Annotated in this window: 201 protein-coding genes, 14 tRNA genes and 2 pseudogenes (1 of these 217 cut by a window edge); 142 read left to right on the top strand and 75 right to left on the bottom strand. The window is 59.9% G+C overall.

The features are described 5' to 3' along the window. The 3 genes from topA to J1D76_RS04880 form a co-directional block, all read left to right on the top strand. On the top strand, positions 1 to 2536 hold the 3' portion of the coding sequence (gene topA, locus J1D76_RS04890) for a type I DNA topoisomerase (RefSeq protein ID WP_421137281.1). The gene continues 92 nt to the left of window position 1, outside the view; the window shows 2536 of its 2628 coding nt (coding positions 93-2628); its start codon lies beyond the left edge, outside the window; its stop codon occupies positions 2534 to 2536. 307 nt (positions 2537 to 2843) lie between these two features. Next, on the top strand, positions 2844 to 3368 hold the full coding sequence (locus J1D76_RS04885) for a DUF6586 family protein (protein ID WP_421137280.1): 525 nt from the start codon (positions 2844 to 2846) through the stop codon (positions 3366 to 3368). A 94-nt stretch (positions 3369 to 3462) separates the two neighbouring features. Continuing rightward, positions 3463 to 3696: a hypothetical protein gene (locus tag J1D76_RS04880; protein ID WP_108219236.1), complete on the top strand. Its 234-nt coding sequence runs from the start codon at positions 3463 to 3465 to the stop codon at positions 3694 to 3696. Positions 3697 to 3787: 91 nt separating this feature from the next. Here J1D76_RS04880 and sulA read toward each other — a convergent pair whose 3' ends face one another. Together sulA and lexA are read right to left on the bottom strand one after the other, a co-directional pair. Next, entirely contained in the window at positions 3788 to 4258 is a 471-nt protein-coding gene (sulA, locus tag J1D76_RS04875; RefSeq protein WP_421137279.1) for an SOS-induced cell division inhibitor SulA, read from the bottom strand. Between the two features lie 10 nt (positions 4259 to 4268). Further along, on the bottom strand, positions 4269 to 4877 hold the full coding sequence (lexA, locus tag J1D76_RS04870; RefSeq protein WP_007974043.1) for a transcriptional repressor LexA: 609 nt from the start codon (positions 4875 to 4877) through the stop codon (positions 4269 to 4271). Positions 4878 to 5106: 229 nt separating this feature from the next. Between lexA and J1D76_RS04865 the strand changes: the two genes are divergently transcribed. The 3 genes from J1D76_RS04865 (at position 5107) to J1D76_RS04855 (ending at position 7733) form a co-directional block, all read left to right on the top strand. Beyond that, positions 5107 to 5814: a TetR/AcrR family transcriptional regulator gene (locus J1D76_RS04865; RefSeq protein WP_421137278.1), complete on the top strand. Its 708-nt coding sequence runs from the start codon at positions 5107 to 5109 to the stop codon at positions 5812 to 5814. Positions 5815 to 5972: 158 nt separating this feature from the next. Further along, complete coding sequence (gene nagZ, locus J1D76_RS04860; protein WP_421137277.1) at positions 5973 to 6983, top strand: beta-N-acetylhexosaminidase; 1011 nt, start codon at positions 5973 to 5975, stop codon at positions 6981 to 6983. A gap of 12 nt (positions 6984 to 6995) precedes the next feature. Further along, complete coding sequence (locus tag J1D76_RS04855) at positions 6996 to 7733, top strand: S-methyl-5'-thioinosine phosphorylase (protein WP_421137276.1); 738 nt, start codon at positions 6996 to 6998, stop codon at positions 7731 to 7733. A 127-nt stretch (positions 7734 to 7860) separates the two neighbouring features. Here the strand turns inward: J1D76_RS04855 and J1D76_RS04850 are convergent, their stop codons facing one another. Genes J1D76_RS04850 through mfd form a run of 3 tightly spaced genes read right to left on the bottom strand, consistent with a single transcriptional unit; the run spans position 7861 to position 14603 of the window. Beyond that, positions 7861 to 10554 carry an SNF2-related protein gene (locus J1D76_RS04850; RefSeq protein WP_421137275.1) on the bottom strand — a complete coding sequence of 898 codons (2694 nt, stop codon included), beginning with the start codon at positions 10552 to 10554 and terminating at the stop codon, positions 7861 to 7863. Between the two features lie 10 nt (positions 10555 to 10564). Further along, positions 10565 to 11143: a CsiV family protein gene (locus tag J1D76_RS04845; RefSeq protein WP_421137274.1), complete on the bottom strand. Its 579-nt coding sequence runs from the start codon at positions 11141 to 11143 to the stop codon at positions 10565 to 10567. 10 nt (positions 11144 to 11153) lie between these two features. Continuing rightward, positions 11154 to 14603 (bottom strand): transcription-repair coupling factor, encoded by a 3450-nt coding sequence (gene mfd / locus J1D76_RS04840; RefSeq protein WP_421137273.1) that lies wholly within the window; start codon positions 14601 to 14603, stop codon positions 11154 to 11156. A gap of 362 nt (positions 14604 to 14965) precedes the next feature. Between mfd and J1D76_RS04835 the strand changes: the two genes are divergently transcribed. Continuing rightward, a complete protein-coding gene (locus J1D76_RS04835; RefSeq protein WP_421137272.1) occupies positions 14966 to 16429 on the top strand; it encodes a glyceraldehyde-3-phosphate dehydrogenase in 1464 nt (487 codons plus the stop codon). A 158-nt stretch (positions 16430 to 16587) separates the two neighbouring features. Here the strand turns inward: J1D76_RS04835 and J1D76_RS04830 are convergent, their stop codons facing one another. Continuing rightward, the gene (locus J1D76_RS04830; protein WP_421137271.1) at positions 16588 to 17886 is read right to left on the bottom strand and encodes an MFS transporter; all 1299 of its coding nucleotides are present in this window, start codon (positions 17884 to 17886) and stop codon (positions 16588 to 16590) included. Positions 17887 to 18276: 390 nt separating this feature from the next. On the opposite strand from J1D76_RS04830, the gene J1D76_RS04825 reads away from it, so the two are divergent. Next, entirely contained in the window at positions 18277 to 19260 is a 984-nt protein-coding gene (locus tag J1D76_RS04825) for an FAD:protein FMN transferase (protein WP_421137363.1), read from the top strand. Positions 19261 to 19467: 207 nt separating this feature from the next. Then, positions 19468 to 20862, top strand: coding sequence for a Si-specific NAD(P)(+) transhydrogenase (sthA, locus tag J1D76_RS04820; protein ID WP_007972111.1), 1395 nt, complete (start codon positions 19468 to 19470; stop codon positions 20860 to 20862). Between the two features lie 42 nt (positions 20863 to 20904). On the opposite strand, the gene J1D76_RS04815 is transcribed toward sthA, so the two are convergent. Continuing rightward, a complete protein-coding gene (locus J1D76_RS04815; RefSeq protein WP_421137270.1) occupies positions 20905 to 21627 on the bottom strand; it encodes a glycerophosphodiester phosphodiesterase in 723 nt (240 codons plus the stop codon). A 14-nt stretch (positions 21628 to 21641) separates the two neighbouring features. After that, complete coding sequence (locus tag J1D76_RS04810) at positions 21642 to 22223, bottom strand: PilZ domain-containing protein (RefSeq protein ID WP_421137269.1); 582 nt, start codon at positions 22221 to 22223, stop codon at positions 21642 to 21644. A gap of 94 nt (positions 22224 to 22317) precedes the next feature. Here J1D76_RS04810 and J1D76_RS04805 point away from each other — a divergent pair, with 94 nt between their 5' ends. From J1D76_RS04805 to J1D76_RS04795, 3 genes are all read left to right on the top strand, one after another. Next, positions 22318 to 23568: a lipoprotein-releasing ABC transporter permease subunit gene (locus J1D76_RS04805; RefSeq protein ID WP_421137268.1), complete on the top strand. Its 1251-nt coding sequence runs from the start codon at positions 22318 to 22320 to the stop codon at positions 23566 to 23568. A 7-nt stretch (positions 23569 to 23575) separates the two neighbouring features. After that, positions 23576 to 24259 (top strand): lipoprotein-releasing ABC transporter ATP-binding protein LolD, encoded by a 684-nt coding sequence (gene lolD / locus J1D76_RS04800; RefSeq protein ID WP_217837690.1) that lies wholly within the window; start codon positions 23576 to 23578, stop codon positions 24257 to 24259. Positions 24260 to 24322: 63 nt separating this feature from the next. Continuing rightward, positions 24323 to 25567 carry a lipoprotein-releasing ABC transporter permease subunit gene (locus J1D76_RS04795; RefSeq protein WP_421137267.1) on the top strand — a complete coding sequence of 415 codons (1245 nt, stop codon included), beginning with the start codon at positions 24323 to 24325 and terminating at the stop codon, positions 25565 to 25567. Between the two features lie 135 nt (positions 25568 to 25702). Here the strand turns inward: J1D76_RS04795 and J1D76_RS04790 are convergent, their stop codons facing one another. Together J1D76_RS04790 and J1D76_RS04785 are read right to left on the bottom strand one after the other, a co-directional pair. Next, positions 25703 to 27052: a heavy metal sensor histidine kinase gene (locus J1D76_RS04790; protein WP_421137266.1), complete on the bottom strand. Its 1350-nt coding sequence runs from the start codon at positions 27050 to 27052 to the stop codon at positions 25703 to 25705. After that, positions 27052 to 27732: a heavy metal response regulator transcription factor gene (locus J1D76_RS04785; protein WP_421137265.1), complete on the bottom strand. Its 681-nt coding sequence runs from the start codon at positions 27730 to 27732 to the stop codon at positions 27052 to 27054. Before J1D76_RS04785 ends, J1D76_RS04790 begins: the two co-directional genes overlap by 1 nt. Positions 27733 to 27887: 155 nt before the next feature. On the opposite strand from J1D76_RS04785, the gene J1D76_RS04780 reads away from it, so the two are divergent. Continuing rightward, positions 27888 to 28424, top strand: a complete 537-nt coding sequence (locus J1D76_RS04780) for a cupredoxin domain-containing protein (protein WP_421137264.1) — start codon at positions 27888 to 27890, stop codon at positions 28422 to 28424. A gap of 61 nt (positions 28425 to 28485) precedes the next feature. Then, positions 28486 to 29316, top strand: a complete 831-nt coding sequence (gene queF, locus J1D76_RS04775) for an NADPH-dependent 7-cyano-7-deazaguanine reductase QueF (protein WP_421137263.1) — start codon at positions 28486 to 28488, stop codon at positions 29314 to 29316. Positions 29317 to 29490: 174 nt separating this feature from the next. Here the strand turns inward: queF and J1D76_RS04770 are convergent, their stop codons facing one another. After that, positions 29491 to 29760, bottom strand: a complete 270-nt coding sequence (locus J1D76_RS04770) for a DUF4404 family protein (protein WP_421137262.1) — start codon at positions 29758 to 29760, stop codon at positions 29491 to 29493. Positions 29761 to 29869: 109 nt separating this feature from the next. Beyond that, a complete protein-coding gene (locus tag J1D76_RS04765) occupies positions 29870 to 30490 on the bottom strand; it encodes an HAD family phosphatase (protein ID WP_421137261.1) in 621 nt (206 codons plus the stop codon). Positions 30491 to 30690: 200 nt separating this feature from the next. Here J1D76_RS04765 and J1D76_RS04760 point away from each other — a divergent pair, with 200 nt between their 5' ends. Continuing rightward, positions 30691 to 31380: a VacJ family lipoprotein gene (locus tag J1D76_RS04760; RefSeq protein ID WP_421137260.1), complete on the top strand. Its 690-nt coding sequence runs from the start codon at positions 30691 to 30693 to the stop codon at positions 31378 to 31380. 58 nt (positions 31381 to 31438) lie between these two features. Here J1D76_RS04760 and J1D76_RS04755 read toward each other — a convergent pair whose 3' ends face one another. Further along, the gene (locus J1D76_RS04755; RefSeq protein ID WP_421137259.1) at positions 31439 to 31738 is read right to left on the bottom strand and encodes a PilZ domain-containing protein; all 300 of its coding nucleotides are present in this window, start codon (positions 31736 to 31738) and stop codon (positions 31439 to 31441) included. A 276-nt stretch (positions 31739 to 32014) separates the two neighbouring features. Here J1D76_RS04755 and rssB point away from each other — a divergent pair, with 276 nt between their 5' ends. Together rssB and rssC are read left to right on the top strand one after the other, a co-directional pair. Further along, positions 32015 to 33196 (top strand): two-component system response regulator RssB, encoded by a 1182-nt coding sequence (rssB, locus tag J1D76_RS04750; protein ID WP_421137258.1) that lies wholly within the window; start codon positions 32015 to 32017, stop codon positions 33194 to 33196. Continuing rightward, positions 33196 to 33678 (top strand): anti-sigma factor antagonist RssC, encoded by a 483-nt coding sequence (gene rssC, locus J1D76_RS04745; RefSeq protein ID WP_046038063.1) that lies wholly within the window; start codon positions 33196 to 33198, stop codon positions 33676 to 33678. The genes rssB and rssC overlap by 1 nt, the downstream gene beginning before the upstream one ends. 149 nt (positions 33679 to 33827) lie before the next feature. Here the strand turns inward: rssC and tal are convergent, their stop codons facing one another. Both tal and dusA read right to left on the bottom strand, forming a co-directional pair. Next, positions 33828 to 34754, bottom strand: coding sequence for a transaldolase (gene tal / locus J1D76_RS04740; protein WP_421137257.1), 927 nt, complete (start codon positions 34752 to 34754; stop codon positions 33828 to 33830). 178 nt (positions 34755 to 34932) lie between these two features. Continuing rightward, entirely contained in the window at positions 34933 to 35928 is a 996-nt protein-coding gene (gene dusA, locus J1D76_RS04735) for a tRNA dihydrouridine(20/20a) synthase DusA (protein ID WP_421137256.1), read from the bottom strand. Between the two features lie 264 nt (positions 35929 to 36192). Between dusA and J1D76_RS04730 the strand changes: the two genes are divergently transcribed. Next, positions 36193 to 36423, top strand: a complete 231-nt coding sequence (locus tag J1D76_RS04730) for a hypothetical protein (RefSeq protein ID WP_421137255.1) — start codon at positions 36193 to 36195, stop codon at positions 36421 to 36423. A gap of 68 nt (positions 36424 to 36491) precedes the next feature. Here the strand turns inward: J1D76_RS04730 and J1D76_RS04725 are convergent, their stop codons facing one another. Together J1D76_RS04725 and J1D76_RS04720 are read right to left on the bottom strand one after the other, a co-directional pair. Beyond that, positions 36492 to 37256, bottom strand: coding sequence for a transporter substrate-binding domain-containing protein (locus J1D76_RS04725; protein WP_421137362.1), 765 nt, complete (start codon positions 37254 to 37256; stop codon positions 36492 to 36494). A 172-nt stretch (positions 37257 to 37428) separates the two neighbouring features. Then, a complete protein-coding gene (locus tag J1D76_RS04720) occupies positions 37429 to 38130 on the bottom strand; it encodes a murein L,D-transpeptidase catalytic domain family protein (protein WP_421137254.1) in 702 nt (233 codons plus the stop codon). Positions 38131 to 38212: 82 nt separating this feature from the next. On the opposite strand from J1D76_RS04720, the gene J1D76_RS04715 reads away from it, so the two are divergent. Beyond that, positions 38213 to 39964 (top strand): L,D-transpeptidase family protein, encoded by a 1752-nt coding sequence (locus J1D76_RS04715; RefSeq protein WP_421137253.1) that lies wholly within the window; start codon positions 38213 to 38215, stop codon positions 39962 to 39964. Positions 39965 to 40090: 126 nt separating this feature from the next. Here J1D76_RS04715 and J1D76_RS04710 read toward each other — a convergent pair whose 3' ends face one another. Then, positions 40091 to 40561 carry a hypothetical protein gene (locus tag J1D76_RS04710; RefSeq protein ID WP_421137252.1) on the bottom strand — a complete coding sequence of 157 codons (471 nt, stop codon included), beginning with the start codon at positions 40559 to 40561 and terminating at the stop codon, positions 40091 to 40093. 230 nt (positions 40562 to 40791) lie between these two features. Here J1D76_RS04710 and J1D76_RS04705 point away from each other — a divergent pair, with 230 nt between their 5' ends. After that, on the top strand, positions 40792 to 42363 hold the full coding sequence (locus J1D76_RS04705) for a sensor domain-containing diguanylate cyclase (RefSeq protein WP_421137251.1): 1572 nt from the start codon (positions 40792 to 40794) through the stop codon (positions 42361 to 42363). A 112-nt stretch (positions 42364 to 42475) separates the two neighbouring features. Then, positions 42476 to 43882, top strand: coding sequence for a DUF1254 domain-containing protein (locus J1D76_RS04700; protein WP_421137250.1), 1407 nt, complete (start codon positions 42476 to 42478; stop codon positions 43880 to 43882). 14 nt (positions 43883 to 43896) lie between these two features. Here the strand turns inward: J1D76_RS04700 and J1D76_RS04695 are convergent, their stop codons facing one another. Continuing rightward, positions 43897 to 44220: a hypothetical protein gene (locus J1D76_RS04695; protein WP_421137249.1), complete on the bottom strand. Its 324-nt coding sequence runs from the start codon at positions 44218 to 44220 to the stop codon at positions 43897 to 43899. Positions 44221 to 44437: 217 nt separating this feature from the next. Beyond that, positions 44438 to 44530: pseudogene (locus tag J1D76_RS04690) on the bottom strand (GNAT family N-acetyltransferase); the annotation flags it as partial. A gap of 117 nt (positions 44531 to 44647) precedes the next feature. Here J1D76_RS04690 and J1D76_RS04685 point away from each other — a divergent pair. Together J1D76_RS04685 and J1D76_RS04680 are read left to right on the top strand one after the other, a co-directional pair. After that, entirely contained in the window at positions 44648 to 45442 is a 795-nt protein-coding gene (locus J1D76_RS04685) for an exodeoxyribonuclease III (protein ID WP_421137248.1), read from the top strand. A 112-nt stretch (positions 45443 to 45554) separates the two neighbouring features. Continuing rightward, the gene (locus J1D76_RS04680) at positions 45555 to 46385 is read left to right on the top strand and encodes an arylamine N-acetyltransferase family protein (RefSeq protein ID WP_421137247.1); all 831 of its coding nucleotides are present in this window, start codon (positions 45555 to 45557) and stop codon (positions 46383 to 46385) included. Positions 46386 to 46387: 2 nt separating this feature from the next. On the opposite strand, the gene J1D76_RS04675 is transcribed toward J1D76_RS04680, so the two are convergent. Continuing rightward, positions 46388 to 46693: a BrnA antitoxin family protein gene (locus J1D76_RS04675; protein ID WP_421137246.1), complete on the bottom strand. Its 306-nt coding sequence runs from the start codon at positions 46691 to 46693 to the stop codon at positions 46388 to 46390. Between the two features lie 3 nt (positions 46694 to 46696). Further along, positions 46697 to 46978: a BrnT family toxin gene (locus J1D76_RS04670; protein WP_421137245.1), complete on the bottom strand. Its 282-nt coding sequence runs from the start codon at positions 46976 to 46978 to the stop codon at positions 46697 to 46699. A 256-nt stretch (positions 46979 to 47234) separates the two neighbouring features. Between J1D76_RS04670 and J1D76_RS04665 the strand changes: the two genes are divergently transcribed. Continuing rightward, complete coding sequence (locus J1D76_RS04665; RefSeq protein ID WP_421137244.1) at positions 47235 to 48752, top strand: nucleobase:cation symporter-2 family protein; 1518 nt, start codon at positions 47235 to 47237, stop codon at positions 48750 to 48752. A 118-nt stretch (positions 48753 to 48870) separates the two neighbouring features. Here J1D76_RS04665 and J1D76_RS04660 read toward each other — a convergent pair. Further along, a tRNA-Asn gene (locus J1D76_RS04660) sits at positions 48871 to 48946 on the bottom strand. Positions 48947 to 49173: 227 nt separating this feature from the next. On the opposite strand from J1D76_RS04660, the gene J1D76_RS04655 reads away from it, so the two are divergent. Continuing rightward, on the top strand, positions 49174 to 49404 hold the full coding sequence (locus J1D76_RS04655; protein ID WP_421137243.1) for a hypothetical protein: 231 nt from the start codon (positions 49174 to 49176) through the stop codon (positions 49402 to 49404). Here J1D76_RS04655 and J1D76_RS04650 read toward each other — a convergent pair. Further along, entirely contained in the window at positions 49401 to 49610 is a 210-nt protein-coding gene (locus J1D76_RS04650; protein ID WP_421137242.1) for a hypothetical protein, read from the bottom strand. The genes J1D76_RS04655 and J1D76_RS04650 overlap by 4 nt on opposite strands. 235 nt (positions 49611 to 49845) lie before the next feature. Beyond that, a complete protein-coding gene (locus J1D76_RS04645) occupies positions 49846 to 51042 on the bottom strand; it encodes an amino acid aminotransferase (protein WP_421137241.1) in 1197 nt (398 codons plus the stop codon). A 335-nt stretch (positions 51043 to 51377) separates the two neighbouring features. On the opposite strand from J1D76_RS04645, the gene uvrB reads away from it, so the two are divergent. After that, positions 51378 to 53393, top strand: coding sequence for an excinuclease ABC subunit UvrB (gene uvrB, locus J1D76_RS04640; protein WP_421137240.1), 2016 nt, complete (start codon positions 51378 to 51380; stop codon positions 53391 to 53393). A gap of 128 nt (positions 53394 to 53521) precedes the next feature. Here the strand turns inward: uvrB and J1D76_RS04635 are convergent, their stop codons facing one another. Continuing rightward, positions 53522 to 55012 (bottom strand): MDR family MFS transporter, encoded by a 1491-nt coding sequence (locus J1D76_RS04635; protein ID WP_421137361.1) that lies wholly within the window; start codon positions 55010 to 55012, stop codon positions 53522 to 53524. A 49-nt stretch (positions 55013 to 55061) separates the two neighbouring features. Then, on the bottom strand, positions 55062 to 56150 hold the full coding sequence (locus tag J1D76_RS04630; RefSeq protein WP_421137239.1) for an HlyD family secretion protein: 1089 nt from the start codon (positions 56148 to 56150) through the stop codon (positions 55062 to 55064). 230 nt (positions 56151 to 56380) lie between these two features. Here J1D76_RS04630 and gltX point away from each other — a divergent pair, with 230 nt between their 5' ends. The 10 genes from gltX to J1D76_RS04580 all read left to right on the top strand — a co-directional run bounded on the left by gltX (position 56381) and on the right by J1D76_RS04580 (position 62410). Further along, entirely contained in the window at positions 56381 to 57862 is a 1482-nt protein-coding gene (gltX, locus tag J1D76_RS04625) for a glutamate--tRNA ligase (protein WP_421137238.1), read from the top strand. Between the two features lie 235 nt (positions 57863 to 58097). Then, positions 58098 to 58173 (top strand) — tRNA-Ala (locus tag J1D76_RS04620). Positions 58174 to 58252: 79 nt separating this feature from the next. After that, positions 58253 to 58328: transfer RNA gene (locus J1D76_RS04615), tRNA-Glu, on the top strand. Between the two features lie 53 nt (positions 58329 to 58381). Then, a tRNA-Ala gene (locus J1D76_RS04610) sits at positions 58382 to 58457 on the top strand. A 78-nt stretch (positions 58458 to 58535) separates the two neighbouring features. Beyond that, positions 58536 to 58611: transfer RNA gene (locus J1D76_RS04605), tRNA-Glu, on the top strand. A gap of 183 nt (positions 58612 to 58794) precedes the next feature. Further along, the gene (locus J1D76_RS04600) at positions 58795 to 59334 is read left to right on the top strand and encodes a TetR/AcrR family transcriptional regulator (RefSeq protein WP_421137237.1); all 540 of its coding nucleotides are present in this window, start codon (positions 58795 to 58797) and stop codon (positions 59332 to 59334) included. Between the two features lie 29 nt (positions 59335 to 59363). Beyond that, positions 59364 to 60197, top strand: coding sequence for an alpha/beta fold hydrolase (locus tag J1D76_RS04595; RefSeq protein ID WP_421137236.1), 834 nt, complete (start codon positions 59364 to 59366; stop codon positions 60195 to 60197). A 48-nt stretch (positions 60198 to 60245) separates the two neighbouring features. Beyond that, complete coding sequence (locus J1D76_RS04590) at positions 60246 to 60683, top strand: acyl-CoA thioesterase (RefSeq protein ID WP_421137235.1); 438 nt, start codon at positions 60246 to 60248, stop codon at positions 60681 to 60683. A gap of 201 nt (positions 60684 to 60884) precedes the next feature. Continuing rightward, positions 60885 to 61844 carry a tRNA dihydrouridine synthase gene (locus J1D76_RS04585; RefSeq protein WP_421137234.1) on the top strand — a complete coding sequence of 320 codons (960 nt, stop codon included), beginning with the start codon at positions 60885 to 60887 and terminating at the stop codon, positions 61842 to 61844. 119 nt (positions 61845 to 61963) lie between these two features. Then, positions 61964 to 62410 (top strand): Hsp20 family protein, encoded by a 447-nt coding sequence (locus J1D76_RS04580; RefSeq protein WP_421137233.1) that lies wholly within the window; start codon positions 61964 to 61966, stop codon positions 62408 to 62410. Positions 62411 to 62464: 54 nt separating this feature from the next. Here the strand turns inward: J1D76_RS04580 and J1D76_RS04575 are convergent, their stop codons facing one another. Both J1D76_RS04575 and J1D76_RS04570 read right to left on the bottom strand, forming a co-directional pair. Then, complete coding sequence (locus J1D76_RS04575) at positions 62465 to 65743, bottom strand: PAS domain S-box protein (protein WP_421137232.1); 3279 nt, start codon at positions 65741 to 65743, stop codon at positions 62465 to 62467. 66 nt (positions 65744 to 65809) lie between these two features. Next, positions 65810 to 66700, bottom strand: coding sequence for a LysR family transcriptional regulator (locus tag J1D76_RS04570; RefSeq protein ID WP_421137231.1), 891 nt, complete (start codon positions 66698 to 66700; stop codon positions 65810 to 65812). Positions 66701 to 66847: 147 nt separating this feature from the next. On the opposite strand from J1D76_RS04570, the gene leuC reads away from it, so the two are divergent. The 23 genes from leuC to J1D76_RS04455 all read left to right on the top strand — a co-directional run bounded on the left by leuC (position 66848) and on the right by J1D76_RS04455 (position 92132). Then, the gene (leuC, locus tag J1D76_RS04565) at positions 66848 to 68266 is read left to right on the top strand and encodes a 3-isopropylmalate dehydratase large subunit (protein ID WP_421137230.1); all 1419 of its coding nucleotides are present in this window, start codon (positions 66848 to 66850) and stop codon (positions 68264 to 68266) included. Between the two features lie 11 nt (positions 68267 to 68277). After that, positions 68278 to 68922: a 3-isopropylmalate dehydratase small subunit gene (gene leuD / locus J1D76_RS04560; protein WP_421137229.1), complete on the top strand. Its 645-nt coding sequence runs from the start codon at positions 68278 to 68280 to the stop codon at positions 68920 to 68922. A gap of 138 nt (positions 68923 to 69060) precedes the next feature. Beyond that, positions 69061 to 69828, top strand: coding sequence for a class I SAM-dependent methyltransferase (locus J1D76_RS04555; RefSeq protein WP_421137228.1), 768 nt, complete (start codon positions 69061 to 69063; stop codon positions 69826 to 69828). Between the two features lie 64 nt (positions 69829 to 69892). Next, the gene (leuB, locus tag J1D76_RS04550) at positions 69893 to 70975 is read left to right on the top strand and encodes a 3-isopropylmalate dehydrogenase (protein ID WP_421137227.1); all 1083 of its coding nucleotides are present in this window, start codon (positions 69893 to 69895) and stop codon (positions 70973 to 70975) included. A gap of 66 nt (positions 70976 to 71041) precedes the next feature. Beyond that, a complete protein-coding gene (gene asd, locus J1D76_RS04545; protein WP_057715575.1) occupies positions 71042 to 72154 on the top strand; it encodes an aspartate-semialdehyde dehydrogenase in 1113 nt (370 codons plus the stop codon). A 239-nt stretch (positions 72155 to 72393) separates the two neighbouring features. Continuing rightward, positions 72394 to 73398, top strand: a complete 1005-nt coding sequence (locus tag J1D76_RS04540; protein ID WP_421137226.1) for an aspartate-semialdehyde dehydrogenase — start codon at positions 72394 to 72396, stop codon at positions 73396 to 73398. Positions 73399 to 73609: 211 nt separating this feature from the next. Continuing rightward, positions 73610 to 76273 (top strand): FimV/HubP family polar landmark protein, encoded by a 2664-nt coding sequence (locus J1D76_RS04535; RefSeq protein WP_421137225.1) that lies wholly within the window; start codon positions 73610 to 73612, stop codon positions 76271 to 76273. A 309-nt stretch (positions 76274 to 76582) separates the two neighbouring features. Next, positions 76583 to 77407, top strand: coding sequence for a tRNA pseudouridine(38-40) synthase TruA (gene truA / locus J1D76_RS04530; RefSeq protein WP_421137360.1), 825 nt, complete (start codon positions 76583 to 76585; stop codon positions 77405 to 77407). A gap of 61 nt (positions 77408 to 77468) precedes the next feature. After that, entirely contained in the window at positions 77469 to 78095 is a 627-nt protein-coding gene (locus J1D76_RS04525) for a phosphoribosylanthranilate isomerase (RefSeq protein WP_421137224.1), read from the top strand. 220 nt (positions 78096 to 78315) lie between these two features. Next, complete coding sequence (gene accD / locus J1D76_RS04520; protein ID WP_421137223.1) at positions 78316 to 79236, top strand: acetyl-CoA carboxylase, carboxyltransferase subunit beta; 921 nt, start codon at positions 78316 to 78318, stop codon at positions 79234 to 79236. After that, entirely contained in the window at positions 79233 to 80540 is a 1308-nt protein-coding gene (gene folC, locus J1D76_RS04515; protein WP_421137222.1) for a bifunctional tetrahydrofolate synthase/dihydrofolate synthase, read from the top strand. The genes accD and folC overlap by 4 nt, the downstream gene beginning before the upstream one ends. Next, positions 80524 to 81162 carry an SPOR domain-containing protein gene (locus tag J1D76_RS04510; RefSeq protein ID WP_421137221.1) on the top strand — a complete coding sequence of 213 codons (639 nt, stop codon included), beginning with the start codon at positions 80524 to 80526 and terminating at the stop codon, positions 81160 to 81162. The genes folC and J1D76_RS04510 overlap by 17 nt, the downstream gene beginning before the upstream one ends. Positions 81163 to 81260: 98 nt before the next feature. Continuing rightward, positions 81261 to 81821, top strand: a complete 561-nt coding sequence (locus J1D76_RS04505) for a CvpA family protein (RefSeq protein WP_421137220.1) — start codon at positions 81261 to 81263, stop codon at positions 81819 to 81821. A gap of 41 nt (positions 81822 to 81862) precedes the next feature. After that, positions 81863 to 83368, top strand: coding sequence for an amidophosphoribosyltransferase (purF, locus tag J1D76_RS04500; RefSeq protein WP_095943671.1), 1506 nt, complete (start codon positions 81863 to 81865; stop codon positions 83366 to 83368). A 197-nt stretch (positions 83369 to 83565) separates the two neighbouring features. Continuing rightward, positions 83566 to 84777 carry an O-succinylhomoserine sulfhydrylase gene (locus J1D76_RS04495; RefSeq protein WP_421137219.1) on the top strand — a complete coding sequence of 404 codons (1212 nt, stop codon included), beginning with the start codon at positions 83566 to 83568 and terminating at the stop codon, positions 84775 to 84777. Continuing rightward, positions 84774 to 85550: an SDR family oxidoreductase gene (locus J1D76_RS04490; RefSeq protein ID WP_421137218.1), complete on the top strand. Its 777-nt coding sequence runs from the start codon at positions 84774 to 84776 to the stop codon at positions 85548 to 85550. The genes J1D76_RS04495 and J1D76_RS04490 overlap by 4 nt, the downstream gene beginning before the upstream one ends. 217 nt (positions 85551 to 85767) lie before the next feature. Continuing rightward, positions 85768 to 85843, top strand: a tRNA-Val gene (locus J1D76_RS04485). Between the two features lie 53 nt (positions 85844 to 85896). Then, a tRNA-Asp gene (locus J1D76_RS04480) sits at positions 85897 to 85973 on the top strand. Positions 85974 to 86077: 104 nt separating this feature from the next. Next, positions 86078 to 86154: transfer RNA gene (locus tag J1D76_RS04475), tRNA-Asp, on the top strand. A gap of 400 nt (positions 86155 to 86554) precedes the next feature. After that, positions 86555 to 89386 carry a xanthine dehydrogenase family protein molybdopterin-binding subunit gene (locus tag J1D76_RS04470; protein WP_421137217.1) on the top strand — a complete coding sequence of 944 codons (2832 nt, stop codon included), beginning with the start codon at positions 86555 to 86557 and terminating at the stop codon, positions 89384 to 89386. After that, the gene (locus J1D76_RS04465; protein WP_421137216.1) at positions 89379 to 89918 is read left to right on the top strand and encodes a (2Fe-2S)-binding protein; all 540 of its coding nucleotides are present in this window, start codon (positions 89379 to 89381) and stop codon (positions 89916 to 89918) included. The genes J1D76_RS04470 and J1D76_RS04465 overlap by 8 nt, the downstream gene beginning before the upstream one ends. Before the next feature lie 2 nt (positions 89919 to 89920). Continuing rightward, on the top strand, positions 89921 to 91159 hold the full coding sequence (locus J1D76_RS04460; RefSeq protein WP_421137215.1) for a c-type cytochrome: 1239 nt from the start codon (positions 89921 to 89923) through the stop codon (positions 91157 to 91159). A gap of 1 nt (position 91160) precedes the next feature. Next, positions 91161 to 92132 (top strand): XdhC family protein, encoded by a 972-nt coding sequence (locus J1D76_RS04455; protein WP_421137214.1) that lies wholly within the window; start codon positions 91161 to 91163, stop codon positions 92130 to 92132. Between the two features lie 110 nt (positions 92133 to 92242). Here the strand turns inward: J1D76_RS04455 and J1D76_RS04450 are convergent, their stop codons facing one another. Next, on the bottom strand, positions 92243 to 93526 hold the full coding sequence (locus J1D76_RS04450; RefSeq protein ID WP_421137213.1) for an NAD(P)/FAD-dependent oxidoreductase: 1284 nt from the start codon (positions 93524 to 93526) through the stop codon (positions 92243 to 92245). 184 nt (positions 93527 to 93710) lie between these two features. Between J1D76_RS04450 and J1D76_RS04445 the strand changes: the two genes are divergently transcribed. Further along, a tRNA-Val gene (locus tag J1D76_RS04445) sits at positions 93711 to 93787 on the top strand. Between the two features lie 174 nt (positions 93788 to 93961). Here the strand turns inward: J1D76_RS04445 and J1D76_RS04440 are convergent. Continuing rightward, on the bottom strand, positions 93962 to 94168 hold the full coding sequence (locus tag J1D76_RS04440; protein WP_421137212.1) for a hypothetical protein: 207 nt from the start codon (positions 94166 to 94168) through the stop codon (positions 93962 to 93964). Positions 94169 to 94481: 313 nt separating this feature from the next. Further along, positions 94482 to 95234, bottom strand: a complete 753-nt coding sequence (locus tag J1D76_RS04435; protein ID WP_421137211.1) for a carbonic anhydrase — start codon at positions 95232 to 95234, stop codon at positions 94482 to 94484. A 193-nt stretch (positions 95235 to 95427) separates the two neighbouring features. On the opposite strand from J1D76_RS04435, the gene J1D76_RS04430 reads away from it, so the two are divergent. Continuing rightward, positions 95428 to 95883, top strand: a complete 456-nt coding sequence (locus J1D76_RS04430; protein ID WP_421137210.1) for a DUF2214 family protein — start codon at positions 95428 to 95430, stop codon at positions 95881 to 95883. Between the two features lie 185 nt (positions 95884 to 96068). Here the strand turns inward: J1D76_RS04430 and csrA are convergent, their stop codons facing one another. Further along, a complete protein-coding gene (gene csrA, locus J1D76_RS04425; RefSeq protein ID WP_053161267.1) occupies positions 96069 to 96260 on the bottom strand; it encodes a carbon storage regulator CsrA in 192 nt (63 codons plus the stop codon). 250 nt (positions 96261 to 96510) lie between these two features. On the opposite strand from csrA, the gene J1D76_RS04420 reads away from it, so the two are divergent. Then, positions 96511 to 96873 carry an SPOR domain-containing protein gene (locus J1D76_RS04420; RefSeq protein WP_421137209.1) on the top strand — a complete coding sequence of 121 codons (363 nt, stop codon included), beginning with the start codon at positions 96511 to 96513 and terminating at the stop codon, positions 96871 to 96873. Positions 96874 to 96958: 85 nt separating this feature from the next. Here J1D76_RS04420 and J1D76_RS04415 read toward each other — a convergent pair whose 3' ends face one another. The 3 genes from J1D76_RS04415 to J1D76_RS04405 form a co-directional block, all read right to left on the bottom strand. Next, positions 96959 to 97648 (bottom strand): endonuclease, encoded by a 690-nt coding sequence (locus J1D76_RS04415; RefSeq protein ID WP_421137208.1) that lies wholly within the window; start codon positions 97646 to 97648, stop codon positions 96959 to 96961. Between the two features lie 4 nt (positions 97649 to 97652). After that, the gene (locus J1D76_RS04410) at positions 97653 to 97922 is read right to left on the bottom strand and encodes a DUF1654 domain-containing protein (protein ID WP_421137207.1); all 270 of its coding nucleotides are present in this window, start codon (positions 97920 to 97922) and stop codon (positions 97653 to 97655) included. A gap of 176 nt (positions 97923 to 98098) precedes the next feature. After that, on the bottom strand, positions 98099 to 99187 hold the full coding sequence (locus J1D76_RS04405) for an asparaginase (RefSeq protein ID WP_421137206.1): 1089 nt from the start codon (positions 99185 to 99187) through the stop codon (positions 98099 to 98101). 354 nt (positions 99188 to 99541) lie between these two features. Here J1D76_RS04405 and J1D76_RS04400 point away from each other — a divergent pair, with 354 nt between their 5' ends. The 8 genes from J1D76_RS04400 (at position 99542) to J1D76_RS04365 (ending at position 107196) form a co-directional block, all read left to right on the top strand. After that, a complete protein-coding gene (locus J1D76_RS04400; RefSeq protein WP_421137205.1) occupies positions 99542 to 99997 on the top strand; it encodes a hypothetical protein in 456 nt (151 codons plus the stop codon). 188 nt (positions 99998 to 100185) lie between these two features. Next, entirely contained in the window at positions 100186 to 101142 is a 957-nt protein-coding gene (locus tag J1D76_RS04395) for a sugar ABC transporter substrate-binding protein (RefSeq protein ID WP_421137204.1), read from the top strand. Between the two features lie 54 nt (positions 101143 to 101196). Then, the gene (locus J1D76_RS04390) at positions 101197 to 102750 is read left to right on the top strand and encodes a sugar ABC transporter ATP-binding protein (protein ID WP_421137203.1); all 1554 of its coding nucleotides are present in this window, start codon (positions 101197 to 101199) and stop codon (positions 102748 to 102750) included. Continuing rightward, positions 102747 to 103724, top strand: a complete 978-nt coding sequence (locus J1D76_RS04385; protein ID WP_421137202.1) for an ABC transporter permease — start codon at positions 102747 to 102749, stop codon at positions 103722 to 103724. The genes J1D76_RS04390 and J1D76_RS04385 overlap by 4 nt, the downstream gene beginning before the upstream one ends. Before the next feature lie 3 nt (positions 103725 to 103727). Then, positions 103728 to 104747 (top strand): LacI family DNA-binding transcriptional regulator, encoded by a 1020-nt coding sequence (locus tag J1D76_RS04380; RefSeq protein ID WP_421137201.1) that lies wholly within the window; start codon positions 103728 to 103730, stop codon positions 104745 to 104747. A 58-nt stretch (positions 104748 to 104805) separates the two neighbouring features. Further along, on the top strand, positions 104806 to 105723 hold the full coding sequence (gene rbsK, locus J1D76_RS04375) for a ribokinase (protein ID WP_421137200.1): 918 nt from the start codon (positions 104806 to 104808) through the stop codon (positions 105721 to 105723). Then, positions 105720 to 106124 (top strand): D-ribose pyranase, encoded by a 405-nt coding sequence (gene rbsD / locus J1D76_RS04370; RefSeq protein ID WP_421137199.1) that lies wholly within the window; start codon positions 105720 to 105722, stop codon positions 106122 to 106124. Before rbsK ends, rbsD begins: the two co-directional genes overlap by 4 nt. Before the next feature lie 43 nt (positions 106125 to 106167). Beyond that, positions 106168 to 107196: a nucleoside hydrolase gene (locus J1D76_RS04365; RefSeq protein WP_421137198.1), complete on the top strand. Its 1029-nt coding sequence runs from the start codon at positions 106168 to 106170 to the stop codon at positions 107194 to 107196. A gap of 29 nt (positions 107197 to 107225) precedes the next feature. Here J1D76_RS04365 and J1D76_RS04360 read toward each other — a convergent pair whose 3' ends face one another. Beyond that, positions 107226 to 107438: a hypothetical protein gene (locus tag J1D76_RS04360; RefSeq protein WP_421137197.1), complete on the bottom strand. Its 213-nt coding sequence runs from the start codon at positions 107436 to 107438 to the stop codon at positions 107226 to 107228. Between the two features lie 133 nt (positions 107439 to 107571). On the opposite strand from J1D76_RS04360, the gene J1D76_RS04355 reads away from it, so the two are divergent. Both J1D76_RS04355 and J1D76_RS04350 read left to right on the top strand, forming a co-directional pair. Beyond that, positions 107572 to 107874 carry a hypothetical protein gene (locus tag J1D76_RS04355; RefSeq protein ID WP_421137196.1) on the top strand — a complete coding sequence of 101 codons (303 nt, stop codon included), beginning with the start codon at positions 107572 to 107574 and terminating at the stop codon, positions 107872 to 107874. Positions 107875 to 108041: 167 nt separating this feature from the next. After that, positions 108042 to 108362, top strand: a complete 321-nt coding sequence (locus J1D76_RS04350) for an I78 family peptidase inhibitor (protein ID WP_421137195.1) — start codon at positions 108042 to 108044, stop codon at positions 108360 to 108362. Positions 108363 to 108432: 70 nt separating this feature from the next. On the opposite strand, the gene J1D76_RS04345 is transcribed toward J1D76_RS04350, so the two are convergent. Both J1D76_RS04345 and J1D76_RS04340 read right to left on the bottom strand, forming a co-directional pair. After that, positions 108433 to 108645 (bottom strand): cold-shock protein, encoded by a 213-nt coding sequence (locus J1D76_RS04345; RefSeq protein WP_003179963.1) that lies wholly within the window; start codon positions 108643 to 108645, stop codon positions 108433 to 108435. A 293-nt stretch (positions 108646 to 108938) separates the two neighbouring features. Continuing rightward, complete coding sequence (locus tag J1D76_RS04340; RefSeq protein WP_421137194.1) at positions 108939 to 109238, bottom strand: hypothetical protein; 300 nt, start codon at positions 109236 to 109238, stop codon at positions 108939 to 108941. Positions 109239 to 109618: 380 nt separating this feature from the next. Here J1D76_RS04340 and thrS point away from each other — a divergent pair, with 380 nt between their 5' ends. The 11 genes from thrS (at position 109619) to J1D76_RS04285 (ending at position 126159) form a co-directional block, all read left to right on the top strand. Next, positions 109619 to 111541 (top strand): threonine--tRNA ligase, encoded by a 1923-nt coding sequence (gene thrS / locus J1D76_RS04335; RefSeq protein WP_421137193.1) that lies wholly within the window; start codon positions 109619 to 109621, stop codon positions 111539 to 111541. Further along, positions 111541 to 112092 carry a translation initiation factor IF-3 gene (gene infC / locus J1D76_RS04330; RefSeq protein ID WP_172668659.1) on the top strand — a complete coding sequence of 184 codons (552 nt, stop codon included), beginning with the start codon at positions 111541 to 111543 and terminating at the stop codon, positions 112090 to 112092. The genes thrS and infC overlap by 1 nt, the downstream gene beginning before the upstream one ends. Positions 112093 to 112152: 60 nt before the next feature. Continuing rightward, positions 112153 to 112347, top strand: coding sequence for a 50S ribosomal protein L35 (gene rpmI / locus J1D76_RS04325; RefSeq protein WP_002553160.1), 195 nt, complete (start codon positions 112153 to 112155; stop codon positions 112345 to 112347). A 28-nt stretch (positions 112348 to 112375) separates the two neighbouring features. Beyond that, positions 112376 to 112732 (top strand): 50S ribosomal protein L20, encoded by a 357-nt coding sequence (gene rplT, locus J1D76_RS04320; protein WP_007905879.1) that lies wholly within the window; start codon positions 112376 to 112378, stop codon positions 112730 to 112732. A 109-nt stretch (positions 112733 to 112841) separates the two neighbouring features. Continuing rightward, the gene (gene pheS / locus J1D76_RS04315; RefSeq protein WP_150715354.1) at positions 112842 to 113858 is read left to right on the top strand and encodes a phenylalanine--tRNA ligase subunit alpha; all 1017 of its coding nucleotides are present in this window, start codon (positions 112842 to 112844) and stop codon (positions 113856 to 113858) included. Positions 113859 to 113884: 26 nt separating this feature from the next. Further along, the gene (gene pheT / locus J1D76_RS04310; RefSeq protein ID WP_421137192.1) at positions 113885 to 116263 is read left to right on the top strand and encodes a phenylalanine--tRNA ligase subunit beta; all 2379 of its coding nucleotides are present in this window, start codon (positions 113885 to 113887) and stop codon (positions 116261 to 116263) included. A gap of 3 nt (positions 116264 to 116266) precedes the next feature. After that, on the top strand, positions 116267 to 116569 hold the full coding sequence (ihfA, locus tag J1D76_RS04305; RefSeq protein ID WP_002553164.1) for an integration host factor subunit alpha: 303 nt from the start codon (positions 116267 to 116269) through the stop codon (positions 116567 to 116569). After that, on the top strand, positions 116550 to 116906 hold the full coding sequence (locus J1D76_RS04300; protein WP_003179985.1) for a MerR family transcriptional regulator: 357 nt from the start codon (positions 116550 to 116552) through the stop codon (positions 116904 to 116906). The genes ihfA and J1D76_RS04300 overlap by 20 nt, the downstream gene beginning before the upstream one ends. 89 nt (positions 116907 to 116995) lie before the next feature. Continuing rightward, a tRNA-Pro gene (locus J1D76_RS04295) sits at positions 116996 to 117072 on the top strand. A 326-nt stretch (positions 117073 to 117398) separates the two neighbouring features. Next, positions 117399 to 124028, top strand: coding sequence for a DUF3320 domain-containing protein (locus tag J1D76_RS04290; protein WP_421137191.1), 6630 nt, complete (start codon positions 117399 to 117401; stop codon positions 124026 to 124028). Positions 124029 to 124836: 808 nt separating this feature from the next. Continuing rightward, on the top strand, positions 124837 to 126159 hold the full coding sequence (locus J1D76_RS04285; protein ID WP_421137190.1) for a chloride channel protein: 1323 nt from the start codon (positions 124837 to 124839) through the stop codon (positions 126157 to 126159). Positions 126160 to 126720: 561 nt separating this feature from the next. Here the strand turns inward: J1D76_RS04285 and sstT are convergent. After that, positions 126721 to 127953, bottom strand: a complete 1233-nt coding sequence (gene sstT, locus J1D76_RS04280) for a serine/threonine transporter SstT (protein WP_421137189.1) — start codon at positions 127951 to 127953, stop codon at positions 126721 to 126723. Positions 127954 to 128266: 313 nt separating this feature from the next. Between sstT and J1D76_RS04275 the strand changes: the two genes are divergently transcribed. Continuing rightward, positions 128267 to 129427, top strand: coding sequence for an MFS transporter (locus tag J1D76_RS04275; RefSeq protein ID WP_421137188.1), 1161 nt, complete (start codon positions 128267 to 128269; stop codon positions 129425 to 129427). Here the strand turns inward: J1D76_RS04275 and nhaR are convergent. Further along, positions 129414 to 130313 carry a transcriptional activator NhaR gene (gene nhaR, locus J1D76_RS04270; RefSeq protein WP_421137187.1) on the bottom strand — a complete coding sequence of 300 codons (900 nt, stop codon included), beginning with the start codon at positions 130311 to 130313 and terminating at the stop codon, positions 129414 to 129416. The genes J1D76_RS04275 and nhaR overlap by 14 nt on opposite strands. A 135-nt stretch (positions 130314 to 130448) precedes the next feature. Between nhaR and J1D76_RS04265 the strand changes: the two genes are divergently transcribed. Both J1D76_RS04265 and J1D76_RS04260 read left to right on the top strand, forming a co-directional pair. Next, positions 130449 to 130691, top strand: coding sequence for a hypothetical protein (locus tag J1D76_RS04265; protein WP_421137186.1), 243 nt, complete (start codon positions 130449 to 130451; stop codon positions 130689 to 130691). Between the two features lie 29 nt (positions 130692 to 130720). Then, on the top strand, positions 130721 to 131470 hold the full coding sequence (locus J1D76_RS04260; RefSeq protein ID WP_421137185.1) for a TerC family protein: 750 nt from the start codon (positions 130721 to 130723) through the stop codon (positions 131468 to 131470). A 62-nt stretch (positions 131471 to 131532) separates the two neighbouring features. Here the strand turns inward: J1D76_RS04260 and J1D76_RS04255 are convergent, their stop codons facing one another. Next, on the bottom strand, positions 131533 to 131700 hold the full coding sequence (locus tag J1D76_RS04255) for a hypothetical protein (protein WP_421137184.1): 168 nt from the start codon (positions 131698 to 131700) through the stop codon (positions 131533 to 131535). A gap of 179 nt (positions 131701 to 131879) precedes the next feature. Between J1D76_RS04255 and J1D76_RS04250 the strand changes: the two genes are divergently transcribed. From J1D76_RS04250 to J1D76_RS04240, 3 genes are all read left to right on the top strand, one after another. Next, positions 131880 to 132614 carry a peptidase C39 family protein gene (locus J1D76_RS04250; protein WP_421137183.1) on the top strand — a complete coding sequence of 245 codons (735 nt, stop codon included), beginning with the start codon at positions 131880 to 131882 and terminating at the stop codon, positions 132612 to 132614. A 90-nt stretch (positions 132615 to 132704) separates the two neighbouring features. Further along, positions 132705 to 132911, top strand: coding sequence for a DUF6021 family protein (locus J1D76_RS04245; protein ID WP_421137182.1), 207 nt, complete (start codon positions 132705 to 132707; stop codon positions 132909 to 132911). Positions 132912 to 132929: 18 nt separating this feature from the next. Further along, positions 132930 to 133157 carry a hypothetical protein gene (locus tag J1D76_RS04240; protein WP_421137181.1) on the top strand — a complete coding sequence of 76 codons (228 nt, stop codon included), beginning with the start codon at positions 132930 to 132932 and terminating at the stop codon, positions 133155 to 133157. Between the two features lie 55 nt (positions 133158 to 133212). Here J1D76_RS04240 and pbpG read toward each other — a convergent pair whose 3' ends face one another. Both pbpG and folD read right to left on the bottom strand, forming a co-directional pair. Beyond that, positions 133213 to 134151, bottom strand: coding sequence for a D-alanyl-D-alanine endopeptidase (gene pbpG / locus J1D76_RS04235; RefSeq protein ID WP_421137180.1), 939 nt, complete (start codon positions 134149 to 134151; stop codon positions 133213 to 133215). Positions 134152 to 134385: 234 nt separating this feature from the next. Further along, positions 134386 to 135240, bottom strand: coding sequence for a bifunctional methylenetetrahydrofolate dehydrogenase/methenyltetrahydrofolate cyclohydrolase FolD (gene folD, locus J1D76_RS04230; protein ID WP_093224286.1), 855 nt, complete (start codon positions 135238 to 135240; stop codon positions 134386 to 134388). Between the two features lie 274 nt (positions 135241 to 135514). Here folD and J1D76_RS04225 point away from each other — a divergent pair. From J1D76_RS04225 to J1D76_RS04170, 12 genes are all read left to right on the top strand, one after another. Continuing rightward, a tRNA-Arg gene (locus tag J1D76_RS04225) sits at positions 135515 to 135591 on the top strand. A gap of 32 nt (positions 135592 to 135623) precedes the next feature. Next, positions 135624 to 135699: transfer RNA gene (locus J1D76_RS04220), tRNA-His, on the top strand. 57 nt (positions 135700 to 135756) lie between these two features. Further along, positions 135757 to 135841, top strand: a tRNA-Leu gene (locus J1D76_RS04215). A gap of 78 nt (positions 135842 to 135919) precedes the next feature. Next, positions 135920 to 135995: transfer RNA gene (locus J1D76_RS04210), tRNA-His, on the top strand. 386 nt (positions 135996 to 136381) lie between these two features. Then, a complete protein-coding gene (gene tig / locus J1D76_RS04205; RefSeq protein WP_421137179.1) occupies positions 136382 to 137692 on the top strand; it encodes a trigger factor in 1311 nt (436 codons plus the stop codon). Positions 137693 to 137784: 92 nt separating this feature from the next. Beyond that, positions 137785 to 138420: an ATP-dependent Clp endopeptidase proteolytic subunit ClpP gene (gene clpP, locus J1D76_RS04200; RefSeq protein WP_421137178.1), complete on the top strand. Its 636-nt coding sequence runs from the start codon at positions 137785 to 137787 to the stop codon at positions 138418 to 138420. 112 nt (positions 138421 to 138532) lie between these two features. Further along, on the top strand, positions 138533 to 139816 hold the full coding sequence (gene clpX, locus J1D76_RS04195; protein WP_007982210.1) for an ATP-dependent Clp protease ATP-binding subunit ClpX: 1284 nt from the start codon (positions 138533 to 138535) through the stop codon (positions 139814 to 139816). A 161-nt stretch (positions 139817 to 139977) separates the two neighbouring features. Further along, entirely contained in the window at positions 139978 to 142374 is a 2397-nt protein-coding gene (lon, locus tag J1D76_RS04190; protein WP_421137177.1) for an endopeptidase La, read from the top strand. 149 nt (positions 142375 to 142523) lie between these two features. After that, complete coding sequence (locus J1D76_RS04185) at positions 142524 to 142796, top strand: HU family DNA-binding protein (protein ID WP_002552737.1); 273 nt, start codon at positions 142524 to 142526, stop codon at positions 142794 to 142796. Positions 142797 to 143028: 232 nt separating this feature from the next. Beyond that, on the top strand, positions 143029 to 144900 hold the full coding sequence (locus J1D76_RS04180) for a SurA N-terminal domain-containing protein (protein ID WP_421137176.1): 1872 nt from the start codon (positions 143029 to 143031) through the stop codon (positions 144898 to 144900). A gap of 202 nt (positions 144901 to 145102) precedes the next feature. After that, the gene (locus tag J1D76_RS04175; RefSeq protein ID WP_421137175.1) at positions 145103 to 145948 is read left to right on the top strand and encodes a DUF2242 domain-containing protein; all 846 of its coding nucleotides are present in this window, start codon (positions 145103 to 145105) and stop codon (positions 145946 to 145948) included. Positions 145949 to 146135: 187 nt separating this feature from the next. Next, complete coding sequence (locus J1D76_RS04170) at positions 146136 to 146279, top strand: hypothetical protein (protein ID WP_421137174.1); 144 nt, start codon at positions 146136 to 146138, stop codon at positions 146277 to 146279. A gap of 3 nt (positions 146280 to 146282) precedes the next feature. Here the strand turns inward: J1D76_RS04170 and J1D76_RS04165 are convergent, their stop codons facing one another. Both J1D76_RS04165 and J1D76_RS04160 read right to left on the bottom strand, forming a co-directional pair. After that, positions 146283 to 147323, bottom strand: coding sequence for an AraC family transcriptional regulator (locus tag J1D76_RS04165; protein WP_421137173.1), 1041 nt, complete (start codon positions 147321 to 147323; stop codon positions 146283 to 146285). Between the two features lie 2 nt (positions 147324 to 147325). Beyond that, positions 147326 to 148456 carry a nitrilase-related carbon-nitrogen hydrolase gene (locus J1D76_RS04160; RefSeq protein ID WP_421137172.1) on the bottom strand — a complete coding sequence of 377 codons (1131 nt, stop codon included), beginning with the start codon at positions 148454 to 148456 and terminating at the stop codon, positions 147326 to 147328. Positions 148457 to 148688: 232 nt separating this feature from the next. Between J1D76_RS04160 and J1D76_RS04155 the strand changes: the two genes are divergently transcribed. Together J1D76_RS04155 and J1D76_RS04150 are read left to right on the top strand one after the other, a co-directional pair. Further along, positions 148689 to 149039, top strand: coding sequence for a hypothetical protein (locus J1D76_RS04155; protein ID WP_421137171.1), 351 nt, complete (start codon positions 148689 to 148691; stop codon positions 149037 to 149039). A 25-nt stretch (positions 149040 to 149064) separates the two neighbouring features. Continuing rightward, complete coding sequence (locus J1D76_RS04150) at positions 149065 to 149487, top strand: SgcJ/EcaC family oxidoreductase (RefSeq protein WP_421137170.1); 423 nt, start codon at positions 149065 to 149067, stop codon at positions 149485 to 149487. Positions 149488 to 149569: 82 nt separating this feature from the next. Here J1D76_RS04150 and J1D76_RS04145 read toward each other — a convergent pair whose 3' ends face one another. Beyond that, positions 149570 to 151423, bottom strand: a complete 1854-nt coding sequence (locus tag J1D76_RS04145; protein ID WP_421137169.1) for an ABC transporter ATP-binding protein — start codon at positions 151421 to 151423, stop codon at positions 149570 to 149572. A 306-nt stretch (positions 151424 to 151729) separates the two neighbouring features. Between J1D76_RS04145 and J1D76_RS04140 the strand changes: the two genes are divergently transcribed. Then, entirely contained in the window at positions 151730 to 153769 is a 2040-nt protein-coding gene (locus J1D76_RS04140; RefSeq protein WP_421137168.1) for an FAD-dependent oxidoreductase, read from the top strand. Between the two features lie 183 nt (positions 153770 to 153952). Continuing rightward, positions 153953 to 154888 carry a 1-aminocyclopropane-1-carboxylate deaminase/D-cysteine desulfhydrase gene (locus J1D76_RS04135; RefSeq protein WP_421137167.1) on the top strand — a complete coding sequence of 312 codons (936 nt, stop codon included), beginning with the start codon at positions 153953 to 153955 and terminating at the stop codon, positions 154886 to 154888. A gap of 46 nt (positions 154889 to 154934) precedes the next feature. Here the strand turns inward: J1D76_RS04135 and J1D76_RS04130 are convergent, their stop codons facing one another. Further along, positions 154935 to 155483 (bottom strand): cytochrome b, encoded by a 549-nt coding sequence (locus tag J1D76_RS04130; protein WP_421137166.1) that lies wholly within the window; start codon positions 155481 to 155483, stop codon positions 154935 to 154937. Positions 155484 to 155807: 324 nt separating this feature from the next. Between J1D76_RS04130 and J1D76_RS04125 the strand changes: the two genes are divergently transcribed. Continuing rightward, positions 155808 to 156206, top strand: coding sequence for a hypothetical protein (locus J1D76_RS04125; protein WP_421137165.1), 399 nt, complete (start codon positions 155808 to 155810; stop codon positions 156204 to 156206). Positions 156207 to 156274: 68 nt separating this feature from the next. Here the strand turns inward: J1D76_RS04125 and phnX are convergent, their stop codons facing one another. After that, entirely contained in the window at positions 156275 to 157102 is an 828-nt protein-coding gene (phnX, locus tag J1D76_RS04120) for a phosphonoacetaldehyde hydrolase (RefSeq protein WP_421137164.1), read from the bottom strand. Between the two features lie 152 nt (positions 157103 to 157254). Next, positions 157255 to 158364 (bottom strand): 2-aminoethylphosphonate--pyruvate transaminase, encoded by a 1110-nt coding sequence (locus J1D76_RS04115; protein ID WP_421137163.1) that lies wholly within the window; start codon positions 158362 to 158364, stop codon positions 157255 to 157257. A gap of 109 nt (positions 158365 to 158473) precedes the next feature. Here J1D76_RS04115 and J1D76_RS04110 point away from each other — a divergent pair, with 109 nt between their 5' ends. Then, positions 158474 to 159337: a LysR substrate-binding domain-containing protein gene (locus J1D76_RS04110; protein ID WP_421137162.1), complete on the top strand. Its 864-nt coding sequence runs from the start codon at positions 158474 to 158476 to the stop codon at positions 159335 to 159337. A gap of 119 nt (positions 159338 to 159456) precedes the next feature. On the opposite strand, the gene J1D76_RS04105 is transcribed toward J1D76_RS04110, so the two are convergent. Then, positions 159457 to 160329, bottom strand: coding sequence for a LysR family transcriptional regulator (locus tag J1D76_RS04105; protein ID WP_421137161.1), 873 nt, complete (start codon positions 160327 to 160329; stop codon positions 159457 to 159459). A gap of 269 nt (positions 160330 to 160598) precedes the next feature. On the opposite strand from J1D76_RS04105, the gene J1D76_RS04100 reads away from it, so the two are divergent. After that, positions 160599 to 161924, top strand: coding sequence for an MFS transporter (locus J1D76_RS04100; protein WP_421137160.1), 1326 nt, complete (start codon positions 160599 to 160601; stop codon positions 161922 to 161924). Positions 161925 to 161993: 69 nt separating this feature from the next. Then, a complete protein-coding gene (locus J1D76_RS04095) occupies positions 161994 to 163385 on the top strand; it encodes an FAD-dependent oxidoreductase (protein ID WP_421137159.1) in 1392 nt (463 codons plus the stop codon). A gap of 19 nt (positions 163386 to 163404) precedes the next feature. Here J1D76_RS04095 and J1D76_RS04090 read toward each other — a convergent pair whose 3' ends face one another. Continuing rightward, positions 163405 to 164799: a type VI secretion system Vgr family protein gene (locus J1D76_RS04090; protein ID WP_421137158.1), complete on the bottom strand. Its 1395-nt coding sequence runs from the start codon at positions 164797 to 164799 to the stop codon at positions 163405 to 163407. 224 nt (positions 164800 to 165023) lie between these two features. Here J1D76_RS04090 and J1D76_RS04085 point away from each other — a divergent pair, with 224 nt between their 5' ends. Next, positions 165024 to 165728 carry a YebC/PmpR family DNA-binding transcriptional regulator gene (locus J1D76_RS04085; RefSeq protein WP_421137157.1) on the top strand — a complete coding sequence of 235 codons (705 nt, stop codon included), beginning with the start codon at positions 165024 to 165026 and terminating at the stop codon, positions 165726 to 165728. Positions 165729 to 165854: 126 nt separating this feature from the next. Here J1D76_RS04085 and J1D76_RS04080 read toward each other — a convergent pair whose 3' ends face one another. The 4 genes from J1D76_RS04080 to J1D76_RS04065 all read right to left on the bottom strand — a co-directional run bounded on the left by J1D76_RS04080 (position 165855) and on the right by J1D76_RS04065 (position 169824). Beyond that, positions 165855 to 167174: a leucine-rich repeat-containing protein kinase family protein gene (locus J1D76_RS04080; RefSeq protein WP_421137156.1), complete on the bottom strand. Its 1320-nt coding sequence runs from the start codon at positions 167172 to 167174 to the stop codon at positions 165855 to 165857. A 132-nt stretch (positions 167175 to 167306) separates the two neighbouring features. Continuing rightward, positions 167307 to 168431, bottom strand: a complete 1125-nt coding sequence (zapE, locus tag J1D76_RS04075; protein WP_421137155.1) for a cell division protein ZapE — start codon at positions 168429 to 168431, stop codon at positions 167307 to 167309. Between the two features lie 137 nt (positions 168432 to 168568). Beyond that, positions 168569 to 169321 carry an anti-sigma factor family protein gene (locus tag J1D76_RS04070; protein ID WP_421137154.1) on the bottom strand — a complete coding sequence of 251 codons (753 nt, stop codon included), beginning with the start codon at positions 169319 to 169321 and terminating at the stop codon, positions 168569 to 168571. Then, complete coding sequence (locus J1D76_RS04065; RefSeq protein ID WP_421137153.1) at positions 169318 to 169824, bottom strand: sigma-70 family RNA polymerase sigma factor; 507 nt, start codon at positions 169822 to 169824, stop codon at positions 169318 to 169320. The genes J1D76_RS04070 and J1D76_RS04065 overlap by 4 nt, the downstream gene beginning before the upstream one ends. 158 nt (positions 169825 to 169982) lie before the next feature. On the opposite strand from J1D76_RS04065, the gene J1D76_RS04060 reads away from it, so the two are divergent. Together J1D76_RS04060 and J1D76_RS04055 are read left to right on the top strand one after the other, a co-directional pair. Continuing rightward, positions 169983 to 171068 (top strand): catalase family peroxidase, encoded by a 1086-nt coding sequence (locus tag J1D76_RS04060; protein ID WP_421137152.1) that lies wholly within the window; start codon positions 169983 to 169985, stop codon positions 171066 to 171068. Beyond that, positions 171065 to 171610, top strand: a complete 546-nt coding sequence (locus tag J1D76_RS04055; RefSeq protein WP_421137151.1) for a cytochrome b — start codon at positions 171065 to 171067, stop codon at positions 171608 to 171610. The genes J1D76_RS04060 and J1D76_RS04055 overlap by 4 nt, the downstream gene beginning before the upstream one ends. A gap of 81 nt (positions 171611 to 171691) precedes the next feature. On the opposite strand, the gene J1D76_RS04050 is transcribed toward J1D76_RS04055, so the two are convergent. Beyond that, positions 171692 to 172837: a M14 family metallopeptidase gene (locus tag J1D76_RS04050; RefSeq protein WP_421137150.1), complete on the bottom strand. Its 1146-nt coding sequence runs from the start codon at positions 172835 to 172837 to the stop codon at positions 171692 to 171694. 367 nt (positions 172838 to 173204) lie between these two features. On the opposite strand from J1D76_RS04050, the gene J1D76_RS04045 reads away from it, so the two are divergent. The 5 genes from J1D76_RS04045 to J1D76_RS04025 all read left to right on the top strand — a co-directional run bounded on the left by J1D76_RS04045 (position 173205) and on the right by J1D76_RS04025 (position 177961). Continuing rightward, a complete protein-coding gene (locus J1D76_RS04045) occupies positions 173205 to 173873 on the top strand; it encodes a GntR family transcriptional regulator (RefSeq protein ID WP_421137149.1) in 669 nt (222 codons plus the stop codon). A gap of 79 nt (positions 173874 to 173952) precedes the next feature. Beyond that, a complete protein-coding gene (locus tag J1D76_RS04040) occupies positions 173953 to 174759 on the top strand; it encodes an ABC transporter substrate-binding protein (protein ID WP_421137148.1) in 807 nt (268 codons plus the stop codon). An 11-nt stretch (positions 174760 to 174770) separates the two neighbouring features. After that, a complete protein-coding gene (locus J1D76_RS04035) occupies positions 174771 to 175538 on the top strand; it encodes an amino acid ABC transporter permease (RefSeq protein WP_421137147.1) in 768 nt (255 codons plus the stop codon). Between the two features lies 1 nt (position 175539). Further along, positions 175540 to 176319 (top strand): amino acid ABC transporter ATP-binding protein, encoded by a 780-nt coding sequence (locus J1D76_RS04030; protein WP_421137146.1) that lies wholly within the window; start codon positions 175540 to 175542, stop codon positions 176317 to 176319. 31 nt (positions 176320 to 176350) lie between these two features. Next, complete coding sequence (locus J1D76_RS04025) at positions 176351 to 177961, top strand: gamma-glutamyltransferase family protein (RefSeq protein WP_421137145.1); 1611 nt, start codon at positions 176351 to 176353, stop codon at positions 177959 to 177961. Between the two features lie 419 nt (positions 177962 to 178380). Here the strand turns inward: J1D76_RS04025 and J1D76_RS04020 are convergent, their stop codons facing one another. Continuing rightward, positions 178381 to 178722, bottom strand: a complete 342-nt coding sequence (locus J1D76_RS04020) for a DUF6124 family protein (protein ID WP_421137144.1) — start codon at positions 178720 to 178722, stop codon at positions 178381 to 178383. Positions 178723 to 178851: 129 nt separating this feature from the next. Between J1D76_RS04020 and J1D76_RS04015 the strand changes: the two genes are divergently transcribed. After that, positions 178852 to 179499: a LexA family protein gene (locus tag J1D76_RS04015; protein ID WP_421137143.1), complete on the top strand. Its 648-nt coding sequence runs from the start codon at positions 178852 to 178854 to the stop codon at positions 179497 to 179499. 39 nt (positions 179500 to 179538) lie between these two features. Here J1D76_RS04015 and J1D76_RS04010 read toward each other — a convergent pair whose 3' ends face one another. The 4 genes from J1D76_RS04010 to J1D76_RS03995 all read right to left on the bottom strand — a co-directional run bounded on the left by J1D76_RS04010 (position 179539) and on the right by J1D76_RS03995 (position 185214). Further along, on the bottom strand, positions 179539 to 181494 hold the full coding sequence (locus J1D76_RS04010) for an acetyl/propionyl/methylcrotonyl-CoA carboxylase subunit alpha (RefSeq protein ID WP_421137142.1): 1956 nt from the start codon (positions 181492 to 181494) through the stop codon (positions 179539 to 179541). Next, the gene (locus J1D76_RS04005) at positions 181494 to 182306 is read right to left on the bottom strand and encodes a gamma-carboxygeranoyl-CoA hydratase (protein WP_421137141.1); all 813 of its coding nucleotides are present in this window, start codon (positions 182304 to 182306) and stop codon (positions 181494 to 181496) included. The genes J1D76_RS04010 and J1D76_RS04005 overlap by 1 nt, the downstream gene beginning before the upstream one ends. 124 nt (positions 182307 to 182430) lie before the next feature. Next, on the bottom strand, positions 182431 to 184038 hold the full coding sequence (locus J1D76_RS04000; RefSeq protein WP_421137140.1) for a carboxyl transferase domain-containing protein: 1608 nt from the start codon (positions 184036 to 184038) through the stop codon (positions 182431 to 182433). Positions 184039 to 184050: 12 nt separating this feature from the next. Continuing rightward, positions 184051 to 185214, bottom strand: a complete 1164-nt coding sequence (locus J1D76_RS03995) for an isovaleryl-CoA dehydrogenase (RefSeq protein WP_056724068.1) — start codon at positions 185212 to 185214, stop codon at positions 184051 to 184053. Positions 185215 to 185445: 231 nt separating this feature from the next. On the opposite strand from J1D76_RS03995, the gene J1D76_RS03990 reads away from it, so the two are divergent. Then, the gene (locus J1D76_RS03990) at positions 185446 to 187140 is read left to right on the top strand and encodes an AMP-binding protein (RefSeq protein ID WP_421137139.1); all 1695 of its coding nucleotides are present in this window, start codon (positions 185446 to 185448) and stop codon (positions 187138 to 187140) included. 685 nt (positions 187141 to 187825) lie between these two features. Here the strand turns inward: J1D76_RS03990 and J1D76_RS03985 are convergent. The 3 genes from J1D76_RS03985 to J1D76_RS03975 all read right to left on the bottom strand — a co-directional run bounded on the left by J1D76_RS03985 (position 187826) and on the right by J1D76_RS03975 (position 190316). Further along, positions 187826 to 188725, bottom strand: a complete 900-nt coding sequence (locus J1D76_RS03985) for a hydroxymethylglutaryl-CoA lyase (RefSeq protein WP_421137138.1) — start codon at positions 188723 to 188725, stop codon at positions 187826 to 187828. A 71-nt stretch (positions 188726 to 188796) separates the two neighbouring features. Continuing rightward, positions 188797 to 189198 (bottom strand): MerR family transcriptional regulator, encoded by a 402-nt coding sequence (locus J1D76_RS03980; protein ID WP_007992801.1) that lies wholly within the window; start codon positions 189196 to 189198, stop codon positions 188797 to 188799. 188 nt (positions 189199 to 189386) lie between these two features. Beyond that, a complete protein-coding gene (locus J1D76_RS03975; RefSeq protein WP_421137137.1) occupies positions 189387 to 190316 on the bottom strand; it encodes a LysR family transcriptional regulator in 930 nt (309 codons plus the stop codon). A 165-nt stretch (positions 190317 to 190481) separates the two neighbouring features. Between J1D76_RS03975 and J1D76_RS03970 the strand changes: the two genes are divergently transcribed. Further along, positions 190482 to 191711 carry an acyl-CoA dehydrogenase gene (locus tag J1D76_RS03970; RefSeq protein WP_421137136.1) on the top strand — a complete coding sequence of 410 codons (1230 nt, stop codon included), beginning with the start codon at positions 190482 to 190484 and terminating at the stop codon, positions 191709 to 191711. A gap of 179 nt (positions 191712 to 191890) precedes the next feature. Here the strand turns inward: J1D76_RS03970 and J1D76_RS03965 are convergent, their stop codons facing one another. Together J1D76_RS03965 and xthA are read right to left on the bottom strand one after the other, a co-directional pair. Further along, positions 191891 to 193231 (bottom strand): substrate-binding domain-containing protein, encoded by a 1341-nt coding sequence (locus J1D76_RS03965; protein WP_421137135.1) that lies wholly within the window; start codon positions 193229 to 193231, stop codon positions 191891 to 191893. A gap of 224 nt (positions 193232 to 193455) precedes the next feature. Beyond that, entirely contained in the window at positions 193456 to 194268 is an 813-nt protein-coding gene (xthA, locus tag J1D76_RS03960; RefSeq protein ID WP_421137134.1) for an exodeoxyribonuclease III, read from the bottom strand. Between the two features lie 254 nt (positions 194269 to 194522). On the opposite strand from xthA, the gene J1D76_RS03955 reads away from it, so the two are divergent. From J1D76_RS03955 to J1D76_RS03925, 7 genes are all read left to right on the top strand, one after another. Continuing rightward, a complete protein-coding gene (locus J1D76_RS03955; protein WP_421137133.1) occupies positions 194523 to 195173 on the top strand; it encodes a GNAT family N-acetyltransferase in 651 nt (216 codons plus the stop codon). Positions 195174 to 195251: 78 nt separating this feature from the next. Further along, complete coding sequence (locus J1D76_RS03950) at positions 195252 to 196979, top strand: autotransporter assembly complex protein TamA (RefSeq protein WP_421137132.1); 1728 nt, start codon at positions 195252 to 195254, stop codon at positions 196977 to 196979. Next, positions 196976 to 200647: a translocation/assembly module TamB domain-containing protein gene (locus J1D76_RS03945; protein WP_421137131.1), complete on the top strand. Its 3672-nt coding sequence runs from the start codon at positions 196976 to 196978 to the stop codon at positions 200645 to 200647. Before J1D76_RS03950 ends, J1D76_RS03945 begins: the two co-directional genes overlap by 4 nt. Positions 200648 to 200884: 237 nt before the next feature. Next, entirely contained in the window at positions 200885 to 201358 is a 474-nt protein-coding gene (locus tag J1D76_RS03940) for a MarR family winged helix-turn-helix transcriptional regulator (RefSeq protein WP_421137130.1), read from the top strand. Then, entirely contained in the window at positions 201355 to 202824 is a 1470-nt protein-coding gene (locus J1D76_RS03935; protein WP_421137129.1) for an efflux transporter outer membrane subunit, read from the top strand. The genes J1D76_RS03940 and J1D76_RS03935 overlap by 4 nt, the downstream gene beginning before the upstream one ends. Before the next feature lie 16 nt (positions 202825 to 202840). Continuing rightward, positions 202841 to 204043, top strand: a complete 1203-nt coding sequence (locus J1D76_RS03930) for an efflux RND transporter periplasmic adaptor subunit (protein ID WP_421137128.1) — start codon at positions 202841 to 202843, stop codon at positions 204041 to 204043. Positions 204044 to 204207: 164 nt separating this feature from the next. Beyond that, a complete protein-coding gene (locus tag J1D76_RS03925) occupies positions 204208 to 205740 on the top strand; it encodes a DHA2 family efflux MFS transporter permease subunit (protein WP_421137127.1) in 1533 nt (510 codons plus the stop codon). A 123-nt stretch (positions 205741 to 205863) separates the two neighbouring features. Here J1D76_RS03925 and lpxH read toward each other — a convergent pair whose 3' ends face one another. Continuing rightward, positions 205864 to 206613, bottom strand: a complete 750-nt coding sequence (gene lpxH, locus J1D76_RS03920; protein WP_421137126.1) for a UDP-2,3-diacylglucosamine diphosphatase — start codon at positions 206611 to 206613, stop codon at positions 205864 to 205866. Then, the gene (locus tag J1D76_RS03915; RefSeq protein ID WP_046037821.1) at positions 206610 to 207113 is read right to left on the bottom strand and encodes a peptidylprolyl isomerase; all 504 of its coding nucleotides are present in this window, start codon (positions 207111 to 207113) and stop codon (positions 206610 to 206612) included. Before J1D76_RS03915 ends, lpxH begins: the two co-directional genes overlap by 4 nt. A 252-nt stretch (positions 207114 to 207365) precedes the next feature. On the opposite strand from J1D76_RS03915, the gene J1D76_RS03910 reads away from it, so the two are divergent. Together J1D76_RS03910 and cysS are read left to right on the top strand one after the other, a co-directional pair. Continuing rightward, positions 207366 to 209063 carry a glutamine--tRNA ligase/YqeY domain fusion protein gene (locus tag J1D76_RS03910; protein WP_421137125.1) on the top strand — a complete coding sequence of 566 codons (1698 nt, stop codon included), beginning with the start codon at positions 207366 to 207368 and terminating at the stop codon, positions 209061 to 209063. Positions 209064 to 209078: 15 nt separating this feature from the next. Beyond that, positions 209079 to 210461: a cysteine--tRNA ligase gene (cysS, locus tag J1D76_RS03905; RefSeq protein WP_421137124.1), complete on the top strand. Its 1383-nt coding sequence runs from the start codon at positions 209079 to 209081 to the stop codon at positions 210459 to 210461. A 61-nt stretch (positions 210462 to 210522) separates the two neighbouring features. On the opposite strand, the gene J1D76_RS03900 is transcribed toward cysS, so the two are convergent. Both J1D76_RS03900 and J1D76_RS03895 read right to left on the bottom strand, forming a co-directional pair. Continuing rightward, a complete protein-coding gene (locus tag J1D76_RS03900; protein WP_421137123.1) occupies positions 210523 to 211395 on the bottom strand; it encodes an undecaprenyl-diphosphate phosphatase in 873 nt (290 codons plus the stop codon). A gap of 322 nt (positions 211396 to 211717) precedes the next feature. Next, positions 211718 to 213565: a sigma-54-dependent Fis family transcriptional regulator gene (locus tag J1D76_RS03895; RefSeq protein WP_421137122.1), complete on the bottom strand. Its 1848-nt coding sequence runs from the start codon at positions 213563 to 213565 to the stop codon at positions 211718 to 211720. 403 nt (positions 213566 to 213968) lie between these two features. On the opposite strand from J1D76_RS03895, the gene J1D76_RS03890 reads away from it, so the two are divergent. The 10 genes from J1D76_RS03890 (at position 213969) to dmpG (ending at position 223752) form a co-directional block, all read left to right on the top strand. Continuing rightward, positions 213969 to 215063: an ABC transporter ATP-binding protein gene (locus J1D76_RS03890; RefSeq protein WP_421137121.1), complete on the top strand. Its 1095-nt coding sequence runs from the start codon at positions 213969 to 213971 to the stop codon at positions 215061 to 215063. Further along, positions 215063 to 216178 (top strand): ABC transporter ATP-binding protein, encoded by a 1116-nt coding sequence (locus tag J1D76_RS03885; RefSeq protein WP_421137120.1) that lies wholly within the window; start codon positions 215063 to 215065, stop codon positions 216176 to 216178. The genes J1D76_RS03890 and J1D76_RS03885 overlap by 1 nt, the downstream gene beginning before the upstream one ends. Beyond that, positions 216175 to 217041, top strand: coding sequence for a carbohydrate ABC transporter permease (locus J1D76_RS03880; RefSeq protein ID WP_421137119.1), 867 nt, complete (start codon positions 216175 to 216177; stop codon positions 217039 to 217041). Before J1D76_RS03885 ends, J1D76_RS03880 begins: the two co-directional genes overlap by 4 nt. Positions 217042 to 217049: 8 nt before the next feature. Beyond that, complete coding sequence (locus J1D76_RS03875) at positions 217050 to 217850, top strand: carbohydrate ABC transporter permease (RefSeq protein WP_421137118.1); 801 nt, start codon at positions 217050 to 217052, stop codon at positions 217848 to 217850. A gap of 10 nt (positions 217851 to 217860) precedes the next feature. Beyond that, positions 217861 to 218133 (top strand): DUF2160 domain-containing protein, encoded by a 273-nt coding sequence (locus J1D76_RS03870; RefSeq protein ID WP_421137117.1) that lies wholly within the window; start codon positions 217861 to 217863, stop codon positions 218131 to 218133. Between the two features lie 47 nt (positions 218134 to 218180). Beyond that, positions 218181 to 219923, top strand: coding sequence for an extracellular solute-binding protein (locus J1D76_RS03865; protein WP_421137116.1), 1743 nt, complete (start codon positions 218181 to 218183; stop codon positions 219921 to 219923). Between the two features lie 223 nt (positions 219924 to 220146). Next, positions 220147 to 220989, top strand: coding sequence for an alpha/beta fold hydrolase (locus tag J1D76_RS03860; protein WP_421137115.1), 843 nt, complete (start codon positions 220147 to 220149; stop codon positions 220987 to 220989). Then, a complete protein-coding gene (locus J1D76_RS03855; RefSeq protein WP_421137114.1) occupies positions 220986 to 221777 on the top strand; it encodes a fumarylacetoacetate hydrolase family protein in 792 nt (263 codons plus the stop codon). Before J1D76_RS03860 ends, J1D76_RS03855 begins: the two co-directional genes overlap by 4 nt. A gap of 18 nt (positions 221778 to 221795) precedes the next feature. Next, on the top strand, positions 221796 to 222704 hold the full coding sequence (locus J1D76_RS03850; protein ID WP_421137113.1) for an acetaldehyde dehydrogenase (acetylating): 909 nt from the start codon (positions 221796 to 221798) through the stop codon (positions 222702 to 222704). Positions 222705 to 222717: 13 nt separating this feature from the next. Then, positions 222718 to 223752: a 4-hydroxy-2-oxovalerate aldolase gene (gene dmpG, locus J1D76_RS03845; RefSeq protein WP_421137112.1), complete on the top strand. Its 1035-nt coding sequence runs from the start codon at positions 222718 to 222720 to the stop codon at positions 223750 to 223752. A 761-nt stretch (positions 223753 to 224513) separates the two neighbouring features. On the opposite strand, the gene nudE is transcribed toward dmpG, so the two are convergent. The 3 genes from nudE to J1D76_RS03830 form a co-directional block, all read right to left on the bottom strand. Next, complete coding sequence (nudE, locus tag J1D76_RS03840; protein ID WP_421137111.1) at positions 224514 to 225062, bottom strand: ADP compounds hydrolase NudE; 549 nt, start codon at positions 225060 to 225062, stop codon at positions 224514 to 224516. A gap of 87 nt (positions 225063 to 225149) precedes the next feature. Next, positions 225150 to 226280 carry a helix-turn-helix transcriptional regulator gene (locus J1D76_RS03835; RefSeq protein ID WP_421137110.1) on the bottom strand — a complete coding sequence of 377 codons (1131 nt, stop codon included), beginning with the start codon at positions 226278 to 226280 and terminating at the stop codon, positions 225150 to 225152. A gap of 136 nt (positions 226281 to 226416) precedes the next feature. Further along, on the bottom strand, positions 226417 to 227460 hold the full coding sequence (locus J1D76_RS03830; RefSeq protein ID WP_421137109.1) for a Rieske 2Fe-2S domain-containing protein: 1044 nt from the start codon (positions 227458 to 227460) through the stop codon (positions 226417 to 226419). Between the two features lie 146 nt (positions 227461 to 227606). Here J1D76_RS03830 and J1D76_RS03825 point away from each other — a divergent pair, with 146 nt between their 5' ends. From J1D76_RS03825 to ribB, 3 genes are read left to right on the top strand one after another with little or no spacing between them, the layout of a single operon-like run. Further along, on the top strand, positions 227607 to 228446 hold the full coding sequence (locus J1D76_RS03825; protein ID WP_421137108.1) for an SDR family NAD(P)-dependent oxidoreductase: 840 nt from the start codon (positions 227607 to 227609) through the stop codon (positions 228444 to 228446). Continuing rightward, positions 228433 to 229359, top strand: coding sequence for an alpha/beta hydrolase (locus tag J1D76_RS03820; protein ID WP_421137107.1), 927 nt, complete (start codon positions 228433 to 228435; stop codon positions 229357 to 229359). The genes J1D76_RS03825 and J1D76_RS03820 overlap by 14 nt, the downstream gene beginning before the upstream one ends. Beyond that, positions 229356 to 230465: a 3,4-dihydroxy-2-butanone-4-phosphate synthase gene (gene ribB / locus J1D76_RS03815; protein WP_421137106.1), complete on the top strand. Its 1110-nt coding sequence runs from the start codon at positions 229356 to 229358 to the stop codon at positions 230463 to 230465. The genes J1D76_RS03820 and ribB overlap by 4 nt, the downstream gene beginning before the upstream one ends. A 40-nt stretch (positions 230466 to 230505) precedes the next feature. Here ribB and J1D76_RS03810 read toward each other — a convergent pair. Continuing rightward, positions 230506 to 230686 (bottom strand): annotated as a pseudogene (locus J1D76_RS03810) (IS110 family transposase); the annotation flags it as partial.

Raw genomic sequence — 230686 nt, 5'->3', positions numbered from 1 at the left:
CGGCCATATCCGAGACCTGCCCACCAGCGGTTCGGCTAGCGCCAGCAAAGAGCCAGCCGCCAAGCGTGGCAAGGCTGCTGCGGGCGAAGCGCCGGCCTTGTCGCCGAAAGAAAAAGCGCGCAAGCAGCTGGTCGCCCGTATGGGTGTCGATCCGGATCATGGCTGGAAAGCCAAGTACGAGATCCTCCCGGGCAAGGAAAAAGTCATCGAAGAGCTGCGCCGGCTCGCCAAAGATGCTGACACCATCTATCTCGCAACCGACTTGGACCGCGAGGGGGAAGCCATTGCCTGGCACCTGCGCGAAGCCATCGGTGGTGACGACACCCGCTACAAGCGCGTGGTGTTCAATGAAATCACCAAGAAGGCGATTCAGGAAGCCTTCTCCAAACCAGGCGAGCTGGACATCGACCGCGTCAACGCCCAGCAGGCGCGTCGTTTCCTCGACCGCGTCGTGGGCTACATGGTTTCGCCACTGCTGTGGGCCAAGATCGCTCGTGGCCTGTCTGCCGGTCGCGTGCAATCGGTTGCGGTGAAGCTGGTGGTAGAGCGCGAGCGCGAAATTCGTGCGTTCATCCCCGAAGAGTACTGGGAAGTTCACGCCGACCTCGGCACCGCCAAGGGCGCGACCGTGCGTTTCGACGTGGCGCGCGAGAAGGGCGAAGCGTTCAAACCGCTCAACGAAGCCCAGGCCATGGCGGCGCTGGAGAAGCTCAAGGCTTCCAGCTACAGCATCGTCAAGCGCGAAGACAAACCGACCAGCAGCAAGCCGTCGGCACCGTTCATCACTTCCACTCTGCAACAGGCCGCGAGCAACCGCCTGGGCTTCGGTGTGAAGAAAACCATGATGATGGCCCAGCGTTTGTACGAAGCCGGCTACATCACCTACATGCGTACCGACTCCACCAACCTTTCGGTTGATGCCGTGGCGATGGCGCGGACCTACATTGAGGGCGAGTTCGGCAAGAAGTACCTGCCGGAAACTCCCAATGTCTACAGCAGCAAGGAAGGCGCACAAGAGGCTCACGAAGCGATTCGTCCGTCCGACGCCAATACCGAGCCAAGCAAGCTGTCGGGCATGGAGCGCGACGCTGAACGCCTCTACGAGCTGATCTGGCGCCAGTTCCTCGCCTGCCAGATGCTGCCGGCGCAATACCTGTCGACCACCGTCACCGTGGGTGCCGGCGACTTCGAGCTGCGCGCCAAGGGGCGTATCCTCAAGTTCGACGGTTACACCCGCGTCATGCCGCAGATCGCCAAGCCAGGCGACGACGATGTATTGCCGGACATGGCCCAGGGTGACGCGATGAAGCTGATCAAGCTTGATCCGACCCAGCACTTCACCAAGCCGCCGGCGCGTTACTCGGAAGCGAGCCTGGTAAAAGAAATGGAAAAACGCGGTATCGGTCGTCCTTCGACCTACGCGGCGATCATTTCGACCATTCAGGACCGCGGCTACGTGGCGTTGCACAACCGTCGTTTCTATTCGGAAAAGATGGGCGACATCGTCACTGAGCGTCTGGCCGAGAGCTTCTCGAACCTGATGGACTACGGCTTCACTGCCGGCATGGAAGAGCATCTCGATGACGTGGCCCAGGGCGAACGCGACTGGAAAAATGTGCTCGACGAGTTCTATGGCGACTTCAAGAAGAAACTCGAAGTAGCCGAAAGCCCGGAAAACGGCATGCGTGCCAATCAGCCGGTGATGACGGATATTCCGTGCACCACCTGCGGCCGCCCGATGCAGATTCGTACCGCGTCGACCGGCGTGTTCCTCGGTTGCTCGGGCTATAGCCTGCCGCCGAAAGAACGCTGCAAGGCCACCGTCAACTTGGTGCCAGGCGATGAAATCGCTGCGGACGACGAGGGTGAGTCGGAGTCGCTGGTCTTGCGTGGCAAGCACCGCTGCCCAATCTGCAGCACGGCGATGGACGCCTACCTGCTCGATGAGAAGCGCAAGTTGCACATCTGCGGTAACAACCCGGATTGCAATGGCTACGAAATCGAAGAGGGCACCTATCGCATCAAAGGCTACGAAGGCCCGAGCCTGGAGTGCGACAAGTGCGGCAGCGAGATGCAGCTCAAGACTGGCCGTTTCGGCAAGTTCTTCGGTTGCACCAACCCGACCTGCAAGAACACTCGCAAACTGCTCAAGAGCGGCGATGCGGCGCCACCGAAGATGGATCCGGTGAAGATGCCTGAGCTGAAATGCGAAAAGGTCAACGACACCTACATCTTGCGCGACGGTGCTTCTGGACTGTTCCTGGCCGCCAGCCAGTTCCCGAAGAATCGCGAGACACGAGCTCCGCTGGTGATGGAGATCATCCCGCACAAGGATGAAATCGATCCGAAGTATCACTTCCTCTGCGAAGCGCCGAAGAAAGATCCGGACGGTCTGCCGACCGTGATTCGCTACAGCCGCAAGACCAAGGAACAGTACGTGCAGTCCGAAGTCGACGGTAAGCCGACTGGCTGGAAAGCGTTCTACGACGGCGGCAAGTGGACCGTTGAAGACAAGCGCCCGGCAGCCAAGGCTTAAGCGCGCAGGCTGATAGTGGGCTGACTGCGTCGGCCAGCGGGAGCAAGCTCCCTCGCCACAACAAAAGGCCGCATGACAACCTTCGGGTTTTCATGTGGCCTTTTTGTTTTTGCTGTTTTATGTAGTAGTGAGCTTGCTCGCGAAAAACTCAAAGGCGACGCGTTTTTCCAGGATGTACGTGTCTTCGTTTAGGTACTTCGCGAGCAAGCTTGCTCCTACGGCTACAGAGGGCTTGCGGTTTGCGCGGGTCATCCACGACACTGTGCGACCTGTGTGAAGCCATTATTTCGTTGTGGAGGCTGCCGTCATGGCCCACGAACTCTATACCCGCACCAATCAGAAGATTTACTTCGCCGGCCTGTCGCTCGAAGCGCTGGCTCGCACCGAAGAAGGGCGGGCGATGAATTCGCTGGCGCTGATCCAGGCCGGGCGCGAATCGGCACTGTTTCACCTGTACGGCGCGCTGTTGGGCCTGTGTCACGAAATTGCTGGCTTCTATCGCCTGCCTCAGGCCAATGCGCCTCGTGCCGAGTTGTTGCTGACGCGCGAAGTGCTGGAGAGCATCGCCATTCCGGAAATGGCCGAACTGGTCGAGCTGGCCAATAACCCGGAAACCTGGCTGGCCAAACTGTTGGCTGCGCATGCCGCGCTGTTTCAGCCGCCGCGCGCACCGCACAAACCAAAGGGTGATGTAACCCAGCCATTGATTCTGGCGGTAAACCTGGATGAAGAAGACGCGCCGCAGGAGCTGAGCCGGGAAGAAATGGAGAGCTGGCGCCAGAGCCTCAAAGGTTTGGCGATTCGTTTTCGTGAAGGGTTGAACGAGTGCTGACACGCGTCGTTGGGACATGACTGCTGGTCAAGATCCCAAGCGAAGCCCGAACGATGCCTATATAATCCCCGCCTTTCGTGGAGAACAGACCTACATGCCAACGTCCTTTCTAGAAATTGTCGAGTTACCAGACGGCCGAATCGAGCTGCGTAGAGCCGAGGACGAAGGTTCTCTGGTTACTTTGGATTTCTCTGAGGACGCCAAAGCATTCCTGCAAGGACAACACGTGGAAGTCGCCAAGGCGATGTTGAGCGTCGGTGTTCAGATGGCGGGGCGCATGGTTGAGGGCGAATTCGACAAGGATGAGGGGTCGCGGGTTCTCCATTGACACCCGTCCGTCGTTTTCTTGATGTTGCTACACATCGGCTTCTCTGCCCTGGAGAAGCCTAGCGCGGTGAAGCCCGCGGCCTTTCTGTCAGTTAGCCCAAACGAATGTTCAGGCTCTGAGCGTCCCCGGTCCGGGCGGCGCTGATCAACTGTTGCCGGGATTGGCTGCCCAATGGGTTGAGCCAGCTGACAACGGTGTGGCTGCGCCCTAGACGCAAGGCTTCGCAAGTCAGTTGCTGGGCGCTTTGGGTGCCTCGCGGTTGCAGCAGCAGAATGCGCTCGCGGTTGAGACCGGCATCTCGCAACCAGGCTTGGGTCAGGCTGGCGGGCGGCGCGATCAGTGTCAGCCAGCGCGCGTCCTGGTCCTGGCTCAGTTCCCTGAGGATCGGTGCCAGGAGGCTCAGGCAGTTCCCACCACGCAGTGACAGCTCGCTGAAAACGTCAGGTTCGGCGCTCCAAGGAGACTCGACTACGTCTTTCAGAATCGGCGCCAATGGCTGGGCCATGAACGCTTCGAACAATGGCAGTTGGGTTTGCTGTGGTGATGTGTGTGGGAACTGCATGGTGCCTCCTTTAGCGGCGAATGACGCCGACGCTCAAGCCTTCGATCACCAGCTCCTGATCTTGAAGGTTCACTTCAATAGGGGCGAACTCGGGGTTCTCGGCAATCAGCCAGACCTTGCTGCCGTCACGCTTGAAGCGCTTGACGGTCACTTCGTCGCCGATGCGCGCCACGACGATCTGGCCGTTGCGGGCTTCGCGGGTGGTATGGACCGCCAGGAGGTCACCATCGAAAATGCCGACGTCCTTCATGCTCATGCCATGCACGCGCAATAGATAGTCGGCGCGTGGATGGAAGAACGCAGGGTTGATGTTGCAGGACTCTTCGATGTGTTGCTGCGCAAGAATCGGGGCACCGGCGGCAACCCGGCCAATGATCGGCAGGGTGGAGTCGTCGGCCTTGGCTTCGAAGCCGGGAATGCGAATGCCGCGAGAGGCGCCAGGCGTCATCTCGATGGCGCCCTTGCGGGCCAGCGCCTTGAGGTGTTCTTCCGCCGCATTGGGCGACTTGAACCCCAGTTCCTGAGCGATTTCCGCGCGGGTCGGCGGGTAGCCGTTGTCTTCTAGGCAGCGTTTGATGAAGGCCAGAATCTCTGCTTGGCGTGGCGTCAGCTTTAGCATATTGATCGCTCTGTTTTTTTATACAGTGACTGGGATTATATACAGTGCGACGGTCTTGGCAATGCTCGATTTTTCAGTGCCCGCCAGACGGTCAATCGCCCGGTGGATTGAAGCTTTGCCGGAGTGTGGTTAAATGTCTGACCGACCATTCGCAAAACGAACTGCGAAGCTTGACAAGGCACAGGCTGAAACGTATGTTTCAAACAAGTGTTTGTCAGGCGGAGTAGCCATGGCCCAGTCGGAAACCGTTGAACGCATCCTTGATGCAGCCGAACAGTTGTTCGCGGAAAAAGGTTTCGCTGAAACCTCGTTGCGCCTGATCACCAGCAAGGCCGGGGTCAATCTGGCGGCGGTGAACTATCACTTCGGCTCCAAGAAAGCGTTGATCCAGGCGGTATTCTCGCGCTTCCTCGGGCCATTTTGCGTCAGCCTCGATAAAGAGCTGGAACGGCGCCAGGCCAAGCCTGAAATCAAGCCGACCCTCGAAGAATTGCTGGAAATCCTCGTCGAGCAGGCCCTGGTGGTTCAGCCGCGCAGCGGCAACGACCTGTCTATCTTCATGCGTTTGCTGGGCCTGGCGTTCAGTCAGAGCCAGGGCCACTTGCGTCGTTACCTGGAAGACATGTACGGCAAGGTGTTCCGGCGCTACATGATGCTGGTCAACGAAGCGGCGCCGCGCGTTCCACCGATCGAGCTGTTTTGGCGCGTGCACTTCATGCTCGGTGCCGCGGCGTTCAGCATGTCCGGTATCAAGGCCTTGCGGGCGATTGCTGAAACCGATTTCGGCGTGAACACCTCCATCGAGCAGGTCATGCGCCTGATGGTGCCGTTCCTGGCTGCCGGCATGCGCGCCGAATCCGGCGTCACCGACACCGCCATGGCCACGGCCCAGTTGCGTCCGCGTAGCAAATCGACACCGGTTGCCGCCAAGGTTTAACCACGCACGGGTGGGCGCGATAGCTGACTTCCGTTAAGCTAGCCGCCCATGCCGACTCTCGTTCTGAACCCGTTTCCCAATGATATCGCCGACCTGCCGGGTGCGACCCAAGGCAGCGAATTTGTGTGGGCCGGGTTTTCTGTAATCAAGGAATTTCTATGACTGCTGGCTTGCAAGGCTCGTTGATGGTGGACGTCGCCGGTACCTGGCTGACGGCTGAAGATCGCCAATTGTTGCGCCAGCCCGAAGTGGGTGGCCTGATCATCTTTGCCCGCAACATCGAGCATCCACGCCAGGTGCGTGAAATGAGTGCGGCGATTCGCGCCATTCGCCCTGATTTGCTGTTGGCTGTGGATCAAGAGGGCGGTCGTGTACAGCGCTTGCGCCAAGGTTTCGTACGCTTGCCGGCCATGCGCGCCATTGCCGACAACCCGAACGCCGACTACCTGGCCGAGCAGTGCGGCTGGATCATGGCCACCGAAGTATTGGCCGTCGGCTTGGACCTGAGCTTCGCGCCGGTGCTCGACCTTGATTACCAGCGCAGCGCCGTGGTGGGTACACGTTCGTTCGAAGGTAACCCGGAGCGCGCCGCCCAGTTGGCCGGTGCATTTATTCGCGGTATGAACAGCGCCGGCATGGCCGCCACCGGCAAGCATTTCCCTGGCCACGGTTGGGCTGAGGCAGACTCCCACGTTGCGATCCCGAACGATGAGCGCAGTCTCGACGAGATCCGCGCCAACGACCTGGTGCCGTTCGCCAAGCTGAGCAAGCAACTGGCCGCCGTCATGCCGGCCCATGTTATCTATCCACAGGTCGATAACCAGCCGGCCGGTTTCTCCCGCCGTTGGTTGCAGGACATCCTGCGCGGCGAGCTGCAGTTCGACGGGGTGATTTTCAGTGACGACCTGTCCATGGCCGGTGCTCATGTGGTCGGCGATGCTGCCAGTCGAATCGAAGCGGCGTTGACCGCCGGCTGCGACATGGGCCTGGTGTGCAACGACCGTGCGGCCGCCGAACTCGCCCTGAGCGCCGCCCAGCGTCTGAAGGTCAAGCCTTCGGAGCGGATCGCGCGCATGCGCGGTCAGTCGTTCGCCAACTCCGAATATCGTCAAGACCCGCGCTGGCTCGTCGCTGTCGGCGCGCTCAAAGAAGCTCAATTGATTGATTAAGGACTGTTCGTTATGACGGTTTACGCGATTATCGGTGGCACCGGCCTGACTCAACTCGACGGCCTGAGCATTCGCCAGTCACTGGCAGTGGACACGCCTTATGGCGCACCTTCGGCCGAGGTACAGATCGGCGAGTACGCGGGCAAGGAAGTGCTGTTCCTCGCACGTCACGGTCACCCGCATCGTTTTCCGCCGCATCAGGTCAACTACCGCGCCAATCTCTGGGCGTTGAAGCAGGCCGGTGCCGAAGCCATCCTGGCGGTCAACGCCGTAGGCGGGATTCATGCCGCCATGGGCACCGGGCATTTCTGCGTGCCGCATCAGTTGATCGACTACTCCAGCGGTCGCGAACACACCTACTTTGCCGATGACCTGGAACACGTCACCCATATCGACTTCAGCTACCCCTACAGCGAACCGCTGCGTCAGCAACTGATCGCGGCGTTGGCAGCGGAAGGTGTGGGCTACAGCAGTCATGGCGTGTATGCCTGTACTCAGGGTCCGCGACTGGAGACCGTGGCTGAAATCGCCCGGCTGGAACGTGACGGCTGCGATATCGTCGGTATGACCGGTATGCCGGAAGCGGCATTGGCCCGCGAACTGGAGCTGGATTACGCCTGCCTGGCGCTGGTGGTGAACCCGGCGGCGGGCAAGTCGACGGCGGTGATCACCATGGCCGAGATCGAACAGGCGCTGCATGACGGCATGGGCAAGGTGAAGTCGACGTTGGTTCGGGTACTCAAGGGCTGAGCCCTGCTTGAGGCCGAGTTGAATTCTTCGCTGGCAAGCCAGCTCCTACAGGTTTAGTGGTGGTTGCGGACGCGCCCATTGTAGGCGCTGGCTTGCCAGCGAAGAGGCCTGCGCAAACACCGCAAACTCAGCGTTTTTCGAGGTTCGCCGGCAACGGCGCAAACAACGCCTCGATATCATCGCTCTGCAGCTTCCAGTCCCCGGCCTTGCGCCCATCCAGCACACCGGCCGCCAGGTCGGATTTTTCTTTCTGCAGGTGCTGAATCTTCTCTTCCACCGTGCCGCGCGCGATCAACTTATAAACGAACACCGGCTTCTCCTGGCCGATGCGATACGCCCGGTCCGTCGCCTGGTTCTCCGTTGCCGGGTTCCACCACGGATCGTAATGAATCACCGTGTCCGCTTCGGTCAGGTTCAAGCCAACGCCACCCGCCTTCAGGCTGATCAGAAAGATCTGACGCTTGCCGCTCTGGAAGTCCTTCACCGGCGTGCGGCGGTCGCGGGTCTGGCCGGTCAACAGGGCATAGGCCACGCCGCGTTTGTTCAGCTCATCCTCGATCAGCGACAGCATTGACGTGAACTGCGAGAACAGCAGGATCCGCCGCCCTTCCTCGAACAGTTCTTCGAGCATTTCCATCAGGCTGTCGAGCTTGCCCGACGTGCTGCCACGGGTGGGCAGAGTGGCCTCGTTGACCAGGCGCAAGTCGCAGCACACCTGACGCAGCTTGAGCAGCGCCTCCAGAATGATAATCTGGCTGCGGGCCACGCCTTTGCGGGTAATTTCGTCGCGGACTTTCTTGTCCATGGCCAGGCGCATGGTTTCGTACACGTCGCGCTGCGCCTCGTTGAGCTCGACCCAGTGGATGATCTCGGTTTTCGGCGGCAGTTCGGTGGCCACCTGCTCTTTGGTACGGCGCAGCAGGAAGGGTTTGATCCGACCGTTTAAATGTTGAAGCCTGACTTCACTGGTGCGCTTTTCTATCGGCACGCGGTAATCGCGATTGAAACTTTTGACGTCCCCGAGCCAGCCGGGCAGCAGGAAGTGAAACAGCGACCACAGTTCCCCAAGGTGGTTTTCCAGCGGTGTGCCGCTCAGGCAGAGGCGCTGCCGGGCGTTCAGCTCGCGAGCAGCCTGGGCGGCCTTGCTGTTCGGGTTCTTGATGTATTGCGCTTCGTCCAGCACCAACACGTGCAGCGGCTGCGCCGACAGGCGTTCGACATCCTTGGGCAGCAAGGCGTAAGTGGTCAGGATCAGGTCATAGTCGGCCAGCTTGTCGAAGTATTTCTTGCGGCTGGCACCGTAGAGCGCCAGCACTTTGAGCTGCGGCGTAAAGTGCGCCGCTTCGTCGAGCCAGTTGGGGATCAGGCTGGTCGGCATCACGACCATGCACGGCCGATCCAGGCGCCCGGCGTTTTTCTCGCTCAGAATGTGCGCCAGGGTCTGTAGGGTTTTGCCCAGGCCCATGTCGTCCGCGAGAATACCGCCCACATCCAGCTGCCGCAGCGACTGCATCCAGCTCAAACCTTCCAGCTGATATGGGCGCAGCGTCGCATTCAGGCCTTCCGGCGCGACGGCGGTGTAGTCCTTGATGTCGCGCAGGCGCTGGGCAAAGCTGCGGATCTGTTCGCCACCCTCCCAGAGCAGCGGCATGTCTTCCAGCGGGTTCAGGCGTGTGGCGTCGGCCTTGCTCAGGCGCAGTGTGGTTTCACCAGGCTCTTGCAGGTAAAACTCGCCGAGGGTGGCCAGCACCGGTTTCAAGCGGCCGAAGGGCAGGGCGACTTGCAGCGGGCCGTGCTCGGAGTTCGGACGATGGGGAATGTTCACCAGGATCAGCTCGTCGTCGCGGCGTCGGGCGAGGCGTTCCGGGTTGAGGATTTCGGTGTGCGAGCGCATCAGGTTGAGCAGGATCGGCAGCAGGCTCAAACGCTCGCCATTGACGATGATCCCCAGCTCCAGGTCGAACCAGTCGCGCTCCGGCGCCTGCTCGACCGTGGCGTACCAATCATCCACCGCCGTCAGGTCGAACCCGAAATCTTCGTCAATCTGCAATTCCCAGCCCTGGGTGCGCAGCTTTGGCAGCTCATTGAGGGTAAACGTCAGCCAGGCGCTGTCGTTGACCATCTCGAACAGTTCGCCGGCACTTTCCGGCAGGGCCTTGCTTTGCCGGGTGGCGACTTTGAAGCCGAGGATGCGCAACTGCTCCCGGTAGGATTGTTCCACGTCCGGGTGGCGTTTTATCCTCAGCGTCTGGGTTTCCTGGCGAATCAGGATGTCGGCATTTTTCTGCCCGGACACGTATTCGTCCAGATAGCTGAAAGACAGCGCCGCGCGATGCTGGATGTAACGCTGCATTCGACCGTTGCGCGGTTCGAATGCACTGAACTCGATGCTCGCCAGCCACAGGCGCGGTACCGGTTGCACGTTGTCCACCAGCACTTGCGGCGGGGCTTTCGGGCTGCGGTTTTCCAGGACGGCCTGGAGTCTTTCCAGCAGTTCGGCGTCTTTGGCAGCCGCCGGGTAGTCGAGGGTTTCCTGCACTTGCAGAAGCACCGCCGCGCAATGCTTGCAATTGCTATGGACCGGGCAGGAGCAAGTGGCGTCGACCATCAGCAATGTGCCTTTGGCTGACTCGCGCAGGCGAATGGTCTGACGGTAGACGTTACCGCCCGAGCCTTCGCACGCGGCGACGATGGTGGCGTCGCCGGCCTCCACGATCCTGACGCGATTCTCCAGCGCATAGCGACGGCCGCGTTCCAGGCTCTGTTCCTTGAATCGGCTGACCCACGAAGGTGCCAGGGGTTTGCTCAGGGTCGCGGACATAAGGACTCAATCAGTCCGGAATTTCTTCGGGGGCTGGGCGAGGGGCTGGGGCGGTCAGCGAAGTGATCTTGATCAGCAGACCGAGGTGGCCGTTGTCGAGGAAATTCAATTGGCCGTTCTTGGTGTGGCTTTCCTGTTTCATGCGCTCGCTGGCGGTTACCGTGCCATTGGCGTCGAACTGGTTGACCCAGAAATCGGCGTCGACGTCGGTGAAGCGTCCCAGTTTCACGTTCAGCGTGCCCTCGATCGGGAACTGGCCGTATTGCTCCTTGCCGTCGCTGATCGCGATTTTGCTCGATTCTTCGCCCAGTGTCTGTTGCCAGGCTTTGTGCAGCAGCACCGTGTAGTCGGCGCTGGCGGTGAGTTTTTCCACTTCGCCGTTCAGGCTTGGCGTACGCAGGCTGTCGGGGCTGACCGGTTGCGCGCCCGCCGCCCAATCTTCCGGCGCGGCGCGGCTGACAATCGCTGGCTCGGCGTTTTGCCGGACCAGAATCATTTCGACCTGATACAGGTCATCGGCAAAGGCCGTGGGGGCGACCAACGCGGTTACAAGCGTGGTCAACAAGGTCAGTGAACGAAACAGGCGCATTCGGCGTCCTTCAAGCAGTTTTCGGAACGAGACGCTCGAACAGCGCCTCTACAGTATTAAAGCGCTCTTCCGGGCGCTCCATCGGCACCATGAACTTGAATATCGTGGCGCCCTCGAATTTGTAGCGTTTTGGCTGGCCCTGGATCAGTTTGATCAGGGTCAGCGGGTCCACCGGGGTCTGCGCTGCGAACTCGACGCGTCCGCCTTGCGGGCCACCGTCGACTTTCTTGATGCCGAGCAACTCGGCCTGCAATTTCAGCGCGGTGATGCGCATCAGGTTCTTGGTCGGTTCCGGCAACAGGCCGAATCGATCGATCATCTCGACCTGCAAGTCCTTCAAGCCTTCCTCGTCGGTCGCCGAAGCAATGCGTTTGTAGAGAATCAGGCGCGCGTGGACATCCGGCAGGTAGTCCTCTGGAATCAACGCGGGAACCCGCAGATTGACTTCAGGACCGCCGCCCAGTGGTTGATCGAGGTTCGGCTGCTCGCCCTTGCGGATCGACTTCACCGCGCGCTCGAGCATTTCCATGTACAGCGTGAAGCCGACTGCCTGGATCTGCCCGCTCTGGCCATCGCCGAGCAGTTCGCCGGCACCGCGGATTTCCAGGTCGTTGGTGGCAAGCACGAAGCCCGCACCAAGGTCCTGGGTGTTGGCTATCGCTTCCAGGCGCTTTTCCGCGTCCGGGGTGATTTGCTGGCGCGGCGGCGTCAACAGGTATGCGTAGGCCTGGTGGTGGCTGCGTCCGACCCGGCCGCGCAACTGATGCAACTGGGCCAGGCCGAACTTGTCGGCGCGCTCGATGATGATGGTGTTGGCGCTTGGCACGTCGATGCCGGTCTCGATGATGGTCGAGGCGATCAGTACGTTGAAGCGCTTGTGGTAAAAGTCGCTCATTACCTGTTCGAGTTCGCGTTCGCGCATCTGCCCGTGGCCGATGCCGATCCGTGCTTCCGGCACCAGTTCGGCGAGGTCGGCAGCGCACTTCTCGATGGTCTTCACGTCGTTGTGCAGGTAATAAACCTGACCACCGCGCAGCAACTCACGCAGCAAGGCCTCTTTGACCGTGCTCTTGTTCTGCTCCATGACGAAGGTGCGCACTGACAGTCGGCGGGCCGGCGGCGTGGCAATGATCGACAGGTCGCGCATGCCCGACACCGCCATGTTCAGTGTGCGCGGAATCGGCGTGGCGGTCAGGGTCAGGATGTCGACTTCGCTGCGCAGGGCCTTGAGCTGTTCCTTCTGGCGGACACCGAAGCGGTGTTCTTCGTCGATGATCACCAGGCCAAGGTTTTTGATCTTCACGTCGTCCTGCAGCAACTTGTGCGTGCCGATGACGATGTCGATCTTGCCTTCGGCCAGGTCGGCGACGGCGGCGTTCACTTCCTTGGTCGACTTGAAGCGGCTCATCACTTCCACGGTCACCGGCCAATCGGCGAAGCGGTCGCGGAAACTGTTGTAGTGCTGTTGGGCGAGCAGGGTGGTCGGCACCAGGATCGCCACCTGGCGACCGCCATGCACCGCGATGAACGCGGCGCGCATCGCCACTTCGGTCTTGCCGAAACCGACGTCCCCGCACACCAGGCGATCCATCGGCTTGGGCGCGAGCATGTCTTCGCGCACCGCTTCGATGGTGGTTTGCTGGTCCGGGGTTTCTTCGAACGGGAAGCCGGCGCTGAAAGTGGCGTAGTCGGCTTTCGGGTCGGCGAAGGCATAACCTTCACGGGCGGCGCGGCGGGCATAGATGTCGAGCAATTCAGCGGCGACGTCGCGCACCTGTTCGGCGGCCTTGCGCTTGGCTTTCTGCCAGGTCTCGGAGCCGAGGCGGTGCAGCGGGGCCAGGGCATCGTCGCTGCCGGTATAACGCGCGATCAAGTGCAGGTTGGCCACCGGCACGTAGAGCTTGGCGTTCTCGGCGTATTCCAGTGTCAGGAATTCAGCGGCCTGACTGTCGATCTCCAGGATCGTCAGGCCCAGGTAGCGGCCGACGCCGTGGTCGATGTGCACCACTGGCGCACCTTCGCGCAACTCGGTGAGGTTCTTGATGACTGCATCGTTGTTGGCGTCGGCGCGCTTTTCGCGGCGACGACGCTGCATCACGCGCTGGCCGAACAACGGGCTTTCCGCGACGAGGGCCAGGGCCGGGTCGTCGAGCAGCAAACCTTCGTCGAGTGGGGCGATGGTGATCGCCAGGCGTTCCTTGCCGGCGACAAAGTCCGGCCAGCTGTCGACGGTTTTCGGCCGCAGCTTCAGGCGTTCCAGCAACTCCAGCAACACTTCGCGGCGGCCTGCCGATTCGGCGGTAAACAACACGCGGCCGGGGAATTGATCGAGGAAGTCTGCCAGCGCTGCCATCGGCTGGGTGGCTTTGGCTTCGATGGCAAGATTTGGCAGCGCCTGAGCCGGAAAGCGGTCTCGGCCCACGCCAGGCTCCACATCTTGTTGGCTGGCAACCACGCGCGGCCAGCTCTTCAAGCGGGCGAAGCAATCCTCGACCGGCAGGAACAGCTCGGCGGGTGGCAATAAAGGACGGGACGGGTCGACGCGGCGTTCTTCATAGCGATTGCGTACGTCGTTCCAGAAGTTTTCCGCCGCCTGCTCGATGCCCGGCAGGGAAAACACTTGCGTATCCTGGGGCAGGTAATCGAACAGGGTCGAGGTTTCTTCGAAGAACAGTGGCAGGTAGTACTCGATACCGGCCGGCGTAATCCCGCTGCTCAAGTCCTGGAAGATCGGGCAGCGACGGAAGTCGACGTCAAAACGCTCACGGAAGCGCGCCTTGAAACGCGTGACGGCTTCTTTCTGTAGCGGGAATTCCTTGGCCGGCAACAGCTTGACCGAGTCGACCTTGTCGATGGAACGCTGGTTTTCCGGGTCGAAGGTGCGCAGGGTTTCGATTTCGTCGTCGAACAGGTCGATGCGATACGGCAGCTTGCTGCCCATCGGGAACAGGTCGATCAACGAACCGCGCACGGTGAATTCGCCGTGTTCATACACCGTATCGACGTAGCGATAGCCCGTGGCTTCAAGTCGGGTGCGCATTTGTTCGACGTCGAGTTTCTGGCCGATATCCAGCACCAGGCTGCTGCCGAGCAGGAACTTGGTCGGCGCCAGGCGATGCAGGGCCGTGGTGATCGGCACCACCAGCACGCCATGGCTCAGTTCCGGCAGCCGGTACAGGCTGGCGATGCGCTGGGAAATAATGTCCTGGTGCGGCGAGAACAGGTCGTACGGCAGGGTTTCCCAATCGGGGAAATGCAGCACGGGCAAATCAGGGGCGAAGAAACTCAGCTCCTGTTCCAGCCGTTCGGCGCTTTGGCTGTCGGCGGTCAGCAGCAGGGTAAAGCGCTTGGCAGCGCTGGCAGCCTCGGCGATGGCCAGGCTCAGGGCGGCTCCGGGCAGGTTGCCCCAGTGCTGTTTACCTGCCGCGGCAGGGAGAATCGGTAGACGCAGAACGGGCACGGAAGGTTAAGCTCCAAGCGTTGCGACAAAGTCGGTAATTGTAGCGGGCTACGATGCCGCCTGTCAGTTGCTGACTGCGTCTAAAGCACGGTTTGGCGAAATGTAGTGGTAAACACAAAATCCGGCTATTTTTTACCGCAAATCATTGAATATGTAGTGGCAAAAACAACTCGTGTTACGGAGGGTTACGGACAAGGTGACAAGGCCTCCAAAAAATTGACTGCGCTGCAAGCCCCGGTTTTATTGGGCTGGCGCGGGGCGTAATTTTTTTGAACGACGAATTGTTACGTAAAGCACGACGGGCGCGCATTGCTACGGCGGTCACTCGGCGGCATAATGTAGCCCCTTTTTTCTGCCCCTACATGTGGAAGGTTCCCGTGACTCAGAAGCCCGACCAGTGTCTTGGTGAATGGATCGACCGTGAAGCACTCGCAGAAGCGATGATTCCGCTTATCGGTCAGCTCTACCGCAATAACAACGTGGTGAGCTCGATCTATGGCCGCAGCCTGATCAATCGTTCAGTCATTGCGATTCTCAAAGCGCACCGCTTTGCTCGTCACCGTCAGTCCGACGACACCGAACTGTCCGTCCACGAAACATTCCCGCTGCTCAAAGCGATGAGCGAGCTCAAGCTCGGCGCCGCTTCGGTAGACCTGGGCAAGCTGGCGGCCAAATTCAAGGCCGAAGGCAATGGCCGCACTGCCGAGCAGTTCGTCCGTGCAGAACTGGTCGACGTAGTCGGCCAGCAGAACGCTTGCGCCCGCAAAGGCACCGACGTTGTCCTCTACGGCTTTGGTCGTATCGGCCGTCTGCTGGCGCGCATCCTGATCGAGAAAACCGGTGGTGGCGACGGCCTGCGCCTGCGCGCCATCGTCGTGCGCAAGGGCGCCGAGAATGACCTGGTCAAGCGCGCCAGCCTGCTGCGTCGTGACTCGGTCCATGGTCCGTTCGATGGCACCATCACCATTGATGAAGCCAACAACACCATCACCGCCAACGGCAACCTGATCCAGGTGATCTACGCCAAGAGCCCGGCCGAAGTCGACTACACCCAGTACGGCATCGAAAACGCTCTGATCGTCGACAACACCGGTGTATGGCGTGACGCTGACGGCCTGGGCCAGCACCTGGCCTGCCCGGGCGCTGCCCGCGTGATCCTCACCGCACCTGGCAAGGGCGCGCTGAAGAACATCGTTCACGGCATCAACCACGGCGACATCACCCCTGACGACAAGATCATCTCGGCCGCCTCCTGCACCACCAACGCCATCGTGCCGGTGCTCAAGGCTGTCAATGACAAGTACGGCATCGTCAACGGCCACGTCGAAACCGTTCACTCGTTCACCAACGACCAGAACCTGATCGACAACTTCCACAAGGGCAGCCGTCGTGGCCGCGCCGCGCCGCTGAACATGGTAATCACCGAGACCGGTGCCGCCACCGCAGCCGCCAAGGCGCTGCCAGTGCTCAAGGGCAAGCTGACCGGCAACGCGATTCGCGTACCAACGCCGAACGTGTCGATGGCCATCCTGAACCTGAACCTGGAAAAAGCCACCACTCGCGAAGAGATCAACGAGTACCTGCGCCAGATGGCCATGCACTCGGACCTGCACAAGCAGATCGACTACGTGAGCTCCCAGGAAGTGGTTTCCACCGACTTCGTTGGCTCGCGCCACGCAGGCGTTGTGGACGCTGAAGCGACCATCACCCAGGACAACCGCGTTGTCCTGTACGTTTGGTACGACAACGAGTTCGGTTACAGCTGCCAGGTGGTTCGCGTGATGGAAGACATGGCCGGTGTAAACCCGCCAGCATTCCCGCGCTAAGCCACAGCGGTAAATGAAAACGCCCCGATCATTGATCGGGGCGTTTTTGTTTGTGGGTGGGTAATTGTATTGTCAGTTCGGGCCTCTTCGCCGGCAAGCCGGCTCCTACAGGGGTGGGCATCTTCTGTAGGAGCTGGCTTGCCAGCGAAGGCGATCTATCAGGCGCCGCGGGCTACAGCCGCCTGCGCGGTACGCAGTTCATGCTTGTTGCCCCTGAACAACACCAGCGTCGCAATCAAGCCCAACACCGCTGCACCACTGAGCCAGATTCCTGGAGCAGCCTTGTTATCCAGTACGTGGATCAAATAAGTGCACGCTGCCGGGGTAAAGCCGCCGAAGGTCGCCGTTGCGAGGCTGTAGGCCAGCGAGAAGCCCGTCGTACGAACTTCTACCGGCATGATCTCGGTCAGCGCCACCACCATGGCACCGTTGTAGGAGCCATACAGGAACGACAACCACAGCTCGACGATCAGCAAATGGCTGAAACTCGGGTTCGCCACCAGCCACGACAGGGCAGGGTAGGCGGTGAGGATGGCCAGGGTCGTCGCGGCGATCAGCAGGGGTTTGCGCCCGATCTTGTCGGAAACCGAGCCCATCACCGGCAGCCAGAAGAAGTTCGACAGGCCGATGCACACGGTCACCAGCAAGGCGTCCATGTCCGACAGGTGCAACTCGGCTTTGCCGAAGGTCGGGGTGTAGGCGGTGATCAGGTAGAACGACACCGTGGTCATCACCACCAGCGCCATGCCGGCGATGACAATGCCGAAGTTCTGGCTGATCGAGCGGACGATATCCTTGAGTGTCGGGCGATGTTTGCGCGCCTGGAACTCCGGGGTTTCTTCCAGCGAACGACGAATGACGAAGATCACCGGCACGATCATGCAGCCGATCAGGAACGGCACGCGCCAGCCCCAGTCACCCATTTGTTCCGGGCTCAGCCAGTGATTCAAGCCAACCCCCAGCAGACCGGCAAACACCACCGCCGCTTGCTGGCTGGCGGATTGCCAACTGACGAAGAAGCCCTTGCGGCCCGGCGTGGAGATTTCCGCCAGGTACACCGACACACCGCCCAGTTCCACGCCCGCCGAGAAGCCTTGCAACAGGCGCCCGAACAGCACGATCAGCGGTGCAGCCACGCCCAGTGTGGCGTAACCCGGTACGCAGGCAATCAATACGGTACCGGCCGCCATCATCGCCAGGGTGATGATCAAGCCTTTGCGACGGCCATGGCGGTCGATGTAGGCGCCAAGGAAAATCGCACCCAGTGGGCGCATCAGGAAGCCTGCGCCAAAGGTTGCCAGGGACAACATCAGCGACGCGAAGGCGCTGTCGGCAGGGAAGAAGGTTTTGGCAATGGCCGTGGCGTAGAAGCCGTAGACCATGAAGTCGAACATCTCGAGAAAATTGCCGCTGACAACGCGAAAAATCGCTTTGCCTTTGCCCGTACTGGAGGACATTTGAGCGCACTCACTTTTAGCTGTCTTGTTGAAAATCCTTGATGTAGACGCGTCCTCGCTGTCGCTTGAAGGGCAGGCTCCCTTGGCGAGCAGAGATGTAACAATATGTGTATGGGGATCGATAGGCAACAATTGGTTGGGTGGCTGCTTAAACGATATAGCCATTACTAAGCAGGGCTTGTGTTCATCAAGCGAATGAAAACCCTGTAGGAGCGAGCTTGCTCGCGATAGCTGACAGACAGTAGGCACCCATGTTGAACGTGCTGACCTCTTCGCGAGCAGTCTCGCTCCTACAGTTTCTATCGCATAATGGCTGGCTCTGGCAGGGTGTCAGGGTATGTACGGGGAGCAGGGGAATTGTTGAACAGGGCGCAGGCGGTGGCATTTTTACTGTTCGGCACGCTCGCAGGTTGCGGCAGTGGGGACACCCTCGAAACCTTCGGCGGCCCGACCATGGGCAGCACCTATTCGATCAAGTATGTGCGCCATGCCGGCCTGCCGGCACCGGACGAGATCCGCGTCCAGGTCGAGCAAATCCTCGCTGACGTCGACCGGCAAATGTCGACCTATCGCAGCGACTCGGACATTGAACGTTTCAATGCTTTACCGGCCAATCGCTGTCAGACAATGCCCACGTCGATTCTCGAATTGGTCCGCGTCGGCGAACAACTCTCCGTGCAAAGCGACGGTTCCTACGACCTGACAGTGGAGCCGCTGATGAACCTGTGGGGCTTCGGCCCGCAGGCCCGCGAAGAAAAAGTCCCATCCGCCGAAACCCTCGCTGAAGTGCGCAAGCGCGTCGGCTACCAGCACTTGCGCATCGAGGGCGACCAGTTGTGCAAGGATGCCGCCGTCGAAGTCGATTTCAACAGCATCGCTGCCGGGTATGCGGTGGACACGATAGCCGCCAGGCTGGAGGCGATGGGTATCCACGATTACCTCGCCGAAGCCACGGGCGAACTCAAGGCGTCCGGCAGGAAGGCTGACGGTTCGCCCTGGCGCATTGCCCTGGAAGAGCCTCGGGATGACAGGCAAGTGGCCGAGCGGGTGATTACAGTCGACGGCTATGGCCTGTCCACGTCCGGCGACTACCGAAATTATTTCGTGCAGGGCGGCCAGCGTTTTTCCCACACCGTCGATGCGCGAACCGGGTCGCCGATCTCACACACGCTGGCGTCGGTCACGGTGATTCATGCTTCAGCATTGATGGCCGATGGCCTGTCGACGCTGTTGCTGATTCTCGGTCCCGAGCGCGGTTGGGACTACGCAGAAAAACACGATATCGGCGCATTTTTTGTGATTCATGCCGATACAGGTTTCGTCACACGCAGCAGTCACGCGTTTGAACGCCTCAGTGGCAAAAAAACCGAGTGATTGCGGCAATTTGAGCATTGAAAACTGGCGTTGTAGTGCAGGCAAAAGTAGCCTACGACGCGACCAAGGGTTAATGTGCGCGGCGTTGACGCTTCTATAGACTGTGTCCGGGTTCTGCACTGGCCCCAAATTGTTCCTTCACGCCACACTTGGGCGTGATTTAGCCGCAGGTGCCGAGGGTGCCGCGGCCTGTTCTGAGGAGTACGCATGGCTGTCTACAACTACGACGTGGTGGTGTTGGGTTCCGGCCCGGCGGGGGAAGGCGCGGCAATGAACGCTGCCAAGGCAGGGCGCAAGGTGGCGATGGTCGATAGCCGTCGCCAGGTCGGCGGCAACTGCACTCACTTGGGCACCATCCCGTCCAAGGCACTGCGTCACTCGGTGCGGCAGATCATGCAGTTCAACACCAACCCGATGTTCCGGGCCATTGGTGAACCGCGCTGGTTCTCGTTCCCGGACGTGTTGAAAAGCGCCGAGAAAGTCATCTCCAAGCAAGTCGCTTCGCGTACCGGCTATTACGCCCGTAACCGTGTCGACGTGTTCTTCGGCACCGGCAGCTTCGCCGACGAGCAAACCATCGAAGTGGTCTGCGCCAATGGCGTGGTCGAGAAACTGGTGGCCAAGCACATCATCATCGCCACCGGTTCGCGTCCGTATCGCCCGGCGGACATCGATTTCCACCACCCGCGTATCTACGATAGCGACACCATCCTCAGCCTCGGCCACACTCCGCGCAAACTCATCGTTTACGGCGCCGGCGTGATCGGTTGCGAATACGCCTCGATCTTCAGCGGCCTGGGTGTACTGGTTGAGCTGGTGGACAACCGTGGCCAGTTGCTGAGCTTCCTCGATTCGGAAATCTCCCAGGCCCTGAGCTATCACTTCAGCAACAACAACATCACCGTTCGCCACAACGAAGAGTATGACCGCGTCGAAGGCGTGGACAACGGCGTGATCCTGCACCTCAAGTCCGGCAAGAAGATCAAGGCCGACGCCTTGCTCTGGTGCAACGGCCGGACCGGCAACACCGATCAGTTGGGCCTGGAAAACATCGGGGTCAAGGTCAACAGCCGTGGCCAGATCGAAGTCGACGAGGCGTACCGCACCTGCGTGCCGAACATCTACGGCGCCGGCGACGTGATCGGGTGGCCGAGCCTGGCCAGTGCCGCCCACGACCAGGGCCGTTCGGCTGCTGGCAGCATCGTCGATAACGGTAGCTGGCGTTTCGTGAATGACGTGCCGACCGGCATCTACACCATTCCGGAGATCAGCTCGATCGGCAAGAACGAGCAAGAACTGACCCAGGCCAAGGTGCCGTACGAAGTGGGCAAGGCGTTCTTCAAGAGCATGGCGCGTGCGCAGATTGCCGGCGAGCCGCAAGGCATGCTGAAGATCCTGTTCCACCGTGAAACCCTGGAAGTGCTGGGCGTTCACTGCTTTGGTTACCAGGCGTCGGAGATCGTGCACATCGGCCAGGCGATCATGAATCAGCCGGGTGAACAGAACACGTTGAAGTACTTCGTCAACACCACGTTCAACTACCCGACCATGGCCGAAGCCTATCGGGTCGCGGCGTACGACGGCCTCAACCGGCTTTTTTGACGGGCTCCGGCCGGTGGCCTGAGCCGGCCGGGGAGACCGATTTCAGCAATTCTCGAGCGTGGCAGTGGCCAAACCGGGAAAGTCTGTAATCAGGCTGTCAACGCCGAAGTCGGCGAGCCTGCGCATCAGCGCAGGTTCGTTGACGGTCCACACCGACACATGCAGCCCCTGACGCTGCGCCCGTTGCAGGCGTTCCGGCGTGCACAGGGTCCAGTTCAGCGCCAGAATCTCACAGCCGTAACTGGCCGCCACTTTCAGCGGATCGAGCCAGGCATACTCGGCCACCAAACCGCGGGACACGTCCGGCACCAGCTCCAGCGCAGCCTTCAAGACTTCCCGTGAACTTGAGGTGATGGTCACTTTGTCCATCAGGCCATGACGCTGCGCCATTTCGCGAATCGCCAGGACGGTGGTCGCGGCACGCATCCGTGATGCGCTTTTGACTTCCAGTTGCCAGTGATCGAAGTCGCATTTCTCGAACAGTTCTTCCAGCGTCGGAATCGGGCACGGCTTGATCCAGCCCGGCCCCCCCTTGCGCGCGTCGTACGTCACCAGCTCCGCCGCCGTGTGCTCGGCGACCTTGCCGCGTCGGTCAGTGGTGCGCTTGAGGGTCGGGTCGTGGATGACCATCAGCTCGCCGTCCTTGGACAGGTGCAGGTCCAGTTCGCAGCGACGCACGCCGTGCTTGAGACATTCCTGAAAGCTGGTCAGGGTGTTTTCCGGTGCTTCGCCCTTGGCGCCGCGATGGCCGTAGATGAGGGTCACGGTTCTTCCTTAATTTAATTGCCTGATTCAAGCTGTTCGCGGGCCAGACGTCGTTCCTGGGCCTGCTTCTGCAAGATGTGGCGCGCCAGCAGTTGGCGCTGGGCGTCAGTGATGTGTTCGAACTCGGTGCCAACGTCGTAGCCATCGCCCTTGCGGTCGCAATGGGTGACGCGGGCGCGTAGCAACAGGCCCAGGGCTTGCGGCATCAACACCAGTTTGACCGACAGGCGTGAATCGGCGGCAATCGGCGTGGGGTGCTGGAAGTCGAGGCCGCCTTCGGAAATGATCACCGGCTGCGGCTCGCCGATCTGCCCGAGCACGGTGATGGCAATCACCTGGCTCAGTAAATCGATGCGTTTGTTCTGGGATTTCAAGAATGCCGCAATGTTGCGGTCGCGTTCGCTGATCTGGCGCAACAGGTGTTGCGACTCGAATTCGCTCAGGTGCAGTTCGCTGAGCAAGTTGAAGAGTGGGGAAGCATCCTGCAACACTTCCTGGCCTGTGGCTTCGGTAGCGGACAGGGGCCGAATTTCCAGTGCGATCGTATCCTCGATACGGTAGTATTCGCGGCGATCTTCTTCATCTAATGTCGACATGGCGAACCCATGGTAGCGGCGGTGGTCTGAGTGTAAAGCTGGTTATCGACCCCCGCCACAAGGACGTTCCTTTTCCCTCCGAACAAGCCCCGACATGTTCAGACCTCTCTTCGTTTTTATCGGCACGCGTTACACCCGTGCAAAGCGTCGCAATCATTTTGTGTCATTCATTTCCCTGACTTCGATGATCGGGCTCGCCCTTGGCGTGGTCGTGATGATCGTGGTGTTGTCGGTGATGAACGGCTTCGATCATGAGATGCGCACCCGCGTGCTGGGCATGGTGCCCCACGCGACCATCGAGTCCGGCGAGCCGATCAGCGATTGGCAAAGCCTGGCCGCCAAGGTCAAGCAGAACCCTCAAGTGACGGCGGTGGCGCCGTTTACCCAGATGCAGGGGTTGCTGACCAATAACGGCAAGGTCTCCAAAGTCCTGCTCAATGCCATCGACCCGGCGCTGGAGCGCAATGTGTCGATCATTGATCACTTCATGCAGCAGGGTAAGCTCGACGACCTGGTGCCGGGTGAGTTCGGCATCGTCATCGGCGACAAGGCCGCGGCCAAGCTCGGTGCGGCGATTGGCGACAAGCTGACCTTCGTCGCGCCGGAAGTCACCGTGACCCCGGCCGGGATGTTCCCGCGCATGAAGCGCTTCACCGTGGTTGGCATCTTCCATGTCGGCGCCGGTGAACTCGATGGTTACCTGGGCGTCACCAACCTGCAGGATCTGGCCCGGCTGCATCGCTGGAAGCCGGATCAGGTGCAGGGCCTGCGCCTGAAGTTCGACGACCTGTTCCAGGCGCCGCGCACCGCGTGGACCATCGCCCGTGATCTCGGTGAAGACCGCTACTACGCCCGCGACTGGACCCGCACCCACGGCAATCTTTATCAGGCGATCCGCATGGAAAAAGCCATGATTGGCCTGCTGTTGCTGCTGATCGTTGCGGTCGCAGCCTTCAACATCATTTCCACGTTGGTGATGGTGGTGAATGACAAGAAGGGCGACATCGCGATCCTGCGCACGCTGGGCGCCACACCGGGCACGATCATGCGCACGTTCATGGTGCAAGGCACTGTCATTGGCGTGGTCGGTACGGCCATTGGCGCCGTGGTCGGCATCTTCGCTGCGCTGAACGTCAGTGCCGCGATCTCGGCGCTGGAAGGCCTGATCGGCCACAAATTCCTCAACGCCGATGTGTATTTCATCGATTACCTGCCGTCGCAAGTGCAGAGCCAGGACGTGGTGATGGTCTGTTCTGCGGCGTTGGTCCTGAGTTTCCTCGCCACCTTGTATCCCGCCTGGCGTGCCGCGCGCACCCAGCCGGCGGAGGCGCTACGTTATGAGTGAGTCGGGCATGAGTGATAAAGCAATCTTGAGCTGCCGCAACCTGGGCAAATCCTACGAGGAAGGTCCGGAATCGGTAGAGGTCCTGGCCGGGCTGCAACTGGAAATGCACCCGGGCGAGCGCGTGGCGATTGTCGGCAAGTCGGGTTCGGGCAAAAGTACCTTGCTCAACCTGCTGGGCGGCCTCGATACGCCGACCAAGGGCAGCGTCTGGCTTGACGGTGAAGAACTGTCGGCCTTGAGCGAGAAGAAGCGCGGCCTGCTGCGCAACCGTGCCCTCGGCTTCGTCTACCAGTTCCATCACCTGTTGCCGGAATTCACTGCGCTGGAAAACGTCTGCATGCCGCTGCTGATCGGCAAGACCGCGATCCCCGAAGCGCGCCAGCGTGCCACGGCGCTGCTGGAGCGGGTCGGGCTGGGCCATCGCCTGGAGCACAAACCGGCTGAATTGTCAGGTGGCGAGCGCCAGCGCGTGGCCATCGCCCGCGCCCTGGTGAACACACCAGGCCTGGTGATGCTCGATGAGCCAACCGGCAACCTCGACTCGCACACCGCGCAAGGCATCCAGGACTTGATGCTGGAACTCAGCACTTCGATGCGCACGGCGTTCCTGGTGGTGACCCACGACATGAACCTGGCCCGCCAGATGGACCGCGTCCTGCATTTGCAGGAAGGTTGCCTCACACCCATCTGACGGGTTGAAACCCGATGCCTGAAAAGGAGTCGGGTCATTTATTTTTATACGGTGCCCCAGCGAATGTTCAGACCGTTATCGATCTTTATCGGCACGCGCTATACCCGCGCCAAGCGCCGCAATCGCTTTGTATCTTTCATCTCGATGACCTCGATGATCGGCCTCGCCCTCGGCGTGCTGGCGATGATCGTGGTGCTGTCGGTGATGAACGGTTTCCAGCGCGAAATGAGCTCGCGCATCCTCGGCATGGTGCCCCACGCCACCCTCGTCGGCGTCAACCCGATTGACGACTGGAAACCTGTCGCCGCAGCGGCGATGAAAAACCCGGAAGTGACGGCGGCGGTGCCGTTTACCGAGATGGAAGGCATGCTGTCCTACAAGGGGTCGATGCAGCCGATCCAGGTTAGCGGTGTCGACCCGGCGCTGGAAGGTCAGGTGTCGATCGTTGCCAAGCACATTGTCCAGGGCAGTCTTGACGCACTGATGCCGGGTGAATTCGGCGTGGTGATCGGCGAGATCACGGCGCGGCGTTTCCGCTTGAACGTGGGCGACAAAATCACCCTGATCGTACCGGAAGTCAGCAATGCACCGGGCGGCATCACGCCGCGCATGCAGCGCCTGAATGTGGTCGGTGTGTTCAAGGTTGGCGCCGAGCTGGACGGCACCATGGCGCTGATCCACATGGCCGACGCTGCGCAGATGCAGCATTGGGAGCCGAACCAGGTACAGAGCGTGCGCCTGGCGGTGAAGGACCTGTATGCCGCGCCGCAAGTCTCCAGCGACATCGCCACGGGACTGGGCGCCGCCTACAAGGCTGACGACTGGACTCACACCCAGGGCAGCCTGTTCAGCGCGATGAAAATGGAAAAGACCATGATCGGCCTGCTGTTGCTGATGATCGTTGCGGTGGCGGCGTTCAACATCATCGCGACCCTGATCATGGTGGTGAACGACAAGGGCGCGGACATCGCGATCCTGCGCACCATCGGCGCCACGCCGCGGCAGATCATGGCGATCTTCATGGTGCAGGGCACTGTGATTGGTATCGTCGGCACGCTGATTGGCGGCGTGCTGGGGGTGATTGCCGCGCTGAACGTCAGCGAGATGGTCGGCTGGATCGAGCGGGTCACCGGGCAGCACATCTTCAGTTCCGACGTGTATTTCGTCAGCAATCTGCCATCCGAGCTGCAAACGGGTGATGTGGTGTTGATCTGTTCGGCGGGCTTTATCCTGAGCTTCCTGGCGACGGTTTACCCGGCGTGGCGAGCGGCGAAGATCGAGCCGGCTCACGCATTGCGTTACTCGTAAGGCCTGACACCGCCAGCTCTTCGTAGGAGCTGGCTTGCCAGCGAAGAGGCCGGTCAGCCAATCTCAATGCTTTTTGGAAACCGCTATCGCTGGCAAGCCAGCTCCTACAGGTGAAGCAGGCCGGTATTGCCGGCCTCAATCCCCCCTTGGCAACTCGATCACAAACCGCGTCCCCCCGTTTTCAGATTTGCAACGAATCTGCCCACCATGGGCACGAATGATCGACTGGGTGATCGCCAACCCCAACCCCGCATGTTCACTGCTGCCTTCGCGACGTGCCGGATCGGCCCGATAAAAACGGTCAAACAAACGCGGCAGCACTTGCGGATCAATACCGCTTCCCGAGTTCTCCACTTGCAGGCTCAAGCCATGGGCATGCTCGGTAATCCTGACCTGAACCGTGCCCTCGGCCGGGGTGAAGCGCAGCGCGTTGTCCAGCAGGTTGGACAGCGCCCTTCGCAGCATGCTGCGGTCGCCTTCGATTCGAGCGTGGCCGTCGCGGCTTAAGCTCACTTGGGCGTCTTCGGCCAGCGGCGCGAAAAACTCCAGCAACAAATCCGTCTCATCCGCCAGTTCCAGCGATTCACGCTTGGGCACCAGTAACCCATGGTCGGCCTTGGCCAGGTAGAGCATGTCGTTGACCAGTTGCGCCATCCATTGCAGTTCTTCGAGATTGCTGTGCAGCGCTTCGCGGTAGTCTTCCAGCGGACGAGGGCGGGTAAGGGTGACCTGGGTATGGGTCAGCAGGTTCGACAGTGGCGTGCGCAGTTCGTGGGCGATGTCGGCGGAGAACGCGGACAGGCGCTGAAACGAGTCGTCGAGGCGTCCGAGCATGGCGTTGAAGCTGTGAGCCATTTCCGCCAGCTCCGGCGGCAGATTTTCTTCCGGCAGCCGCGCCTTCAGCGATTGCGCAGAAACACCGCTGGCGATTGCACTGATCCGCCGCAATGGGCGCAAGCCGCTGCGTGCCGCCCAGGCGCCCAGCAGTGCAGTGGCCAGGGCGGACAGGCCGACGGTGAGCCAGATCAGGTGCTGCATGCGTTGCAGGAAATGCTGGTGGTGGGTGATATCCAGCAGCAGGGTCAACTGCGGTGACTGCGGTTTATCGGCAAACAGCGGTGCATTCAGCACGCGGTAATCCGTGCCGTCATGGCTCACCGTCGACAATCCGGGCTGAGGCGGCAAAGTCGACGGGATGTTGGTCGAGCTATCGTACCAGCGCTGGCCGTCGCTGCCGGTGATGCGCAGGGAAAGGTCAGCCTGTCGGCTCAATTCCTCGGCCAGTTTCTCTTGACTGTCACTGGACTGAAAATCATGCAGGGCGCGACGCAAACCAATCAGTTTGCTATCCAGCAATTGCTGGTCGAGTTCCACGAAGTGCACCTCGCTGGCGCGGCTGAACAACACGCCGGCGAACAACGACACCACGGCGGTGCACGCGGCAAACAGCAGCGCCAAGCGGCTGCTCAATGACAGTCGACGCATCAGGCGGGGCGCTCTTCAAGCACGTAACCCATGCCGCGCACGGTGTGGATCAGTTTGTTGGGGAATTCATCGTCGATCTTCAGGCGCAAGCGGCGAATCGCGACCTCGATGACATTGGTGTCGCTGTCGAAATTCATGTCCCAGACCTGGGAGGCAATCAGCGACTTGGGCAGGACTTCGCCTTGGCGACGCAGGAGCATTTCCAGCAGGGCGAATTCCTTGACGGTCAGGTCGATGCGCTGGCCGCTGCGTTCGACCCGGCGACGGAGCAGGTCCAGGCGCAAGTCAGCCAGTTGCAGGCTGGTTTCCTGCGGCGTGGCACTGCCTCGACGCAACAGGCTGCGGACCCTGGCCAGCAGCTCGGAGAAGGCAAACGGCTTGACCAGATAATCGTCGGCACCCAGTTCGAGGCCGTGAACCCTGTCCTCCACAGCATCGCGCGCCGTCAGAAAAAGTACCGGCGTATCCAAACCAGCACCGCGCAGCGCTTGCAGTATCTGCCAGCCATCACGACCGGGCAGCATCACATCGAGAATCAGCAGGGCATACTCGCCGCTCAGTGCCAATTGCTGGCCAGTGTTGCCGTCGGCCACCAGCTCCGTGTTGAACCCGGCCTCGGCCAGGCCCTGGCGCAGGTAATGGCCGGTTTTCGGTTGGTCTTCGACGATCAGCAGTTTCATGGGCAACTCATGGCAAATGGAGCGAACGCTTTATACCGTGCGCCGCGTTCATACAGATCAATCTGACAAAGTTGTAATCTGGCTGTCAGGTTACGGGCAGTGCCAGCAGTTTAGAGTTTTCCGCAGGCTGAGCTTTATCTTGTTGGAGTACGACGATGTTTTTACGCAAATCTGTGGCGTCAATCGTGGGTGTGCTGGCGCTGAGTTCGCCGGTGTGGGCGGACGCCGGGCATACCTACGATTTCGGTCAACCGGCCCCGGCAGCCAAGGCCACTCGCAGTGTCGAGGTGGTGATGGAAGACATCTCTTTCACGCCGAAGGCGATCGACATCAAGGCCGGGGAGACCGTGCGCTTCGTGTTGGTCAACAAAGGCCAGCTGTTGCATGAGTTCAACTTGGGCGATGCGGCGATGCATGCCAAGCACCAGCAGGAAATGCTGCAAATGCAACAGGACGGCATGCTGACACCCACCGGTATCAAAGCCATGGGCCACGGTGACATGGCCGGCATGGATCATAGCCAAATGGATCACGGCATGAAGCATGACGACCCGAACAGCGTGCTGGTTGAGCCGGGCAAGACCGCGGAGCTGACCTGGACTTTCAGCAAAGCCACCAACCTTGAATTTGCCTGCAACATTCCTGGCCATTATCAGGCGGGCATGGTCGGCAAATTGACTGTCAGTCAGTAAGCACTCAAAGGCGTGAGCAAAGGCTGATAGAATCCGCTGATTCTTCAGTCAGGTTTCCGCCATGCATCCCGCAGCCGAACACTCGCCGCTGGGCAAGTCCAGCGAATACATCGCCACTTACACGCCGTCCTTGCTGTTCCCGATCCCGCGCACCGCGAAGTGGGCGGAACTGGGCCTGACGGCGCAAACCCTGCCGTATAAAGGCGTGGACTTCTGGAACTGCTTCGAGCTGTCCTGGCTACTGCCGTCGGGCAAGCCCGTGGTGGCGATCGGCGAGTTCAGCATTGCGGCGGATTCGCCGAACATCATCGAGTCGAAGTCGTTCAAGCTGTACCTCAACTCGCTGAACCAGACGCCGTTTGCCGACACCGCGAGCCTCGAAGCGACGCTGGTCAAGGACTTGTCGGCGGCCGCTGGCAAGCCGGTGGGTGTGCGCATTCGCAGCCTCAAGGATGTCGAGAGCGAGGGCGTCGTGGCCTTGCCGGGTGTGTGCATCGATGACCTGGATATCAGCGTCAGCAACTACGAGCAGCCACGGCCGGAACTGCTGCGCTGCGATGATTCGCGGGTTGTCGAGGAGAGCGTGCACAGCCATTTGCTCAAGTCCAACTGCCCGGTCACCAGCCAGCCGGACTGGGGCAGCGTGGCGGTGGAGTACCGGGGCGCGGCGCTGGATCACGCGAGTTTGCTCGAGTACATCGTCAGCTTCCGCCAGCATTCGGATTTCCATGAGCAGTGTGTGGAGCGGATCTTCCTCGACCTGCAGCGCTTGTTGAAACCGGAGAAACTCACCGTGTATGCGCGTTACGTGCGTCGCGGCGGGCTGGACATCAACCCGTACCGCAGCACCGAAGCCGTACAACTGCCGAACCACCGCCTGGCCCGCCAGTAACGAAACCTTGTAGGCGCTGGCTTGCCAGCGAAAGCGTCAATCCATTCACTACGATGTTGAATGTGAGGCCGCTTTCGCGAGCAAGCCCGCTCCCACAGGGGGATTTGCATTGCCAGTCGTATGAAATGAAAAAGCCCTGCTATCGCTAGCAGGGCTTTTTTGCATTCGGTGGGTTTAAATCCCCATGTTGCCCAATGCCTGCGCAATATTGCGCAGGGTGGTGGCAAGGGTCGGGTGTTCGAGTTCGAAGCGTTCTACGGCCAGGTTTACGCCATCGGCCAAACTGGCGTCCTGGGTTTTGGTTTCGAGTTCAAGTTTGAGTTTGAGTTCGATCTGTTGCATGAGCTCGTTCAGTTCGGCGCGCTCTGCTTCAGACAACGGAGGATTCTGTTCCAATTGCTCGCGCAGGGCATTGAGCTGTTCTTGCAGTTCGCGGGCAGGCATGGCGTTCTTCCTTTTATCGATAGGCACTGGCATTGACCACGGCGGCGCGCCAAAGGTCGATGGCTGACCTTTAGATTAATCCACTCGCGCGCAACGTGCATGATCTCGGTCAGGGCTTTTCGCCCTTGAGCCGGCGCAGGCTGATATCGGCCAGGCAGGTATCGAGTTCGCCCAGGTGATCGATTACCGAATGCACGCCCAGGCCGAACAGTTGCATCGTGGCCTTGCCGCGCTTGATATCGCGCTCCTGCTGGGGCAGCGCCTGCCATTGCGCAGGGGCCAAGCCGCACAGCGAGCCGCAGGACGCCAGGCCAATGGTCCACAGACCGGCATTGAGCCCCGCTTGCAGCAAGCGTGGCTCGCCGCTCACCAGCACGCAGCCGTCGAGGCGCTCGACGTTCAGGGTCATCAAGGCTTGCCAGCACGCATGCGGGGCGGGCCATGGATTATTTGTTGCGGCGTGTTGCGAGGGTTTGATCCAGTCGGGCAGCGCAGCGGCCAGGGAATGGCTGAGGGCAGGGGGCAGTTCATCGAGCCAGGCGCAAGGGATCCCCTGGCGCTGCAAGCTGCGCAGGCTGTCCAGGGCACCGGGCGTGGCCTCGGCATGTTCGGCCGAGTGGCTGCAATGCTGATGCGTATGCGCGCCGAAATCCACCAGGCAGCCGCTCAGGCCGAACAGGACGGCGGTCAGGCTGGATGCAGTTTGGGGAAAGGCTTCGGCGAGCGGCATGGGGACGTCCCTGAAATAGACGGGAGGCTAGCGGGCGACAATGACAGTTGAGTGACATGGATGTGAATCGCCCACAATTGGCCCGATTCTTATTGCCTGAATTTCGTGCAAAGTGCGTTAAACGGCGTTTACGTCTTATACTTGCCAGCTTATCGCCCGGGCCAAGCGCCCGCGCCAGTACCAACCAAGGAGTTTTTTCTATGCGCTGGAGCAATCGTCTAGCCAGGATTTGTGTTTGCGCCAGTGCCCTGCTGGTTCCGTTCGTTGCACAGGCAGCCACGGAAGAGGATCCTTGGGAAAGCGTCAACCGCCCGATTTTCAAGTTCAACGATGTCATCGACACTTACGCGTTGAAACCTCTGGCCCAAGGCTACGAGTACGTGACGCCGCAGTTCGTCGAAGACGGCGTTCACAACTTCTTCCAGAACATCGGTGATGTGCGCAACCTGGCCAACGATATTCTGCAGGCCAAGCCTCGCGCCGCTGGCGTTGATACCGCACGCATCATCTTCAACACCACGTTTGGCCTGCTCGGCGTGATTGATGTCGGCACCAAGATGGGCTTGCATCGCAACGACGAAGACTTCGGCCAGACCCTGGGTTACTGGGGTGTCGGCAGTGGTCCCTACGTGATGCTGCCACTGTTGGGACCAAGCACGTTGCGTGATGCGCCGTCCAAGTATGTCGACACCTACACGGGCCCGTATCGCTATATGAACGACATTCCGGTGCGTAACTCGTTCTACGCACTGGACGTGATCGATACCCGCGCCAGCCTGCTGTCGAGCGAGAAGCTGATCAGCGGCGACAAGTACACCTTCATCCGCAATGCGTACTTGCAGAACCGTGAGTTCAAGGTGAAAGACGGGCAGGTTGAAGACGATTTTTAATGTCGACCAGTCAATAGAAAAGGCGGCTTTCGGGCCGCCTTTTTCGTCTGCGAAGCGCTTACTTCATCTTCAAGATTGTAAGGCCGAGTTTCTGACTGCCGCCGTCCTGTTCCTTCACCCATACCACTTCGGTGTCGGCTTCCAGGCCTTCAAGGGCGGCGTGATCGGAGTCGATTCGTACGTTGAGCCGGTCGCCGACCTTGAAAAGACGAGGTGCCTGGACCTGCATGCCACTGCTGGAAAGGTCGATGCAGACGGCTGGCACCAAATCTCCCTCATGAATCAGCGACACCTCGGCGTCGACCCGCATGCGGATGAAATCACGCTTTTCGCTGTAGTCTCGGCCGGTTTGACTCATGGGTTAGATCCTTCCATTGGGTTTCGGATTTGACGGTTCTTATAACTCTCGGTGATTTGACAAGTAAAGACGTCAAGCGACCATCGGCGTGAGCTTGAAACGCCCCGCGGATGGGAGTACCGTCTGCGCCTTAGAAGGGCACCTCTGGTGTACATGTGTGTAGGGCAAATGCCCGAAAGCGGTGCGACAGAGAGGCTAGAAAGCAAATCCAGTAGTGTGTGCCGGGTCAAAATCCCCGCCTGCTACGCCAACCTAATTCTGGCGCCGTTTGCCCACATGCCAAAAACCAGTGCCACGCTGCTGATAATCGATGATGACGAAGTAGTGCGCGCGAGCCTCGCCGCCTATTTGGAAGACAGTGGTTTCAGCGTCTTGCAGGCCAGCAATGGTCAGCAGGGTCTTCAGGTATTCGAGCAAGACAAGCCCGACTTGGTCATCTGCGATCTGCGCATGCCGCAGATGGGCGGACTCGAACTCATCCGCCAGGTCACTGAGCGGTCACCGCAAACACCGGTGATCGTGGTGTCGGGTGCCGGCGTGATGAACGATGCGGTCGAGGCCCTGCGCCTGGGCGCGGCGGACTACCTGATCAAGCCTCTCGAAGATCTGGCTGTGCTCGAACACTCTGTTCGCCGGGCCCTGGATCGAGCGCGCCTGCTGCTGGAAAACCAGCGCTACCGCGAGAAGCTGGAAAAGGCCAACCGCGAGCTCGAAGCCAGCCTGAACCTGCTCCAGGAGGACCAAAACGCCGGTCGCCAGGTGCAGATGAACATGTTGCCGGTCAGCCCATGGACCATCGACGCGTTCAAGTTTGCTCACCAGATCATCCCGTCGCTGTACCTGTCGGGTGATTTTGTCGACTACTTTCGGGTCGACGAGCGTCGGGTAGCGTTTTACCTGGCGGACGTTTCCGGCCATGGCGCTTCTTCAGCCTTCGTCACCGTGCTGTTGAAATTCATGACCACGCGCTTGCTGTTTGAATCCAAGCGCAGCGGCACCTTGCCGGAATTCAAGCCTTCAGAGGTACTTGGTCATATCAACCGGGGCCTGATCAGTTGTAAGCTGGGTAAACACGTCACAATGGTCGGTGGAGTCATCGACGAGGAGACAGGTTTGTTGACCTATAGCATCGGTGGTCACCTGCCGTTGCCAGTGTTGTACACACCCGACAGTGTTCGTTATCTGGAAGGGCGTGGTCTGCCGGTGGGCCTCTTCAATGAAGCCACCTACGAAGATCACGTGCTGGAGCTGCCGCCGACGTTCAGCCTGACGCTGATGTCAGATGGCATTCTGGACCTTTTGCCAGAACCCACACTCAAAGAGAAAGAAGCGGCATTGCCCCAACGGGTCAAGGCTGCGGGCGGCACCCTGGATGGGCTGCGGCAGGTTTTTGGATTGGCCACGCTAGGGGAGATGCCGGATGATATCGCCCTGTTGGTGTTGAGCAGGAATCTTTGATGAGTACCGGTAGAATCCAGTTCGCCGAGCAGGATGGCACCTTCGTCCTGAAGTTCGTCGGTGAAGTTCGCCTGACCCTGTGTTCGGCGTTGGATGCGACTATTGAGCGGATCTTCAGCGCGTTGAACTTCAACACGATCGTGATCGATCTGACCGAAACCCGCAGCATCGACAGCACCACCCTTGGCCTGCTGGCCAAGTTGTCGATCCTGTCGCGGCAAAAAGTCGGCTTGCTGCCGACCGTCGTCACCACCCACGAAGACATCACGCGGCTGTTGCAGTCCATGGGCTTCGAGCAGGTGTTCAACATCGTCGACAAGCCGGTGCCGTGCCCGGAATGCCTGGATGACCTGCCTGATCAGGATCAATCCGAGGAGGTGGTGCGGATCAAGGTGCTGGAAGCGCACAAGATCCTCATGGGTTTGAACGACACCAATCGTGAAGCGTTTCATGATCTGGTGAATGCGCTCGAGCGTCACTGATACCGCAGAGAGCGGGGCTTTTGTGGTGAGGGGCAAGCCCCCCCTCGCCACAGATGATCGTTTTCTCTAAACCATCATCTGGCACCTAATCGAGCACAAAAAAAGGGCGAACCCTACAGGTACGCCCTTTTTGCATTGACCCACTCAGATTACAGCTTGGCCTGCAACAGAGCCTCAAGCTTCTCCTGGTCCCGAGCGAACTGGCGAATACCCTCAGCCAGTTTCTCGGTCGCCATCGCATCTTCATTGGACAACCAGCGGAATTGCGATTCGTTGAGGTTCAGGCGTGCTTCACCGGCATGGCCAGGCGCCAGTTTGCGCTCCAGCTTGCCAGTGTCCGCGGCCAGTTTGTCGATCAGGTCCGGGCTGATGGTCAGGCGATCGCAACCGGCCAGTTGTTCGATCTGCCCCAGGTTACGGAAGCTTGCGCCCATGACCACGGTCTTGTAGTCATTGGCCTTGTAGTAGTTGTAGATGCGCGTCACCGACTGCACGCCCGGATCATCCGCGCCGGTGTAGTCGTTGCCGTTGGCTTTCTTGTACCAGTCGTAGATCCGGCCCACGAACGGCGAGATCAGGAATACCCCGGCGTCGGCACAGGCGGCGGCCTGGGCAAAGGAGAACAGCAACGTCAGGTTGGTCTGGATGCCTTCCTTTTCGAGGATCTCGGCAGCGCGGATGCCTTCCCAGGTGGACGCGATCTTGATTAGCACGCGGTCGCGGCCAATGCCGGCCTCGTCGTACAGCTCGATAAGACGATGCGCACGCTTGAGCACGGCATCGGTGTCGAACGACAGACGCGCATCCACTTCGGTGGAGATACGGCCCGGAATCACTTTGAGAATCTCTTGCCCCACGGCCACGCCGAAACGGTCGCTGGCCAGGCCGACATCGCCCTTGCAGTCATGGACGCTGGCATTGAGCAGCTCGGCATACGCGGGAATCGCCGCGGCCTTGAGCAGCAGCGAAGGGTTGGTGGTGGCGTCCACGGGTTTAACGCGAGCGATAGCTTCGAAGTCGCCGGTGTCGGCAACCACGGTCGTCATTTGTTTGAGTTGTTCCAGCTTGGAAGTCATGGGCGTGCTCTGTCCTATGGGTCTGAAGACATTACCCGAGCGCTGACAGCCACTCAAGGGCGCGTGTGTGTATCGACGGCCCCTGTGGCAACAACCTAGAATCGGCTGTTTGAAAGGCGGGGCATGGTATCGAAGAATACGATACTCAAACGCCCCACAGGTTCAACGCAGCCGACCGTTAACGCCCATCGAGCAGCGCTGCCGCCTGATCCAGCAACGCCAATGGATCTTTGGCCTTGTGGATATCCACTGACAACAGCTGCCGGAACTTGCGTGCCCCCGGAAAACCGGTGCCCAGGCCCAGTACGTGCCGGGTGATATGGTGCATCGAACCACCGGCCTCGATATGCGCGGCGATGTACGGCCGCAACTGTGCGAGCGCCTCGGCACGAGTGATCACTGGCGCCGTGCTGCCGAACAACTGCTGATCGACCTCGGCCATCACATAAGGGTTGTGATACGCCTCGCGGCCCAGCATCACGCCGTCGAAGGTCTGCAAATGTTCGTGGCAGGCTTCAAGCGACTTGATGCCGCCATTGAGAATGATCTCCAGATCCGGGAAATCCGCCTTCAACTGGGCCGCCACGTCATACCGCAGGGGAGGAATGTCGCGGTTTTCCTTCGGCGACAACCCTTCCAGAATCGCAATCCGCGCGTGCACGGTAAAACTGGTGCAACCGGCATCGCGCACCGTGCCGACGAAATCACACAGTTCCTCGTAGCTGTCCCGCCCGTTGATGCCGATGCGATGCTTGACCGTCACCGGAATCGACACCGCATCGCGCATCGCCTTCACGCAATCGGCCACCAACTGCGGATGCCCCATCAGGCACGCGCCGATCATGTTGTTCTGCACCCGATCACTCGGGCAACCGACGTTCAGGTTGACCTCATCGTACCCATGCTCCTGCGCCATGCGCGCGCACGCGGCCAAGTCCAGCGGCACACTGCCGCCCAACTGCAACGCCAGCGGGTGCTCGGCTTCGTTATGGCGCAGGAAGCGCTCGTGGTCGCCGTTGAGCAACGCACCGGTGGTGACCATTTCGGTGTAGAGCAGGGCGTTTTTCGACAACAGGCGCAGGAAGAAACGGCAGTGGCGGTCGGTCCAATCCATCATGGGCGCGACGGAGAAACGGCGGGAGAGCGGGATGGGTGCGACGTTGGTGATGGACATGGGGGATCTGGAATCGGTGAGGCTGGGAGGTGGGGGAGTTTATCAGGATTGGGGCTGCGGGGCTTTGGCGAGTCTGGGGGGAAGAGCTGCGAGGATGCCAAGAGTTGTTGAAAGCAGGGTAGTGAGGATGAAAAGTCTCCAGATGCGCAGGGTTCCTGAACCAACGCTGTCACCCCCAAAAGTTTCATGATCTCCACGCCAGCCCCGGCCTATGATGAACGACAAAGGTCATGTCCCCGCGCCTCAACCCTCAGGAATAAAAAAATGATCGCAAACCTCGTCAAAGTCTCGCTGGTGGCTGGTGCTGTGTTGTTGAGCGCCTGTTCGGGTGTGAGCCCTCATACTCGCAATGATTATTCGGTCGACTCGGTGCAGCCTTCCGGGTTTGGTCCGGGGCCGACCAACAGCAGCAGCGCCGGCAAGATGAATTTTCATGGCAGCGCGCTGGGCAGTAGCTATGGCGAATACGGTTCGGGTTTGCTGCACGACGATTGATGGGCATACGCCAAAAAGAAAAGGGCGCTCCCGAGGGAGCGCCCTTTTTTTGTTTGAAAATCGCCCGGTTACTTGGTGGCGTCAGGCACTGCCAGCCACTGCCGCAGAATCTTCTGATAATTGCCCGTGGCCTTGGCCAGGTGCAGCCACTGATCCACATACTGTTTCCAGGCGATGTCGTCGCGGGGCAGCAAGTAGGCTTTTTCGCCGTATTGCAGGTAGTGCGTGGGGCTGACCGCGCATAGGCCGGGTTTGAGTTTCTGCTGATACAGCGCTTCCGAGGCGTCGGTGATCATCACGTCGGCTTTCTTGTCCAGCAGCTCCTGAAAAATGCTGATGTTGTCGCGCAATTGCAGCTGTGCCTGCGGCAGGTAGGCGTGGACGAACGCTTCGTTGGTGCCGCCGGCGGGTTCGACCAGGCGCACCGAGGGCTGGTTGATTTGCTCGACGGTCTGGTACAGCGCCTGGTCTTCGCAGCGCACCAGCGGAATTTTGCCATCGACGTCCAGGGTGCTGCTGAAGAAAGCCTTTTTCTGCCTTTCCAGGGTCACCGAGATGCCGCCCATGGCGATGTCGCACTGGCCGGCGAGCATGTCGGGCATCAGGGTTTTCCAGGTGGTGGGCACCCACTCGACCTTGACGCCGAGGCTCTCGGCCAGTGTGCGGGCCATGGCGATGTCGATGCCGGCGTATTCGCCGTCCTCGCCCTTGAGCGTGTAGGGCTTGTAGTCACCGGTGGTGCAAACCCGCAACCGACCTTGTTGCAGGACGCTGTCCAGGTGCGAGGGTTCTGCCTGAGCACCAAGTGAGAGAGCGAGTAAACCGCCGAGCATCAGTGCTCTGTTGATTTTCTTCATGGTTGTCGAGCTTTTGTCATGGAGTGAGTGGCCGAGGCCATCGAGTGTAATGGCCAACGGCGGGTGAGGGTTCTAGCGTAGTTGCCAAAACGCAAAAAGGGCATCCATGGTTGGACGCCCTTTTTGCGGATCCTTCAACGTATAACGCTTACTGGCGAGACGTGGACTTTTCTCGCGAGGCCACGGTGCCGCTGCCGCAGTTGATGTAGGACGAGGACTTCAGCCAGCGTTGATCCGGGTAGTAGGAAAACAACAACTGGCCGTCCTTCATCGAATCAATCAACCGATGGGCAATTGCCGGTCGTACGGCCGGGCAACCGAGGCTGCGGCCGATCCGGCCATTGATGCGGGCCAGCACCGGGCTGACATAGGGCGCACCGTGAATGACGATGGCCCGGTCGAAGGCGTTGTCGTTGAAGCCCGGCTCCAGGCCTTCCATGCGCAACGAGTAGCCGTTTTGGCCCAGGTAGCTTTCCTGGGTGCGGAACAGGCCGAGGCTGGTGGCGTGGCTTTCGTTCTGGTTGGAGAACAGCGTGGCCATGTTTTCACCGCTGTTGCGGCCATGGGCAACCAGTTCGTGAAACAGCAACTTGCGACGTTTAAGGTCGAAGACCCACAGACGTTGTTCGGTCGAGGGCAGGGAATAGTCGATCACCGCCAGCCGTTGGGCGGGGGCGATACCTTGGGCACGGCTGCATTGGGTGGCACGAACGGCGAGGGCAATCACTCTGGCGTCGGCGCCGGGAGCTGCTTTGACCAGCGCGTTTTCAAGCGAATCGGCGTAGGCTGACGGTACTGAAAGGCTCGTCAGTAAAATGGCAAATAAAAGGCCAAAGCGGATTAGCGCCATAGTCGGGTCTCATCATGATAATTTCGAGTCTAGCAGCGAGCGGGAAGCTAGCCGTTTAAAACGGGGAGATTAAGGATTATCCATGGTGCAATTAACAAGGTTATTCGTCATAAGCCGCATATTTTTTATGGGCTTTCTGATCAGCGGTGCGGCGGTTGGGCAAACTTCGCCGATTGAGCCGGGATCTGCAGCGAGCAGCACATTTGATGCGGCGGCGCCCGACGATGCGGTCGGCCAGGCGATTCAAGCCACGCTCGAACCGCTGCGCTCGGCGTTTCCGCCATTGGTCAGCAGGCGTCAGCCTCGTATTGATGTGAGCCGGGTGGTGTTGGATTTCTACATGCATCGCAACTATCGCGCTGCGTGGACCGACGACCTTGACGTCGCCCAATTGCTCAAGAGCCTTGAAGACACGCGCATTGATGGGCTTAATCCGGCGGACTTTCGCATTTCCGAACTGGCCCAGGCTCACGAGTCGCTCGTGGCTGCCATGCCGTCCACGGCGCAGCGGGCGATGTTCGATATGGCAGCGACCCGCACGTTCATTACCGCGCTGCTGCAATTGCGCCGGGGCAAGGTCGATCCGTCGCGACTGGACATCCACTGGAATTTCGACCCGGCCGGTGGCGATTCTCGCGAAGACATGAGCCCCCTGTTCGCAGCGCTCGATGGCCACGACGTGGCGCGGGCGTTCGCCGAGGCACCGCCTCAGGAAGCGATTTATCGCAATTTGCGTGAAGGCCTGGCCCGCTTGCGCCAAGTGCGCGATGCCGGCGGCTGGCCGAAAGTCACCGAGGGGCAATCGCTCAAGCCCGGCATGGACGGCGTCGCGGTCACGCAATTGCGCGCACGGCTGGTGGCGGGTGGTTACCTGGACCCGCGCCTGTCGAAAAAAGCCGGTTATGACGATAAGGTCATTGCCGCGGTGAAGAAGTATCAGGCCGACCAATACCTGGGCGCCGACGGTGTGGCGGGGGCCACGACGCTGGCAGCACTGAACGTGCCGGTCGAGGCGCGGATCGATCAGGTGCGGGTGAACATGGAGCGGGCCCGCTGGTTGTTGTACAAGCTGCAGGGCACGTTCGTGATCGTCGATATCGCCGGCTACAAGGTGGCGATGTACCGCGACGGCCAGCCGATCTGGCATTCGCGGGTGCAGGTCGGCAAGCCAGTGCGCAGCACGCCGGTATTCCAGGCCGAAATCACCTATATCACATTCAACCCGACCTGGACCGTGCCGCCGACCATTCTCAAGCAGGACGTGATTCCAAAAATCCAGAATGATCCGGGTTACTTGGCGGCGAACCGGATTCGTGTGCTCGATAGCGCAGGCAATGTGTTGAGCCCCTCGAGCGTGGACTGGAGCAACCCGCGGGGTATCCACCTGCGTCAGGACGCTGGCCCGGACAGTTCGCTGGGGCAGGTGGTGATCCGCTTCCCCAACGACTATGCGATTTACCTGCACGACACGCCGCACCGCGAACTGTTTGCCAAAACCGTGCGGGCCACCAGCTCCGGCTGCATCCGTGTGGAAAACCCGCTGCAATTGGTCGAGTTGTTGTTCAACGATCCGGTGCGCTGGAGCAGCGCCGGCATCCAGAAACAGCTGGCCAATGGCAGGACCGAGAACATTCGCCTGCCAGAGAAAGTACCGGTGCTGCTGGCTTATTGGACGGTGGACCTGGGCAATGATGGGCGGGTGACGTTCAAACCCGACATCTATGATTACGATGCCAAGGTGCTGCAAGGCTTGAGTCAGCCCACCAAATTGCCGGCACTGGACTTGCGTCGCGCAGAGGTCCCGCTGGTGGTGACGGGCCAGAACAAACCCTAACGAATACCCGGACCCTGTGGGAGCGAGCGTGCTCGCGAAGGTGGTATGTCAGCCCACTCAGGTGTCGACTGACACGACGCCTTCGCGAGCAGGCTCGCTCCTACATTGTTTCTGCGTCCACGATTTTTAAAGCGCCAACCCTTGTTGCACCACGACCAGCAAATCGGTTTCGGTCAGCGCCACCGCATCCAGCTGCGCCGTGGCCTGTTCGACCGTTTGCAGCCACCAGTGGGTTTCGCCGTGTTCGTCCACGGTGCGCAACAGGGCAAACTCGTTGACCTGGGAGTGAATCTCGATGCGCCCCTCGCCATCCTCGGTAAAGCGTGCAACCGGATCAAAAGTGAGGCTGTGCCGGTTGCCGGTGATCACCAGTTGATCGATGGCGTAGTCATGGGTGTCACCCTGACGGTCGCTTTCGTGCACGTGGGTGGGGTTGCGGCGCAAGGTCAGGCCCGCTTCGGTCAAGGGCACAAGCCAGGTCTCCAGTCGTTGATACAGCTGGTAGACCTGCTCCGGCCAGCCCTCGATTGCCTGCTCCGTGTTGTCAGTCAGCCGTGTCTGCTTCAGTTTTGCGGCGAGTTCGTCTGCCTTGTTCATGCCGATTCCCTGTATTGAAGTCAGACTAATCGTAGCTGGTTAACACGGGTGCAGCGTTTGCCCTGGGTCATGATTACGGCTCAGAAAGGGGGGGCAAGCATTGTGTTCGTGGCCACCATGACCACTGAGCAAGTGGTCGCCCATTTGTCGTGGAGAACCCCGTAAACTACGACCACAAAGACTGAGGGCTTTGGGTCGTTGCCCATGCCTTGCCCCCACAGGACGAACTTTTGCCCACTCGCTTTAACGACCCGGACCACGCCCCTGGTGTTGCATTGAAACGACTACCGCTGCGCAAGGCCGCGGTGTTGTTCATTGCCACGGTGTGTCTGTGCCTGTGCGGTTTGCTCTACCTGCAACTGGAACAGTCCCGTCGCCATGACCTGAGCCTGGCGCAAGTAGCGTCTTCGAACCTGACACGGGCCATGGCGCAGCAAGCCGAAGACACCTTCATGAAGGCCGACCTGGTGCTGACAAGTCTGGTGGACTGGATCCAGCTCGACGGCTTTGGCCGGGACCTGCGGCCGCGCCTGCAGCAGACATTCGCCCGGCGGGTGCTGGCGCTGGATCAGTTGCACGGCATCTTGCTGTTCGACCGCAACGGCCAGTGGGTGGTCACCTCGTTTGAACACCTGCCCCGGGGTCCCGGTGTCGCCGACCGCGAGTACTTCAAGTACCACCAGCAAAACGTATCGTCGTTAGCGCATATCGGCCCGGCTATCCGCAGTCGGGAAAACGGCGAATGGATCATCCCGATTTCCAGGCGGGTCAACGACAAAAATGGTCATTTCCAGGGCGTGCTGCTGGCCGGCATCAAGATGGCGTACTTCGACCAGTTCTTCAAAAGCTTCAGCCTCGACGACAATGGCTCGATGTTTCTCGGTTTGACCGATGGCACGCTCCTGGCGCGCCGGCCGTTCGTGGAGTCGCAGATCGGCGCGTCGTTGGCCCAGAGCGAGATTTTCCAGAAGTTCCTGCCGCTGAGCAGCTCTGGCAACGCGGTGCTCACGTCCATCATCGACGGTGTGCCGCGCCTGTACGGTTATCGGCAGTTGGAGTCGTATCCGCTGGTCGTTGCCGCTGCGTCCTCCACCGAATCCATTCTGGCCGGTTGGTATGACACGGCGTTTCGCTCAAGTCTTATCGTCGCGTTGGTGCTGGTGGGTGTGGGGTTGTTTGGCTGGGTGTTCATTGCGCAGGTGCGGGTGGGCGAGCGGGTTGAGGCGGATTTGCGCCGGGCCCAGGAAGCGCTGGAACTGATCGCCACCCATGACAGCCTGACGGGCCTGGCCAACCGTCGCTTGTTCGAGCGAGCGCTGGACATCGAATTCGGACGCGGTGCGCGCCAGGTGAGTCCGTTGAGCCTGATCATGCTCGATATCGATTATTTCAAGCGCTACAACGACACCTACGGCCATGTGGTAGGCGATCACTGCCTGGCCGAAGTGGCCCGTGCGCTGAAAAGTTGCTGCCATCGCAAGGCCGATCTGGCGGTGCGTTATGGCGGTGAAGAGTTCGCGGTGCTGTTGCCCGACACCGACATTCACGGCGCCATGACGATTGCCGAGCAGATCCGCCGCAGCGTCATCGACAAAGACATCAGCCACACCGGTTCACCCAATGGCTACGTGACGGTCAGCCTCGGCTGCTATTCGTTCGTACCAACGGGGCGCGACAGCATGGACGTGTTTGTCGAGCGCGCCGATGCGGCGTTGTACCAGGCCAAGCATTCGGGGCGAAACCGAGTGGCAACCTTGTCGATGGCGGAGGGTGGCGAGGCGCTGAGGCGCTCCGATCGTTGATGTGATGCCTGGGCCGGTGGTCCGTCAGTCGGGCCGCGCGCCAGTGATCGTCTAGAGTTCCGTAAGCGCTGTCGAACCCCGGCAGGCTCCCCACGTACGGACGATCGCCGATATGTTGATACCTCAAGCGTTGACAGCCGTTGCTCTGACCGTCGCAGCCGCTGCCATCTTCCCTCTGGCCAGCCATGCGCAAGCGAAAATCACCGCCGAAGAAGCCCACGCAATCGGCGTCGATGCCTACATCTATTTCTACCCGCTGCTGAGCATGGACGTCACCCGCAAGCAGTTCACCAACATCGAGCCGGGCAAGGAGTTCGGCAAAGGCCCGATGAACATGTTTGTCAGCGTACCGCAGTACCCGCCGGCCGATTTCAAAGGCGTGGTGCGCTCCAACTTCGACACCTTGTATTCGATTGCATGGCTGGATTTGACCCAGGAGCCGCTGGTGATTGCCGTGCCGGATACCGAAGGGCGTTTCTACTTGTTGCCGATGCTCGATATGTGGACCGATGTGTTCGCCTCGCCGGGCTGGCGCACCACGGGAACCGAGGCCGGGAAATTCCTGGTGACGCCGCCGGGGTGGAGCGGCACGGTGCCCGCCGGAATGAGTCATTTGCCTGCGCCCACGCCATTTGTCTGGGTCATCGGTCGAACCAAGACTGATGGCGCAGCGGATTATGCTGCCGTGCACAAGATCCAGGCCGGCTACACGGTGACGCCGCTGTCCCGGCTGGGCAAGGAGCCCGAAGCGGTCAGCGTGAAAATCGACCCGGAGGTGGACATGAAGACGCCACCGAAGGTCCAGGTCGACTCGATGTCGGCGGCCAATTACTTCACCTACGCTGCCGAATTGCTCAAGGTCAACCCGCCGCACAGCACGGATCAGCCGATGCTGGCTCAGATCAAGCGCATCGGCATCGAAGTCGGCAAGCCTTTCAACATCGAGGCGCTGGACCCGCACATCCAGGCTGCGCTGCAAACGGTGCCGCAGGACGCGCAGGCCTTGATGACCTGGAAAGTGCCGACCCTGGCGCGGGAGGTCAACGGCTGGACGATGAACACCGACACCATGGGCGTCTATGGCAACTACTACCTCAAGCGCGCCATCGTCACGCAAGTGGGCCTGGGTGCAAACTTGCCTGAGGATGCGATCTATCCGCTCAATGTCGGTGACAGCAACGGCAAGCCACTCGACGGTGCGAACAAATACGTGCTGCATTTCAAAAAGGGTGAGGCACCGCCGGTCAACGCCTTCTGGTCGGTCACCCTGTATGACCCGGAAGGTTTCCAGGTGGCCAATTCGCTCAACCGCTTTGCGCTCAGTAGCTGGATGCCGTTCAAAAGCAATGCCGATGGCTCGCTGGACCTGTATTTCCAGAACGAAAGCCCCGGCACGGATTTGGAGGCTAACTGGCTGCCGGCCCCCAAAGGGTCGTTCAACCTGACCATGCGCTTGTACGGTCCGAAAGCCGAAGCACTGAACGGTAAATGGAATCCGCCGGCAATCACGCCGATGTAGGCCAGGTATCAGCGTTATTGGCTGTTTTTTCCGGTCCAGCTGCCTGTCCCGCCTCCAGCACCGCCGGTGCCACCGCCGGGCGCTCCGGTGCCACCGCCCGCGCCGCTGCCCGGACCATTGACGCCAGTGGTGCCACTGTCCGAACTCGGGCCATGACCGGTGCCGTTGTCGCCCGAGGGTTCGTCGGCCGTGTTGTTGTCTGGCGGCATGGTTGAATTGGGGGTGGCGCCGGAGGTGGGGCCGATCGTATCAGCGTCATCGCCGGAGGCTGCGAGCGCAGCAAGCGGCGCCGCCGACAACAATCCGGCCAACAACAGCGAAGTGAGTCTGATGTTCATCGTGGTCGTCTCCTGGGAAGAGTCGTTACCTGATGTTGGTGTCACCGGCCGTGCGGTTGGTGCCGCCCGCATGACGAATGGCGCGCCACGCTCCAGCATCAACCGAAACCCTGTAGGAGCGGGCTTGCCTGCGACGGCGGCGTAACAGGCGGCTATGGCGCTCATTGATTCAACACGTCGAAATACCGCCCCTTACACGCCCCATCAACCTCAGAAATCAATGATCACCCAATCTCTGCTCAAGCATCTGCCGCCCCTGCGCCCATTCATCATCAATGATGCTGAACCGCACCGAATTGCGCTTGCGTCCAGTTCTCGGCAGGTCGGGCGGGCGCTGCCTATTCCGCCGTACCCTGCATCGCCGACGCAACCACCGAAAAGCGCGGGTGTCACAACTCAGGCACCTTGTACTCGGGAGTGTCCGCTTATGAAAAAGTTGCGAATCGCCACATTTAACGTCAACGGCATGCGCGCACGGTTGCCGAACCTGCTGGCATGGCTGGAGCGGGAAAAACCGGACATTGCCTGCCTGCAGGAACTGAAGTCGGTCGATAGCGCGTTCCCCGCCGCCGAACTGGAAGCGGCCGGTTACGGCGCTCTCTGGCAAGGACAGGCCTCGTGGAACGGCGTCGCCATCCTGGCGCGAGATGCGCAGCCGCTGGAAAGCCGGCGCGGGCTGCCCGGCGATGACAGCGACAACCACAGCCGTTATCTGGAAGCCGCGGTGCATGGTGTGCTGGTAGGCTGTTTGTACTTGCCCAACGGCAACCCGCAGCCGGGTCCGAAATTCGACTACAAACTGGCGTGGTTCGAACGATTGATCCGATACGCGAAAGGCCTTCACGGCAGCGAACATCCGGTGGTGCTGGCGGGCGACTACAACGTGGTGCCCACGGACCTGGACATCTACAACCCGCGTTCATGGCTCAAGGACGCCTTGTTGCAACCCGAGAGTCGTGAGTGCTACCAGCGCTTGCTGGATCAAGGCTGGACGGATGCCTTGCGGTCCCTGTATCCGCAGGATCGCCTCTATACGTTCTGGGACTATTTCCGCCAGCACTGGCAAAAGAACTCGGGGTTGCGCATTGATCATCTGCTGCTCAACCCGGCCCTGAGCCCCTACTTGCAGGACGCTGGCGTGGATGCGTGGGTGCGCAACGAACCCCATGCCAGCGATCATGCGCCGACCTGGATTGAATTGGGTTCACGCAAGCGGCGCTGAATACCCGAACAGGCCGATTGGCGAAATCAATTGTCGTCACAGCAGGCGTATCCCGTATACATAACGGCCATCGGCGCAGTGATCCGCAGCGACCGTGCAAAAGGATTGAGCGATGAACGAGCCACGCCTGACTGACCGCGCCTTTTACCTGCGACGCCTGGGCTTCGATAGGCCCCCCGCGCCGACTCTTGAAACCCTGCGCCAACTGCAATTGCGCCACACCGGCGCTTTCCCGTTTGAAAACCTCACCACGTTGTCCGGCGAGCCGGTGCTGATCGATTTGCCCTCCATCGAGCAGAAAGTCCTGCACGACGGTCGCGGCGGCTACTGCTACGAGCTCAACCACCTGTTTCTGGCCTTGCTTGAAGAATTGGGTTTCGACGCTCGCGCCATCAGCGGTCGAGTCGTGATGGGGCAGCCGGAGGGCGCCTGGACGGCACGAACCCACCGCCTGAGCCTGGTCATCATCGATGATGTTCGCTACGTCACCGACGTCGGCTTCGGCGGCATGGTGCCGACCGCGCCACTGCTGCTCGATTCCCGCGCAGAACAACTCACCCCTCATGAGCCGTATCGCATCGACCAGCACGTTGACGGTTTTACCCTGCGCGCCAACGTGGCGGGCGAGTGGCGAGCAATGTACATCTTCGATCTGCAGCGCCAGGAAGCGATCGATTTTGCGGTGGGCAACTGGTACGTCTCGACCCATCCCGAATCATCGTTCGCCAAGCAGTTGACGGTGGCGCGCACCGGGGAGGGATGGCGGCGTACGCTTAACAACGGCAGCTTCGCGATTCACCGCATCGGCCATGGCAGCGAGCGGCGGCAGGTAGCTGATGTGCAGGAACTGGTTGGCCTGCTGGAAAGCGAGTTCGGCATTCGCGTGTCGGAACATTCGCAATTGATTCAAGTGCTGAAGCGATTGATCGCCGTGCCGCAATAGTTTCAAGGCTGGACACCGGGCTCCAGCACCCGTTTGATTTCACGCAGGGCCTCCGTCAGTTTCTGCTCCAGGCCCTTGAGTTCGGCGGGCGTGACGGCCGGCTTCAGCTTGCCGGCCTTGCCCTCATTGAGCAGGGCCCGGCGCAGCGTTGTGTTGATCGCCGTCTGATAACCGTACCCCTCTTTTTCTGCCAGTGCCCGGGCAGCTTCAATGACCGCGTCATCAAGCATGATAGTGATGCGGGTCTTGCCCTTGGTGGGCGCTACTGCCCCGCGGCTGGCATTGCTGAAATCGTATTCGTCTTTCATGGGTCATGCCTCCAGGTACTGGCGGCGCTCGTTTTTGCTGGCGAGGCGCGCTGAAATGATTCGAACTAAATTCGGATCGCGGTAGGTGTACGCGACGACCAGTAAACGCCCCTTGGCATCCATCCCCAGGGTGATCCAGCGTTGTTCATCATGGTGAGTGTCCTCAAGGGTCAGTGCTCGTTCATCATGAAAGACCGGTTCGGTGTCTGCGAGGCTGATGCCATGATGCTTGAGTTTGTTGGCCGCGTTCTTCGCCTTATGGAACTGAATCTCGAATGACTTCATTATGCATACTTTATATGTATAAAAAAGAGGCGTTCCTTACCGGCGGTCGCCATGAATTCAAAAGACTAGTCAGCAATGGGGGTCTGGCCTGGAAGGGAAGTATTTCAAGGTTTTTGCCGCAGCTAAGCTTGAAGGGGGGGTGGGGGGTGACCTATCAGTACTCGTTATGACTGATAAGTTGTATACAACTCTATAGACATTTGTCCTGTGTCTTGCATACAGTGTGCGCATAACAAAAACCAGGGAACCCCCTACCATGAAAACGCCCCATGTTTCACACCAACGGCCCGAGGACGTAAATCTTGGGATCGGCGCGAATATGGCTTATGGCCTGCAACATGTTCTGACCATGTATGGCGGTATCGTCGCGGTGCCTTTGATCATTGGCCAGGCGGCCGGGCTCTCGCCGGCGGACATCGGTTTGTTGATTGCTGCTTCATTGTTTGCGGGGGGGCTGGCAACGCTGCTGCAAACCCTGGGTCTACCGTTTTTTGGTTGTCAGTTGCCGCTGGTACAGGGTGTGTCTTTCTCTGGCGTCGCGACCATGGTGGCGATTGTCAGCAGTGGCGGGGAGGGCGGGTTTCAGTCGGTGCTGGGGGCGGTGATAGCGGCGTCCCTGATCGGGTTGCTGATAACCCCGGTGTTCTCGCGTATCACCAAGTTCTTCCCGCCGCTGGTGACCGGCATCGTGATTACCACCATTGGGCTGACGCTGATGCCGGTGGCCGCACGTTGGGCCATGGGCGGCAACAGCCATGCGCCAGATTTTGGCAGCATGGCCAACATCGGCCTGGCGGCCGTGACCCTGGTGTTGGTGTTGCTGCTGAGCAAAATCGGCAGTTCGACCATTTCCCGTCTGTCGATTCTGCTGGCGATGGTCATCGGTACGATCATCGCCGTGTTCCTCGGCATGGCGGACTTCTCGTCCGTTGGCCAGGGTCCGATGTTCGGCTTCCCGACGCCGTTCCATTTCGGCATGCCGACCTTCCACTTCGCTGCGATCCTATCGATGTGCATCGTGGTGATGGTAACGCTGGTAGAGACTTCGGCGGACATTCTGGCGGTCGGTGAGATCATCGGTACCAAGGTCGATTCCAAGCGTCTGGGCAACGGTCTGCGCGCCGACATGCTGTCGAGCATGTTTGCGCCGATCTTCGGTTCTTTCACTCAAAGCGCCTTCGCCCAGAACGTCGGGCTGGTGGCGGTTACCGGGATCAAGAGCCGCTACGTGGTCGCCACCGGCGGCGTATTCCTGGTGATCCTCGGCCTGCTGCCTTTCATGGGCCGGGTCATTGCAGCCGTACCGACCTCCGTGCTCGGTGGCGCCGGTATCGTGTTGTTCGGCACTGTGGCGGCCAGCGGCATCCGTACCTTGTCCAAGGTCGACTACCGCAACAACGTGAACCTGATCATCGTCGCGACCTCGATCGGATTCGGCATGATCCCGATCGCTGCACCGAACTTCTATGATCACTTCCCAAGCTGGTTCGCGACCATTTTCCACTCCGGCATCAGTTCTTCGGCGATCATGGCTATCGTGCTTAACCTGACCTTCAACCATCTCACCGCCGGCAACTCCGACCAACAATCGGTGTTTGCGGCCGGTACCGAGCGGGTGCTGCGCTATCAGGATCTGGCGGCGTTGCGCGAAGGTGACTACTTCAGCGACGGTAAGTTGCACGATTGCGATGGCAAGGAGATTCCAGTTCAGGAATCGGAACACAGCGTGGCAGAACCGCGGGCGGCGCATGCGAAAAGCAGTGAGCATGTCTGACGCTCAAGGCGATTGAAAAAAGCCGATCTGTTGAATAGACAGATCGGTTTTTGTTTTTCAGGCGGGCACAAAAAAGCCCCAGGATCTTTCGATCCAGGGGCTTTTTGATATTGCTGTCTGGCTCCACGACCTGGACTCGAACCAGGGACCCAGTGATTAACAGTCACTTGCTCTACCAACTGAGCTATCGCGGAATGGCGCGTATCTTACTGATTCAAAAAGAGAAGTCAAGCATCCAATTACGATTGGGGCGAATTAGCGGGACGGGCGGTGGTTTAGCGGCAATTGGCGGTTACCAGGATCGCCCCAGAGGTCTACCATGGCCGCCCGGAAGTGGTGACACGCGCTGCCGGCCATTCGCCGAAAAGGTACGCGCCATGAATCATTTGACCCTCACCCCACGACACCACGGGGTGCGTCCATGAGCCTCTCTCAGATCAGCCTGCCCAAAGGTGTCGGGCCCCATGCCGAAAAGTTGTTCGACGCCATCACCCAGGCCGGCACCGCCCAAGCACTGAACCGCGCGGGCGGCAAGGCTGAGGGCTTCGTCCTCGGGCTGGAAAGCACCAAGGCGATCAAGAGCCAGATCGCCGAATCGCTCTACGTCGCCTACGACGACGCTGCCAGCCAGCGTGCGACCGAACTGAGTTAACCGCCGAAGGTAATTGTGCCAAGCGCCAGTTTGGTATACAGCATCGTGGCGCCCAGTTGCACCAGCCACAAGGCCAGGCCGCCGAGGAACACACCGGCGGCCACTTGCATCACCAGGTTGTTGCCGCGTTTGGCCGGGGCGCGCGGGACGAAGTGATCCAGATCATCCAGGTCATCACGGTCGGCGCGCAGGTCATCGTTTTTCATGTGGGTTCTCGCAAAATACTCAGGCTTGCACAAAACCTGTAGGAGCCGGCTTGCCGGCGAAGGGGTCATGGTCATCACCATGGATGCTGGTTTACTGGCCGCCATCGCCAGCAAGCCGGCGCCTACAGGGGGGATGTGCGCAGTCTAGAGGGCTGGGTCGTTGCTTTGTAAGTTATCTGAGGCGAATAAAAAACGGGAAGTCCAAAGACTTCCCGTTTTTCATTTCAAGGCGTAATCAGATGACTTGGACGATCGCGTCCGTCACGACATGAATATTGCTCTGGTTCAGCGCGGCCACGCAGATGCGCCCTGTGTCCAGGGCGTAGATGCCGAACTCGTTGCGCAGACGGTGAACCTGCTCAACGCTCAGGCCGGAGTACGAGAACATGCCGCACTGACGTCCGACGAAGCTGAAATCGCGGTGCGGTGCTTTTTGTGCCAGCAGGTCGACCATCTGGGTACGCATGCCACGAATGCGCAGGCGCATTTCGGCCAGTTCGGCTTCCCATTGGGCGCGCAGTTCCGGGCTGTTCAGTACCGCAGCTACAACGCTGGCGCCGTGGGTCGGCGGGTTGGAATAGTTGGTGCGGATCACGCGTTTGACTTGCGACAGTACGCGCGCGCTTTCTTCTTTCGATTCGCTGACGATCGACAGGGCACCCACGCGCTCGCCGTACAGCGAGAACGATTTGGAGAACGAGCTGGAAGCGAAGAAGGTCAGGCCCGACTCGGCGAACAGGCGCACGGCGGCGGCGTCTTCGTCGATGCCATCGCCGAAACCTTGGTATGCCATGTCGAGGAACGGCACGTGGCCCTTGGCTTTGACCACTTCCAGGACGTTTTTCCAGTCCGCCGGGCTCAGGTCCACGCCGGTCGGGTTGTGGCAGCAAGCGTGCAACACAATGATCGAGCCGTTTGGCAGCGCGTTCAGGTCTTCGAGCATGCCGCTACGGTTCACGTCGTGGGTCGCGGCGTCGTAGTAACGGTAGTTCTGCACCGGGAAGCCGGCGGTTTCGAACAGTGCGCGGTGGTTTTCCCAGCTCGGGTCGCTGATCGCCACGACGGCGTTCGGCAGCAGTTGCTTGAGGAAGTCGGCACCGATTTTCAGTGCGCCGGTACCGCCGACAGCCTGGGTGGTGATCACGCGGCCAGCGGCGAGCAGTGGCGAATCATTGCCGAACAGCAATTTCTGTACGGCCTGGTCGTAGGCCGCGATGCCGTCGATTGGCAGGTAGCCACGGGAAACGTGTTGAGCGGCGCGAATGGTTTCGGCTTCGACAACGGCGCGCAGGAGTGGAATTCGCCCCTCCTCGTTGCAGTAAACACCGACCCCCAGGTTGACTTTATTGGTCCGGGAATCGGCGTTGAATGCTTCGTTGAGGCCCAGGATAGGATCGCGTGGTGCCATTTCGACAGCGGAGAACAGGCTCATTATTGCGGCGGCTCTGAATGGAGAATGGAGGGACGTGTCGCGCTCCAGCCGAATGCACTAGAGCGGTGCACAAACGGGGAGCTAGTATAGAGGCCATTCTCGATCAATGGCGACAGGCGAATCGGCTTTTCAGGTAAGTTTTTCCGATTATTTTTCGACCGTTAGTCGATTGACTGTGTCGGAGACTTTACCGGATGTAGGACGTTTGCCTTGAAAGGCATGGCAATCGGCTCCACATTGAGCACAATCCAGTTTTTTCCTCGGGCGATTTCGGTCGTTTGCGGTCTTTCTCGTTCGTGTCGGTTTAACCGGCAAGAATGATCCAGAGGTGTTTCATGTCTGAATTCCAGCTAGTCACCCGCTTTGAGCCCGCCGGCGATCAGCCGGAAGCCATCCGTTTGATGGTCGAGGGTATCGAGGCCGGGCTGTCGCACCAGACGCTGCTCGGTGTGACCGGCTCGGGCAAGACCTTCAGCATCGCCAATGTGATTGCCCAGGTGCAGCGCCCGACGCTGGTGCTGGCGCCGAACAAGACGCTGGCGGCGCAGTTGTACGGCGAGTTCAAGGCGTTCTTCCCGAACAACGCCGTGGAGTATTTCGTCTCCTACTACGACTACTACCAGCCCGAAGCCTACGTGCCGTCCTCGGACACCTTCATCGAGAAGGATGCCTCGATCAACGACCACATCGAACAGATGCGACTGTCGGCGACCAAAGCGTTGCTGGAGCGTAAGGACGCGATCATCGTCACCACAGTGTCGTGCATCTACGGTCTGGGCAGTCCGGAAACCTACCTGAAAATGGTGTTGCACGTGGATCGCGGCGACCGGCTCGATCAGCGTGAGTTGCTGCGACGCCTGGCCGACCTTCAATACACCCGCAACGACATGGATTTTGCCCGTGCGACTTTCCGTGTGCGGGGCGATGTGATCGACATCCACCCGGCGGAATCCGATTTCGAGGCGATCCGCATCGAGTTGTTCGACGACGAAGTGGAAAGCCTGTCGGCATTCGATCCGCTGACCGGCGAAGTCATTCGCAAGCTGCCGCGCTTCACCTTCTACCCGAAAAGCCACTACGTGACGCCAAGGGAAACCCTGATGGGCGCGGTCGAAGGGATCAAGGAGGAGTTGAAGGAACGCCTGGAGTACCTGCGTTCCAACAACAAATTGGTGGAGGCGCAGCGCCTGGAGCAGCGCACCCGTTTCGACCTGGAGATGATTTTGGAGTTGGGTTATTGCAACGGCATCGAAAACTACTCGCGCTACCTGTCCGGTCGCGAAGCAGGGGCACCACCACCAACGCTGTATGACTATTTGCCGGCCGACGCCTTGCTGGTGATCGATGAGTCACACGTCAGCGTGCCGCAGGTCGGTGCAATGTACAAAGGCGACCGCTCGCGTAAAGAGACGCTGGTCGAGTACGGCTTCCGCCTGCCTTCGGCGCTGGACAACCGGCCGATGCGTTTCGATGAATGGGAAAGCATTAGCCCACAGACGATTTTTGTTTCGGCGACGCCGGGTAACTATGAAGCCGAGCACGCCGGGCGTGTCATTGACATGGTGGTGCGCCCGACCGGGCTGGTGGACCCACAAATCGAGATCCGCCCGGCGCTGACCCAGGTCGACGATCTGCTGTCGGAAATCAGCAAGCGCGTCGCGCTCGAAGAGCGGGTGCTGGTCACCACGCTGACCAAGCGCATGGCCGAGGATTTGACCGATTACCTGGCCGACCACGGCGTGCGCGTGCGCTATCTGCACTCGGACATCGACACCGTGGAGCGGGTGGAAATCATCCGCGACCTGCGTCTCGGCACCTTCGATGTGCTGGTGGGGATCAACCTGTTACGTGAAGGCCTGGACATGCCGGAAGTCTCGCTGGTGGCGATCCTCGATGCGGACAAGGAAGGCTTCCTGCGTTCCGAGCGCTCGCTGATCCAGACCATCGGCCGGGCAGCGCGTAACCTCAATGGCCGAGCGATCCTGTATGCCGATCGGATAACCGGCTCCATGGAGCGCGCCATCGGCGAAACCGAGCGTCGTCGCGACAAGCAAATCGCCTTCAACCTGGCCAATGGCATCACGCCTAAAGGGGTGTTCAAGGACGTCGCCGACATCATGGAAGGCGCCACCGTGCCCGGTTCGCGCAGCAAGAAGCGCAAAGGCATGGCCAAGGCTGCCGAGGAAAACGCCAAGTACGAAGCCGAACTGCGCTCGCCGAGCGAGATCAGCAAGCGGATTCGTGGGTTGGAAGAGAAGATGTACCAGCTCGCCCGCGACCTGGAATTTGAAGCGGCGGCGCAGATGCGCGACGAGATTGCCAAGTTGCGCGAGCGGTTGCTGACTGTCTGAGATTTGGGGTAAATCGGCCGGCCTCTTCGCTGGCAAGCCAGCTCCTACAAGGTTTTCGGGTGGACATCAAGCCCTGTAGGCGCTGGCTTGCCAGCGAAGGCGTCCTCACAGCCGCCAAAGAACTGGGATCAGTGCGACTCCCCAGCCTTTACCCCCTCCGGCAACTTCCTGGTCAGCAAGATCGCCAGCATGCTGATCCCCAACGCAATCCCGACAAAATGGAACGCATCGTTATAGGCCATGATCGTCGCCTGTTGATGCGCGATCTCGCTGATTTTGCCCAGTGCTGCGGTTTCGTTACCCAACCGGTCAGTCAGCGAAGCAATCCGCTCGGCCACCTGCGGATTGCTCGGCACGATGGATTCACGCAAGTAATCAAAGTAAACCTTGGTCCGCGCATCCAGCAGGGTCGCGAGCAGGGCGATGCCGATGGCGCCGCCAAGGTTGCGCAGGATGTTGAACAGGCTCGACGCCGAGCCTGCGTCCTGGGGTAGCAGGTAGATGGTGGCGATCATCGAGATGGTCACCATGACCAGTGGCTGGCCGATGGCGCGCAGCAGTTGGATCTGGTTGAACTGTGGCCCGGCGAAATCCGGGTTCAGCACGCCCGAGAAAAAACTCGCCATGCCGAACAGGGCAAAACCCAGGGTGCACAACCATTTCGGCGGGATGACCTTCATCAGTTGGGGCACCAGCGGAATCAGGAACAGCTGCGGTATCCCCATCCACATGATCACTTCGCCGATTTGCAGGGCGTTGTAGTTCTGGATCTGCGCCAGGTACAGCGGCAACAGATAGATCGAACCGTACAGGCCGATGCCCAGGCCAATACTGGAAATACTGGATAAACCGAAGTTGCGGTTGCCGAGGATGCCGAGGTTGATCAGCGGATTGGGTTTGGAAAACTGCACGATCACAAAGGTGATCAGGCTGATCAGCGCGATGCTGCCCAGGGTCACGATCAGGCTGGATTCCAGCCAATCCTTGCGATGGCCTTCCTCGAGGAACACCTGCAAACAGCCGAGCCCGACGCCGAGGGTGAGGATGCCGGTGTAGTCCGTGCTTTTCAGCAGTTCCCAGTGCGCTTCTTTTTTCTCAAGCCCGTACATCAGGCCGGCGATCATGATCAGGCCGGGTGGGACGTTGATGTAAAAGATGTACTGCCAGCCCCAGTTTTCCGTCAGCCAGCCGCCAATGGTTGGACCGATGGAGGGGGCGAACGTCGCGGTCATGGCGAACATGGCCATGCCCTTGGCGCGGTGATGTTCCGGCAGCTTGATCAGGGTCAGGGTAAACGCCAGCGGGATCAACGCGCCGCCGGTAAACCCTTGCAGCGCGCGGAACACGATCATGCTTTCCAGGCTCCAGGCCATGGAACACAGCAGCGAGGCGACCAGGAACCCGAGGGACACCCACACCGCCAAACGTCGCGCCGACAGCAACTGCACCAGCCACGCGGTGAGCGGGATCATGATGATTTCCGCGACCAGGTACGAGGTCGAAATCCACGAGCCTTCTTCCAGGGTCGCCGACAGCGCCCCCTGGATATCCTTGAGCGAAGAGTTGGTGATCTGGATGTCGAGCACCGCCATGAAGGCGCCGAGCATGACGCTCATCACTGCGATCCAGTCCCGCCGGGTCGGTTCCCCGACCGGGCGGATCAGATCATCACCGGCCATCGTCGGCGGCGTCTTTGCTGCTCACTTGGGGGGTGACGTCGACAGGGGTGTCCTTGATGTTCACCGTGGCGGTGACCGACATGCCCGGACGAATCTTGCCGCGCAGCGGGTTGTCGGCGGCGAAGGTCAGTTTGACCGGGATTCGTTGCACGACCTTGGTGAAGTTGCCCGTGGCGTTGTCCGGCGGCAACAGGCTGAACTGCGCGCCCGAGGCCGCAAACAGGCTGTCGACCCGTGCTTTGATCGGGGTGTCGCTGTAGGCGTCGAAGGTCAACTCGGCTTGCTGGCCGGGCTGCATGTGGCCGATTTGGGTTTCCTTGAAGTTGGCCTGGATCCAGATGTCCTCGTCCGGCACGATCGACAGCAGGTAGGCACCGGCCTGCACGAATTGGCCTTCGCGGGCGGCGCGCTGGCCGATCAGGCCGCTGATGGGCGCGTGGATTTCACTGCGGGTCAGGTTCAGTTCGGCCTGGGCCAAGTCGGTCTTGGCGTTGGCAATCTGGGCGTCGAGTCGCTTGATTTCGGCGGTCAGCGCGTTGACTTGCTGGCGCTGGCCTTGAGCATCCGCCTGGGCCTTGGTCAGCTGTGAGCGGGCAATGTGGTTGTCGGCGGAGAGGGTGGTTACGCGTTCTTCGGAGATGTAGCCGGGTTTGCGCAAGGTCTCGGCGCGGGTCAGATCGATCTGTGAGCGGCCCAGGCTGGCCTGGCTGGAGGCGACTTGCGCTTCACTGGCGGCGATCAGGCTGGCTTGCTGGGTCAGCTTGCTCTGGGCTTGCAGGCGTTCGGCCTGGCGAGTGGCGAGGGCGGCGTTGGCGCGGTCGACGGCGAGATGGAAATCGTCGCCTTCAAGTTTGACCAGCAACTGGCCTTTTTCGACATGCTGGTTGTCCTGCACCAATACCTTGTCGATACGCGCGCCCAACTGGCTCGACACACGGGTGATCTCGCCCTGTACATACGCGTTGTCGGTGCTTTCATAAAAGCGTCCCTTGAAAAACCAATGGGCGAAGAAGCCCCCGGCAATCAGCAGGACAATCAGCAGGAAGGTAAACAGGCGACGCTTGAGTTGGGCAGGCATGGGCAAACTGTAGTCAAGAAATTGTAAGGGAAGATATCAGCAGGCAAATTTGGCATACAGCCGATAAGGGGTAAATGCCATCGGTTGATATTCAGCCATTCACCCCCTGATACGGGTCTTCCAGACGCAACCTTGGCTTAAATGCCCTGTTCACTGGAGCGGGGCGGGTGTCGCCTGTTACCATTCGCCGCTTGATTGTTCTTTGCTTTTCATTCTTTTCGAGACATGCCATGACCACCGTCCGCACTCGCATCGCGCCATCGCCTACCGGGGACCCCCACGTAGGTACTGCCTATATCGCATTGTTCAACTACTGCTTTGCCAAGCAGCATGGCGGTGAGTTCATCCTGCGGATCGAAGACACCGACCAGTTGCGTTCGACCCGCGAGTCCGAACAGCAGATATTCGACGCCTTGCGCTGGCTCGGGATCGACTGGAGCGAAGGCCCGGATGTCGGCGGCCCGCACGGTCCGTACCGTCAAAGCGAGCGTGGCGAGATTTACCAGAAGTACTGCCAGCAGCTTGTGGAGCTGGGCCATGCTTTCCCGTGCTTCTGCACCGCCGAAGAACTCGACCAGATGCGCGCCGAGCAGATGGCGCGCGGCGAAACCCCGCGTTACGACGGCCGTGCGCTGCTGCTGTCCAAGGAAGAAGTCGACCGTCGCCTGGCGGCTGGTGAGCCGCATGTCATCCGCATGAAAGTGCCGAGCGAAGGCGTTTGCGTGGTGCCGGACATGCTGCGTGGCGACGTTGAAATCCCGTGGGACCGCATGGACATGCAGGTCCTGATGAAGACCGACGGCCTGCCGACGTACTTCCTGGCCAACGTAGTCGACGATCACCTGATGGGCATCACCCACGTATTGCGCGGGGAAGAGTGGCTGCCATCGGCACCGAAGCTGATCCTGCTTTACGAGTACTTCGGCTGGGAACAACCAGAGCTGTGCTACATGCCGCTGCTGCGTAACCCGGACAAGAGCAAGCTGTCCAAGCGCAAGAACCCGACCTCGGTGACCTTCTACGAGCGCATGGGCTTCATGCCCGAAGCGATGCTCAACTACCTGGGGCGCATGGGCTGGTCGATGCCGGACGAGCGCGAGAAGTTTTCCTTGCAGGAAATGGTCGACCACTTCGACCTCAAGCGTGTGTCCCTCGGCGGTCCGATCTTCGACATCGAAAAGCTGTCGTGGCTCAACGGCCAGTGGCTGCGAGACCTGCCGGTGGAGGAGTTCGCCGCACGCGTGCAGAAGTGGGCGTTGAACTCCGACTACATGATGAAGATCGCGCCGCACGTGCAGGGCCGCGTTGAAACCTTCAGCCAGGTGGCACCGCTGGCCGGGTTCTTCTTTGCCGGCGGTGTGAACCCGGATGCCAAGCTGTTCGAGTCCAAGAAACTCTCGGGCGATCAGGTTCGTCAACTGATGCAGTTGATCCTGTGGAAGCTCGAAAGCCTGCGTCAGTGGGAGAAAGACAGCATCACCGCGACCATTCAGGCGGTGGTCGAGTCCCTTGAGTTGAAGCTGCGTGATGCCATGCCGCTGATGTTTGCCGCGATCACGGGGCAGGCCAGTTCGGTGTCGGTGCTCGATGCAATGGAAATCCTCGGGCCGGACCTGACCCGTTTCCGCTTGCGCCAGGCGATTGACCTGCTGGGTGGTGTGTCGAAGAAAGAAAACAAAGAGTGGGAAAAGCTGTTGGGCGCCATCGCCTGATGAGCCACGCCTGACCTTGGAGGAGCCGGCTTGCCGGCGAAGGCTCGCGTGAGCCTGGCTCGATCTTGCGAGCCCCTTCGCTGGCAAGCCAGCTCCGACAAGGCGGCAAACCCCGGATTTTCGGGGGGAGGGCGGTAAGTGATTGTTATGCCGGCAAAAAATTTTAATTTTTTTGAAAAATAAGTTTGACAGACTTTCGATACGCCCTTAAGATTCGCCCCGTCCTCAGCAATGAGGGGCTATAGCTCAGCTGGGAGAGCGCTTGCATGGCATGCAAGAGGTCGACGGTTCGATCCCGTCTAGCTCCACCAATTTACACTTCAAGGCCTGGCCACACCGGCCTTGAAGCGATCAGCACTCAGCGTTGATCAGTTGTATAGAAGGGTTTGCGTCCCCTTCGTCTAGTGGCCTAGGACACCGCCCTTTCACGGCGGTAACAGGGGTTCGAGTCCCCTAGGGGACGCCAGTTTTACAGAAGTGATGTTGCAAGAGATCGCTCCGCCGCGAGGCGAAAAATCCGGGGCTATAGCTCAGCTGGGAGAGCGCCTGCATGGCATGCAGGAGGTCAGCGGTTCGATCCCGCTTAGCTCCACCAATTTACAGTTCAAGGTCTGGCCACACCGGCCTTGAATCGATCAGCTCTCAGCACTGGTCAGTTGTATAGAAGGTTTGTGTCCCCTTCGTCTAGTGGCCTAGGACACCGCCCTTTCACGGCGGTAACAGGGGTTCGAGTCCCCTAGGGGACGCCACGATTACCCGCTCTGCGGGATTTATAAGGGTCATTCAATTATTGAATGGCCCTTTTGTTTGTCTGGCGTTTGGCCAAATCTCTCATTCCTTTCCAAACTGTTCTTCAGACCAGCGGTCATAATCACGACTTGCGGAATATTATTATGAGAATAATATTCTAATCGTAATATTCGGAGGCAACGATGAACGATAAAAAAGCTCAAACCCGCGAACGCATCCTCAAGGCTGCCAGCGCTGCACTGATCCAGCGTGGCCCGGCCGAGCCCAGCGTGGGCGAAGTGATGGGTGCGGCGGGCCTGACGGTCGGCGGCTTCTACGCACACTTCGAAAGCAAGGACGCGATGATGCTGGAGGCGTTCAAGCAATTGCTCGGCCATCGTCGCGACCTGATTGCCGACATGGACGCGCAGTTGACCGGCGAAGAGCGTCGCGCATTGGTGGCTGCGTTCTATCTGTCGCGCAAGCATCGCGACTCCTCCGAATCGGCGTGCCCGATCCCGGCATCGGTCGGCGAACTGGGTCGGCTGCCGGACGCGTTTCGTATCGCACTCAATGAACACGTGGAAATGATGGTCGCGCAGTTGGCGGCCAGTCCTGAAGACACCGAAAAAGCCCTGGCCGATATGGCCCTGATGGTCGGTGGGCTGGCTCTGGCGCGGGCGCTGGGGCCGGGAGAGTTGTCCGATCGATTACTGCGCGCGGCCAAATCGGCAGTGCGTTGACCTGAAGGCTGCGGCCTGAGGAGCATGCGATGAGCGCGTTAAAGTGGGTTCGTGGCGTTAATGGCACCTTGGGCTGGATGGCCCCGAAACTGGTCGCAAGCAAAATGCGCGTGGCTTTCATGACGCCCCGCGATCTGCCGCCCCGTGACTGGGAGCTGCCGCTGCTGGCGAGATCTGAGCGGATTACCTTGCGCTTTGGCCTTTCGGCGCTGCGCTGGGGGCAAGGCCCGGCGGTGCTGCTGATGCATGGTTGGGAAGGCCGACCCACGCAGTTTGCCAGCCTCATCACTGCGTTGGTCGACGCCGGTTATTCGGTCGTCGCGCTGGATGGCCCGGCCCACGGTCGGTCGCCGGGCAGCGAGGCGAATGTGGTGCTGTTCGCCCGCGCCATGCTCGAAGCCGCTGCCGAACTTCCGCCCTTACAAGCGGTTATCGGCCATTCCATGGGCGGCGCCAGTGCCATGCTCGCGGTCCAGTTGGGCCTGCGCACCGAAACTTTGGTCAGCATTGCCGCACCGGCGCGGATTCTCGGCGTGCTGCGCGGTTTCGCCCGTTATGTCGGGCTGCCGCCCAAGGCTCGTTCGGCGTTCATTCGCCAGGTCGAGAACGATGTCGGCATGCGCGCTGCGACGCTGGATGTCGCGCACTATCAACTCGATATGCCCGGCCTGATCGTTCACGCCGAAGATGACACTTTCGTCTCGGTCAAAGAGTCGCAATTGATTCACGAGGCCTGGTTCGACAGCCGTCTGCTGCGCTTGCCCGAAGGGGGGCATCAGCGCGTGCTGGCCGACCCCCGCGTGATTGATGGCGTGTTATCGCTGCTGGCCGGTCGCAGCCTGCAATCACGCCAATCTGCCTGAGCATCCGTTACACTGCCCCGGTCAAAACTATCTGATCGGGAGTGGGGCATGGGCTGGGATCGGGAAACGCCGTTTGTCATTGATCTGCAAGTAGGCGCCGAGGACATCGACGGGCTGGGGCACGCGAATAACGCGGTCTACGTGACCTGGCTCGAACGCTGCGCCTGGCGCCACTCCCAGCGCCTGGGCCTGGATCTGGTCGAGTACCGGCGGCTGGACCGGGCAATGGCCGTGGTGCGCCACGAGATCGATTACCTGGCAGCTGCCTATGAGGGCGATGAGTTGCAATTGGCGACCTGGATTGTTGACTGGGACCAGCGCCTGAAAATGACCCGGCACTTCCAGCTGATCCGCCCCAGCGACAATGCGACGTTGCTGCGTGCGCAAACCACGTTTGTCTGCATTGAATTGTCGACCGGCAAGCCCAAGCGTATGCCGGCTGAGTTCATCGAAGGCTATGGCCCGGCACTGCAAACTCCGGCCTGACCTGATTCCTGTGGCGAGGGGGCTTGCCCCCGTTCGGCTGCGAAGCGGCCGCAAAACTTGTGAATGCAATTTATCTGGCGAAATACCGGGGCTGCTTTTGCGACCCAAACGGGGGCAAGGCCCCTCGCCACAGGGTAGGCGCAAGTCTTTCCATCGATAATCCAGTAAACTGCCGCACGTTTTTCCTCGAGTGTGTTTTTCATGCAAATTGCTTTGGCGCCCATGGAGGGGTTGGTCGACGACATCCTGCGCGATGTGCTGACCCGCGTGGGGGGTATCGACTGGTGCGTGACCGAATTCATCCGGGTCAACGACCAGTTGCTGACGCCTGCCTATTTCCACAAGTTCGGCCCGGAGTTGCTCAACGGTGCCCGCACCGCCTGCGGTGTGCCGCTGCGTGTGCAACTGCTCGGTTCCGACCCGGTGTGCCTGGCCGAAAACGCCGCGCTGGCCTGCGAGCTGGGTTCCGAGGTGATCGACCTGAACTTCGGCTGCCCGGCCAAGACCGTCAACAAGTCCCGTGGCGGCGCGGTCTTGCTCAAGGAGCCGGAGCTGCTCAATCAGATCGTCGAGCACGTGCGTCGCGCGGTCCCCGCGCACATTCCCGTCACCGCCAAGATGCGCCTGGGTTTCGACAGCCCGGACGGTTCGTTGGTCTGTGCCACGGCCCTGGCCGAAGGTGGCGCTGAGCACATCGTGGTTCACGCGCGGACCAAGGTCGACGGCTACAAGCCGCCTGCCCATTGGGAGTGGATCCCTCGCGTGCAGGACGTGGTCAAGGTCCCGGTGTTCGCCAATGGCGATATCTGGAGCGTCGAAGACTGGCGCCGTTGCCGCGAAATCAGCGGCGTTGAAGACATCATGCTCGGTCGTGGCCTTGTTTCGCGACCGGACCTGGCCCGGCAAATCGCCGCGGCGCGGGCCGGTGAAGACGTGGTCGAGATGACCTGGGCCGAGTTGCTGCCGCTGATCCAGGACTTCTGGCTGCAAGCCAAGGCGCAGATGACGGCGCGTCAATCGCCGGGTCGCCTGAAGCAATGGCTGGCGATGCTGACCCGCAATTATCCAGAAGCAGTGGAGTTGTTTACCCTGCTGCGTCGGGAGACCGAGCTGGATAGCGTCTCGCGCTTGTTGGGTCTGCCGCTGGCCGAGGCCGCTTGAAAAAATCGAAAAAAGTCTCTTGAAATGCAATCAGCGGTCCCTATCTAAGGGTTACGCGATGCCGAATTCGGGTCGCGGAGACAAAAAACCTTGCTGATTGTTTTCAGGAGATTTGAACCATGACTACCGCATTTTCCCTGGCCCCACTGTTCCGTTCCTCGGTAGGTTTCGACCGTTTCAACGACTTGTTCGAAACCGCTTTGCGCAACGAGCCAGGCAGCACCTACCCACCCTATAACGTGGAAAAACACGGCGACGATCAGTACCGTATCGTCGTAGCGGCCGCCGGTTTCCAGGAAGAAGACCTGGAGCTGCAAGTCGAGAAGGGCGTGCTGACCATCAGTGGCGGCAAACGTGACGCCAATGAAGACGTGACCTTCCTGCACCAAGGCATTGCCCAGCGTGCGTTCAAGCTGTCCTTCCGCCTGGCGGACCACATCGAGATCCAGGCCGCGGACTTGCGTAACGGTCTGTTGAGCATCGACCTGTTGCGCGTGGTTCCGGAAGAGGCGAAGGCCAAGCGCATCCCGATCAACGGGACGCAAAAGCCGGCTCTGCAACACTGAGTCAGAGTCATGAAAAAGGGCGAACCTGAAGGGTTCGCCCTTTTTTTGTGCTGCTTATTTCAGGAGCTTTTGAAACTCTTCGACCGGCAATGGCTTGCTGTGCAGATACCCTTGGTAGAAATGGCAGTCAAGCCCCTGCAAGAACTCCAGTTGCTCGGCGGTTTCCACCCCTTCGGCAATCACTTTCAAGTCCAGGCTGCGGGCCATGGCGACGATGGCCCGGATGATTTCGGCATCGTTCGGGTCGCTGGTGGCATCGCGGATGAACGACTGGTCGATCTTCAACGTATCGACTGGCAGGCGCTTGAGGTAGGTCAGCGAGGAGTAACCGGTGCCGAAGTCGTCCATGGCGAAGCTCACGCCGAGTTTTTTCAAGCGGCGCATTTTGTTGATGGTGTCTTCCAGGTTCTGAATGACGATGCCTTCGGTAATCTCCAGTTTCAACAGGGAGCAGGGCAGGCCATGGCTGGTCAGGCTGTTTTCGACACGCTCGACGAAGTCGGTCTGGCGGAACTGGCGCGGGCTGATGTTCACGCACAGGCTGAATTTCTGCGGGTTCACCAGGCCGTTTGCGATCAAGTGCTTGAAGGCTTTGCAGGCTTCATCGAGGATCCAGGTGCCGACCTCCAGGATCAGCCCGCTGTCCTCCAGCACCTTGATGAATTCGTTGGGCGATTGCGCACCCAGGTCGGGATGAGTCCAGCGCACCAGTGCTTCGGCACCGACGATGCGGTCACCCCGGGCATCGACTTGAGGCTGGTAGTGCACGCGAAATTCACCTCGGGACAACGCCAGGCGCAAATCGGTCTCCATGCGCAGGCGTTCGCTCGCCGCTTTCTGCATGGTGTTGTGATACATCTGCGCCGTATTGCGCCCCGAGTCTTTGGCGCGGTACAGCGCGATGTCCGCACGCTTGAGCAGGTCGGTCGGGGTCGAACCGTGATCGGGAATCAGCGCAATGCCGATGCTCGGTGTCACTTGCAGGCGCTGGCCGTCGAGGAACATCGGTTCGGACAATAATTCGCGAATGGTGTCGGCCAGTTCCCGCACCTGTTCGCTCACCTCGCTGCGCGAACCTTCGAGGCCGCTGAGCAGCACCACGAATTCATCGCCGCCCAGGCGCGCGACGGTGTCTTCCATGCGCACGCTGGCCTCCAGGCGTGCGGTGATGATTTTCAGCACCGTGTCGCCGACCGGGTGGCCGAGCGAATCATTGATGTGCTTGAAGTGGTCGAGGTCGAGAAACATCAGTGCGCCACGCAAGTTGTGGCGCTTGAGCAGGGCGATCTGCTGGCTCAGGCGATCCATCAGTAGTGCGCGGTTGGGCAGGTTGGTCAGTGGGTCGTGATAGGCCAGGTGGCGAATCTGCGCTTCGGCGTTTTTCAGCAGGCTGACGTCTCGCGCGGTCAGCAGCAGGCACGCGGTTTCGTTGAGGGTAATCGGTTCCACCGAAACTTCGACGGTGAGCAGCTCACCGCGCTTGTTGCGTCCGAGCATCTCCTGGTGATGCACCCGACCCTTGATCTGCAATTCGGCCAGCAGTGTCGAGCGCTGTTTTTCTTCGGCCCAGATTCCGACTTGATACACCGTGCGGCCTACCACTTCGTCGGCGCGGTAACCCGTCAGGCGGCAGAAGCCGTCATTGACCTCCAGGTAGCGCCCGGTGTCGCGCTCGGTGATGGTGATAGCGTCGGGGCTGGAATGGAACGCCTTGGCGAATTTCTCTTCGCTGGCCTTGAGGGCCGCTTCCGAGCGCTGCTGGTGGGTGATATCACGCAGCGTGGTGACGACGCAGGGCTGATCGCCGACGCTGATCTGGCGGCTGGAAATCACGCAGGTCAGGGATTGCCCGTCCTTGTGCCGGACCAGAATGGCGACGTTGTTCAGACCTTGTTCGCGGATCACCTGCTCGATGCGTTTCAGGCTTTTTGCCGACGCGTCCCACAGGCCGATTTCGTCGGCGCTGCGGCCGATCACATCGGCGGTGCTCCAGCCGAAGGTCTGGGTGAAGCTGGAGTTGATTTCAATGAACTGGCCGGTGTCCTGATGGGTCACGCAGATTGGATCGGGGCTGACCTGGAACAGGGTGGCGAACTTTTCTTCCGAGGCCACCAGCTGTTGTTCGCGCTCCACCTGATCGGTGATGTCGAGCAAGGTGCCGGCCATGCGCAACGGCAGGCCGTTTTCATCACGGTAGAGGCGGGCGCGGCTTTCCAGGTAGCGCGAACTGCCGTCAGTCAATTGCACGCGGTAAGTCAGTTGATAATTGCCGGCCGGGCCTTCACGCAGGCTGCGGTAAGCGTCGCGCATGGTGTCGCGTTCTTCACCGGGCACGCCTTCGAAAAACTCTTCGAAAGACTCGTGAAACGGCTTGGCTTCCATGCCATGCAGTTGCGCAGCCCGCGCCGAACCGTAGAGCATGCCGCTGGGAATGTGCCAGTCCCAGGTGCCGAGCTGCGCCGAATCCAGGGCCAGGTCAAGGCGTTCCTGGCTGTCCTTGAGCGCCTGTTCGGCGATTTTGCGTTCGGTGGTGTCAAGGAAGGTGCTCAGCAGATAAGGCTGGCCTTCGAGTTCGACTTTTTGCGCGCTGAGGATGCCGTCGTGGATCTGCCCATTGCTGGCGCGAAATTGCACTTCCATGCTGATCAGTTCGCCTTTGGCCTTGGTGGCCTTGACCAGGTCGGCCCGCTGCTCGGGGTGCACCCACAGGCCCAGTTCGAGGGTGGTGCGGCCAATCGCGTCTTGCACCGGCCAGCCGAACAGGCTTTCGAAATACTGGTTGGCCTCGGTGATCAGGCCGTCATCCTGGCGGGTCAGCAGGACCATGTTCGGGCACAGGTGAAACAGGGTGGCAAAGCGTTTTTCCGAACTGCTCAAGGCCTGTTCGCGCTGGCGTTGGTGGGTGATCTCGCGGATCACGCCGATCATCCGTGGCCGGCCGTGCTTGTCCGGCAACAGGCTGCCGCTGATCTCCAGCCAATGCAGGCTGCCATCGGGCCAGCGGATGCGGTGATGCATCGCCTGCTCCAGTGGAGCGCCGGCAATCACCGCGTGGAAGGCGCGCACGGTTTTGGCGCGATCCTCCGGCGGCAACAGGTCGAGGTATTCGAGGTCCGCGGGCAGCGGTTGCCGGGGGTCGAAGCCGAACAACGCCTGCGTGCCCCGTGACCAACTGATCTGCCCGCGCTCGATGTCCCAATACCAGGCGCCCAGGCGCGCGCCGTTGAGCGCAGCCAACAATTGTGAGGCACTTTCCCAGCTCTGCTCGGAGTTTTTCGGGTCAAGTGCCTGGATACGCGGCATGGGCGGAATACGGTCAACAGATTTGGGCATTGGCAAGCCTTAGGCTGAATGTGGCGTGTGTTGCAGGAATTCGCGGCTCTATAGGAGTAGCACAAGTTAGCCTTGAGTCCCTGGCAGTTCGAGTTGAGCGTCCAGCAAGGCCATGAAGGCCCGCGCAGCATTCGATAGCGTCCTTTCCGTGTGCAAGATATAGCCTAGCTGGCGAGTGAGCTGTATGCCCGGCAAAGGTATGCGCGCCACCTGGTCGTCGAGCATGGTGCGCGGCAATACGCTCCATGCCAGGCCAATGGAGACCATCATCTTGATGGTTTCCAGGTAGTTGGTGCTCATGGCGATGTTCGGCGTCAGGCCCTGGGCCTCGAACAGCCGCTGCACGATATGGTGGGTGAAGGTATTGCCGCCGGGGAATACCGCCGGGTGTCGGGCGATGTCCGCGAGGCTGACCTTGCCGTTATTAATCAATGAATGTTCCGGTGCAACCACGAAATCCAGCGGGTCGTCCCACACCGGCGTGGCCTTGACCAGTGCGTGGGGCTCCGGCGCCAGGGTGATGACTGCCAGTTCGGCACGGCCATGGAGGATTTCCTCGTAGGCCACTTCCGAATCGAGGAACTGAATATCCAGCGCCACTCGTGGGTAACGTCGGGTGAATTCCCTCAGCAGGGGCGGCAAGCGATGCAGGCCGATGTGGTGACTGGTCGCCAGGGTCAGGCGGCCACTGACTTCGCCGGTAAGATTGGTCAGGGCTCGGCGCGTGTCGTCCAGCACGTTGAGGATCTGATAGGCCCGCGGCAGCAAGGCGCGCCCGGCCTCGGTCAGGCCGACTTCACGGCCCAGGCGATCGAACAATCGCACCTTCAATTGTTGCTCCAGCCCGGCGATGCGCTTGCTGATCGCCGGCTGCGTCAGGTGCAGGCGTTCGCCTGCGCCTGAGAAACTTCCGGTCTCGGCAATGGCGATAAAAGCGTTGAGGTTGGCCAAGTCCATGTTTGTATTCCAGTTGGTTATCCAAAGCATAAAAAATATGAATTTGAGTTATTTAATGTAACCCCATAGGATCAGCCTCACAAGCCAAAGGGTTATTGAGCCATTCAAGGCCCGGGGCATAGAAACAAGCTGATGAGGAACCGTCTGATGGCCGGCAAAACGCTCTACGACAAGCTCTGGGATTCGCATTTGGTCAAGCAGCGCGACGATGGCTCTGCTCTGATCTACATCGATCGTCACATCATCCACGAAGTGACCTCGCCGCAAGCCTTCGAAGGCCTGCGCCTGGCCGGGCGCAAGCCATGGCGCATCGATGCCAACATCGCGACCCCGGACCACAACGTACCGACCACGCCGGAGCGCAAGGGCGGCATCGACGCCATCGTCGACCAGGTCTCACGCTTGCAAGTGCAGACCCTCGACGACAACTGCGATGAATACGGCATCGTCGAGTTCAAGATGAACGACGTCCGCCAGGGCATCGTCCACGTCATCGGCCCGGAGCAGGGCGCGACCTTGCCGGGCATGACCGTGGTTTGCGGCGACTCCCACACCTCGACCCACGGCGCATTCGGCGCCTTGGCTCACGGTATCGGCACCTCTGAAGTCGAGCACGTGCTCGCCACCCAGTGCCTGGTCGCCAAAAAAATGAAAAACATGCGGGTGTCCGTCGAAGGCCAATTGCCGTTCGGTGTGACCGCCAAGGACATCGTGCTCGCCGTCATCGGCAAGATCGGCACCGCCGGCGGTAATGGCCACGCCATCGAGTTCGCCGGCAGCGCGATTCGTGACCTGTCCGTCGAAGGCCGCATGACCATCTGCAACATGTCCATCGAGGCCGGCGCTCGCGTAGGTCTGGTGGCAGCGGATGAGAAGACCGTGGCTTATGTGAAGGGCCGTCCGTTCGCACCGAAAGGCGCGGAATGGGACTTGGCAGTCGAAGCCTGGAAAGACCTGGTGTCCGACAGCGATGCGAAGTTCGACATCGTTGTCGAACTCGACGCCACGCAAATCAAGCCGCAAGTCAGCTGGGGCACTTCGCCCGAGATGGTGTTGGCGGTGGACCAGAACGTGCCGGACCCGGCCAAGGAAATGGACCTGGTCAAGCGCGACTCCATCGTCCGTGCCTTGAAATACATGGGTTTGACCGCCAACCAGGCGATCACCGACATTCAGCTCGACCGCGTGTTCATCGGTTCCTGCACCAACTCGCGCATCGAAGATTTGCGCGCGGCGGCCGTGATCGCCAAGGGCCGCAAAGTGGCCTCGACGATCAAGCAGGCCATCGTCGTGCCAGGCTCAGGCTTGGTGAAGGCGCAGGCTGAATCGGAAGGTTTGGACAAGATTTTCCTCGAGGCCGGTTTCGAATGGCGTGAGCCGGGTTGCTCGATGTGCCTGGCGATGAACCCGGACCGTTTGGAGTCCGGCGAGCATTGCGCCTCGACCTCCAACCGAAACTTCGAAGGCCGTCAGGGCGCTGGTGGTCGTACCCACCTCGTCAGCCCGGCCATGGCCGCCGCCGCCGCTGTGAACGGTCGTTTCATCGACGTCCGTGAATTGATCTAAAGGAGCGCAGCATGAAAGCTTTTACCCAGCACACTGGTCTTGTCGCGCCTTTGGATCGTGCCAACGTCGACACCGACCAGATCATCCCCAAGCAATTCTTGAAGTCGATCAAGCGCACGGGTTTTGGCCCGAACCTGTTCGATGAATGGCGTTACCTGGACGTGGGCCAGCCGTACCAGGACAACTCCAAGCGTCCGCTGAACAAGGACTTCGTGCTCAACGCCGAGCGTTATCAAGGCGCCAGCGTGTTGCTGGCCCGCGAGAACTTCGGTTGTGGCTCCAGCCGCGAGCACGCGCCGTGGGCACTGGAAGAGTACGGTTTTCGCAGCATCATCGCGCCGAGCTACGCCGACATCTTCTTCAACAACAGTTTCAAGAACGGCTTGCTGCCGATCATCTTGAGCGACGCCGAAGTCGACGAACTGTTCCAGCAGGTCGAGGCCAACCCGGGCTACCAATTGCAGGTCGATCTGCAAGCCCAGACCGTGACCCGCCCTGACGGCAAGGTGTTGAGCTTCGACATCGACGCGTTCCGCAAGCATTGCCTGCTCAACGGCCTGGACGATATCGGCCTGACCTTGCAGGACGGCGATGCGATTGCCACGTTTGAAGCCAAGCACCGTGTGAGCCAGCCGTGGTTGTTTCGCGACGCTTGATTTTTGCGTAAGGCGTATTGACGCCTTCGCTGGCAAGCCAGCGCCTACAGTTGAAACTCATTCCCCTATAGGAGCTGGCTTGCGAGCGAAGAGGCCTGCCCAGACACCCCAAGACTCACCCCAAAAAGGAAGTCCTCCATGACCAGCACCGCCCAACACAGCCAGGTAGTCCAGAAACAATTCGGTGAACAGGCTTCGGCCTACCTGAGCAGCGCCGTACACGCTCAAGGCGCCGAATTCGCATTGCTACAGGCCGAGCTGGCCGGGCAGGGCGAGGCGCGGGTCCTGGACCTGGGGTGCGGCGCCGGTCACGTGAGTTTTCACGTGGCGCCGCTGGTCAAGGAAGTGGTGGCCTACGACCTGTCGCAGCAGATGCTCGACGTGGTAACGGCGGCGGCCGCTGATCGCGGCCTGGGCAACGTGTCGACCGTCAACGGTGCCGCTGAGCGCCTGCCGTTTGCCGATGGCGAGTTCGATTTCATCTTCAGCCGTTATTCAGCGCACCATTGGAGTGACCTCGGCGTGGCCCTGCGCGAAGTGCGCCGGGTGTTGAAACCGGGTGGCATTGCAGCGTTCGTCGACGTGTTGTCACCGGGCAGCCCGTTGTTCGACACTTACCTGCAAAGCGTCGAAGTGCTGCGCGACACCAGCCATGTGCGCGATTATTCCGCCGGCGAGTGGTTGCGCCAGGTCAGCGAGGCAGGGCTGCACACCCGCAGCACCACCCGTCAGCGTCTGCGCCTGGAGTACAGCAGCTGGGTCGAGCGCATGCGCACCCCTGAAGTCATGCGCGCGGCGATCCGCCAGTTGCAGCAGTCGATGGGCAATGAAGTACGCGAGTATTTCGAGATTGCCGTCGATGGCTCGTTCAGTACCGATGTATTGGTGCTGTTTGCAGAAAGATAGTCACCGATCGATAGCATTTTTCCGGGTGCGCCAAGGGCGCACCGACTGATGACATGAGGAAAGCATGAGCAAGCAGATTCTGATTCTCCCAGGTGACGGTATTGGCCCGGAAATCATGGCCGAAGCGGTCAAGGTCCTGGAATTGGCCAGCGACAAGTTCGCCCTGGGCTTCGAGCTGAGCCACGACGTGATCGGTGGCGCTGCCATCGACAAGCACGGCGTGCCGCTGGCCGACGAAACCCTGGAGCGTGCCCGTGCTGCCGACGCTGTGTTGCTGGGCGCTGTCGGCGGCCCGAAATGGGATGCCATCGAGCGTGACATTCGCCCTGAGCGCGGCCTGCTGAAGATCCGTGCGCAACTGGGCCTGTTCGGCAACCTGCGTCCGGCGATCCTGTACCCGCAATTGGCTGAGGCTTCCAGCCTGAAGCCGGAAATCGTTGCCGGCCTGGACATCCTGATCGTTCGCGAACTGACCGGCGGCATCTACTTCGGCGCGCCACGCGGTACCCGTACCCTGGAAAACGGCGAGCGCCAGTCCTACGACACGCTGCCGTACAGCGAAAGTGAAATCCGCCGCATTGCCCGTGTCGGTTTCGACATGGCCATGGTCCGTGGCAAGAAGCTGTGCTCGGTGGACAAGGCCAACGTCCTGGCTTCCAGCCAACTGTGGCGTGAAATCGTCGAAGAAGTGGCCAAGGATTACCCGCATGTCGAACTGAGCCACATGTACGTCGACAACGCCGCCATGCAGCTGGTGCGTGCACCGAAGCAGTTCGACGTGATCGTTACCGACAACATGTTCGGCGACATCCTGTCCGACCAGGCCTCGATGCTTACCGGTTCCATTGGCATGCTGCCGTCGGCGTCCCTGGACACCAACAACAAGGGCATGTACGAGCCTTGCCACGGTTCGGCGCCGGACATTGCGGGCAAGGGCATTGCCAACCCGCTGGCGACCATTTTGTCGGTGTCGATGATGCTGCGTTACAGCTTCAACCAGCAGGCGGCAGCCGATGCCATCGAGAAAGCCGTCAGCCTGGTGCTGGACCAGGGCTTGCGCACGGGCGACATCTGGTCGGCCGGTTGCACTAAAGTCGGTACGCAGGAAATGGGCGACGCAGTAGTCGCCGCGCTGCGGAATCTGTAATCTCTCGGGCCCGCTGCCAAATTCAATACAAAGCAGCGGCCCACATTTCAAGAAGGTGTAGTTGCGATGAAACGTGTAGGTCTGATCGGTTGGCGCGGTATGGTCGGTTCCGTGCTCATGCAGCGGATGCTGGAAGAGCAGGATTTCGATCTAATCGAGCCGGTGTTTTTCACCACTTCCAATGTCGGTGGCCAAGGCCCGTCCGTGGGCAAGGACATTGCTCCGCTCAAGGACGCTTACAGCATTGAAGAGCTGAAGACCCTCGACGTGATTCTGACCTGCCAGGGTGGCGACTACACCAGCGAAGTCTTCCCGAAACTGCGCGAGGCCGGCTGGCAGGGTTACTGGATCGACGCCGCCTCCAGCCTGCGCATGCAGGATGACGCGGTCATCGTCCTGGACCCGGTCAACCGCAAGGTCATCGACCAGCAACTGGACGCGGGCACCAAGAACTACATCGGCGGCAACTGCACCGTCAGCCTGATGCTGATGGGCCTGGGTGGCCTGTTCGAAGCCGGTCTGGTGGAGTGGATGAGCGCCATGACTTATCAGGCGGCCTCCGGTGCCGGCGCGCAGAACATGCGCGAGCTGATCAAGCAGATGGGCGCGACCCACGCAGCTGTCGCTGATCAACTGGCTGATCCGGCCAGCGCGATCCTCGACATCGACCGTCGTGTGGCCGAAGCCATGCGCAGCGACGCGTACCCGACCGAAAACTTCGGCGTGCCGCTGGCCGGCAGCCTGATCCCGTGGATCGACAAGGAACTGCCGAACGGCCAGAGTCGTGAAGAGTGGAAGGCCCAGGCAGAGACCAACAAGATCCTCGGTCGCTTCAAGAGCCCGATCCCGGTCGATGGCATCTGCGTGCGCATCGGCGCCATGCGCTGCCATAGCCAGGCGTTGACCATCAAACTGAACAAAGACGTACCGATCGCCGATATCGAAGGGCTGATCAGCCAACACAATCCGTGGGTCAAGCTGGTGCCGAACAACCGTGAAACCAGCATTCAGGAGCTGAGCCCGAACAAGGTCACCGGCACCCTGAACATCCCGGTTGGCCGTCTGCGCAAGCTGAACATGGGCTCGCAGTTCGTCGGTGCGTTCACCGTCGGCGACCAGCTGCTGTGGGGCGCGGCCGAACCGCTGCGTCGCATGCTGCGGATCCTGCTTGAGCGTTGATCGATTGATGCAATGAAAGAACCCGTGCCGTGAAAGAGGTGCGGGTTTTTTTATGGGCAATGGTTGTCCATTCGGCCGCCTTCGCTGGCAAGCCAGCGCCTACAAGGATCGTGCTCACCTGTAGGCGCTGGCTTGCCAGCGAAGCGGCCGGTAATGCCACCACAAATCCCAACAAAATTGATTGCATCCCAACCACCCGGTAAAGTGCCGCTCCCCCCGTTTCGCCAGAGGTAAACCCCATGAGCCAGACCATTGATATTGCCGTGATCGGCGCCACCGGTACTGTCGGCGAAACACTCGTGCAGATTCTCGAAGAGCGCGATTTCCCGATCGGCACCCTGCACCTGTTGGCCAGCAGCGAATCGGCTGGCAGCTCGGTGCCGTTTCGCGGCAAGAACGTACGGGTGCGCGAGGTCGACGAGTTCGATTTCAGCAAGGTGCAATTGGCATTCTTCGCCGCCGGCCCGGCGATTTCGCTGAGTTTTGCATCCCGTGCCATCGACGCCGGTTGCTCGGTGATCGATCTCTCTGGCGCCTTGCCGGCCGACAAGGCACCGCAAGTCGTGCCTGAAGCCAATGCCCAGGTGTTGGGCGGTTTGAAAAAGCCGTTTCAGGTCAGTAGCCCAAGCCCGTCGGCCACCGCGCTGGCCGTGGTCCTCGCGCCACTGATGGGCTTGCTCGACTTGCAGCGCGTCAGCCTGACCGCCAGCCTGGCCGTCTCCGCCCAGGGTCGCGAAGCTGTGAGCGAGCTCGCCCGACAGACCGCCGAACTGCTGAATGTGCGGCCGCTGGAGCCGAAATTCTTTGATCGACAAATGGCCTTCAACGTGTTGGCCCAGGTCGGCAAGCCGGATGAACAGGGTCACACACTGCTGGAAAAACGTCTGGTGCGCGAGTTGCGCCAGGTCATGGCCCTGCCGGCCTTGAAGATTTCCGTCACTTGCATTCAAGCCCCGGTGTTTTTTGGCGATAGCTATAGCGTGAGCCTGCAATCGGCGAGTGAAATCGACCTGGCGAAAATCAATGCCGCTTTGGAAGACGCGCCCGGGATCGAGTTGGTAGAAGCTGGCGATTACCCGACGCCGGTGGGCGATGCGGTAGGGCAGGATGTGGTGTACGTCGGTCGGGTGCGCACGGGTATCGACGACCTGTCGGAACTTAATTTGTGGCTGACGTCAGATAACGTACGCAAAGGCGCTGCGCTCAACGCTGTGCAACTGGCTGAGTTGTTGATAAAAGACTGACTGTAAAAGATACTTTGCAACAATTTGTCGAAAGATTCCGGGCCAGCCTATGCTTGCCGGAATGCTGAAGGCGAGCCACTTTGCGGGGCTTTGCGGGGCATCAATCAAATGATCGCGCGCGACGACTTTCGCCGTTGCGCGCAATGCCTTACGGCAGCGGCTATCAATACCTTCTCGCTGGCCGAGGAATGTTCAAACTAAGGATGAGCTAATGGTTCAAGTTCGCAAACTGGTGTTAGCAATAGCGGCCGCCTCGGCGCTGTCCTCCGGTATGGCGCATGCCCTCGGGCTCGGGGAACTGACCCTGAAGTCGACGCTCAACCAGCCGCTGGTAGCGGAAATCGAGCTGCTCGATGTCAAGGACCTCACGGCTGCCGAGGTGGTGCCAAGCCTGGCTTCGCCAGAAGACTTCGCCAAGGCCGGTGTCGACCGCCAGGCGTTTCTCAACGACTTGACCTTCACCCCAGTGCTCAACGCCAGCGGCAAAAGCATCTTGCGCGTGACCTCCAGCCAACCGCTGTCCGAACCGATGGTGAAATTCCTGGTTCAGGTCATGTGGCCAAATGGCCGATTGCTGCGTGACTACAGCGTGCTGCTCGATCCCTCAAAGTTCTCTGCGCAAACGGCCGAGGCGGCTGCGCAGCCTGCGCCGACTTCAACCGTTGCCGCGCCGGTGACCGGTTCGACCAAGCCAACCCAATACACCACCACGCCGCGCGATACCCTGTGGGAAATTGCTGCGAAGGCGCGTAATGGTGGTTCGATCCAGCAAACCATGCTGGCCATCCAGGCGCTGAACCCGGATGCCTTCATCGATGGCAACATCAACCGTTTGAAAACCGGTCAGGTCCTGCGCATGCCGGACCAGGCGCAGAGCACCAGCCTGCCGCAACCCAAGGCCATCGCTGAAGTCGCCGCGCAGAACAGCGCATGGCGTCAGGGCCGCCGTTACGTAGCGAAGCCGGGGGCAGGGCAACAGCAACTCGACGCCACCAATCGCGGCCGGGCGGACACCGCTCCAACGCAGGGTACCGCCGACAAGCTAAGCCTGGTGTCTGCCGAAACCGGCAAGAACCGCGGCAAAGGGCCTGCCGGTGATGCCAAGGCCATCAACAACAAGCTCGCAGTGACCAAGGAAAGCCTCGATACCAGTCGTCGTGACAACGCCGAACTGAAAAGCCGCATGGTCGATCTGCAAAGTCAGATGGACAAGCTGCAACGCCTGATCGAGTTGAAGAACAACCAATTGGCCAAGTTGCAGGCCGAGGGGGCGAATGACGCACCTGCCGCTGCGACGGCTCCGGCGATCTCGGCCGAGCTGACGCCTGGCCCGGCGGCAGCGCCAGCCCCGGCTGACACTGCACCGGCCGCCCCTGCGCCTGCACCAGAGGTCACTCCGGCGCCCGCCGAGAAGCCCGTCGAGGCGGCACCGGCGACACCCGCGACTTCCGATGACCAGAAATTCAATGAATTGCTGACCAACCCGGTTCTTTTGGGATTGGTCGGTGGCGGCGCGGTGGTGTTGCTGCTCCTGTTGCTGTTGCTGGCACGCCGCCGCAAGGCCCAGCAGGAAGCCGAGAAGCACGTGCGCATGGCCCGTGCCCTGGCCGAAGAGCAACCGTTCGCCGCCGATCTCGACTTGCCAGAAAGCAGTTTCGAGGGCCTGGACGTTGCGCCGCCTAGCGTGAAACTGGCCACCGCACCGACGCCAGCACCAGCGCCAGCGCCTACACCTACACCTACACCTACACCTACACCTGCGCCGGTAGTGGCTTCGGCCGTGATGACCACGCCGATCGCCGCGCCACTGGTGGCCCCGGCCGGCGAGCGTTCCGATGACGTGCTGAGCCAGGCTCAATCGCACATCAATGCCGGTCGCCTGAACCAAGCCGCCGCGTTGCTGGAGGACGGCGTCAAGCAGGAGCCCCAGCGCAGTGACCTGCGTTTGAAACTGATGGAAGTCTACGGCCAGCAAGGCGACCGCGATGCGTTCGTCGGCCAGGAACGCCAGTTGGTGGCCAATGGCGACAACTTTGCCCAGGTCGAAAAGCTCAAGAGCCGCTTCCCGGCCATGGCGCTGGTGGCGGCCGGTGGCATCGCCGCCGCCGCGATTGCCGCCGAACTGGACGCGCAATACGTCAAGGATCTGTTGCTCGACGAGCCGCCAGCACCGACGCCAGAGCCACAACCGGCACCGGTCGAAGATGATCTCGACAGCGCTTTCGACCTGAGCCTGGATGATCTGGACGCGATCACCCCGGTGGCGCCTGCTGCGCAACCGCAAGTGTCAACGCTCGCAGACCTGGACGAGTTCCCGCTGGATGACGATCTGAGCTTTGGCTCGGTATTGCAGCAACAGACCGAGATCAAGGACAACCTGGACGACCTGTCGGACTTCGATCTGGACCTGGACCTCGGCGCAGAGCCTTCGCCGGCGATCCTGGCGGAAGACGATTTCCTGCTGGATCTGGACGAAGGCGTAAAGGATTTTCCGATTGCTGAAACGCCGGCCGTTCCCGAAGTAGCGCTGGATGACCTGGAGTTGCCGGCCGATTTCGATCTGTCGCTGGCCGAGGAAATGGGCACGCCGGACACGTTTGCTGCAGGCCTGGACGACGTCAACGCGGAGCTGGACAGCCTGTCCGCCAGCATCGGCGAGCCAACCTTCACCGAAGCCGATGCGGCGCTGGGTGGCGATGATGATTTCGACTTCCTCTCCGGTACTGACGAAGCCGCGACCAAGCTCGATCTGGCTCAGGCTTACATCGACATGGGCGACAGCGACGGCGCCCGCGACATCCTCAATGAGGTGGTGACCGAGGGCAGTGACGAGCAGAAGAGCGAAGCCAAGGAAATGCTTTCGCGCCTGGCTTGAGTGTTTGCCAGGTTGAAAAAAAGCGGCAGCCCCTAAGGCTGCCGTTTTTTGTCTGGTCGATGAATTGATGTCGGTTACATCATCTGTGAGCGACACCAATCTACTGTGGGAGCTGGGTTGCCAGCGAAGAGACCGTCTGATCCGGCATGACCATTGGCTGCCACGCGCCTTCGTGGCAAGCCAGCTCCTACACTGGAGCAATCAAAGGAGAACCCTCTGGTATCCCCGCCCCACAGCCTTATAATGCCCGCCTTTGGTACATCAGCAGGCTGTCCCTCCTTGGCAAACATAGATAACCCGGCCGCCGAAATGGCAGCCGACGGCTTTTTCCGCATCGCGTTGGGCGTTGAATACAAAGGCTCGCGCTACCGTGGCTGGCAGCGCCAGGCCTCTGGCGTGCTCACGGTGCAGGAGACCCTCGAGAACGCCTTGTCGAAAGTCGCTGACTCCCCCGTTTCGTTGATGTGCGCCGGGCGTACCGACGCCGGGGTGCATGCCTGCGGACAGGTGGTGCACTTCGACACTCCGGTCGAGCGCTCGATGAAGGCCTGGGCCATGGGTGCCAACATCAACTTGCCCCACGACGTCAGTGTCAGTTGGGCCAAGGTCATGCCGGCGCATTTTCATGCGCGGTTCAAGGCCATCGCCCGCCGTTACCGCTACGTGATCTACAACGATCAGATCCGCCCGGCGCACTTGAACGAAGAAGTGACGTGGAATCACCGTCCGCTGGATGTCGAGCGTATGGCCGAGGCCGCTCAATACCTGCTTGGCGTCCATGATTTCAGTGCGTTCCGCGCAGGCCAGTGCCAGGCCAAGTCGCCGATCAAGGAGCTGCATCACCTGCGCGTCACCCGCCACGGCAAGATGATCGTGCTGGACATCCGCGCCAGCGCCTTCCTGCACCACATGGTGCGCAATATTGCCGGGGTGCTGATGACCATCGGAGCTGGCGAACGTCCGGTGGAGTGGATGAAAGAGGTGCTGGAGAGCCGGATTCGGCGCACTGGCGGTGTGACAGCGCATCCGTTCGGCCTGTACCTGGTGCAGGTCGAATACCGCGACGAGTTCCAATTGCCCGAGCGTTACATCGGCCCACACTTCTTGACCGGCTACTCGGAACTTGACGGCTGACGCCCTCGAACGCTTTTGTTACCATCCGGGACTTTCCCGGATTTGTCGTGGAGTTGTGTGGATGTCTGCCGTTCGCAGCAAGATCTGTGGGATTACCCGTATAGAAGATGCGTTGGCCGCCGTCGAGGCCGGGGCGGATGCCATCGGATTCGTGTTCTACGCCAAAAGCCCCCGTGCGGTGACGTTCCAGCAGGCGCGCTCGATCATCCAGGCGCTGCCGCCGTTCGTCACCACCGTGGGCCTGTTCGTCAATGCCAGCCGCTGCGAACTCGGCGAACTGCTCGATGCAGTGCCGCTGGACCTGCTGCAATTTCACGGCGACGAAAGCGCGGTCGATTGCGAGGGCTGGCACCGGCCGTACATCAAGGCGCTGCGGGTCAAGGCCGGTGATGACATCGCCGCCGCCTGTGATGCTTACGCCAGTGCCAGCGCAATCCTGCTCGATACTTACGTCGAGGGCGTTCCCGGCGGAACCGGCGAAGCGTTTGACTGGTCATTGATACCGCCAGGTTTGAGCAAGCCGATCATCCTGGCAGGCGGCCTGACGCCGGATAACGTCGCCGAAGCGGTGGCGCGGGTTAAACCTTACGCCGTGGATGTCAGCGGTGGGGTAGAGGCGAGCAAGGGCATCAAGGATCACGCAAAGATCCAGGCATTTATCAAAGCAGTACGCGGTAGCAGTTGTTGATGTGACGGCTGGCAGACTGCCGCCGTCCACTGCACTGTACAAAGCGGATGCACTGCACACAGCAGGCAGATCCGAGGGTTTTTTGGGGTTGCACGCAGGTCATGTCTCGCGCTGACCGCGGTGGTCCATCGACTCTCTTCGCACACATGAATTTAGCGCTAGGGCATACACGGGGCTGCGAACCAGAGCGTTCGGGCCGCCGGTACTGGAGAAAGAAAGCATGAGCAACTGGTTAGTAGACAAACTGATCCCTTCGATCATGCGTTCCGAGGTCAAGAAGAGCTCGGTGCCTGAAGGTCTTTGGCACAAATGCCCGTCTTGCGAGGCTGTGCTGTATCGTCCGGAGCTGGAAAAGACCCTGGACGTTTGCCCCAAGTGCAACCATCACATGCGTATCGGCGCCCGCGCCCGCATCGACATCTTCCTCGACGTCGAAGGCCGTACCGAGCTGGGCGCAGACCTGGAGCCGGTTGACCGCCTGAAGTTCCGCGATGGCAAGAAGTACAAGGACCGCCTGACCGCTGCACAAAAGCAGACCGGCGAAAAAGACGCCCTGGTGTCCATGAGCGGTACCTTGCTGGGCATGCCGATTGTGGTCTCGGCGTTCGAGTTTTCCTTCATGGGCGGCTCGATGGGTGCCATCGTCGGTGAGCGTTTCGTTCGCGCCGCCAACTATGCCCTGGAAAAACGTTGCCCGATGGTCTGCTTCGCCGCATCCGGCGGTGCGCGGATGCAGGAAGCGCTGATCTCCCTGATGCAAATGGCCAAGACCTCCGCGGTGCTGGCGCGTCTGCGTGAAGAAGGCATTCCGTTCATCTCCGTGTTGACTGACCCGGTCTACGGTGGCGTTTCCGCCAGTCTGGCGATGCTGGGCGACGTGATTGTCGGTGAGCCGAAGGCATTGATCGGTTTTGCCGGTCCGCGTGTGATCGAGCAAACCGTGCGCGAAAAACTGCCGGAAGGCTTCCAGCGCAGCGAGTTCCTCCTGGAACACGGTGCCATCGACATGATCGTCCACCGTCAGGAGCTGCGTCCGCGTCTGGGCAACTTGCTGGCACAAATGATGGGCCTGCCGACGCCGAAGTTCGTCGCAGCACCCATCGAGCCGATCGTGGTTCCACCGGTACCTGCCAGCCTATGACCCAACGTACCCTTGGCGAATGGCTCGCCTACCTTGAACAGTTGCACCCTTCGGCCATCGACATGGGGCTGGAGCGGTCGCAGCAGGTAGCGTCCCGCATGAGACTGGGCAAGCCGGCGCCACGGGTGATTACGGTCACCGGGACCAACGGCAAGGGTTCCACCTGTGCGTTCGTGGTCTCCTTGCTGCGCGCCCAGGGCCTGAAGGTGGGGGTCTACAACTCCCCCCACCTGCTGCGCTACAACGAGCGGGTCACGATCAATGGCGTCGAAGCCACGGACGCCGAGCTGTGCGAGGCCTTTGCGGCGGTAGAGGCCGGACGCGGCGACATTTCCCTGACCTACTTCGAAATGGGCACCCTGGCGGCGTTCTGGCTGTTCCAGCGCTCCGGCCTTGATGCGGTAGTGTTGGAAGTTGGTTTGGGTGGGCGTCTGGACACGGTCAACGTGGTCGATGCTGACATGGCGCTGGTCACCAGCATCGGCGTCGATCATGCGGACTACCTGGGTGATACCCGCGAGTCCGTGGCTTTCGAAAAGGCCGGCATTTTCCGTCAGGGCGCGCCTGCGCTCTGCGGCGATCTGAATCCTCCACAGCCCCTGCTGGACAAGGCCCGCGAGCTCAATTGCGCGTTTTTCCTGCGTGGGCGCGATTTTGATCTGGGCATCACCGATCACCACTGGCAATGGCGCGGTGTCGATGCGCAAGGGCGCGTCGTTGAGTTGCGCGATTTGCCGCTGCTCGATCTGCCAATGGAAAACGCAGCGCTGTCCTTGCAGGCCTACGTGCTGCTCGGTTTGCCGTGGGTGGATGCGCAGATTATCGAAGCGTTGCAGGCCACGAGGGTGGTCGGGCGCCTGGATCGTCGCCAACTCGAGTGGCAAGGCAAGCGCTTGAACCTGTTGCTGGACGTGGGGCATAACCCGCATGCAGCGGAGTATCTGGCGCGTCGCCTCGCCAGTCGCCCGCCGGTCGGCAGGCGTCTGGCGGTGTTCGGGCTGCTGGCGGACAAGGACCTGGATGGCGTCGTCGGCGAATTGAGTGCTAGTGTCCAGCACTGGGCCGTCGCCCCTCTGGATTCGCCTCGGGCGCGCCCGGTGGCGGATTTGCACGAAGCGCTGCAAGGCCTTGGTGCCGCGGTCACGTCTTACGACAGTGTCGCGGCTGCGCTGGAAGGGCAGTGTGCGCAGGCTACAAGCGACGACGAAATCCTGTTGTTCGGATCATTTTATTGTGTCGCCGAGGCCCTTGAATGGCTGGCCCGGCGCTCCACGGAGGACGCGGCAAATGGCATTGCTCGATAAGGCATACAAACAGCGCATGGTTGGCGCCCTGGTGTTGGTCGCGCTGGCAGTGATTTTCCTGCCGATGCTGTTTTCCCGCCAGGACGAACAGCGCCAGGTGACGGTCGAAGCGCCTGCGGCCCCGCAGGCGCCTGCGATGCCGCAGGTGCAGGTCGAGCCTGTGATGGTGCCTGAGCCGCAAGCCCTGCCGCAGGAACCCGTCCCGAGCGATGACGAAATTGCTCAGGAAGAAGCGCCGGTGACGCCAGCCGTGCCGGTCACTCCTGTACCTGTTGCCAAGCCGACTGCTCTGGCGGCCAGGCCTGCGTCAGTGCCTGCTCAACCGATTGCAGCCGCACCCGGTAAACCGGACACCACGCAAAGCCGCGTGGATGCCAACGGCCTGTCCGTCAGCTGGTCGGTGCAATTGGCCAGCCTGTCGAATCGTGAAAGCGCGGAAAAACTGCAGAAAACCCTTCGCAGCCAGGGCTATAACGCTTATATCCGTAGCGCCGACGGCAAAAACCGGGTGTTTGTCGGACCGCTGATCGAGCGCGCTGAAGCCGACCGGTTGCGCGACTTGCTCAACCGCCAGCAGAACCTCAAGGGGTTCGTGGTGCGCTTTCAGCCAGAGCGTGGCTAAAACTATCGCCCCGATATGAAATGCACAGACAATCGCAGCTTACCGATAAGCACTGGCTCTGCTAAAATGCGCCGCCTTATCCGTCTGTAGGCTGCACTGTGCCATTTACCTGGGTTGACTGGGCGATCGTAGCAATCGTCGCCATCTCCGCATTGATCAGTCTGAGCCGCGGCTTCGTCAAGGAAGCACTGTCGCTGGTGACCTGGATCATCGCAGGGGTCGTTGCCTGGATGTTCGGTGGCTCACTGTCCGAATACCTCAGCGGGTACATTCAAACGCCGTCGGCTCGTATAATCACGGGCTGTGCCATCATGTTTGTCGCCACTTTAATCGTGGGCGCAATGATCAATTATCTTATCGGCGAACTGGTTCGCGTCACCGGCCTCTCCGGGACCGACCGATTCCTCGGCATGGCCTTCGGCGCCGCGCGTGGCGGGTTGCTGGTGGTCATCGCTGTCGGGCTCTTGAGCCTGGGGCCGGTACAGCAGGACGGGTGGTGGAAAGAGTCACAGCTCGTGCCAAAGTTTCTATTGGTTGCAGACTGGTCCAAAAACCTGATTCTCGGGTGGAGCAGTCAGTGGCTAGCCAGCGGAATCAGCGTACCCGCTGATATTCCGTTCAAGGAGCAACTCTTGCCGATGGCCAAAACGCCTCAGTGAGTAGTGCTCAGTTCAGATCCATTAAGTAGGGGTTGCGTCGCATGTGTGGCATCGTCGGTATCGTCGGTAAGTCGAACGTCAATCAGGCGCTGTATGACGCGCTAACCGTGCTCCAGCACCGCGGCCAGGACGCTGCCGGTATCGTGACCAGCCATGATGGCCGGTTATTCCTGCGCAAGGACAACGGGCTGGTGCGTGACGTGTTCCAGCAGCGTCACATGCAGCGCCTGGTCGGCCACATGGGCATTGGCCATGTGCGTTATCCGACCGCAGGCAGCTCGACTTCGGCCGAAGCTCAACCGTTCTACGTCAACTCGCCTTACGGCATCACCCTGGCGCACAACGGTAACCTGACCAACGTTGAACAGCTGGCCAAGGAGATTTACGAATCTGACCTGCGCCACGTCAACACCAGCTCCGACTCTGAAGTGCTGCTCAACGTGTTCGCACACGAACTGGCCCAGCGCGGCAAGTTGCAGCCAACCGAAGAAGACGTGTTCGCTGCCGTCACCGACGTGCACAACCGTTGCGTGGGTGGTTATGCCGTCGTGGCGATGATCACCGGCTACGGCATCGTCGGCTTCCGCGACCCGCACGGCATCCGCCCGATCGTGTTCGGCCAGCGTCACACCGACGAAGGCGTCGAGTACATGATCGCCTCGGAAAGCGTTTCCCTGGACGTGCTCGGCTTTACCCTGATTCGCGACCTGGCACCGGGCGAAGCGGTCTACATCACTGAAGAGGGCAAGCTCTACACCCGCCAGTGCGCGACCAACCCGTCCCTGACCCCGTGCATCTTCGAACACGTCTACCTGGCACGTCCGGATTCGATCATCGACGGCGTGTCGGTCTACAAGGCCCGTCTGCGCATGGGAGAGAAGCTGGCCGAGAAGATCCAGCGCGAGCGTCCGGATCACGACATCGACGTGGTCATCCCGATCCCGGATACCAGTCGCACCGCCGCGCTGGAACTGGCGAACCATTTGGGCGTGAAGTTCCGCGAAGGCTTCGTGAAGAACCGCTATATCGGCCGGACGTTCATCATGCCGGGCCAGGCTGCGCGGAAAAAATCCGTACGCCAGAAACTCAACGCCATCGAGCTGGAATTCCGCGGCAAGAACGTGATGCTGGTGGATGACTCCATCGTTCGTGGCACCACTTGCAAGCAGATCATCCAGATGGCCCGCGAAGCCGGTGCCAAGAACGTTTACTTCTGCTCCGCGGCGCCAGCCGTTCGCTACCCGAACGTCTACGGCATCGACATGCCGAGCGCGCACGAACTGATCGCCCACAACCGTTCGACTCAGGACGTAGCCGACCTGATCGGCGCTGACTGGTTGATCTATCAGGACCTGCCTGACTTGATCGAAGCGGTCGGTGGCGGCAAGATCAAGATCGACAAGTTCGATTGCGCGGTGTTCGACGGCCAATACGTCACCGGCGACGTCGATGAGGCTTACCTGAACAAGATCGAACAGGCTCGCAACGACGCCTCCAAGGTCAAGACCCAGGCAGTCAGCGCGATCATCGATCTGTACAACAACTGATTTAACACCGGCCCTGTAGGAGCTGGCTGTGTAGGAGCTGGCTTGCTAGCGAAGGCGGTATCACAGGAAACAGTGATGTTGAATGTGACGCCCTCTTTGCTGGCAAGCCAGCTCCTACACAAGCCAGCTCCTACAAAAGGCGTCTCTCCTCAAGGCCGGTTTCGTACCTACTATCGAATAAGGCAAGGAGTGACAGCATGAGTCAGGATTGGGATGCCGGTCGGCTGGACAGCGACCTCGAAGGTGTAGCGTTCGATACCCTGGCCGTACGTGCCGGTCAGCACCGTACGCCGGAAGGCGAACACGGTGATCCGATGTTCTTCACCTCCAGCTATGTATTCCGTACCGCCGCCGACGCCGCTGCGCGCTTCGCGGGCGAAGTGCCGGGCAACGTCTATTCGCGCTACACCAACCCGACTGTGCGCGCGTTCGAAGAGCGCATTGCCGCACTGGAAAGCGCTGAGCAAGCCGTGGCCACCGCCACTGGCATGGCGGCCATCATGGCTGTAGTCATGAGCCTGTGCAGCGCCGGGGATCACGTACTGGTGTCGCGCAGCGTCTTCGGCTCGACCATTAGCCTGTTCGAAAAGTACTTCAAGCGCTTCGGCGTCGAAGTCGACTACGTGGCGCTGGCCGATTTGTCCGGTTGGGACGCGGCGATCAAGTCCAATACCAAGCTGTTGTTCGTTGAATCTCCGTCCAATCCGCTGGCCGAATTGGTGGATATTGCGGCGCTGTCGGAAATTGCCCACGCCAAAGGCGCGATGCTGGTCGTCGACAATTGCTTCTGCACTCCGGCCTTGCAGCAACCGCTGAAAATGGGCGCCGACATCGTCGTGCACTCGGCCACCAAGTTCATCGACGGCCAAGGCCGTTGCATGGGCGGCGTGGTCGCCGGTCGTAGCGAGCAGATGAAGGAGATTGTCGGGTTCTTGCGCACCGCAGGCCCGACCCTGAGCCCGTTCAACGCCTGGATCTTCCTCAAGGGTCTCGAAACCCTGAACCTGCGGATGAAGGCTCATTGCGCCAACGCCCAGCAACTGGCTGAGTGGCTGGAGCAGCAGGACGGCATCGAGAAGGTCCATTACGCCGGTCTCAAGAGCCATCCTCAGCACGAACTGGCGCTGCGTCAGCAGAAAGGTTTCGGTGCCGTGGTCAGCTTTGAGGTGAGGGGTGGCAAAGAGGGTGCCTGGCGCTTTATCGATGCCACGCGCCTGATTTCGATCACCGCCAACCTGGGTGACAGCAAAACCACCATCACTCACCCGAGCACCACGTCTCACGGCCGCTTGGCACCGCAGGAGCGTGAAGCGGCGGGCATTCGTGACAGCCTGATCCGCATTGCGGTCGGCCTGGAAGACGTGGCGGACCTGCAAGCCGACCTGGCGCGCGGCCTGGCTGCGTTGTGATCGAGTTGTCTGCGCCGAGCGCGGGTTCCAATGGTCGCGTAGCACTGGTCACTGGTGCTGCGCGGGGCATTGGCCTGGGGATTTCAGCCTGGCTGATCAGCGAAGGCTGGCAAGTCGTGCTGACAGACTTGGACCGCGAGCGCGGTTCGAAAGTAGCGAAAGTGCTGGGCGACAACGCCTGGTTCATCGCCATGGATGTCTCCAATGAGGGGCAGGTCGCCCACGGTGTCGCCGAAGTGCTTGGGCAGTTCGGGCGCCTGGATGCGCTGGTTTGCAATGCGGCGGTTGCCGATCCGCACAACATCACTCTGGAAAGCCTTGATCTGGCTCATTGGAACCGGGTGTTGGCGGTGAATCTCAGTGGGCCGATGCTGCTGGCCAAGCACTGTGCGCCGTATCTTCGGGCTCACAGCGGCGCCATCGTCAATCTGGCGTCGACCCGCGCCGCGCAATCGGAACCTGATAGCGAGGCTTATGCGGCGAGCAAGGGCGGCCTGTTGGCCCTGACGCATGCCTTGGCCATCAGCCTTGGCCCGGAGATCCGGGTCAACGCCGTCAGCCCTGGCTGGATCGATGCGCGAGACCCTTCGGTGCGGCGCGCCGAACCCTTGACCGAGGCCGATCATGCCCAGCATCCCGCGGGCAGGGTAGGGACGGTCGAGGATGTCGCGGCGATGGTGGCCTGGTTGTTGTCCAGGAATGCCGGGTTTGTCACTGGTCAGGAATTCGTGGTCGATGGTGGCATGACCAAGAAGATGATTTACAGCGAGTGATATTGGCGTTGAATGTATCGCCCTCATCGCGAGCAGGCTCGCTCTTACAAGGGGAGATTGGTTTCTCCTGTAGGAGCGAGCCTGCTCGCGATGGTGGACTGATGGTTGCCGACAATGGCTGGAATGAAATGATTTTGTCTTTTTCAGAAAAACTTCAATCCTGCTATTGACTTAGGTTCGCTACCTGCGTAAATTTCGCGGCCTCGGAGATGCAAACGGGTGATTAGCTCAGCTGGGAGAGCGTCTGCCTTACAAGCAGAATGTCGGCGGTTCGATCCCGTCATCACCCACCACTCCCGAGATACTTGCGAAAGCAAGAGGTAGGCTGAAATGCCTCCACCGACGCGCAGCGGTAGTTCAGTCGGTTAGAATACCGGCCTGTCACGCCGGGGGTCGCGGGTTCGAGTCCCGTCCGCTGCGCCATATTTTCCGAGTCAGGCTTGCCCGATTCGAGATTGAAAGAGAGATTGAAAAATCTCGGAGCTTTCAATCAGACGAGTTACTTGAGCGCAAGCTCAAAGCGATACGCAGCGGTAGTTCAGTCGGTTAGAATACCGGCCTGTCACGCCGGGGGTCGCGGGTTCGAGTCCCGTCCGCTGCGCCATATCTGCCCCAAGGCCAACTGAACGCCTTGGAGCTACGAAGAAGCCACTGGCTGCTTCGCGTCGATAGCAAAAACCCTGGTCGAAAGACCGGGGTTTTTTGTTTCTGGAATTCGGGTTTTTTCTGTCGCCTTCTCCAGGCGGGCCTGCCATCGCCTCCAGCCTCGCACAACCGATATTCACGGCTACGCTTAATGTGCTGCGTCGAATCGTCGCGTTTTTTTGATTTGCTGGTCAGTTTTTAGTTTTCCGTCAGGCCATAAGCCTATAAACTTAACCTTTCGGTCAACTTTGCACTGTCAACAACAGCCCTTTGCATCGTCAAGAAGGGCTTCTGCAAGACTCGAGATTTCCAGTACATAACCAGAAGGGCGGACTCCATAACCGCCCAGAGGATGATCCATGTCCAACCGTGATATATCCCGGCGCTCGTTCCTTCAGGGCGGGCTGGTCGCGGGCGTGAGCGTGACGCTTGCGCCATTGAGCAGCCAGGCGCTGGCCGCCTTGATGGAAAACAGCGTGACCGTGCCGTCCGAGCAGTGGCTCGGCAACAACGGCAAGGCACGCGCCCGTAACGATGCCTTGTCCAAGGTCTGCGGCAGCAAAGTCTTTGCCCGCGACATCCGCGCCAAGGACATGCCGGGCTGGCCGCAGCAGCAAGGCCACGCCATGCTGCTGAAAACCATCAAGGCCGACCACATCTTTGCCGGTATCGACCTGTCGTGGCTTGGTGCCGGGTTGCAGCCGGACCGCATCGTCACCGCCGAAGACCTGGTCAAGGACGGTATCGTGTTCCCTGAGGAGCACGCTCCGGATCCGTTGCTGCCGGCCGGCAAGGTGCCGATGTTCATCGGTCACCCGGTGGCGATCCTGATCTGGAACGACTTCGAGCGCTTCCGTCAGGCCAAGAACCAACTCAAATTCAATGACAAGGCTATCCGCTACGGCGATAAAGTGCCGTTCTACGAAGGCGATCCGTACGGCAGCTTCCGCTACGTGCGTGTCGGCGGCGCGACCTCGGCGGACGAAGACGAGTTCGCCAGCCTCAAGGATTCGATCCTGTTCCCGATGCTGAAAAACCGTCGTCCGGTGTGGAATTCCCAGCCTAACCTGCACGGTAACCTGACCGAGCGTGGGCTGTTCTACGCCGATCGCATGAAGCAGCAGATCGATACGCCGCCGGACAACTGGCTGGTGTTTGATGAGCGCTACAAGACGCCGTCGATCGAGCCGGCCGCCATGGAGCCGGACAACGGCAACGGCTGGTACGATCCGGCCACCAAGACCTTGCACTTTGTTGTCGCCACCCAGTGCCCGCTGGAAGCCGCCACCGAGACCGCGAAGATGATCGCGCCGTCGCGTTTCGGCCTGGCCAGCCTGAACATGCACCCGGGTTACACCGTCGGCTACGGTTCCAAAGACCACAACATTTTCGTCTACTACGCAGCCCTCGCGGCGTTGTACGGCGCCGGTGTTCCGGTGCGCCTGGCCAACGACCGCTACGAGCAATTCCAGAGCGGCATCAAGCGTCACCCGTTCGACATTCGCTACCAATTGGCGGTGGACAAGACCGACCACAGCTTCAAGATCTTCCGCGCTGAAATGAGCGTCGATGGTGGCGGACGCATCAACTACAGCCCTTCGGTGGCGGCAGTGGGCGCTACGGCCGCACAGTCGATCTACTACATGCCGCAGAACGATCTGCAAGTTACCGCCTATCACTCCCGCGCCGTCGAAGCCGGGTCGATGCGTGGCTACGGCACCCTGCAGAGCATGGCGTCGACCGAGATGATGGTCGACGAAATTGCCGGTCGTCTGGGTGTCGATGCCATTGAGCTGCGCCGCAAGAACGCGCTGCGCTCGGGCATGAAAAACACCCAGGGAGCGATCCCGGCCGGTGCCTTGCGCCTGCACGAAATTCTCGACAAGGCTGCCGTCCACGACACCTGGAAAAACCGCGACGCGATCAAGCAACAGCGCGAAGCAGCCGACCCGGACAACTGGTATGGCGTCGGTTTCGCGATCTGCCAGAAAGACTTCGGCACGGGTTCCGAAGCGCCGATGGCGAGCATTGAATTCACCGCCGAAGGTCGCATCAGCCTGCGCCACATCGGTATCGAAATCGGCACCGGCATGTCCACCTCCCAGGCCATGGTCGTGGCTGACTTCCTCGGGGTCCCGGCTCACGAAGTGAAGACAGGCGAAACCGAATGGAAGGAGTTGCAACTGGTCAGCAGCGGCAACCCGTACATCATGAGCCAGGCCGAGCAAGACAACGTCCTGCGCAACCCGCGTTGGGTCGGCAAGGTGGCATCGGCATCGTCGGCCACCAACTCCGCCTATTACTTCAGCCACGCCACCCGTGAAGCGGCGCGCGTGCTGTTCAACCACGGCTTGTGGCCGGCGGCGATGGAGATCTGGCGACAAGGCCCGTTCGGCGGCCAGGCCAACCCTTACGTGGTGCGCCGCGAAGACGCCTATTGGGTCGACGGCAAGCTCACCGCCAACGGCATGGAGCCCCTGCCATTCGCCGTGCTGGCCAAGCGCGTTCACGAACGCGGCCTGGTCAGCGGCGCCACGGTGCACGGCTTCAACCGCTGGAGCTGGGCCGAGGCCGAGTTCAGCATCGACGGCGTGCGTGAACGCTTGCCGCTCGACGGCTTGGCGGTCAAGTACGGCGACGGTGCGCCGAACGCGAAGAAGGCGCAGATGAGCAGCGCCGGTTTCCACCTGCTTGATCGTCAGAACATCGCCTACCCGGCAACCCAGTTGAACAACGCGGCGGTGACGTACTACAGCCCGGTCGCGACGCTGGTGGAGGTGAAGGTCAACAAAGGTTCGGCGGAGGTGTCGGTACTCAACCACCATTCGTGGGTCGAGTGCGGCCGCGTTCTGGTGCCGGAACTGGTCAAGGGCCAGCTCGAAGGCGGCATCGCCATGGGTATTGGTCATGCGCTGATGGAAGAGATGCCGCTGTACGAAGGTGGGCCGGGGGAGGGTGACTGGAACTTCAACCGTTACCGCCTGCCGATGGCGCGTCACGTTGCGGTGTGGAAACAGACCTCAGACATTCTGCCACCATTGTCGCCAAGCGACCCGTCCAAGGGCATCGCCGAAGTGGTGATGATCCCGGTGGTCGGCGCCATCGGCAACGCCGTGGCGCATGCCATCGGTAAACGTGTCCGCGACCTGCCTATCACTTCTGCACGCATCAAGGAGGCCCTCAATGGCTAACCGTCCGCTTCAACTGACCCTCAATGGTCAATCCGTCGGCCCGGTGGACATCCCTGATGACCTGCCGATGATCGATTACCTGCACGAATACAAGAACCTCACCGGTTCGCGCCTGGGCTGCGGACAGGGTATCTGTCACGCCTGCGTGGTGATCGTCGACAACCCGGACGGTACCAGTGAAGAAGTGCGCACCTGCATCACTGGCGCACACTATTTCGAAGGCAAGAAAGTGCGCACCATCGAAGGCCACGCAACCCGCGACGAGCAGGGCAAGGTCGCCGAGCTGAACCCGATCCAACAGCGCTTCGTCGACGAGTTCGCCTTCCAGTGCAGCTACTGCGCGCCGGGTTTCGTCAACGCCGCGACCGTGCTGGTGGAAAAGCTGCAGCGGCAGCCGATCGTCAAAAGCCAGTTGGAAAAAGTCATCGAGGACAGCCTCGGTCATCACATCTGCCGTTGCACCGGGTACGTGCGCTACTACAGCGCCACCCGCAACGTGTTGACCGATCTCGGCCTGGTCAAGGAGGGTTAAGCATGAAGCGACTACTTAGCCGTCTGGCATTGGCGGTCGGTCTGGCTGCGCCTGTGATGGCAGCTCATGCCGATGATGCGCAGGTCAAGCAAGGCCAATACCTCGCCCGCGCCGCCGACTGCATGGCGTGCCACACCGCGCCGGGTGGTGCACCGTACGCCGGTGGATTGCCGATTGTGTCGCCGTTCGGCACGATCTACGGCACCAACATCACTCCAAGCAAAGAGCACGGCATCGGCCTGTACAGCGATGACGAGTTCTTTGCCGCGCTGACCGAAGGCAAGCGCCGTGATGGCGCCAACCTTTACCCGGCGATGCCGTACACCTCGTATCACCTGATGCCGCGCGCTGATTCCGATGCGATCCACGCCTACCTGAAAACCGTCGAGCCAATCGAGCGTACCGCGCCAGTCACCAGCCTGAGCTTCCCGTTCAACGTGCGTCTGGGCCTGATGGGCTGGAACCTGATGTACGGCAAGGATGTGAAGCTGGAACCGGCCGAAGGCAAGAGCGAAGCCTGGAAGCGTGGCCAGTACATGGTCGACGTGCTCGGTCACTGCGGCGAATGCCACACACCACGCGGCTTGCCGGGCGCGATGCAGCAGGACAAACGCATGACCGGCGGCATTCTCAATGGCTATCTGGCGCCAAGCCTGCTGGCCACTGACCTGGCCGCGCGTGGCTGGAATCATCAGGACCTGAGTTCGTTCCTCAAGCACGGCATGAGCGCCCAGGGGGCGATGTTCAACGAGATGTTCCCGGTTTTCCACAACAGCACCCAAGGCCTCACCGATCCGGATCTGGCGGCGATGGCGACCTTCTTGCTCGGCGAACAACCGCCGGCGGCGAAAGTGCTCACCGAAGTGCCGTTGGACAAACTGAGCCCAAGTGCCCAGCGCGGCCGTCAGGAATATTTAAACGTCTGCGCCGGTTGCCATGCTCCGGGCGGCGAGGGTAAACCGCACATCGCGGTGGCCATGCGCGGCAACACCACATTGCGCCTGGAAGATCCGCGCAATCTGGTGCGAGTGATCGACGACGGGATTGGTGAGCAGAAGTTCTCAGGCTTCGAACATATGCAGCCGATGCCAGGCTTCGCTCAGAAGCTGGGTGATGGGCAACTCACGGACCTGCTGAACTACCTGCGTCAAGGTTGGGGTGGCCAGCCAAATGATCTGGCAGTGAATGACGTGCAGAAGCTGCGAGCCGATGCGCCGCCGCTCGAGCACAAGGCCCACTGATATGCAGCACCTCGATCTGCAAGTGGTACGCCGGGCGCTGGAGTGGTCGGCGGCGGGGCAACGCGTCTGGCTGTGCACGGTGTTGGCCACCTACGGTTCGGCACCGCGTGCGCCGGGTTCTCTGCTGGCGGTGAACGCGGATGGGCATTGGATCGGTTCGCTGTCCGGTGGCTGTGTCGAGGAGGATTTTCTCGAGCGGGTTGCCGAGGGCGCATTTCTGGAATCGGTATGTGTTGTTCGCTATGGCGAAGGCGACGATCCCCGTTCTCGCGTCAGCCTGCCCTGTGGTGGTGTGCTGGATGTGCTGGTCGAGAAGCTGGAGGCCGATTGCGACGTGCAGGCGCATTTGCGTGAGCTGGAGTCGGCGCTGCTGGGCCGGCGTCGGTTGATCCGCGAAGTCGATCTGCAAAGCGGTGCGCGCAACCTGTTCGAAGACCGTGAGCAGGGCGTGCGTATCGAGCGTGAAATCGACCGGGTTCGCGTGCGGGTCGGCGCGGCCCAGCGCTTGCTGCTGGCCGGGTATTCCAGCGTCGCCCAGGCTTGTGCGGAGTTTGCCGTGGGCCTGGGGTTCGAAGTGATTCTGTGTGATCCGCGGGACGAAGTGCTCGAAGGCGTGGTGCTGGAGAACGTTGAGATTCGTCGCCAATTGCCGTCGGTGTTCATTGCCGACGGTGGCTGCCACAGCGATACCGCGGTGGTGGCGTTGACCCACGATCCGCGTATCGATGACCTGGCGATGATGGAGGCGGTTCGTACCGATGCGTTCTACATCGGTGTGATGGGCTCCATGCAGACCTCGCAAAAGCGCTTCGAACGCTTGCGGCGCATTGGTGGTCTGGGGGATGTCGAATTGGGGCGGATTCACGCGCCTATCGGGCTGAACCTGGGCAGCAAGACACCGGCAGAGATTGCCTTGGCGGTGCTGGCTGACATCTTGCGAATCCGCAGCGGCATCGCCCGCAACAAGCTGTAACCCCCTCTCAATCCCTTGTAGGAGCTGGCTTGCCAGCGAAGGTTGTCAAATCCAACAACGATGTTGGCTGACAAAACGCCTTCGCTGGCAAGCCGACGCCTACAGGCCCCTTAAACGCCGAATTTGTCGCGCAACCCGTAGTACCAGGCGCCCAACGCGGCGAACGGTGTGCGCAGCATTTGTCCGCCCGGGAACGGGTAGTGGGGCAGGTCGGCAAACGCGTCAAACCGCTCGGCCTGGCCACGCAGTGCTTCGGCCAACACCTTGCCCGCCAGGTGCGTGTAAGTCACGCCATGGCCGCTGCAGCCTTGGGAGTAGTAAATGTTGTCGCCCAGGCGTCCGACCTGAGGCAGGCGCGACAGCGTCAACAGGAAGTTGCCTGTCCACGCGTAATCGACCTTCACGTCCTTGAGTTGCGGGAAGGCCTTGAGCAGTTTCGGTCGAATGATCGCTTCGATGTTCGCCGGGTCTCGCGCGCCATACACCACGCCGCCGCCGAAGATCAGACGCTTGTCGCCGCTGAGGCGGTAATAGTCGAGCAAATAGTTGCAGTCTTCGACACAGTAATCCTGAGGCAGCAGTGTCTTGGCCAGTTCTTCACCCAGTGGTTCGGTGGTGATCACCTGAGTACCGCATGGCATCGACTTGGCGGCCAGTTCCGGCACCAGATTGCCCAGGTAAGCGTTGCCAGCGACGATGATGAACTTGGCCCTGACCTTGCCCTGCGGCGTATGCACCACCGGGTTGGCACCGCGCTCGATGCGTACGGCCGGTGACTGCTCGTAAATCGTCCCGCCCAGGGATTCAACGGCCGCCGCTTCACCCAGCGCCAGGTTGAGCGGATGAATGTGTCCGCCGCTCATGTCGAGCATGCCGCCCACGTATTGATCGCAGGCGACCACCTCACGGATGCGGCGTTGATCCAGCAACTCCAGCTGGGTATGGCCGAAGCGTTCCCACAGGCGCTTCTGCGATTCGAGATGGCCCATCTGCTTGGCGGTCATGGCGGCGAACACGCCACCGTCCTTCAAGTCGCACTGGATGTTGTACCTGGCAACACGCTCACGAATGATCCGTCCACCCTCGAACGCCATTTGCCCCAGTAGCTGAGCCTGCTTGGGGCCGACGGTGCGCTCGATGACATCGATATCGCGGCTGTAGCTGTTGACGATCTGGCCGCCATTGCGCCCGGACGCCCCGAAACCTACCTTGGCGGCTTCGAGTACCGTGACCTTGAAGCCGTTCTCCAACAAGAAGAGGGCAGAGGACAGCCCCGTATAACCGGCGCCAATCACGCAGACATCGGTCTCGACGTCATCCTGCAGCGCCGGGCGCGGCGCAACCGCATTGGCCGATGCGGCGTAGTAGGATTCTGGGTAAGGGGTGTTCGCCATCCTGCTGCCTCTGTTTAATATATTTTACGAGTGCGTTGATCCTACCCGAGTTGAAAATCGGCCGCCAGCCACCCGGAAAATCTTCTTTGCAGCCGCGAAATTAAATATTTTGCATATTCATAGGGTTAGCGTGAAAAAAGGTGTTGACACCCCTCCGCAATTCCGTAGAATGCCGCCTCACAGCAGGCACGTAGCTCAGTTGGTTAGAGCACCACCTTGACATGGTGGGGGTCGTTGGTTCGAGTCCAATCGCGCCTACCAAACAAAATCCGCTCTGCTGGGCGGTCTGGAAGGGCTCACCGAAAGGTGGGCCCTTTTTTGTTGCGTTCGATTTTTAAGAAGCGTTCACATCAGGGCGCGATGCCGATTGAGCGGATGCCAGGCAACCAGTGATTGCCGGGCACGCCGTCAGGAAGGCTTCTGCTTAAAAATCGGTCAGAGGGCAAAGGTGTTTGCAAGGCCGTGGTGCGCTTCCTGTGTTCCAGCGATCAGGTGCAGGGGGAAGGTTTGTTGCGCGTCAATGGGCGTTATTTCAAAGCTTCCTACAATCTGGAGGTGGCGTTCGCTCAGTTCGATCGACTCTGCTGCCTTTTCCTTAGCCATTCTCGCGTGGTTCATTGCGATTTCGTTGAGCGTTGACACGTTACATCTCCCGGTGACCGACCTAGCGTATCGCTGGCGTCCTTAAGCATTGATGGAATGGTTGCAGCGTCAGAATTATGTCGTTCCTCTGCTGCTAAGCGCGTCTGTGCAATCCTCACGCCACGAATGGACGGTAAACCGTCGTGGCGTTTTCATTGGCGACGAATGGTTTGCTGCTAAGCATTGAAGTCCGGTCACATCGTCAATCAAGCATAGACCGGCCTTACGGCCTCGGTAACTCGAGCCCAGCCGTCGCGCTGGGCTCTTCAAATGCAGGGTTATGCGGCGAGGCTGGCGCGGTGCATGTAGCGGGTCAGGCGATCAGCTCTACCCTGCCGGTTGCCAGGCGATAGACGCCTCCCACGATCTTCAGCAGGCCTTTGCTCTGCGCATCCGTGAGCAGGGGCGAGGCCTGTTTCAGGCTGTTGACCGAATTTTTGACGTTCTGCGCGGTGGCGTTTTCCATCAAGCTCCCGGGCTGGTTGACCACCGCCTCGACGGCCGATTTGAGGGCGTCGGTCAGTTTCGGGATGTGGCCGGGGAATACGGTCTTGTCCTTGACTGCCTTGATACCGGCCTCGATGGCGCCGCAGCTTTCATGTCCGAGGACGAGAATCAGCGGCGCGCCCAGCACGGCAACGCCGTATTCAAGACTGGCCAGACCTTCCGGGGTCACGAAATTGCCTGCGACGCGGATCGAGAAAAGATCGCCTCGCGCGGTGTCAAACGCGTACTCCGGGGCGATGCGCGAGTCTGAGCAGCTCAGCACGGCCACGAACGGGTTTTGACCGGATACCAAGGCTTCTCGCTCGGCCTTGAAGTCATGCGTCGTGGAAGTGCCGCCTACATACCGTTGATTGCCTTCCATCAGTCTTTTCAACGCCATGTCGGGACTGATGACATTTTGTGGTTTGGGTGGCGCCGAGGCTTTTTCCGCTGCCTGGATGAGCTTGCCTGGCAAGGTGCTGGTGAGCAGCAGGGCGCCTGCGCTCCATCCGGCAATTTGAAGAAAGCGACGACGATCTGTTGGGTTTGAAGCAGAGCTTGAATCACATGATTCACACATGATTTTGTGTACTCAGTTCAACGCGGTGAAAGAGAGTTGCGGTTGGGGTTGGCATTGCCGCGCAGGCTCAATACCAGCGCAGTGGAGTCTAGTTGGTATATCGGGGCAGTGTCCGCAGGCTCTGTGCAAGCAGACATTTCATGAGCTACTACTGACAGGTTCGTAAAACTTCAGCCTGGTAGGGGGATTCTCGATGCTGACTCACTGGTTTCTGGCGGCGGTACATCTTTTGGCGTTTGCCCTGGCGTTCTGGGCCGTGCTGGTCCGAGGCACGGCGTTTCGGCGTTTGGCCGACGGTGTAGGCGAGGTGCGCAGCGTGCTGATCGCGGACAATATCTGGGGTGTTTCAGCAGTCGTCCTGTTGATCAGCGGTGGAATGCGAGCCTTTGCCGGTTACGAGAAAGGCGCGGACTACTACCTGCATCAGCCACTGTTTCATCTGAAGATGACCCTGTTCGTGCTGATCTTGCTGCTGGAAGTCGCGCCCATGGTCACGCTGATCAAATGGCGGATCGCACTGGCACGTAAAGCGCCGATCAACACCGGTCGTGCAAAGCTGTTTACCCGAATCAGTCATACCGAGGCGCTGCTTGTACTGTTGATGGTGGTGGCAGCGACGGGGATGGCGCGGGGCGTGACGTTTGGTTGATTACCCAAGTAGAAGCATCCTTCCCTGTGGTAAACCAGAAACGTCTTACAGCCAGAGCGTTGAGCTTGCCGCTAGTATCGACCCCTGACGAATGTGTGGGCAGGCAAGCGGAGGCGATGCGTTGGCGAATCTTTAGCCAGCCGTGATTCCGGATCGAACGGGCTGGCTACTGACTGCAACAGCATTCAGGGCTGCGGCTTTTCCGGGGCGGTGAGGCCGGCCTGAATACGCTGGTAAATTTCTTCACGGTGCACGGCAACGTCTTTTGGGGCGTTTATGCCGATCCTGACTTGCTGGCCGCTTACGCCCAGGATGGTGATCGTAATGTCATCACCAATATTTATGCTTTCACCGACTTTGCGGGTGAGTATCAGCATGGTCTTCTCCTTGATTGCTTTGTGGGGCACCTGATTCGGACAGTGCAGAGGTCGGTGGTATGTATAGATTAGTGCGAAGTCTCACGGTTTGGGTGCCTCTTTCTGACGCGCAGATGTAGCATTAATTCCCAAGGCGTAACTATACAGAGGCCGCAACCATCATTCTCGTTGTTTTAAGCCCATTTTGCGGCACTCGCGAAGTATTCATGGATGTTAAAATCGGCGCTTTAAGCATTCAGAGGAAAGTGCCGTGCGCAAAATGGTCTTGGTATTCGCGATATTGGCGCTGGCGGGATGCGGCGAGGGCAGTCGTGTGGATGCGCCGAAGCCGAAACCGGCCGTGGCGGCCTTACCTGCGCCGGTGTCCGGCCCGCAATGGGATCTTGAAGTGCGAGGTGAAACCCCTCAGGCGGTCAGCGATTTGAGTGGCTGGCTGATCGAGCACGGTTTCATGACCAGCGTCGTCAAGGAAAACGGCAATACCCGAATCCTGATGGGGCCGTTCAACTCCAAAACCGAGGCCGAAGCCAAACAGGAAGACGTTCGCGCAGCGCTGACTCGCGCGAAACAGCAGAATATCCAGTTGTTGGTGCTCGAGCGTCCGGCGGCGTAATACCGGTCGTCGTGACAGACGAAACAAAAAAGGCCTCGAGTGTTTAGCGTCGAGGCCTTTTTGTTTTCATTGTCCCGTCCTGGACTCAGCCGCAGGCTTTCATGTTTACCGGGCCGACAAACTCGTTGCCGCGCCCCATGACGCACGCCACGCTCTGATTGCGTTGCCGCTCCCAGGCTTGTACCGGATAGGTTTTGTCCCAGGCTTCGTACAGTTGCCGATCCTGTTTCGACAGGCGCAGGCCGTACTGCTTGCTCATGTAAAAGTAGGTCCGGGCGATCATCCCGCGAATGGAAGGTCTGGGCATGATTTTCTTGGCCTTGAAATCGACCTGGGTCAGACACGAACCATATTGCCCGGGCTGTTCGGGCAGCCAGCCGTAACTGAAGTTGCTGCGATCGCCATTGACCTCGCCAATGCTGGGCACCAGGTTGTGTAAATCGGCTTCGGCTTTCTGGAACACTGGATCGTAACGGGTGCAGTTCTTGCGACCGCCCGCTTGCCAGCACTGGCGTTGATGACCGATCTGCCAGGCCGGGACGATGTGCTCCCACTCGATACGCGCGGCTCGCTTTGCGTTTTTCCGCGGTACATACCCGCAAGCGGCAAGGTTCACCCGGTTGCCGGTGTACTTGCAGCCACAGTAAAACTCAGTGGATTGGGGCGCATAGAGCTTCCACGCCACCTTCTTCGCTTCGGTAAAGGTGCGCGGGGCGCCGGCCTGCGCACCGATGGCAAAAAACAGAAAAAACACAGCAAACCAGCGGGCACTCATTGACTCAGTCTTCCTTCGGCACAACCCAGAAAATCTGCACGCCGCCGTCGTCGCGGTAGGCGAGGGTAACGTTGTCGTTCTCGTCGATTTCCTCCAGCAATTGCTCCCACTCATCCACAGGTTCGTCGGGGAGGCGGAAGATCAGGGCTGCCCTGGCTTTTTGTGCGGTGGGGGAGTTGATGATTTTCTGAACGCGCAAGCCCATGCGTACATAGGTGTCAGGAGAGTCAGAGGTGATGTCCACAGGATTATCCTTATTAAGCTGTACGTGCATACAGTATTTAACTGTAGGGCTTTTCGCAACTGCTTAAAATTCAAGAAAATCCTCTGACAGCGCTTTGACCCGTTTGGTAAGACGATGGGAATGTTTTCGGGTGAGGCGAGCGCCACTGGCTGGCGTCGGCCAGTGGCGCTCGGGTGCCCGACCGGGGTCGGTCGGGTGAGGGGGGTTCAATATTCCCAGAACATCCGTTGCAGTTCTTTGCTGTCGTTGGTCTTGGTCAGCGCGACCATCGCCAGGATCCGAGCCTTTTGCGGGTTGAGGTCATGGGCCACGACCCAGTCGTATTTGTCGTCAGGCTGTTCGGCGTTGCGCAGCACAAAACCGCCGGCGTTGACGTGGGACGAGCGAATGATCTGCACGCCATCCTTGCGCAGCGCTTGCAGGGTCGGGACTACTCGCGACGATACCGAGCCGTTGCCGGTACCGGCGTGGATGATGGCTTTGGCGCCGGATTGAGCAAGGGCCTTGTAGGCAGTGTCGCTGACGTTGCCGTAGGAGTAGGCGATTTCCACGTCAGGCAGGCTCTTGAGGGTTTTGATGTCGAACTCCGAGTCCATGGTGTGACGCTTGGCCGGTAGGCGGAACCAGTAGGATTTTCCCTCGACGACCATGCCCAACGGACCCCAGGCGCTTTTAAACGCTTCGGTCTTGATGTTGATCATCTTGCTGACATCGCGACCCGACTGGATTTCATCGTTCATGGTCACCAGCACGCCTTTGCCGCGCGCTTCTTTGCTGCTGGCCACGGCCACGGCGTTGTACAGGTTCAGCATCCCATCGGCGGACATTGCAGTGCCGGGGCGCATAGAACCGACGACGATGATCGGCTTCTCGGTTTTTTCCACCAGGTTCAGGAAATACGCGGTTTCTTCCAGGGTGTCGGTGCCGTGGGTGATCACAATGCCATCGACGTCCTTGCTGTCGGCCAGCTCGGCGACGCGACGACCCAGTTGCAGCAGGTTTTCGTTGGTGATGCTTTCGGAGGCGATTTGCATCACTTGTTCGCCACGAACATTAGCCAGTTGGTTCAGTTCTGGCACGCCAGCGATCAATTGTTCAATGCCGACTTTCGCCGCTTGGTAGGTTGCGCTGTTAGCAGCACTGGCGCCGGCACCGGCAATGGTGCCGCCGGTGGCGAGGATCACCACGTTAGCCAGTTTCTGTTGGGTTTCGACTTCTTTCGCCTGAAGGGCAGTGGGCAGAAGCAGCAGGAGGGCCAAGGCGCCCGGAACAAAGGTCTTGAGTGCAGATGTCATTATTTTTCTCTTCTAGTTGTAGGACGGTGCGGGTGCAAGTTCATCTAGATCGCCCCAGGCGAATCTGAACGCAGGGGTCCGAGTAGAAGAGCAGGATCTGTACCAGCAATACGTTGAAGTGAAAAACACGCATAACTTAATGATTTGTAACGGTATTGCAGAATGTGTCCACGACGGTTTCGAGGGTAGGGCGTCCGGAATGCCGAACATGTTTGGAATTTATGTTCGGCTCTCCGAAACGTTTACATGCCCCGTGTAAGCGTTCCGTTTATCAATTCAGCGGTAAACGGCTAAAGAAAACGGCGCACCGGTCGATGCGCCTTCAAGGGATCTATTTCTTTCAGGAGAGTTCACATGTCGTTATCTATTGGTTTTCCCAATGCCGCCGGCATCACCATCGGCGGCAAATCGGTCGCTACCATTCGCGACTTGAGCGACGCGACCGATGACGGTGCTGCCCAGGCGCTGGGAGCGAAGGAGAGCGACACCCAGGTTAAAACGGGCCCGGTCGGTTTGGGCGCGAGTGCCGGCGCAGAAGCCGAGCCGCAAAGCGATAACAGCAGCATTACGATCAAGGTCCTGCTCAAGCGCCTGAAGGAACTGCAACAGCAATTGCGTGAGCAACAACAGCAATTGGCGGAGGCCCAGGCGACGTCCTACCCCACGCCCGAAGCCAAGACCACCGCAGTCGCGGCCATTCAAGGGCAGGTGGCCGATACCAACGGTGCGATCCTGCAAGTGAGTGCCAGCCTGATCAAGGAGCTGACAAAAGGCTCGGGCACAGGATCGGTGGTCAACACCACGGCATGAAGGGTGTGCCGTGGTTCACCAGGCACTCTGCGCAACGTCTTTTCGGTCGTTGACAAATAGCGGCAGGGTTCGCATAGTTCGGTTCACGCAAACGTTTGCGCGATGCCGCCGATGAACATCGCGGTGGGTCGTGAAGCTTACGTCAGCGCAAGCGTTGCTCACAATAATCATAAGATCGGAGTGAACCCATGAAGCTGCCATTCGCTGGACGTCTTCTTGCTGTCGCTATGCTGGCTGCCGCCACCGTTGCATTGCCTGTCTCTTGGGCCTTCGCCGAAACCCCTGAAAAACCGAAAGTCGCACTGGTCATGAAATCCCTGGCCAACGAATTCTTCCTGACCATGGAAGACGGCGCCAAGGCCTATCAGAAAGACCACTCCGGTGAATTCGAGCTGATCTCCAACGGCATCAAGGATGAAACCGACACCGCAGGCCAGACACGCATCGTCGAGCAGATGATCCTGGCCAAGGTCAACGCACTGGTGATTGCTCCGGCAGATTCCAAGGCCATGGTCCCGGTGATCAAGAAAGCCATCGATGCCGGCATCACCGTGATCAACATCGACAACCAGCTCGATCCCGCCGTCGTAAAAAGCAAAAACATCAATGTGCCGTTCGTGGGCCCGGACAACCGCAAGGGCGCGCGACTGGTGGGCGACTACCTGGCCAAGCAACTGAAGCCCGGTGACGAAGTCGGCATCATCGAAGGTGTGTCCACCACCACCAATGCCCAGCAGCGCACCGCCGGTTTCAAGGATGCGATGGAGGCGGCGCAGATCAAGGTCGTATCCCTGCAATCCGGTGACTGGGAGATCGACAAAGGCAATAAAGTGGCCGCCTCGATTCTCAGCGAATACCCGCAAACCAAGGCCCTGTTGGCCGGTAACGACAGCATGGCGGTCGGTGCGGTATCTGCGGTGCGCGCCGCGGGCAAGGCTGGCAAGGTGCAAGTGGTCGGCTACGACAACATCAATGCGATCCAGCCAATGCTTAAGGACGGTCGCGTGCTGGCCACGGCGGACCAGTTTGCTGCCAAGCAAGCGGTGTTCGGTATCGAGACGGCATTGAAAATTCTCAAGGGCGAGAAGGTCGACGGCGGTACCAACGGCGTGATCGAAACGCCGGTTGAGCTGGTCACCCAGTAACCCTCTAGCGACGCAATTGCGCTCGTCCAGCTGGACGGGCGCGTGGGAGTTTTTATGTCCGCTTGCGCTACGGACGCTGTCCTCTCGGTCAGCGGTATCGGCAAGACCTACGCCCAGCCGGTTTTGGCCGGCATCGACCTGACGCTCATGCGCGGGGAAGTGCTGGCGTTGACCGGCGAGAATGGCGCGGGCAAAAGTACGCTGTCGAAGATTATTGGCGGGTTGGTCACGCCGACCACCGGCCAGATGCAGTTCCAGGGGCAGGACTATCGCCCCGGTAGCCGGGCCCAAGCGGAAGCACTGGGGGTCCGCATGGTCATGCAGGAACTCAATCTGCTGCCGACCTTGTCGGTGGCGGAAAACCTGTTTCTCGACAACCTGCCCAACAGCGCCGGCTGGATCAGTCGCAAGCAGTTGCGCAAGGCTGCCATCGAGGCCATGGCCCAGGTCGGGCTCGATGCCATCGACCCGGACACGCTGGTCGGCGAGTTGGGCATCGGCCACCAGCAAATGGTCGAGATCGCCCGCAACCTGATCGGCGACTGCCATGTGCTGATTCTCGATGAGCCAACGGCGATGCTCACGGCGCGCGAAGTCGAAATGCTGTTCGAGCAGATCACCCGCCTGCAGGCGCGCGGCGTCTCGATCATCTATATCTCCCATCGCCTCGAAGAACTGGCGCGGGTCGCCCAGCGCATTGCTGTGTTGCGCGATGGCCTCTTGGTCTGTGTCGAGCCGATGACCAACTACAACAGCGAGCAATTGGTCACCTTGATGGTCGGTCGCGAGCTCGGCGAACACATCGACATGGGCGCGCGCCAGATTGGCGCTGCGCTGTTGACGGTCAAGGGCCTGAGCCGTGCCGACAAGGTTCGCGACGTGTCGTTTGACGTCCGTGCCGGTGAGATTTTCGGCATTTGCGGATTGATCGGCGCAGGGCGCACCGAGTTGCTGCGCCTGATCTTCGGTGCCGATATCGCCGACAGCGGCACGATTGCCCTGGGTTCGCCGCAGCAGGTTGTCAGTATCCGTTCACCGGTGGATGCGGTCGGTCATGGCATTGCCTTGATCACTGAAGACCGCAAGGGCGAAGGTCTTTTGCTGACCCAATCGATTGGCGCCAACATCGCCTTGGGCAACATGCCCGGCATCTCCAGCGCTGGCTTTGTCGATAACGATGGCGAGAGCGCTCTGGCCCAGCGTCAGATCGACGCCATGCGCATTCGCAGTTCGGGACCCGCGCAGTTGGTGTCGGAGTTGTCCGGTGGCAATCAGCAGAAAGTCGTCATCGGCCGTTGGCTGGAGCGCGATTGCTCGGTGTTGTTGTTCGACGAGCCAACCCGCGGCATTGATGTCGGCGCCAAGTTCGATATCTACAACCTGCTGGGTGAGTTGACCCGTCAAGGCAAGGCGCTGGTGGTGGTGTCGAGTGACTTGCGCGAGCTGATGCTGATCTGCGACCGGATCGGCGTGCTCTCGGCAGGACGCCTGATCGAAACGTTCGATCGCGACAGCTGGACCCAGGATGAATTGCTCGCCGCGGCGTTCGCCGGCTATCAAAAACGTGATGCGCTGCTTAACGAAGCCGCGCCTAGGGATCTTCCATGAAAACCGCTTCTTCCGCCGGCAAACGCAGTGGCAGCTTCTACGGCCTGGGAACCTACCTGGGGCTGGCGGGTGCCTTGTTGGCGATGATCGTGCTGTTCTCGCTGTTGAGCAGTCATTTCCTGTCGTACGACACGTTCAGCACCTTGGCCAACCAGATTCCTGACTTGATGGTGCTGGCGGTCGGCATGACCTTTGTCCTGATCATCGGTGGCATCGACCTGTCAGTCGGCTCTGTGCTGGCACTGGCGGCCTCGACAGTTAGCGTGGCGATCCTGGGGTGGGGCTGGAGTGTCCTGCCCGCCGCGTTGCTCGGCATGGCAGTCGCGGCGCTCGCGGGTACCGTCACCGGCTCGATCACGGTGGCCTGGCGGATACCGTCGTTCATCGTGTCCCTGGGCGTATTGGAAATGGCCCGCGGGTTGGCGTACCAAATGACCGGTTCGCGCACAGCCTATATTGGCGATGCGTTTGCCTGGTTGTCCAATCCGGTGGCCTTCGGTATTTCACCGTCATTCATTATCGCGTTGCTGATCATTTTTATCGCCCAGGCGGTGCTGACCCGCACGGTGTTCGGTCGTTACCTGATCGGGATCGGCACCAATGAAGAGGCCGTGCGGCTGGCGGGGATCAACCCCAAGCCATACAAAATCCTGGTCTTCAGCCTGATGGGCTTGCTGGCCGGCATTGCCGCGCTGTTCCAGATATCACGTCTGGAAGCTGCCGACCCGAATGCCGGGTCCGGCCTCGAGTTGCAGGTAATTGCAGCCGTGGTGATCGGCGGGACCAGCCTGATGGGCGGTCGCGGTTCGGTGATCAGCACGTTTTTCGGTGTGCTGATCATTTCCGTGCTGGCCGCAGGCCTGGCGCAAATCGGCGCCACCGAACCCACCAAGCGCATCATTACCGGCGCAGTGATCGTCGTCGCCGTGGTGCTGGACACGTATCGCAGTCAACGCGCAAGCCGGCGGACCTGATTCATGGCGACGATCAAAGATGTGGCCGCCCTTGCCGGCATTTCCTACACCACGGTGTCCCACGTGGTAAACAAGACCCGTCCGGTCAGTGAAGAGGTGCGGATCAAGGTCGAGGCGGCAATTGAAACCCTCGACTACGTGCCCAGCGCCGTGGCCCGTTCGCTCAAGGCCAAGACCACCGCGACCATCGGCCTGCTGGTGCCCAACAGCCTCAACCCGTATTTCGCCGAACTGGCCCGGGGCATCGAGGATTACTGCGAGCGCAACGGTTACTGCGTCATCCTGTGCAACTCCGATGACAATCCGGACAAACAGCGCAGCTACCTGCGCGTGCTGCTGGAAAAACGCATCGACGGCCTGATTGTCGCTTCCGCCGGTGGCGACAAGGGCCTGGTACTAGGCCTGAAGGGCGTTCGCACACCGATGGTGATCGTCGACCGCGGCCTGGATGGCGTCGACGCGGATCTGGTGCGCATCGACCATGAATACGGCGCCTACCTGGCGACCCGCCATCTGCTGGAATTGGGGCATCGCGACATCGCCACGATCAGCGGGCCGCAAGACACCAGTGTGGCGCAGATGCGACGCGCGGGTTTTTGCCGGGCCTTGAACGAGGCGGGCATCGAAGTCCCAGCGGCGCGCATGCTGGAAAGCGATTTCACCAGCACCGGCGGCTACAACGCAGCGGCGATCTTGCTGGAGCGTAATGCGCCGACGGCGATTTTTGCAGCCAACGACATGATCGGTATCGGCGTGCTGCGCGCCGCCGCCGAGCGCAATATTCGCGTACCGAGCGAGCTGTCGGTGATCGGCTTCGACGATATCCAGATGAGTCGGTATGTGTACCCATCATTGACCACGGTCGGTCAATCGATCCTGCAGTTGGGGGAAATGGCAGCCGAAGTGTTGTTGCGCCGGATTGCCACGCCGGACCGGGGGACCGATCAGCGGATCGTCACACCGAGTATTGTCATGCGTGAGTCGACGGCGCCGCTGGCCGGCGTGTTTGCCCAGTTCCGTTGAAAACAGACAGCCGCCGAATCAACCGCGCCGCTGAAACAGAATCGATGAGTAGCAATGTATGCCAGCAAAAGTAGTGGTAATAGGCAGTTTGAACATGGACCTGGTGACCCGGGCGCCGCGCTTGCCCAAGGGCGGTGAAACGCTGATCGGTGAGTCGTTTACCACAGTCTCTGGGGGCAAGGGCGCCAATCAGGCCGTGGCGGCGGCGCGGCTGGGCGCCCAGGTGTCAATGATCGGATGCGTGGGCAATGACGCCTATGGTGAGGCGCTGCGCGGGGCGCTGTTGGCCGAGCAGATCGATTGTCAGGCGGTCAGCACCGTTGACGGTTCCAGCGGTGTCGCGTTGATTGTGGTCGATGACAGCAGTCAGAACGCGATCGTGATTGTCCCCGGTGCCAACGGTGAATTGACCGCTGGAGCCATCGATCGTTTTGATGCGGTGATTCAGGCAGCGGATGTGCTCATCTGCCAGCTCGAAGTGCCCGATGCCTCTGTTGGTCATGCACTCAAGCGCGGTCGAGAACTGGGCAAGATCGTCATCCTCAACCCGGCGCCGGTCAGCCGCCCGCTGCCGGCAGATTGGTATGCGTCCATCGATTACCTGATTCCCAACGAGAGTGAAGCGTCGACGCTGAGTGGCCTTTCGGTGGATTCCCTGGACACCGCACAAGCTGCGGCCACCCGGCTCATGGCCATGGGCGCCGGCAAAGTGATCATCACCCTCGGCGCGCAAGGCTCGATGTTTGCCGATGGCCAGCGCTTTGAGCATTTCCCGGCGCCGGCCGTCAAAGCCGTCGACACCACGGCCGCGGGCGATACCTTCGTCGGCGGTTTCGCCGCGGCGCTGGCGGCCGGAAAAACCGAGGCCGAAGCGATTCGTTTCGGCCAGGTGGCGGCGGCACTGTCCGTCACTCGTGCTGGTGCGCAACCTTCGATTCCCGCGCTGAGCGAAGTACAGGCGTTCACAGCCTCATGAAAAAGACACCGCTGCTCAATATTGCACTGTCACGCCTGATTGCCTCGTTGGGGCATGGCGACAAGGTTGTCATCGGCGATGCCGGTCTGCCGGTTCCGGCCGGCGTCGAATTGATCGACCTGGCCTTGACCCATGGCGTTCCGGATTTTGTCAGTACCTTGAAAGTGGTGCTCAGCGAGATGCAGGTCGAAAGCCATGTGCTGGCGCAAGAAATCTTTGAAAAAAAGCCCTCGGCCCTTGCCGTGCTGGATGAGCTGAACGCTGAAGGCGCACTGGGTCAACGTGGCGTGCTGCCCCATGAGCAATTCAAGACGTTGAGCCAACAAGCGAAAGCGATTGTTCGTACCGGCGAATGCCAGCCGTACTGCAACATAGTGCTGATTGCCGGAGTAACGTTTTGATCTGTCGCCCGCGTATCGATTTTCCCTGCACAAGGAGTGCGCTATGTATCGCAATGCCCGCAATCTTCATCAATGGCTTTGGAGCCTACTGCTTGTGTCACTGATGACTGCAACGAACGCCCTCGCGGCGCAAAAGATCGACCTGATCATCGACACCGATCCTGGGGCTGACGATGTAGTGGCCTTGTTGTTCGCCCTGGCATCGCCGGATGAGTTGAATGTCCGGGCACTCACCACCGTGGCCGGCAACGTTCGCCTGGACAAGACCTCGCGCAATGCGCGCCTGGCCCGGGAGTGGGCGGGGCGCGAAGAGGTGCCGGTCTATGCGGGGGCGCCAAGGCCCTTGCTGCGCACGCCCATCTACGCCGAAGACATTCATGGCAAGGAAGGGTTGTCGGGCATTACCGTGCATGAGCCCAGGCAGGGTCTGGCCGAAGGCAGCGCTATCACCTACCTGATCGATACCCTGAAGTCGGCCAAACCCCACAGCATCACCATCGCTATGCTCGGCCCGCAGACCAACCTGGCACTGGCGCTGATCCAGGAGCCGGGGATCGTGCAGGGCATCAAGGAGGTGGTGGTCATGGGCGGTGCGCATTTCAATGGCGGCAACATCACCCCGGTGGCCGAATTCAACCTGTTCGCCGACCCGCAAGCGGCCGAAGTGGTGCTCAACAGCGGTGTGAAGTTGACCTACCTGCCGCTGGACGTGACCCATAAGATCCTCACCAGCGAGGCGCGCCTGCAACAGATCGCCGCGCTGAACAACCATGCCGGTCGGCTGGTGGGCGACATTCTCAATGAGTACATCAAGGGCGATATGGAGCATTACGGCATACCGGGTGGCCCAGTGCATGACGCCACGGTTGTCGCTTACCTGCTCAAGCCGCAATTGTTCAACGGGCGTTCGGTCAACGTGGTGGTCGATAGCCGAGAAGGCCCGACCTTTGGACAGACCATCGTCGACTGGTACGACGGCTTGAAGGCACCGAAGAATGCTTTCTGGGTTGAAAGCGGCGATGCGCAAGGCTTCTTCGATCTGCTGACCGAGCGCCTGGCTCGCCTGAAGTAGGTGTCAAGACCCGCCGAGGCCGGCGGGTTTCACTCCTGCACGCTGACTGCTTCGGCCTTCTGGTCTGACAGGTGCTTCTCGAAAATCTGCTCGATGAACAATTGGGCGGCTTCGGTGCCAATGTCCCTGACCAGCAGGTCGATGCCGATAATGGCCAGCTCCTCCGTGGTGCCTGGGCTGTAGGAGCTGTGGCCGTCCTGCCATTTGGCCTTGATGTCGGCGTCGATGCTTACGGTGGTCATAATGGCACTCGTGAAATCGGAGGAGGGGCAGAGTGTCGAGTTAAGCATTTTGCCGGGCTTTTGACACCTCGACTTAGGCATCAAAGCGGGGCCATGCGACACTTGGCCACTGACGAACATCAAGGAGCTCGCCGTGCAGATCGATTTGAACGCCCCAGAGGGCCTGACCCTTGAGGCCGTGCGTCAACTATTCGGTGCCAGTGATGATGAGCACACCCAGTTGCGGGTCACCAAGGACGGTATGGCCTATATTTCCTCGGGGGTTGTAGGCGGTACCGACATCGACGGGTTGCTGTTTCGACTGGAAACCTGGGCTAAGGGCTCCGGGTACGTTGGGCGAGTCGCGGCCAGCGATGAAGTCTGGGTGATGCAGATTTTCAATGCCTTGAAAGACAACTGGCCTAATCCGCCGTACGACTACATCGACGTCTATTGAGCGTTGTTCATATTCAGTCACGATTGCGTGGTTAAGAGCCGGGCTGTGCTCAGGCAGAATCGCTTTTCGTCCGGATCGCCGGCAGGGTTGCGGGTCGTGCCCTGTGAAACCAAACGCCAGTCTGGTTGTCGCACGATCTCAGCTTAATCATTGAATAAGGAGGCTTCATGTCCTGGAAGCTCGCGTCATTGGGTACTTTGTTGGCCGTTGCCACGCTGGCCGGTTGCAGCACTGCGTCTACAGAGTCGGCATCAGCAGAAGTTGCGACGACTGACACGGGTCATAGCCGTTGTGAAGCAAAGGCTGCCGATTTCGCCCTCGGCAAGCAAGCGTCCGCGCAACTGCTTGAGCAGGCACGGACCCGCGCTGGTGCGCAGAGTGCACGGTTCCTGCTGCCAACCGATATGGTGACGCTGGAGTACCGCTCCGATCGCCTGAACCTGAACACCGATGCCAATAAAGTGGTCACCCGCGTCAACTGCGGCTGATCGCCAGGCTTTTGTCTCGCCCATAAAAAACCCCGTCACATGGACGGGGTTTTTTTAGTGCGCCTGGAAATTACTCTGGGCGAACTTGAGCAGCTTGCATACCCTTTTGGCCTTTCTCAGCCACGAAGGAAACGGTCTGGCCTTCTTTCAGGCTTTTGAAACCGTCGCTTTCGATAGCTTTGAAGTGTACGAACAGGTCGTCACCGCCACCTTGAGGAGTGATGAAGCCGAAGCCTTTTTCATCGTTGAACCATTTAACGGTGCCGGTTTGGCGATTAGACATGGTGTATCTCCAAGAAACATATATTTTCAGTAGTACTGTGCTGCTCAGGCCAACTGGGCACACCCGGGTATCATAGTCGAAATGTTCGCTTTGGGACCCCCCCAGACGCACTGATTGCTTTCATATCGCACGTATTTCACTGCCAAGAATGGCTGCAAGCCCCGGTTTCAGCGGGTTTGCGCTGCAAAAAAGGGCAGTAAAAAAACCCGTAAAAGCTGCGTAAATTATGTAATTCAGCCGCTTTTTGGCTGTTTTTATGCCCTGGAACGGCTTCTGGCGTCGCCTGAGAGGCGTTATTTCTGGACTTTGCACACCGAGATTTCTTTCAGTGCGCGCTGGGCGAGCGCAGCACTAGGCGGGTTGTTTTTGTCCATCAGTTGGCCGATTTCCTGAGTGGTGAATTTCTTTTCCAGCACCTCGGCACCGCAAGAGCAGCTTTTCTGGGCCTGCGCCGCGTTGACGCTTTTGCTCGCCGCTGCCGAGCAATCCTTCATGTACTGTTCTTTTTGGCCGGCAGGCCAGGCCGCGTGCGCGCTCAATGGCAATAGAAAGGCCAGTGGGGCTGCGAGGGCGATAAGACGGATCAAGCGCATGACAGGGTTCCTTGGGTCGATGTGTGTGACAATTCTCAATCAATTTGAGCTGGCGCGTATATCTCAAGTTCACTACGCGGCCTGAAAGTGAGGAAATCTTCACGCTCTGAACGCGCAAAGGTTGATAACCGTTCATCTGTGCTAGCATGGCCCGCTCGGGCATTTGCAGGCGCCGACGGACCTTCAGTCCCGGTTGTGGCAGATGCACGATTAACCCTGATTTGAATCCCAGTCACTCTGGTTCGGTTTCCGGTTGGCCGCAAGGCTCCTGCCGCTGTAAGGCAGGCGTTCGTCATTGAATGGCCTGGACCGGATCTTGTACTGGCTCATCCCAACCCACGTGACCTTTGGTAGGGGTCACCACTAGGAGAGGAGGCGCCATGCCAACTATTACTCTTCCCGACGGCAGTCAACGTTCATTCGATCACCCGATTTCCGTAGCCGAGATCGCCGCATCCATTGGTGCAGGCCTGGCCAAGGCCACCGTAGCCGGCAAGGTCAATGGCAAGCTGGTTGACGCCAGCGACATCATCGACAGCGACGCGTCGCTGCAAATCATCACGCCAAAGGATGAAGAGGGGCTGGAGATCATTCGCCACTCTTGCGCCCACCTGGTTGGCCACGCGGTCAAGCAGCTGTACCCGACCGCCAAAATGGTCATCGGGCCGGTCATCGACGAAGGTTTCTATTACGACATCGCCTTCGAGCGTCCTTTCACCCCGGACGACCTGGCCGCCATCGAACAGCGCATGCAGCAGCTGATCGAGAAAGATTACGACGTGATCAAGAAGGTCACGCCGCGCGCCGAAGTGATCGAAGTGTTCAAAGCCCGTGGCGAAGACTACAAGTTGCGCCTGGTCGAAGACATGCCTAACGAGCAGGCCATGGGCCTGTACTATCACGAAGAATACGTTGATATGTGCCGCGGTCCGCACGTGCCGAACACGCGCTTCCTGAAATCCTTCAAGCTGACCAAGCTGTCAGGCGCCTACTGGCGCGGCGATGCCAAGAACGAGCAATTGCAGCGCGTCTACGGCACCGCTTGGGCAGACAAGAAGCAACTGGCGGCCTACATCCAGCGCATCGAAGAGGCCGAGAAACGCGATCACCGCAAGATTGGCAAGCGCCTGGGCCTGTTCCACACGCAGGAAGAGTCGCCGGGCATGGTGTTCTGGCACCCGAACGGCTGGACTCTGTACCAAGTGCTCGAGCAGTACATGCGCAAGGTGCAGCGCGACAACGGCTACCTCGAGATCAAGACGCCACAAGTGGTTGACCGCAGCCTGTGGGAAAAATCCGGGCACTGGGCCAACTACGCCGACAACATGTTCACCACGCAGTCGGAAAACCGCGACTACGCGATCAAGCCAATGAACTGCCCTTGCCACGTGCAGGTGTTTAACCAGGGCCTGAAAAGCTACCGCGAGTTGCCGATGCGCCTGGCCGAGTTCGGTGCCTGCCACCGTAACGAGCCATCGGGTGCCCTTCACGGCATCATGCGGGTGCGCGCGTTCACTCAGGATGACGCCCACATCTTCTGCACCGAAGAGCAGATGCAGGCCGAGTCCGCAGCGTTTATCAAGCTGACCATGGACGTCTACGCCGATTTCGGCTTCAAAGACGTCGAGATGAAGCTGTCCACTCGTCCGGAAAAACGCGTCGGTTCCGACGAGCTGTGGGACCGCGCCGAAGCGGCATTGGCTGCAGCCCTTGATAGCGCTGGCCTGCCGTACGATCTGCAGCCGGGTGAGGGGGCCTTCTACGGTCCGAAGATCGAATTCTCGCTGAAAGATTGTCTTGGTCGGGTCTGGCAGTGTGGTACCCTGCAGCTCGATTTTAACCTGCCAGTGCGTCTGGGAGCCGAATACGTCTCCGAAGACAACAGTCGCAAGCACCCGGTGATGTTGCATCGGGCGATTCTTGGTTCCTTCGAGCGTTTCGTCGGAATCCTGATCGAGCACTACGAGGGTGCATTCCCGGCGTGGCTTGCTCCGACCCAGGCAGTGGTGATGAATATCACCGACAAACAAGCGGATTTCGCCGCCGAGGTTGAAAAAACCCTCAACGAAAGCGGATTCCGTGCCAAGTCTGACTTGAGAAATGAAAAAATCGGCTTTAAAATCCGCGAGCATACCTTGCTCAAGGTTCCTTATCTCTTGGTTATCGGAGATCGGGAAGTCGAGATGCAGACTGTCGCTGTGCGTACTCGTGAAGGTGCTGACCTGGGCTCGATGCCCGTCGCCCAGTTCGCTGAGTTTCTCGCGCAAGCGGTTTCCCGGCGTGGTCGCCCAGATTCGGAGTAATTATTATTAAGCGTGAAATGAGACAAGATAAACGAGCTGCACCGAAAGCCCCGATCAACGAGAATATCTCGGCACGCGAGGTTCGGTTAATTGGGGCTGAAGGTGAACAGCTTGGGATTGTGTCAATTGAAGACGCGCTTCTTAAGGCTGAAGAGGCCAAGCTGGATCTGGTGGAAATTTCCGCCGATGCAGTACCCCCTGTTTGCAAACTGATGGACTACGGCAAATCGATCTTCGAAAAGAAGAAGCAGGTTGCTGCGGCCAAGAAAAACCAGAAGCAGATTCAGGTTAAAGAAATCAAGTTTCGTCCAGGGACGGAGGAAGGGGATTACCAGGTAAAACTGCGCAACCTGGTACGTTTCCTGAGTGACGGGGACAGGGCCAAGGTATCCTTGCGATTCCGCGGCCGTGAGATGGCCCACCAGGAGCTGGGGATGGAACTCCTCAAGCGAGTTGAAGGTGACTTGCTCGAGTACGGTTCGGTCGAACAGCATCCTAAGATGGAAGGACGCCAGCTGATCATGGTCATCGCCCCGAAAAAGAAGAAGTAATCAACAGGGCACGGCAGGCCTTCTGATTATGTTTATCAACTGAATGCGGAGTATCCGAACATGCCAAAAATGAAGACCAAAAGTGGTGCTGCTAAGCGGTTTCTGAAAACTGCTAACGGTATCAAGCACAAGCACGCTTTCAAGAGCCACATCCTGACCAAAATGTCGACCAAGCGTAAGCGTCAACTGCGCGGTAGCAGCTTGCTGCATCCGTCTGACGTGGCAAAAGTCGAGCGCATGCTGCGCCTTCGTTAATTTTAGTCAAGAATAGAGGAAGTAACTCATGGCTCGTGTAAAGCGTGGCGTCATTGCCCGTAAGCGTCACAAAAAAATTCTGAAACTTGCTAAAGGCTACTACGGCGCACGCTCGCGCGTATTCCGTGTTGCCAAGCAAGCGGTAATCAAGGCAGGCCAATACGCCTACCGTGACCGTCGTCAGAAAAAACGTCAGTTCCGCGCTCTGTGGATCGCTCGTATCAACGCTGGTGCTCGTATCAACGGTCTGTCCTACAGCCGTTTCATCGCCGGCCTGAAAAAAGCGTCCATCGAGATCGACCGTAAGGTTCTGGCTGATCTGGCAGTGAACGAAAAAGCGGCGTTTGCTGCGATTGTCGAGAAAGCTAAAGCCACCTTGGCTTAAGTACCCCCGACAGTCACCCGGCCTCGCATCTGTGGGGCCAGGTGTTAAACGTCATAAATAGGGGAAGAGCCTTCAAGCTCTTCCCCTATTTTGTATCTGGAGTCTGTACATGGAAAACCTGGACGCGCTCGTCTCTCAAGCTCTAGAGGCTGTGCAAAGCGCTGAAGATATCAATGCCCTGGAGCAAATCCGGGTTCACTACCTTGGCAAGAAGGGTGAATTGACTCAGGTGATGAAGACCCTGGGAAATTTGCCGGCAGAAGAGCGTCCGCAGGTCGGTGCGCTGATCAACGTTGCCAAGGAGCGTGTCACAGAGGTCCTTAATGCGCGCAAGGCATTGTTTGAAGAAGCCGATCTGGCTGCCAAACTCTCCGCCGAGTCCATTGACGTGACCCTGCCTGGCCGTGGCCAGACTTCCGGTGGTCTGCATCCGGTTACACGCACTCTGGAACGTGTCGAACAGTTCTTCACCCACATTGGCTACGGCATCGCCGAAGGGCCCGAGGTCGAAGACGACTATCACAACTTCGAAGCGCTCAACATCCCAGGCCATCACCCGGCCCGGTCGATGCATGACACCTTCTATTTCAATGCGAACATGCTGTTGCGCACCCATACCTCGCCGGTACAGGTCCGCACCATGGAGTCGAAGCAACCGCCGATCCGCATCGTCTGCCCAGGCCGTGTGTACCGCAGCGACTCCGATATCACCCACTCGCCGATGTTCCACCAGGTCGAAGGCCTACTGGTCGATCGCGACATCAATTTTGCCGATCTCAAAGGCACCATCGAAGAGTTCCTGCGGGTGTTCTTCGAGAAAGAGCTGGCGGTACGTTTCCGTCCTTCGTACTTTCCGTTCACCGAGCCCTCCGCTGAAGTCGACATGGAATGCGTGATGTGCAGCGGTAAAGGCTGCCGAGTCTGCAAGCAGACTGGCTGGCTGGAAGTCATGGGCTGCGGCATGGTTCACCCAAACGTGCTGCGCATGTCCGGGATCGACCCGGAAGAGTTCTCGGGCTTTGCCTTCGGCATGGGCGTTGAGCGCCTGGCCATGCTGCGTTACGGCGTGAACGACTTGCGTCTGTTCTTCGACAACGACTTGCGGTTCCTCGCGCAATTTCGCTAGTCGTAACGAATTCTTAGGAGAGCAGGATGAAATTCAGTGAACAATGGCTGCGTGGCTGGGTTAGCCCGCAGGTAAGTCGCGACGAGTTGGTTGCTCGTCTGTCGATGGCCGGTCTTGAGGTCGATAGCGTGACGCCGGCCGCCGGTGTTTTCAGTGGCGTGGTAGTTGGCGAGGTGTTGAGCACCGAGCAGCATCCAGACGCCGACAAGCTGCGCGTATGCCAGGTCAGCAACGGTTCGGAAACCTTCCAGGTGGTTTGCGGTGCGCCCAACGTGCGCCCGGGCCTGAAGATTCCGTTCGCCATGATCGGTGCAGAGCTGCCAGGCGATTTCAAGATCAAGAAGGCCAAGCTGCGTGGCGTTGAATCCAACGGCATGCTGTGCTCGCAATCCGAGCTGCAGGTCGGTGAAGGTAACGACGGCCTGATGGAACTGCCGGCCGATGCGCCGGTGGGTGAGGATTTCCGCGTTTATCTGGAACTGGAAGACGCCAGCATCGAGGTCGACTTGACCCCGAACCGCGGCGACTGCCTGTCCCTGGCCGGTCTGGCGCGTGAAGTCGGTGCGTTGTACGCCGCTCCTGTGTCCCGTCCAGTCGTGGCTTCGGTGCCTGCTGCCCACGACGAAGTGCGCTCGGTAGAAGTGCTGGCGCCGGCCGCGTGCCCGCGCTACCTCGGCCGCGTCATTCGTAACGTTGATCTGTCCAAGCCTACGCCGCTGTGGATGGTTGAGCGTCTGCGTCGTGCCGATGTGCGCAGCATCGACGCTGCCGTCGACATCACCAACTACGTGATGCTGGAACTGGGTCAGCCGTTGCACGCTTTCGATCTCGCCGAAATCAATGGCGGCATCCGCGTGCGCATGGCCGAAGAGGGTGAGAAGCTGGTTCTGCTCGACGGTCAGGAAGTCAGCCTGCGTAGCGATACGCTGGTGATCGCCGACCATTCCCGTGCGCTGGCGATTGCCGGTGTCATGGGTGGTGAGCACAGCGGTGTTTGCGCGACCACACGTGACGTGTTCCTTGAGAGTGCCTTCTTCGACCAGATCGCCGTGGCCGGCAAGGCCCGTTCCTATGGCCTGCACACCGATGCCTCGCACCGCTATGAGCGAGGTGTGGACTGGCAGCTCGCCCGCGAGGCCATGGAGCGCGCGACTGGATTGCTGCTGGACATCACTGGTGGTGAAGCGGGTCCGATCATCGAGACCGTCAGCGAGCAGCACCTGCCGAACATTGCGCCAATCACCCTGCGTGCCCAGCGCATTACCCAGATGCTGGGTATGGAAATGGATTCGGCCGAAGTGGAGCGCCTGCTCAGCGCTTTGGGTCTGACCATCACTGCTGATGGTGCAGGGCAGTGGCGTGTAGAAGTACCGAGCCATCGCTTCGACATCAGCCTGGAAGTCGACCTGATCGAAGAACTGGCGCGCCTCTACGGCTACAACCGCTTGCCGGTTCGTTATCCTCAAGCGCGTCTGGCACCGCAAGCCAAGGCCGAAGCGCGTAGCGACCTGCCTGAATTGCGCCGTCTGCTGGTTGCCCGTGGTTACCAGGAAGCGATTACCTACAGCTTCATCGATCCGAAACAGTTCGAGCTGTTTAATCCAGGTGTTGAGCCGTTGTTGCTGGCCAATCCAATTTCCAACGACATGGCGGCCATGCGTTCGTCCTTGTGGCCTGGTCTGGTCAAGGCGCTTCAGCACAACCTGAATCGTCAACAGGATCGCGTGCGTCTGTTCGAAAGCGGCCTGCGTTTCGTGGGACAGTTGGAAGGCTTGAAGCAAGAGCCGATGCTGGCCGGTGTTGTTTGCGGTAGCCGTTTGCCAGAAGGTTGGGCGCAGGGTCGCGATACCGTCGACTTCTTCGACGTCAAGGCTGATGTCGAAGCGGTTCTGGGTTTTGCCGGCGCACTGGATGCCTTCACTTTTGTGCCGGGCAAACACCCAGCGCTGCACCCGGGCCAAACCGCACGCATCGAGCGTGAAGGTCGCCTGGTGGGCTTCATTGGCGCCATCCACCCTGAGTTGTCGAAAACCCTCGGTCTCGACCGTCCGGTGTTCGTCTTCGAGTTGGTCCTGGCTGAAGTGGCGTCGGGTAAAATGCCGCAATTCCACGAGTTATCGCGCTTTCCTGAAGTGCGTCGTGACCTTGCACTGATCGCGCATACAGACGTTGCAGCCACGGCTGTACTGGACGTAATCCGAGAAAATGCAGGCGAATGGCTGACAGACCTCAGGCTATTTGACGTGTATCAGGGTAAAGGCATTGATCCTGATAGAAAAAGCCTTGCAGTTGGCTTGACCTGGCAGCATCCATCGCGCACTCTTAATGACGATGAGGTGAATACCGCAACGCAAAACATCCTCACCTCGCTCGAACAAAGGTTGAACGCCACGTTAAGGAAGTGACGTATGGGGGCTCTGACGAAAGCTGAGATGGCGGAACGTCTGTATGAAGAGCTGGGCCTGAACAAACGGGAAGCCAAGGAATTGGTCGAACTGTTTTTTGAAGAAATCAGGCACGCGCTCGAAGACAACGAACAAGTCAAATTGTCCGGTTTCGGCAATTTCGACCTTCGGGACAAACGCCAGCGGCCTGGCCGCAATCCGAAAACGGGGGAAGAAATCCCGATCACGGCTCGCCGTGTGGTCACCTTTCGTCCAGGGCAGAAGTTGAAGGCCCGAGTTGAGGCTTATGCTGGAACCAAGTCATAACGACGAGCTCCCCGTCATCCCGGGCAAACGCTACTTCACCATTGGTGAAGTCAGCGAGCTGTGCGCGGTAAAGCCGCACGTACTGCGTTACTGGGAGCAGGAGTTTCCTCAACTCAACCCTGTCAAACGCCGCGGAAACCGCCGGTATTATCAGCGCCAGGATGTGCTGATGATCCGGCAGATTCGCGCGCTTCTTTACGATCAGGGATTCACCATCGGCGGAGCGCGCCTGCGTTTGTCCGGTGATGAAGCCAAAGACGACACCACCCAATACAAACAAATGATCCGCCAGATGATCGCCGAGCTCGAAGATGTATTGGTGGTCCTCAAGAAATAAATTCCTGCTTTTAAATACTTCCAGTTTTCAAAAGCTTGCGATATATTCTTGAACGTTCCTCGAGAAGAGAAACGAGTTTCACGCCTAGTCGGGGCGTAGCGCAGTCCGGTAGCGCACTAGCATGGGGTGCTAGGGGTCGAGTGTTCGAATCACTCCGTCCCGACCATATAATTCAAAGGGTTGCGAGATTTTATCTCGCGACCCTTTTTTGTTTTCAGGTGTTTTTACCCCCACAAAACGCCCGGCTCTTAATGGACATTTCGATGTGATACCACTATCGGAGTTTGCCCAGTGGACTTCGATCATTTTTCGATATTGAGCTGTGTCGGTCGTAGTATGTGACGTTCGATGATGGGCTGAGAAATCAGTAACGACCAAAGGCACATTACGGCTGTCGCTATAAGAGATATCATCCCGCCATCAGCCCAAGAGGGGCCCCTTGGCCGGCCAATTCCGGCACTCCCTTGGGCATAACGACAAGGATGGTTGCGCATGGACGACATCGTTCATTCCCTCACGCCCCAAGAAGAAGTCCAACCTAAAGAAGTAAAAATCCTAGCCACCTTGGTGGCGAAGTTGAACCTTGCAGATTTCCAGAACGCCATCCCTGTGATACGCGAGCTTCGCATCTCGAACGAGACGAGTGATCGTTTCGTCAATGCGACTCTTACCTTAAGTTCGTCGCCCGAGGTATTTAAGTCCAAGATCTGGCGGATTGACGAGATCGCTGCAGATAGCTTCCGGGTCATACCTGGGCTTGATCTTGTCCTGGATGGCCCGTTGTTGAATCGTCTGACAGAAGCGGAGATGTCGACCTTTACCTTCGTTCTTGAAGCCGACGACAAGGAGGCGGAAAGCGGTCGCAAGGAAGTTGCTCGGCTTGAACAGGTCGTAGACCTTTTGCCCAGAAACCAGTGGGGCGGATTGCGGCATATACCAGATATGACTGCGGCTTTTGTTCAGCCGAATGATGCGGCGGTTGAGCGGTTGCTCAAACACGCGGCCGAGTTGCTTCGTCTTAGCGATAAGCCATCCGCACTTGATGGATATGAGGGTGGCCCCAAAAGAGCTTGGCAGTTGGCGTCGGCAGTGTGGGGTGCGGTGGCGCGCATGAAGCTCGACTATGCGCTACCACCGGCAAGCTTCGAACAATCCGGACAGAAGATTCGTAGCCCCAGTCAGATTGCTGACTCCGGGTTGGCTACTTGTCTCGACCTGACTCTGCTTTTTTGCGCGGCATTGGAGCAGATCGGTCTTAACCCTGTGATCGTATTCACCCATGGTCATGCTTTTGCTGGTTTGTGGCTTAAGCCCGAAGAGTTTACGACTGCCCTGGTGGATGATGTCACAGCAGTACGTAAGCGGGTGAAGCTTCAGGAACTCGTGTTGTTCGAGACTACCCTCATTACTCACAACTCAATACCGCCATTCTCTTATGCGGTAGAGATGGGCACGAAACAGGTAGCCGAAGACGCTGAAAGTGTTTTCGAGATGCTGCTGGATATCCGTCGCGCCCGTCTGCAACGTATCAAGCCACTCGCCAGCCCAGAGGCTCAGATCGCGCGTGTTGCCGTTACTGAATCTGACGAAGCCCCATCGCTTCTGGTAGAGGAGGGGATCGGGATCGTCGATGACAACATTGAGGTGCAGGTTGAGGATCTCTCCAAGCTCGATCCAGCAGATCGCCTCGGCCGTTGGCAGCGTAAGCTTTTGGATCTGTCGCTTCGAAATAACTTACTCAATTTCAAAATGGGTAAGCGTGCGCTGAAGCTTGAATCTCCTGATCCTGGTGCGCTCGAGGACATTCTTGCAAGTGGACAGTCTCTGAAGCTGCTTACCAGGCCTGACCTGATGGATGGTGCAGATCCGCGTGAGCGCGCACTCTATGAGCAGCGTGAGCGAGAAGATGTTCGCCGTCGTCATGCTGAGGATGCTCTCAAGCGCAGGGAAATATTCGTTGCGCTGACGTCCGCCGAAATGGATGTCCGGTTAACTGAGTTGTATCGAAGCGCTCGTACTGCTTTGCAGGAGGGTGGTTCCAACACTCTGTTCCTGGCCATCGGTTTTCTTAGCTGGACGCGTGAGGATAGGGCGGGGCAGAAGTACAAAGCCCCGCTGGTGTTGGTACCAGTTACGTTGGAGCGTAAGAGCGCACGTTCCGGATTCACCATGGTGCTGCACGATGATGAGCCTCGTTTTAACCCGACTCTGATCGAGATGCTGCGTCAAGACTTCGAGCTGGGCTTAGGTTCACTGGAGCAGGAGCTGCCTCGGGACGACTCCGGTCTGGATATCGCAGCCATTTGGAACAAAGTTGGTCATGCGATCAAGGACATCGCTGGCTGGGAGCTGAACGAGGACGTTGTGCTCTCAATGTTCTCGTTTGCCAAGTATCTCATGTGGAAGGATCTTGCCGAGAATGCCGAGCACCTTCGACAGAGCCCTGTGGTCCAGCACCTTCTGGATACACCACGCGATTCGTTCATCTCCGATACCCCGTTTCCGGAGGCTGAGTCACTGGACCGTGATTACGGCCCGACTGATGTGTTCTGCCCACTCCCATCTGATTCATCCCAGCTTGCGGCTGTGATGGCAGCAGCCAAGGGCAAAGACTTCGTTCTCATCGGTCCACCGGGCACGGGTAAAAGCCAAACGATTTCCAACATGATCGCCCAGTCGATCGCTCAAGGGCGCCGGGTGCTTTTCGTATCTGAGAAAATTGCGGCCCTGGATGTCGTATACCGCCGCTTGCGTGAAATCGGTTTAGGTGAGTTCTGCCTTGAGCTTCACTCCAGCAAAGCTCGAAAAACGGATGTCCTTGCTCAGTTGCAATCAGCTTGGGAAGCGATAGGGCAGGTAGACGCTGCCGCATGGGAGGTGGAAGCGCAGCGACTTGCTTCCCTGCGTGACAGCCTCAATATTTATGTTGAGCGTCTGCATCGCCGGCACCGCAATGGCTACACCATCTATGATGCCATCGGTACAGTGACATCGGGTGTTGATGAAGCAGTAGCTCCACTTGGTTGGCCATTTCCGGACACGCATGATCAGAAGGCCATACTTGAGCTCCGAGAGCTGGGTGACCGCCTTGAAGTGAACGCGCAGGCTGTGGGTTACAGTCAGCTGGCAGGCAACGCTTTGTCCGGAGTAGGCCAAGCAGAGTGGTCGCCTCATTGGCAGCAACAATTCGTGCAGGCTGCTCGTGACGTGCTTCCCGCTGTGCTTGAAGTCCAGCGAGCTGCCGATCGCTTTGTTGAGCTGTCCGGGCTTCCTGTGACGGAGTACACCCCAACAGCGCTTGAGGGGCTATCGGTCCTTTCTCGCGCACTTCCGGCTGCCGCTGGGCATGATTGGCGTTTCGCACTGCGGCCTGATGCTCGCTCGATTTCTAAACGTCTGAGTGACGGTTGCACTTGGGTCGACGAACACAGGGACATTAACTCCAGACTTTCATCTCTCTGGTCCTCTCGTATTATTGCTGAAGCTAAACAAGGCATTGATCTGCTGCAGCAACGCCGCGCTACGTTCGTTGATCTAGGCCCGGCCTGGCCAGAAAATGTCACTGACGTTCTCGGGCAAGCTGTCACATTGCTGAGTCAGATAGACGACCTCAAGCACCAGCTAACGGCGTCCTACGGGGATGCGATTGAAGTACTTGATACCGAACTCCTGCTGCGCGAGTGGAAAGACGCGGAGGAGTCTTTCTGGCCTAAGTCTTGGTTCGGAAAACGCCGCATCGCTGGGCTATTGGCTCCGACGCAGACATCAACAGGTGAAGTCGACAATTTCAAGGATCTCGCTATTTGGGTAGAGATTCGGTCGGTGCGTCGAGCAATCGATGAGCTGGAGCCAGGTCATGAGTGTGTTGCTGTTTGGCAAGGTGCCAAATCCGAAGCAACGCATCTCGCGACAGCGATCAAGCTGCAAGAGGCTATGCGGCTTCAGAAACGTAACACTGTCTGGATCGATGACGGCTTGCAGTTGGTTGAGCAGGGCCAGCTAGGTGATGAGCTGAAGGAGGAACTCCTCCGGCTGCGTGCGCTGATTCGTCTCGATGCTGGGTTAGATGAGCTGGTTGATCTCAGCTCAGCAACTAGCTCTCTCTGGAGCGGTTTGACCACGGATATTGACGTGCTGTCTGCAGCGCTGCGCTTCCAGGCTGAACGACGTGGCATAGAAGAACGCGGTCGGCTTGTCGACGACCATCCTCGTGTAGAGGAGGGGCGTTGTGGCTCGTCGTTAAAAGCTGATTTTGAGTTGCTCAAGGACAGAGCAGCAGTTGAGCGAGAGTTGGTTGATCTGGCCGATCTGCGAGAAATCGTTCCTGTCTGGAATGACTTGAAAACGAAAGTTGACGTCGTGCGTAGTGCGGTAGCGTTTCAGGGGGAGATGGCTACCGCGGTGGCGAAGCTCGCACTCAATCCTGAGCAAGTCGCGGCCTACAAAGCACCGCTTCAAACTTTGCTGGGGGATGGTAACGCACTGCTCGAGCCGGAGGCTGCTATAGCCAATGCCGGTGTTGCTCTTCGAGAAAAGCTTGAGTTGTTACAGGCGCGAGCGGCGTACCTGACGGCTGTCGGTCATTTCACCGAAATGGGCGTCATCGAAACTGCTCATCTGGCACTAAGTGATATCAAGACAAACTGCCAATCTGTCGTCTCGTCTGAATCGCGCCTTAAGGCATGGTGCGCTTGGCGAAAGGTTCGCGATGAAGCCTACGCTGTCGGCCTAGCGCCGATTGTTCAAGCGATGGAAGCAGGAGCCATCACCTCTGGAAAAGTCCGGCGTGTATTGGAAGTAAATTATGCCCGCTGGTGGCTGAATACGACGGTCGACAACGAAGAGGTGATCCGGACGTTCGTAAGCGTAGAGCATGAGCAACGCATTCGTGATTTCCGGGCTTTGGACGACAAGTTCACCGAGTTGACCAAAGACTGGCTCCGAGCTCGGCTGTGTTCCGGCCTACCAAGCCAGGATAGCGTAAGTCGCTCTTCAGAATGGGGAGTTCTGCGCCATGAGATGGGCAAGAAGACCAAGCACATTCCATTGCGCGAGCTGATGAGTCGTGCGCCAGAAGCGCTAACCAAGCTGACGCCATGCTTGTTGATGAGCCCTCTCTCCATTGCTCAATATCTGCCGCCTGCCTCAACCCCGTTCGATCTCGTTATCTTCGATGAGGCATCTCAAATACCTGTCTGGGATGCCATCGGCGCCATGGCCCGAGGGAAGCAGGTGGTGATGGTGGGCGACCCCAAACAGCTCCCTCCAACTTCGTTCTTTAACCGAGCTGAGTCGACCGCAGAAGATGAAGATGTAGAGGCTGATCTCGAGAGTATTCTGGACGAGTGCATCAGTGCCAACCTGCCAATGCGTAATCTGAACTGGCACTACCGTAGCCGCCACGAGAGTCTGATCGCGTTCTCGAACCAGCGATACTACCAGTCGAAGCTGGTGACCTTCCCATCACCGTTTACGACCGACAAAGCAGTACGGTTATGCCCTGTCCCGGGTGTATATGACAAGGGCGGGTCGCGAACCAACTTAATTGAAGCAAGATATTTAGTTGCTGATTTGGTTGCTCGCCTACAGTCTCCGGCCTTCCGCGAAAGTAGGCGGACCGTGGGGGTCGTAACCTTTAACGGCGAGCAACAGAAGCTCATCATGGACATGCTGGATGAGGCTTGCCGGAAAGACCCATCACTCGATTCGTATTTCGCTGAGTCCGAGCTGGAGCCCGTGTTCGTCAAGAACCTTGAGAGCGTTCAAGGTGATGAGCGAGACATCATCTATTTCTCGACCACCTATGGGAAAGACGCTGCCGGTGTGTTGTCCATGAACTTCGGTCCGATGAACCGCCCTGGTGGTGAGCGTCGACTGAACGTGGCAATAACCCGTGCTCGCCAGGAGCTTGTGGTGTTCTCGACGTTGCGGCCAGAGCATATTGATTTAGCTCGTACGCAAGCGATTGGGGTGCGAGATCTTAAGCACTTTTTGGAGTTTGCAGAGCGTGGCCCACGGGCTCTCGCAGAGGCTGACTTCGGTAGCGTGGGTAGTTTCGATAGCCCATTCGAAGAGGCGGTTGCAGCGGCCTTGGCTAAAAAGGGATGGCAGATATTTACCCAGATTGGCGTTTCCTCCTTTCGAATAGACCTTGGGGTTGTTCACCCTGATGCTCCTGGACGGTACCTTGCCGGGATTGAATGCGACGGTGCTACCTATCACCGCAGTGCGACCGCTCGCGATCGTGACAAGCTCCGTGAGTTTGTACTGCGTGGACTTGGCTGGGAGATCGTTAGGATATGGTCGACGGACTGGTGGGTTGATGCGGTTGGAACTGCTGAAAAGATACATCAACGTCTGAACGAGATCCTTGCAGAGTCTCGAGCCAAGCAGGCTGTTATCGATGTAGCTCAGGAGGCAGAGCGACTGAAAATCGACGCGGCTATGGCTGAGGTCATTGAAGTAGTGGATCAAGTGGCTGTGGTTGCTGCAGCGGATGGTATGGCCGAAGCCAATGATCCCTCAGGCGCTTCGCCTGAGTTGAAGTACGCCAAGGCTGCATCTATCACACCCGTTGAGGATGTCCTGGCTTTTGCTCGTCCCCTTGAATATTTGATTTATAAAGAAGCCGACCCTCGTCAGGCGGTAGGTTTGGTCGATCCGGATCAGTTCTTTGAGGCGAGTTACACGAAAACGTTGGAGCAGATGATTGCTCATGTCGTAGCGGAAGAGGGACCGGTTCTGGACACTGCGCTCGCAAGGCGTATTGCTCGGGCGCATGGCTGGGTACGCACTGGCTCGCGGATTCGAGATCGGGTTGACCAAATTGCTCGGGCACGATTCCGGTCGCATGAAGAGGAACAAACTGGAGTCTTCTTCTGGCCCGCTCATATTGAGTCGGACACCAGTGTCATCTTCCGTAGGCCCGACGATGAAAATTCCATGAGAGCATTAGCTGAAATCTGCCTACCAGAACTGCGTGCTTTGGTTAATGAGATGGTGCAGCGGGGGCACCAGGGGGAGGTTTTGATATACGCGGTCGCTAAGGAAGCTGGTGTAAACAAGCTTGCTCATGCGGGACGTCAGCGAATTGAAAAGGCCATACGTCAAACGGCGGAGTAAACGAGAAACAAGGGGGGCGTGAAGGTCCCCCTGCTTTTGGGTAACTGGCCGTGCCTCTGCTCTGAGAAGCGTAGAGTGCAAATGCGCTCTTTCTGGGTTAACTGATATTTCGGTTTCAGAATGCTCAGGTGATTCGGGCGATTAGGGCGTTTTTCATCACCCGCTCCGCGGCGCTAAACCCTGGAAGCTTAGTTCCGACTCTTCGTTCTTAAAGATACCATCCCAAATCAGCGGAACAGGCTGTACGTCACGCAGGCCGTGCCTTTGAAGATAAACGGAAGCACCTTTAGGCCGAACTTCCGATTGTGCGCTAGGGAAACGGAACAGTGCGCGGGGAGGGCTCATCTATTCGAATTGATTGCTGACGGGCTGTGGGCCTCCTGAAGACCCTTTGATCACAAGGCCCAGGGGCCGATTTGGAATAAAATCATCGCGTCCGAGAGCATGACTCATACCTCCAAATTCGACGTTTTTGGACCCAAACCGCAGTGCCAAACAGACCGCAAATTCACCCGACTTCTTGCTGTTTTGGTGACAAACCATTTTGCAGGTAGTTGGCACCGATTGAGTGCCGCTGAACCATAATGGGAAATGAACCATCTTGTTTTTGGCTGCATGCAGATTGATTCCACGTAGTCGACTCAGGCGCGGACAAAGATGGGTAGGCCAATCTCCGAGGTGTATGTCCGATAAAGGCTTGCAGTGATGGGATGGTTTTCAGTACTGGAACTAAGCCATTGGAGCACACCGCATATCCGGTTAGTCTTGCCAGCACCACAGTGCTGGAACTTAAGGGGAATTTGCTCGGGTGATCAAACCGATGGAGCTACTACGTCGCCGTTTTGCCTCCATACGCTGGCGCACTCGCGTGACACTCTGGGCTGCCGCTACACTGGCGGGGCTGCTTGTCGTGATGTTTGCCCGGCTGGCCGACCTGGCACTGACGCAATTTGCGCAGCAGACCGTCGCACGGCCTTGGCTGCCGTTTATTTACACTCCCTTGGTCGGCATGTTGGTGGTGTGGTTGACCACCCGTTTTTTTGTCGGCTCCCAAGGCAGTGGCATTCCCCAGGTGATCGCCGCTACGCGTTTGGCGCATCAAGGCAAGCGTGTCGACAAACTGGTATCGCTGCGGATTGCCTTTGCCAAGATAGGCCTTGGTACATTGGCGTTGACCGGTGGTTTTTCCGCTGGGCGCGAAGGGCCGTCGGTTCAAGTCGCCGCCTCGATCATGCATTTCTTTCACCGCTATCTGCCCAATGCGCGAATCATCCGAAGCGAGGACCTCATTCTGGCCGGTGGTGCGGCAGGCATTGCGGCGGCGTTCAATACGCCGTTAGCCGGTGTGGCCTTTGCCGTCGAAGAGCTGGGGCGAAAGCTGGAGACTCGTACCAGCGGGGTTTTGCTTAGCACGATTATCTTGTCGGGGATGGTCGCCATCGCCTTGCAGGGCAACTACAACTATTTCGGTCACTTTGACATTCACGAAATCGGTCTGGATATCATTGTCCCGGTGGTGGTGACCGGGATTGGCTGCGGCCTAATGGGCGGATTATTCAGCCGAATGCTGTTGTGGCCCCAGCGCCATCATCGATTCGTTCTGTGGGAATGGCGGCGCACGCATCCGGTCTGGTTCGCCGGTGCCTGTGGAGTGATTGTGGCGATATTGGGCTGGTTGAGTGGCGGTATGTCATTTGGCAGTGGCTACGCGGTCACGTCGCAGATCATCGTGTCCGATGCAGGCCTGCCATGGCATGCACCAATCACGCGTTTTCTCGCGACGGTGGTGACCTACTTCTCCGGTATCCCGGGCGGCATTTTCGCCCCGTCCTTGGCAGTCGGTGCGGCTGTAGGCGCAAATCTCGCGGAACTCTTTGGGCTGGCGGCGCAGCCAATCATTGCGCTGTGCATGGTCGGTTTTCTGGCCGCTGTCACACAGTCACCGATCACCTCCGCGATCATTGTGATGGAAATGATCGACAGCCATGGGATGGTGATCAGCCTCATGGCAGTGGCGTTGATTGCCAAGGCGGTCAGCGCACGGATGGGACCCGAGTTATATCAGCAGCTGGCTCGTGGCTTTCTGCAATCGTCGGCCAATGACGTCATAACCCGAAAGGCAAATCCCTAGTTTGTTTTGGTGGGCCTGCGTTCGGGCCGGCGCACTGAGCTTGGCCTTGTCTTGCGATAATGAGCGTGCATTTTCTGCATCGCCTGCGGGAAGTCGAAACAGCAGATCGTCGCAGGTAGATTGCTTCACAACATGGCCATTGGCACTATTCACATAGCTTTTTCCAACTGACAGCGCGCGACTGTTGGCTGACATTGATCCAGTCCTGTTATTCCTTTACACGAAGGAATAAGCCGAAGAGCCTCGCCAGAGTAATCTGCCGGGGCTTTGTCGTCTTCGGCTGAGGAGTCCGCTATGTCTAGAGCTCAACGACGACACGATACCCGTCGCATAAAGGATCGATTTTATGCAAAGCAACGCGCCTATGAATGCTGGACTACCAGCGAAAAAAACGCCGGGATTTTTACCAACCATGGAAAGGTTTGCTCCTGCTGGATGTGCGGTAATCCGAGAAAGCTCGGATTACTTACCCGGCAGGAGCAGCGAGCAGATTGGACGATTGAGGAGTGACGAAAGCCCGGTTATCACGCCGGGCTTTTCAGTGCGTACAAAGTTTGGATGTTACGCCAACCGCCCAGCCTTCTGCTCTTCACCCATGCACGCAGCGGCGGTGAACAGCACGTCGGTCGAGGAGTTCAGCGCGGTTTCTGCCGAGTCTTGCAGTACGCCAATGATGAAGCCGACCGCAACCACCTGCATGGCGATTTCGCTAGGGATGCCGAACAGGCTGCACGCCAGTGGGATCAGCAACAGCGAGCCGCCCGCCACGCCCGAGGCGCCGCAGGCGCAAATCGCTGCAACGACACTCAGCAGAATTGCGGTAGGAATGTCCACGGCGATGCCCAGGGTGTGCACGGCCGCCAGGCTCAGTACCGTGATGGTGATCGCCGCGCCGGCCATGTTGATGGTTGCGCCCAGTGGGATCGATACCGAATAGGTGTCTTCATGCAGGCCCAGGCGCTTGCTCAGTTCCAGGTTGACCGGAATGTTCGCCGCCGAGCTGCGGGTGAAGAATGCAGTGATGCCGCTCTCGCGCAGGCAGGTCAATACCAGCGGGTAGGGGTTTCGACGCAGTTTCCAGAACACGATGAGTGGGTTCATCACCAGCGCCACGAACAGCATGCAGCCCAGTAGGACGGCCAGCAGGTGCGCATAGCCGATCAGGGCGCCGAAGCCCGAAGTAGCCAGGGTAGAAGACACCAGCCCAAAGATCCCCAGCGGGGCGAAGCGAATCACCACCCGCACAATCACGGTCACGCCGTTGGACAGGTCGCCCAGCACTTCACGGGTGGTGTCGCCGGCGTGGCGAATGGCAATGCCCATGCCGATGGCCCAGGCCAGGATGCCGATGAAGTTGGCGTTCATCAGGGCACTGACCGGGTTATCGACCACGCTCAGCAGCAGGCTTTGCAGCACCTCGCCGATACCGCCGGGCGCGGTGACTGCAACATCCTGGGTCGACAGCACCAGGCTCGACGGGAACATCATGCTGGCCACCACTGCAACCACGGCGGCAGCGAATGTACCCAGCAGGTACAGGAACAGAATGGGCCGGATATGGGTTTCCTGGCCGTGCTTGTGGTTCGCGATGGAGGCCATGACCAACACGAACACCAGGATCGGCGCGACCGCTTTCAGTGCGGACACAAACACTTTGCCAATGAACGCCGTGGACTTCGCCACATCAGGCGCAACCAGGGCCAGGGCGATGCCAGCGAGCAAGCCGATCATGATTTGCGTAACCAGGCTCAAGTGTTTCAGGCGTTGCAATAGAGAAGGGGATGAAGCAGTCATAAAACGGCATCTCTGATTTTTTATAAGTGCAGGTTTCACAGTGTGCAGCGGGCAGGAAACCGAAGAGGATCGTGACACCGACACCAAAATGGTGGATGAACACAGGGTGTACGTTTTTCAGGGCGCGGACTTTAGCACAGCGTAGGCACGATCCTTCAGACCTGTGACGAACTGCCGCCCCGTCAAACAACGAGATAAGCAGGTTCGTGCAACCGCGTCCGGACACACTCTGTTAACATTCGCCATCCTCATTTTCATCTGCCGGCGGGCCTTCGGGTCTTCGCTGGTGTCGTCGTTTTTTCTGGAGTCCTGCATGCTGTTGCCCATTCTTCTGTTGTCTGCCGCCGGGTTTACGGTACTGACCACGGAGTTCGTCATCGTTGGCCTGTTGCCGGCTATCGCCCGGGACCTGGAAGTCAGCATCCCGCAAGCCGGGTTGCTGGTGACCTTGTTTGCCTTCACCGTGGCCGCGTTCGGGCCCTTCCTCACCGCGTACTTCGCCCGCTTCGAACGGCGCAAGTTGTTTATCTCGATACTGATCATGTTCGGTCTGGCCAACACCGTGGCGGCGCTGGCGCCGAACATCTGGGTGATGGCATTTGCCCGATTAATCCCGGCGCTGGGCTTGCCCGTGTTCTGGGCGCTGGCCAGCGAGACGGCGGTGGACATCGTCGGGCCGGATTATGCGGGGCGTGCCATCGCCAAGATCGGCTTCGGTATTGTCTGCGCTACGGTATTTGGCATTCCGGTAGGTACATTGATTTCCGATGCATTCGGCTGGCGTAGCGCCTTTGCGATATTGGCGGTCATTGCCTTCGCCAAAGCGTTGTTGCTGTTTGTCTACTTGCCGAAAACCAACTTGCATCAGCACCAGGTGAGTTTTCTTTCACAGTTCAAGATCCTGCGCAGCCCGTTGATGATCGGCCACGTGTTGCTCTCGGTCATCGTCTTTAGCGGCATGTTCACGGCCTACACCTATCTGGCGGACATTCTCGAACGTCTGGCTGGTTTCAACGGTACGGTGGTCGGCTGGTGCCTGATGGGCTTCGGTGCTGTCGGGCTGATCGGCAACTCCCTGGGTGGCCGCGCGGTGGATCGTCATCCGCTGATGGCGTCGATGATGTTCTGTGCGTTCATGATTGCCGGCCTGGTGGCGCTGGTACCGAACATTCATTCGCCGTCAGGCCTGGCGGCGGCACTGGGCATCTGGGGCATCACGCAGGCGGCGTTGTTCCTGGTCAGTCATGTGCGCCTGATGAAGGCAGCGCCCGAAGCACCGGCGTTCGCGGCGTCGCTGAACATCGCCGGGGCCAACCTCGGCATCGGCCTGGGCGCGATGATCGGTGGCCGGGTAATCGACAGCGTCGGCCTGCAAGGCCTCGGCTTCGCAGCGGCGGCGTTCATCCTGGCCTCGATCCTGTTGGCCATTGCGCTGATGACCTTCAAGCCTCGCGACGTCGTTACAGCGTTGTAAACAGCTCGCGTCGGGCACCTTCGGTGATGGCGACAATGCCGGGGTGCTTGACCTTGCGTTCCACCGAGATGGCGAAGAACGACTCGCTCACCGCGTCGGTCTGGCCAATCACCTCCACGCCACATTGGCGTTTCACTTCATCGGCGATCACGCTTGGGCCGATGAAGATCCCGCTACCGGATTGGCCAAAGGCCTGCATCAACGCGCTGTCGTCGAACTCGCCGACGATCCGAGGCTGGATCTGCTGCTCGGCGAACCAGCGCTGCAGACGGCTGCGCACCACGGTTTCCGGGCCGGGAATCAGCAAGGGCGCACTGTGCAGGTTGCGCGGAAAATCCTCTCCATAACGGGCCGCCAGTTCAGGGGTGGCGAAGAAGCTGATGCCGCACTCACCGAGTTTCTGGCTATAGCCCTTGATGTCCAGGTGCGAGGGCATCGGGCTGTCGGAAATCACCAGGTCCAGACGCTGGATCGCCAGGTCGGCGAGCAAGCGCTCCAGTTTGTCTTCACGACAGGTGATGCGCAGCGGTTCGCTCAGCTCCATGGTCGGTGCGATCAGGCGATAGACGATCGACTTGGGCACCACGTCGGCCACGCCGACACGAAACAGGATCTGCTGTTCATTGGGTTGCGCCCGCAGCATCAATTCCAGTTCGCCGCCCAACTGAAACATTTGCTCAGCGTAGGGCAGGGTTTGGCGTCCAGCCTCGGTCAGTTCGAGTTGGCGACCGACACGGCGGAACAATTCGATGCCATACGTCTGCTCCAGTAACGAAATCTGCCCACTGATGGTTTGGGGCGTGAGGTTCAGTTGCTCGCAGGCGCGCACGATGCTGCCGGTCTTGGCCACCACCCAGAAGTAATGCAATTGTCGATAATTGAGCATGGTGGATTACAGTTCGTAAAAAACGAAGTATAGCGTGTAAAAATACGAATTTTCCTGAAGTGTTTGCTTGCCTAGAATGCGTCGCTATCAACGGGCCATCGTTTAGGACCCGTTTGTTCTATCGAGGAAAGCATCATGAAGCTGAAAACCACGGCACTGTTGATCACGTCTTTACTGATACTGGCCGGTTGCGACCAGGCCGAGAAAAGCGCTCAACAATTGATGGGCAAGGCTGCCGAAAGCGCGAAACAGGTGATTGACGATACGCACAAGGCTGCCGAGCAGGCGCTCAGCGATGCCACCGGCGGGCTGAGCAGCAAAAAAGAATCAGCGGAAAAAGAATCGGAAAAACCCGAGTCTTCTTCCCAGGAAATCTAAACCGTATTACAAAGAGTCAGGACTGACCCATGGACTACCTTTTACAACTCGCCGCCAGCCCGACCGCCTGGGTCGCCCTCGCTACCCTGATCGTGATGGAAATCGTGCTCGGCATCGATAACCTGATCTTCATCTCGATCCTGACCAACAAGCTGCCCTTGCACAATCGTCAGCGAGCGCGCCGTATCGGTATCGGCATGGCGTTGATCCTGCGCCTTGGCCTGCTGAGCACCATTGCGTTCATCGTCCAGTTGACCGCGCCAGTGTTCGAGATTCTCGGCCAGGCGTTTTCGTGGAAGGACATGATCCTGATTGCCGGTGGCCTGTTCCTGTTGTGGAAGGCAACCACCGAGATCCATCACAGCATGGACCCGGCGCCGGAAGACCCGAAGACAGCGACCTCGACCGTGACGCTCGGCTTCGCGGCGGCCATCGGTCAGATCCTGATGTTGGACATGGTGTTCTCCATCGACAGCATCATTACCGCTGTCGGCATGACTGAGCATTTGCCGATCATGGTCATCGCGGTGGTGGTGTCGGTCCTGGTGATGTTGCTGGCGGCTGATCCGCTGGCCAAGTTCATCAACGACAACCCGACGGTGGTGATGCTGGCGCTGGGCTTCCTGATCATGATCGGCATGACGCTGATTGCCGAAGGCTTCGGCGCCCATGTACCGAAAGGTTACGTCTACGCGGCCATGGCGTTCTCGGCGTCGATTGAGATGCTCAACATGATGTCCCGTCGGGCGAAGCACAAGCGCACAGCCACCGAAGTTTAAAGCCGGCCCCGACAAAACGGCCGCCTGGACTCGAGAGAGTGCAGGCGGCCGTTTTTTTTCGGTCAGTGTGCGTTGACGTGTTGGCTGCAGGCTTCGTCCGCATCTGGCGTCGGGGCAGGCTCAACAGGATGTTGATGACGGCGAGCCACGCGTAGCACACCCCACAGCATGGCGGCGGCTACTGCCAACCAACCGGAAATCAGCATCACAATGATCATTGCCAGGCTCATCTGCGCTTCCTCTTTGCCCTGCGGCGGGCGTACACGCTTCGCTAATGTCTCTTTAGAGGACAGTCTAGTCGCTGCTGCATTTCAGGCTATTGACCGAAAGTCGACAGTGTTCAACCAGTTCGCTCTATCGAACGCATTCAACCGAGGTTTAAGGCTATACCGCGCAGGCTCCGCACCCTATGATCGACGACCAAGCCAGGCATGGGATTGCCGGGCATCTGAATTTGAACAAGAGAGAGATCAAGGTGCGGGTAATTTCTCGAATTCTGCCGGCCGTGGTGATAGCCGGTTGTGTGGCAAGCCTGATGGGCTGCGCCGGGAGTGTGTCGCCCCAGATCAAGCGTTTGCCGGAGCGGGTCGAACTCAGCGGCCGGTTCTATCGGGGCGAAGCGTACCAGAGTGGGCCGCAGGTGCTGGCCAGCATGTTGTCCCAACAGGGCATCGTGATTACGCCCGGCCTGCTCGACAAACCCCTGCATCTGCCGGGTGGCGAAGCGCAGTTGCAACAGAACATGCAAGACCTTGCTCGGGAGTACGGGATGGTCGTTTATCCCCTCGACAGCAATCTTGCGGCCTTGTTGACGCAAGTCGCCGCTGGGTATCCGGTGATGGTGCGTTTCACTGAAGGCTCGGCGCTGTGGGCCGAGCCGCGCTACGCCATTCTCGCTGGCTACAATCGTCAGAAGCAGACCGTGCTATTGCGTGCGGGCATGAACCATCGTGAACTGATGAGCTTCAACTCATTCGAGTCGTCGTTCGAGAATGCCGGCGGCTGGGCAGTGTTAATCCAGAATCCGTCGCAGATCCCGGCTCAGGTCGATCAGCAGCGCTGGCTCAAGGCTGCCAACGAGCTGGCTCAGGCCGGTCAGGAACAAGCGGCGGCCAAGGCCAAAAAAGCCCTGGCGGCACATTAAGTCCGTTTGTCACCCGGCGGGCACCATCGCCCGCCGCCTGCCTCTGATCTATAACGGCCCGCCCTGTCGGGTCTAGATCAGGAGGCGCCCATGGCTCATTCCACCACTCCCGTCGGCCCGCATTCGTCCGAACATTCTTCCGGCGATGATCTGGGGTTCGATCCCGATTCCCCGGACCTTGCCGATCCACAGGTCGATCCTCTCGGGCCAGCCAAGGCGCCGAGGGATGTAAAACCCGGTGACGACCCCAAGGCGCCGGCCAAACCCTACGACCCGCTCGGTGATTTGAAACCCTGATGTTAATTGGAGGTGTGTATGTCTACCGATTCCAGTTTCGACGACCAGCATCCCGACAGCGTGCCAACCACCCCGGAACAGGGCACGGACCCGGTGATGGATCCGGTGATGGATCCGGACAGCCCGTTGCGAGACCCATTGGCGCGGCCGGCGGTCGCGCCTACCGAGCGGCCAAAGGGCTGGCGGGATCCGAGCACCGGGGATGGCATCCCGGACGATGACCAGATGCCACTGCCTAATGACTGAAAAATGGCGAAAAAAAGCCCCGAGTGATCAGGGCTTTATTTGTGCTGTCGGTTTGTTACTTCGAGGCTTCAACCACGCCGCTTTGACGCTGCTTGAGGTTCTTTTCCGACTTGTATTGCATGGCCACCGACGGCACCGTCGTGCCCTTGCCGGTTTCGACCCAGTTGCGGATGCGCGTGGCATCGGCGAAGTGGGTGTATTTACCGTAGGCATCGAGAATGACCAGGGTAACGGGGCGGTTGCCCATATGCGTCACCAGTACCAGGCAGTGACCCGCCTGATTGGTAAAGCCGGTCTTGGTCAGTTCGATATTCCAGTTCGGTTTTCCGATCAAATGGTCGGTGTTATGAAAGCCCAGGCTGTAGTTGGGTTTGCGGAACGATACGGTTTTTTCCTTGGTGGTACTCAGTTCGGTCAGCAATGGATACTTGTGCGCAGCGACCAGCAGTTTGCTCAGGTCGCGGGCAGTCGACACGTTGCGTGGCGAGAGGCCGGTCGGTTCAACGAAATGCGTGTTGGTCATGCCCAGCGCCTTTGCCTTGGCATTCATTGCGGCAATAAACGCGGCATAACCACCTGGATAATGGTGCGCAAGGCTTGCCGCCGCGCGGTTTTCCGACGACATCAACGCAATCAGCAACATTTCCCGACGCGGCATCTCACTGTTGAGCTTGACCCGGGAAAACACGCCTTTCATTTCCGGCGTATCGTTGATGTTGATGTTGATGTATTCCTCCATGTTCTGGCGGGCTTCGACGATCACCAGGCCAGTCATCAACTTGCTGACCGAAGCGATCGGAACAACGACATCAGGGTTGCTGGCATAGATGACTTTATTGGTCTGCATGTCCATGACCAGCGCGCTGCCGGACGCGATCTTGAGGTGTGACGCATCCCGCGGTACCCCGGTCGTTTCACCAGCGCTGGCGATAGGCGTGATGAAAGTCCCTGTAACTGCAAAAAATAGGCTCAGGATGGAAAGACGGATTTTCACGCTGGCAGACTCATAATGTGTTGATAAGCCGTTTTGTAACGGGCTATTTCGTAAAAAACGCGACATTCTGGAGTATGGCTGAATAACTGTCGATGGTTGTTCCAGTAACAGGTGAAAGTCCTGAGAAACATGAAAAAAAGTTAATTTCCGGCGGGTGGTCAGTCTTGTTTTCGGGCAAAAAGAACCCCGCTATCGGCGGGGTTCTTTATTCACGGCTGACGCATGCGTTGGCACTCAGCTGTGCAGGGTTTCGGCAGCGTACAGGGTGTTTTCCAGCAGGCAGGCTCGGGTCATCGGGCCGACGCCACCCGGCACCGGGGTAATCCAGCCGGCGCGGGGCAGGGCGGTTTCGTAGATCACGTCGCCTACCAGCTTGCCGTCGTCCTGACGGTTGATGCCGACGTCGATCACGATCGCGCCTTCCTTGATCCACTCGCCCTTGACCAGGCCAGGCTTGCCGGCGGCAACGACGACCAGGTCAGCACGGCCGACGTGGCCGGCCAGGTCCTTGGTGAAGCGGTGAGTGACGGTCACGGTGCAACCGGCCAGTAGCAATTCCATCGCCATCGGGCGACCGACAATGTTGGAAGCGCCGACGACCACTGCATCCATACCGTAGAGATCGACACCTGTGCTTTCGAGCAGGGTCATGATGCCTTTGGGGGTGCAGGGGCGCAGCAGGGGAATGCGCTGGGCCAGGCGGCCGACGTTATAAGGGTGGAAACCGTCGACATCTTTATCCGGACGAATACGCTCCAGCAGTTTGGAGGCATCCAGGTGTTCAGGCAGGGGAAGTTGAAGCAGAACGCCGTCGATTGCCGGATCGTCGTTCAGGCGATCGATCAGCTCGGTCAGCGCTTCTTGAGTGGTTTCGGAAGGCAGGTCATAAGCTTGGGATAGAAAGCCGACCTCTTCACAGTCTTTACGCTTGTGCGAGACATAAACCTGAGAGGCAGGATCGCTGCCGACCAGGATCACCGCAAGGCCGGGCGTGCGCAGGCCTTGCTGGCGACGCTCGTTGACACGTTGGGCGATCTGCTGGCGCAGGCTGGCGGCGATCGATTTGCCGTCGATTAGTTGTGCAGTCATTGCGCGTGATTAACCATCGAGAGGGGAAAAAAAGAGAACGCATTCTCGCATGTCATGCGGTGAGGGCAAAGGCGCTTGGTCTGCAAATTCCCCTAACTCCTTTAATTAAATGAATTTTTTTCAAAAAGGATTTGACGACCTTCGGGGCGCTCTATACTATTCGTCGCACTTGTCGGGCACAGCCTAGCACTGGTTAGGAAGGTCAAGCGGAATCACGGTTCTGCAAGGCCGGAAAGCACTTAGTTTGTAGTCCTCCAAGGGTACAGCTAACAAGGCGCCCGTAGCTCAGCTGGATAGAGCATCCGCCTTCTAAGCGGATGGTCGCAGGTTCGAGTCCTGCCGGGTGCGCCATTAGGCAGCTTTGGCACAAGTAACGCGATATGGTGGGCGTAGCTCAGTTGGTAGAGCACGGGATTGTGACTCCCGTTGTCGTGGGTTCGATCCCCATCGTCCACCCCATATTTCGAAAGGCGCCAGATTAACAGTCTGGCGCCTTTGCTTTAAAAGCTTCAACTCGCGGATGTGGTGGAATTGGTAGACACACTGGATTTAGGTTCCAGCGCCGCGAGGCGTAAGAGTTCGAGTCTCTTCATCCGCACCAAATAAAGCTTCAGTCGTGCCGCTTGGCCTGGTTGAAGCTTGATAAAGAAGTTGTTTGGCTTCTTTAACAGGCAATATGGTGGGCGTAGCTCAGTTGGTAGAGCACGGGATTGTGACTCCCGTTGTCGTGGGTTCGATCCCCATCGTCCACCCCATATTTCGAAAGGCGCCAGATTGAAAAGTCTGGCGCCTTTTTTGTTTCGGCGGTCGCCGTTTGCGGGCCGCAGGGGCGGGGCGTTTCGTCGTATTTATGTTTCTCGATGATGCCGTCCTGCCCGTCGGTCTTGCCTGCAAGACCGGCTGCCAGGGAGATGATTGGCAACCCCTTCTATATATAGAAGGGTTGGCGCAGAGCCCTGGCGTGATTGGTTGTATTTGCCATCGGGGCGAGGTGCATTCGTGCATTCGCACCTATAAATTGCCTGCTGCGTTTTTACCCGTTTTCAGTAGGGTGACTTCTTGAGTTTGACCCACTAGAATGCATGCCCTTGATTCTGGGGTCGGAAACGGCCGGCTAACGTCTGTGCAACGAGGAATATCCATGCAAGTTTCTGTTGAAAATACTACTGCTCTTGAGCGCCGCATGAGCGTCACCGTGCCGGCTGAGCGCATCGAGAGCCAGGTCAACAAGCGTCTGCAGCAGACCGCCCAAAAGGCCAAGATTGCTGGCTTCCGTCCAGGCAAAGTGCCAATGAGCGAAATCAAGCGCCGTTTCGGTGCCGATGCTCGCCAGGAAGCTGTAGGCGATGTGATCCAGTCCTCCTTCTACGAAGCTGTGGTTGAGCAAAAGCTGAACCCGGCTGGCCAGCCATCGATCGAGCCGAAATCCCTGGAAGCGGGCAAGGACCTGGAATACGTTGCCGTATTCGAAGTGTTCCCTGAGTTCACCGTTGCCGGCTTCGAAGGTATCACCGTCGAGCGCCTGAGCGCTGACGTGGCTGACGCCGACCTGGACAAGATGCTGGAAATCCTGCGCAAGCAGAACACCCGTTTCGAAGTGGCCGATCGCGCCGCGCAGAACGAAGACCAGTTGAACATCGATTTCGTCGGCAAGGTCGACGGTGAAGTGTTCGCCGGTGGTTCCGCCAAGGGCACTCAGCTGGTGCTGGGTTCCGGCCGCATGATCCCTGGTTTCGAAGAAGGCCTGGTTGGCGCTAAAGCCGGTGAAGAACGCGTTCTGAACCTGACTTTCCCAGAGGACTACCAGAACCTGGACCTGGCTGGCAAAACCGCCGAGTTCACCGTGACCGTCAACAGCGTTTCCGAGCCAAAACTGCCAGAACTGACCGAAGAATTCTTCGCTCAATTCGGCATCAAGGAAACCGGTCTGGAAGGCTTCCGCACCGAAGTTCGCAAGAACATGGAGCGTGAACTGCGTCAGGCGATCAAGTCCAAAGTCAAGAATCAGGTCATGGACGGTCTGCTGGCCACCAACCCGATCGAAGTGCCTAAGGCGCTGCTGTCCAACGAAGTTGACCGTCTGCGCGTGCAGGCTGTTCAGCAGTTCGGTGGCAACATCAAGCCTGACCAACTGCCGGCCGAGCTGTTCGAAGAGCAAGCCAAGCGCCGTGTAGTACTGGGTCTGATCGTGGCTGAAGTGGTCAAGCAATTCGACCTGAAGCCAGACGAAACCCGCGTTCGTGAAATGATTCAGGAAATGGCTTCGGCCTACCAAGAGCCTGAGCAGGTTGTGTCCTGGTACTACAAGAACGACCAGCAACTGAACGAAGTCCGTTCGGTTGTGCTGGAAGAGCAAGTTGTGGATACTGTTCTGCAGAAGGCTAGTGTGACCGATAAATCGGTCTCTTACGAAGAAGCGGTCAAGCCGGTAGAAGCTCCACAAGCCGACTGATCACTTTTGCTGTAAGCAGTACACCCATAAGCCAGCCTTCGAGCTGGCTTATGCGTATTCAAGACATAACTATTTGGGAGTGACTGCAGAGCATGTTCCGTAATTCCTATATTCAGCAGAACTCTGATATCCAGGCCGCAGGCGGCCTGGTTCCGATGGTTGTCGAGCAGTCCGCTCGTGGCGAGCGCGCCTACGACATTTACTCGCGCCTTCTCAAGGAGCGAGTGATTTTTCTGGTGGGCCCGGTAGAGGACTACATGGCCAACCTGATCTGTGCGCAGCTGCTGTTCCTTGAAGCGGAAAACCCGGACAAGGACATCCATCTCTATATCAACTCCCCGGGCGGTTCGGTGACAGCGGGCATGTCGATCTACGACACCATGCAGTTCATCAAGCCAAACGTATCGACTACCTGTATCGGCCAAGCGTGCAGCATGGGCGCGTTCCTGCTGACGGCCGGTGCTGCTGGCAAGCGCTACTGCCTGCCGAACTCGCGCGTGATGATTCACCAGCCACTGGGCGGTTTCCAGGGCCAGGCGTCGGATATCGAAATCCACGCCAAGGAAATCCTGTTCATTCGTGAGCGTCTCAACTCGCTGATGGCCAAGCACAGCGGGCGCACCCTGGAAGAAATCGAGCGCGACACCAATCGCGACAATTTCATGAGTGCAGAAGCCGCACGGGATTACGGGTTGATCGATGAAGTGATCAGCCAGCGTCCAGCTTAAAATAAGCAGCTCAAAATAAGGTAGGTCGGCAGGTCCGATCACCAGCGGGCTTGAAAAAGCCCGCAATAGCCTTCATCTTGTGTTGCAAGCCTATCGGATTTGGATCGAACGAATGACTGACACCCGCAACGGCGAGGACAACGGCAAGCTGCTCTATTGCTCCTTCTGTGGCAAAAGCCAGCATGAAGTGCGCAAATTGATTGCCGGCCCCTCGGTCTTTATCTGCGACGAGTGCGTCGACCTGTGCAATGACATCATCCGCGAGGAGGTGCAGGAAGCACAGGCCGAAAGCAGCGCGCATAAATTGCCTTCGCCTAAAGAAATCAGCGGCATCCTTGATCAGTATGTAATTGGTCAGGAGCGTGCGAAAAAGGTTCTGGCCGTAGCGGTGTACAACCACTACAAGCGCCTGAACCAGCGCGACAAAAAGAATGACGACGTCGAACTCGGCAAGAGCAACATCCTGCTGATCGGCCCGACAGGCTCGGGTAAGACCCTGCTTGCCGAAACACTGGCCCGTTTGCTGAACGTTCCGTTCACCATCGCCGACGCAACCACCCTCACCGAGGCGGGTTACGTGGGTGAAGATGTCGAGAACATCATTCAGAAACTGTTGCAGAAGTGCGATTACGACGTGGAAAAAGCCCAGATGGGCATTGTCTACATCGATGAAATCGACAAGATTTCGCGCAAGTCTGACAACCCGTCGATCACCCGGGACGTTTCCGGTGAAGGCGTGCAGCAGGCCCTGCTCAAGTTGATCGAAGGCACGGTTGCTTCCGTTCCGCCTCAAGGTGGTCGCAAGCACCCTCAGCAGGAATTCCTGCAGGTCGACACCCGTAACATCCTGTTCATCTGCGGTGGTGCATTCTCCGGTCTGGAAAAGGTTATTCAAAACCGTTCCACCAAGGGCGGCATCGGCTTCAACGCAGAAGTGCGTAGCAAGGAAGAAGGCAAGAAAGTCGGTGAATCCCTGCGTGAAGTCGAGCCTGACGATCTGGTCAAGTTCGGTCTGATCCCGGAATTCGTCGGACGTCTGCCGGTCCTGGCTACGCTGGACGAGCTCGACGAGGCTGCGTTGATGCAGATCCTCACCGAGCCGAAAAATGCTCTGACCAAGCAGTATGCCAAGCTGTTCGAGATGGAAGGCGTCGATCTGGAATTCCGTTCCGACGCGCTCAAATCGGTCGCAAAACGTGCCCTGGAGCGTAAAACCGGTGCCCGTGGCCTGCGTTCGATTCTCGAAGGTGTATTGCTCGACACTATGTATGAAATCCCCTCGCAATCCGAGGTGAGCAAAGTAGTGATCGATGAAAGTGTGATTGAAGGAAAGTCCAAGCCACTGTACATCTACGAAAACAGTGAGCCGACGGCCAAAGCCGCGCCAGACGCCTAAGCGTCACGCCGCGTGAATAAAGAAGGGGCCTTCGGGCCCCTTTGCTTTTTGCGGGTTTTAACACGGTCTTTGCGCTTGTTTTTTTTGAAGGCAGCCCCCATCTTGGTTTCAAGCTTACTTCCATCTGTTTCCGGCCTTATGGCCGCCGTAGAGGCGAAATCATGAAGACAACCATCGAATTGCCTCTCCTGCCATTGCGTGATGTCGTGGTGTATCCGCACATGGTTATCCCGCTGTTCGTGGGGCGCGAGAAATCCATCGAAGCCCTCGAGGCTGCGATGTCGGGCGACAAGCAGATCCTGCTGCTGGCCCAGAGAAATCCTGCTGACGACGATCCGGGTGAAGATGCCCTGTATCGTGTCGGTACCATTGCTACCGTTCTGCAGCTGCTGAAGTTGCCGGACGGCACCGTCAAGGTGCTGGTCGAGGGTGAGCAGCGCGGCGCCGTTGAGCACTTCAGCGAAGTGGACGGTCATTGCCGTGCCGAAGTCTCACTGATCGACGAAGTCGACGCGCCAGAGCGCGAGTCGGAAGTGTTCGTTCGCAGCCTGCTGTCCCAGTTCGAGCAATACGTGCAGCTGGGCAAGAAAGTCCCGGCTGAAGTCCTGTCGTCGCTCAACAGCATCGACGAGCCAGGTCGTCTGGTGGACACCATGGCCGCCCACATGGCCCTGAAGATCGAGCAAAAGCAGGAAATCCTCGAGATCATCGACCTGTCAGCCCGTGTCGAACACGTGCTGGCGTTGCTCGATGCCGAGATCGATCTGCTGCAAGTCGAAAAACGCATTCGCGGCCGCGTCAAAAAGCAAATGGAGCGCAGCCAGCGCGAGTACTACCTGAATGAGCAGATGAAGGCCATTCAGAAAGAGCTTGGTGACAGCGACGAAGGTCACAACGAAGTCGAAGAGCTGAAAAAGCGCATCGATGCCGCGGGCCTGCCGAAAGACGCCTTGGCCAAAGCAACCGCTGAGCTGAACAAACTCAAGCAGATGTCGCCGATGTCCGCTGAGGCGACGGTGGTGCGTTCGTACATCGACTGGCTGGTTCAAGTGCCGTGGAAGGCCCAGAGCAAAGTGCGCCTGGACCTGGCACGCGCCGAAGACATTCTGGACGCCGATCATTACGGCCTGGAAGAGGTCAAGGAGCGCATCCTTGAGTACCTCGCCGTGCAAAAACGCGTGAAGAAGATTCGTGGTCCGGTGTTGTGCCTGGTCGGTCCTCCTGGTGTGGGTAAAACCTCCCTGGCGGAATCGATTGCTCACGCCACCAACCGTAAATTCGTACGCATGGCCCTGGGTGGCGTGCGTGATGAAGCGGAAATTCGTGGTCATCGCCGCACTTACATCGGTTCGATGCCAGGAAGATTGATTCAAAAGATGACAAAAGTGGGTGTTCGCAACCCGCTGTTCCTGCTCGATGAAATCGACAAAATGGGCAGCGACATGCGTGGCGATCCGGCGTCGGCGTTGCTGGAAGTGCTCGATCCCGAGCAGAACCACAACTTCAACGATCACTATCTGGAAGTCGATTACGACCTCTCCGATGTGATGTTCCTGTGCACCTCGAACTCGATGAACATCCCGCCGGCATTGCTCGACCGGATGGAAGTGATCCGTCTGCCGGGCTACACCGAAGACGAGAAGATCAACATCGCCGTCAAATACCTTTCGCCGAAGCAGATTACGGCTAACGGGTTGAAGAAGGGCGAACTGGAATTCGACGAAGAGGCGATCCGCGACATCATCCGCTATTACACCCGTGAAGCCGGTGTGCGTGGGCTTGAGCGTCAGATTGCCAAGGTCTGCCGCAAGGCCGTGAAGGAACACGCGCTGGAAAAACGCTTCTCGGTGAAGGTCACCGCGGACATGCTCGAGCACTTCCTGGGCGTGCGTAAATTCCGCTACGGCCTGGCTGAACAGCAGGATCAGATCGGTCAGGTAACCGGGCTGGCGTGGACTCAAGTGGGTGGCGAATTGCTGACTATTGAAGCCGCTGTCGTGCCCGGCAAGGGCCAGTTGATCAAGACCGGTTCGCTGGGTGACGTGATGGTCGAGTCGATCACTGCCGCGTTGACCGTGGTTCGTAGCCGGGCCAAGAGCCTGGGCATTCCCATGGACTTCCATGAGAAGCGCGACACGCACATCCACATGCCGGAAGGGGCAACGCCGAAAGACGGTCCTAGTGCTGGCGTAGGCATGTGCACGGCCCTGGTCTCGGCATTGACCGGCATTCCGGTTCGCGCCGATGTCGCCATGACCGGCGAAATCACTTTGCGTGGCCAGGTGTTGGCAATTGGTGGTTTGAAAGAAAAACTGCTGGCAGCCCACCGGGGTGGAATCAAGACCGTGATCATTCCTGAAGAGAATGTGCGCGATCTCAAAGAGATTCCGGACAATATCAAGCAGGATCTACAGATTAAACCGGTTAAATGGATTGACGAGGTCCTGCAAATTGCGTTGCAATACGCGCCGGAGCCCTTGCCGGACGTGGCTCCGGAGATAGTCGCGAAGGACGAGAAACGCGACGCAGATTCTAAGGAAAGAATTAGCACGCATTAGTACGTATTTGCCTGGGGGGCTTTCTTGACAGCTTTTTAGAGCCCTTGTTATAAAGCGGCTCTTAAGTGTCTGTAGGCCATTCAGCACTCGTTTTTGCTTTCACCAAAAAAACTTAGAATCATACTCAAATAGATATAAGGGGACTTAGAGTGAACAAGTCGGAACTGATTGATGCTATCGCTGCATCCGCTGATATCCCGAAAGCTGCTGCTGGCCGTGCGCTGGACGCTGTAATCGAATCCGTCACTGGCGCTCTCAAGGCTGGCGACTCTGTTGTTCTGGTGGGTTTCGGTACTTTCTCCGTAACTGATCGTCCAGCTCGCATTGGTCGTAACCCACAGACCGGTAAGACGCTGGAAATCGCAGCAGCCAAAAAACCAGGTTTCAAAGCCGGTAAAGCACTGAAAGAAGCTGTCAACTAAGTTCGATTCAGGTTTTTACCCATCCGGGTCGGGGTCATTCCTGACTTGGCAGCGGAGCGGCAGTCCTGACGCAGGTCGCCGGTTCAAGACAACGAGGGGCGCGATTTCGAGCCCTCGATCCGCTCCGCCAGTTACGAGAAGGCGCATCCTCGGATGCGCCTTTCTTCTATCCGGATTCTACCCACGCTCCACGGTTGCCTAATTTTGAAGTTCAACCGTTTCTGGGGGACGCATGCTGCAGAATATCAGGGACAATTCACAAGGCTGGATTGCCAAGACTATTATCGGGGTCATCGTTGTTCTGATGGCCTTGACCGGTTTCGATGCCATTTTCAAGGCCACGTCGCACACTAACGATGCGGCCAAGGTCAACGGTGATGAAATTAGCCAGAACGAGCTGAGCCAGGCGGTCGATATGCAACGCCGCCAGCTCATGCAACAGCTGGGCAAGGATTTCGATGCTTCCTTGCTGGACGAAAAAATGTTGCGCGAATCGGCGCTCAAGGGCCTGATCGATCGCAAGCTGCTGCTGCAAGGCGCAGAAAAATCCAAGTTCGCCTTTTCCGAAGCCGCACTTGACCAGGTCATCCTGCAAACGCCTGAGTTCCAGGTCGATGGCAAGTTCAGCTCCGATCGCTTCGACCAGGTGATCCGCCAACTGGGCTACAGCCGCATGCAGTTCCGCCAGATGCTGGCCCAGGAAATGCTGATCGGCCAATTGCGTGCCGGCCTCGCTGGTAGCGGTTTCGTCACCGATGCACAGGTGGCAGCGTTTGCCCGTCTGGAGAAACAGACCCGCGACTTCGCTTTCCTGAACATCAAGGCTGACCCGTCGGCTGTGAAGCTGACCGACGAAGAGGTCAAGGCCTACTACGACGAACACGCCAAGGAATTCATGACACCGGATCAGGTGGTCATCGATTACCTCGAGCTGAAGAAGTCTTCCTTCTTCGACCAGGTCAGCGTCAAGGACGAAGACCTGCAGGCTGCCTATCAGAAAGAAATCGCCAACCTGTCCGAGCAACGTCGGGCGGCGCACATTCTGATTGAAGTGAGCGACAAGACCACCGAGGCGCAAGCCAAGGCGAAGATCGAAGAGATCCAGAGCCGTCTGGCCAAAGGCGAGAAGTTCGAGGCACTGGCCAAGGAATTTTCCCAGGATCCGGGTTCAGCGAACAACGGTGGTGACCTGGGTTACGCGGGTCCTGGCGTCTACGACCCAGCCTTCGAAAAAGCCCTCTATGCGTTGGCCAAGGACCAGGTCTCCGGTCCGGTTCGTACCGACTTCGGTTATCACCTGATCAAGCTGTTGGGTGTGGAAGCGCCTGAAGTGCCAACCTTCGCCAGCCTGAAGGACAAGCTGACCCGCAGTCTGAAAACCCAGCAGGTCGAGCAGCGCTTCGTTGAGGCGAGCAAGCAACTGGAAGATGCCTCCTTCGAAGCGTCCGATCTGGCCCAGCCGGCGCAGGACCTGAAACTGACCGTTCACACCTCCAAGCCATTCGGCCGTGAAGGCGGTGAAGGGGTAGCGGCCAACCGTGCAGTGGTCACTGCGGCGTTCAGCCCGGAAGTCCTGGATGAGGGTGCGAACAGCACCGCCATCGAGCTCGATCCGGAAACCGTGGTCGTACTGCGTGCCAAGGAACACTTGAAGCCGTCGCAATTGCCGCTGGAAAGCGTGGCTGCCAACATCCGCGGGCAATTGGCCAAGGAACACGCCAGTGCAGATGCCAAGACCAAGGCCGAGGCACTGATCGTCAGCCTGCGCGATGGCAAGACGCCGTTGGATAAAGCGGTCGACGGCCAAGCCTGGAAGGTCACTGAAGCGGCGACTCGCGCTCAGGAAGGAGTTGACCCGGCTGTGCTGCAAGCGTTGTTCCGCATGACCAAGCCAGCTGCGAAAGACAAGCCGACCTTCACCAGCGTAACGCTGGCAGACGGCAGCCTGGTGATCGTGCGCCTCAATGGCGTGAACGAAGCAGCGGCACCGACCGAAGAAGAGAAAGCCCGGTATCGTCGCTACCTCGCTTCGCGCATCGGCCAACAGGACTTTGCGGCCTACCGCAAGCAGCTGGAAAGCGAGGCAGACATCAAGCGTTACTGATGCCTGACCCGCTTTAGCGCTACACCGAAGACCCCGGCCGAAACGCCGGGGTCTTTTTGTTTGGCCGTACGTCCATTGTTGCGGGACTTTTCCCGCAAACCGGGGTCAATCAGCCTGTAACTGTTTTAAGACACAATCGATGCGACGCTAAGCATCGTTCTGTTGCACAATACGACCCGAACTGTTTTCCTCAGGATGTTCAATGTTTAAATCATTTCCCATGCGGGTTGTTGGGCTGGCAGCAGTGCTGGCTGCCGCAGCCGGTTGTTCGTCGAACAAAGGCGCCATCTATGAGCATGAGAAGTTCGACGATTCCGGCACCTTTTCCCGCAGCTATCCGGTTACCGATGCACAGACCTGCGAAGCCGCTCGCCGGGCCTTGCTCAGTCAGGGTTACATCATTACCAGCAGCGATCCCAAGCTGATCAGTGGCCACAAGAGCTTCCAGCAGACCGGTGAAAACCACATGGAGATCAGCTTCAGCGTGGTCTGTACCGATGACGGCAGCGAAGGGCACCACGCAACCGTATTCGCCAACGCCCTTCAGGACCGCTACGCGCTGAAGAAGACCAACAACTCCGCCAGCCTCGGCGTCGGTGTACTGGGATCGGTATCGATGCCGATCGGCTCTTCGGACGATTCGATGGTCAAGGTGGCCAGCGAAACCGTCACGTCGGCCAAGTTCTACGATCGTTTTTTTGCGTTGATCGAAATGTTCCTGCCACCGGAAGCGAAGAAAGCAGCGCACATCACCGAAAAGCCGAAAACCGACCTGGGCGTGCCTGAGGCCAAGGCCACGCCAGCCGCGCTGACGCCAGCTCCGACCACCGCACCGGCCCCTGAGCCAACCCCGGCGGTGCTGACGCCTGCTCCGGTGGAGCCAGCGGCCTCTGAACCGGTCACGCCGCCGCCAGAGACCGCGCCGATCACGCCGGTGCAGAACACCGAGCCTGCACCGTCGGTTGAAGCCATCACGCCACCGGCGAACCCGACCGACTTGCCGCCGCCCAGCGAGCCGATTCCGGCGATGCCTGCCTCCGGCCAGTAATGCAATGCACAACGGGATCGCCCGAGCGATCCCGTTGTCGGCGCAAAGATTGATCCGCATCAGACAAGGCCGCAGTCCTGCGGTTTGTCGCAAAAAACCGATGATAGATTCCTGACTGCCTGCTACGTTTTATTCTGTAGCGACAAGTTGTCGTGCCCGCGTCATTTTTCTTTCACCCGGGCACTTTATGCTCGGGGTGCGAGTCAATTTATTCAGTCGCTTTCAGGCGGTGGGGGATTCAACGATGGACGATTATCAGGAAGAGTTGCTCGAGTACCAGGCATTCGAACTGGACCCGCTGGAGCCAGCAGAAGACGCGACCGAGTTGTAAACGTCAGGCGGACTGGCGATGGCTGCGGCGATATTCGCCGGGGGTTTGCCCGTTCCAGCGTTTGAATGCGCGTTGAAACGCTTCGGCTGAGGCAAAGCCCAACAGGTAGGCGATTTCTCCGAACGCCAGTTCGGTGTCGCGTATGTACGTCATGGCGAGGTCGCGACGGGTATCGTTGAGAATGGCGCGAAACTGCGTGCCTTCCTCGGTGAGTTTGCGGCGCAAGGTCCAGGTGGGCAGCTTCAGGCGTGCCGCCACTTCTTCCAGGTCGGGTTCCCGACCGCCACTCAATAATGGCCCCAGCAGCGCGATAATCCGCTCACGCAGGCTGCGGGTGCGTGTCAGTTGCTCCAGTTCCCGTTCGCACAATTGCACCAAATGCCGCCAGGTGCTCGGGCAATGCTCGCGATTGCGCTGCGCCAGACTGCCCAGGCTTAATCGCAATTGATTGTGTTCGCTGCCAAACACAATCGGACCGTCACCCAGCACATCGTACGCGGCGCGGTAGTCGGGTTGATCGAACTCGATGTCGATGCGTTCTGCCCGCAGCGGGGCAGGGCTGATGCTGGACAGTTGATGCAACCAGCCCGCGATGATCGAATCCACCACGAACCGGTTGTAGGCGTTGTACGGGCTGATGGAGTAAAACCGCAGCCAGGCGCCCTGGGCATCTTCGTGAAAGCTTGATTGCCCGCGATAGTTCGAACCGTACAGCGCTTCGAAGCGAATCAGGCAACGTGCCGCCTCGCGCACGGTCGGCGCCTGGGCTGCCGTGACGCCGGCGAGGCCAGCCTGGCCCAAGCGGCTGAGTTGGCCCATGCGCAAACCCAGCGCCGGGTTGTCGGTCAGTTGGATGGCGGCGTGACCCAGGCGCATGTAGCGCGGGATCGACAGCCGCGCACCCGCTTCACTCAGGCGTGCAGCGTCGAGACCGTATTGTTCGAGCAGCGGCAACGGGTCTTCGCCGTGGCTGCGCACGGCATCGGCCAGGCTGTGAACGAAGCCCACGGACAAATCGCCCAGACGCATCGGTTGCGGTTTCATGTTTACAACCACAGGTTCAACAGGCGCGCACCGTGGGCGTTGCCATCGGCGAACTGGTGCCCATTGCTGTTGAGAAAACTTTGGCCGGCGCTGCCCTGATCCCAGAATTGCCCGCGCAGGAACACACTGATCCCGGCGACGGCCTGACTGCCCGGCGGCTGGCTGGTGAGGGTCAGACGCTGCCAGGCCGAGCCTTCGCTGACCTCGCCGGACTTGAGGGTCACCGAAGGTGGGGGCGACGAGCCGCGGTAGCCCCGCCACGGTTGATCCCAGGCGCCACGGCCCGCGACAAACGCTGGCACCGCGACCAGTTGCACGGCCTGGTCGTCGAGCTTGCGGTAGTTTTCCGGGTACCAGCTGTCGCGACCGATCAGCACACCCAGTCGACCGGCAGGCGTGTCGACGACATTGAGCGATTGCTCGCCATTGCCCTTGATCGCTTCCTGCTCGCCGAACACGGGGTGGATCTGGCGCTGGGGCTGGCCGATGGGCAGGCCTTCGCTGTTGAACACCACGCTGCTGTTGTACAGCGCTCCGCGGCCGATTTTCAGGGTGCCGTCGATGATGCTCGGCTCGGGCAGGACGATGGAGCCGGCCACCAGTGTCACGTGGAATTCTTTGGCCAAGCCGCCAAACAGTGCCTGATAGTCCTTGGCCATCGCCTTGGCTTTCATGCGCAGGTGAGCGTCGTCGAGACGGTTACCGCCATCGGCGCTGATCAGGGCGCGCACGAACTTCAGCGGGTTGCTCACCGCCAGCCAGTTCATCGCTTCCTTGAGGCTGCTGGCCTGGTACAGCTCGTCTTTTTCGCCACTGACCATCAGCCAGGTGCCGACATGTTCGGGCAGCACGACCACGGTTTTACCGTTCAGCAAACCCTGGTCCTGGGCCTTCTGCAAGTAAGCGGCGAGTTTGCGGTGCAAGCGCTCGGGGCTTTGGTAATCGGTGGGGAACAGTTCGGGCTGGATGCCCAGCAGGTTGCCGCGATCGGCAGGTGTGCCCTGGTCGACGGCGAGGTTGATCCGCAGGTCCGACAGGTAATGCCCCGCCGGACGGTCCGCGGCCCACAGGGCGTAGATGCTCAGGACGGCGAGCAGCGCCAGGGAGAATGTCAGGTACAGAAGTTTGCGCATGGGAAAACAGTTGGCAGCCGTGTACGAAAATGGAAGTCTTGCATCCGGATAGGGGTCGAGACTACGGCAAAACAAGGGGTTGGCGAAAGGACTTGGCCTGTTTCGTCGCCGTTTGTGTTTGCGGTTCTGGTCTACACTGGCCACGTAGTACCCACCCCAGCGTCAGCAATGGGCCCCATTGAAGCGCCTTCTCTGGGGATCTGGACTCAGCCGGTTTTCATGAGGGAATACGATGAAATTAGCCATATGGACATTGGCATTGGTGTCGTTGGCCGGATGCACGACGCCAACCATGAACGAGATGCGCCAGGAAGAACCTCGCCAGGTCTTGCATTCAAAAAAAGCCGATAAGGTGGTTGCCGAATGCGTTCAACACCAGTGGCAGGACATGCCGGTGTTTGAGGGTCACTCCGGGGCGACTCTGGAGCGGGGCCTCAAGGGCGGCTACACCGTCGCCACCGTGAACTCGGCGTACTTTGCCGATATCCAGGCAGAGGGTGGCGCAACGGTGATCAAATATTACGCGGCGACCTATCGCTGGATCTCCAGGAAACACCTGTCGGCGATGGAAGGTTGCCTGTGAATTCGAAAAGCCATACGCACACCCGATGAGCAAGATGAACAAACCCGAAGAAGCCCCCGCGGCGTTTCAATCAGCCTGGAACGCTCACGACATGGCTGCCCTGGGCAGTCTGTTCGATCAGGACGCAACGTTCGTCAATCGTTTCGGACACTACGTCCGGGGCGTTGACGAGATCGTGGCGCTCCATGCACCCATTCACGAAACTATCTATCGTGATTCTTCCTTGCAGAACGAGTTGATCGACGTCACCCATCTTGCCGATGGCGTGGCGGTCGTACATTTCTGGAGTCGCCTGGCGGCCGGTAGCGCCCATCCGGCCGGACCACACGAAGTGGATACGCTGATTCTCACCGTGCTGACCCGGCAGAACGAGGTGTGGCGCATTCGAGCCCTGGAGAATGTCACCCTCACCAACCCGCGCACAGGTCAGGCGACCTTGCGCGATTAGCCATGCGGAGCAGGGCTGGTTGGAGCGACGCTGACCTTAAAACCGTTCGCAGGATTGTCGTTCCAGCAACGGTCGCCCATGGCTACTCCATCGCCTCAGCCAGTCCTTGATCCTCGCCCAGAAACCCGCCGCTCTGATGCTGCCACAGTCGTGCGTAGGTGCCGTTCTTGCGCAGCAGTTCGGCATGGGTACCTTGTTCGATGATGCGTCCGTCGTCCATCACAATCAGCCGATCCATGGCGGCGATGGTCGACAGCCGATGGGCGATGGCGATGACAGTCTTGCCTTGCATCATTTCATCGAGGCTTTCCTGGATCGCGACTTCGACTTCCGAATCCAGGGCGCTGGTGGCCTCGTCGAGCAACAGGATCGGGGCGTTCTTGAGCATCACTCGAGCGATGGCAATGCGTTGGCGCTGGCCACCGGAAAGCTTGATGCCGCGCTCACCCACCAGGGTGTCATAGCCGCTATGGCCTTGGCGGTCGCTCAGTTGATTGATGAAACCGTCGGCCTGGGCATTCGCCGCCGCACGGCGGACCTGCGCGTCGGTCGCGTCCGGGCGGCCATAGGCGATGTTGTCGCGAATGGAACGGTGCAGCAGCGAGGTGTCCTGAGTGACCATGCCGATGGCGCTGCGCAGGCTGTCTTGCGTCACCTGGGCGATGTTTTGACCGTCGATGCGAATCTCGCCACTGTCCACGTCGTAGAACCGCAGCAGCAGGTTGATCAGGGTGGATTTACCTGCGCCGGAACGGCCCACCAGGCCGATTTTTTCGCCGGGGCGGATGCTCAGGCTCAGGCCATCGAGCACCTGGCGTTCGCCGTTGTAGTTAAAACCGACGTTGTCGAAGGTCACGGCGCCGCCAGCGGGCACCAGCACGCCGGCGTTCGGTGCATCCTGGACCTTGGGGCCACGTGTCAAGGTCGCCATGCCATCCTGCACGGTGCCGATGTTTTCGAACAGTGAGGTCATTTGCCACATGATCCAGTGCGACATGCCATTGATACGCAGCGCCATGGCGGTAATCGCCGCTACCGCCCCGGTGCCGACTTCGCCCTGATGCCACAGCCACAGGGCATAGCCGCCGGCCCCCATGATCAGCATGACCACCAGCGCCTGGTTGACGATCTCGAACTGGCTGACCAGGCGCATCTGGCGAAAGCCGGTCAGCTTGAAGTCCTCCATCGCCGCGCGTGCGAAGTGCGCCTCGCGCTTGGAGTGGGAGAACAGCTTCACCGTGGTGATGTTGGTGTAGGCGTCCGAAATGCGCCCTGTCATCGATGACCGCGCGTGGGCCTGTTCCTGCCCGACTTGCCCCAAGCGCGGCACAAAGTACAGCATGGCCAGGCCGAACAAGGCGATCCAGGCAATGAAAGGCAGCATCAATTTAAGGGCGAAGCCGCCGGCCAGGGCGATGATCGCGATGAAATAAACGCCGATCCCGGGGACGATTTCGATGACGGTGAACAGGACCTCGCGCACGGCGAGTGCGGTCTGCATCACTTTGGTCGTGACCCGGCCGGAGAACTCATCGGAAAAGAATGAAAGGCTTTGCCGCAGCATCAGGCGATGGAAATCCCAGCGCAGCCGCAGCGGCAAATTGATCGCCAATACCTGGTGCTGGACCAGGGTGCGCAGGGCGACCAGCCCGATGCTGGTGACCAGTACGATGCCGATCCCCCACAGCACTCGACTTTCCTGCGCCTGCGCAGCGCCGCCCGCCTGCCAGGTGGAGAGCAGGTCCACGACCTGCCCAAGAAAGGAAAACAGCCAGGCTTCGTAAATCGACACACTGGCACTGAGCAGCGCAAACGCAAGGATATAACCGCGGGCGCCTCGGGTGCAGGCCCACAGGAACCGCGCCAGACCGACGGGTGGCGGCGGTGCTTCATCGGGTGGGAAAGGGTCGAGTCTTCGTTCAAACACACGAAGCATGGTGGCCTCCAAAAAGTTCCAGTTAAGGCAATTCTGCCAGTTAACGATTGCTTTGCGGCTTTTGCCGTTCGGGGGGGCGGCACGATGGAACAACGACCGACTCGGTGTTTGAGCGCCCGCATGGACACAAGGCTGATTCCAATCCCGCCCCGTCATCGCCTGGCGGGTGTTACTGCACATTTCGATCATTAAGTTGTCAGTTACGGTCATTGAGTGCCGGCGGCGTGACTCTTAGTCTGTCGAACATGACTGACGGGTGCCGAAGAGCTCCCGCACTTTCCGTGATCGTTCGACGTGGAGTTTCCGATGACCGCCGCTCAATACCCGAACCTGTTGGCTCCGCTGGACCTGGGTTTTACCACGCTGCGCAACCGCACCCTGATGGGCTCGATGCACACCGGTCTTGAAGAAAAGCCCGGTGGTTTCGAACGCATGGCCGCGTACTTTGCCGAGCGTGCCCGGGGCGGCGTGGGCCTGATGGTCACCGGCGGTATCGGTCCGAACGATGAAGGGGGCGTGTATTCCGGTGCCGCCAAGCTGACCACCGAAGAAGAAGCACTCAAGCACCGCATCGTGACCCGTGCCGTACACGACGCGGGCGGCAAGATCTGCATGCAGATCCTCCACGCCGGGCGTTATGCCTACAGCCCGAAACAGGTCGCGCCGAGTGCGATCCAGGCGCCGATCAATCCGTTCAAGCCCAAGGAGCTGGACGAGGAAGGCATCGAGAAGCAGATCAGCGATTTCGTCACCTGCTCGGTGCTAGCGCAAACTGCCGAGTACGACGGTGTGGAGATCATGGGTTCGGAAGGTTACTTCATTAACCAGTTCCTCGCGGCCCACACCAACCACCGTACCGACCGTTGGGGCGGCAGCTACGAAAACCGTATGCGCCTGCCAGTGGAAATCGTGCGTCGCGTGCGTGAAGCGGTAGGCCCGAACTTCATCATCATCTTCCGCCTGTCGATGCTCGACCTCGTCGAAGGCGGCAGCACCTGGGATGAGATCGTGCAACTGGCCAAGGCCATCGAGCAAGCCGGTGCGACGATCATCAACACCGGGATCGGCTGGCACGAAGCGCGGATCCCGACCATCGCCACCAAGGTACCGCGCGCGGCGTTCAGCAAGGTCACGGCCAAGCTGCGGGGTTCGGTCGGCATTCCGCTGATCACCACCAACCGTATCAACACCCCGGAAGTTGCCGAGCAGATTCTGGCCGAGGGCGATGCCGATATGGTATCCATGGCGCGTCCATTCCTCGCCGACCCGGATTTTGTCAACAAGGCCGCGCAAGGTCGCGCCGATGAAATCAACACCTGCATCGGGTGCAACCAAGCGTGCCTGGATCACACCTTCGGCGGCAAGCTGACCAGTTGCCTGGTCAACCCGCGTGCCTGCCACGAAACCGAACTCAACTACCTGCCGGTGCAGCAACTGAAGAAAATCGCCGTGGTCGGTGCCGGCCCGGCCGGTCTGGCCGCCGCGACCGTGGCTGCAGAGCGTGGCCATCAGGTGACGCTTTTCGATTCGGCCAGCGAGATCGGCGGTCAGTTCAACATCGCCAAGCGCGTTCCGGGCAAGGAAGAGTTCTTTGAGACCATTCGCTACTTCAACCGCAAGCTGCAGACCACCAACGTCGAGGTCTGCCTGAACACCCGCGTCGACGTGGCGCAACTGGTTGAAGGCGGTTACGACGAAATTATCCTGGCCACCGGCATTGCCCCGCGTCTGCCGGCGATTCCGGGCGTGGAAAACGCCAAGGTGCTGAGCTACCTGGACGTGATCCTGGAGCGCAAGCCGGTTGGCAAGCGTGTAGCGGTGATCGGCGCCGGTGGTATCGGTTTCGATGTTTCCGAATTCCTGGTCCATGAAGGCGTTGCCACCAGCCAGGATCGTGCTGCGTTCTGGAAAGAGTGGGGCATTGATGTGCACCTCGAAGCCCGTGGCGGTGTCGCCGGGATCAAGGCCGCGCCCCATGCACCGGCTCGCGAGGTGTTCCTGCTGCAACGCAAGAAGTCCAAGGTCGGCGACGGCCTGGGCAAGACCACTGGCTGGATTCACCGCACCGGCCTGAAGAACAAGCAAGTGCAGATGCTCAACAGCGTCGAGTACCTGAAGATCGACGACGAAGGCCTGCACATCCGTATTGGCGAGACGGGCGAACCGCAGGTGCTGCCGGTCGATAACATTGTGATCTGCGCCGGGCAGGACCCGCTGCGCGAATTGCACGAAGGCCTGGTGGCGGCGGGGCAGAATGTGCACCTGATCGGCGGTGCCGATGTCGCAGCCGAACTGGATGCCAAGCGGGCGATCAACCAGGGATCGCGCCTCGCGGCGGAGCTGTAACACCTTTTATTCAGGTTGTTCACAAATCCCGTGGCGAGGGGGGCTTGCCCCCGTTCGGCTGCGAAGCAGTCGTATAACGTGTGGCGGCAGGGTATCAGGGCCGCTTCGCGCCCCAACGGGGGCAAGCCCCCTCGCCACAGGTCAGCTGTTAAGATGCCGGCTCTTCACTCAGGGCCGGTATCGATGCTTCTCCCTCCAGACACCTGGCTACCCCAGGCTCCCCTCGAACCCCTTCATCTCGACTGGCTCTCCCAGGCCGGTATCGAAGTCGCCATCCTGCGTCTGGACCAAATTGACCCGCTGATCAGCGGCAACAAATGGTTCAAGCTGATCGAACACCTCAAGATCGCTGAACAGTCTGGCGCCAAAGGCATCATCAGCCTGGGCGGTGCCCATTCCAATCACCTTCATGCACTGGCAGCGGCGGGCAAGCGCTTTGGTTTTTCCACGGTCGGCCTGCTGCGCGGGCATCCTCAGGAGACGCCGACGGTGAAGGATTTGCAGGCCTTCGGCATGCAACTGCACTGGCTGGGTTACGGCGGCTATCGGGCGCGACATGAAGCGGGTTTCTGGTTGCCATGGAAAGAACAGTATCCCGATTTGCATCCAGTGCCCGAAGGCGGTGGCGGGCTAGCGGGAGCACGTGGTTGCATGCCGCTCAAGGATGAGGTCCGCAGCCAATTGAAGGGCTTTGGCTGGAGCGATTACCACGGCTGGTGGCTGGCCTGCGGCACAGGCACGACACTGGCCGGGCTGGTGTTGGCCGAGGCAGGCGAGCATCGGGTGTATGGGGCTCTGGCGGTGCCCGATGATCATGGCGTGGCGCAGTGGGTCGAGCAGGTTGTCGGGCAAACGGCTGAAGCGACCTATGAGCTGATGAATGCCAGCCATGGCGGGTTTGCCAAAGTTGACCCGCCGTTGCTCGCGTTCATCGAACAGACCGAACAGGCCAGCGGTATTCCCCTTGAACCGGTGTACACCGGCAAGGCGCTACTGGCGCTCAAGCAACAGGTCGAGGCAGGCAAGTTTGCCGCGGGCACGCGACTGGTCTTTGTGCACACCGGTGGTTTGCAGGGCCGGCGTGGATTCACTCCACAAAACCTGAAGCACACGGCATAACCCTGTAGGAGCGAGCAGGCTCGCTCCTACAGGGGGCTGGTTGATGTCAGGTGCGCTTGGGCATCATCCGCAGCAAGGTGTTATCGCCCACCACATAGTGGTGATACAGCCCGGCCACGGCATGCAGGCCGATCAGCCAATAACCGATCGTGCCGCCCAGCACATGCCAGCCTTGCAGGCGTTTGGCCAAGTCCTGGTTTTGCGCGATTGGCATTGGCAAATCGAAACCATAGAACATCACCTGGTTGCCCTTGGCGCTGGTGATCAGCCACCCGAGTATCGGCATGGCGATCATGAACAGGTACAGCGCCCAGTGCATCAATTTCGCCAGCGTCGTTTGCCAGTGCGGCGAAGCCGGGAAGATTTGCGGAGCCGGGCCAAGGCTGCGGGCGAACAAGCGCAGCCAGACCAATACGAAGACGGTCAGGCCAAGCATGAAGTGGGATTCGACAATCAACGTGCGCCCGCCACTGCCCTTGGGGAAAATCCCGCGTAACTCGATGCAGGCATAAACCAGGGCCAGCAGGACCAGCATCAACCAATGCAACACGATCGATACGGTGCTGTAGCGCGAGGCGGAGTTTTTCCACGGCATACGGTATTCCTCAGAGGTCCGGTCTAAAGCCACCGCTCGTGTTTGACGGTGTGCTTTAACTGTAATCCGGTTTGCCGGGATTTGCTTGGCGCATACCGGCTTTTCTGCCGCAGACCAACGTGAAAAAAACTTCACTGACGTAAAATAACTGCATGCTGTTTGAAAATGGCAGTTCAGATGTAGGGCGATTCTGTTTGTGCTGTATTTTTAGAATCAGGGTTGAGTGAAGAGAGTGATTGAATAATATTCACCTGGCGTGGCCGCTGATTTAAACCGGTTGCCATGTTTCGGGTATTTATTAATTTTGCGATCAAGGGAATGAATATGAACGGCAGCGAAAATGGGGTGCGTGGCGAAGTGAGTGAATACACGTGGGGAAGAGTGTGGGGCGACGGCACCAAAGAGTTTAATAACGGTGCTATTCAATACCCCGATGGTTCGCTTGAATTTGATGGTCTGACGTTTTACCCAGATGGTGTTGTCATCGATGCAACGGGGCAGCAGGTTGGCCTTGCCGCTGACGGGCAGGTAGCACAGCTTGATGTCGAGCCCGTTGGAGAGGTTCAGGACGCTACGCAACCAACCACTGAAGAAGAGACTGAGCTCAATGAGCCAGAGCAAGAACAGGACAGCTTGAATCAAGCGGGGGAAGGTGAAACGTTAATTATTGAAGATGAAAATGACACACAGTATTACGTTCCTGATGGCAGCGACGAACGATAATTGAACTTGCAATAAGTCGAAAGCAATAAAAAGCCGTAGTACTTGTTTTGGTACTACGGCTTTTTTGTTTATTGGTTTTGTGGCATTTCGCCGTTGGCCAGGCGCTTGTTGATGTCGGCGATCACTTCCGGCAGGTCGGTGATGGTGTCGATCATGTAGTGCGGACGCGAACTTTCGAACATCGCGTGGATGCGCTTGCGCTCGCTGTCCAGTTGATCGCTGCCCAAGGCGCGATAACCTTCGTAGTCCAGGCCCAGCGCGTTGCCCGAGCAGATCAGCGCCACGGTCCACATGCCGGCACGGCGACCTTCGAGAATGCCCGGTACGGTGTCATCGATCTTCACGCATGCCGCCACATCGTCGATGCCCAGGGCGATGACGTTGGCCAGCGCCTGGGCTGGCCATGGGCGACCGTTCGGGACTTCGTCGGTGGCAACCACGTGATCGGCGACGTAGCCGTTGGTGGCGGCCAGTTCGACGACCTTGTCCATGACCTGTTTCGGATAACCGGAGCAGGAACCGATCTTGATCCCTTGCTGGCGCAGGTTGGCGATGGTCTCCAGTGCACCTGGAATCAGTGCCGAGTGCTCGGCGATTTTTTCGATCTGCAGCGGCATGAAGCGCTGGTAGATGGCGGTGACGTCATCGTCGGTCGGCGTGCGGCCGAACACCTTGCGATAACGCTCGGCTACCTCGGGCAGATTGCACAGGGTGCGGATGTGGTCCCACTTGCCCATGCCCATCGGGCCCCGGGCTTCTTCGATGGACACCTGGACGTCGAACTCGGCGAAAGCCTCGACGAAAATCTGCGTCGGGGCGAAAGAGCCGAAGTCGACGACGGTGCCGGCCCAGTCGAGGATGGCGGCTTGCAGTTGGGTTGGGTTGGTGTAGTTCATGTCTCAAATCCTGTAATAAATGACTAATTTGGAATTCGGCTCTTTGTGGGAGTGAGCCTGCTCGCGAAAGCGGTCTTTCATCCAGCATGTGTGTCGACTGACCTGGTCTCATCGCGAGCAGGCTCGCTCCTACAGGGGGATTGCAGTGTGGGTTAGATGTCGAGCACTTCCATCTCGCGCAGCACCTCGCCAATCGCAGCCACGGCCTGGCGCATTTCGTCGGGTTGGACATGGCCGATGCAGCCCACGCGGAAGGTTTCGACCTGGGTCAGCTTGCCGGGGTAGAGGATGTAACCCTTGGCCTTGACCCGTTCGTAGAATTCCTTGAACTGGTAGCGCGGATCGTTCGGGGCATGAAAGGTGGCAATGATCGGCGCCTGGATGGCCGCTGGCAGGAAGCTGCGCAGCCCCAGTCTGGCCATCTCTTCCATCAGTGCGTGGCAGTTGGCGGCGTAGCGCTGGTGCCGGGCCGGCAAACCCCCTTCTTCGTTGTATTGCAGCAAGGCTTCATGCAGTGCGGCGACCACGTGGGTCGGTGGGGTGAAGCGCCATTGGCCGGTCTTGGCCATGTAGGCGTGCTGGTCATACAAGTCCATCGCCAGTGAATGCGAATTGCCGGCCGCGTTGGCCAGGGATTCTTTGCGGGTGAAGACAAAACCCATGCCCGGCACACCTTCCAGGCACTTGCCGGAAGCCGCGATCAGTGCGTCGAAAGGCACTTGCTGCGCGTCCACCGGCAACGCGCCGAAGGAACTCATGGCGTCGATGATCAGGCGCTTGCCGTGGTTGGCAACGACCTGGGCGATCTCCGGCAGTGGATTGAGGATGCCGGTGCTGGTTTCGCAGTGGATCAGGGCCACATGGCTGATGTCAGTGTCGGCACGCAGCAGGCGGTCGACGTCGGCCGCGGTGGTTGGCTCGTCTTCGGCGGTTTCGAAGGTGCTGAAGGCGCGTCCCAACACTTCGCAGATCTTCGCCAGGCGCTTGCCGTAGGCACCATTGATCAACACCAGTACCTTGCCGTCCCGTGGCACCAGTGTGCCGATCGCTGCCTCGACCGCGAAGGAGCCGCTGCCTTGCAAGGGCACACAGTGATGGGTGGCGGCGCCATTGATGATCGCCAGCAGCTGCTCGCAGAGGCTGGCGGTCAGTTGATTGAAGCGGTCATCCCATGATCCCCAGTCGACCATCATCGCCTGACGGGTGCGCAGCGACGTGGTCAACGGGCCGGGGGTGAGCAGGATGGGTTCGGCAGTACTCATTCTCGTGTCCTCGCATTCGATGGGATGAACCTACGGGGCTTAAATTGCAATTTGCCGATTTATCAATCAAATTGTTTGTTGTTATGCCAGCCATCAGTGAGGCTTATTCATGAACCTGTTTCAGCTCCGCGCCTTCGACGCCGTGGCCCGGGAGGGCAGTTTTACCAGGGCGGCGGCGCGGTTGTTCATCAGCCAGCCGGCCGTCACCGGGCACATCAAGGCGCTGGAGGAGCACTACCAGATCACCCTCTTGCGGCGCACTGCCCGACGAGTGGAACTGACCGAGGAGGGCACCAAGCTGGCGGCGATCACCCGGGCGATGTTCGGCCTGGCCGAGGAAGCGCAGGTTATGCTCGAAGCCAACCGACAATTACTCACCGGGCGCCTGGAGGTGGCGGCGGACGGGCCGCACATGGTCATGCCGATGCTCGCCAGCCTGCGTGCGCGTTATCCGGGGATCACGGTGAACCTGCGCCTGGGCAACGCCCAGGAAACGTTGGCCGCGTTATTGTCCGAGCACGCCGACGTGGCGGTGTTGACCGAGGTCGAACCGCGCAAGGGCCTGCACCTGCAAGCGCTGAGTGAGTCGCGGATCTGTGCCTTGGTGCCGGACAGTCACCCGTGGGCGCAGAAGACCCAAGGCGTGCAGCTCAAGGAACTGGACCAGGTAATCATGGTGCTGCGCGAACCGAGTTCGATTACCCGGCGTACGTTTGATGAGGCGTGTGCCCAGGCCAATGTCAGCCCGCGCGTATTGCTCGAACTGGACAGCCGCGAAGCGGTGACCGAGGCGGTGGCCGCCGAACTGGGTGTGGGGGTGGTGTCATCGGTGGAGGTCAGTCATGACCCGCGGGTGGCGGCGGTGCCGATCGTTGGTGAAGGGTTGGTGAATCGGCACATGATCGGGTGCATGGAGCGGCGGCGGGATTTGCGCTTGATTCAGGCGTTTTTTGGCTTGGCGCCGATCAGGTAGACCGAGGCGTTTGCTTTCGCGAGCAGGCTCGCTCCTACAGTGTTTTGCGTCGCAAAATATCGGCGACTCATATCAATCCTCTGTAGGAGCGAGCCTGCTCGCGAAGGGGCCGGGCCGGCCTACACCAGACTCTCGCGCACCATCTCCAGAAACGTCGCCACCACCCGCCGCGAACTCTGTTCGCGCAAGCACACCAAGGTTTCCGTCAACCGGCGTTTGCAATCGATAATCGGCAACGCGCACACCCGGGAGTCCGCGCCAAACTCGGCCGCCGAGACCACCCCGACACCAATCCCTACCACCACCGCCTCCCGCGCAGCCTCCCGGCCCTCGACCTGAATCGCCGGGCGAATGCGAAACCCCGCGCCGGCCATTTCCTCCTCCAGCGTCTGGCGCGTCACCGAACCGATTTCGCGCAATACCAGCGGCGTGTCGTCGAGGTCGGCGAGGGTGATGGCGTCGCGGTCGGCCCACGGATGGTGGCGCGACACGAACGCCACCATCGGGTCGTTGCGCAGGGGCAAGGAGATCAGCCGTTCATCGCTGACGTCACGGCCCAGCAACGCCAGGTCAGCCTGATAGTTGAACAGTCGAAACAACGATTCGTCGGTGTTGCCGGTTTCGATCTTCACGCTGATGCCGGGGTAGCGCTCGCAGAACCGCGCGATCTGTGGCAGCACATGCACCGGCGCATCCACCGCCAGGATCAGGCTGCCGGTTTGCAGGGCCTGGGAATCCTGCAACAGTTCCTGGGCTTCGGCCTCGATCACGAACAGCCGTTGAGTCACGCTGAGCAGGCGTTCGCCAAGGTCGGTCAGGCGCACTGAGCGTTTGTTGCGATGAAACAGCAACACGCCGTAGCGTTCTTCGAGTTTGCGCACCTGGTCGGAGATCGCCGGTTGCGTCAGGAACAGTCGTTCGGCGGCTTTGGTAAAGCTGCCATGGACGGCCACGGCATGGAACGCTTTGAGCTGGGCGTGGGAAACCGACACGGGGAATCTCCAGTAACAAGCTGAGCTTATTTTGGAAATACGATAAATCGATTTCACTTATTAATCAGTAATTGTTTTTATCCACCTCAGCCCCGCCGCCTGGTCCGTCGAACAGCGGCGGGTGCCATGAGCCTGGGCGTGCATTTACAGGACTCATCTGACCGATATCCGCCGTAGGGACAGGGCGATATCGCAGTGCTCAACAATAAAAAAACAGGCGTTTTCTTCCAATTCTGCCGGCACACTCACACCCTGAGGTCAGAACCACAATGAACAAGCACATCGGCACCATCAAGCGTTGGCGCGTGCAGATCTTCGCGATTACCTGGCTCGCCTACGCCGCTTTCTACTTCACCCGCAAAGCCTTCTCGGTGGCCAAGCTTGGCATCGCCGAAGACCCGACCTTCATGCTCGACAAGATGGCCATGGCCAACCTCGACGCCATCTACCTGACGGCCTATGCCGTCGGTCAATTCACCTGGGGCATCCTCGCCGACCGCTTCGGCCCAAGGGTCGTGGTATTGGGCGGGTTGCTGATTTCCGCGGGCGCGGCACTGGTGATGGGCAACTTTGCAACGCTACCGATTTTCGCCACTTGCATGCTGATTCAGGGCCTGGCGCAGTCCACCGGTTGGTCGGGGCTGTGCAAGAACCTTGGCAGTTTCTTTCCCGCCGAGCAGCGTGGGCGGGTACTGGGCCTGTGGAGTTCCTGCTATGCCTTTGGCGGGCTCGTGGCCTCGCCGTTTGCCGGCTGGTTTGCCTATACGCAGTTTGGTACCTGGCATGCGGCGTTCGTTTCCAGTGCGGCGGTGGTTGGGCTGGTCGCCGTGCTGTTTTTTATTTTTCAACGCAACAAACCGGAAGACGTGGGCCTGCCTGCGGTGGAGCCCGAACCTGAGCTGACCGCCGAGCAAGCCTATGCGCAAAGCAAAATCAGCGTTTGGGAACCGTTAAAGGAAATCCTGCGTAACCGCACAGTGCTGGTGCTGGGGTTGGCGTACTTCATGCTGAAACCGGCGCGCTACGCCATTCTGCTGTGGGGGCCGGTGATTGTTTTCGAGCAGATGCCTTCGGTGGGCAAGGTCGGCGCGGCGATCATCCCGACTTCGTTTGAGCTGGCAGGTTTGCTCGGGCCAATCATGATCGGCCTGGCTTCGGACAAGTTGTTCGGTGCCCGGCGCATGCCCGCGTGTGTGATCAGCCTGTTGGCGTTGACCGTGTCCCTGGCCCTGTTTATGGGCGCCTTGCACACCGGGAGCGTGGCCTTGGTGGTGGCGCTGTTGTTCTTCATGGGCCTGACCCTTTACGGACCGGACTCGATGATCAGCGGCGCGGCGGCTATCGACTTCGGCAAGGCCAAGGCGGGTGCGACGGCGGCCGGTTTCGTCAACGGTTGCGGTTCGGTGGGCGCAGTGCTCGGTGGCTTGCTGCCGGGTTACTTCGACTCGGTCACCGTGTTTATCGTCTTCGCCGGCTGCGCGATGTTCTCGGCACTGGTGTTGATCCCGCACTGGAACAGCCGCCCCGGTGGCCTGAAAACCAACTACCCCTTCGTGCCCAATCGGGCGATGAGCATCAAACCGCTGCGTACCTGAATCCTGTCCCTCGCGGCCTGCTGCGTCTGCGGCAGGCCGGCGTGTGGGCGACTGACTGGAGATTGACCCATGAGACCCTTTTGGCTGGACCAGGCCTTGAAGGCGGATACATCCGAAACCTGCCCGCCGCTGGTGGGCGACTGCCGCGCTGACGTATGCATTGTCGGTGGCGGCTATACAGGGTTGTGGACGGCGATCATGCTCAAGGAACAGAACCCCGAACTGGACGTGGTGCTGATCGAAGCAGACATCTGCGGCGCCGGCGCCAGTGGACGCAACGGCGGTTGCGCATTGTCGTGGTCGGCCAAGTATTTCACCCTTGAACGGTTGTTCGGCGTTGAAGAAGCGGTACGCCTGGTCAAGGAGTCCGAGCGCAGCATCCACGCCATCGGCGCCTTCTGCGAGCAGTACGCGGTGGACGCCGACTACCGCCTCGACGGCACGCTCTACACCGCCACCAACCGTGCGCAATGCGGCTCGACCGACGCGGTGATTGCCGCGCTGGAGCGCCACGGCATCAACTCGTTCACCCAGCGCCCGGTGGCCGATGTGCAGCGCATGGCCGGCTCGGCGAAGCATCTCGAAGGCTGGTTTTCTCCGGCGGCAGCCAGTGTGCAGCCGGGTAAGCTAGTGCGCGGTCTGCGCCGGGTCGCCTTGCAGTTGGGCGTGAGGATTCACGAAAACACCGCGATGACCGGGCTGGATGAGGGCAAGCAGGCGGGCATTCAAACCGCCAGCGGCACGATCCGCGCCGACCGCGTGGTGCTGGCGATGAACGCCTGGATGGCCCGGGCGTTCCCGCAGTTCGAGCGCAGCGTGGCCATCGTCTCCAGCGACATGCTGATCACCGAACCACGGCCGGATTTGCTCAATGACATCGGCTTGACCAGCGGGGTCACGGTGCTTGATTCGCGGATTTTCGTGCACTACTACCACAACACCCCGGACGGCCGGATCATGCTCGGCAAGGGCGGCAATACCTTCGCCTATGGCGGGCGCATGCTGCCGGTCTTCGATCAGCCTTCGCCCTATGCCGGTTTGTTACGGAACAGCCTGGCGGATTTCTTCCCGGCCTTTGCCGACGTCAAGGTCGAGGCGACCTGGAATGGTCCGTCGGACCGCTCAGTGACCGGGCTACCGTTTTTCGGGCAAATGAGCGCCAGTGGCAACGTGTTCTACGGTTTCGGTTATTCCGGCAGCGGTGTCGGGCCGTGTCATATGGGCGGGCAGATCCTGGCGTCGATGGTGCTGGGCCTGGACAACCCCTGGACCCGCTCGCCGCTGATCAACGGACCGTTGGGGTTCTTCCCGCCGGAACCGATTCGCTACCTCGGTTCGCTGATGGTGCGCAACGCCATCCGCCGCAAGGAGCGCGCCGAGGATCACGGGCATCGGCCGCGGCATCTGGACGTACGCCTGGCGAAGTTCGCTGCCGCGGCCGGCAAGGCGGACAAGGGCTGAACGTCAAGGCGCCAGCCATCTAGCGGTTGAGCAGCCAGTCGAACAGCAAGCGGCTATCGCCACGGGGTTCCCGCGCAGGTCGGGCTTGGAGCGCCGGACCCAGGGTCGTACAGAGCACCGGGCGATCCGGATCACTGTCGAGGAACATCACCCAGACTTCGTTGCCGGCCATGGGCAAGCGCGTGGGGTCGATTCGCTCCTCGGCGGCGGTCAGCGCCAACGGCAGCCACAAGCCGCCAGACGCATCGGCGCTTGCTGGCGTGGCGGGCCAGAGGCTCACCTGAACCCGGCCGTGTTCATCCAGCCTTGCCGGTTGCCCGCCCAGGCCACTGATCCGGCCGGGCTGATAGCCGGGAATGCTCGGCCGCGGTTGCTTGAGTGCGGGCCTGAACACCGACGACCAGGGGATGGCACTGAAATGATTGCGGTAACCCAGGGCCACACCCACTGAGTCGTCGAGCAGAATCGAGGATTGACGTCCCTGATGGCGCACGTCGGTCACCAGCCATTGATCGTTGAAATTGGCCAGCGGATGCTCGGCCACCTGCACGATCCGGCCGCTGTGCAATGCGCCGTGGTTGCTTTGGCCGTGGATCTGCAAGTGGCGGCAGCGCATGCGCTCCAGTTGGCGCCGGCCGAGTTGGTCGCGATGTTGTTGTTCCGGGCTCAGACGCTGCTCCGCCGGGGCGAGCGTGTGATTGGCGGCGCCGTCGTCGATGTCCGGTTCACCTGGGCTGCTGGCACCGGCCCGCTCGAATGAGCGCGGGGCGTCATGGCGCTGGAACAGTTCGCTGATCACCGGTTGAGCATCGACAACGTCGCCGCGCAATGGCATCAGCAGCGGTTCCTGGGGGAAGCTCAGGCTGTCATCGGCCAACACCAGCACATGGCCGTCGCGCTGATGTTCGAAGTGATAGTGGATGCCTTCTTCTTCGCACAAGCGTTGCAGCAAGGCCAGGTCGGTTTCTTCGTACTGAATGCAAAAAGGTCGCGGCGGATAGTGCCCGGTCGTCAGATCGAAGCAATAGCTGCCCGGGGGCAGCGCGTGTTCTTCCAGGAGCTGGCGCAGGATCATCGGCACGCTGCTGTGCTGGAAAATGCGCCGGCGACGTTGTTGCTCCAGCGCCTGGAGATGGGGCACCAACACCAGTTTGTAGGCGACCCTGTGTGCGCTTCGGTGCTCGCAACTGGCGCTGTGCAACCGGCCATGAATGCCTTGCTCGTGGCCCAGATCAAGAAATGCCGGCTGGTGCAGCAAGCGTTCGAGGTTCAGGGCCGGTGCCAGCCCGATGACCTCGATCTCGAATCGATAGGGCTGGTTGAGGGCTTCATGACCGCTGAACCCGAACACCTGGAAACTCAGGTCGTCGTCCAGGAGGGTCAGGGTGACGGGACTTTCCTTGTCGTTGTGCATCGGACACGCTGCGGCCGTGGAGTAGGCTGCAGAGCGTACGAAACCCCGGCGCATAACGGGCACCCTAAAGTGACATTTCAGAATCGCCCTACAACCGCTGGTGAAGATGTCGATGCCAGTGGGATTTTTTGGTCGATTGCCAACTTTAGGCCGTATAAACTTGCGCAAAGCGTCGGCCAGTAGATGTCTCGGCGCCACAGATGCCACAGATAAGAGAGTGAGAAATGGGCGCACAGTGGAAGGTTAAACACAAAGAAGCAGCAGCCAATGCCAAGGGCAAGATCTTCGGCAAACTGGTGAAGGAAATCACCATTGCTGCGCGCAACGGCGCCGATATCACGACCAACGCGCATTTGCGCCTGGTGGTCGAACAGGCCAAGAAAGCGTCGATGCCGAAAGAAACCCTGGACCGCGCCATCAAGAAGGGCGCCGGCCTGTTGGGCGAGACCGTGCAGTACCATCGCGTGACCTATGAAGGGTTCGCACCGCATCAGGTACCACTGATCGTTGAGTGCGTGACCGACAACATCAACCGTACCGTGGCTGAAATCCGCGTGGCGTTCCGCAAGGGCCAACTCGGCGCTTCCGGTTCCGTGGCCTGGGATTTCAACCACGTCGGCATGATCGAAGCGTCGCCGGACACCCCGGACGCCGATCCGGAAATGGCCGCCATCGAAGCCGGTGCACAGGATTTCGAGCCGGGTGAAGAGGGCGCGACCCTGTTCCTGACCGAGCCGACTGATCTCGACGCGGTACAGAAAGCCCTGCCGGAACAAGGTTTCACCGTGCTGTCGGCCAAGCTGGGCTACCAGCCGAAAAACCCGGTCAGCGGCTTGAGCGATGAGCAGATGGCAGAAGTTGTAGCATTCCTCGAAGGCCTGGATAACCATGACGACGTGCAGGACATGTTTGTCGGGTTGGCGGGTTGATCGAACTGGTTTGGATCTGACCTGTGGCGAGGGGGCTTGCCCCCGTTCGGTTGCGCAGCAGCCGTCGCTTTTGGGACGGCTTCGCCGTCCAACGGGGGCAAGCCCCCTCGCCACATTGTTTTGTATTTACAGTTTGAACTCAGCTAATTCCTGGACTATTTCATCAAACCCCGGTCGCGCCAGCACCTGCGGCTGACAGCAACGCCGCTCCAGATCCTCCAGCACCCCACGCTGTTCCTCGCTCAACCCCGAATCAATCCGCACCAGCAATTCCCCCAGCAACACGCCAAACGCCCGCACTTCAATGCGCTGCAAGGCTCGGCTTTCCAGACTGTCGGCAATCGCGTGGAACGACGCGGCGCCAAAGTCCCCGAGCAAGCAATCACCCTGTTCATTCCACAGGATATTGTGCCCGTACAGGTCGCCATGGGTGATGCCGTGACCGTGCAGATGCTCGGCCACCGAGGCGATGCCTGCGGCAATGCGCAGCGCCACCGCTGCACTGAAGCGCAAATCGTCGGGGTAGATGTCGCGGCTGCACGAGGCCAGGCTGGGCAGGGCGGCGAGGTTTTGGTAGCTCGGTGCGATCAGCTGCATCACCAGCCCGGCGGTTTGCTGCGGGTGATCGACAATGCGCCCTTCGACGCGGATCAGGTTCGGGTGCAGGCCTGCGGTGATGCAGGCGTTCATCTCGTGCAGGGGCGAGCCGTCGCTGGTCATTTCGCCCTTATAGAGCTTCACGGCAACATCCATCGGCGGCTGGTCGGCCGCTTGCCAGACGGCTTGATGAATCACCCCGGACGCCCCTTCGCCGAGTTTTTTCGCCAGGCGCAGGGCCGACCAGTCAATGCGCGGCGTGGCATCGAGGGCGGCGGCATCGGCTTCGGTTTCCAGCGGGTTACCGGCGTAGGCCAGCCAGGTCAGGCTGGGCAATTCCAGCAGCCATTGCGGCAAGTCGGTCATGCGGTTGGCAGCGATGCGGATCAGTTCCAGTCGATGGCATTGGCGCAACGACTCGGGCAATGCCTGCAAACGGTTGCCGGCAAGCATGAGTTTTTGCAGCGACGGGCGCTCGCCCAATTCGGTGGGCAAGGTTTCGATGCAGTTGTCGGTGAGAATCAGCCAGCGCAACAGCGGTGGCAGCGCCGCACCGGGCACATCGACGATGCCATTGGCCTTGAAGCCGATCATTGTCAGCGCCGCGCATTGGCCCAGGCAGGCCGGCAACTCGGTGAAGCGGTTATCGGAACAGAACAGCACGCGCAAACGGGTCAGGCGATGCAGGTCCTCGGGCAGTACGCTCAAAGCGTTGCCGCTGAGGTTGAGCACTTCCAGCGAGTCCGCCAGGTCGAAGATCTCCCGAGGGAATTCGGTCAGGCCTTCGACCAGATCCAGGCGCGTGATGCCCGACAACTCGCCAGCACGCAATTGAGCAAGGGTATGCATGAACAGATTCGCCATTGACCAAGGGGAGGGCGCGAGGCCCTGGAAATGCGCGACATGATAGCGGGAAAGCGGCGGTGACTGTCAGGCCGCCTGCCCGCGAAGGGGCCCGTCAATGCAACAAAAAAACCGCCCTCAAGCCGATTCCCGGATCTCAACCAATTGCCCCAACCGGCTGCGGGTGCGCGCCAGGTCTATCGCATCGCCGCCAAGGCTTTCGCGCAGGGAGTGTTGCCCGAGCAAGGTCAGGTGCTTGTCCTGGTCGTACAGCACGTCGATGAGGTTGATGAAACGCTGCTGGACGGCAATCGAGCATTCTCCGACCAGCGGCAGGTCATCGATGATCCAGCGGTCGAAATGGCGGCACAGTTCCAGATAGTCCATGACGGCGGTGGGTTGGTCGCACAGGTCGGCGAAGGTAAAGCCGATGCGCCGGCCTTCGCGCAAACGGGCCTGGAAAAGCCGGGTGCCGACCGGCAGCGATACGGCGGGAGCGGCGTGCGGCGGCAACTCCAGTGCCTGGCGCTGCGTCGCGGTGGCTGGCCACACGTAATGGCCTTGGGTGAACACCTGTTGCGCATGGCTCGGCAACTGGCTGCGATAGTCGTGCGGCCCGCCGACTTCCATCACCTGCATGCGCGCATTGATCAGGTCGATCACCGGTTTGAAGCGTGCGTGGTACAGCGGATTGGGCAGCAGGCCTTCGGGTGGGTAATTGGAGGTCAGGAGCAACAGGATGCCGCGCTGGAACAGGGCCTTGAACAAGCGGGTGATGAGCATCGCATCGCCGATGTCGTGCACATGGAACTCATCGAAACACAGCACCCGGCAATCGCTGAGCAGTTCGTCGAGGGTGAGTGCCAACGCGTCGTCGTGTCCACGGTGCTTGAACATGCCCTGGTGCAGGCGGGCGAAAAATTCATGGAAGTGCAGGCGCTGTTTTTCCACAAGGGGAATGGCCCGAAAAAACCCGTCGAGCAGCCAGCTCTTGCCGCGCCCCACAGCACCGTGCAGGTAAAGGCCGGGAAGGGTTTTCGACGAGCCGCTCATCAGCATCGCGGCATGCCGGGCCATGCAGTCGATGACCCGTTGTTGGCTGTGACTGAGGGTGTAGCCCTGGCCGTGGGCCTTGTGGCGAAAGTAGTCGTGGATGACCTGGCTTGTCGCGGCGCCGGCGGCCGTCGGGGCCTGGCCAAAGAGGCGACGCAACGTGTGCCAGCGTGACGTGAGTCGCTTGCGGATGGGCGGTCTAACGGCCACTGGGGTTTCACCTCGGGTTGGCGGGCAGGCTCCTGGCGCTGCGGCGCCATAGTGTAACCAGAGCAGGGAATCGGCTTCCAGTTGTCCTGCGATCCTGAGCTATCGTCACCTCACCGCTCCCACAGGGACAATGGCAATCAGAATTGCGTGGTCTGCCTGAGCATTTGCGCGGCCGGTGTATCCGTCGGGCTGACCATCGCGTAGTTGTAGCCGCCTCCCGACCAGTACTCGGCCTGCAGTCCGCCGTCGCTGCGGCTGCCACGGGGCAGCAGAAAGTTTTTCGGCCCGGGCGGGCGCACGTAGAAACTGATTTTCTGCCCGCCCTGGTTTTCGTAGACCACCATCGCCGCCGGGCCTTGATCGGTGCTCAGCAGGCGCCCGCTGACCGGTTTGAAACCCGCCTGCGACAGGTCGGGCAGGCGATGGGCTTGGGTGAAGTAGCGGTCGAGCCAGCCCTGCATGTCACCGCCACCGTCGACTGTGTAATCGGCCGGCAACAGGCCTTGCTGGGCAATCAAGCGATAGGCCTGCATCGCGTCGGCCATCGGCGCGGCGCTGCTGAGCAGGGTCATCTCTCGCGCTTGCCAACCGCTGAAACCCCCGACACTGACCGCGATCAACAGCACCGCCGCGCTGGCCAGGTGGCGGCGCGACTGGCGTTTCAGGCGCTGGCGAATCACCACTGGATCAAGGTCGGGGTTGGCCGGTTGCTGCAAGGCGCCGCCGAGGGCCGCGCGCAGTTGCTGGGCGTCGCGTTGCCAGGCGCGTATTTGGGCGTCAACGTCGGGGTTGTTCGCCAGGTACGTTTCGACCAGGCGCCGATCGGCGTCGCTCAGTTGGTGGTCGACGTAGGCATGCAGGTCACGCTCGCTGGGGGGCAGGCTGATCATTTGAGTCTCCGCAGGGAAGGGCGGTTGATTTCGCCATCGCTGAGTTGGCGCAGGGCCTGGCGAGCCCGGGACAGGCGGGACATCACGGTGCCGGTAGGGACATCGAGAATCTCGGCGACCTCTTTGTAGCTCAAGCCTTCCACCGACACCCAGAGCAGCAGCGCGCGTTGTTCGGTGGGCAGTTGATCGAAAGCGCTGAGGGTCGATTGGGCAATGACGGTGCGCTCCACCGAAGGCTGGGCATCATCACGGCCGGTGAAAAAGTCGAGCATGCGTGCGTAGCGCCGGGAGCGGCGGTGGGCATCGAGAAATTGCCGGTAAAGAATCGCAAACAGCCAGGCGCGCAGGTCGCCTTCGGCGCGTTTGCCACCCCAACTCGATAGCGCCCGTTCGAGGCTGGCCTGCACCAGGTCGTCGGCGCTGCTCGGGTTGCGCGTCAAGGACACGGCAAACCGGCGCATGCCGGGAATGATTTCTCTCAATTGTTCGTCGATTTCGTTCATGAAGTGCTGACTAGTCACTACGCTATGGACTAGGAAGACGCCCGAAACCTGAGGTTATTCCACGCCTGAAAAAATAAACACCGCACGAAGGAATAAACCGGCGTGTGGTTCGTCTGCTTGATTCTTCTCACTTGTGGCCGATGGCCCTGGAGTCTTTCATGGTAGATCGATCATCACCGCCGACACGGCCACCCTTGAGTGCGGTGAGCGTGGCGTTGCGCCTGGCGGGCATTGGCGTGGTCGTTGCCGTCGTGGCGGGGGCGTTTGCCTACGTCAATGGCACCTTCGACCCACAGCGCCTGACCCCGAAAAAATTGATCAACGTGCTGGAAACCAACAACGGTGTGCACCCGGGGTTCCGCCGCAACCACTCCAAAGGTGTGTGCGTGATCGGCCATTTCGAGAGCAGCGGGGAGGCGCGCAGCTATTCAAGCGCTCAGGTCTTCAATGAAGCGCGCACGCCGGTGGTAGGGCGTTTCGCCCTGCCGGCCGGCAACCCTTACGCGCCGGACAATGCGGTGCCGATTCGCAGTATGGCGTTGCGCTTTACCCAGGCTAACGGCCAGCAGTGGCGCACCGGGATGAACAGCATGCCGGTGTTCCCGGTGGGCACGCCCGAAGCGTTCTACCAGTTTCAACAAGCCCAGTCGCCGGACCCCGCGACCGGCAAACCCGATCCCAAGGCCGTGCCCGCGTTCTTCGGCGCGCACCCCGAGTCCGCGCCGTTTCTGGCCTGGGTCAAGACGGCCAAGCCGTCGGCCAGTTACGTCACGGAAACCTACAACAGCGTCAATGCGTTTTACCTGGTCAACGCCGCCGGCCAAAAGCAAGCCGTTCGCTGGAGCATGGTGCCAGTGGCTCAGGACGCACCGGGTGCGAGCGCGCCATCGGGCAATGATTTCCTCGAGAAGGACCTGGTAGAACGTATCGCCGCCGGCCCGTTGCGTTGGCAATTGAACATCACCCTGGCCAACCCGGGGGACCCGGTCAACGATGCGAGCAAGGCCTGGCCCGAAGGGCGCAAGGTGTTGAACGCCGGCACCCTGGTGCTGGAAAAGGAACAGCCGCAACTCAACGGCGAATGCCGTGACATCAACTACGACCCGCTGGTGTTGCCGGCCGGCATAGAAGGTTCCGACGACCCATTGCTCACCGCGCGTTCAGCCGGTTACGCCAATTCCTACCTGCGCCGCACCAGCGAAGTCAGCCAGTTGCCCGCCGCCAAACCGGAGGCCCAGCAATGAGCACTCAACCGACCCACTTCGCCCCCTTGGCGCGCCTGCTGCACTGGCTGATGGCGCTGATGATCCTCGCGATGCTGTTCATTGGCGCCGGCATGGTTGCCTCGGTGTCCGAGCGTCATGAGTGGTTGATTCACCTGCACAAACCCCTGGGCGTCGCGATCCTGCTGTTAGTGATCGTGCGGTTGGTGGTGCGTTTTTCCACCACGCAGCCACCGCTGCCGGCGGACTTGCCGGCCGTGCAGGTTCTCGCGGCCAAGGCCTCGCATGTGTTGTTGTATGCATTGATGCTGGTGTTGCCACTGCTGGGCTGGGCGATGATTTCGGCGTCGGGCGAACCGGTGATGCTCAGCAGTTCGCTGCAACTACCGTCGATCCTGCCGGCGAATGCGCAGGTGTTTGCGTTTTTGCGCAAGGCACACGGGTACCTGGCGTACCTGCTGTTCCTGACCGTGTTGCTGCATTTGGCAGCAGCGTTGTTCCACGGTTGGGTGCGCCGTGACGAGGTGCTGGACAGCATGTTGCGGGGCAAGGACAGCGATTAAGAGGACGCGGGTCAATAATTGTGGCGAGGGGGCTTGCCCCCTCGCCACAGGTACTTCGGTTGCAGCTTGTATGAGGTTAAATCAGCGCAAGGTATCAACCATATCGGCCAGGGTGGTCAGTACATCCTTGCCCAGTTGCTTGGAACGCTTACCCGACCAACCGGTTTGCGCGTTCGGGTGGTCGTCGTGGTCCTTGAAGGGCATTTCCAGGGTCAGCGCCAGGCAGTCGAACTTCTGCCCCACACTGTTGCAGGCCAGGGTCATGTTGGCTTTGCCCGGTTCGTCACGTACGTAGCCGTACTTGGTCTGGAAGTCCTTGGTGGTGTGCTTCAGGTGCGTGCGGAAATGCTCTTCGAGCTTTTCCAGGCGCGGGGTGTAGCCCGGATTGCCTTCGCAACCGGCCGTGAACACGTGGGGGATTTCCTCATCGCCGTGCACGTCGAGGAACATGTCGACGCCGTATTTTTCCATCTGCTGCTGGACGAACAAGACTTCCGGGCTGATGTCCTGGCTGGCGCTCTGCCAGGCGCGGTTCAGGTCCTGGCCCATGGCGTTGGTGCGCAGGTGACCGTGGAACGCACCGTCCGGGTTCATGTTGGGCACCAGGTACAGGTCGGCGCCGGCCAGCAGTTTGTTCAACACCGGATCGTCGTGTCTTTCGAGGCGTTCGATCACGCCTTCCATGAACCATTCGGCCATGTGTTCGCCCGGATGCTGCTGGGCAATCATCCACACCTTGCGTCGGCCTTCGGCACCGGTGCCTTTGCGCAATAACTGGATGTCGCGACCCTCGACACTTTTGCCGGTGGCCAGCAACTCGGTGCCGGCCTTGTTCAGCGCCTGCTCGATCAGCCAGTCGTGGCGACCACGGCTGTAGGGCTCGAAGTAGGCGAACCAGGCGTGGGTCTGCTCGGCTTCTAGGCTGAAACGCAGGCAGTCGCCTTCGAAAATGGTCGGCACGCGGAACCAGTTGACGTGGTCGTAGGACGCGACCGCCTGATAGCCGGTCCAGGCCTTGTTATAGGACGATTGGCTGGCGTTGTTCAGGCGAAACCAGTGGTCTTGGCCAACGTGCAGGCCGCTGGCCTTGAAGTGAAACCACTGGAAATGATTGCTTTTGGTGTCGGGGCGGATCGCCAGCAGGGGCTTGAGCGGGTCGCTGACGTCGATCACCTGGATGTTGCCGCTGTCGAAGTTGGCAGTGATGTCGAGAGAAGGTTTAGCCACGGTGGGGTTCCTGATCAAAATGCTTATGGCGGCTACTTTACACGCAAGCGCAGGGCCGTAGGAGCGTAGAAAAACCGCCTCATCCCCCAAGGCATCTGTTCACGTTGCGACTCAAGGTTTGCCGCGAAGTCCTCTACCCAAGCGTAGCGATCATCCGTGTTACCACCAGCACCGTTTTGGGGCCGTCCGGTGACAGGATGGGGCATTTCGACTCGCCCCATTCATTAGCGTTGAGAATTAGCTGCTGTCCTGTGCGCCCGATACCTTTGTGTAATCAAACACCTGCATTCGAATCGCCGGATCTGGCATGCAATGTGCTGTTTTGGCTTTATGGATAATTGGATACAAAAATACAAAAGGTGCCCCGATGAAATTTGCCCCTGCCTATACCGAGCGCCAGCCTGTGACTGCTGAGGAGGAGGCTTACAACTTCCTGCTGGAGGCCATTTGCAAAGGTCGTTACCGCACCGGCGAACGGCTGATCGCCGAGGACATCGCCGGTGAAATCGGCATGAGCCGCATGCCGGTGCGCGAAGCGTTCCGCCGTCTGGACGCCGATGGCCTGGTGACGTTGCGGCCCAACCGCGGCGCCATCGTACGGGGGCTGAACATCGACGAAATGCGCGAGGTGTTCGAGATGCGCAGTGCCCTCGAGGGGCTCGCCATCCGGGTGGCGGTCAGCAACATGACCGAGCGCCATTTCAGCCATCTGGAGCGCCTGCTCGACGAGATGGACGACTACCGCGAGGACGGTGCCGAGTGGGTCAGCCGCCATCGCGCCTTTCATGAATACCTGTGCAGCCTGAGCGAGCGCCCGCGCCTGATGCGGCAAATTTCGGCGCTGTATTCGGTGATCGAACCGCACATGCGCCTCTGGCTGCAACACGCCGACAAGCCCCGCAGTGCCCGCGATGAACACGCCTCGATCGTGACCGCGTTGCGCTCCGGCGATCCGGAAAAAGCCGCCGCGGTGGTGTGCGAGCACATCGAAGGCACGATTCCGCGGTTGATCCAGTTTCTCGAGGCTCATCAATAGACAGAGCCGTTCTGCCCAGCGATTTGCGGTTGTTGTGATTTTGCGTAACCCCGTTACCTCACCTGACTGGAGTATTGCCATGCACAAGCCTTGCGCGTTAGCTGCTGTCCTTTCTTTATGCCTCTGCTCGCAATGGGCGCTGGCGGCTCCTGAACTTCCGGAACGACTGAGCAAGAGCGAGAAGATCGTCTATTGCTCCGGCATGGATTCGCCACCGCTGGTGTCGTTCGACCTCAAGCAAAAACCGGTCGGGCTGCAGGTGGACATGGGCGAGGCGATTGCCCAGCGCCTGGGTGACAAAAAAGTCGAGTGGCGGATCTCTCCGTTTGCCGGGCTGATTCCGGCGCTGCTGGCGCAACAGTGCGACATGATCGTCGATCAACTATTCGATAAACCCGAGCGCCGCGAGGTGATCGACATCGTTAACTTCATGTATTCCAGCCAGTCCATTGTGGTGCCCAAGGGCAATCCGAAATCGGTGAACACGCTGGAAGATTTGTCGGGGCTCAAGGTCGCGGTCAGTAACGGTTCGACCATTCGGGTACTGCTGGGCAAAGAGAACGAAAAACTCGAAGCGGCGGGCAAGCCACCGATGAAACTGGTGGTCTACAACGTCGACGCCGATGCGTTCCAGGCCTTGCGCATCAACCAGGTCGACGCATTCGGCACCACGGTCGAATCGGCTGGTCACTACCAGCAACTCGCCCCGGACTTGTTCCAATCCGCGGTGCCGGCCTTCAACCGCATCCTGACCGGTTTCGGTGTACGCAAAAGCGATCCGCAATTGACCGTCGCGTTGACCGAAGTCCTGCAAGGCATGCGCGCCGACGGCAGTTACGAGGCGCTCCTCAGTAAATGGCATGTCGGCAGCGACAAACTGGACTGAGGGCGAACCTGATGAATTTCAATTGGGATGTGTTCTGGCAGTACCTGTTGCAACCCAGCGACGTGTACCTGACGGGGTTGTGGCTGACGTGCCTGATCAGTGTGTCGGCGATGTTGCTCGGCTGCGTATTGGGGTTGATCGCGGCGCTGATGAAGCTGTCGAGCAACCCGCTGTTGCAATACCCGGTGCGCTTTTATGTCTGGCTGATGCGCGGCACGCCGCTGTTGGTACAGATCGTGTTTTTGTACACGGCGTTGGCGGCGGGGGGGATTTTCCGCTTTGAAGACCTGGACCTCGGCTGGTTCATCGTGCCGGGCAACATCCAGGCGGCGATCATCGCCCTGGGCCTTAACGAAGGCGCGTACATGGCCGAGATCATTCGGGCCGGTATCGGTGCAGTGGACAAGGGCCAGTACGAAGCCGGTCGTTCGCTGGGCATGACGTTCCCCAAGTTGATGCGACGCATCGTTTTGCCGCAAGCCTTCCGGGTCATCGTTCCGCCGCTGGGCAACGAGTTCAACGTGATGCTTAAAAACACCACGTTGGTCAGCGTAATCGGCGTGCAGGAATTGCTGCTGAGCACGCAAATGGTGACCTCGGCGACGTTCCGGGTGTTCGAGTTGTACCTGGTCGTGGCCATTTACTTCCTGGCACTGACCACGCTCTGGGGCTTTTTCCAGCGCTGGCTGGAAACACGCTTCGGCCAGTCCGATCGCCCGGCGCCGGCCGCCAGCCGGATGTTCGGTCGAAATGCCATGAAACTGTTGAGGGGGCGTTGAGATGGCGCACATGAGTGAAGAACTGGTCATCGAAGCGCTGGATATTCACAAGTCGTTTGGTGACCTGGAGATTCTCAAGGGCATTTCGCTGCAAGTGAAACGCGGCGAAGTGGTGGTGCTGATCGGGGCCTCCGGTTCGGGCAAAACCACGTTTATTCGCTGCATCAATCTGCTTGAGGACATTCAGTCCGGACAGATCCGCGTCAACGGCCAGCCCATGGGTTACCGCACCCGTGCCGACGGCAGCCTGGCGCGAGACTCGGAGCGCAACATTGCTCGCCAGCGCCGGGACATCGGCATGGTGTTCCAGCGCTTCAATCTGTTTCCGCACATGACGGCCCTGGAAAACATCATCGAGGCGCCGATCCAAGTACTGGGCGTGGCACGTGCGGCAGCGATGGAGCAGGCACGCGCATTGCTCAAGCGAGTCGGGCTGGCCGAGAAGGCGGATCACTACCCTTCAATGTTGTCCGGCGGACAGCAGCAACGGGTGGCCATCGCCCGGGCGCTGGCGATGAAACCCCAAGCCATGTTGTTCGACGAGCCCACCAGCGCCCTCGACCCGGAGACGGTGGGTGAGGTGCTGCAAGTGATGAAGGAGCTGGCCGAGGAGGGCATGACCATGGTCGTGGTCACCCACGAAATGGGCTTTGCCCGCGAAGTGGCCGACCGGGTAGTGGTGCTCGATCAAGGCGAACTGATCGAGCAGGGCCCGCCCGAGCAGATTTTCAGTCAACCGAGCCATGCCCGTACCCGGGCGTTCCTCAGTCGCGTGCTTTGAACCCTTCAAACAAATGAGTGTGAGTCCTGCCATGTTCAAGTTTTCTGCCCATGAGTACCCCTACGCCTCACAACGCCAAAGTGTTTTCGCCAAGCGCGGCATGGTCGCCGCCTCGCAACCGCTGGCGGCCGAAGCCGGGATTGAAATGATGCGTCGTGGCGGCAATGCCATCGATGCGGCCATCGCCACGGCGGCGGCATTGACGGTGGTTGAGCCCACCGGTTGTGGCATCGGCGGCGATGCCTTTGCGCTGGTGTGGGTGAAGAACAAACTGCATGGCCTGGCCGCCAATGGCGCCGCTCCGCAAGCCCTGAGCATTGAGGCCGTGAAAGCAGCCGGTCATGAAAAAATGCCCTTGCATGGCTGGACGCCGGTGACAGTGCCGGGCTGCCCATCGGCCTGGGCCGAGTTGTCCCGGCGCTTCGGACGACTGCCGTTTGCTGACCTGCTACAACCCGCGATCAGTCTGGCGAAGGATGGTTTTCCCGTCTCGCCGGTCGTGGCCTTGCAATGGCAAACCGCGCTGGAAGTGTTCACCCCGGACCGCAGCGCGGTGCTTGAAAGCTGGTTCGAAACCTTTCTGATTGAAGGCCGCGCGCCCCGTGCCGGCGAGCTGTTTCGCAATCCGGCCCAGGCACGTACGTTGAGCGAACTCGCCGCCACCGAATGTGAAAGCTTGTATCGCGGCGCGCTGGCGCAAAGGCTGGATGCCCATTCCCGGGCCACGGGTGGCTACTTGCGCGCCAGTGACTTGCGCGATTACCGCGCCCAATGGGTGGAGCCGATCAAGGTCAATTACCGCGGGGTCGATGTCTGGGAGATTCCGCCGAGCGGCCAGGGCCTTGTCGCCTTGATGGCGTTGAAGATCCTCGAAGGCTTTGACTTCGACCACCGCGACAGCCAACAGACCTGGCATCGCCAGCTCGAAGCGATGAAGCTCGCCTACAGCGATGGCTTGCACTACATCACCGACCCCGAGCACATGCGGGTCGCGGTGGCTGATTTGCTGAGCGATCACTACAGCGCTCATCGCCGGGCGCAAATCGGCGAACAGGCCTTGGCGCCAACGCCAGGTGATCCTCACGCCAGTGGCACCGTCTACCTGGCCACCGCCGATGAAGAAGGCAACATGGTGTCGTTCATCCAGAGCAACTATCACGGCTTTGGCTCCGGGGTGGTACTGCCTGACAGCGGTATCGCCCTGCAAAACCGCGGCGAAGAGTTCAGCCTTGATCCTGGGCATTGCAATTGCCTGGTGCCCGGCAAGAAGACCTTTCACACCATCATTCCGGGCTTCCTGTCCAGGGACGGTGAAGCCATGGGTCCCTTTGGGGTCATGGGTGGTTACATGCAGCCGCAGGGACATGTGCAGATGGTCATGAACCTGGTGGATTTCGGGCTCAACCCACAAGCCGCACTGGACGCACCGCGTTGGCAATGGCTGGGGGAGAAGATGGTCGGTATTGAGCAGGACGCTTCGCGAGACATGGCGGCGGCACTGGCGCGTCGCGGGCACGAGGTTCAGGTGGTGTGCGATCTCACCAGCTACGGGCGCGGGCAAATTATCTTGCGCGACCCTGAAACCGGCGTGTTATGCGGTGGGACAGAGCCGCGAACGGACTCACATATCGCGGTGTATTGAGGCGCGAGGCGTTTTGGGGGAAGCGTCAAGGGGGGGGCGTCCTCCTTGACGCTGTCGCAGCTTAGAGAGTGTGCGATTGATTCTCAAGTGCTGTTTGTCGGTGGTTTGATCCAGTGACGCCGGGCTTCGCTTGCCAACCGGTATTGGTTTGATATCATGCGCGCCATCGAATTTGCGACACCCAAAAAGACTTCATTAGCCTGAAGCCAAAGCCAGAAAACTGGCAAAAAAAGACCCGGCAAAAAGCCGGGTCAAAAACCGTGATTAGCCTGATGAGGAGATAGTCCAGGAGACCGACCTAAGGTCACCTGGTCCATCGACTGATCTCGCGACCAGCTGATGCAATAATAATCATTCTCGTTTGTGAGTCAAACGTTTTACCTGCGCGACAGGAAAATTCTTTTCCTGTCCTTCTCGCCTCATCCGTTTTCATAGCCTTCCAGCGATCGATCAACCATGGCCCTTGCCATGTCGATCATGTGCACCGTCGAAAAAGCCAGGTCTCGTTCTGCGCCTTGCAGGTGATTGGCGGACTCGTTCGCGGTGGCGGCGGCACAGCGCAGCAGGTCTGATGCATAGAGCAACGCCTCTTCACCGCTGATGTTGCGGTTCACATTGAAAAATCGCGGCTCGGCCACTTCCTCTGAAACAGCTGGTTTCAAGTAATAATCCAGCGCACGTTGCGCCGCTGCCACGCCCAGGGGCGAGGTGAGGGAAGTGTCGATTTGCAATTCGGGCAGGTCGTTGGCGGTTGAGTTCATGGCGATGGCAAGCTCCGTGTTAGATTCAGATCCGTGAATCGATCCTAGTACGAACTGTATTTGTGACGATAAATTAAATACTACAATTTGTGTTTTGATGGCCGGAGTCGCCCACGTATCGTGCCGCACATGGATAAATGGATTGAATTGGTCAAGGCCAAGATGAGTGAGCTCAAGATCACTCAAGAGATACTCGCCGAGCGCCTCGGGATGTCCCAGGGCGGCATCGGCCACTGGCTCAACAAGCGCCGGGAACCCGGTATCGAGGACATGAACCGTGTCCTGCAGGCGTTGGGTCTCGGCTTTCTTGAAGTGGCGCTGGTGATCCGCGAACCGCAGGTTTCTTCGCAGGACGACGCCCCGCTGACGCACAAGTACAACCCGTACTTCCGCTACCCCATCAGTGACTGGCGCGCACCTGCTGAAGCACGCGAAGGCGAGGTCGCAGTGTATGGCAAGGGGCTTTTCGAACTGTCCGACTACCACGCTCGTGGCCCGGCGTTCTGGTTGAGAGTGGCCGGCGATGCGATGACTGCGCCCAATGGCACCAGCATCCCGGAAGGCATGTTGATCCTGGTGGACCCGGCCGTGGACGCCGCGCCTGGAAAACTGGTGATTGCCCAGTGGCCGGAGAGTGCCGAGGCGACATTTCGCAAGTTCATCGAAGAGGGCGGGCAGCGTTATCTGGTCCCGCTCAATCCGACGTATCCGAAGACCTTGTACACCGACGACTGTCGAATCATCGGTGTGGTGGTTCAGGCAACCGCCAAGTTCTGATCAGATCGGTCCTTGCAATGCGTCGGACCGATCTTCATTTCAGGCTTCTTCCAGCTCGACCAGCGCGCTGCCTTCGCTGACCATCTCGCCTTCCTGGCAATACAGCGCCTTGATCACCCCGGCGTGGGGCGCGCGGACGCTGTGCTCCATCTTCATCGCTTCCAGGACCACCAATTGCGCCCCGGCTTCGACCGATTGCCCGGCCTCCACCAGCACGCGCACGATGCTGCCGTTCATGGGGGCAGTCAGCCCGCCCTGATGGCTGTGGCTGGCCTCGACGGCGCTGATCGGGTCGTAGGCTTCGATGCGACGCAACTCGCCATCCCACTGCAAATACACGTATTCGCCACGACGGATGGCCCGATGCTGACGACGCACGCCTTCGTGCTCGGTCAACAGTTGCTCACCCTTGAGGTGTGCGCTGTGGGCATCGATGTCGCCCAGGGTCAGTGCGCGGTCCTGGCCTTCACAGCTCAGGTGAAGGGTGATCTCTCTCGGCAAACCCGCACGCAATCCGCTACGCGCCGCCCATGGCGAACTCGGGTCATCGGCGCGAGTAGTCTGCACCTGGCTCTGGGCAAAGGCCTGTGCAGCGGCCTGCCAGAAATCATCGCTGAGTGATGCGGGCGCTGGCAGCAATTGTTCCTGGTAACGGGGAATGAAACCGGTATCGAGTTCGGCCGCAGCAAACGCCGGATGGCCGACAATGCGGCGCAGGAAATTGATGTTGGTCTTCAACCCGCCGATGGCGAATTCGTCGAGCATGCTCAGCAGACGCAAGCGCGCCTGTTCACGGTCCTCGCCCCAGGCAATCAACTTGCCGAGCATCGGGTCGTAGAACGGCGAGATCTCATCGCCTTCTTCAACACCGCTGTCCACGCGACGCCCCGGCCCTTGGGCGGATTCGCGATACAGCTCCAGGCGACCGGTGGCCGGCAGGAAGTCATTGGCCGGATCTTCGGCATACAGCCGCACTTCGATCGCGTGACCGATCAGCGGCACTTGCTCCTGGGTCATTGGCAGTGCTTCGCCGCGGGCCACGCGAATCTGCCAGGCCACCAGGTCGAGGCCGGTGATGGCTTCAGTGACCGGGTGTTCCACTTGCAGGCGGGTGTTCATCTCCATGAAGAAGAACTCGCCACGCGCATCCAGCAAAAACTCCACGGTGCCGGCGCCGACATAACCGATGGCCTGCGCCGACCGCACGGCGGCCTCGCCCATGGCGCGCCGCAGTTGCGGGCTCAGGCCTGGCGCAGGGGCTTCTTCGACGACTTTCTGGTGACGTCGTTGAATCGAGCAGTCACGTTCATTGAGGTACAGGCAGTTGCCGTGCTGGTCGGCAAACACCTGGATTTCCACGTGACGCGGCTTGAGCAGGTATTTCTCCACCAGCATCCGGGAATCGCCGAACGACGATTGCGCCTCACGCTGGGCCGAGGCCAGGGCTTCGGCCAGTTGGCTGACGTCCTCGACCACTTTCATGCCTTTGCCGCCGCCACCGGCCGTGGCCTTGAGCAACACCGGGTAGCCAATGCGTTCGCAAGCGGCGCGGAAGGTTTCCAGGTCCTGGGCTTCGCCGTGATAGCCCGGCACCAACGGCACGCCGGCGGTTTCCATCAAGGCTTTGGCGGCGGATTTGCTGCCCATCGCGTCGATGGCCGAGGCGGGCGGGCCGAGAAAGATCAGGCCGGCGTTTTCGATGGCGCGGGCGAACCCGGCGTTCTCCGACAAAAAACCGTAGCCGGGGTGAATCGCCTGGGCGCCGCTGGCCTTGGCGGCGGCGATCAGTTTGTCGATCTGCAAGTAACTGTCGGCGGCTTTGCTGCCGCCGAGGTCGACACGAATGTCGGCCTCGCGGCTGTGTCGGGCTTCACGGTCGGTGGCGCTGTGCACGGCCACGGTGGTCAGGCCCAGGGCCTTGGCGGTGCGCATCACCCGGCAAGCGATTTCGCCCCGGTTGGCCACCAGCAGGGTAGTGAGGACAGGTGCGCTCATCAGCGGGGCTCCTTGGTCGATTCGGTTTGCCAGCTCGGCGCACGTTTTTGCAGGAAGGTACGCAAACCTTCCTGGCCTTCGGCGCTGACACGGATGCGGGCGATGGCGTTTTCGGTGTAGCGACGCAGTGCCGGTGTCAGTGAGCCGTCGCCGACTTCGCGTAGCAATTCCTTGCTGGCGCGCATGGCTGCCGGGCTGTTGAGCAGCAGGTTATCAACCCACTGCTCGACCTTCTGTTCCAGTTCGGCCTGCGGATAGCTGTCCGACAACAAGCCGATCTCACGCGCCCGTTGCCCGCCGAAACGCTCGGCAGTCAGGGCGTAGCGACGCGTGGCGCGTTCGCCAATGGCCTGGACAACAAACGGGCTGATCACGGCCGGCGCCAGGCCGATGCGCACTTCCGACAGGCAGAACTGCGCGTCATCGGCACCGATGGCCATGTCGCAGCAACTGATCAGGCCCAGCGCGCCACCGAACGCGGCGCCTTGCACCACGGCCAGGGTCGGGATTTTCAGTTTCGCCAGGTTGTACATCAACTCCGCCAGCTCCCGGGCGTCGTCGAGATTGGTGGCGTAATCGAGTTCGGCTGATTGCTGCATCCAGGCCAGGTCAGCGCCGGCACTGAAATGTTTGCCACGGCCACGCACGATCAAGAAGCGCAGGCTGGCATCGCTCGCGACGGCGTCGAGGGCGAGGATCAGTTCGCGGATCATTTCGGCGTTGAAGGCGTTGTTCTTTTCTTCACGGCTGAGCCACAGGGTGGCGAACCCCCTTGGGTCGCTCAGCAGTTCGAGGGTGTTGAAGTCGCTCATGTTCTTTCATTCTCCACGGCACTTGTAGGCGCGAGCCTGCTCGCGATGAACCAAAGCGCGGCGCGTTGATTCAGGCAGCACGCGTTATCGTTAACGTCCATCGCGAGCAGGCTCGCTCCTACAGTTACATCCGGAACACGCCGAAGCGGCTCGGTTCGATTGGCGCGTTCAACGACGCGGACAAGGCCAGGGCCAGTACGTCGCGGGTCTGGGCCGGGTCGATGACCCCGTCGTCCCACAGGCGCGCGCTGGAATAGTAGGGATGACCCTGTTCTTCGTACTGGTCGAGGATCGGCTGCTTGATCTCGGCTTCCTGCTCGGCGCTGAACCCCTGACCACTGCGTTCGGCCTGTTCACGCTTGACCTGCACCAACACACCCGCCGCCTGTTCGGCGCCCATCACGCCAATGCGCGCATTCGGCCACATCCACAAGAAGCGCGGATCGTAGGCGCGGCCGCACATGCCGTAGTTACCAGCGCCGAAGCTGCCGCCGATGATCACGGTGAACTTCGGCACTTTGGCGCAAGCTACCGCCGTCACCAGTTTCGCGCCGTGCTTGGCGATGCCGCCGGCTTCGTATTTCTGGCCGACCATGAAGCCGGTGATGTTCTGCAGGAACAGCAGCGGGATACCGCGCTGGCACGCCAGCTCGATGAAGTGCGCACCTTTCTGCGCCGCTTCAGCGAACAGGATGCCGTTGTTGGCGAGGATCGCGATCGGATAGCCGTGCAGGTGGGCGAAACCGCACACCAACGTGGTGCCGAACAGCGCCTTGAATTCATCGAACACCGAACCGTCCACCAGCCGCGCGATGACTTCACGCACGTCAAACGGTTGCTTGGCGTCGGCCGAGACCACGCCGTACAGCTCGTCGCTGCTGTACAGCGGCGCAATCGGTGCGCGTTGCTGCACGTCGCCGAGCTTGCGCCAGTTGAGGTTGGCGATGCTGCGGCGGGCAAGGGCGAGGGCGTGTTCGTCGCTCTCGGCGTAATGGTCGGCCACGCCGGAGATCTTGCAGTGCACGTCGGCACCACCGAGGTCTTCGGCGCTGACCACTTCACCGGTCGCGGCTTTCACCAGCGGTGGGCCAGCGAGGAAGATCGTCGCCTGGTTGCGCACCATGATCGCTTCGTCGGCCATCGCCGGCACATAGGCGCCGCCCGCGGTGCAGGAACCCATGACGACGGCAATCTGCGGAATGCCCATCGCACTCATGTTGGCCTGGTTGAAGAAGATCCGCCCGAAGTGCTCGCGGTCCGGAAACACTTCATCCTGGCGCGGCAGGTTGGCGCCACCGGAATCCACCAGGTAAATGCACGGCAGGCGATTCTGCTGGGCGATGGCCTGGGCACGCAGATGTTTTTTCACGGTCAGCGGGTAATACGAACCGCCCTTCACCGTGGCATCGTTGGCGACGATCATGCATTCGACGCCTTCCACGCGACCGATCCCGGCGATCACGCCAGCGGCCGGAACGTCCTCGCCATACACCGCGTAGGCCGCCAGTTGGCTGATTTCCAGGAATGGCGAACCTGGATCGAGCAAACGATTGATGCGCTCGCGAGGCAGCAATTTGCCGCGCGAGGTGTGGCGTTCCTGAGCCTTCGGGCCGCCACCTTGCGCCACTTGGGCGAGCAGGGTGTGCAAGGCGTCGACCTGTTTACGCATCGCCGCGCTATTGGCCGCGAACTCCGCTGAGCGGGGGTTGAGCTGAGTGTGCAGGGTAGCCATGGACAGCTCCGTTTAGCGGGTTTCGTTGAACAGTTCGCGACCGATCAGCATGCGACGGATCTCACTGGTGCCGGCGCCGATTTCGTACAGCTTGGCGTCACGCAACAGACGGCCTGCCGGGAATTCGTTGATGTAGCCGTTGCCACCGAGAATCTGGATCGCGTCGAGGGCCATTTGCGTGGCGCGCTCAGCGCTGTAGAGGATCACGCCGGCGGCGTCCTTGCGCGTGGTTTCGCCGCGCTCGCAGGCCTGGGCCACGGCGTACAGGTAGGCGCGGCTGGCGTTGAGTTGGGTGTACATGTCGGCGACCTTTCCCTGGATCAGCTGGAACTCGCCGATGCTTTGGCCGAACTGCTTGCGGTCGTGGATGTACGGCACGATCAGGTCCATGCACGCTTGCATGATCCCGGTCGGGCCGCCGGAGAGCACGACGCGCTCGTAGTCGAGGCCGCTCATCAGCACTTTCACGCCGCCGTTGAGTACGCCGAGAATGTTTTCTTCCGGCACTTCGACGTCGTCGAAGAACAGCTCGCAGGTGTTCGAACCGCGCATGCCGAGCTTGTCGAACTTGTTGCTGCGGCTGAATCCTTTCCAGTCGCGCTCGACAATGAATGCGGTGATGCCGTGAGGGCCTTTTTCCAGGTCGGTCTTGGCGTAGATCACGTAAGTGTTGGCGTCGGGGCCGTTGGTGATCCAGGTCTTGCTGCCGTTGAGCACGTACTTGTCGCCGCGTTTATCGGCACGCAGTTTCATCGAGACCACGTCAGAACCGGCGTTCGGCTCGCTCATGGCCAGGGCACCGATGTGCTCGCCGCTGATCAGCTTGGGCAGGTATTTGGCTTTCTGTTCATGATTGCCGTTGCGGTTGATCTGGTTGACGCAGAGGTTGGAGTGCGCGCCGTAGGACAACGCCACCGAGGCCGAGCCGCGGCTGATCTCCTCCATCGCGACCACGTGGGCCAGGTAACCCAGGCCAGCGCCGCCGTACTCTTCCGGCACGGTAATGCCCAGCAGGCCCATGTCGCCGAATTTGCGCCACAGGTCGGCGGGGAACAGGTTGTCGATGTCGATCTGAGCGGCGCGCGGGGCGATCTCTTTGGCGACGAAGGACTGAACCTGATCGCGCAGCATGTCGATGGTTTCACCGAGGGCAAAGTTCAGGGATGGATAGCTCATGGGTCACCTTTTGGCTTTTTTGTAGGGTGGGGAGGGCCGTGATAGGGTTCTCACCTTTACGTTAACGTAAGCCTGTGACGAATGGCTGTCAATCACCCTTTACGTTAACGTCAACTTGAGCGAGAGTAGGGCCAGTTCAGAAAAGACCAGCGGCGCTTTTCTGTGGCGAGGGAGCTTGCTCCCACGCCACACAAGCCTCGCTCCTACAAAATAAAGACAATAGGGGTCGTCATGGATCAACCCAGTGCAAGCCCGCAACGCAGTTATACCCGTGGTTCCCAGGACAAAGCCTTGTTGGCGATGACCATCGGCCAGGCGTTCGACAACACGGCTGCGCAGTACCCGGACGGGGAGGCGCTGGTGGTGCGCCATCAACAGCTGCGTTACACCTGGCGGCAATTGGCCGAGGCTGCTGACCTGCACGCGAGGGCGCTGTTGGCGCTGGGGTTGCAAACCGGGGATCGCCTCGGCATCTGGGCGCCGAATTGCGCGCAGTGGTGCATCACCCAGATTGCGACGGCAAAAATCGGTGTGGTCCTGGTCAACATCAATCCCGCTTACCGCAGCTCCGAGCTGGAATACGCCCTGAAGCAATCGGGTTGCCAATGGCTGGTGTGTGCCGGCGCCTTCAAGACCTCGAATTATCACGCGATGGTGCAAGGCCTGGCGCCAGAACTGGCTGAGCAATCGATCGGCCAATTGCACTGCGAGCGGTTGCCGGATCTACGCGGCGTGATCAGCCTGGATGTGCAGCCGCCATCGGGGTTCCTGCCCTGGTCGCAACTGGCCGATCTGGCGGGCAGCGTGTCTGTCGAGCAATTGCATGGACGCCAGCACAGCCTGCACTTCGATCAGCCGGTAAACATTCAGTACACCTCCGGTACTACGGGTTTTCCCAAAGGCGCGACGCTCAGCCATTACAACATTCTCAACAACGGTTACATGGTCGGCGAAAGCCTGGGCCTGACGGCGGCCGATCGGCTGGTGATCCCGGTGCCGCTGTATCACTGCTTCGGCATGGTCATGGGCAACCTTGGCTGCATCACCCATGGCAGCACGATGATTTATCCGAACGACGCGTTCGATCCACTGCTGACGCTGCGCACCGTGGCCGACGAAAAAGCCACGGCGCTGTATGGCGTGCCAACCATGTTCATCGCCTTGCTCGATCAACCGCAGCGTGCCGAATTCGACCTGTCGAGCCTGCGCACCGGGATCATGGCGGGCGCAACCTGCCCGATCGAAGTGATGCGTCGGGTCATCAGCGAAATGCACATGAGCGAAGTGCAGATTGCCTACGGCATGACGGAAACCAGTCCGGTGTCATTGCAGACCGGTCCTGCAGACGACCTGGAGCTGCGTGTGACCACCGTCGGCCGCACCCAGCCGCAGCTCGAAAGCAAGATCATCGACGAAGCGGGCAACCTGGTGCCGCGTGGCGCCATCGGTGAGCTGTGCACCCGTGGTTACAGCGTGATGCTCGGTTACTGGAACAACCCCGAAGGCACCGCAGAAGCCATCGATCAGGCGGGCTGGATGCACACCGGCGACTTGGCGAGCATGAATGACGAGGGGTATGTGTGCATTGCCGGACGCAACAAGGACATGATCATTCGTGGCGGTGAGAATATTTACCCGCGGGAGCTGGAAGAGTTCTTCTTTACTCACCCGGCCGTGGCCGACGTTCAGGTCATCGGCATCCCGTGCTCACGTTACGGCGAGGAGATCGTCGCCTGGATCAAGTTCCACCCTGGCCACAGCGCTACCGAGCAAGAGCTGCAAATCTGGTGCAAGGAGCGCATCGCACACTTCAAGACGCCGCGTTACTTCAAGTTCGTTGAGGAGTTTCCGATGACCGTGACGGGCAAGATCCAGAAATTCCGCATGCGCGAGATCAGCGTCGAGGAACTCAAAGCGAAGCTGTAAGGCGCGGGTGAAATACTGTAGGAGCTGGCTTGCCAGCGAAAGCGGCAGCCCATCCGACATTGAACTTGGCTGACCCACCGCGTTCGCTGGCAAGCCAGCTCCTACAGGGGCTGCGTAAATCTCAAACGCCAGACAGCACAAAGGGGAGCCGAGGCTCCCCTTTAATTTGTCGTTGCGCGTGCTCTTTTTTATTATTGAGGGTCGGTCTGTTTTTGTTTTTGGCAACCGTTGCCCTTTACCGCTTTTTTTTGCGATCCCCATTCGGGATCAAGAGCAAACGTATTTTTTTGAGCGCTGATCTACTTTCTCGCCAAGCGATCCAACCAGTTCGGGAGCTACCTGAAGGTAGTTTTATTATTCTCTGTCCGGTTGCGGGTTACTCCGAAAAGCACCCTGAAAAGCACATCTTCTCCAAAAAAATCTGTTAGCTGCGTCTCTGCCGTGTTGTTTTTGTTATGTCAGAGTCGTTACGTCTTGTTTTTATTAGGTGTGTCGCAATTTTTTATTCTTGTTGTGCGATAGATAAAGCAGGTGGCGTGCCAACTTTTTAAAAGCCTTTAAAATCAATGATTTGATGGATTATAGGGTTTGGTGTCTAAGGGAAAACCCTACATTTTGTTTCCGTGTTACTCGTTTGCGCCCACGTTTGTGTCCGCGCGGTAACACCCGGACACACACAGCGCACTCACTGCGCACTTCGAGCCTTGGCGACGCGGGAACCGGTAGGACGCCCCAACACGGAACAAATCTGTTGACCGGCGAGCATCAAGGCGTCGAGGTCGATGCCGGTGTCGATGCCCAGGCCGTTGAGCAGGTAGACCACGTCCTCGGTCGCGACGTTACCGCTGGCACCTTTGGCGTAAGGGCAGCCGCCCAGGCCGGCGATGGAGCTGTCGAACACGGAAATGCCTTCAAGCAGGCTGGCATAGATGTTGGCCACCGCCTGGCCATAAGTGTCGTGGAAATGCCCGGCGAGTTTCTCCCGCGGCACATCCTTCGATACCACTTCAAACATCCGGCGGGTCGCGCCGGCGGTGCCGGTGCCGATGGTGTCGCCCAGCGACACTTCATAGCAGCCCATGGCAAACAACTCGCGTGCAACCGCGGCGACCTGCTCCGGCGTGACGTTACCTTCGTAGGGGCAACCCAGCACACACGACACATACCCGCGCACCGTCACGCCCTGTTGCTTGGCGGCGTCCATGATCGGCACAAAACGCTGCAGGCTTTCGCTGATCGAGCAATTGATGTTGCGTTGAGAAAACGCTTCCGACGCCGCAGCGAATACCGCCACTTCCTTGACCCCGCAGGCGAGGGCATCTTCGAACCCACGCAAGTTGGGAGCGAGCGCGCCGTAGACCACGCCCGGCTTGCGCTGGATCTGCGCGAACACCTCGGCGGACCCGGCCATCTGCGGCACCCACTTGGGCGATACGAAACTGCCAACTTCTATATAGCCAAGACCGGCGGCGGTCAGCGCATCGACCAGTTGCACCTTGTCAGTAACACTGATGGGCTGGGCTTCATTTTGCAGGCCATCGCGCGGGCCGACTTCTACAATGCGTACGTGGGAGGGGAGGGACATGGGATTGGACCTGTGCTGATTGTCTGAGTGTTCACAAAGACCTGTAGGAGCGAACTGTGGAGAGTGTGTATCTACTGGACCGATTCCTGGCTCTTGAGCGTCTGCTCCAGCGCCTGCACGCAGCGCTCTTCGGCGGTGTCCAGTTCCAGCTTCATCTGCTCGATGTCCAGCAATTGCTGTTCAAGCTGTTCGCGGCGCTCGCTGATTTTCGCCAGCATGCTGTGCAGTTGCTTGGTGTTACCGCTGGACGGGTCGTAGAGCTCGATCAACTCGCGGCATTCGGCCAGCGAGAAACCGATGCGCTTGCCCCGCAAGATCAGCTTCAGGCTGACCTTGTCGCGCGGCGAATAGATGCGTTCCTGGCCACGGCGCTCGGGGCTGAGCAGGCCTTGCTCTTCATAAAAGCGAATGGCACGGGTGGTGATGTCGAGCTCGCGGGCGAGGTCGGAGATGCTGTAGGTCTGGCTGCTCATGGGCGCGCTCGAATATGGTTATGGCGCTAAGCTAAAGGTAGGTTGACGTTTACGTCAAGGGGCAGGTTTTTTCAGTGTTCTTGCTGGCCTCTTCGCGGGCAAGCCCGCTCCTACAGGGATCTCTGATCACTTCAGATCCAATGTGGGAGCGGGCTTGCTCGCGAACAACAATAACGCGGTGTAACGCCTTACGCCTTTTCGAGCTTTTTCTCCTGCGCCGTGACCTGCTGGCACAACTCGATCATCTGCTCGCGCATCCAGCGGTTCGCCGGGTCCTGGTCGGTGCTTTCGTGCCAGTAAAGGTGAGTCTCCACCGGCGGCACATCGTTGACCGGCAGATAAAAGGCGTGCAGTTCGTTTCGACGGGCAAAGCGTTCCGGCACGGTCATGACCATGTCCGTCTGCTGCAACACCTGCGAGGCCATCAGGTAATGCTGGGAGCGCAGGGCGATCTTGCGCTGGATGCCCATTTTTCCCAGTGCCAGGTCGACATAGCCCAGGCCGCTGCGACGGCTGGAAATATGGATGTGGGTCAGGCTCAGGTAATCATCCAGGGTGAGTTTTTCCTTGCCCGCCAGCGGATGCCCCTTGCGCATGGCGCACACGTAGCGGTCTTCCATCAATTTGACGTGGCGCACTTGCGGATCGGTGTTGAGCGGCGCGTCCACCGCGAAGTCCAGACGGCCGGCCGCCAGTTCCTTGGTGGTTTCACGGCGCTTGGACAGGAAGCTTTCGATGACCACCGTGGGCGCCATGCGCCGCAGGCGCTGGAACAGCGGCGGCAGGATCACCGCTTCGGTGAGATCGGTCATGCTGATGCGGTAGGTCTTGACCGCTTGCTGCGGGTTGAAAATGCGGCTTTCCTGTACCGATACGCGCAGCAGCGAGAGCGCGTTGCGCACCGGGCCGATGATGTTCTGGGCCATGGGCGTTGGCACCATGCCCTGGGCAGTGCGCACGAACAGCGGGTCGTTGAAAGTCTCGCGCAGGCGCGCCAGCGCGTTCGACACCGCCGGTTGAGTAATACCGACGATTTGCCCGGCGCGGGTCAGGTTGGCCTCGGTATAAATCGCGTCGAAGACGATGAAAAGGTTGAGATCGACCTTGCTCAGGTTCATTACGCGGCTCTCTTATTGTGTGGGCGGACTGACCGTGACGATCAGTCGATCATATATCGGTGATGAATGTTTATACACGCCGAGAATAGGCTAGGTAAATTTTCATGGCTGTTCTAGCATCGAATGCATGACCTAAACAACCTCTCCCAAGAAGGTATCTCGCTCATGGATTTCGCTTATTCGACCAAGGTTCAGGAACTGCGTGAGCGCGTGACAGCGTTCATGGACACCTACGTGTATCCCGCCGAAGCCGTGTTCGAGCGCCAGGTTGCCGAAGGCGACCGCTGGCAGCCGACCGCGATCATGGAAGAACTTAAACTCAAGGCCAAGGCCGAAGGCCTGTGGAATTTGTTTCTGCCTGAGTCCGAACTTGGTGCCGGCCTGACCAACCTTGAATACGCGCCGCTGGCAGAAATCATGGGCCGCTCGCTGTTGGGGCCAGAGCCGTTCAACTGCTCGGCACCGGACACCGGCAACATGGAAGTGCTGGTGCGCTACGCCAACGAAGAGCAGAAACAGCGCTGGCTCGAACCGCTGCTGCGTGGCGAGATCCGCTCTGCATTTGCCATGACCGAACCGGACGTCGCGTCTTCCGACGCCACCAACATGGCTGCCCGTGCGGTGCGCGATGGTGACGAGTGGGTGATCAACGGCAAGAAATGGTGGACGTCGGGTGCTTGTGACCCGCGCTGCAAGATCCTGATCTTCATGGGCCTGAGCAACCCCGACGCGCCGCGTCACGCCCAGCACTCGATGATCCTGGTGCCGGTCGATACCCCCGGGGTGAAGATCGTGCGACCGCTGCCGGTGTTCGGCTACGACGACGCCCCTCACGGTCATGCCGAAGTGCTGTTCGAAAACGTCCGGGTGCCGTACGAAAACGTACTGTTGGGTGAAGGACGCGGCTTCGAAATCGCCCAAGGTCGCCTTGGCCCGGGCCGGATTCACCACTGCATGCGTTCGATCGGCATGGCCGAGCGCGCATTGGAATTGATGTGCAAACGCTCGGTGAGCCGTACGGCATTCGGCAAGCCCTTGGCGCGTCTGGGCGGTAACGTCGACAAGATCGCCGACTCGCGGATGGAAATCGACATGGCACGCCTGCTGACATTGAAGGCGGCGTACATGATGGACACCGTCGGCAACAAAGTGGCGAAAAGCGAGATCGCGCAGATCAAGGTGGTTGCGCCGAACGTTGCGCTACGGGTGATCGACCGGGCGATCCAGATGCACGGCGGAGCCGGGGTTTCCAACGATTTCCCGCTGGCCTACATGTACGCCATGCAGCGCACCCTGCGCCTGGCCGACGGCCCGGACGAAGTGCACCGTGCGGCCATTGGCAAGTTCGAAATCGGTAAATATGTGCCGAAAGAGATGATGCGTAACGGGCGTTAATCCCGCAAAAATTTCGCGGACAGCGAACCTTTGTGGCGAGGGGGCTTGCCCCCGTTGGACCGCGAAGCGGGCCTGAATTCATTCACCGTGTTGGCTCTGATGCAACGCGGTGGATGATTCGCGACTGCTTCGCAGCCGAACGGGGGCAAGCCCCCTCGCCACATAGTTCGTATTTCAATTCAATACACCCAAACCTCAACCCGGCGATTCTTGATCCGGCCTTCATCGGCGCTATTGGCCGCCACCGGCATTTGCGCACCAAATCCGCGGACCTCGCGAAACACCACGCCGCTTTTCACCAACTCCCGCCGCACCGCCATCGCCCGCAACTTCGACAGCAAGTCGGCACGCGCCGGGTCGCTCTTGGCATCGCCGAACCCCACCAGTGTTATCTGGCCATTGGTTTTGCCGTGCTGCTTTATATAGTCGAGCACCCGGGACAGGTCTTGTTGGGCCTTGTTGTCCAGCGTGGCGCTGCCTTCTTCGAAGCGAAAATTCACCGATAACCGCTGCGCGTGACGGCTGAGCGCCTGATAACCCTCGGGCATCAATGCATTGGGCGTCACGCTCATGGCCTGGACGGTCTGGGCGATAAAGCCATTGGCGGCGACAATGGCTTGCCCTTTATTGCTTTGGGCGAACGCAGTCAGCGCCTCGGCCCAAGGATTTTTCCCGGACGGTGGCAGGTAAAGGAACAGCCGACGGGACAGCGGATAGTCTTCCGTGGCAATCAGATTGTTCAGCGGCAACATGGCTTGAGATTGCCCGTCGACAATCGCCACGGCCTTGGCACTTCGCACGTAGGGCAAACCGATAAAACCGATGCCCTGCGGGTCCGCACTGACCGCGTCTGACAGTTGCTCACTGGATTCGAAGCGTTTCGCCGTGCTGCTGAGACTTTTCCCACGAGCACTCAGGACCAATTCCTTGAACGTGTCGTAGGTCCCGGACTGATCATCCCGTGCATACAGATGAATCGGCCCACCCTTGCCGCCAATGTCTTCCCAGGTGTTGACGTCGCCACTGAACATGCGCGCCAGTTGTTCGGTGCCAAGTTGCTGCAGCGGATTGTCCGGGTGAAGGATGATTGCCAGGCCGTCAATGGCGATGACTTGTTCCGCAGCCGGACTTTTCAGATCGCCCAGGGATTGAAGGTTGACCCGTTCGCTGTCCTTGATCGGGCGCGAAGAGGCAGCGAGGTCGGCATTGCCGGTTTTCAGGGCGGCAAACCCCGTGCTGGAACCGTGGGCTGCGACTTCCACGACGACCCGGCGGCCCTGATCGGTTTCACCGACGATGCGCAGTTCGTTGGCGGTGTCCAGCGGTTCGCGGTGGATATTGCGCAGACCCTGTTCGCTCAGCAGGCCTTCGACCAGCGCCGGCCCCAAGGCCGCGCCAATGGTGTTGGAACCCTGGATGCGCAGCACCGGGCCTTGTCCGGAGGTCGGTAAATTACCGGCCGCCGCCAGGTGTGGCATGCCCAGGCACAGCAGCAACAGGAACAACACGCGCAGCATCATGCCGGCACCTTATATCGCCAAAGGAGGTGCCGGGAGATTAAGTCAGTAAGGTTTCCGAAATATGACGCTTTGTTGTGGGTGTCGATTGAGTGTGCCGACACAGAACAGCTGTAGGAGCTGGCTTGCCAGCAAAGAGGCCGGCCCAGCCAGCATCAATGTTGCCTGACAGATTGCCTTCGCTGGCAAGCCAGCTCCTACAAAGGGGTTGAGGTGACTGTCGGAAATCAGCTCAACTCTAGCCAGATCGGTGCGTGGTCCGACGGTTTTTCCATGCCGCGCAATTCGTAGTCCACCCCCGCGGCCTTCACCCGTGGCAGCAAGCCGTGGGAGGCGAGGATCACGTCGATGCGCAGGCCACGCTTGGGCTCGTCTTCGAAGCCACGGCTGCGGTAGTCGAACCAACTAAAGGTGTCGCTCACGTCCGGGTTCAAGTGACGGAAACTGTCAGTCAGGCCCCAGTTCTTCAGGCGCGCCATCCACTCGCGTTCTTCCGGCAGGAAGCTGCATTTGCCGGTTTTCAGCCAGCGCTTCATGTTGTCCGGGCCGATGCCGATGTCGCAGTCTTCCGGGGAAATGTTCACGTCGCCCATCACCACCAGCGGCTGGTCGTTCTTGAACTGGCTTTCCAGCAATTGCTGCAAATCGCCGTAGAAGCGTTGCTTGGCCGGGAATTTGGTCGGGTGGTCACGGCTTTCACCCTGTGGGAAATAGCCGTTCATGATGGTCACCGGCACGCCGTTGGCGTCGGCGAAAGTGCCCCAGATGAAGCGCCGCTGGGCGTCTTCTTCATCGGTGGCGAAACCTTTGTGCAGGGCCAGCGGTTCCTGGCGCGAGAGCAGGGCGACGCCGTAATGGCCTTTTTGCCCGTGGAAGTACACGTGATAACCCAGGGCCTGTACCTCGGCCAGCGGGAATTGTTCGTCGTGGACCTTGGTTTCCTGCAAGCCGATGACATCGGGCTGGTGCTTGTCGATCAGCGCCGCCAGCTGATGGGGACGGGCGCGCAGCCCGTTGATGTTGAAGGAGACGATCTTCATGGTCGGCAGTCCTGGCAAAAGGGCGATGCTAGCTGACCTGTGGGAATCGGGCCAGTGTGGGGTGAGGGGATTGGGTTTTGTCAGTCAGTTTTGTGTGGGCGAGCCGTGTGGGAGTGAGCCTGCTCGCGAAGGCAATTTCATTGCCTACACTGAGTTCGGATCTTAAGGGAACTGTGTCAGCACTAACCAGCTCGTAACATCATGGTAACAACAAGAGCGCAGCCGCCCGAGCTGTGCCGGGGAGATCAACCGTCATGCCCGAAACCTCGACCGTCATCGCCGATATTCACATGCTCGACAGCGGCTACGCCCGCGAAGCCCGTTCGCTGTTGTACCAGGCTTATCGACACGAACCGACCTTCGCGTACCTGTTCGAAGCCGACCGGCCCGGCTATGAGCAGCGCGTTCGGGCCACCGTGCGCGAACTGGTGACTCAGCATTTTCTCCAGGACCTGCCGGCCATCGGCCTGTTGGTCAACGACCGCTTGATCGGCATCGCCCTGATTGCGCCGCCGCAGCGGCGCCTGGGCGTCACCGACAGTTGGGCCTGGCGCCTGCGCATGGTCCTCAGCACCGGGTTTCGCTGCACCCGTCGCTACCTTGAATATCACGCGGACGTGGAAGCCTGCGTGCCGAACGACTCGGTGCATGTCCTGCCATTGCTCGGCGTTCATCCGCAGTTCCAGGGCAAACACTTCGGCGAGCAGTTGCTACAGGCAGTGCACAACTGGTGCGCGGTGGATGAGCACTCGCAGGGTGTGATCCTCGACACCGGCAATCCGCGTTATCTGGAGTTCTACAAGCGCCAGGGCTATGAGGAAATCGGTGAGGTTGCTGTAGGACCGATCCGCGAGCATGTGTTTTTTCACCCCAATCCCCAGGTGATGCACAGCGCGTCGGCCTAGCGGGCGAACTTTGCGGGCATGCCAGGCTCTATCACGCTCCCATGTTCATGAACCATGCTCGTGATAGCATCCGCGCCTATGAAGTTTCCAGGAAGAATTACCAGCGGTGTGCTGATGCTGATAACCAGCTGCGCAGCGTTGGCACAAAGTGAATTGGATGTACGGATCAAACCGTCCAATGACGAGCTGAAAGCCAATATAGAGGGCTACATCGGCAGCCTCGGCGATCGTGACGAGCAAGCGTTGCTGCGCTTCAGTCGTGGTGCCGAGGAGCAGGCGCGCAAGGCCGCCCAGGCCTTGGGTTATTACCAGCCGCACATCGACAGCGAAGTCAAGGGCGGTGACAAACCACGCCTGGTGCTGAAGGTCGATCCCGGCGAGCCGGTGCACCTGCGCAATGTCACGGTGCGCGTCGAGGGCCCCGCAGCCTCCCTCAAATCCTTTCGAGTCCCCAAAAGCGACGCGCTCAAGCCCGGCGCAGTGCTCAATCATGGACGCTATGAGGACGCCAAGCGCCTGATCCAGAACCAGGCTTCGCGTTATGGCTTTTTCAACGGCCACTTCACCAGCTCAACACTGTCCGTCGACCCACGCGCCGGTGTCGCCGATATTGAATTGATCTACGCCAGCGGTCCGCGCTACACCTTGGGCAAGGTCAGTTTCGAAGGCGATACGCCGTTCGATGACGATCTTCTGCAACGCATGGTGCCCTTCAAGACCGGCACGCCGTACGACTCGGAACTGATTGCCGAACTCAACCAGAACCTGCAATCGAGCGGTTACTTCGAAGGTGTTCGGGTGGATGCGGCCCCTACCGAGTCGAAAAACCAGGCGATCCCGGTGGACGTCAAGCTCGAAACCCGCAAGCCGCGGACCATGGGCCTGGGTTTGGGGTTTTCCACCGACGTCGGCCCACGGGCCAAGGCCAACTGGACCCGGCACTGGGTTAACGCCCAAGGGCACAGTTACGGCTGGGAAACCGAAGTCTCGGCACCGCGGCAAAACGTCGGGGTGTTCTACGACATTCCGCTCGATCCGCCGCTGACTGACAAACTGCGGTTTGCCGGTGGTTACCAGAATGAAGAAATCGCCGACGAGGACAGCCACAGCAAGCTGCTGACCCTCGGTCCTGAATGGCACAGCAAGTTGCCCAGTGGCTGGCAGCGGGTGGTGTCGCTCAAATGGCAACGCGAGGATTACCAACTCGGTGACGACTCGGGGCTGAGCAACCTGCTGATGCCGGGCGTGAGCTATTCGTACCTAAAGAGCGACAACCGCATCGACCCGCATAACGGCTATCGGCTGCAATTCGAAACCAAGGTGGCCAAGGAAGGCTTGGGCTCCGACAGCAACCTGGTCTATGGCACGGCGCTGGTCAAAGGCTTGACCACGGTGTTCGACAACCATCGTTTCCTCGGGCGCGTGCAGGTCGGCGGCAGTGCCACCAACGGCTTCAATTCGGTGCCGCCATCGCTGCGCTTCTTCGCAGGTGGCGATCAGAGCGTGCGCGGTTACGACTATCAGAGCCTGTCCCCGGAAAACTCCGACGGCGATCGCATCGGGGGTCGCTACATGGTGGCTGCCAGCGCGGAATATCAGTACTCCATCGCCGAAAAATGGCGGATCGCGACCTTTGTCGACCAAGGTAACTCGTTCAATACACTCGAACTGCCGAACCTCAAGACCGGCGTGGGTATCGGCGTGCGCTGGGTATCGCCGGTGGGGCCGATCCGCCTCGACCTGGCCCATGCGCTGGACGACGATGGCGGCATTCGATTGCACTTTTCCATGGGGCCTGAGCTGTGAAGCGTGGTTTGAAAATAACGCTGCTGGCGATCGCGGCGCTGTTGATGCTGGTGGTGCTGACACTGGCCACGGTGTTGGGCACCGCGACCGGCAGCCGTTGGGCATTGGGCTTGGTGCCGGGTTTGAGCCTGGACAACTTGCAGGGCCGGCTGGCTGGGCAGTGGAGTGCCGACCGGGTGTTGTGGCAACAGGACAACAACCGGGTTGAACTGAACAAGGTGATTTTTGCCTGGTCGCCGTTGTGCCTGGCGCGCATGACCCTGTGCATCGAACAATTGCAGGCCGATCAGGTCAACCTGACGTTCCCGCCAGGGGCAGAAGAACCGAGCAGCGGCCCGATCACGCTGCCGGAATTGAAGTTGCCAGTGGCCATCGAGCTGGGCGAGATCAAGATCGGCAGCCTGTTATTCAACGGCAGCGAGGAACTCAAGGGACTGCAACTGGCGGCGCACTGGACAGCGGCCGGTTTGAAGATCGATTCCGCATCGCTACAGCGCGATGACCTGAGCCTGAACCTGTCCGGCCTGCTGCAACCGAGCGGCAACTGGCCGCTCAGTGCCGAAGGCAAGCTGAACCTGCTGATGACGCCGCAGCCCTTGGCGCTGGCGTTGAAGATCGACGGCGACCTGCTGAAAACCCTCAACCTCAAAGCCGACAGCAGCGGCTATCTCAACGGCCAACTGAGTGGCGAATTGCAACCGTTGGTGGAAAACCTGCCGGCCACGGTGCGGATTATCGCCGATGGCTTCAAGCCTGCTGCCGACTTGCCGGACACCCTGCAACTCAATCAGCTAGAACTCACCGGTGCCGGCGACCTGAAGAGCGGCTACGCGCTGCTCGGCAAGGCCACGTTACCCGCCGAGCAAGGGCCGATTGCCCTGGCACTGCAAGGCAAGGTCGACGCCAAGGGCGCGCAGATCGCCGCGCTCGACCTGACCGCCAACGACAAGCAAAGCCTCAAGCTCACCGGGGCGCTGGATTGGAGCAAAGGCCTGAACGCCGAGGCGAAGGTCGACTGGCTGGACTTCCCGTGGCATCGCCTCTATCCAGTGATCGACGAGCCACAAGTGGCGTTGCGCCGCTTCACGGGTGAAGTGTCCTACACCGATGGCAAGTATCTCGGGCATTTTGACGCCGCGGCGGACGGTCCGGCGGGCGCCTTCACCCTGGCCAGCCCGTTCGCCGGTGACCTGACCAAAATCTATCTTCAACAGATTCAACTCCAGGCCGGGCAGGGCAAGGCCGAAGGGCACCTGAACCTGCAATTTGCCGACGGCATTGCCTGGGACACCGCGCTGGACCTGTCGGCGATCAACCCGGCGTACTGGGTCGCGGAGCTGCCAGGCACACTGGCCGGTCCGTTGCGCAGTCAGGGCGAAATGAAAAACGACCGACTCAGCCTCAATGCCGACCTCGACCTCAAGGGCAAGCTGCGCGGCCAACCGGCAGTCATCCAGGCCAAGGCCGATGGCGGCGGCGAGCAATGGAATCTCAATGCGCTGCAAGTTCGCCTCGGTGACAACAGCATCATTGGCAAAGGCAGCCTGCAACAGAAACTCGCCGGTCAGATCGACATCAAGCTGTCGCGCCTGGGCCAGCTCTGGCCGCAGTTGCGCGGCCAACTCAATGGCCGCGTGGATGTCGCCGGTACGCTCAAGGCACCGCAAGGCAAACTTGACCTGCAAGGCTCGCAACTGGCGTTCCAGGACAATCGCCTGCAAAGCCTGAACCTCGACGCCACGCTGGACAGCGCGCAACGGGCGAAAATCGACCTCAAGGGCAGCGGCATCCAGGCTGGCGATACGTCACTGGGTACGCTGACCGCCAGCGGCCAGGGCGACATAAAGAGCCAGAAGCTGAGCCTCGACCTGCAAGGGCCGAAGTTGAAACTGGCGTTGGGCCTGGACGGTGCGCTGGACAAAGGCAACTGGCGCGGACGACTGGCCAACGGCGATATCCAGGCCGGTGGTCAGGACTGGAAGCTGCAAGGGCCGGCGAAACTCGAACGCCTGGCGGACGGCAAAATCAACTTTGGCGCCCATTGCTGGGCTTCCGGTCCGGCCAGCCTGTGCGGTGAAGACTCGCGCCTGGTGCCCGAGCCGAAGCTGCGTTATCACCTCAAGCAGTTCCCGATCGACAGCCTCGCGCAATGGTTGCCGAAGGATTTCGCCTGGCAGGGACGGCTCAATGCCGACCTGCAATTGGACCTGCCGGTCAGCGGCCCGAACGGCCAGATCAGCGTCGATGCCGGTGGCGGCACGTTGCGCGTCAAGGAAAAGGACCAGTGGCTGGATTTCCCCTACCAGACCCTGAAGCTCACCAGCAAGCTCACGCCCAAGCGCATCGACACCGAACTCAACTTCGTCGGTGGCAAGCTGGGCGAGCTGATGGTCCAGGCGCAGCTCAATCCACTGCCGAAGAACAAACCCTTGAACGGCTCGTTCCGCTTGAACGGGCTGGACCTGTCGGTGGCACGGCCGTTCGTGCCGATGGTCGAGAAACTGACCGGGCGCCTGAACGGCAGTGGCACGATTTCCGGCGGCCTGCTGGCGCCGCAGGTCAATGGCAGTGTGCAACTCAGCGACGGCGTGATTGCCGGGCCGGAGTTGCCGATGGAGTTGCAAAACCTGCACGTTCAGGCGCTCATCGCCGGTGAAAGCGTGCAACTCAACGGCGGCTGGAACAGCGGCAAGGGCGGGCAGGGCAGCCTGAACGGCAACATCGCCTGGGGCCAGGCACTGGTCGTGGACCTGGCGCTCAAGGGCTCGCAATTGCCGGTCAGCGTCGAGCCTTACGCCAAGCTCGAAGTCGCGCCGGACCTGAAGATCTCGATGAAGGGCGACGAGTTGGCCATCGCCGGCAAGGTGCTGGTGCCCAAGGGCGACATCACCATTCGCGAGTTGCCGCCATCGACGGTCAAGGTGTCCGATGACACGGTGATCGTCGGCCAGCAGACCGCGCAGGGCAAGCCGCCACTGGCCATGAAGATGGACATCCAGGTGGAGGTTGGCGAGGACAAGTTGAGCTTTGCAGGCTTCGGCTTGACCGCCAACGTGCAGGGTCATGTGCATATCGGCGACAACATGGACACCCGCGGTGAGCTGTGGCTCAACGACGGCCGTTATCGCGCCTACGGCCAACGGCTGTCGGTGCGCCGCGCACGCTTGCTGTTTGCCGGGCCCATCGACCAGCCGTATCTGGATGTCGAAGCGATCCGCCAGACCGACGACATCATCGCCGGCATCCGCCTCAGTGGCAGTGCCGAACAGCCGACCACGCAGATTTTCTCTGAGCCGGCCATGAGCCAGGAGCAGGCACTGTCCTATCTGGTGCTTGGGCGTCCGCTGAGCAGCAATGGTGAGGACAACAATATGCTCGCCCAAGCGGCCCTCGGCCTGGGCTTGATGGGCAGCGCCGGAGTGACCGGCAGCATCGCCAAGGACCTCGGCATCCAGGACTTCCAGCTCGATACCCAAGGCAGTGGCAACACCACCAGCGTAGTGGCCAGCGGCAATATCTCCGAGAAGCTCAGCCTGCGCTATGGCGTGGGCGTGTTCGAACCGGCCAACACCATTGCCTTGCGCTACAAGCTGAGCAAAAAGGTCTACCTCGAAGCCGCCGGCGGCGTGGCCAGTTCGCTGGACATCTTCTACAAGCGGGATTTCTAGGCCTGCACTCCCTCCAAAAGACCGCGTTGCGGCCTTCGCTGGCAAGCCAGCTCCTACACAAATCACACCCACCTGTAGGAGCTGGCTTGCCAGCGAAAGCGTCCGAATGATCACCACAAATCCCGACACCACTAGTCAACTATTTACCAAGCAGCCTAACTATTGCGTTGACATTCGCTGCCTAGGCAGTAACATCTCGTCATACATTCACTGCCTAGGCAGCTAATTGGTGGTCAGATGCAACATTTCTCTCCAGACGATTTCCACAATTGCCATCTCGGCCTGCTGCTTGGGCGTGCGGCACTGCTCAAGGACCGGATCCTCGACATCCGCATGGAGCCCCACGGCATCACCTCCGCGCAGTTCAAGGTGTTGATCATCATGGCCCAGTACGGCGTCGATTCGCCGGGTGAACTGTGTCGTCACCTGTCCCTCGACAGCGGCTCGATGACGCGCATGCTCGATCGTCTGGAGCAGAAGGGTTTCCTCGCCCGCCAACGCTCCGAGGCTGATCGCCGTCAGGTGCAGCTTGTCCTCACGGAGGAAGGGCAGACGCTCGCCGGGCTATTGCCGCACATCGGCGCCCAAGCCATGAATGAACTGGCTGGCGCCATCACTCCAGACGAGCTCAAGACCCTGGAACTGATCCTGAAGAAAATTTTGTTGGCAGCCGGTGACCCGATCACCCTGCTGCGAGTAGGTGACAAATGAGCAGTAAACCCTTGCGCACGGGCCTGAGCCTGGTGCTGTTGGCCATGAGCCTGGCCGGCTGCGCCAGTTACAGTGGCCTGAAGACCGAAGGCGTCAACCTTGACGCGAAGAGCCTCAAGGCAGGCCAATCCCTGGGCGGCGTGACGTTGTCGTCTGCGGCCTGGCCGAAAAGCGACTGGTGGAAAAGCCTTGGTGACCCGCAACTCGACGCCTTGATCCACGAAGCCCTGCGCGACAGCCCGGACATGCAGATTGCCGACGCCCGTGCCCATCAGGCCAATGCCGCGGCCAACGCCGCCGACGCCGAGCGGATGCCGACCCTGGACGCCAGCGCCGGTGTCAGCCGCTCGCGCCTGGCCCGCGATCAGGACCCGCTCGGGCAAGGTGACGCGTACGCCACCATTCGCAACGTCAGCAGCAGTTTCAATTACAACTTCGACCTGTGGGGCGGTCAGCGCGATGCCTGGGAAGCCGCACTCGGCCAGGCGCGCGCTGCCGAAGTCGACCAGCAGGCGGCGCGCCTGACATTGGCGGCTGATGTGGCGCGCGCCTACAGCGACCTGGGCCAGGCGCACATCGTCTATGACCTGTCCAACGAAGACCTCAAGCGTACCCGGCAAATGCTCGACCTGAGCCAGCGCCGGCTGACGGCCGGGATCGACAGCCAGTACCAGTTCCAGCAGACCGAAAGCCTGGAAGCCACCTCGCAGGCCAACCTGATCGACGCGGAAAAACGCCTGAACAGCGCGAAAATCGCCCTCGCTGTACTGCTCGGCAAAGGCCCGGACCGCGGCAATGAAATCGCCCGGCCGAACATTCTCCAGCCAAGTGCGGTAGCGCTACCTTCGGTGCTGCCGGCCGAACTTCTCGGGCGTCGCCCAGACCTGGTTGCCGCACGCTGGCGGGTCGAAGCGGCGAGCAAAAGCATCGATGCCGGCAAGACCCGCTTCTATCCCAACTTGAACCTCAGCGCCGCTGCCGGTGCCGAATCCTTATTGGGCGATGCGATGTTCGGTTCGGCCAGTCGCTTCTTCAACATTGCGCCGACGATTTCGGTGCCGATCTTCGACGGCGGCCGCCTGCGCGCCGACCTTGACTCACGCGACGCCGACTACGACCTCGCCGTGGCGCAGTACAACAAAAGCCTGGTGAAGGCGCTGGGTGACGTCAGCGACAGCATCAACCAGCTACGTGATATCGGCCGGCAGATTAGTGCCCAACAGCACGCCACCGACATCGCCCAGGATTCTTACAACACCGTGGTCCAGCGTTACGGTTCCGGCATCGGCAACTACCTGGACGTGCTTAGCATCGAGCAACAATTGCTCCAGGCCCAGCGTCAACTGGCCAACCTGAATGCCGAGCAGATCGACCTGTCGATCCAACTGATGCAGGCGCTGGGCGGCGGTTTCCAGCCTGAGGCCGTGGCCTCGGCCACCGCCACGCCAGCCACGCTGACCCACTAATTCAAGGTAATTTGTCATGGCCACTGCCGATACTACCCAAGCTCCTGAAAACACCCAGGGCAACCCCAATTCGGGCAAGCGCAAACTTATGCTGTTGATCCTCGCGGTCATCGTCGTGCTCGGCGGCGTGGGCGTCTGGGCCTACCACGAGCTCTACGGGCGCTGGAGCGAAAGCACCGATGACGCCTACGTCAATGGCAACGTGGTGGAAATCACCCCGCTGGTCACCGGCACCGTGGTCAGCATTGGCGCCGATGATGGCGACTTGGTGCATGAAGGCCAGGTGTTGATCAACTTCGACCCGAACGATGCCGAAATCGGCCTGCAAAACGCACAAGCCTCGCTGGCCCGTACCGTGCGTCAAGTGCGCGGCTTGTACAGCGATGTGGACGGCATGAAAGCCCAGGTCAACGCGCAGAAAGCCGAAGTGCAAAAAGCCCAGGACAACTTCAGTCGCCGCAAGAACCTCGCCGCCGGCGGGGCGATTTCCCAGGAAGAACTGTCCCATGCCCGGGACGACCTGACCTCGGCGCAAAACGCCCTGGCCAACGCCCAGCAGAAACTCAAGACCAGCAGTGCATTGGTCGATGACACCGAGGTGTCTTCGCACCCGGACGTGATGGCCGCCGCCGCGCAACTGCGTCAGGCCTACCTGAACAATGCCCGTAGCACCTTGATCGCGCCGGTGACCGGCTACGTGGCCAAACGTACCGTGCAACTGGGCCAGCGTGTGCAACCGGGCACCGCGTTGATGGCGGTGATTCCGTTGGATCAGCTGTGGATCGACGCCAACTTCAAGGAAACCCAGCTGCGTGACATGCGCATTGGCCAACCGGTGGAGATCGAAACCGACCTGTATGGCAGCAGCGTGAAATACAGCGGCACCATCGACAGCCTCGGCGCAGGCACAGGCAGCGCGTTTGCCCTGTTGCCAGCGCAGAACGCCACCGGTAACTGGATCAAGATCGTGCAGCGTGTGCCGGTGCGGGTCCACGTCAACGCCGATGAACTGGCCAGGCATCCGCTGCGGGTCGGCCTGTCGACCATGGTCGATGTCGATCTGCACGACCAGAGCGGGCCGGTGCTGGCGCAACAGCCGCCGCAGAAAGCGTCGTTCAGCACCAATGTCTACGACCGTCAGTTGGCCGAGGCCGACGCAATGATCGCCCAATTGATCCACGACAACAGCGCCGCCGCCAGCAAGACCGCGCAACGCTGATTCGCCATCGACCCGATCCTGTAGGAGCGAGCTTGCTCGCGAAGGCGAACTGACATTCAACATTGCTGTTGGCTGCAACACCGCTATCGCGAGCAGGCTCGCTCCTACAGGGTTAGCTGCGTCTGTTAAAGGCGCAGCGCCCATCAGGTTTCAAAGGATTCGCGATGAGCAATAACGCGTCTTTCACACCGCCCAGCCTGTTGCTGAGCACCATCGGTTTGTCGCTGGCGACCTTCATGCAGGTGCTCGACACCACCATCGCCAACGTGGCGTTGCCGACGATTTCCGGCAACCTCGGCGTGAGTTCGGAGCAGGGCACCTGGGTCATTACTTCGTTCGCCGTGAGCAACGCCATCGCCTTGCCGTTGACCGGTTGGCTCAGCCGCCGTTTCGGCGAGGTGAAGCTGTTTGTCTGGGCGACACTGCTGTTCGTGCTGGCCTCGTTCCTCTGCGGGATTTCCACCTCGATGCCTGAACTGGTGGGCTTTCGCGTATTGCAAGGCGTCGTGGCCGGGCCGCTGTACCCGATGACCCAGACCCTGCTGATTGCCGTCTACCCCCCGGCGAAACGGGGGTTGGCGCTCGCGCTGCTGGCGATGGTCACGGTGGTCGCGCCGATTGCCGGGCCGATTCTCGGCGGCTGGATTACCGACAGTTACAGCTGGCCGTGGATTTTCTTCATCAACGTGCCGATTGGCCTGTTCGCCGCGTGGGTGGTGGTCCAGCAGATGAAGAAGCGTCCGGTGGTCACCAGCCGTCAGCCGATGGATTACATCGGCCTGATCGCGCTGATCATCGGCGTCGGGGCATTGCAGATCGTGCTCGACAAGGGCAACGATGCCGACTGGTTCGAATCCAGCTTCATCGTCATCGGTACGGTGATTTCGGTGATTGCCCTGGCGTTCTTCGTGATCTGGGAGATGACCGATGAGCACCCGGTGGTCAACCTGCGCCTGTTTGCCCACCGCAACTTCCGCTACGGCACCATCGTGCTGATCCTGGGTTATGCCGGGTTCTTCGGGATCAACCTGATCCTGCCGCAGTGGCTGCAAACACGCCTGGGTTATACCGCGACGTGGGCCGGTTTTGCCGTGGCGCCACTGGGGATCCTGCCGGTATTGATGGCGCCGTTTGTCGGTAAATACGCACCGAAGTTCGACATGCGAGTACTGGCGGGCGGGGCGTTCCTGGCCATTGGCCTGAGCTGTTTCATGCGCGCCGGCTTCACCAACGAAGTCGACTTCCAGCACATTGCCATGGTCCAGTTGTTCATGGGGATCGGCGTGGCATTGTTCTTCATGCCGACCTTGACCATCCTGCTGTCGGATCTGCCACCCGACCAGATTGCCGATGGTTCCGGGCTGGCGACGTTCCTGCGCACGCTGGGCGGTAGCTTCGCGGCGTCGCTGACCACCTGGATCTGGATTCGCCGGGCCGACCAGCACCACGCCTACCTGACCGAAAGCATCACACCGTTCGACCCGGCGACTCGCGAGGCGCTGTCCAACCTGGGCGGAGCAGGGGCGAAGGCCTACACAATGCTGGACCAAACGGTGATCAGCCAGGCGTACATCATGTCCACGGTGGACTACTTCACCTTGCTTGGCTGGATGTTCATGGGATTGATCCTGATCGTGTGGCTGGCCAAGCCACCGTTTACCGCCAAGGCCGGGCCTGCGGCCTCTGCCGGCCACTAAACACCCTATACCCCTGTGGGAGCGAGCCTGCTCGCGAATACGGACTGACATTCAACAGTGATGTTGACTGACATGACGCTTTCGCGAGCAGGCTCGCTCCTACAGAGGGATTGTGTTGGGTCGTTAATTCGAGGGAGCAGCCAATGGCGGCGGGGCGAAGTCGAATGGCGCCAACGCAAACCCTTGCTCATCGACCTGCAACGCCCAACCCTGGCGATCCCAATCCCCCAACACAATGCGTCGGGCCGCTTGCTCGCCCAACTGCAACTTGTGAATCGCGGGGCGATGGGTGTGCCCGTGGATCAAGGTCTTCACGCCAAACTGCTGCATGATCCGCGGAATCTCTTCGGGCGTGACATCGACGATGTCGTTGGCCTTCATCCGCGTTTGCGCACGGCTTTCACTGCGTATTTTGCGTGCCAGCTTGTGCCGGGTGCTCAACGGCAAATGCCGCAGGATGAACAGGGTGATCGGGTTGCGCAGGTAGCGGCGCAGCTTCATATAGGCTTCGTCGCGGGTACAGAGGCTGTCGCCGTGCATCAATAGCACGGGCTCGCCGTTGAATTGCACGACACTCGGGTCCTTCAATAATGTGCAGCCGGCGGCTTTGCAGAACGCCTTGCCCAATAGAAAGTCGCGATTGCCATGCATCAGGAAAATGGCCGTGCCGCTGTCGCTGAGGTCGCGCAGGGCCTGGCAGATGGAACGCTGGAAGGGTGTCATGGCGTCATCGCCAATCCACACCTCGAAAAAATCGCCCAGGATGTACAGCGCACTCGCCGAGCGGGCGCGTCCGGCGAGCAAATCCAGAAACGCCCGGGTGATGTCCGGGCGCTCCTCTTCCAGATGCAAGTCTGAAATCAGCAATATCACTCAATGATCTCGGCTTTCTCGATGATCACGTCGTCTGCTGGTACGTCCTGGTGGCCGGACTTGGAAGTGGTGGCCACGCCTTTGATCTTGTCGACAACGTCGGTGCCGGCAGTCACTTTACCGAATACCGCGTAGCCCCAGCCCTGCACGTTCTTGCCGCTGTGGTTCAGGAAGCTGTTGTCCGCGACGTTGATGAAGAACTGCGCGGAAGCCGAATGCGGCTCCATGGTGCGGGCCATGGCGACGGTGTACTTGTCGTTGGAAAGGCCGTTGTCAGCTTCGTTCTGGATGCTTGGGCGCTTGTCTTTCTTTTCTTTCATGCCTGGCTCGAAACCGCCGCCCTGGATCATGAAGTTGCCGATGACGCGATGGAAAACAGTGTTTTCGTAGTGACCGGCTTTGACGTATTCGACGAAGTTAGCCACGGTGATCGGGGCTTTATCGGCGTTCAGTTCCAGGACGATATCGCCGTGGTTGGTAGTCAGTTTGACTTGGGTCATGATCGGTACTCTTTTGAGGAATTCGTGGGAGTTGGGACATTACGTCCGTTCACCGGTTCAGCCTGTAGCGGCCGAGGTGCGCAGTTTAGCGTGACAGGCGCGAATTTCGAGGCTGTTTTTTCATTTACAGCCTATTAAATATGACCGTTTACAAGGTGCGCTCTGTCAGGTACTTGACGGCATCGGCTATGATAGCGGCTTTGTTTTGTCCGGCCTTCACTACGGCCACGCACTTGTACGTTCAAGGATCCTATGAGCAAGCCCACTGTCGACCCTACCTCGAATGCCAAGACCGGCCCTGCCGTGCCGGTCAACTTCCTGCGGCCGATCATCCAGGCAGACCTGGACTCGGGCAAGCACACGCAAATCGTCACCCGTTTCCCGCCTGAACCCAACGGCTACCTGCACATCGGCCACGCCAAGTCGATCTGCGTGAACTTCGGCCTGGCCCAGGAGTTCGGCGGCGTCACGCACCTGCGTTTCGACGACACCAACCCGGCCAAGGAAGACCAGGAATACATCGACGCGATCGAAAGCGACGTCAAATGGCTGGGCTTCGAGTGGTCCGGCGAAGTGCGCTACGCCTCGCAGTATTTCGACCAGTTGCACGATTGGGCCGTCGAGTTGATCAAGTCCGGCAAGGCCTACGTCGACGACCTGAGCCCGGAGCAAGCCAAGGAATACCGTGGCAGCCTGACCGAGCCTGGCAAGAACAGCCCGTTCCGTGATCGCAGCGTAGAAGAAAACCTCGACTGGTTCGCCCGCATGCGTGCCGGCGAGTTCCCGGACGGCGCACGTGTGCTGCGGGCCAAGATCGACATGGCATCGCCGAACATGAACCTGCGCGACCCGATCATGTATCGCATCCGTCACGCGCATCACCACCAGACCGGCGACAAGTGGTGCATCTACCCGAACTATGACTTCACCCACGGTCAGTCGGACGCCATCGAAGGCATCACCCACTCGATCTGCACCCTGGAGTTCGAAAGCCACCGTCCGCTGTACGAGTGGTTCCTGGAGAACCTGCCGGTGCCGGCCAACCCGCGCCAGTACGAGTTCAGCCGCCTGAACCTGAACTACACCATCACCAGCAAGCGCAAGCTCAAGCAATTGGTCGATGAAAAGCACGTCAATGGCTGGGACGACCCGCGCATGTCCACGCTGTCGGGCTTCCGCCGCCGTGGCTACACGCCGAAATCGATCCGCAACTTCTGCGAAATGATCGGCACCAACCGTTCCGACGGCGTGGTCGACTTCGGCATGCTCGAGTTCAGCATCCGTGACGACCTCGACCACAGCGCCCCGCGTGCCATGTGCGTGCTGCGTCCACTCAAAGTGGTGATCACCAACTACCCGCAAGGCCAGGTCGAGAACCTCGAGCTGCCGCGCCACCCGAAAGAAGACATGGGCGTGCGCGCACTGCCGTTCGCCCGTGAGATCTACATCGACCGTGACGACTTCATGGAAGAGCCGCCGAAGGGCTACAAGCGCCTGGAGCCAACCGGTGAAGTGCGTCTGCGTGGCAGCTACGTGATCCGTGCCGACGAAGCGATCAAGGACGCCGATGGCAACATCGTCGAATTGCGTTGCTCGTACGACCCGGACACCCTGGGCAAGAACCCGGAAGGGCGCAAGGTCAAGGGCGTGATCCACTGGGTGCCGGCCGCGGCCAGCGTCGAGTGCGAAGTGCGCCTGTACGATCGCCTGTTCCGTTCGGCCAACCCTGAGAAGGCCGAAGACAGCGCCAGTTTCCTGGACAACATCAACCCTGACTCACTGCAAGTGCTGACCGGTTGTCGTGCTGAGCCATCGCTTGGCAATGCACAGCCGGAAGACCGTTTCCAGTTCGAGCGCGAAGGCTACTTCGTCGCGGATTTGAAGGACTCGAAACCAGGTCAGCCGGTATTCAACCGTACCGTGACCTTGCGTGATTCGTGGGGCCAGTGATTCAAGGAACCTAAAGTGCTTTCTATCTACAACACGCTCACCAAGAGCAAAGAAGTCTTCAAGCCGCTCGATGGCAACAATGTGCGCATGTATGTCTGCGGGATGACCGTGTACGACTACTGCCACATTGGCCACGGCCGCAGCATGGTCGCATTCGACCTGGTGACCCGCTGGCTGCGATTCAGCGGTTATAACCTGACGTATGTGCGCAACATCACCGACATCGAAGACAAGATCATCAATCGTGCCCGCGAGAACGGCGAGCCGTTCGACGCGCTGACCGAACGCATGATCACCGCGATGCACGAGGACGAGGCGCGTCTCAATATCCTCAAGCCGGACATGGAACCGCGTGCCACGGACCACATCCCGGGCATGTTGAGCATGATCCAGACCCTGATCGACAAGGGCTACGCCTACGCCCCAGGCAATGGCGACGTGTACTACCGCGTCGCCAGGTTCATGGGCTACGGCAAGTTGTCGCGCAAGAAAATCGAAGACCTGCGTATCGGCGCCCGCATCGAAGTCGACGAGTCCAAGCAGGACCCGCTCGACTTCGTGCTCTGGAAAGCCACCAAGCCGGGCGAGCCGAGCTGGGAGTCGCCATGGGGCGCCGGGCGTCCGGGCTGGCACATCGAGTGCTCGGTGATGTCCACCTGCTGCCTGGGCGAGACTTTCGACATTCATGGCGGCGGCAGCGACCTTGAGTTCCCGCACCACGAAAACGAAATCGCCCAGAGCGAAGCGGCCACCGGCAAGACCTACGCCAATGCGTGGATGCATTGCGGCATGATCCGCATCAATGGCGAGAAGATGTCCAAGTCCTTGAACAACTTCTTCACCATTCGCGACGTGCTCGACAAGTACCACCCGGAAGTCGTGCGTTACCTACTGGTGTCGAGCCACTACCGCAGCGCCATCAACTATTCGGAAGACAACCTCAAGGACGCCAAGGGCGCGCTGGAGCGTTTCTACCACGCGTTGAAAGGCCTGCCGACTGTCGCACCAGCGGGCGGCGAAGCGTTCGTCGAGCGTTTCACCCAGGTGATGAACGACGACTTCGGTACGCCGGAAGCCTGCGCGGTGTTGTTCGAGATGGTCCGCGAGATCAACCGTCTGCGCGAGAGCGATCTTGATGCAGCGGCCGGTCTGGCCGCCCGTTTGAAAGATCTGGCCAGCGTGCTCGGTGTGTTGCAGCTCGAAGCCGATGACTTCCTGCAGGCCGGCGCCGAAGGGCGTGTGGATGCAGCCGAAGTCGAGGCGTTGATTACCGCGCGCCTTGCGGCACGTGCCGGCAAGGACTGGGCTGAATCCGACCGCATCCGCGACCAGCTCACCGCCATGGGCGTGGTGCTGGAAGACGGCAAGGGTGGCACGACCTGGCGTCTGGCTGACTGATGGCTTGATCCTTGAAAAAACAAAACCCGCCAAGTGCGGGTTTTGTTTTTTGCGGTTCAGATCAGCTCAAGAGGCCAGTGCTGACCGCCACGATCAGGAAAATCCCGAGCACGGCGCGGTAAATGACAAAGGGCCAGGTGGAGAACTTCTCCAGGAATCGCATCAGGCCCCAGATGGCGAAGAACGCCGAAATGCTGGCGACCACCAGGCCGAACAACAGATGTGCCCAGGCGTCTGCCGGGATTTGCGCATGGAACAACACCCATAGCTCTTTCAAACCGGCCAGTGCGATCGCCGGCAAGCCCAGCAGGAAGGAGAAGCGCGCGGCTTCTTCGCGTTTGAAGTTGAGGAACAGCGCGGCGGTCAGTGTGGAACCGGAGCGGGAGACGCCAGGAATCAGCGCGCCGATTTGCGCAATGCCGACGATCAACGCATCGCGCAGACGCATTTCGCCCACCGTGCGTTGATGGCGGCAACTGAGCTCGGCAGCGGCGAGCAGAACAGCCATCACCACGCAGGAAATCCCGATCACCATCAAACCGCGCAACGGCGAGTTGCAGGCGTTGAGGGTCGACGACAAAGCCAGCCCGGCAATCCCGATGGGGATGGTCGCCAGAATGATGGCCACCGCCAGTTTGAACCATTGATTGTTGTAGTCGCCCTGACGCACCGCGCCCACACTGCCGGTGACCACCTGTCTCACATCGCGCCAGAAATAGCTGACCACCGCTGCCAGTGCTGCCAGTTGCATGGCGGCCGAAAACGCCGAGCCGGGATCTGGCCAGCCAAGCAGGGCGGGCACGATTCGCATGTGGGCAGTGGAAGAAACGGGCAGTAACTCGGTGATGCCTTGGATGATGCCCAGGATACCGATTTGCAGGTAATCCAGAGAGGCAAAGCCGATATCAAGGCCGGTAGAACAGATGTTTGTCAAAGCACTTATCCTGTGAGAATAAGAGGAGAGGGAAGTGTGGGGTGCACAAGGAACAGGTCGAAATGCTGAAACATTTCGTCACGATTTGCCTGTCCGGTCAATGACTTCGTCTGACAGACGGAGTCTAGGGGGCGGTTGCTGAACGGTGGATGAACCAACTCGCTTGAGAGGTAAACGTCGGATTTGGGTTTTGGAGTGATTGGGCTGACGCTTTCGCTGGCAAGCCAGCTCCTACAGTGTCCGTGCCGTGCACAAGACCTGTGGATGCCGCTAAAACGGTAGGCGCTGGCTTGCCAGCGAAGGGGCCTGTGAGGCCAACCCGTCACTCGGCCTGGCGCAAACGCTTGTAAAGGGTGTTACGACTGACACCCAACCTGCGGGCCAGGTAAGAAATATTGCCCCCCACTGCCTGCAACTGCCGGTTCAATTCCTCGGCATCATTCACATCCACTGCCAACGTCTGCGGCGTCTCCGCCGGCTCCATCTCCAGGTCGACAAAAAAATCATCCGGCAAATGCTCTGGCCGCACCGGTTGTTCCTCGGCCATGGCCAGTGCGACCTGCATCACGCTGCTGACCTGGCGCAGGTTGCCCGGCCACGGATGGCGATCGAACAGTTCCAGTACTTCGCGGCTGAGGCCCGCCCACTGGCTCGGCTCGCGGTGCTGTTCCCACAGCCGCTTGAACAGGGCTTCTTTATCACTGCGTTCCCTGAGCGGCGGCAACTCCAGGGTCAAACCGCCGATGCGGTAATACAGGTCCTCACGAAACCGCCCCAGTTGAACCTGTTCGCGCAACGAGCGATTGGTCGCGGAAATGATGCGCAGGTCTACCGCAAACAGCTCGCTGCTGCCCACCGGCTGAACGCATCGCTCCTGCAGCACCCGCAACAACCGCGCCTGGGTCGGCAGGGGCATGTCACCGATTTCGTCGAGAAACAGCGTGCCTTTGTCTGCCTTGCGTATCAGGCCGATGCTGCCTTTCTGGTTGGCGCCGGTGAACGCGCCTTTCTCATAGCCAAACAATTCGGACTCCACCAATTCGGCGGGGATCGCCGCGCAGTTGACGGCGATGAACGCTTGTTTGCTGCGCGAGCTGGCCTGATGCAGCGCTTTGACGAACACTTCCTTGCCGACCCCGGTTTCGCCGTGGATCAACAATGGAATGTCTTTTTCCAGCAAACGCTCGGCCTGGCGCACGGCTTTTTCCACGCGCGGGTCTCCGAAATGCAGGCTGTTGAGGCTGATGGTGGCCGTCGGGGTCAAGGCGGGTTCGGCGCTCTTGGGTTCCGAAAACAACCGCGCCTTGATCGGTGCCTGTTTCGGCCGTTTCAACAGGCAATGGAAACGGTTGCGCCCGCAGGTTTGCAGGGCGAAGGGCAGGCCTTCGGGCTGGTTGAGCAATTCCAGCAGCGAAACCTTGAACAGGCTCTCGACACTCACCCGCGACAGGCTGATGCCCAGCAAATTATCGGCGCGTCGATTGGCCGAAAGTACCTGGCCGGTCTCATCGAAAATCAACAACCCGGCCCATTGGCTGTCGAGGTTGTTCAGCCCGGTGTTGAACGTGAGCTGGAAATGCTGACCATGGAACAGGTTGAGGATCAGCCGGTTCTCCACGGTCTGGCTCATCATTTTGACCATGCCCAGGGTGTGGGAGGGCGGCAGGTAACTGTCACTGGAGACGTCCAGCACCGCGATCACCTTGCGCTCGGCATCGAAAATCGGCGCGGCGGAACCGGTCATGAAACGGTTGGCCTTGAGGAAATGTTCATCGTGTTCGATGTGCACCGCTTGCTCGCAGGCCAGGGCGGTACCGATGGCATTGGTGCCGCTGCAGCGCTCCATCCAGCTGGCGCCGGCGCTGAAACCCCGAGCCAGTTTCGGTTCGATGAAACGCTGCGTGCCCCAGGAGGTGAGCACCTGGCCCTGATGGTCGGCCAGCATGATCAGGCAATTGGAATTGCTCAGGATGTTCTCGTAGTAGGGCAGCACTTCCTGATGGGTGGTTTTTACCAGTGAATGCTGGCTCTCCAGCAGTTGCGCGATGCCTGCGGCCGGCAGTTGATCGAAGGCCGGCGAGCTCTGATGACTGAGGCCGAACGCGCGGCAACGCGACCAGGAGTCCTGGATGATGGCGTCGTGGGACAACGGCGATGCGGGTGCGGCCATGGCAGTCAGTCTCTGAACATTCTTTTGTTGTTTTTATGGGTAGTTCTGCAGCGCGGCGAACTCCATGTGGGAGCGGGCTTGCTCGCGAAGGCGGTGTTTCAGTCACATCAATGCTGAATGACACACCGCCTTCGCGAGCAAGCCCGCTCCCACAGGTTTTGCGTCCATTTCGATATTCCCGCAATGGCAAAAAAGCATCCGTAGAGTGTTGTTCACTATTGTTCACTGTCAATGGATGAACTGTTCAATTGTTCATTTCCGATTGTTCATTTGTGTTCAGCAACGAACGTCGCTTCGTGGTGGTTTTCTGGGATTTCCAGATAAATCAATGGCTTGAGGTTTTTGGCACGGATGTCGCTTTAACGCTTCGGTCGCTTGACTCCAATAATAAAAAGGCCGAGCCATGTCACTCACCCTGGAGCACGTCAGCCGCACCGTCGAGGGCCAGACCTGGATCGACGATGCCAACCTGAGTTTTGAACCCGGATCCTTCAATGTTTTGCTGGGCCGTACCTTGTCCGGCAAGACCAGCCTGATGCGCCTGATGGCCGGTCTGGACAAGCCCGACAGTGGCCGCATCCTGATGAACGGCGTCGATGTCACCCAGCGCCCGGTGCGCTTGCGCAACGTGTCGATGGTCTATCAGCAGTTCATCAATTACCCGACCATGACCGTGTTCGACAACATCGCCTCGCCACTGCGCCAGGCCGGCGTATCCAACGAGGTGATCCAGGGCAAGGTGCTGGAAACGGCGAAGATGCTGCGCATCGAGAAGTTCTTGAAGCGCTATCCGCTGGAGCTGTCCGGCGGCCAGCAACAACGCACGGCCATGGCCCGGGCGCTGGTCAAGGATGCCGAACTGATCCTGTTCGACGAGCCGCTGGTCAACCTCGACTACAAGTTGCGCGAAGAACTGCGCCAGGAAATGCGCGAGCTGTTCAAGGCGCGCCACACCATCGCGATCTACGCCACCACCGAGCCCAACGAGGCGCTGGCCCTGGGCGGCACCACCACCATTCTTCACGAGGGCCGGGTGATCCAGAGCGGTCAGTCGTCCTCGGTTTATCACCAGCCGCAAACGGTGCTGGCCGCGGAGCTGTTCTCCGAGCCACCGATCAACCTGATGCCGGGGCGCATTGCCGGCAACGAAGTGAGTTTTGCCAACTTCGTGCACTTTGCGCTGAACGTCGACCTGCGCCCGGTGGGCGAGGGAGAGTTCCGTTTCGGCGTACGGCCCAGCCATATCTCGCTGGTGCCGAGCAACGACGATGACCTCGAACTGGCGGTGACTGTCGAGGTCGCGGAAATCAGCGGCTCGGAAACCTTCCTGCACGTGCGCAACGAGCATTTCCTGCTGGTGCTGCACTTGCCGGGTGTCCACGAATACGACGTCGATGCGCCGATTCGCATCTACATACCGACCCATAAACTGTTTGTGTTCGATACGCAGGGACGGCTGGTCCAGGCGCCGGGCCGGCGCGTCGCGAGGGTTGCCTGATGGCTGAAATCCGTTTGCAAAACCTCGCCCACAGCTACACCAAGACGCCGGCAGGACCGGAGGACTACGCGATCCGTGAGATGGACCATATCTGGGAACAGGGCGGCGCGTATGCGTTGCTCGGGCCATCGGGCTGTGGCAAATCGACCTTGCTCAACATCATTTCCGGGTTGCTCAGCCCGTCACAGGGCCATGTGCTGTTCGACGGCAAAGCGGTCAACGACCTGACCCCGGAAAAGCGCAACATCGCCCAGGTTTTCCAGTTTCCGGTGGTCTACGACACCATGACGGTGTTCGATAACCTGGCGTTCCCGTTGCGCAATCAGGGCATGGCCGAGGCCAGGGTGCACAGTAAGGTGCAGGAAATCGCCGAGGTCCTCGACCTGCAAAACCTGCTGGGCAAAAAGGCCCGCAACCTCACCGCCGATGAAAAACAGAAAGTTTCCATGGGACGCGGGCTGGTACGCGATGACGTGTCGGCGATCCTGTTTGACGAGCCGCTGACGGTGATCGACCCGCACCTGAAGTGGAAACTGCGACGCAAGCTCAAGCAGATCCACGAGCAGTTCAACATCACTATGGTCTACGTCACCCACGATCAACTGGAGGCCTCGACCTTCGCCGACAAGATCGCGGTGATGTACGGCGGGCAGATCGTGCAGTTCGGCTCCCCGCGGGAATTGTTCGAGCGCCCGAGCCACACCTTTGTCGGCTACTTCATCGGCAGCCCGGGGATGAACCTGATCGAGGTAAAGCCACAACCGGGCGGTGCCGGGTTCGCCTCGACCCACCTGCCGCTGTCCGAGGCCATGCAGCAGCGTATCGCTGAATCCGAATGGCACACCCTGAAAGTCGGCATTCGCCCGGAGTTCATCCATGTGTGGGACGAAGCCTTTGATGACGCAATGCGGGCCCAGGTCGTACACGTCGAAGACCTGGGCACCTACAAGATCATGACCCTCAACCTCGACGGCGCCACCCTGAAAGTACGCCTGGCCGAAGACAAACCGGTGCCGCAAGGCACGGCCTACATCAGTTTCCCGTCGCAGTGGCTGATGGTCTACGCCGATGAATTCCTGCTCGAAGCCAATGCCAGCCATGAGGTGCAGCCATGAACAAGGTGCAGAACAACAAGGCCTGGTGGCTGGTGCTCCCGGTGTTCCTGCTGGTGGCGTTCAGTGCGGTGATCCCGATGATGACCGTGGTCAACTATTCGGTGCAGGACATCTTCGACCAGTCCAGCCGCTATTTCGTCGGTGCCGATTGGTACAAGCAAGTGCTGCTTGACCCGCGTTTGCATGATTCGTTACTGCGCCAGTTCATCTATTCGGCCTGTGTGCTGCTGATCGAAATTCCCCTGGGCATTGCGATTGCGCTGACCATGCCGACCAAGGGTCGCTGGTCGTCGGTGGTGTTGATCGTGTTGGCGATTCCGCTACTGATTCCGTGGAACGTGGTCGGCACCATCTGGCAGATCTTCGGCCGTGCCGACATCGGCCTGCTCGGTTCGAGCCTCAATGCCATAGGCATCAGCTACAACTATGCGGCCAACACCATGGACGCCTGGGTCACCGTGTTGGTGATGGACGTCTGGCACTGGACCTCGCTGGTGGCGCTGCTGTGCTTTTCCGGGTTGCGGGCGATTCCGGACGTGTATTACCAGGCGGCGCGGATCGACCGGGCCTCGGCCTGGGCGGTGTTCAGGCATATCCAGTTGCCCAAGCTCAAGAGTGTGCTGTTGATCGCGGTGATGCTGCGTTTCATGGACAGCTTCATGATCTACACCGAACCCTTCGTACTGACCGGTGGCGGTCCGGGCAATGCCACGACCTTCCTCAGTCAGACCCTGACCCAGATGGCCGTAGGGCAATTCGACCTGGGGCCGGCGGCGGCATTCTCGCTGGTGTACTTCCTGATCATCCTGTTGGTGTCGTGGCTGTTCTACACCGCCATGACTCACTCCGACGCCAACCGCTGAGGCCCGCCATGAGCAAGAGAAAGCTGTTTCCACTGCTGCTCTACATCCTGTTCCTGCTGGTGCCGATCTACTGGCTGCTGAACATGTCCTTCAAGAGCAACACCGAAATCCTCGGCGGCCTGACGTTGTTCCCGCAGGACTTCACCTTCCACAACTACAAGGTGATCTTCACCGACCCTAGCTGGTACACCGGTTACCTCAACTCGCTGTACTACGTGAGCCTGAACACGGTGATTTCCCTGAGCGTGGCGCTGCCAGCGGCCTATGCGTTCTCGCGTTATCGCTTCCTCGGCGACAAGCACCTGTTCTTCTGGCTGCTGACCAACCGCATGGCGCCGCCGGCGGTGTTCCTGCTGCCGTTTTTCCAACTGTATTCGTCGATCGGCCTGTTCGATACGCACATCGCCGTGGCCCTCGCGCACTGCCTGTTCAACGTGCCGCTGGCAGTGTGGATTCTCGAAGGCTTCATGTCCGGCGTGCCCAAGGAAATCGACGAAACCGCCTACATCGACGGCTACAGCTTTCCCAAGTTCTTTGTGAAGATTTTCGTCCCGCTGATCGGCTCGGGTATCGGTGTGACGGCGTTTTTCTGCTTCATGTTTTCCTGGGTCGAACTGCTGCTGGCGCGAACCTTGACCTCGGTGAACGCCAAGCCGATTGCGGCGGTGATGACCCGCACGGTCTCGGCGTCCGGCATCGATTGGGGCGTGCTCGCGGCGGCTGGGGTGTTGACCATCCTGCCGGGCATGCTGGTGATCTGGTTTGTTCGCAACCACGTGGCCAAGGGCTTTGCCCTGGGCCGGGTATGAGGAACTGATGATGGAATGGATGAGCTGGACGGTCCCAACGGCCGCGTTCTTCGCCGTGATTGGCTTGATCCTGGTGGGCATGACCACCTGGGAACTGCGTTCGCCGAGCGTACTGCGGCGAGGTTTTCTACCGATTGCCACCACCCGTGGCGATCGCTTGTTCATCGGTCTTCTCGGCAGCGCCTACCTGCATTTGCTGGTAATCGGCGTCACCGACTGGAGCATCTGGGTCGCCTTCGCGTTGTCCCTGGTGTGGCTGTTGGCTGTGATGCGTTGGGGCTAGTCGAATCGCTCGGCACTGTTGCTCCGAAAACTAAACGGGAGGTTTCTATGTTCGACAAAAACAATAAGCTGCGACATAGCATTTCATTGGCCGCCATGCTGGCACTCAGCGGTTTGAGCGTGTCTGCCTGGGCCGATGCCTACGAGGATGCCGCGAAAAAATGGATCGGCAGCGAGTTCAAGCCGTCCACCCTGACGGCCGATCAGCAGCTTGCGGAATTGAAGTGGTTCATCAAGGCCGCCGAGCCGTTTCGCGGGATGGACATCAAGGTGGTCTCGGAAACCCTGACCACGCACGAATATGAGTCCAAGGTACTGGCCAAGGCCTTCACCGAAATCACCGGGATCAAGGTCACCCACGACTTGCTGCAAGAGGGCGACGTGGTGGAGAAACTGCAGACGGTGATGCAGTCGGACAAGAGCATCTATGACGGCTGGGTCAACGATTCGGACCTGATCGGTACACACTTTCGCTATGGCAAGACCGAAGCGATCACCGACCTGATGGCCAACGAAGGCAAGGACTACACCTCGCCGACCCTGGACATCAAGGACTTCATCGGCATTTCCTTCACCACCGCGCCGGACGGCAAGATCTACCAGTTGCCCGACCAGCAGTTCGCCAACCTCTATTGGTTCCGCGCCGACTGGTTCGAGCGGCCGGAGCTGAAGGCCAAGTTCAAGGAAAAGTACGGTTACGACCTGGGCGTGCCGGTGAACTGGTCGGCCTATGAAGACATCGCCAAGTTCTTCAGCGAAGACGTCAAGGAAATCGACGGCAAACGTGTTTACGGTCACATGGACTACGGCAAGAAAGACCCGTCCCTGGGCTGGCGCTTCACCGATGCCTGGTTTTCCATGGCCGGCGGCGGCGACAAGGGCCTGCCCAATGGCTTGCCGGTGGACGAGTGGGGGATTCGTGTCGAGGATTGCCATCCGGTCGGTTCCAGCGTGACCCGCGGCGGCGACACCAACGGGCCGGCGGCGGTGTTCGCCACGCAGAAGTACGTCGACTGGCTCAAGGCCTATGCGCCACCGGAAGCGGCAGGCATGACCTTCTCCGAATCCGGCCCGGTGCCGTCCCAGGGCAACATCGCTCAGCAGATCTTCTGGTACACCGCGTTCACCGCCGACATGACCAAGCCGGGGCTGCCGGTGGTGAATGCCGATGGCACGCCGAAATGGCGGATGGCGCCATCGCCGCGTGGGCCGTACTGGGAGGAGGGCATGAAGCTGGGTTATCAGGACGTGGGGTCCTGGACCTTCATGAAGTCCACGCCTGAGAAGCAAAAACTCGCGGCCTGGCTGTACGCGCAGTTCGTGACCTCGAAAACCGTGTCGCTGAAGAAAACCATCGTTGGCCTGACACCCATCCGCGAGTCGGACATCAACTCGCAAGCCATGACCGACCTGGCGCCGAAACTTGGTGGCCTGGTGGAGTTCTACCGCAGCCCGGCCCGTGTGCAATGGACCCCGACCGGGACCAACGTGCCGGATTATCCGCGTCTGGCGCAACTGTGGTGGAGTCACATCGCCGAAGCCGCCAGCGGCGACAAGACCCCGCAACAAGCATTGGACGGCCTGGCCAAGGATCAGGATGCAATCATGAGCCGCCTGGAACGCTCGAAAGCACAAGCCACCTGCGCCCCGAAAATGAACCCGGAACGCGATGCGCAATATTGGTTCGACCAACCGGGCGCACCGAAGCCGAAACTGGCTAACGAGAAGCCGAAGGGCGAAACCGTGAGCTACAACGAGCTGCTGAAATCGTGGGCGGATGCACGTAAGTAATCGCTGGCCTGTCAACGCAAACGGCACCGAAAGGTGCCGTTTTTGTTTGTGCCAGTGCCGCCGTTTTCGCCGGCTAGCCGGCTCCCACAGTTTTCATTTGCGTTCACAAAACTGGTGTGCAGGCTCGCACACAGGAGATGTCGGGTGTAGTCCTGTCGGACGATGTTGCGCACCCGGGCCCTCGGAATAATCCCGGTACAACAACAGGCCGGGAGGACACCTAATGGGCGCTTCAGCGCAAGGGCACTTCGTTACGCTGCCGGACGGTTTGCAGCTGCACTACAAAGACATCGCCGGGCAAGACACTGGCAACGGCGAGCCGGTGATTTTCATCCATGGCAGCGGGCCGGGCGCCAGCGGGCACAGCAACTTCAAGCAGAACTACCCGGTGTTCGCCGACGCCGGTTATCGGGTGATCGTCCCGGACCTGCCGGGTTATGGCGCTTCGGACAAACCCGATACCCTCTACACCCTGGACTTCTTCGTCGCGGCCCTGAGCGGACTGCTCGATGCGCTGGATATCCAGCGTTGTGTGCTGGTCGGCAATTCGCTGGGCGGCGCGATCGCCATCAAACTGGCCCTCGACCAACCGCAGCGCGTCCGTCGCCTGGTGCTGATGGCCCCCGGTGGCCTGATGGAAAAGGAACAGTATTACCTGCAAATGGAAGGCATCCAGAAAATGGGCGCGGCCTTCGCCAAGGGTGAGCTGAACGACGCGGCGGGCATGCGTCGCTTGTTGGCCCTGCAACTGTTCGATGAAAGCCTGATCAGTGACGAAACGGTCAACGAGCGCGTGGCCGTGGTGCAACAGCAACCGGTGTGCGTGCTGTCGACCATGCAGGTGCCGAACATGACCGCGCGGTTGGCCGAGCTGCAATGCCCGATCCTCGGTTTCTGGGGCATGAACGACAAGTTCTGCCCGTCCTCCGGCGCCCAGACCATGCTGGAGAACTGCAGCAAAATCCGCTTCGTGATGCTCAGCGAGTGCGGGCATTGGGTGCAGGTCGAGCACCGTGACTTTTTCAACCGCCAGTGCCTGGCGTTTCTTCAGGAGGCCCGCGGATGAGCGTGCAATTGCGCCGCGAGTTCGGCGAAGAGCTTTATCAGGCGCTGCTCAGCGGCTCCACTTTGGCGCCGTTGACCGAGCGTTGGCCGTCGATCAGCATCGAAGACGCCTACCACATCTCGCTGTACGCCATTGAGCGTCGGGTGGCGGCCGGGGACCGGATCGTCGGCAAGAAAATCGGCGTGACCTCGGCGGCCGTGCAGCAGATGCTCAACGTGCATCAGCCGGATTTTGGCTTCATCACCCGGCAGATGTCGTTCGATCACGATGCGCAGATTTCCCTGTCGGCCAACAAACTGATCCAGCCCCGTGCCGAGGGCGAGATCGCCTTCAGGCTCAAGCGTGACCTGGTCGGCCCCGGCATCACCGAAGCTGACGTACTGGACGCTACCGAATACGTGATGCCGTGCTTCGAGATCGTTGACTCGCGGATTCACGACTGGCGCATCCGCATTCAGGACACGGTCGCGGACAACGCCTCTTGCGGGGTGTTCGTGCTGGGCGACAGCCAGGTCGACCCGCGTGAGCTGGATTTGCCGAATCTGCGCATGCGCGTGTTCAAGAACGGCGAGCCTTTGAGCGAAGGCCTCGGCTCGGCGGTGCAGGGCAACCCGCTGACCGCCGTGGCCTGGCTGGCCAACACTCTTGGCGCGTTCGGCATTCCGTTCAAGGCCGGAGAGATCATTCTCTCGGGCTCTCTGGTGCCACTGGAACCGGCCCGTGCCGGCGACCGTTTTGAATTGACCATTGATGGCCTGGGCAGCGCCCGGGTGTCTTTCTGCGCCTGACTTTTGGAGTTTGACCGAATGAGCAAAAAACTCAGAGCGGCCATTATCGGCCCCGGCAACATCGGCACCGACTTGCTGATGAAAATGTGCCGGTCGGAGTGGATCGAGCCGGTGTGGATGGTCGGTGTCGATCCTGAATCCGAAGGCCTCAAGCGTGCCCGGGAAATGGGCATCAAAACCACCGCCGGCGGCGTCGATGGCCTGCTACCGCACGTGCTCGACGATGATATTCGCATCGCCTTCGACGCCACCTCGGCCTATGTGCATGCGCAAAACAGCCGCAAGCTCAACGCGCTGGGTGTGATCATGATTGACCTCACGCCGGCGGCTATCGGCCCGTATTGCGTGCCGCCGGTCAACCTCAAGGAGCACGCGTCCAGCTTGGCGATGAACGTCAACATGGTCACCTGCGGTGGCCAGGCGACCATCCCGATGGTCGCGGCCGTGTCCCGGGTGCAGCCGGTGAGCTATGGCGAAATCGTTGCCACGGTGTCCTCCGGTTCAGTGGGGCCGGGCACGCGGCAGAACATCGACGAATTCACCCGCACCACCGCCGGTGCCGTGGAGAAGATCGGCGGCGCCCGCCGTGGCAAGGCGATCATCGTGATCAACCCGGCCGAGCCGCCGCTGATGATGCGCGACACCATCCACTGCCTGACCGATGACGAGCCGAACCAGGATGCGATCCGCACCTCGGTACTGGAAATGGTCCGCGAAGTGCAGCGCTATGTCCCCGGCTACAAGCTGATCAACGGACCGGTGTTCGACGGGCGCAAGGTCTCTCTCTTCATCGAGGTCGAAGGCCTCGGCGATTTCCTGCCCAAGTCCGCCGGTAACCTCGACATCATGACCGCCGCCGGTTTGCGCACCGCCGAGATGTTCGCCGAAGAAGCCCACAAGGGCGCCCTGCAACTGCCTGTCCGTTGAGTGGAGAATCCCGATGAATTTGCAAGGTAAAAGCGTCCGCCTGCACGACATGAGCCTGCGCGACGGCATGCACGCCAAACAGCACCAAATCAGTATCGAACAAATGGTTTCGGTGGCCACCGGCCTCGATGCCGCGGGTGTGCCGTTGATCGAAATCACCCACGGCGATGGCCTGGGCGGTGCTTCGCTGAACTACGGCTTCCCGGCGCACAGCGATGAGCAGTACTTCGCTGCGGTGGTCCCGCAGATGAAACAGGCCAAGGTTTCGGCGCTGTTGCTCCCGGGTATCGGCACGCTGGATCACCTGAGAATGGCTCACGAACATGGTGTGTCGACCATTCGCGTCGCCACTCACTGCACCGAGGCGGACGTGTCCGGCCAGCACATCGGCATGTCGGCGAAGATGGGCCTGGACACCGTCGGTTTCCTGATGATGGCGCACATGGTCAGCCCGGAGAAATTGCTCGAGCAGGCGCGCTTGATGGAAAGCTACGGCGCCAACTGCATCTACTGCACCGACTCGGCCGGCTACATGCTGCCTGATGAAGTAATGCAAAAAATCGGCGCCCTGCGCGCGGGGCTGAATGCGGGGACCGAAGTGGGTTTCCACGGCCACCACAACATGGGCATGGCCATCGCCAACTCCCTGGCCGCCATCGAGGCCGGTGCTGCACGCATCGACGGTTCGGTTGCAGGCCTCGGCGCGGGGGCAGGCAACACGCCGCTGGAAGTGTTCGTCGCGGTGCTGGAACGCATGGGCGTGAACAGTGGCGTCGACCTGTACAAAATCATGGACGTCGCCGAAGACCTCGTGGTGCCGATGATGGACCAGCCGATCCGCCTCGACCGCGATGCGCTGACCTTGGGTTATGCCGGGGTCTACAGCTCGTTCCTGCTGTTCGCCAAGCGTGCGGAGCAGAAGTACGGCATTGCCGCGCGTGAGTTGTTGGTGGAGCTGGGTCGTCGCGGAACCGTGGGCGGTCAGGAGGACATGATTGAAGACCTGGCATTGACCTTGTCCCGGGCTCGCGGGGTCTTGCCGACCTGATTGTTGCAGGCACACAAAAACCACCGGATTCGGTGGTTTTTTTGTGGCGTTTGCAAAGCGTGCTCAAGGCAGCAGATTGCGCACCACAGGCGGGTAACAGTTGACGGCCGTGCTCGAACAGCTGAAATACGCGGTGGTCGGTCGATAAGCTTCATCCTTGAACAATTGACACAGGCTGGTGGAAGCCCCCGCACAGAGGATGATGAACAGAGCACAAGTCGTTTTGCGCATGATGGGTCTCGACACGGTTTTATTGTTGTAGAGACAGGTTATGGCGGCGCCGCAAGAGTCGCTTCGTCCGAATGGACTAGCCGCTGAACCGCAGGCACCCTTGTAGGAGCTGGCTTGCCAGCGAAGGCGGCCTGTCAGTCACCATCGATGTTGGATATGCCGGCCTCTTCGCTGGCAAGCCAGCTCCTACAGGGTTATCGGGTGTACTCGACATCGGCGAACCACCAGAAACCTGTAGGAGCTGGCTTGCCAGCGAAGGCGGTGTGTCAGGCGACGGGGGTGTTGAATGTGCCGGCCTCTTCGCTGGCAAGCCAGCTCCTACAGAATTATCGGGTGTACTCGACATCGGCGAACCACCAGAAACCTGTAGGAGCTGGCTTGCCAGCGAAGGCGGTGTGTCAGGCGACGGGGATGTTGAATGTGCCGGCCTCTTCGCTGGCAAGCCAGCGCCTACAGAATTATCGGGCGTACTCGAGATCGGCGAACCACCGGGAAAACTGGCTTGCCAGCGATGGCGTTGTTGATGGATATCAGGTGCGGCGGGCGAGGGCACCCATGGCCATGAACAGGGCGGCAATCGCCCGGGCCTCGTTGAGGTCGCCGCCGGCCACCAGTTCGGGGATTTGCGCCAATGGGACGCGCAGGCATTCCAGGGGCTCGGGTTCGTCGCCTTGCAGTTGGCAGGGGCTCAGGTGTTCGGCGAGTACCACCCGGTAGCGATGGCACAGGTGCCCGGGTGCCAGGGTCAGTTCGCCCAGTTCGGTCAGGCGTTCGGCGCGCAGGCCGACCTCTTCGCTCAGCTCGCGCTGCGCCGCCTGCAAATAGTCCTCATCAGGCTCGGCACCGCCCTTGGGCAATCCGAGGATGGTTTTCTCCACACCGACCGCGTACTCGCGCACCAGCAGCACATGTTCCGGATCGGGCATCGCCACCAGCATCACCGAACGATAACCGGTGCCGCGCAAGCGTTCATAAACCCGCTGCTGGCCGTTGCTGAATTGCAGGTGCAGGGCTTCGATCTGAAAGTGGCCGCTTTGCGCCAGCAGTTCAGTCTTGAGGATGGTCGGGCAGTTGCGCATGGGGCAGTCCCCTGTTTGGGATAAGCACACTGTGCGCTGTACCACGGGGGCCGCCATCGTCCGAGCGGACGAGGGCGGCAATGTGGTTTAGCCGAGCGTCGCCACGCTGCGCAGGATCAGGCGCACCAGCATGGTCTGGCGGGTCACGCCGGTCTTGGAGAAGGTCGAGCGCAAGTGTGCCCGCGAGGTGTTGCGGCTGATGCCCAGCTCTTGCGACGCTTCATCGAGGGTCAGGCCGTTGGCCAGCAACATCGCCAATTGAGTTTCCGCCGGGGTGAAGTCGAACAAGGCTCGGACGATTTCCTGCGGCGCGGTGGATTGCTGCTCCGGGTCGCTGATGAAAATCACCACGGTCGGGCACTGCTTGCCTTCGCTCCAGTCGGTCAGCGGCACCGAACGCACGATGATCCCCAAATCCGCTTTGCCGGACGGACGCTGCACGCGCAAAGCTTCAACCACCGATGGGTTGCTGCTCTTTTGCGACAGCAACGACTGCTTGACCAGTCGGCGGAATTCCTGGGTATCGCGCGCCGTACCGACCTGCAGGCCATCGTTGACCAGTTTGATGCCGTCCTTTTCCTGGATCAGCCGGTCGGCCACCTGGTTGGTCTGCAACACCTTGCCGGACTCATCGAGGATGATCGTGCCGACCGCCATCTGGTTCACCGCGCCGGCGTACAGGTTGCGCTCGGCTTCGATGCGGTTGAGCTGCATGTGGATCTTGATCGAGCGTTCCAGGTGCGCAATGAAATGCGTGAGCATGGCCTTTTCTTCGTTGCCGAAGGGCTTGTCGTCACGCCCGCGGCTGATGCGGATGCGGCACTGGGCGCCGTCGACGGTGTTGATGTCGGCGCCGAGGATGTGGAACACGTCCACCGGCTCAAGGAAATTCTTGTAGAACTCGCAATTCTGCCAGTCGTCATTGGAGACGAATTCGGCGAGGGTCACGACCTGGCGATTGGGCAGGTCGACGAACGGATCGAGGCTGAAAAAGTGTTTGTTGTACGACGCCGTCGCCTCGGTCGAGGTGCCGGTGGTGTTGACCATCAAGCCGTCCACGTGGGCGCTGGGCGGACGCAGGATGAAGGTCACGTACTTGCTGTTGAGGTGCACGTTGAGCTGATTGAGAAAAGTCGCCCAGGGAATGGTTTCCAGCGGGCCCTGATAAAGGTTGCCGATCAAATCACTGAACGTATCGAGGCTGAGGCTCTGCTGCATAAGGGAAAACCGTTTTTATTATTAGCGTTGGCGGTGGCCGAGGATAAGCGCCGGTATCGACTCCTTGCAACGCTCGGGCTCCGGGCCTGACCGGCGGCTGCCAGTCAGGCCCGGGGCGGGCGAAAAGCCGCTGGCGTCAGACCCGTTCGCTGGCGCGCACGACATACTGCTTGTGCTCGGCAACGTCCGCCGACAGCGCCTCGACGTCGGTGTAGAACTGCTCGTACCAACGACGCAGTTGATACACCGGGCCGTCGCCGTCACACAGTAGCGGGTTGTCGACGCGGGTCTTGCTGTGCCAGATCGCCACGTCCTCGTAGAAAGCTGCCTGCGCCTGCGCCACGTAGGCCTTGGCCATTTCCTGGTTCTGCTCTGCGCTCAAGCCCGGGATTTTTTTCACCAGCACGCCGTAGCGCAGGGTGAAGCTATCGAGGTCGATCGGCACGTGGCAATTGAGCAGGATCGAGTGGATCGGCTGGCCGTTCATCGCGCCTTTCATGTCAGTGATTTGATAAGCCGGGCCGAAGTAGGTGGCCTCGGTGCTCAACACGCTGTCACCGGACAAGCGCTCGCTGCGGGCACGCATGATCTGCGTGGCCAAGTGGCCTTCAAAGACGTTGATGAACTCGTCGACCGGCGCGCCGTGCACGGTGCCGAAGTGCGCCATGTCGGCGATGTTGTCGATCAGTTCGCGGCAGTGGGTGCCGATCTGCAACTCAGCCACTTCCCACGCCGCCCACTCGTCACTGAAGCAGGCGTCGATGCGCGGGATGCGTTGTTCCGGCAGCGGCGGGTTGCCTTCGGGGTCGTTCCAGACGAACAGCAGCTGGTTTTCCTCCATGATCGGCCAGCTCTTGATCCTGGCCCGTGGCGGAATGCGTTTGGCGTACGGGATGTCATCGCATACGCCATCGGCGCCCCAGCGCCAGGCATGGAACGGGCAGCGGATCGAGTTGCCTTCGACGCAACCGGTGCTCAGGTCAGCACCCATGTGCGGGCAGTAGCCGTCGAGAATATGCAGCTCACCATCTTCACCCTGGAACGCCACCAGGCGGGTGCCGAACACGTCCAGGCGATGGGCCTTGCCGTCACGGTATTGGGCGGCCAGGCCCAGGCAATGCCAACCGCGGGCGTAGCGGTCTTCCAGCAGTTTGGCTTCGATGCGGTGCAGGGTACTCATCTTATTATTCTCCCAAGGGATCACGGGGTGGGCGCACGTAACGGATTCTGCCGGCCCTGTAAAAGCGGGCATCGTCTGAATGGACGATGGCTGCGTTTGACTGGCCCGCTCTACTGGTGTCATTGGACCCATGGCAGGAGTTGGCGATGAGTAATGAACGAGGGCCGGTGGCAGTGATCACCGGGGCCGCCAGTGGCATTGGCCGTGGCCTGGCCGAACACGCGGCGACGCAGGGCATGCGCCTGGTGCTGGCCGATCGGGACGCAGCGGGGCTGCAAGACCTGTGCGACGAATTGAAGGCCAGCGGTGTGCAAGCGATTGCCTGCGTCACCGATGTCGGCGATGCGAAGCAAGTCGAGCGTTTGCGCGACCGGGCTGTCGAGCACTTTGGTGGGGTCGACCTGCTGTTTAATAACGCCGGCGTGATGCAAACCGGCTTCAGCTGGGAAGTCACCGACGCGCAGTGGCAGCGCATGTTGAACGTCAACCTCAACGGCGTGATCAACGGCATTCGCAGCTTCGTGCCGCTGTTGCTCAGCCAGGGCCGGCCGGCCCATGTGATCAACACCGCGTCCCTTGCCGGGCTGGTCACCAGCCCGTTGATGGCGCCGTACAACGTGACCAAGCAAGCGGTGGTCGCGCTCTCGGAAACGCTGCATTACGAACTGGCCATGATCGGTGCGCCGGTGTCAGTGTCGGTGCTGTGCCCGGGGCCGGTGGCCAGTGAAATCATGGCCTCGAACCAGGTGGTCGACACCGCAGGTTCAGACTTCAGCCAGTTACTCGACAGTACCATTCGCCAGGGCATGACTCCGGTGGAACTGGCGGCAAAAGTGTTTGATGCCATCGCCGAAAAACGCTTCTGGATCTTGCCCCACAAGGGCTTCAAACCGGCCCTCGAACGCCGGGTGCAAAGCATCCTGGGCGAGACCAATCCACAGTTTCAAATGGCCGACGTAGAGGACGATGCCCATGCCGCTCGATAAGCAGATCGCTGGGGTGCTCCAGCAGTTTCGCGACATTGCGGAACCTGATTACCGCCAGGTCGACGCCGTTCAATACCGGCAGTTCTCCGACAACAGGCTGCCGGCCATTCCTGGCGACCCGATGAGTGAGGTGCGTGAGTTGCGGGTCGCGGGTGCGGACGGTGAGCTGGATGCGCGACTGTATCGGCCATCGGAGCAGCACAACCTGCCGCTGCTGGTGTTTTTCCATGGCGGCGGTTTCGTCATGGGCAATCTCGATACCCACGACAATCTGTGCCGTTCGCTGGCCCGGCAGGCAGAGGCGGTGGTGGTGTCGGTGGCCTACCGATTGGCGCCTGAACACAGATTCCCGGCAGCACCGCTCGATTGCTACGCCGCCACCTGCTGGCTGGTCGAACACAGCGCCGAACTCGGTTTCGATGGCCGCCGTCTGGCCGTGGCCGGCGACAGTGCCGGAGGCAATCTGGCGCTGGCGGTCAGCCAATTGGCTGCGCAACGCAATGGGCCGAAGATCCGCTATCAGTGCCTGTTCTACCCGGTCACGGATGCGGGATGCGACAGTCAATCGTTCGAGGAGTTTGCCGAAAGCTATCTGCTGTCCGCCAAGGCGATGCGCTGGTTCTGGCAGCAATACCTGCAAGACGAAGGGCAGGCGGATGATTCGCTGGCCTCGCCATTGCGCGCCGAAAGCCTGGCAGGCTTGCCGCCGACCACGTTGTTCACCGCCGGCTTCGATCCGCTGCGGGACGAGGGCGAGGCGTTGGCCGAGTGCCTGCGCGAAGCCGGTGTGCCGGTGCGCGTGCAGCGTTACGAAGGCATGATTCACGGCTTTATCAGCATGGCGCCGTTTGTTGAGGCCGCCGCGCAAGCGCTGACAGACGCGTGCGCCGATCTGCGTGGAGCACTGCTGTGAATGCCCCGACTTTCAACACGGTGCCACAGCTGATCGAAGCCATTCGCGCCGGTCACATGGTGGTGATCACCGATGACGAACACAACGGCGAAGGCTCGCTGTTGATGGCCGCCGAACAGGCCGGGGCCGAGGCGGTCACGTTCATGGCGGTGCAGGCGCGCGGGCTGATCTGCCTGGCCTTGACCGAGCAACGCTGCCGAGCGCTGGGGCTGGACCTGATGGTGCCCAACTCCCGGGCGCAGCATGGCGTGGGTTTTACCCGCTCGATTGAAGCGGCCACCGGTGTGTCCACCGGCATCTCGGCGGCGGACCGGGCGCGGTCGATCCAGGTTGCGGTCGACCCGGCCAGCGGTCCGGCGGACCTGGTGCAACCGGGGCACATCTTCCCGGTGCAGGCCTTGCCCGGCGGCGTCATGCAGCGCGCAGGGCATGTCGAGGCGGCTTGTGATTTGACGCGGTTGGCAGGGCTGCAACCGGCGGCAACCCTGGTGGGGATTCTCAACGAGGACGGCGAACTGGCCCGGGGTGCCGAGTTGCATGAGTTTGCCCAGCAGCATGGGCTGCGGATCGGCAGCATTGCCGACCTGATTCACTACCGGATCCTGCATGAAGGCACGATCGAGCGCGGTGGCGAGTACCCGTTGCACACCCGCCATGGTGAGTTCCAGGTGACGACGTATCAGGACACCTATCAGGGATCCTTGCACCTGGCATTGGTCAAGGGGCGGATCGACAGTTCACAACCGGTGTTGGTGCGGGTGCAAAGTATCGAGACCTTGCGCGATGTGCTGGGCGGCGAGAGTGAAGGCGGGGCGCAACAATGGACCCTCGAACGTTCGCTGGCCAGCATTGCGGCTGCCGGGTGTGGCGTGCTGGTGGTGCTGGCGCAGAAGGAAACTGCCGAGGGTGTGCTCGAACAGTTGCGCCAACGCAGCGGCGGCAAACCACGTGCACCGCAGTTTCCGCAACGGACCCTGGGCATCGGCGCTCAGATCCTGCGTGACCAGAACGTGCGCAAAATGCGCCTGATGAGCTCGCCGGTGCCGTACAAGGCCGTGTCCGGTTTCGACCTGGAAGTGACCGAATTCATCCCCTTCAACCCGTAATCTGCAACACACACAGAACCTGTAGATACTCTGTTCACGGTCAAGCTTTCGCGAGATGTTTTTCGCTGAAAAGCTTGGCCGTATCAAATTCTTCTCCAGAACGCATGCACGCCCATAACCCGGTCAGGTATTTGCGCATCACCGCTCCGATGGCTTGCATTTTCTTCTTGCCGCGAGCTACCAGAGCCTCGTAAAAGGCCTTCACATTCTCATCACAGCGG

Origin of the sequence: Pseudomonas sp. NFX15, assembly GCF_049132105.1 — a bacterium.
GTDB lineage: Bacteria > Pseudomonadota > Gammaproteobacteria > Pseudomonadales > Pseudomonadaceae > Aquipseudomonas.
This window is presented reverse-complemented; position numbering and strand designations above follow the sequence as displayed.

Coding starts and splice junctions, on each gene's coding strand:
- J1D76_RS04885 (WP_421137280.1), top strand. CDS start 2,844: ATGGCCCACGAACTCTATACCCGCACCAATCAGAAGATTTACTTCGCC.
- J1D76_RS04880 (WP_108219236.1), top strand. CDS start 3,463: ATGCCAACGTCCTTTCTAGAAATTGTCGAGTTACCAGACGGCCGAATC.
- sulA (WP_421137279.1), bottom strand. CDS start 4,258: ATGCAGTTCCCACACACATCACCACAGCAAACCCAACTGCCATTGTTC.
- lexA (WP_007974043.1), bottom strand. CDS start 4,877: ATGCTAAAGCTGACGCCACGCCAAGCAGAGATTCTGGCCTTCATCAAA.
- J1D76_RS04865 (WP_421137278.1), top strand. CDS start 5,107: ATGGCCCAGTCGGAAACCGTTGAACGCATCCTTGATGCAGCCGAACAG.
- nagZ (WP_421137277.1), top strand. CDS start 5,973: ATGACTGCTGGCTTGCAAGGCTCGTTGATGGTGGACGTCGCCGGTACC.
- J1D76_RS04855 (WP_421137276.1), top strand. CDS start 6,996: ATGACGGTTTACGCGATTATCGGTGGCACCGGCCTGACTCAACTCGAC.
- J1D76_RS04850 (WP_421137275.1), bottom strand. CDS start 10,554: ATGTCCGCGACCCTGAGCAAACCCCTGGCACCTTCGTGGGTCAGCCGA.
- J1D76_RS04845 (WP_421137274.1), bottom strand. CDS start 11,143: ATGCGCCTGTTTCGTTCACTGACCTTGTTGACCACGCTTGTAACCGCG.
- J1D76_RS04835 (WP_421137272.1), top strand. CDS start 14,966: ATGTGGAAGGTTCCCGTGACTCAGAAGCCCGACCAGTGTCTTGGTGAA.
- J1D76_RS04830 (WP_421137271.1), bottom strand. CDS start 17,886: ATGTCCTCCAGTACGGGCAAAGGCAAAGCGATTTTTCGCGTTGTCAGC.
- sthA (WP_007972111.1), top strand. CDS start 19,468: ATGGCTGTCTACAACTACGACGTGGTGGTGTTGGGTTCCGGCCCGGCG.
- J1D76_RS04810 (WP_421137269.1), bottom strand. CDS start 22,223: ATGTCGACATTAGATGAAGAAGATCGCCGCGAATACTACCGTATCGAG.
- J1D76_RS04805 (WP_421137268.1), top strand. CDS start 22,318: ATGTTCAGACCTCTCTTCGTTTTTATCGGCACGCGTTACACCCGTGCA.
- lolD (WP_217837690.1), top strand. CDS start 23,576: ATGAGTGATAAAGCAATCTTGAGCTGCCGCAACCTGGGCAAATCCTAC.
- J1D76_RS04795 (WP_421137267.1), top strand. CDS start 24,323: ATGTTCAGACCGTTATCGATCTTTATCGGCACGCGCTATACCCGCGCC.
- J1D76_RS04790 (WP_421137266.1), bottom strand. CDS start 27,052: ATGCGTCGACTGTCATTGAGCAGCCGCTTGGCGCTGCTGTTTGCCGCG.
- J1D76_RS04785 (WP_421137265.1), bottom strand. CDS start 27,732: ATGAAACTGCTGATCGTCGAAGACCAACCGAAAACCGGCCATTACCTG.
- J1D76_RS04780 (WP_421137264.1), top strand. CDS start 27,888: ATGTTTTTACGCAAATCTGTGGCGTCAATCGTGGGTGTGCTGGCGCTG.
- queF (WP_421137263.1), top strand. CDS start 28,486: ATGCATCCCGCAGCCGAACACTCGCCGCTGGGCAAGTCCAGCGAATAC.
- J1D76_RS04770 (WP_421137262.1), bottom strand. CDS start 29,760: ATGCCTGCCCGCGAACTGCAAGAACAGCTCAATGCCCTGCGCGAGCAA.
- J1D76_RS04765 (WP_421137261.1), bottom strand. CDS start 30,490: ATGCCGCTCGCCGAAGCCTTTCCCCAAACTGCATCCAGCCTGACCGCC.
- J1D76_RS04760 (WP_421137260.1), top strand. CDS start 30,691: ATGCGCTGGAGCAATCGTCTAGCCAGGATTTGTGTTTGCGCCAGTGCC.
- J1D76_RS04755 (WP_421137259.1), bottom strand. CDS start 31,738: ATGAGTCAAACCGGCCGAGACTACAGCGAAAAGCGTGATTTCATCCGC.
- rssB (WP_421137258.1), top strand. CDS start 32,015: ATGCCAAAAACCAGTGCCACGCTGCTGATAATCGATGATGACGAAGTA.
- rssC (WP_046038063.1), top strand. CDS start 33,196: ATGAGTACCGGTAGAATCCAGTTCGCCGAGCAGGATGGCACCTTCGTC.
- tal (WP_421137257.1), bottom strand. CDS start 34,754: ATGACTTCCAAGCTGGAACAACTCAAACAAATGACGACCGTGGTTGCC.
- dusA (WP_421137256.1), bottom strand. CDS start 35,928: ATGTCCATCACCAACGTCGCACCCATCCCGCTCTCCCGCCGTTTCTCC.
- J1D76_RS04730 (WP_421137255.1), top strand. CDS start 36,193: ATGATCGCAAACCTCGTCAAAGTCTCGCTGGTGGCTGGTGCTGTGTTG.
- J1D76_RS04725 (WP_421137362.1), bottom strand. CDS start 37,256: ATGCTCGGCGGTTTACTCGCTCTCTCACTTGGTGCTCAGGCAGAACCC.
- J1D76_RS04720 (WP_421137254.1), bottom strand. CDS start 38,130: ATGGCGCTAATCCGCTTTGGCCTTTTATTTGCCATTTTACTGACGAGC.
- J1D76_RS04715 (WP_421137253.1), top strand. CDS start 38,213: ATGGTGCAATTAACAAGGTTATTCGTCATAAGCCGCATATTTTTTATG.
- J1D76_RS04710 (WP_421137252.1), bottom strand. CDS start 40,561: ATGAACAAGGCAGACGAACTCGCCGCAAAACTGAAGCAGACACGGCTG.
- J1D76_RS04700 (WP_421137250.1), top strand. CDS start 42,476: ATGTTGATACCTCAAGCGTTGACAGCCGTTGCTCTGACCGTCGCAGCC.
- J1D76_RS04695 (WP_421137249.1), bottom strand. CDS start 44,220: ATGAACATCAGACTCACTTCGCTGTTGTTGGCCGGATTGTTGTCGGCG.
- J1D76_RS04685 (WP_421137248.1), top strand. CDS start 44,648: ATGAAAAAGTTGCGAATCGCCACATTTAACGTCAACGGCATGCGCGCA.
- J1D76_RS04680 (WP_421137247.1), top strand. CDS start 45,555: ATGAACGAGCCACGCCTGACTGACCGCGCCTTTTACCTGCGACGCCTG.
- J1D76_RS04675 (WP_421137246.1), bottom strand. CDS start 46,693: ATGAAAGACGAATACGATTTCAGCAATGCCAGCCGCGGGGCAGTAGCG.
- J1D76_RS04670 (WP_421137245.1), bottom strand. CDS start 46,978: ATGAAGTCATTCGAGATTCAGTTCCATAAGGCGAAGAACGCGGCCAAC.
- J1D76_RS04665 (WP_421137244.1), top strand. CDS start 47,235: ATGAAAACGCCCCATGTTTCACACCAACGGCCCGAGGACGTAAATCTT.
- J1D76_RS04655 (WP_421137243.1), top strand. CDS start 49,174: ATGAGCCTCTCTCAGATCAGCCTGCCCAAAGGTGTCGGGCCCCATGCC.
- J1D76_RS04650 (WP_421137242.1), bottom strand. CDS start 49,610: ATGAAAAACGATGACCTGCGCGCCGACCGTGATGACCTGGATGATCTG.
- J1D76_RS04645 (WP_421137241.1), bottom strand. CDS start 51,042: ATGAGCCTGTTCTCCGCTGTCGAAATGGCACCACGCGATCCTATCCTG.
- uvrB (WP_421137240.1), top strand. CDS start 51,378: ATGTCTGAATTCCAGCTAGTCACCCGCTTTGAGCCCGCCGGCGATCAG.
- J1D76_RS04630 (WP_421137239.1), bottom strand. CDS start 56,150: ATGCCTGCCCAACTCAAGCGTCGCCTGTTTACCTTCCTGCTGATTGTC.
- gltX (WP_421137238.1), top strand. CDS start 56,381: ATGACCACCGTCCGCACTCGCATCGCGCCATCGCCTACCGGGGACCCC.
- J1D76_RS04600 (WP_421137237.1), top strand. CDS start 58,795: ATGAACGATAAAAAAGCTCAAACCCGCGAACGCATCCTCAAGGCTGCC.
- J1D76_RS04595 (WP_421137236.1), top strand. CDS start 59,364: ATGAGCGCGTTAAAGTGGGTTCGTGGCGTTAATGGCACCTTGGGCTGG.
- J1D76_RS04590 (WP_421137235.1), top strand. CDS start 60,246: ATGGGCTGGGATCGGGAAACGCCGTTTGTCATTGATCTGCAAGTAGGC.
- J1D76_RS04585 (WP_421137234.1), top strand. CDS start 60,885: ATGCAAATTGCTTTGGCGCCCATGGAGGGGTTGGTCGACGACATCCTG.
- J1D76_RS04580 (WP_421137233.1), top strand. CDS start 61,964: ATGACTACCGCATTTTCCCTGGCCCCACTGTTCCGTTCCTCGGTAGGT.
- J1D76_RS04575 (WP_421137232.1), bottom strand. CDS start 65,743: ATGCCCAAATCTGTTGACCGTATTCCGCCCATGCCGCGTATCCAGGCA.
- J1D76_RS04570 (WP_421137231.1), bottom strand. CDS start 66,700: ATGGACTTGGCCAACCTCAACGCTTTTATCGCCATTGCCGAGACCGGA.
- leuC (WP_421137230.1), top strand. CDS start 66,848: ATGGCCGGCAAAACGCTCTACGACAAGCTCTGGGATTCGCATTTGGTC.
- leuD (WP_421137229.1), top strand. CDS start 68,278: ATGAAAGCTTTTACCCAGCACACTGGTCTTGTCGCGCCTTTGGATCGT.
- J1D76_RS04555 (WP_421137228.1), top strand. CDS start 69,061: ATGACCAGCACCGCCCAACACAGCCAGGTAGTCCAGAAACAATTCGGT.
- leuB (WP_421137227.1), top strand. CDS start 69,893: ATGAGCAAGCAGATTCTGATTCTCCCAGGTGACGGTATTGGCCCGGAA.
- asd (WP_057715575.1), top strand. CDS start 71,042: ATGAAACGTGTAGGTCTGATCGGTTGGCGCGGTATGGTCGGTTCCGTG.
- J1D76_RS04540 (WP_421137226.1), top strand. CDS start 72,394: ATGAGCCAGACCATTGATATTGCCGTGATCGGCGCCACCGGTACTGTC.
- J1D76_RS04535 (WP_421137225.1), top strand. CDS start 73,610: ATGGTTCAAGTTCGCAAACTGGTGTTAGCAATAGCGGCCGCCTCGGCG.
- truA (WP_421137360.1), top strand. CDS start 76,583: ATGGCAGCCGACGGCTTTTTCCGCATCGCGTTGGGCGTTGAATACAAA.
- J1D76_RS04525 (WP_421137224.1), top strand. CDS start 77,469: ATGTCTGCCGTTCGCAGCAAGATCTGTGGGATTACCCGTATAGAAGAT.
- accD (WP_421137223.1), top strand. CDS start 78,316: ATGAGCAACTGGTTAGTAGACAAACTGATCCCTTCGATCATGCGTTCC.
- folC (WP_421137222.1), top strand. CDS start 79,233: ATGACCCAACGTACCCTTGGCGAATGGCTCGCCTACCTTGAACAGTTG.
- J1D76_RS04510 (WP_421137221.1), top strand. CDS start 80,524: ATGGCATTGCTCGATAAGGCATACAAACAGCGCATGGTTGGCGCCCTG.
- purF (WP_095943671.1), top strand. CDS start 81,863: ATGTGTGGCATCGTCGGTATCGTCGGTAAGTCGAACGTCAATCAGGCG.
- J1D76_RS04495 (WP_421137219.1), top strand. CDS start 83,566: ATGAGTCAGGATTGGGATGCCGGTCGGCTGGACAGCGACCTCGAAGGT.
- J1D76_RS04470 (WP_421137217.1), top strand. CDS start 86,555: ATGTCCAACCGTGATATATCCCGGCGCTCGTTCCTTCAGGGCGGGCTG.
- J1D76_RS04465 (WP_421137216.1), top strand. CDS start 89,379: ATGGCTAACCGTCCGCTTCAACTGACCCTCAATGGTCAATCCGTCGGC.
- J1D76_RS04460 (WP_421137215.1), top strand. CDS start 89,921: ATGAAGCGACTACTTAGCCGTCTGGCATTGGCGGTCGGTCTGGCTGCG.
- J1D76_RS04455 (WP_421137214.1), top strand. CDS start 91,161: ATGCAGCACCTCGATCTGCAAGTGGTACGCCGGGCGCTGGAGTGGTCG.
- J1D76_RS04450 (WP_421137213.1), bottom strand. CDS start 93,526: ATGGCGAACACCCCTTACCCAGAATCCTACTACGCCGCATCGGCCAAT.
- J1D76_RS04435 (WP_421137211.1), bottom strand. CDS start 95,234: ATGTGTGAATCATGTGATTCAAGCTCTGCTTCAAACCCAACAGATCGT.
- J1D76_RS04430 (WP_421137210.1), top strand. CDS start 95,428: ATGCTGACTCACTGGTTTCTGGCGGCGGTACATCTTTTGGCGTTTGCC.
- csrA (WP_053161267.1), bottom strand. CDS start 96,260: ATGCTGATACTCACCCGCAAAGTCGGTGAAAGCATAAATATTGGTGAT.
- J1D76_RS04415 (WP_421137208.1), bottom strand. CDS start 97,648: ATGAGTGCCCGCTGGTTTGCTGTGTTTTTTCTGTTTTTTGCCATCGGT.
- J1D76_RS04410 (WP_421137207.1), bottom strand. CDS start 97,922: ATGCACGTACAGCTTAATAAGGATAATCCTGTGGACATCACCTCTGAC.
- J1D76_RS04405 (WP_421137206.1), bottom strand. CDS start 99,187: ATGACATCTGCACTCAAGACCTTTGTTCCGGGCGCCTTGGCCCTCCTG.
- J1D76_RS04400 (WP_421137205.1), top strand. CDS start 99,542: ATGTCGTTATCTATTGGTTTTCCCAATGCCGCCGGCATCACCATCGGC.
- J1D76_RS04395 (WP_421137204.1), top strand. CDS start 100,186: ATGAAGCTGCCATTCGCTGGACGTCTTCTTGCTGTCGCTATGCTGGCT.
- J1D76_RS04390 (WP_421137203.1), top strand. CDS start 101,197: ATGTCCGCTTGCGCTACGGACGCTGTCCTCTCGGTCAGCGGTATCGGC.
- J1D76_RS04385 (WP_421137202.1), top strand. CDS start 102,747: ATGAAAACCGCTTCTTCCGCCGGCAAACGCAGTGGCAGCTTCTACGGC.
- J1D76_RS04380 (WP_421137201.1), top strand. CDS start 103,728: ATGGCGACGATCAAAGATGTGGCCGCCCTTGCCGGCATTTCCTACACC.
- rbsK (WP_421137200.1), top strand. CDS start 104,806: ATGCCAGCAAAAGTAGTGGTAATAGGCAGTTTGAACATGGACCTGGTG.
- rbsD (WP_421137199.1), top strand. CDS start 105,720: ATGAAAAAGACACCGCTGCTCAATATTGCACTGTCACGCCTGATTGCC.
- J1D76_RS04365 (WP_421137198.1), top strand. CDS start 106,168: ATGTATCGCAATGCCCGCAATCTTCATCAATGGCTTTGGAGCCTACTG.
- J1D76_RS04360 (WP_421137197.1), bottom strand. CDS start 107,438: ATGACCACCGTAAGCATCGACGCCGACATCAAGGCCAAATGGCAGGAC.
- J1D76_RS04350 (WP_421137195.1), top strand. CDS start 108,042: ATGTCCTGGAAGCTCGCGTCATTGGGTACTTTGTTGGCCGTTGCCACG.
- J1D76_RS04345 (WP_003179963.1), bottom strand. CDS start 108,645: ATGTCTAATCGCCAAACCGGCACCGTTAAATGGTTCAACGATGAAAAA.
- J1D76_RS04340 (WP_421137194.1), bottom strand. CDS start 109,238: ATGCGCTTGATCCGTCTTATCGCCCTCGCAGCCCCACTGGCCTTTCTA.
- thrS (WP_421137193.1), top strand. CDS start 109,619: ATGCCAACTATTACTCTTCCCGACGGCAGTCAACGTTCATTCGATCAC.
- rpmI (WP_002553160.1), top strand. CDS start 112,153: ATGCCAAAAATGAAGACCAAAAGTGGTGCTGCTAAGCGGTTTCTGAAA.
- rplT (WP_007905879.1), top strand. CDS start 112,376: ATGGCTCGTGTAAAGCGTGGCGTCATTGCCCGTAAGCGTCACAAAAAA.
- pheS (WP_150715354.1), top strand. CDS start 112,842: ATGGAAAACCTGGACGCGCTCGTCTCTCAAGCTCTAGAGGCTGTGCAA.
- pheT (WP_421137192.1), top strand. CDS start 113,885: ATGAAATTCAGTGAACAATGGCTGCGTGGCTGGGTTAGCCCGCAGGTA.
- ihfA (WP_002553164.1), top strand. CDS start 116,267: ATGGGGGCTCTGACGAAAGCTGAGATGGCGGAACGTCTGTATGAAGAG.
- J1D76_RS04300 (WP_003179985.1), top strand. CDS start 116,550: ATGCTGGAACCAAGTCATAACGACGAGCTCCCCGTCATCCCGGGCAAA.
- J1D76_RS04290 (WP_421137191.1), top strand. CDS start 117,399: ATGGACGACATCGTTCATTCCCTCACGCCCCAAGAAGAAGTCCAACCT.
- sstT (WP_421137189.1), bottom strand. CDS start 127,953: ATGACTGCTTCATCCCCTTCTCTATTGCAACGCCTGAAACACTTGAGC.
- J1D76_RS04275 (WP_421137188.1), top strand. CDS start 128,267: ATGCTGTTGCCCATTCTTCTGTTGTCTGCCGCCGGGTTTACGGTACTG.
- nhaR (WP_421137187.1), bottom strand. CDS start 130,313: ATGCTCAATTATCGACAATTGCATTACTTCTGGGTGGTGGCCAAGACC.
- J1D76_RS04265 (WP_421137186.1), top strand. CDS start 130,449: ATGAAGCTGAAAACCACGGCACTGTTGATCACGTCTTTACTGATACTG.
- J1D76_RS04260 (WP_421137185.1), top strand. CDS start 130,721: ATGGACTACCTTTTACAACTCGCCGCCAGCCCGACCGCCTGGGTCGCC.
- J1D76_RS04255 (WP_421137184.1), bottom strand. CDS start 131,700: ATGAGCCTGGCAATGATCATTGTGATGCTGATTTCCGGTTGGTTGGCA.
- J1D76_RS04250 (WP_421137183.1), top strand. CDS start 131,880: ATGATCGACGACCAAGCCAGGCATGGGATTGCCGGGCATCTGAATTTG.
- J1D76_RS04245 (WP_421137182.1), top strand. CDS start 132,705: ATGGCTCATTCCACCACTCCCGTCGGCCCGCATTCGTCCGAACATTCT.
- J1D76_RS04240 (WP_421137181.1), top strand. CDS start 132,930: ATGTCTACCGATTCCAGTTTCGACGACCAGCATCCCGACAGCGTGCCA.
- folD (WP_093224286.1), bottom strand. CDS start 135,240: ATGACTGCACAACTAATCGACGGCAAATCGATCGCCGCCAGCCTGCGC.
- tig (WP_421137179.1), top strand. CDS start 136,382: ATGCAAGTTTCTGTTGAAAATACTACTGCTCTTGAGCGCCGCATGAGC.
- clpP (WP_421137178.1), top strand. CDS start 137,785: ATGTTCCGTAATTCCTATATTCAGCAGAACTCTGATATCCAGGCCGCA.
- clpX (WP_007982210.1), top strand. CDS start 138,533: ATGACTGACACCCGCAACGGCGAGGACAACGGCAAGCTGCTCTATTGC.
- lon (WP_421137177.1), top strand. CDS start 139,978: ATGAAGACAACCATCGAATTGCCTCTCCTGCCATTGCGTGATGTCGTG.
- J1D76_RS04180 (WP_421137176.1), top strand. CDS start 143,029: ATGCTGCAGAATATCAGGGACAATTCACAAGGCTGGATTGCCAAGACT.
- J1D76_RS04175 (WP_421137175.1), top strand. CDS start 145,103: ATGTTTAAATCATTTCCCATGCGGGTTGTTGGGCTGGCAGCAGTGCTG.
- J1D76_RS04170 (WP_421137174.1), top strand. CDS start 146,136: ATGCTCGGGGTGCGAGTCAATTTATTCAGTCGCTTTCAGGCGGTGGGG.
- J1D76_RS04165 (WP_421137173.1), bottom strand. CDS start 147,323: ATGAAACCGCAACCGATGCGTCTGGGCGATTTGTCCGTGGGCTTCGTT.
- J1D76_RS04160 (WP_421137172.1), bottom strand. CDS start 148,456: ATGCGCAAACTTCTGTACCTGACATTCTCCCTGGCGCTGCTCGCCGTC.
- J1D76_RS04155 (WP_421137171.1), top strand. CDS start 148,689: ATGAAATTAGCCATATGGACATTGGCATTGGTGTCGTTGGCCGGATGC.
- J1D76_RS04150 (WP_421137170.1), top strand. CDS start 149,065: ATGAGCAAGATGAACAAACCCGAAGAAGCCCCCGCGGCGTTTCAATCA.
- J1D76_RS04145 (WP_421137169.1), bottom strand. CDS start 151,423: ATGCTTCGTGTGTTTGAACGAAGACTCGACCCTTTCCCACCCGATGAA.
- J1D76_RS04140 (WP_421137168.1), top strand. CDS start 151,730: ATGACCGCCGCTCAATACCCGAACCTGTTGGCTCCGCTGGACCTGGGT.
- J1D76_RS04135 (WP_421137167.1), top strand. CDS start 153,953: ATGCTTCTCCCTCCAGACACCTGGCTACCCCAGGCTCCCCTCGAACCC.
- J1D76_RS04130 (WP_421137166.1), bottom strand. CDS start 155,483: ATGCCGTGGAAAAACTCCGCCTCGCGCTACAGCACCGTATCGATCGTG.
- J1D76_RS04125 (WP_421137165.1), top strand. CDS start 155,808: ATGAACGGCAGCGAAAATGGGGTGCGTGGCGAAGTGAGTGAATACACG.
- phnX (WP_421137164.1), bottom strand. CDS start 157,102: ATGAACTACACCAACCCAACCCAACTGCAAGCCGCCATCCTCGACTGG.
- J1D76_RS04115 (WP_421137163.1), bottom strand. CDS start 158,364: ATGAGTACTGCCGAACCCATCCTGCTCACCCCCGGCCCGTTGACCACG.
- J1D76_RS04110 (WP_421137162.1), top strand. CDS start 158,474: ATGAACCTGTTTCAGCTCCGCGCCTTCGACGCCGTGGCCCGGGAGGGC.
- J1D76_RS04100 (WP_421137160.1), top strand. CDS start 160,599: ATGAACAAGCACATCGGCACCATCAAGCGTTGGCGCGTGCAGATCTTC.
- J1D76_RS04095 (WP_421137159.1), top strand. CDS start 161,994: ATGAGACCCTTTTGGCTGGACCAGGCCTTGAAGGCGGATACATCCGAA.
- J1D76_RS04090 (WP_421137158.1), bottom strand. CDS start 164,799: ATGCACAACGACAAGGAAAGTCCCGTCACCCTGACCCTCCTGGACGAC.
- J1D76_RS04085 (WP_421137157.1), top strand. CDS start 165,024: ATGGGCGCACAGTGGAAGGTTAAACACAAAGAAGCAGCAGCCAATGCC.
- J1D76_RS04080 (WP_421137156.1), bottom strand. CDS start 167,174: ATGCATACCCTTGCTCAATTGCGTGCTGGCGAGTTGTCGGGCATCACG.
- J1D76_RS04070 (WP_421137154.1), bottom strand. CDS start 169,321: ATGATCAGCCTGCCCCCCAGCGAGCGTGACCTGCATGCCTACGTCGAC.
- J1D76_RS04065 (WP_421137153.1), bottom strand. CDS start 169,824: ATGAACGAAATCGACGAACAATTGAGAGAAATCATTCCCGGCATGCGC.
- J1D76_RS04060 (WP_421137152.1), top strand. CDS start 169,983: ATGGTAGATCGATCATCACCGCCGACACGGCCACCCTTGAGTGCGGTG.
- J1D76_RS04055 (WP_421137151.1), top strand. CDS start 171,065: ATGAGCACTCAACCGACCCACTTCGCCCCCTTGGCGCGCCTGCTGCAC.
- J1D76_RS04045 (WP_421137149.1), top strand. CDS start 173,205: ATGAAATTTGCCCCTGCCTATACCGAGCGCCAGCCTGTGACTGCTGAG.
- J1D76_RS04040 (WP_421137148.1), top strand. CDS start 173,953: ATGCACAAGCCTTGCGCGTTAGCTGCTGTCCTTTCTTTATGCCTCTGC.
- J1D76_RS04035 (WP_421137147.1), top strand. CDS start 174,771: ATGAATTTCAATTGGGATGTGTTCTGGCAGTACCTGTTGCAACCCAGC.
- J1D76_RS04030 (WP_421137146.1), top strand. CDS start 175,540: ATGGCGCACATGAGTGAAGAACTGGTCATCGAAGCGCTGGATATTCAC.
- J1D76_RS04025 (WP_421137145.1), top strand. CDS start 176,351: ATGTTCAAGTTTTCTGCCCATGAGTACCCCTACGCCTCACAACGCCAA.
- J1D76_RS04020 (WP_421137144.1), bottom strand. CDS start 178,722: ATGAACTCAACCGCCAACGACCTGCCCGAATTGCAAATCGACACTTCC.
- J1D76_RS04015 (WP_421137143.1), top strand. CDS start 178,852: ATGGATAAATGGATTGAATTGGTCAAGGCCAAGATGAGTGAGCTCAAG.
- J1D76_RS04010 (WP_421137142.1), bottom strand. CDS start 181,494: ATGAGCGCACCTGTCCTCACTACCCTGCTGGTGGCCAACCGGGGCGAA.
- J1D76_RS04005 (WP_421137141.1), bottom strand. CDS start 182,306: ATGAGCGACTTCAACACCCTCGAACTGCTGAGCGACCCAAGGGGGTTC.
- J1D76_RS04000 (WP_421137140.1), bottom strand. CDS start 184,038: ATGGCTACCCTGCACACTCAGCTCAACCCCCGCTCAGCGGAGTTCGCG.
- J1D76_RS03995 (WP_056724068.1), bottom strand. CDS start 185,214: ATGAGCTATCCATCCCTGAACTTTGCCCTCGGTGAAACCATCGACATG.
- J1D76_RS03990 (WP_421137139.1), top strand. CDS start 185,446: ATGGATCAACCCAGTGCAAGCCCGCAACGCAGTTATACCCGTGGTTCC.
- J1D76_RS03985 (WP_421137138.1), bottom strand. CDS start 188,725: ATGTCCCTCCCCTCCCACGTACGCATTGTAGAAGTCGGCCCGCGCGAT.
- J1D76_RS03980 (WP_007992801.1), bottom strand. CDS start 189,198: ATGAGCAGCCAGACCTACAGCATCTCCGACCTCGCCCGCGAGCTCGAC.
- J1D76_RS03975 (WP_421137137.1), bottom strand. CDS start 190,316: ATGAACCTGAGCAAGGTCGATCTCAACCTTTTCATCGTCTTCGACGCG.
- J1D76_RS03970 (WP_421137136.1), top strand. CDS start 190,482: ATGGATTTCGCTTATTCGACCAAGGTTCAGGAACTGCGTGAGCGCGTG.
- J1D76_RS03965 (WP_421137135.1), bottom strand. CDS start 193,231: ATGATGCTGCGCGTGTTGTTCCTGTTGCTGCTGTGCCTGGGCATGCCA.
- xthA (WP_421137134.1), bottom strand. CDS start 194,268: ATGAAGATCGTCTCCTTCAACATCAACGGGCTGCGCGCCCGTCCCCAT.
- J1D76_RS03955 (WP_421137133.1), top strand. CDS start 194,523: ATGCCCGAAACCTCGACCGTCATCGCCGATATTCACATGCTCGACAGC.
- J1D76_RS03950 (WP_421137132.1), top strand. CDS start 195,252: ATGAAGTTTCCAGGAAGAATTACCAGCGGTGTGCTGATGCTGATAACC.
- J1D76_RS03940 (WP_421137130.1), top strand. CDS start 200,885: ATGCAACATTTCTCTCCAGACGATTTCCACAATTGCCATCTCGGCCTG.
- J1D76_RS03935 (WP_421137129.1), top strand. CDS start 201,355: ATGAGCAGTAAACCCTTGCGCACGGGCCTGAGCCTGGTGCTGTTGGCC.
- J1D76_RS03930 (WP_421137128.1), top strand. CDS start 202,841: ATGGCCACTGCCGATACTACCCAAGCTCCTGAAAACACCCAGGGCAAC.
- J1D76_RS03925 (WP_421137127.1), top strand. CDS start 204,208: ATGAGCAATAACGCGTCTTTCACACCGCCCAGCCTGTTGCTGAGCACC.
- J1D76_RS03915 (WP_046037821.1), bottom strand. CDS start 207,113: ATGACCCAAGTCAAACTGACTACCAACCACGGCGATATCGTCCTGGAA.
- J1D76_RS03910 (WP_421137125.1), top strand. CDS start 207,366: ATGAGCAAGCCCACTGTCGACCCTACCTCGAATGCCAAGACCGGCCCT.
- J1D76_RS03895 (WP_421137122.1), bottom strand. CDS start 213,565: ATGGCCGCACCCGCATCGCCGTTGTCCCACGACGCCATCATCCAGGAC.
- J1D76_RS03890 (WP_421137121.1), top strand. CDS start 213,969: ATGTCACTCACCCTGGAGCACGTCAGCCGCACCGTCGAGGGCCAGACC.
- J1D76_RS03885 (WP_421137120.1), top strand. CDS start 215,063: ATGGCTGAAATCCGTTTGCAAAACCTCGCCCACAGCTACACCAAGACG.
- J1D76_RS03880 (WP_421137119.1), top strand. CDS start 216,175: ATGAACAAGGTGCAGAACAACAAGGCCTGGTGGCTGGTGCTCCCGGTG.
- J1D76_RS03875 (WP_421137118.1), top strand. CDS start 217,050: ATGAGCAAGAGAAAGCTGTTTCCACTGCTGCTCTACATCCTGTTCCTG.
- J1D76_RS03870 (WP_421137117.1), top strand. CDS start 217,861: ATGGAATGGATGAGCTGGACGGTCCCAACGGCCGCGTTCTTCGCCGTG.
- J1D76_RS03865 (WP_421137116.1), top strand. CDS start 218,181: ATGTTCGACAAAAACAATAAGCTGCGACATAGCATTTCATTGGCCGCC.
- J1D76_RS03860 (WP_421137115.1), top strand. CDS start 220,147: ATGGGCGCTTCAGCGCAAGGGCACTTCGTTACGCTGCCGGACGGTTTG.
- J1D76_RS03855 (WP_421137114.1), top strand. CDS start 220,986: ATGAGCGTGCAATTGCGCCGCGAGTTCGGCGAAGAGCTTTATCAGGCG.
- J1D76_RS03850 (WP_421137113.1), top strand. CDS start 221,796: ATGAGCAAAAAACTCAGAGCGGCCATTATCGGCCCCGGCAACATCGGC.
- dmpG (WP_421137112.1), top strand. CDS start 222,718: ATGAATTTGCAAGGTAAAAGCGTCCGCCTGCACGACATGAGCCTGCGC.
- nudE (WP_421137111.1), bottom strand. CDS start 225,062: ATGCGCAACTGCCCGACCATCCTCAAGACTGAACTGCTGGCGCAAAGC.
- J1D76_RS03835 (WP_421137110.1), bottom strand. CDS start 226,280: ATGCAGCAGAGCCTCAGCCTCGATACGTTCAGTGATTTGATCGGCAAC.
- J1D76_RS03830 (WP_421137109.1), bottom strand. CDS start 227,460: ATGAGTACCCTGCACCGCATCGAAGCCAAACTGCTGGAAGACCGCTAC.
- J1D76_RS03825 (WP_421137108.1), top strand. CDS start 227,607: ATGAGTAATGAACGAGGGCCGGTGGCAGTGATCACCGGGGCCGCCAGT.
- J1D76_RS03820 (WP_421137107.1), top strand. CDS start 228,433: ATGCCGCTCGATAAGCAGATCGCTGGGGTGCTCCAGCAGTTTCGCGAC.